Genomic DNA, 230,686 nt, shown 5'->3' with positions numbered 1-230,686 from the left:
TTATCCGTCTTTTTCTTTTTCTTATTCACTAAAAACATCGTAGTTTGTGTACAGATTCTCTAATTTTTCCTGCCTGGTTTGAATGCGTTTTTTGTCCTTCTCATAAATCCCTGCAATGATCAGATCCAATAAGGTAATAACAGACGCAATGGAATTCGGGCCGGCTTCTGCATTTTCTTCCGTGGTTAATGCAATATCAGAAATGCTTCCGACGGGAGAAAGGAGACGGTCAGTGACCGATATGAGGCAAATCCCGTGTTTTTTCGCGATTCCTGCCATTTTCAGGGCTTCGGTTGCATATCTCGGAAAAGAGAAGATAACGACGGCCGATTTGTTGGTAAGACTGCAGAACTTTTCAAAAAAATCTCCAGAAGGAGAACTTAACCAAACATTTTCTCGTAAAGAGCCTAGCGTATAGGAAAACCAGTAAGCCGCTGCATGTGAAATACGATGACCCGCAATTAATATTTGATCCGCCTGGATCAAGACCTCTACTGCCTTCCAAATTTCCTGGACATTGGCCTCGTTTAAAAGATGCCTTAAAATGTGGACTTCGCTTTCGATGACTTTGGTAAAAAGATCATGGCGGTCATCACGTTCTTTTTCCTTCAAATGATCAGTTTGAGCCAGCTGCAGCAGCTGATCTTGAATCTGATCATGCATTTTACTGAAACTTTCAAAGCCTAATGCGTAAGAAAGACGTATAACCGTCGTTTCACTTACACCTGCTTTTTTTCCAATCTGATAAGCGGTCTTAAAGACTGCTTCATCCAGGTTTTCGATCAGATAGTTTGCGACCTTTTTCTGGCCTCCCGATAAATGCGGGAATTTTTCTTTTACTAAACGTTTAAAAGGAAGCTGATCCATCAAATACTCCTTTCCGTTTAGAATTAAATCCTTCATTTTTTATAAAAGAGAATCAAATACTTCGTTAATTCTTACACTACCATATTGAAAGAAGAATGAGAATACTTTTCGACTATTCCGATTATTCATTTGGAAAGTTGCTATACACGCTGATCCATAAAAAAACAAAACCATCCGGGAAGATGGTTTTGTCCCTGCATTTTCTTTAACTCTTCAAATCTCTCTTTTTATAAAAGACAAAGGCAGCCGATAAGCAAGCTGCACAAATAACCGCTGCCAGAGTAACCAACACCGCGTCCACCCCGCTGTCACTTAACAGGTTCTTCGCCTCAAAGTATTTAAAAGGCGTAATGTACTTGAGAGCATCAAGCTTGTCATTCAGTTCGATGACGATCGACAGGATATAGGCAGCGAGAAGGATCCCGGCAGCCAGGGACGTGGCCCTCTTAGGATGCTTGGTGATAGCCGCGATCACCATGCCGATTGCCAGGAACAAGACCTGCAGCAATAACAATCCAGCCATGAACTTCCAAATCTCACCTGTGTCTGCAGTGGACTCATAGTGCTTCACCATGGCAGTGGAAAAAGCATAGGTTACGAGATTAAAGATAACGAGCAGCACGAGTGATGCTGCAAGCTTCGATGTTATGATTCTTATGCGGGAGACTGGTTTGGCCATTAGAAACTCTGATGTTTTGTCACGCTCTTCTTTTGCAACCATATTGGCTCCGAGCATGACAGCATGGATAGTTGCCATTAAGACGAGATACGAAAACAGCATTCCGTAAAACCCCATGACCGTTGACAAATCCAGTGAGCTCAACCCAAATATCGCCTGAAGTGATTTAGGCATCGCACCGAAGATCTCGTTCGCCGACTGCCCGGAACTTTTCATCGTTCCATACTTGCTCATTCCTGAAACCACCATAAACAGAATGCCGACGCACCACCAAATCATGGACTTACGGCTATATTTCAGCTCTCTCCAAAAGATATTCATTGTTTGTCACCTCTTCCTTATCCTGCTATGCCGCATGGATGTCTTTTTTCGTAAACAGCATGTAACTGGCAGCCACCGCCACCACTACAACGGACGCACCAATACTGATATATACCGGTTCATAAGAGGAATGCTTCATAATATACGGCAGATCGAAAAATTTAAACGGTGTAATATAACGTATGGCTTTATCCCCTATAACAGAGCCGAACGTGCTGATGATAAAGAAAGCAAATACCGTACCGAGCGAAATCGGCAATACTTGCCGAATCCTTGAAAAAGCTGAAGCTACGAGAAAACCAAGCGATGCAAACACGAGTTGAACAAAGAAATTTGCCGCAGACATGAAAAAGAAAGCTTTTTCATTAAAATCAGATGTCGCTGCTGCAGATGCCATACCGTATGAAACAGCGATAAAAATGACATTCGTGAAGCTCTTGTCACTGGTTTCGTGAGAATAAACTCGGCTGTCTTCCCGCTGACTTCCTTGGAAAGAATGCCAGTGCCAAGGTTCATCGCCTGAATGGCACCGCACAGCATCACATATAAAAAGAAATACGAGTAAAATCCCAGAAGTGATGTGATCGTGCTGATCTGAACGCCTAATGCCTTAAGCACACCTTCCGGATAATTTTGAAGGACCTTAATAAACTGATCACCATCCTTTTCAACCGATGGGTAGATCGAAAAAAACAGCACCGTGACTGCCGCCAGCGCAAATGCCCAGATCAGCATGGACTTACGGTTCACCTTAAGCTCATGCAAGAAGATATTCACTTGGAACCCTCCTCCTTCTCATAATAATGAAGAAAGATTTCCTCAAGGTCTGGTTCATCCACCCAAAGGTTGGACAGTTCCATTTCGGCAAGCTTTTTCATGATGATGTTAATGTTGCCGCTGTACAGGAAGCTGATTTTATGACCATCACTCTCAATGTTGGTGACGCCATCCACTGCAAACCATCCAGCATCCACCGGCTGTTTTGTTTCAATTTTAATCTTCTTATGGTTGTTTTCCTGAAGGGTGCTGATCTTCTCGACGGTAATGAGCTCGCCTTCTTTAATGATCGCGACCCGGTCACACATCTTCTGCACTTCACTCAGAATGTGGGAAGAAAACAGGATGGTCGCTCCCTTTTTGTTCTCTTCTTTTAATAGATCAAAGAACTTTTGCTGCATCAACGGATCCAATCCCCCAGTCGGCTCATCCAGAATGATCAGCTTCGGCTCGTGCAGCATCCCCTGAACGATACCCACCTTTTTCCGGTTTCCGTAGGACAAATCCTCGATGCGCTTATTAAGGTTCAGATCCATGATTTCCGCTAGCTCATGAATCCTTTTTCTGCAGTCTTTTTTATAAAAGCTCGCCGAATAGTTCAGGAGGTCCTTCACTTTCATTTTGTCGTAGTAGAACACCTCTGAAGGCAGATACCCGATTTGTTTTTTGATTTCCGGCCCGTGTTTAATGACGTCTTTACCGAAAATCGTTGCGCTTCCGCTTGTTGGAAAGATGATCGACAACAGTGTTCGGAGTGTTGTGGATTTACCGGCGCCATTCGGACCGATGAAACCAAAGATCTCCCCTTCTTCCACATGAAAGCTGATGTCCTCGATTCCTCTGGCATTGCCATATCTTTTCGTTAAGTTCTTAATTTCAATCACATTCATGGCCGAAGCCTCCTTATCTGTAATAAGCCTTTTTGAATAAATCAATGTACTCACTGGCTTCCGCAAACACCTCGTCATAATCAACCGCCTCATCCTGCACTTTCGCTTTGGCCAGTATTTCTTCACTGAGGCCATCAAAAGCCCAAAGCATACTTTTTATGACTTTTGTAAGATCCAGATCGTCCCGAAACTTCGAGGTACCAATCCCATCAAAAAGCCACGTGCAGCTGCTAGCCTTAAAATCCTTAATCTTGCTTTGAAAATCGCCTCTGATTTGATCCGATTCCTCCAGCAGCGCTTTCTCAAAAAATCGGAAGATATCTGGATACGTATGAAGAAGCTCAATCTTAATCAGCGTCATGTCCTGGAGCCTTTTGAAGAAGTCTGTTTCCTCCATGACCACCTTTTTGTAAAAGTTTTCCACGACCACGTCCATACAGTGATCAAACAAAAAAAGATACAACGTCTTTTTATTCTTAAAGTAATGAAACAGCAATCCTTTAGATATGCCAGCCTCCTTCACGATTTCGTTGGTCGAAGCATGGTCATACCCCTTCTGCACATACACTTTGATGGCAGCATTCAAGATTTTGATTTGTTTTTCATCTTCCAGATTGTAAAATTTCGAAAACACAGGCAGCACTTCTTTCATCATTTATCGCCAATCGGTTGACCATATCGGTCAATGTCAGTATATGCTCGTTGACCACTCTGGTCAACAAGATTTTTTCGTCAAAATTCAGCCAGGCTGCTGCAAAGATATTCCCGGTGAAAATGCATAAGTTTTTGTTTGCTTTATGATGATAACGATTTCCATGGCTTGAGCTCTAAAAGGAGGTGTTCGAAAACTGCATATTGATGTTAGACATACATCGACATGTTTTGACACACAAAAACACCCATCCTTTACTAATAAGGATGGGTGCTCCAAGATCATCTCCCGCGCTTCCACTTCGGAAGCCTCGGCTCTTTAACACGGATAAACCGAATGATGATAAACAGGATGTAGATCGCCAGTGCTACATAGAAGAACACCGGCACTTTCTCAAATCTTGCCTTAGCCAGGAGATAGAACATATAGAACAAAAACAGAGTGACGATGACACCGTTTTTGGGCAGTTTGATGTTTTTGAAGCTTGGAATTTTAATGGTGCTGACCATCAGAATCGCCAGCCCGTAGAAAGCAATGATGAAAACCCACAGCGGGATCATTTTTACAAACAGAACCAAGAACGTAACGATCGCTCCTGCCAGTGTGATCGGGATTCCGGTGAAGTGCTTTAGCGATTCTTCTTGGGAGGTTACATTGAAACGGGCCAGACGGTAGGCTCCGAACACTGGAAAGATTCCGGACATCGCTACCCCGTATATATAATGAAAGTCGGCAAAGTACGTATGAGCGGCTAAAAAGGCTGGTGCTACCCCGAATGAAACGATATCTGCCAGGGAATCGAGTTCCTTTCCCATCTCATTGGTCACTCCAAGAATTCTTGCTGCCCTGCCGTCAACCGCATCGAGCATGATGGCGATAAAGATCAGGATGGTGGCGTTCTTGCTGTCGCCGTCTATAATATAGCCGATCGAAAAAAAACCGCAATATAAATTTCCAAGTGTCAGCAGATTGGGTATATGCTTTTTCATTGAGCACGTCCTTTGTATGTAGACTATACCCTTTAATACTAAAGCATTTCAGGAAATTTACAATCGAATTCCCAATGAAAAAGGGTGCCTCCCCCTTCTGATTTACATTTTTATTTTATTCAATAACTTGATAAATATTTCTATTTCTTCTACTGTAAATTCACTGAACGTTTCCTGATAGAAATCATGCAGGACTTGATCCATTTCATCCCCGAGCTGTTCCCCTTTTGGCGTGATCGATAAATAAACGATTCTCCGGTCCTGCTCACTGTGTTTTCGTGTGACGAGACCGCGGTTGATCAATTTATCGCTTGTTACAGAAATATGGCTGTTCGTCACCTGCAGCCGATCCGCAATTTCCGATACCATCTGATCACCGTGGCAGCGAAGTACCTTTAGAGCCGCATATTCGTTAAGCGGAATAAAATCCTTTAGCAAAGCATGAAAACATGCCCTGGCCTTTCTATTTTGATTTCTATAGGTTGTCACGAGATCCTGAACGAGCGCTTCTCGGTTTTTCATAGCTATTCTCCTTGCTGGCATTGCAGGAAATGATGAAGCAAAGCCTGGCTTGCGTCAAACTTTGGCTTTAATCCCAGCTTCTATTTTTTTTAACAATCGAATATATTCATCTTGCTCTTCCTTGGTTAGAGTGGAAAGCATTTCTGCCCAAAAGCCATTCCGTTTTTCAATGATGGCAGAAATGAGCGATTCTCCGGCTTCCGATAATACGACCCAGACCACTCTCCGATCCTTTTCATCACGTGTACGCTGGATCAGCTGGTCTTCTTCCAGCTGGTTCAAAAGTGTCGTTGTCGCTCCTGAAGTCATTCCCATCGTCTTGGAAATATCCACTACCATGCTTCTTTGTTTCTGAAACAGCATCTTAAGCACCGCGTACTTGGTTGGTGTCAAACTATATGGGAATTCCTTGATTTGATTTTGAATAAACGCTCTTTGCAATTGAAAGAACGTGTCCTTGATGCGATCAAGCTGCTCGATTTGAGCTTGTAATTTTTGTTCCATAGCAATCCCCTTTGGGTTATTTGGCTCAACATGATAGTATCATTAACCCTTAAAAAATTAAAATTCATTTTTATTGTGCACTTCAGCCTTTTTGTGGTAAAGTGTTTACTTATATAATACCTTTATCATAAAGTATCTTTGGATAAAAGTAAAACTTCACAGAGGTATCAATCATTAACAGTTAGCTGTGATCTACAGTTAATAATATTAATAATTAAGGAGGGCAACTAAATGTCTAGAGGTCGTTTACTCATGACCAACATCGTAGCATTTCTCGTAGTCATAGTTTTAATCGCAGGAGGAGCGTATTACTATTTCCAGAATAGCAATTATGTTTCGACTGACAATGCAAAGGTAACAGGTGATCTGCGCAACATCACTGCTCCAACCGATGGAAAACTTTCTGATTGGAACCTGGAAGAAGGTAAAAAGGTCACAAAGGATGATAAAATCGGAAAAATTTCCGGTGCTGAAAAATCAATGGATATTAAAACTCCTGCCGATGGAACCATCATTAAAAAACAAGCGAGCGATGACCAAATGGTTCAAGCGGGCCAAACCCTTGCAAGTGAAGTCAACATGGACGATCTATACGTGATCGCGAACATTAAAGAAGACGAATTAAAAGATATTGAAGAGGGTGACCAAGTTGACGTTACTGTCGATGGTGACGATGAAACTACCCTTGATGGGAACGTTGAAAAAATTGGTTTTGCCACAAATTCTTTATTCTCATTAATGCCTAAATCAAACGATGACGGCAACTACACAAAAGTAACTCAAACTGTACCTGTTAAAATTTCAATCACAAACTCATCTGATAAAGTATTGCCAGGTATGAACGCAGAAGTAAAAATTTCTAAAAACTAATGATTGATAAGAATGATACTTCCTAAGAAAGGAGGAAGAATAACATGTCAAGCGAATTTCAACAGCCGCAAGACTCACACAATATAAAAAGATTTATTCCTTTATTAGCCATACTCATGGTCGGTTTATTCCTTGCAATCCTGAACCAGACGCTGCTGAACGTGGCCATTCCCCACTTAATCACGGAATTCGGAGTGTCAGCGAATACAGCACAATGGCTATTGACAGGCTATATGCTGGTCAATGGTGCACTTATTCCGCTCTCACCGTTTCTGATTGAGCGGTTCGCGGTTCGCCGCCTCTTTTTGTTCGCCATGTTCTGCTTTACGCTCGGCTCTTTGATCTGCGGGATCTCAACAGGGTTCCCGATCATGCTGGTTGGACGTTTAATCCAGGCCGTTGGCGGCGGAGTGCTGGCACCTCTTGTAATGACCATCATTATCTTTATTTTCCCTCCGGAAATCCGTGGTAAAGGGATGGGGATTTTTGGTCTTGCCATGATGTTTGCTCCAGCAGTCGGCCCCACACTCTCAGGTTTTGTCGTACAGAACTATGACTGGCATCTTCTCTTTACTGGAATGGTGCCGCTCGGTTTTGTCGTCTTAATTCTCGCGTTTTTCAGCCTGAAGGACATACAGCCGCCAAAAAAGGTTACGGTTGATGGCCCTTCCGTCTTTACATCTCTTGCCGGTATGTCGCTGCTCCTTTATGGATTCAGTGAAGCAGGAAATGATGGCTGGGATGATGCGGTCGTACTTTCAACCATGATTGCAGGGGCTGTCCTGCTCATGATTTTCACGATCAGGCAGCTTCGTATTGAGAAGCCGCTGCTCGACATGCGGATCTTTAACTATGGAATCTTCTCATTAGCCAGTGTTATAAATGTCGTTTTGACGATCAGTTTATTCTCCGGGATGTTCTTGCTTCCGATCTATCTGCAGACCATCCGCGGCTATTCTCCGCTTGATTCCGGACTGCTATTGCTGCCGGGGGCATTGATCATGCTGGTCATGTCTCCGGTCTCAGGAACACTGTTTGATAAATTGGGGCCTCGTCCTCTCGCGATTTTTGGTATGGCGATCACAACGGTAACGACTTATTTCTTTACACGATTAACGATGGATACACCTTACACGTTCATCGTCATCCTATATATGTTCCGTATGTTCGGAATGTCATTCTTAATGATGCCGATCATGACAGCGGGTCTTAACCAGCTGCCTAAGCACCTGAGCAGCCATGGTACATCGATGTCCAATACGCTGCGCCAGGTCTCGGGCTCCATTGGTATCAGCCTGATCACTACGATTTTTACAAACCGGACAACGTTTCATATGAATGAAATGGAGGGATCCATGAATACAGCTGATCCTTTCTTCATGGCATCCTTCCATGAATTTGTTCAAAAAGTAGCGGTCACACTGCATCTTCCTGTTTCACAGGCTCAGCATCAGGCGGTAACGATTCTATTTGGAAAAGCGAGCCAGCAGTCCAGCATTAATGGCATTAACGATGCTTTCATTATCGCAACCGTTATTTCGGCCATTGGTTTGGTACTAAGCCTCTTTCTCCGTGACGTTCGAAAAGACAAGGTCAGAGAAGCGGCCGCGCCAGTGCCTCAGAAAGATGAAATTCTTCTGCTGCCTGCGCCTAAGAACGTGTCCTAACAACGTACTGTATTAAAATCTGGAGGAATGTTTCATGAATATATGTATTGTCTATGATAGTGAAGGCGGCCACACAAAGGCATTAGCCGAATCCATCGCAGCCGGAGCACAGCAAGTGAGCGGCGCCAATGTGTACCTGCAGCATGTAGATGAAGCTGATGTTTATTCCCTTCCTAAGATGGATGCGATCATTTGGGGATGCCCCGGCCATTTCGGAACCATCAGCTCTGGCCTAAAAAGCTGGATCGACAAGCTTGGCTATTTATGGGCGGAAGGAAAACTCATCAACAAAGTGGGGGCTGTATTCTGTACAACAGCCACCACCCACGGAGGATTGGAAGCGACTCTTCTTAACCTCATTACTCCAATGCTTCACCAAGGTATGATTATTGCTGGCCTTCCTGGCAACATCCCGGAAAATGCCCTGTATGGATCTTACTACGGCGTCGGAATAACTTGTCCGATTGAAGGGAATGACCTCATTACCGAGGACGACCAGGCGCTTGGACGCGCATTGGGAGAGCGTGTAGCTCAGGTTGCACAGCAATTTACAGAACGGTAGGTGATGGAAAAATGATCGGCATATTACTTATAGTAGTCGCCGTGATTTTAATTGCAGTCTTAATTGTTATTAATACGAGGGCTTTTGCCGCCAGGAACAAGGCAAATACGGAGAATGAAGACGTTCAGTCTCCAGCTGTGGAAGAACCCGTGCACAAACCTGCACGAGATGAAACCGCCGCTGCCCAGGAAAATCACGAGAATATAGCTGCATCATCGCCAGCAGTCCAAGAGAACGTGCCTGAGAAAGACTCGAATGAGATGGGTGACATCGAGTACCGTCATGCATTGCAGAGATTAAAAACGTCTAAGCCTGCGGCTCCTCAGGATGAACCGGAAAAGCTTTCGATGAAAGATAGCGATTACCGCAACGCTTTAAAAGCAATGAATAAAAAACGCGATAATAAATAGAGAAAAGCCATAGAATGTCGACTTCTATGGCTTTTCTCTAACCATTTTCAAAGAGGTGCTTTTTATGAAAGTTCAAGAGTTCATGATCTCCAATGTGATTAAAGCCAACCCGGATGATACCCTCCGAAACGTCCTTCGTTTGCTTGTTCAAGAAAAGATCGGTGGAGTGCCAGTGGTCGATGAGCACGGAAAGCTGCTTGGTATGGTGTCCGACGGTGATATATTACGTTCCATCAAACCCCGTGAACGGCAAATCTATGATTTCTTTTCCTTCGTCTTTTCTCCGCAGGATGAAATGGAAAAAGTACTGCATCTTCTCGCTAAACATCACTTTAAAAAGCTTCCGGTGGTCGAAAAGGAAAAACGGGTTGTCGGTGTCATCAGCCGCGGAGACGTTATCCGAAGAATTCAGCAAGCCCTCCTTCAGCAATTGTAATGGAACTTTCGTGTAAAAAGCAGCCGTCACCGGCTGCTTTTTTATTGTGCAGGTATGTTTGTATACTTTTCACGGAGCAGGAACTTTTGAATTTTGCCGCTTGCGTTTCTCGGCATTTCATCGACAAAAACAAATCTTCTTGGCCGCTTGTAATCTGCCAGCTTCTGGCTGTTTTTACAGAAGGCATCAAGGTTTTCCTCGGAAAGTTCCCCTGTTTTCCTCACGACGATGGCCGTCACCCGCTCTCCCCACTTTTCATCAGGCTCTCCAAGCACAGCTACATCAAGTACTCCGTCATGCTCGTATAAAAGATCTTCCACTTCACGCGGGTAGATATTTTCTCCCCCGCTGATGATCATATCGTCCATCCGGTCAGAAACAAAAAGGTATCCTTCTTCATCCATATAACCAATATCTCCGCTATGATACCATCCTTTATGTACTGCTTGCTCGGTAGCGTCATTCCGGTTGTAGTACCCTTTCATCATGCTTGGCCCCCGGACGATGATTTCTCCGGCCTCTCCCGGCGGAAGGATGTCTTCGGGGTCAGACGGACCTTTAGTACCGGGCCGAACGACACGGATTTCATGATTAAAGCAAGCTTTTCCGGCAGAGCCGGCTTTTGCTTCCTGTTCGTCTTCAAACAAAAAGGCGATAGCGGGTCCCATCTCCGTCATACCATACGCTTGTACAAGCTGAATGCCCAGCTTCTCCCCAAGCGCCCGAACGAGAACGGGGGCCATCGATGCTCCGCCATAAAGACCGAACCTCATGGAAGAGGTCTCGTATTGAGAGAGTTCTTCCTGCAGCATCATGTTCCACATGGTAGGCGCGGCAAACATCACCGAAATTTTTTCGTCCTGAATCGTTTGAAGGACTTTTTTTGCATCAAAATGGTGCATGATTACTGTCGTACATCCATTATGGACCCGCGGCAAAAATGCACAGTGCAGTTCAGCACAATGGAACATGGGAGCAGCCGCCAATCCTCTGTCTGACGGCCTCAGCTGCAGAGCCTGCATGCAGGTTAAACTCTGCTCGACCATGTCCCTGTGGCGGTGCATCACTCCTTTTGGCTGTCCAGTCGTTCCGCTCGTATACATGATCGCATACAAGTCGTTCTCGTCCATTTCAACATGTGGCGGTGAGCCTTGAGCTTCTTGAACCCTGTCGTGAAAACGAACTGCCCGCTCCGGTGCTTCATCGCTGACCGACCAGAAGGAAACAAGTGGAAACTCATCAAACAAAACCTTCACCTGCTGCTCCAGATCTTTTTCATAAATAAAAAGAACAGGTTTGGAATCATTGAGAATATACGAGACTTCACCTGATTTTAACCGGAAATTAATCGGATTGATGACGGCGCCTATTTTTGCACAAGCAAAGTAAACCGTCGCAAATTCACTCGTGTTGTACATGAAGACAGAAACCACATCCCCCTTCTTTACCCCCGCAGCTAAGAACGCCTGTGCAGTCCGGTTGACATACTGATTCCATTCTCCATACGTCCATCTTCGGTTACGGGACACATCAACCAGCGCTTCCTTATTCGGATACTTGCTTACCGTCTGCTCAAATAACCTTCCAATCGTCGGATACATCCATTCTTCCTCCCACTTTTTTTAGAGTGAAAACAAGCAATGCCATGCTGAAGTTGTTAGAGCCTATAATCTGTTAGGTACTAATTCCCCAGAATCCCTTTGAATCCCTTGTTAATCGTCTGCGTAAATAGAACTATTTTTCCGATTTGTTAACTAAATGTAATAAAACATTTCGTACCAGTGGCCGATACACATCTATGAATCAAACAATGTGAAGCATTTTGATTTTAGAATGATGTGCAGAGGAGATCGAGATGAAAAAGCTAGCAATTCCGGGGTTTTGTTTTGCCGTACTAACCACAGCCGCTTTATACCAGAGTACACATACCAAACCCGTGTCCGCTCAGGAGTTAAAAACGAAGTATGTGAATGTCAGTGCAAGCTCAAGCCTGAACTTGCGAAAAAGCGCAACGACAAAGTCAGCCATTATCGCCAAGCTCGTAAAAGGCAACAAGGTAATCGTCTATTCAGAAAGCAAAGGATGGGCAAGGCTTAAGTACAACGGGAAATATGGCTATGTCAGTTCCAAGTATCTGATTACCAAACCTTCAGCTAAAACAACGATAAGCGCCGCGAAACCACAAACGGCCATTAAATATGTAAAAGTAAGCCAGGGCACATTAAATATGCGCAAAAGCGCCTCTTCAAGTGCAGCGGTCATCGCCAAATTAGCAAAAGGAACAAAGGTGACCTTCTATTCTGAATCCGGGGGATGGTCAAAAATCACAGCCGGTGGAAAAACAGGCTATGTCAGCTCAGCTTATTTGTCCACTTCCAACCCTCCAGCTGCCCCAAATACAGCTAAACCGAAAACCGTTACGAAATATGTTATGGTGAAGTCAGGAGACACTCTCAATCTGAGAAAAAGTGCTTCTGCCACATCAGCGATCGTAACAAAACTAAAGAATGGTTTAGCGGTTACGGTCTATTCCGAGTCGAAAGGGTGGGCTAAAATCAAAGCCAATGGCAAGGACGGGTATGCCGGCTCCGTGTATCTATCTGCCAAGAAGCCGGTGGTTAGTGCATCCAAGCCAGCTCCCAAACCGGCAACCAAATATGTAAAAGTATCATCATCCGATAAGCTAAATCTGAGAAAAAGCCCTTCGGCCAATGCAGCCATCATTACTAAACTTGTGAACGGCCTGCAAGTAACGGTCTATTCCGAATCCAATGGCTGGGCTAAGATTAAGGCCAACAATAAAAACGGGTATGTGGATTCAAGCTATCTCTCTGCCGCGAAGCCAGTGCCCAGCAAGCCAGCTGAACCTGCAAAGACAGTGACTAAGTTTGTTAAGGTCGGAATAAACTCGAGCCTTAACATGCGTTCTGGCCCTGCAACGACGTATTCCATAATGGCCGTACTTAAACACAACACGCCTGTCACCGTTCATTCGGAGGCCAAGGGCTGGGCCAAAGTATCTGCCGGCGGAAAAACCGGGTATGTCAGTACTTCCTACTTGGCGGTTCAGGCAGAAACCAATCCAGGGATCACCAATACAGCTTATGGAATGACACTGGATGAGATGGCCGCCATTCAGATGAAAGTGAACCCGCAAACCGATAAAAAGTACACTACGTTTATCCGTAAAGATGCGCTTGATCTTTCGAGCAGCACCACCGGGGTGGTGGATGGGACCGGCTGGCGTGTCAGGGGCGGCGCAGGAGATCAATACTGGGTTGTCGGCAATGTCAGCAACGGGGAAAAGCTTCAGATAGTGAATACGGTTAAAGGCGCTGACGGCTATACCTGGTATCAGGTGATCTACAATAAAACATGGGTCAATGCCAGCCCTGAGGACGTAAGATACCTGCTGAACGTTAACAATTTTAAAAACGATCCGGTTAAGTCCTATCAATTTTTAAAACTTTCTCAGAGTGCGAGCTTAGATAACAGTGAAGTCAATGAAAGGATTCTGGCAGGCAAGGGCATTTTGGAAGGAAACGCCGATGCTTTTATTGAAGCTGGAAAAGCGTACGGAATAAATGAAATTTACCTCATCTCCCATGCTTTGCTTGAAACCGGGAACGGAAAATCCAAACTCGCAACCGGTGTCGTCTATAATGGCAAAACCGTTTACAATATGTATGGAATTGGAGCGGTTGACCGCGACCCGATCAACATGGGAGCCAAACGCGCCTACGACGAAGGCTGGTTTACCCCTAGAGCCGCCATTATCGGCGGAGCAAAGTTTATTTCCAAAGATTATATCCAGGCTGGACAGGATACTCTTTATAAAATGAGATGGAATCCGCTGGCTGCGTCTTTAACCGGCACGGCGACTCATCAATATGCAACAGATATCGGCTGGGCTTCCAAACAGACGACCCAAATGTACAACCTGTACAAACTGCTCTCATCTTATAAACTCATTCTGGAGATCCCCGCCTACAAAACCATCGGTAAATAAAAAAAGCAGACATAATGTCTGCTTTTTTTATTTACTTCCAATTGATCTTCTTCACCGTTTTAAAGCCATTATGTTTTTGAAGTTCTGTGTCCACATAGAAATACGGCTTTACTACAGAGGGTCTTACGTAGATTTCCTTTCCGGTACCATGGTTATACATTTTCATTTGATAATCAACGCCAGCTCCATAATAATAAGCCTGCCAAACGATCTCGGAACAATACAAATATTTTCGATTAGTAGGATCAGTTGAAACCTTATATGTACTATTTTTATATTTCGCGCCTTTCTTCCAATAATTATCATACGCATTTTGAGCTGCTTTGTTTGCAACAGACGCTTTATTGTGGCGAACGACCTTCGTCGTGTCATAATGATCTAGCCACTTGCTGATGCTCCACACATAAGGCTTTTTATTGTAGCTCATGCTCGTAAAGAGAACATTTTTTCCATCGGGCAGCACAATTCCCGCATGACCGACCAATTTGTAGGAGTTATAGGATTTGGTGATCAATATATCTCCTGCTTTGTAATCAAACCCCTTCACTTTAGCTGCTTCTGCCGGCTTCGGCACGTATGTCAGGCACAATGCAAACAAGCTGACTGAAACTAGCATAGCTTTTAATACTTTCAATCTAATTCCCTCCTTTATGGATTAAACAAGTATTATTATTCCATAAATATCCAATAATTGAATGTGAGTTTTTTTACTTTTTTTACCTTTTCTATCTAGGAATAAATTCTTATTTACTGGGAGAAGATTTCGTTTATCCTCGGTAGTGGATGTGATGAAAAAAAGCAAACCCTATGGGTTTGCTTTTAATACGGCTTTAACTCTCTTACAGCCTCGGCAATATTCTTGGCTGCCAGGTTGTAAACTTCCTTCAAATATTCAGTTTTACCTACCTGGCCAAACTGTTCCCTGACGCCGATCCTTCTCAAAGGTGTAGGACAATGCTCACTTAATACTTCAGCCACTGCACTTCCCAGCCCTCCAATGACATTGTGGTTTTCCGCGGTTACGACTGCCCCCGTTTTTCTTGCCAACTTAATAATTAACTCTTCATCGATCGGCTTTATGGAATACATATCTGCCACCGTTGCCCGTACTCCATGATTGCGGAGGATATCTGCGGCCTTTAAAGCCTCGGCTACCATGATCCCACTGGCGATGATCGTTACATCTCCTCCTTCACGGAGAATCTTTCCTTTTCCTTCTTCAAAAGTCTCGCCGGAATTGTAAATTTTCACGGCTGCTTTCCTCATCGTCCGTATATAATGCACACCGTATTCACTGGAAATTTTACGGAGTAAATAGGACAACATGGTTGAGTCGCTTGCTTCGTATACAACGGCATTCGGGATCAGACGAACGAGTCCCATATCTTCAAATGCCATATGTGTTCCACCATTGTGTTCCGCCGTTACCCCTGAATCAGAGCCCAAAATTTTCAGGTTTAACCGTGCATATCCCCCTGAGACAAACAACTGATCAAAGGCACGTCGGGTTGCAAACTGGGCAAATGTATGGAGAAAAGGAATTTTTCCGGTCAGTGCGAGCCCGGCAGCTACTCCCATCATGTTGGCTTCCATGATGCCGCAGTTGATCAGCTGCCCCGGTATCTGCCCCTGAATTTTATTGGTAGAGATCGAGCTCATGAGGTCAGCTTCCAGTGCAATGATGTTTGGATTTTGTTTTGCCAGCTCAAGCAGAGTGCTGGCATATGCCTGCCTCATTTCAACTTCTTCCACTTCATAAAATGCAGCTGCTGATTCAATCATCCTGTTATCCTCCTTTCCATACTGCGCTCAAGTTCTGCTATCGCTTCGAGTATGGCCGCTTCATCTTTAGCATTAGGACGGATGTGGTGATTGTCTGCTTTTGTTTCAAGGTATGGAACGCCCTGGCCTTTTATCGTGTCTAATATAATGGCAACCGGTTTTTCAATTTGCGACTTTCCAAGCTTAATCGCATCGTAAATTTCAGGAATGGAGCTTCCGTCTACTTTTAAGGTATAGAATCCAAAGGCATTAAACTTTTCAGCAAAATCGATGGGATCGATGATATCCTTTGTTAATCCGTCGAGCTGCTTTTTATTATCATCTACCAAAACAGAAAGATGGTTTAATTTGTGATGCGCCGCAAACTGAAACGCCTCCCAGCACTGCCCCTCGTTTAATTCACCGTCACCCACAATGCAATAGGTGCTATTCGACTTGCCTGACAGTTTATGAGAAAGAGCCACCCCTACCGCTACAGAAATACCCTGGCCAAGTGAACCTGTTGTCATATCGACTCCCGGTGTCAGGTTTCGATCAGGGTGCGAGGGCAGCGATGTCCCATTCTGATTTAGAGTGTACAGCACCTCTTCCGCGAAAAATCCCTTCATTGCTAAGGCCGCATAATATGCCGGGCCTCCGTGGCCTTTTGACAGGATAAAGTAATCCCGTTCCTCCCACTTGGGGTTGGCACGGTCAATCTTCATGACGCCTCCATATAGCACAGCCAGCGTTTCAACAATCGATAAGCTGCCCCCATAATGACCAAAGCCCAGATGGTGGAGTTCCTTTAACGTTTTTAAACGGATCTTATCTCTTAAGAGTTCCATTTCAGTAATCGTTTGACTCATCGAAAACCTCCCATATTAGCACTTCGCTTTAAGCCGAAATCTCTTCCTTTTCTTGCTGCGGTTTTTTTCGTAACCCGAAGAGAACGGCAATCACTAACATGGCTGCCACAAAGACCGTAACACCTGTCGCCCCGAACGAATCAGCCACATTTCCTAAAATAATTCCAGCGCCCCCAAAGTCGCTGTCTGAGAAGGTGGTATTCGCAAATCCAAGATCCCCAAGTACCGGAAGCAGGAAAACAGGAAGAAATGTAATAAGCAAACCGTTAGCAAACGATCCAATGGTCGCACCGCGTATACCTCCGGTAGCATTACCGAATACACCTGCCGTAGCCCCTGTAAAGAAATGAGGGACAACTCCTGGCAATATGATTACGGCACCAGCCCAGCCCAAGATTGCCATGCCTACGATTCCGCCCAAAAAGCTGCAGAAAAAACCTATTAAGACCGCGTTTGGTGCATAAGGAAATACAATTGGACAATCAAGTGCAGGTTTGGAATTTGGCACGAGTTTAGTAGATATTCCTTTAAAAGCAGGTACAATTTCAGCCAATACGAGTCGAACACCGGAAAGGATCACAAACACCCCGGCAGCAAATGTGACCGCCTGAATGACAGCGAAGACAAGGTAATGTGTTCCATTGCTTAATTCCTTCTCAACATAGGAAGGGCCCGCAAACAAGGCAATAACCAAGTAAAGAACCGTCATCGTAAGTGCAATAGTGACTGAACTGTCACGAAGAAAAGCAAGGCCTTTAGGGAAATTGATTTTCTCTGTAGAGCGAGATCCCTTTCCAACTGCTTTTCCTACCAATCCTGACAGGATATAGCCAAGAGAAGAGAAGTGTCCGAATCCTACATTATCGTTTCCTACTATTTTTCGCATAAAAGGCTGGGTCATCGCCGGGAACACTGCCATCGTTAAACCAAGGGCAATGGAACCCACAACAATGAGCCCTATCCCTTTTAACCCTGAAACCACCAATATAATGGCAATCATACAAGCCATGTATAATGTGTGATGTCCTGTGAGAAAGATATATTTTAATTTGGTAAATCTGGCAACGAGAATGTTGGCAATCATTCCAAAAAACATGATTAACGCCGTAGCCGATCCGTACTTTGTCAATGCCATTGCTACAATGGCTTCATTATTGGGCACGACACCATTTACATGAAACGCTTCCTGAAACATTTTTCCGAATGGATCGAGTGCCCCAACGAGGATATTTGCGCCTGCAGCAATAACAAGAAATCCTAAAAAGGACTTTGTTGTTCCTTTGACAACCTCACTCGCTGGTTTTTTCTGAAGAAGCAGACCAATCAAAGAAATCAAAGCAACAAGAACAGCAGGCTGACTTAGAATATCCATCATCAATTTAAGAAATCTTTCACCCATGACCAGTTCCCCCTTCAGGCTCTTTAGAGCATTCCTTTTTTGGTAAACTCTTCTCTTAGTTTCTCTCGAATTCCATCCATATCAATAATGCTGTCAATGACAACGACCTCTCCCAAGTGGGTGGCACTTTCCGCAATATCCCTGGCAGCGATAAATAGATCTGCCATGTCAGGGGTCGCAGAGCTTAAATCAGAATGGCTTACCTCCACACCTGACACCCCCAGCTCGTTAATAATTTCCTGAACATTCATTTCAAGAATAAAACTGCTTCCTAAACCTGAACCGCATATAGCTAAAATTTTCATTTCCAGTCCCTCCTTTTTTTACTGCACCGCTTTGGAATATTCATGAATGAGCTCCATGATTTCATCTATGTTTTTCATAGCTTTTAATCTTTTTACATTGTCTTTATTGCTTAAAAGTTTTGTAAGCTGTGACAGAGCCTGCAAGTGGGTCGTATTATCGATCGCAGCTATACAGAACAATAAGGACACAGGATGCTTCTCATCGTTCAAAAAATAGACTGGCCGCTCAAGTTTAAGAAAACTCATACCTACCTGATTCACTCCCATTTCCGGGCGTGCATGCGGAATAGCAATTTCTTGGCCCAAAATGACATAAGGGCCCATGGTGTGTACATTTTCAATCATGGCATCAATGTAGGAAGACTCTATTACCCCTTTAATAAGAAGCGGCTGGGCTGCCTCCTTTATCGCTTCCTCCCAGTCTGGGAGCTGTTCCGCAAATTGGATGGTATCATTTGTAATTAAGTCACTTAGCACTGGACTGTTCCTCCTGTTTACGTTGGTCCTTTTTTGAAACATAAATTGATTTAAAGCCTCGGTCAAACCTGCTTTATCATGGATCTCCCCAAAACCTTCAACAATAGTAAGGATGTCTTTTGTTGAAACCGGCTCATATTGGATCCCAAATAAAAATTGATAAACATCATTGATAAGCGTACTTTTTTCAACGGGCGTCATGATCGGTTTGACAAGGAAATAGCGTTTTTTTGTCGGAAGCTGTACAGTCGAGAAAATAAGATCAAAATTGGAGCTCTGATCCTTTTTAAATTCCTGCAATGACATCGTACGGTCAATCGTGATCTCTGAAAACAGGGACTCGAGCTGGTGCTTTACCATCAGTGAGGAACTTATTCCACTCGGACAAACCACCCATGCTCTCTTTTTTCTAGCTGCAATGTGCTTCGGTTTTTCGAGCAAAGCTCCAAAATGGATGGTAATAAACCCTGCTTCTTCCTCGGGTATAGAGATATTGAGAAGGATTTCAACGGGCTCAAGCAGTTCCTTTACAATCGTATATAGTTCCCTGTGTTCTTCTCTGATCTGAATAAGCAAAGGATTGTGGATGGGTATTCGGTACTTCATCCGATAGTAAGCGGGTTTCAGATGCTGATAGAGTGTTTCAACGACTGTATTCTTTTCTTCAAATGAGATGCAGGCCTTGGATTCAAAGTCTGTGACCAGCCTTTCACATATTTGCAGCAGCAGATCATAATCATCCTGTACAGCAGATGCATTTCCCAATGAAAGTCCTAATAGCTGAATGACAAGGTAGGCCAATTCTGATTCGACGGTATCCAGCTCTAATAGGTGAACGATTTGTTTGGCTGTTTCTATTAACCTGTCTTGTTTAAGAATCTCAATCTCATCAGGATGAAGACGGACCACCTTTTTTTCCAGAAGCCGGATATAATAGAATTGTAGAAAATGAGCGAACTGGTGCAGGCGTTCTTCCACAAATTGAAGATTGAAATCCCGTTCAAGCGACTGTAGAAGAGTGGTTATTTCATCCACTCTAAGCTCATAACCTGCTTTTGTTATGAGATATTCAATTATTTTTTTACCCGACGGCTTCTGAAAAAGTCTGGTTAAATGATTCATTAACAGGACCCTTTTATCAAGCTCGGTTCCCTTTAAGTGGTATCCCCGTTCCCTTGTGTAATGAATTTTCACAAGGAACGGGCTGATCCTGTCATTCGCCTTTTTCACATCCGCAATTACTGTGTTTTTACTGACCTTCAGGAGAGAGATAAAGTGAGCAGACGAGATATACTCTTTTCTGATAAACAGGAATAAAAAGATGGAATAAAGCCTTTCTTCTTCCGTAAAAATAAAAGACTCTCCCGTTAACTGCTTGCCCGCATAATCAATGACTCGTTCCGGAACCTCAATCCATGTTCTTCGTTTATAAGAGATAGGAGGAAGACTCCGATCCTTCAGCCATTCATTAATTTTTTCAAGATCGTACGTAATCTGCCGCTTGGTCAAATGGGTCTGATCCATAAGCTGCGACATGGTTGGTCTGTTAAGTGCAGAAAGCTGATTCAACAATAAGGCCGGCCGTTCTTCCAGTTGCACGTCATCATCCCTCCTGTATCCATCATATTTTAAAGCGCTTACATTTTGGATACTTATTGACTACAAAAAGTGTTATCTTCAACTTACAAAATTGTGACGAAGTACGGTTATGTCTTATTACCGATCTTTAATTTAGAATTGTACAAGCATTTTAAAGGGCTGTAAAACTGAAGGAATAAAATAAACCTGAATCCTTTAATGGGATTCAGGTTTATTAATTGGTGATAATACTTCTATAGTTTCTCAAATAGTAAGTTAAGGAAAAGGAGAATCATAATAAAAGCCAGAGCACCGTTTCGCTTCATCTTTATAGATCCAATAATCAAGGAGATGTCATGACGATCACGCCCAAACTGTTTCCGAAAACCACCACCCTGATCCCACTCCTTTTCCCATATATACGAACAGAAAAATAAAAAGATTCGTTACTCTATTTCTAATACTAATTCAGCTGATTTTGCCCTCGATACACACGCTATGACCGTTTCTTGTCGTTCCTTCTCCTCTTCTGTCAGAAAAGAATCGCAATGGTCAACCTCCCCCTTTTTAACTTTGATCTCACACGTACCGCAGCGTCCTGCACGGCAAGAATACGGAGCATCGATTCCATGGTCAAGAAGAGCTTCGAGCAAGGTCTGATCTTCAGCTACCTGCACGGTGGATCCATTTTTCAGTCTTACTTGAAAAGCGTTCCGAACGCTTGGTTTTGGCGAGGTAAACCGTTCAACATGAATATTGGAAGATGGATAGCCTAATTTTGCTGCTGCATCAGTGAATTCAGTAATAAAAGAACCCGGTCCGCAAAAGTACACATGGGTTCCGATCGGATGTTGAGCAAGAGAAACTTTATTCATCCTCTCTCCCTCGTCTTCTTGGGAAAAATAGAAGCAGCACTGTTCGGGATAAGTTGTTTTCAGGGAAGAATAAAACGCACAGGATTCCTTTGTCTTGGCAGCATAATGCAGTTCAAAGGAAGCATCCCTTTCTCTTAATTCCTCCATCATCCTTATAAAAGGCGTGATTCCGATTCCCGCCGCATAGAACACATGCCGCTTCGCTTTAAAGCTCAAAGGAAAATGATTTTTCGGGTAACTGATGTGCAGTGTATCCCCTTCTTTTACTTTATGGTGCATATAAGCGGAACCACCTTTTGAATCTTGGTTTAGTGCGACAGCAATCTCATAATGTCCTTTTTTATTTGTATATCCGGTTAAAGAGTAGTGGCGATGAACCTGCCCTTTCTCTGTTTTCATAAAAACAGCGATATGTGAACCTCCGCTATAGGGTGGCAGCGGCTGGCCGTCAAGCGAAGCAAGCTCAAAACGTTTCACACGTGCCGTTTCGTTATGTATAGTATTTACCGTGACAGGCACCCTCTCCGCCAAAAACATTTCCGTTCAACTCCTATTAAAGTTTGGCCACATAGCCTAAGTACGCCTTCCGCAATGATGAATAGTGGTCACTTACCGAAAGCAGTAAGCCGCATTGGGAGCATGTGATTTCTGACGCATCCGATCTAGCCAGCTCAGTCAGTCCATGGCAGCGGCAGCAGAACACCTTGATCATTTGTTCCCCGCGGCCGAGGAATTGCACCTCTTCTTCTGAGAAACCTATGTCTTCGGTGATGTTTTTAAGTCGCTCAATCTCTGGCCACGCTGCTGAAACATACAGATAACACCCCATTTTCTGATGGTCCAGCCAGTTTCGTACCTTTTCCTCATCTTTAATCTCCATCACTTCAAAGGATAAATGTTGTTCCATAATGTTTTGGATGATGGGCTGCACCAAATTTATACCAGATGGATCACCGCAAATGAGGTATTTTCGCTTTCCCGGTACAAACGTCATGTCAGTTTCCCTTTCAGGTAGGATAGAAGCGGTTTTTGATAGAGAGCGATCCCTTTGTATTCCGCAATATGTTCGGGAAGCTCTTTTAAAATATGATAAAACTGCTGCAGCCAGTCTCGATTGGCCGCCAAGTCCTTGATCGCCAACAGATGAGTATGAATCGTGAACAGAATGCCGTTGCTTTGCGGCAGACGAAACAGCTTTTGAACTTCCACCCGAAGATGAACGAGGTCTCCAGCATTTACTTCTGTTACGTTCTTTCGTTCTTTTCCCCATTCATGAAACGTCTCCAATGATGTATCGAGCTTGTTTCCCGCCATTAACGACCAATTCAGCCGCTCCCATGGACTCCCTGCTTCCATCCTCATTAAAAAACGCAGGATGCGCTCATCCAGCTCCTCCTCTTTAAATCCCGGAATTGGATGGTGAATTTCTTTAAATCTCATCCCAAGGTTGAATGCGAGTGACCAGTTGGCCGGAAAACAGAGCTGTCCTGCATCCAAATGAAGATCCCCATCCCTCTCCAGCATAAAAATGAGATCTTCCTGCACATGCCTGCCAATAAAGTCTAAAGGCTGATACGGAATCGTCGTTTCATCACCATAGGTAAAAGTAAATGCCTCCCCTAGCAGTTTGTTTTCGAACGTCCAGTGATCGCCGTTTTTCTGGAGCGCAAACTGACTGGGAAAAAAAGCTGCCAGATGTTCAGTGACCAAATCTACAGCCTCCCACTGTCCCTTTAACGTATGCGGCATCGTTTGAAAACAGCGTTCGGGATAATTGTTGAGCAAATTACGCTTAAGTTGAATCTCTTCTGTATAACGTGGAGTAATTTCTATACTGGATGGCCGGGTCATGGGGACGGAGTTATTGGAATAACGGTATTGCTCGCCCTTAAACGGATAAGGAAAAGAATCCATTTCACGTGTCAGCATACGGACCTCCTTTTTTTACTGAATATTCTTTCTCTTTATTTTATAGAAAAGTAGTGAGGAACTGAAGAGGACGCTTGAAATAAAAAATTGGCGTTCTCTTTGGTTTGAGAAAACACGTATGACGTTTCCGGGCAACTCCCCAACACCAGGAAAAAGACCGTACCACCTCGTGTGGTACAGCCCTTAAATCCGTTATTGTCCTTTAATCTCAAGCAGCTTCTGCCTCAATCCGGTTTCCATCTGAGCCAGCTCGTTTTCAGCCAGACGCCGTTTGTGGCGGCCTTCCTCCTGGATGCGAAGTGTTTCCTCTAATGTTGTCAGAAGGTTTTCCTGCGTTTTCTTGAGCGTTTCAATATCGATCAATCCTCGCTCATTTTCTTTGGCGGTTTCGATCGTGTTCGCTTTTAGCATCTCAGCATTTTTCAGTAGCAGTTCATTCGTCGTTTTCGAAACCTGTTTCTGCGCCTCTACCGCGCTCCGTTGGCGAAGAAGGGTCAGTGCGATCGCCACTTGGTTTTTCCAAAGCGGAATGGCCGTCATGATGGAGGACTGGATCTTTTCCACCAGCGCCTGATTCGTGTTTTGAATCAAACGGATCTGCGGTGCGCTTTGAATCGTGATCTCCCGGCTTAGCTTTAGATCATGAAGGCGCTTGTCCAGTCGGTCGGCAAACTGCACCATATCGTTAACTTCCTGATATTTCATCTGGTCGTTTGTTGCCTCTGCTTCTTTACGGAGCGCAGGGATAATTTTCCCGTTCAGTTCCTCCAGCTTCAGTTCCCCTGCAGCGATATAGACATTCAGCGCCTGAAAATATTCTTTGTTGTGCTCATATAATTTTTCAAGCATAACGATATCGGCGAGCAGCACATTCTTGCTGCTGTCGAGTTTAACACTGATCCGGTCGATCTGAGCGCCTGTCTTTTGATACTTGGAAAGCACCTCTTGAACAGAGCCGGAAATCTTGCCGAACATCCGGCCGATTAAAGACGGTTTGTTCGACTGCAGCTCATCTGGGTTCACATGGCTGAGCTTTTTCATTAAGTCATGGATGATTTCGCCGACCTGCCCGACATCCTGCTTTTTGACCTGATCCAGCATTGTGTTGGAAAAGGAAAGTAATTTGGACTGTGCCGGCGTACCGTATGTAATCATCGCCTGGTGATTCTTCGGATCGATCTGCTCAGCCAGCTGGTAGGCTTTTGCTTTATTTTCTTCAGGCAGAACGTCGATCAGCCTTTTTTGCTTCTCCTGTTCTCCAGCCTTTATCTCCTGCACGTTTTCATTGCCACCGAACGGATCGGAGAGCAAATCAGTCATAATGTCCAATTTATCGTCATGATTATAGAGAGGGGACGTATTATCGCTCATTATAATCTCCTGCTTTCGTTTCTAATTTTGAATCTTTCAAGGTTTTTATTGAATGCTTGGCCACATCCAGCTCGAATTTCAGCTGATTCACATCATCAGAGATCAAGTGGTAAAGGTCCTCTTCAATGTATTCGGTAAGTTCCTTCAACGTCCTTCTTGTTTCAGAAAGAGAATCCTGAAGCTCCCAGCTTTTCTTTGGCTGTCCTGATAAGAACGCGTATTTTTCAGTCAGCTCAACAGCTGAATCCAAATGAGAAAAGTAAAAACGCTCCGCTTGGAAAAAACGTCTTGGCTCCCTTTTGGTCATGCTGTATATTTTTCTTGTGATCTTTGTCAGTTCAATCCTCTGTTTCAAGGTCGGGATGTCCCGGATGGAAAACAGTGTCTTCTGCAGCCTGTATATCTTTGGCTTTGCTTCATTTAAATTTTTCTTGATATATTTAAATTCACTGCGGGTCAGCTTATATTTTCGCAGTATGCGGTAATTCCATAGCATCGCTGTCATCAAATAGCCGATCACCGCTCCCCCGGCCGCAAAGGCACTCGAGAGCAAGAAAGACTGATCAAACGCAAAAAAGGACAGCAGCCAGACGATGACCATCGTATTGATTGCACTGATCACCTTGACAAATACGGACAAAAACCAGTTCATAAGAATCGACTCCTGACATCATGTCTTTTCTATTACTACGAATAGAACAAACTCGGGTTTCATTTTTAGAAAAAATTTACTTTTTCTATATCTCTACCATACATGATTATGTTGAACATCTCTATAGCCCCGTAAACGTAAAAAAACTAAGACTTAAGGCTTAGTTCGCGGTGCCAGGCACCTGAGCTGATTGAATGGGCTAAGCATAACCGAATCACCAGGAGAATCAGCCTAGTGACCAGAGAAGACAATCACCGGGCCATCTCTTTATACAAGAAACTCGGTTTTGAAGCGGAAGGGTTGGTTCGAAACGACACGTACATAAACGGAGTCTATTACTCGACGTTGGTCATGGGATTATTGTTTTAAATACTTTTTATCAGAATATCCAAAATTTATCTCATATGGAAGCAGGCTGATCCATTATAGGGTCAGTCTTTCTTATTCCGTCTCTATTAGACTAGATACCCTGCTGGAAATTGCCGAAACAGCAGATTGGCTTTTCTTGTAAGGTTCATAGGAAAATAGAAGCGTTTATTCAAGATTTCCCCCTATTTTGTCATTTCTTAGCGAAAAAACTAAAGGGTTTATCAAAAATTTTAAGGGGGAATACATGATGTTGAAAAAACTAATGGGATTGTTGATGATGGCAGTCCTCTGTACTGGCTTGTTTTTTCCTGGACACAGCAGCGCCGCTCTAGGCAGTCAAATGCTTTCTACAGGCTCAAGCAACAGTGACGTGAAACAATTGCAGGAATACTTGATGACAAAGGGCGTGTTTCCATATCATACAGCTACTGGCTACTATGGTCCTATAACGAAAGGCGCAGTTGAACGCTTTCAAGAACAGTCTCGTTTGAAGGTTGATGGTATCGCAGGATCAGCGACCATCAGTAAAATTAAAGTATTGCGCAGCGGTGATATGGGAAAACCCGTTATTGAATTACAGCGTTTATTGAAAGCATGGAATACATACGATTCAACGGTTGATGGCATTTACGGTGACAGCACCGTTTCGGCTGTGGCTTCATTTCAAAAAAACCAGGGCATCACAGCTGACGGCATCGCAGGACCTAAGACGTTCTCAAAGCTTCGCCAAAAGAGCCCTTCCTACTCCACACGAAGCTTCACGGTAAACAGCTCTGCCTATACTGCAGATTGTGACGGCTGTTCCGGCAAAACAAGAATGGGCATTGATCTGCAAAAATACAATGACGGCAAAGTAATTGCAGTGGATCCAGAGGTGATTCCGCTTGGTTCAAAAGTAGTGGTTGAAGGCTACGGCACAGCGATTGCTGCAGACACTGGCGGCGGAATCAACGGCAAGATGATCGATGTGTTCATTCCAGACCACGGTGATGCGATCAACTGGGGCCGTAAAGACGTAAAAGTAACAGTTTACGAGAAATAATCGTTTAAATGATAATCCTGGGATATCCGTTTGGATACCCAGGATTATTTTTATGCCTATTTGGCTGTTATGAGATTGGCGCGTATTTCTTAAAATTCTCCCTGAAGTGCACGCAACTCTGCCTGTATCACATAAAAAGGAGGCCAAAAGTGTCCTTGGGCCTCCTTTCACATCCTTTTTTAGCTATTTGTTGTAGATGTATTTGTCCTTTAACCGGTTAAACTCACCTTGCAGCTCCATTTCATCCATCCAGAGGTTGACCCAGTTTTCAAAGACTGAATCGCCTCTAGGGATCAAGTATCCTTTTTGGCTTTTCGTAAAGGTGTTATCAGTAAGGGCAGCGTAAAGCCTTTGATCCCTGCTCGCATAGTACATCGCCTCGGTACTGTCCGTAATCATGACGTCTACTTTTCCCTCTGCGACCATGTGCGGAATCTCTAAATTGTTTTCAACGACTACCACTTTCGCCTGCTTTATGTTGGCGTCCACGAACTTTTGGTTCGTTCCTCCAGGATTTACTCCTATGGTAACGTCCGGCTGATCGATCGCTTTAAGACTTGTATACTTCTCCTTATCCGCCTCACGAATTAACGGTGACTTCCCTTCATTCATATAAGGCCGGGTCAACTGTGCCGTCTTTTGGCGCTCCGTATTGCGGCTGATTCCCCCTGCTGCGATATCAAACTTATCATCGAGCAAATCATTCATGAGTGTCGGCCATGACGTTTTTACAAACTTGACCTTAACTCCAAGGTCCTTCGCCATTAACTCTGCGGCTTCTATATCGTACCCCTCAAACTTCTTCGTGTCTTTGTTGTAAAAGGTAAACGGCTTATAGTCCCCTGTCGTGCCTACCCGGATGACGCCTTTTTTCATGATGCGGTCAAGCCTCGAAGAAACAGTATAATGATGTCGTCCTTTATGAAGCTCAGAACCCGTGGCTTGAGCCAGTTCTTCTGCAGACACATAAGGCTTGCCATTAACCTCCATCGAACTCAGCTGGCTGCCGTTCCATTCCACTTCACCCGCATCTTTTGTGGCCGAGCTAAAACGCATTCCGGCCAAAAAAACACAGGCAAGAAAACTCAAAACGACCAGCCACTTTATGACCAATGACTTTTTCATATGACTTCCTCCATTCTATGAGATACATTCATTATTCATAGAGCAAAGGGACAAGTACATCTTTTTTCAGAAAATTCAACAAAAGGGTGCATTGGTCTGAAGAGTAAAGTCCTATATTAAAAAAGCACAGCCTCTGCTGTGCTTTCAGCTTGTAGACAAAGTCTCATGTCTACAAGCTTTTTTTATTGTATCCTTAGAGAAGATACTGTTTGAGGGGGAAAGAACATGTTATCCAAACATTCTTCAGAAGGACGTCATCAAGTTACAATGGTTGCTCTTGATGATCTCGTTCCACAGGATCATTTAGTCCGCAAAGTCGATCAAGTGATGGATTTTAATTTTGTTTATGATGCGGTTAAAGATACATATTCGCTTGATAATGGCCGTCCAAGCGTAGATCCTGTGGTCTTGGTTAAGATTGCACTTTTACAATATCTCTTTGGGATTCGTTCCATGCGCCAGACCATAAAGGAGATCGAAACCAATGTCGCTTACCGATGGTTTTTAGGTTATGACTTCAGTGAAAAGATTCCGCATTTCTCCACCTTCGGTAAAAACTATGAACGCCGTTTTCAGGATAGTGGTCTCTTTGAACACATCTTTTATCGTATTCTTCGTGAAGCCATGAATTATGGATTGGTAGACCCCTCCGTTATGTTTATTGATTCTACTCATGTCAAAGCGAATGCGAATAAGAAGAAGTTTGATAAAAAGACCGTACGTGTAGAAACCAGAAGTTATCAATCTCAACTTGAGAAAGAGATTCATATCGACCGAGAGAAAAACGGAAAAAAGCCCTTCCCCCCTCAAACGAAGAATGAAACAAAGGAATCCAAGATTAGCACCACGGATCCAGAAAGCGGCTACTATGTAAAAGATGAACGAGAGAAGCTATTTGCTTACTCTTTTCACACCGCCTGTGACGCTAGAGGATTTATTTTAGGAAACCTGGTGACAGGTGCCAATGTCCATGACAGCCGAATGCTTGAGCCTTTAGTCAACCAGTTGATGGAACAAGTAGGTAAACCGAATGCCATTGCCGTAGATGCAGGATACAAAACGCCACCGATCGCTAAATATTTAATGGACCAGGAAATCCGTGCAGTAATGCCGTATACCCGGCCAAGAACGAAAGATGGGTACTTACGAAAACATGAATATGTCTATGACGAGCACCATGATTGTTATCTTTGTCCCCAAGGGGAAATCCTTACCTATCGAACAACAACCCGTGAGGGTTATCGTCAATATGCTTCAAACCCTCAGATCTGTCAAACGTGCCCACTCCTTCAACAGTGTACTCAAAGCCAGGAACACAGGAAAATGATTCATCGGCACCTTTGGGAAGAATACATAGAAGAAGCGGATCACCTTAGACATACGGAGATCCATAAAAAAATATATGCCCAGCGAAAAGAAACCATTGAACGTGTTTTCGCAGATGGGAAAGAAAAGCATGGTATGCGATGGACAAGATTCAGAGGACTGAAAAAAAAGTGTCTGTGCAGGCGATGCTAACTTTCGCTGCCATGAACTTAAAGAAATTAGCCAACTGGACATGGCGAGGGCCATGTCCAGTTTAAGAAATAAATAATTTGCCTGAAAAACAGACAAACCCCTCCACCAATATATAATTGGAGAGGGGTTTGTCGACGTTCTGAAAGCACAGCCTCTGCTGTGCTTTTTCCTGTCATATTCGCTATATAAAGGTCCGGCAGCCAAAATACCCATTTAAAAAAATTTTAAATTCTCTCCGATAGCCGGTTTTCGCGCTTGATCGACCGGTGTAAAGCCGTCTTTTGAGAGCATCACTTCGACTTCGTCACCGATCTGTTCTCGCATCATGTTCAAAACGACTTTATGGGCTGTTGGATTGTACCATTTTTCCATACCGGTCTGTTTATAAATTTCGTAGATGCCAAGGCGTTCGGTGCGCTTGCCGCCGCTTCCGTCCCCAAGCCAAAAATCATCGATCGTTACCCGGTTGGCAATCGGGCGCAGCCTTTGCGGAAATTCCCTCGAACAAGGCAAAAGCGGTGATATACTGGCCTGGGTAGTAATGCCCGCTTCCCTGATCTCCTTTAATGCTTTCATACGCGCCGGAATAGGCGGAGCAGTTGGGGCGAACGCTTTTCTGATATCTTCCTTGTCAGTCTCGATTGTCATCGATACCCTCACTTTATCGCCAAACTTTTTTAATAAGTCGATATCACGCTTCACTAACGGTGAGCGCGTTTGAACATGGAGAAAATCCGGCGGCACGTCCAGCATAACCTCGAGCAAGCTTCGCGTCAGCTTCGTTTCGTGCTCAAGCGGCTGATAAGGGTCAGTGGAAGACGCCATAAAGATCGTTACAGGGCCCTTTTTTCTAGCCTTTAAAAGGTCCTGCCTCAACAGTTCAGCTGCGTTGGTCTTAATATCGACCCAAGTACCCCACTCTTCTTCACGATATAGAGAAATCGGCAGCTGCCTAACATAACAGTAGGAACAAGCGAAGGTACAGCCGGCATACGGATTCAGCGAATGCGAAAAATCATCCAGCTGTCCCACACCTGGAGTCAATATGCTCTTTGAGACGATATCCTTCAGCTGTGCCTTCATGTTGTTTCCCTCCCTCTTCTTTCCTATATTCCGAGCCGCCCTCTCAGCTCTTCGACCTCAATAGCCGTTAATTTACGCCATTCGCCTCTAAGCAGTTCACCAAGCTCGATGTTCATAACCCGGATTCGCTCGAGCTTCGTAACCGTATAGCCAAAAGCCCGGCACATTCTGCGTATCTGGCGGTTCAATCCCTGTGTGAGAATGATTCTGAACTCATCCTCGCTTATTCTTTCTATAAAACAAGGCTTCGTGACGGCTTCTGGAATTTGAACGCCGCGTGCCATATGAGCGACAAACTCATCGCTAAAAGCCTTGTTAAGTGTTACTAAGTATTCCTTTTCATGGCCATGATCAGAATGAGAGATGGCATTGGCCAATTCTCCGTCATTCGTGAGCAGGATCAGTCCCTCGGTAGCTTTATCCAAACGGCCAACCGGAAAAATACGATCAGGATAACTCACCCATTCTATGATGTTTCCTTTAATATGCGGAGCGGCCGTACATGTGATGCCAGCCGGCTTATTTAATGCAATGTATACCGAGTTTACCTTATTTTCGATCGGTTTCCCATCAATAAGTACTTGATCGTCCGGATCCACCAGCTGGCCAATTTCGCATCTCACGCCATTGACGGTAATCCTTCCCGCTTTAAGAAGCCTGTCCGTTTCCCTTCTTGAAATGGCGCCGGTTTGACTGATGTATTTGTTGATTCGCATCATTTTCCTCTTTCATTTTTTATGAAGGCCATACGGAGTCCAGCAGGCTTCATCCTCCCTGCTGTAATAAGTTCCTCCGCTTTTTCCTTGCCTTTGACCATATGCTTCTCGGCCCTCTCGGGGTAAATCGCTGCAGCCATGTTTGATCATCATACTTTTCCTGCTGGCTGTCAATCCACCCGTAGCACAATCCGCTTTCAAGTGCTTCAGCATAGCTTGGATTCCAATGCTTGCTGATTTTCAAACCACACGGCCGGCAGCTCTTCTTTTGCCATCCAACCGCCTCCATTCTCTTATTCGTTGATGGATGATTACACCGACGAAAAAAGAAATCCTCCCGTTCCTTCGAGAGAATTTCTTTGCAATTATGAAGCCGCCTGTACTTCTAAGCGTTCTTCTTTTTTCTGTGAAGACTGCACCAGCTGAATGGTACAAATAATAAAGTACACGAATGATACGAGCAGCACATATGTCCATGTCAGAGAAACAGCCTGCGTTTTCCAAACTCCTGCTAATGAAAGCAGAGCAGGGAACGTAAGCGTCACCCATGACTGTACGAATGCCACCTTCCCGATATACACATCAATCCTTTTATTTAATGCGCCAGACAGGAAGAACAGGAACCATAAATAAGCCCATGCCGCCCATGTCAAGCTGCCGACTGTATCATGAAACTTCAGAAAGGACACGACTGCATACAGTACTGCAATGATCGAAACCCACAGTGAATAGTAGCCGAGCCCGCTGCCGTGAAGGCCATTTACGTTCGTTACTCCAACAAATAAATACGTCAGCCCGAACAAAAAAATAGAAGCCAGGTTAAAAATCGTCCAGTGCTGCTGATCCGAGATTACGATCAGGTAAAACGGAATGACCACCTGAAGCACTCCGACAAACAAGTTAAAATATCCGACACTCCTGCCATCTGCTTTGCCGAAAAGCATGATGCTGTTTAAGAATAGGGCCGCTCCTGAAAGAAATAAACCGACGTCACCCATAACGTTTGCTGTGAGAATAAAACCTCACAGGCAAATTCACCTCACTTTTATTCGTAAAAAAGAAAAAGCAAATCCCCTCCGCTGCGGCAGAAAGGGATATGCCCTCTTTATGTTCGTTTTGAATTACAGGATGAAGCTTACGATGATTGCTGAAAGTACGCTGACAAGTGTCGCACCGTAAAGAAGCTTCAATCCGAATCGTGCAACCACGTTTCCTTGTTTCTCGCTCAATCCCTTCACCGCTCCGGCAATGATACCGATGGATGAGAAGTTTGCAAAGGACACAAGGAAAACTGAGATGATCCCCAGCGTACGCGGGCTCATTGCTTCCTTCACCTTGCCAAGCTGAATCATGGCTACGAATTCATTTGTTACTAGCTTTGTGGCCATAATTCCGCCAGCAGATACCGCTTCAGCCCAAGGAACACCCATGATGAATGCTACCGGTGCAAAGATATAGCCGAGCACATGCTGGAAGGTTACGCCGAATATCAAGTCGAACACACTGTCGATCGCAGCCATCAATGCTACGAATCCAATGAGCATCGCACCAACAATGATCGCAACTTTAAATCCGTCCATAATATATTCGCCGAGCATCTCGAAGAATGACTGTTTCTCTTCTTCTTGAACTTCAAGAATATCTTCGTTGTCATCCACTTTATAAGGGTTGATGATGGATGCGATAATGAAACCGCCGAACAGGTTAAGAACGAGTGCAGTTACCACATATTTTGGTTCGATCATCGTCATGTAAGCACCGACGATGGACATGGAAACCGTTGACATCGCAGAAGCACACAATGTATACAAGCGGTGCTCCGGTATGCGTCCCAGCTGTTTTTTAACCGTGATAAATACTTCTGATTGTCCTACCATAGCAGAAGCAATCGCATTATAAGACTCCAGTTTGCCCATGCCGTTTACTTTGCTGAGCAGGAATCCAATTCCTTTCATGATGAGCGGAAGAACTTTAATATATTGGAAAATACCGATCAATACAGAGATAAAGACGATCGGAAGCAGAACATTCAAGAAGAACGGCATTTGTCCGTCATTCGCAATTCCGCCAAACACAAAGTTAACACCTGCAGCCGCATATTCAAGCAGCTTTTCGAATACACCTGCAAACCCTTTAATGACCACCAATCCAAACTTGGTGTTTAAAAGAATATAAGCCAATACAAGCTGTAAGACGATCATAAAGGCGATCGGCTTATAATTTACTTGTTTACGGTTATTGCTTGCAAGAAGTGCTAATCCAAGCACAACAACAAGTCCTAAAATCGCAATGATATATGTCATAATAATTTCTCCTAGTTGTTATTTCACATCGTTGTGTGAGAACTTAATTAGACTAAATCCTTTGAAGAAAAGAATCCAGGCAGCAGTTCACTGATGGTTGTTTCTTTGATGTCGCCTTTTAAGTTGGCCAAAATAATTTTGGTATCTGTGCTGCAAAATTCCGCAATCACTTGACGGCATGCGCCGCACGGAAAGATCGGACCTGCTGTGTCACCGACGACCGCGATTGCTTTGATGGTGTGCTCGCCCTCTGAAACCGCTTTAAAAATAGCGGTTCTTTCGGCACAGTTCGTCATGCCAAAAGAAGCGTTTTCAATATTACAGCCGAGAAACAATGAATCGTTCTCGGTCAGCAATGCTGCACCAACTTGGAATTTGGAATAAGGAACATATGCCTTTTGACGGGCTTCGATTGCTTTTTCAACCAATCTTTTTGTTTCCATGTTTCAGATCTCCATTCAAGTCGTTTTTTTGTAAGCTTTGTTGGTCTTACTAGTGGTTGATTTCCGTTCTAGGATGCTCGCTTTCCGCGGGGCGTGCGGTAAGCCCCAGGCGCAAGCGCCTACATGGTCTTACCTGTCACGCTACCCCCGCAGGAGTCTCGCACCTTGCACTTCAATCAACTTGCAATGAAGCACTTTAAATATTAGTAAGAGCTATTAGACGTCTGACCTTTTGCGATAGCAACACCCGAGCTAGCGCCGATACGAGTGGCACCTGCTTTTACAACGTTCTCTGCATCTTCAAGGCTGCGTACACCGCCGGACGCTTTAACACCTACGTCAGGTCCGACTGTTTTTCTCATTAGTGCTACATCTTCAGGAGTGGCTCCGCCTGTTGAAAATCCTGTGGAAGTTTTAACATAATCCGCACCCGCTTTGACAGACAGCTCACACGCGATCACTTTTTCTTCGTCAGTAAGCAAAGAGGTTTCGATGATTACTTTTGTAAGTGCTTTTCCTTTTGCTGCTTCAACAACCGCCTTGATGTCGTTTTCTACAACATCAAATTGCTTGCTTTTTAGTGCCCCGATGTTGATGACCATGTCTACTTCGTCTGCTCCGTTGTCGATTGCAACCTTCGTTTCGAAAGCTTTCACTTCTGAAGTCGATGCTCCAAGAGGAAATCCGATGACCGTACAAACTTTAACCTCTGGTGTATCCTTCAAGATGTCAGCAGCTGCCTTCACCCAAGTTGGATTCACGCATACAGAAGCAAACTTGTGCTCTTTTGCTTCCTCAGCAAGTACTTGAATTTGTTCCAGGGTTGCATCCGCTTTTAATAATGTATGGTCGATCATTTGAACCAATTTAATATTTGACATACAGGTCGTTCCTTTCTAGTGAAAAAGTAATAAAACGCTTTCAGTCATACGTTTGTTTTCCGCTTGCATGAACACTATACCAAGCTACTGAACAATTGTAAATAATTAAATGAACAAATGTAAAAGTATTTTTTCCATCAAAAAAGCCCCTGGATGGGGACTTTTAACTTTCTACTCTTCTTTATCCAACAAAAACCGTGCCGTAAACTGGTCGGTCACAAGCACATTCGCGTATCCGCCTTTTAGCGCCCCATAAATGCCATCGATCTTTAGCTGCCCTCCTGCTGCCAGGATGGAATGCTCCTTTTTCTTCAGATCATTTAGATCGATTCCAAGCGTTCTTTCATTAAGGCTCGCATTTAGAATTTGCCCTTCTTCATCAATAAAACGGGAACAGATATCGCCTGCAGCTTTTGCATGGATATGCTTCAGGTCTTCCTCGGAAAAATATCCGAGCTGGAATAACAGGGATTCCGATTTTACAGGACCTATCGTAAAAAGTGCGATATTCGCGTTTTTTCCCATGTCCAGTATACGTTTAATATGGCGGTCGGCTTCCATCGCCTGCTTAACGACAATGTGATCAACTATCGCCGGAAGCGGAAGGTGAATCGGTACCGTATTGAATGCTTTCCCGAATAAATCCAGGATTTCCGAATGGTACGTGTTGGTTTCGGAATGGCTGATGCCGCCTTTCAGCTGGACAACCTTAACGTCCTTTACAAGCTTTTGCTTCAGCTGGCACGCCACATTATATAAAGTGGTTCCCCATGTAACCCCGATCATATCTCCATCCTTAACAATTTCATATAGGTACTCCGCAGCTTTCTCGCCGAGGCCCTTTTTTATGCAATTGCTTTCATATTGTGGAATGGACGCAACGAGCGCTTTTTTTAAATGGAATTTTTCTTCAAGCTGACTCGCCAGCTGCTCGATGCCATTCGTGGGGTCCATAATCTTGATTTGAACGATCCCTTCGCTTTTGGCCTGCTGCAGCAGCCTTGAAACGGTCGGCCTCGATATGCCTAATTCAGCCGCTATTTGGTTTTGATTGTAATCCAGCAAATAATAAAGCTTTGCCGCTTCAATGACCTTCTTTAATCTATCTTGTTCCAAAGGGTCCACCGCCGTTTCATCATATTCCTCCCTTTTATATTACCAAAATTTCACCGCGCATGAACATATGCAAAATAAAAATCCTGTTTTTTTCTAAATATTGGTTGACTTCTGCCGATATACCGCATATCTTAAAAATGAATGAATCGTTCATTCATAAAATTTGAAAGGAGTTTTTATATGACTGTTTACCTTTCCTCCAAAACGATCAGTGTTTCGATCAAGTGCCCGGCACATGAGGTTTATGAGTTTACCTACAACATGGAGAACTTTCCCCAATGGGTCTCTTTCTGCCAGTCCATCCAAAAGTGTGAGGACAGTGATGCCTCGATGATGGAAACCCCTTACTGCACCTCTGAGGTAAGAGTGGCTGAAAAAAATACTCTCGGCGTTCTTGATCATCATTCCATCCCTGCGCCTGGTGTTGAAATTTGTGATGCGATGCGGGTAATCCCAAACGGTGATGGCTGTGAAGTACTCTTAACCGGTTTTCAGATGCCGGGCATGCCGGATGAGAAGTTCTCCCAAGTTGTCGCTGCCGGTCAACAGGATTTAAACAACCTAAAAACTATTTTAGAAGGGCGGAACTGAGTAATGGCGTTAAGATGGGATTCTGCAATGGTTATCGGCGGAGGTATCGCTGGTTTACTGGCCGCACGTGTACTGTCTGATTTTTACGGTAAAGTGATTATCGTTGAAAAAGATGCTCTTTCACAGAAACCCGAGCTCCGGCCAGGCACTCCGCAAGCCTTTCATCCACACCGGATCACAGGCCGCGGTAAAGCTGTGATCGACCGCTTTTTTCCGGATTATGAAAAGGATTTAGTCCCTCATGGAGCGCCTTCCTCCCTAAATAAAACCATTTATCAGCAGAATCAATACGGCACAATGGTCGGCCAATATCCGCGGAATGACATTAAGTTCAGCAGGCCTGTCCTTGAGTTTGTGATCCGTCAGCGAGTAAGGAAAATTCCTAATGTACAGTTTCTGCAGAAGCATGATGTTGTTCACTTGTTATCCTCGTCAGACCGTCAAACCATAACTGGCATTCTTGGAAGAGACCGCGTATCGAATGAGGAAAGGGAGATCAGCGCTGATCTAGTGGTGGATACGAGCGGGCGCTCCTCCAAGCTTCCACAATGGCTGAAGGAGCTTGGATACGGGGTTCCTGCTCCTGATCGGATGACAGCGGCCATCGGATACAGCACCCGGAGATATAAGATTCCATCGCATTCACTTCATCTCGCAGAAAAGTGGGATGCGATTGTGATCGCCGGCCATCCGTCTGCAGGAACATACCATGGCGTGTTTTCATTTATCGAAAACAATGTGGCAGAAACATTGCTTTATCGTCCTGACGGAATCCATCCCCCAGCCGAACCTGAGGCTTACGCAAAAGAAATCGCACGGCTTCCGAGTCCCCTCATCTCTGAGATCGTCAGTGAACTTGAACCGCTGGCCAACCCCAGGAGCTACCGTGTTCCGGCACTGTTCCGCCAGCATTTCGAACAGATGGCACGTTGGCCTGAGGGACTAATCGTTATAGGTGATGCCTTCTGTAACTTTGATCCTATTTTCGGCCAGGGCATGACCGTCTCCGCAATGGAAGCTGAAGTCCTCCATTCAATGCTCCGTGAACAGCGAACAGATCCCAAACCTCATTTCGAACAGAACGTTCTTCAAAAAATCCAGGATGTAATTACCCCTGCCTGGTGGCTCAATTGCATCGCGGATCTGCAATGGAAAGGGGTAGAGTATGAAGGTTCGCAGCCGCTAAAAGGAATGGAGTGCGGAAAAAAATTCATGGATCTCTATCTCAAACGCGCTACAGAAGAGCAGGATTGGAAGCTTTATGGGACCTATTGGGCCGTCAATACCTTGTCCGTTTCTCCGCAATGCATCCTTAATCCCCAAACCGTGACAGATGTTTTATCAGCGTGCCCAAAAGGACGCTTATGGCTGGATGAACTTCTCGCAGAACACAAAAAGCCACTGGAGGAACTCCTGGATGACATCCTTCCGACCTTCCATGGAGAAGTTTTTCAGCCGATCAGCTGCATTCATTAGAGCTTAGAGATTGAAATTGGTATACTTTTGGTAAGAAGAGAACGTGGGAGTGAAACTATTTTGCCACCATTAAACGAAGAACAGCTCCGTCAGATTCGTGATGAGCGAAGAGAACAGATACTGGCGGCCGCCCTAAAGGTGTTCGCGCGGCGGGGAATCATCGGGACAAAAATGAGCATGATCAGCGGGGAGGCCGGTATCAGCCAGGGCCTCATGTACCGTTACTTCAAGTCAAAGGATGAACTCTTCACAACGCTTGTCGAGCAGGCCATCCAAGAATCGGTGTCAGGCACCGAGCAGGTACATCATATGAAAGGCTCCCCTCTTGAGAAATTAACGAGGCTAACCGAAGAGATTCTCGACGAAGAAGGCCAGCTTTATTTTATGCTCATGCATCAGGCAAGAACCTCTGAAGAAGTGCCCGAGGAGGCTGAGCAGCTCCTTCAGGGCGCGACGATGGAGATGTATGTTGAGCTGCTGAAACCGCTGTTTGAAGAAGGCCAGAAAATCGGAGAATTGGCAGAAGGCGACATCGGCGAGTTGATCTCCTGTTATTTCACTGTCATTTCAGGATTGATGACGTTAAACATCCCTGGATCAGCTGGCTATGAGATGCCAAGGGTCGAGCTGCTGATGAGGATGTTTACAAAATCTTAAAGCCGGTTAGGGCAATGGGAGTTGAGTGTGATAAAAGTTGGATTGATGCGCCATTTTAAAGTAACGAGAGGGTATCCAAAAGGGTTTTTTTCATCTGATGAATTGATGGAGTGGGTAAAAGAATATGATGCGTCTGAAATAGAGGAAAATGAAGCGGATTTAGGCGGTGTAGATTGGAAAACCTGCTATTCCAGCGATCTTTCAAGGGCGGAGAAGACCGCCCGCCGTGCATTTGATGGAGAGATCATCTTTTTGGAGAGCCTTAGGGAAATTAAGCTTTCACCGTTTTTTCGATCCAGAGTGAAACTGCCGCTGATGATCCACCTCCTTTTTATACGTTTGGCATGGCTGCTGAAGCACCCCTCTCAAAGTCCCGGCAGACAAGAAGTCGTTCAGCAGATCCGTGACACGCTCGATAAAATCCTTCAGGAGCCGGAGAAAGATATATTGATTGTCGGCCATGGCGGCGTGATGATGTTTATGCGTAAAGAGTTATTGAAACGGGGGTTCACCGGACCGAAGCTTGGCAGGCATATTGAGAATGGAAAAGTATATGTTTTCGAGAAATAAACACGAGGAGCTTCTGGTTTCTGTATGGTTACATGCAGTGAGCAGGAGTTTTTTTAATTCCGGCATCACCAGGCCATGAGGAGTTTTTTCCATTAAAAAGCCAATGAAAGCCTTATCATTTTCAATTTATACTAAATATTTTAACTATTTGTTCAATTCCTCTTGTTTGCACGTTCTATTGCTGTTATGATAATGAACATTCAATTTAAAAGATCACCTAGAAGGAGCGCAGCATCATGAAGAAAATATTACTGATCTTAATCATTTCCCTTCCTTTCCTCGCACAGCTGGCAGTTTTGCCGTTTGTAAATCGGATCGAACCTGTCATTTTAGGACTTCCGTTTCTCCATTTCTGGCTGTTCCTATGGATCGTTTTAACCCCTTTATGTACATTTGGAATCTATCATCTTCAGAAATCAAAGGGAGGCTTGCATTAAAATGCAGGGAAATCTTACAGCACTGTCCATTACCATCTTTGTTATTCTCACTGTCGTTTTAATCGGTTTCCTGGCCGGAAGGGATAAATCTGTCCGAAGTTCGGTTGAAGAATGGTCCGTCGGCGGAAGGCGCTTTGGCGGATTGCTCGTCTGGTTCCTCGTGGGAGCTGATCTGTACACCGCCTACACGTTTCTCGGGCTGACAAGCACAGCTTATTCTGCCGGAAGCCTTGCCTTCTTTGCGATTCCATATTCCGTACTCGCTTTCTTTATTTCTTACTTTTTTCTTCCTAAGCTTTGGAAAGTGGCAAATCATCATAAATTGACCACGCTGGCTGATTATGCGCGGGAACGGTTTGACAGCAAGCTTCTTTCTGCGCTCATCGCCATTGTCGGTGTGCTTATGCTCATTCCTTACATCTGTCTGCAGCTCAGCGGAATTCAGGATACGCTTCAAGTAGCCGGAACCGGTTTTATAAATGTTAAGGTCGTTGTCATTACGTCGTTCCTGCTCGTTGCTCTTTATACCTTTTTCAGTGGAATCAAAGGTCCAACCTACACAGCGATCATTAAAGATGTTTTGGTGTGGGCCATCATGCTGTTTATGGTGGTATCTCTTCCGATCATCCACTTTGGCGGCTGGAACCCGATGGTCGATCAGATCGTAAAAGAAGCGCCGCAGCTGTTAACTATTCCAAATTCCGGGCCGAAGGGAATCCCTTGGTTCATTACCGCTTCACTCGTTTCTTCGCTGGCACTCTTCATGTGGGCCCATGCAGCAACCGGAATATTCACGGCGAAAAGCGGTGATGCCCTCCGCAAGAATGCGATGTTTTTGCCGCTATACAATATCGTTTTAATTCTCGTGGTTTTCCTTGGGTTCATTGCTTTTCTCGTCCTGCCAAAAGGGACCGATCCGCGCTTTGCTTTATTGAGCCTGATCCAAACCTCTTACGGCGGTGTTGCTCAAGGACTGGCCTATTCAACGATCGCACTGGCATCACTCATCCCTTGCTCGATCATGGCGATTGGTGCATCGAACCTGTTTGCCAATAACATATACCGTGACTTGATCAATCCGCAGGTGAAAGCTTCCAGATTAACGATGATCACGCGCGGAATGGTATTCGTTGTGATTGGACTGGCTCTGCTGTTCGGCCTCGTCTTCCCTTCTGCTCTTGTTTCCTTGCAGCTTTTAGGTGTTTCAGGCATGGTGCAGATTTTTCCGGCGATCGTCATCAGTCTATTTTGGAAAAATCAAACAAGAGAAGCGACCATTATCGGATTGCTCGCAGGACTGGCTGTTACATTTACCGTTTACGCAACCGGCACCTCGTTTGGTATCTATGAAGGATTCTGGGGAATTGCAGCTAACTTCCTGACTGTACTTGTGCTGAATCCGTTCTTTGTGAAGAGAGCTCAAGCTTCCAGCACCCCGGTGAAGGACTACCTGTTTAACCAGCCGGCCGAAGAAGCGCACCCCGAGCGAAGGGGCGCATAAGTAAAAAAGAACAAAGCAAGGTGCCAGGCACCGCGTTTACACACTTGTGTAATTGCGGTGCCTGGCACCCTTTTTTATTGTCCTTCATTCCCCTGCAGATTAAATTTTTTCATCCGATATTGGAGACTTTGCCTGCTAATGCCTAAATGTTTTGCAGTGGCGGATATGTTATATTTATTCGTTTTTAATACTTTTTGAATATAGTACTTTTCAATCATGTCCATTTGTTCCTTTAGCTGCACTGTCGGTTGGGCTGTATTCAGCATGAATTGTTCAATTGCAGAGTCAGATGTAATCACTTCTTTAAACTTCGATTTATTTCGGTATTGAAACGGCAGATGAGAATAATTGATGGAATCCTCATTAATGATTAAATTCATCGCACCCTCAATAACATGCTCCAGTTCTCTTACATTTCCAGGCCACTCATATGCAAGAAAGGATTCCATAACTTGTTCGTCGACCTCTCTTACATTCATTTGAAATAACTCATTATACTTATCAACAAAGTTTTTCGCCAGCTGCGGGATATCTGCTTTCCGGTCGCGGAGCGGAGGAATGAAGAGCGTGACTACTCCTAAGCGATAAAATAAATCTTTTCTTAAATGCTGATTGGCAATCGCATCTATTGGGTCCTCGTTGATGGTAGCAATAATTCTTACGTTTATCGGAGTGTCCTTTGTATCCCCGATGCGTCGAATGGTTTTCTCTTGCAAAACCCTTAACAGTTTTGCCTGTAAATTCGGATTAAGAGAATTAATTTCATCTAAAAGCAACGTTCCTCCTTCTGCTTGCTCAAACAATCCCGGATGCTCAGTCGCACCGGTAAATGCACCCTTTTTTGTTCCAAACAGCAGGCTTTCAATCAAGTTATCAGGAAGAGCCGCGCAATTTTGCGAAATAAATGGTGCGGCGGAACGAATACTTCCGTTATGGATGCTCTGCGCAAACAGCTCTTTACCTGTACCGGTTTCACCTACAATAAGTACGGAGGAAGACGTTCTTGTTGCTCGCTTTGCGTTTTCGATGACCTCTAATAAAGGTGGGCTGCTCCCTATAATGCTTTCAAAAGTATATCTGGCATTTCCCCTGCGGCTAATATTCTGGCGAATGAGCCGTTCAAGCTTTGTAACATCTTTTGCAATCTCTACCGCACCGGTAATTTCACCATCTTTAATCACAGGAAATGTATTGTTAATGGTTGTGATTTCTTTGCCTTTGTTATTAAAATACGTTTGCTTCACATTCCTTGTTTCTTTTCCTTCTTGTAATGCCAGTACGAGTGTACTGTCCCCCTCTTTCGTAAAACGAAACACATCCAATAAATTCTTATCAAGCACATCATGAATATCCATGGATTCAATTTGCATCATTTTTTGGTTGTAGATGATCGTATTTCCTTTTTCGTCAACCACATGCAAACCAACGTCTATTTCATCGATGATTCTTTTTAAAATCAGATTAAGGTTCTTAAAATTATGAATCTGATCCGTCATGGACAATCCCCCAATGCTGTTCTATATGAAGTGTATATGAATCACCCTCTTATATGCAAAGATTTTTTGCATGCAGGCTGCAAAATAATCATAACAGTGCAAAATTTTTCTGCGATCATTATCTTAATAAGGCCCATTTGCTGCAAAGCCAGCTTTGGCACGAAACTTGCAATATGAATAAATGAAAATAAAATTGGAGGGATTTCAATGACAGTCGCATACAAACACGAACCATTTACAGATTTTACAGACTTAGAAAATAAGAAGGCGTTTGAAGAAGCATTGATGCTTCTTCAAACTGCTCTGGATAAAGAATATCCCCTGATCATTGGCGGGGACCGCATCACTACAGAGGAAAAGATCGTATCCATCAATCCCTCGAACAAAAACGAAGTGATTGGTACGGTTTCCAAAGCTAATCAGGATTTAGCAGAGAAAGCGATGCAAGCCGCTGTTTCTACATTTGAAACATGGAAAAAGTGGGAGCCGGAAGCACGAGCTAACATTTTGTTCCGTGCCGCAGCAATCATTCGCCGCCGCAGGCATGAATTCTCCGCTTACCTCGTAAAAGAAGCCGGGAAACCATGGAAAGAAGCAGATGCGGACACTGCAGAAGCGATCGATTTTCTTGAGTTTTATGCTCGTCAAATGGTCAAGTTAAAAGACGGCGTGCCTGTGAACAGCCGTGCAGGTGAAATCAACAAGTTCAACTATATTCCACTTGGAGTGGGTGTGATTATTTCTCCATTCAACTTTCCGTTAGCGATCATGGCTGGTACGACGGTTGCTGCGATTGTCGCCGGCAACACTGTTCTGCTTAAGCCGTCCAATACAACGCCTGTTGTGGCTGCGAAATTCGTAGAAGTGATGGAAGAAGCAGGCCTTCCTGCCGGCGTATTAAACTACATTCCGGGAAGCGGAGCAGAAGTCGGCGACTATTTGGTGGACCATCCGAAAACTCGCTTTGTTTCTTTCACAGGTTCTCGCGAAGTGGGCTCCATATTTATGAGCGCGCGGCGAAAGTTCACCCTGGCCAAATCTGGCTGAAGCGTGTAATCGCGGAAATGGGCGGAAAAGATACGATGGTGATCGATAAAGACGTGGATACGGATTTAGCTGCTTCTTCCATCGTTTACTCTGCATTTGGCTTCTCCGGACAAAAATGTTCGGCTGGATCCCGTGCCGTTGTCCATCAGGATGTGTATGATGAAGTGCTTGAAAAAGCAGTGGTGCTTACAAAACAATTAACCGTCGGAAATCCCGTAAGCGCAGATACGTACATGGGACCGGTCATCGATCAAAAAGCGTTCGAAAAAATCATGAGCTATATCGAAATCGGAAAAACGGAAGGCCGATTGGCAACAGGCGGAGAAGGAAATGACTCCAAGGGCTACTTCATCCAGCCGACCATCATTGCCGATGTCGACGAAAAAGCGCGCTTAATGCAAGAAGAAATCTTCGGTCCTGTGGTCGCATTCTGTAAAGCAACTGATTTCGATCACATGATGGAAATAGCAAATAACACAGACTATGGCTTAACAGGTGCGCTAGTCACCAACAACCGTGAGCACATAGAGCGTGCCAAGCAGGAGTTCCACGTTGGAAACCTCTATTTCAACCGTGGATGCACAGGTGCGATCGTTGGTTATCAGCCATTTGGCGGATTCAACATGTCAGGAACAGACTCCAAAGCAGGCGGACCTGACTACTTGATCCTTCACATGCAGGCAAAAACAACTTCAGAGACTCTATAAATCTTATAAATGAGAGGAGATTTAAAAATGAATCAAACGAAAACAAAAACAGAAGAGATCATTGATAAAACATCACAGTTTGGAGCGAACAACTATCATCCGCTTCCTATTGTTATTTCAGAGGCCGAAGGTGTGTGGGTAAAAGATCCTGACGGAAGCAATTACATGGATATGTTAAGTGCTTATTCAGCCGTGAACCAGGGACATCGCCATCCCAAAATCATTCAAGCCCTTAAAGACCAGGCTGACAAGATCACTTTAACTTCCCGTGCTTTTCATAATGATCAACTTGCTCCTTTTTATGAAAAAGTAGCAAAATTAACGAACAAAGATATGATTCTGCCAATGAACACGGGTGCCGAAGCTGTAGAAACAGCCATTAAAGCTGCCCGCCGCTGGGCTTATGATGTAAAAGGAGTAGGCGGCAACCAGGCAGAAATCATTGCCTGTGAAGGAAACTTTCATGGCCGGACCATGTCCGCCGTTTCCCTTTCTTCAGAGCAGGAGTATAAACGCGGTTTTGGACCTATGCTTCCCGGCATCAAGCTGATCCCTTATGGCGATATTGAAGCGTTAAAAGAAGCAATCACACCAAATACGGCAGCCTTTTTAATCGAACCTATTCAGGGAGAAGCGGGTATTCTAATTCCTCCTGCAGGTTTCTTGAAACAGGTGGCTAAAGTGTGTGAGGAATATAACGTTCTATTTATTGCGGATGAAATCCAGGCTGGCCTTGGACGCTCCGGTAAAACATTTGCCTGTGATTGGGATGAAGTTGAACCTGACATGTACATCCTTGGGAAAGCACTGGGCGGAGGAGTATTTCCCATTTCCTGCGTCGCCGCCAATAAAACTATTTTAGAAGTCTTTAATCCGGGTTCACACGGTTCAACATTCGGAGGAAATCCTCTCGCTTGTGCCGTTTCCATTGCAGCACTGGAGGTGCTGGAAGAAGAGAAGCTTGCAGAACGTTCATTGGAACTCGGAAACTACTTTATGGATAAATTAAAGGAAATCAACAATCCCCTCATTAAGGAAGTGCGAGGAAGAGGATTGTTTATCGGTGTAGAACTTCATAAGCCTGCCCGCCCTTATTGTGAGAAATTAAAGGCTGAGGGATTATTATGCAAGGAAACGCATGAAACGGTTATCCGGTTTGCCCCTCCTCTTGTCATTACACAAGATGAACTGGATTGGGCCCTAACAAAAATTAAAAACATTTTATCTTAGCGTATAGATTTTACGGAACGAACTGACCAAGGTGTTAAATATGAAAAATGGGGTGTAATCGTGGCAGCCACAACTGTTCTTAATAAGCAGAAAAAAGAGACAAAACAGGAAAAAGAGGGATTGAACCTTTTTCAATCAACGCAGACCATCATTAAAAAGGCATTGGACAAATTAGGCTACTCTGAAGTGATGTATGAACTTCTCAAAGAGCCAATAAGAATGCTTACTGTACGCATTCCGGTTCAGATGGATGACGGGAAGGTGAAAGTGTTTACAGGCTACCGTTCCCAGCATAATGACGCCGTGGGACCAACCAAAGGCGGCGTCCGCTTTCATCCAGAGGTAAATGAAGAAGAAGTCAAGGCATTATCCATGTGGATGAGCTTAAAATGCGGCATTGTCGACCTTCCTTATGGTGGCGGGAAAGGCGGTATTATTTGTGATCCCAGAGAGATGTCCTTTAATGAATTAGAACGGCTAAGCCGAGGATATGTTCGTGCAATAAGCCAGCTGGTTGGTCCTACAAAGGATATTCCAGCACCTGATGTGTTTACAAATTCACAGATCATGGCATGGATGATGGATGAATACAGCCGCATCAGAGAATTCGATTCTCCTGGTTTTATCACAGGCAAACCGCTTGTACTTGGAGGATCTCATGGCCGCGAAACGGCTACAGCTCGTGGTGTTACCATTTGTATTGGTCAAGCGGCCAAGAAAAAAGGCATCAACATAAAAGGTGCGAAGGTTGTCGTTCAAGGCTTCGGGAATGCCGGAAGCTTCCTGGCTAAATTTATGCATGATGCCGGGGCCAATGTAGTTGGTATTTCCGATGCTTATGGTGCCCTCTATGACCCTGATGGCCTTGATATCAATTATTTATTGGAACAGCGCGACAGCTTCGGCACCGTTACGAAACAATTTGCGGAAACGATTACCAACCAAGAACTGCTTGAATTGGATTGCGATATTCTTGTCCCCGCTGCCATCTCAAACCAGATTACAGTTGAAAATGCGCATCGAATCAAAGCTTCTATTATTGTTGAAGCGGCCAATGGCCCTACCACTCTTGAAGCAACGAGAATACTTACAGACAGAGGCATTCTGCTTGTTCCTGACGTACTCGCCAGCGCTGGAGGGGTAACGGTTTCCTATTTCGAATGGGTACAAAACAATCAAGGCTATTATTGGACAGAGGAAGAAGTGGCTTCAAGACTTAATACAGTTATGGTGGATTCGTTCGAAAACATCTATGAAACGTCACAAACCCGCGAAGTCGATATGAGATTGGCTGCTTATATGGTGGGTATTCGCAAGATGGCAGAGGCCTCACACTTCCGTGGATGGGTATAAATTCAAATGAACAGCAGTAAAAATCGAGGAGGGAAATGCAGTGGTTGAAGTCATTGAACAAGTTTACAGCCCATTTTTTGGAAAAATCGAAAAGATTCTTATTAAACCTGAACAACTCGTTTATGAATGGGAAAAACTTTTTATCATTCAAACAACGGACGGAACGATCGAAGAAGTATCCGTTGGAATTAGCGGATATGTCACCTCTTTAGACGCAAAGCCGGGACAGACTGTAACGCCTCAAACGATTCTTGCTGAAATAGAAGATGACTTTCTGATTACCGGTTGCGATTAATGTCACTGCTTTGAACCGAAAAGGGCCATTTTATATCCCTTTTCGGTTCTTTCATTTACGGATTAAAAATTTTGCAGAAAGACGCAAAATTTTTAACACTAGTGCCTATTTTTTTGGCACTTTGACACTGGAATGCCCCTGTTTTTCCGTCATATTCACGAAAATTCTATTTGGCATGAAACTTGCAATTTGAATTAACAGAAAATAATAAATAGTTTATTTCTTTATTTGTAAGCTCATTCAATAAAAAAGGAGAGATGTTATGAATACATCAAATCATCAGCAGCAAGAACTCAAGCGCACGATGAAATCCCGTCATTTGTTTATGATTTCACTGGGCGGAGTGATAGGCACGGGTTTTTTTCTTAGTACAGGCTATACGATCAATCAAGCTGGACCAACAGGTGCAGTTCTGTCCTATTTGGTTGGCGGTTTTATTATGTATTTAACGATGCTATGTTTAGGAGAACTGTCCGTGGCCATGCCTGTTTCAGGTTCTTTCCAAACCTACACCACCCGATTTATCGGCCCAGCAACTGGATTTGCGGTTGGCTGGCTTTATTGGCTGGGATGGGCAGTAACAGTAGCTCTTGAGTTTTTATCGGCAGGACAGTTAATGCTGAGGTGGTTTCCTCACTCTCCAGTTTGGATGTGGTGTGCCATCTTTGCCGTATTATTATTTGTTTTGAATGCCTTATCAGCTAAAGCATTCGCGGAGGCTGAATTTTGGTTTTCCAGCATTAAGGTGTTAGCCATTATCTTGTTCATTGTTCTTGGCGGAGCTGCCATGTTTGGTATTATTGATATGAAAAACGGACATTCTGCACCCATGTTTTCCCACTTTTTCGATGATGGGCTGTTTCCAAACGGTTTGGCCATTTTAATGGTAACCATGATTTCGGTAAACTTTTCTTTTCAAGGTACCGAGTTAATCGGAATTGCGGCAGGTGAAAGTGAAAATCCCGAAAAAACCATTCCTCGGTCCATTCGGCAAACAGTATGGAGAACGCTCGTTTTTTTCGTACTTGCAGTCACAGTCTTGGCTGGGCTTATTCCATGGCAAAAAGCAGGAGTTATTGAAAGTCCATTTGTCGTAGTATTTGATAACATTGGAATTCCCTATGCGGCAGATATTATGAATTTCGTTATTTTGACAGCACTATTATCAGTTGGAAACTCGGGGCTCTATGCGGCAACACGTATGTTGTTTTCACTTTCTCAGGAGGGTATGGCCAGTCCCGTCCTAAGTAAATTAAATAAAAGAGGCATACCTATGAATGCATTGCTGCTTACACTGGCGATTGCCTGCCTTTCCCTTTTATCCAGTGTTGTAGCAGCGAAAACGGTCTATGTCTGGCTGCTGTCCCTTGCCGGTTTAGGAGCCATTGTCGGCTGGATTGCCATTTCGGCTTCACAGTTATTTTTCCGGAGAAAGTTTATTCGTGAAGGTGGCCGGGTAGAAGATTTGAAATTCAAAACGCCTCTTTACCCTTTCCTGCCGCTTCTTGCTCTAACACTTAACAGTATTGTGGTGATCAGCCTCGCATTTGACGCTGAACAGCGCATGGCTCTATATTGCGGACTGCCATTTTTAATCGGCTGTTATCTCCTTTATTTTCTAAGAGTAAAGAAAACCCAAAATAACAAAAAAGTTCAGCAAAGCCTGCAATTAAAAGAAGAAAAACAAATGATCATCTAGCATACCGGGTGCCAGGCACCGCGTTTACACACTTGTGTAATTGCGGTGCCAGGCACCTATTTTGCTATAGATCTTTGGCGTGAAACGTATCCCCGCCTTCAATGCGACCGTTATTGAAACCTTTCTTGAACCAACGCATCCTTTGCTCGGAACTACCGTGAGTGAAGCTATCCGGCACAGCATACCCTTGTGCCTTCTTTTGAAGCGTATCGTCACCTACAGCACTTGCCGCAGTGACCGCCTCCTCAAGATCCCCTTTTTCAAGCAGATCCATTCCCTGGGCATGATGCGCCCAGACTCCGGCAAAATAATCGGCCTGCAGCTCTACCTGAACCGACTGAGCATTCGCTTGTTTCTTGCTCAGGTGCTGGCGCGAGTTCTGATCCATCGTTCCCAGCAGATTCTGCACATGGTGCCCTACTTCATGGGCAATCACATATGCCATCGCGAAATCACCGGGTGCCTTAAACTCATTTTGCAGCTCCTGATAGAAACTTAAATCAATGTACAGCTTCTGGTCACCCGGACAATAGAATGGCCCCACTGATGACCCCGCCGTTCCGCATGCAGACTGGACACTGTCGTTATATAGGACAAGCTTCGGCTTTTTGTATTCCTTCCCCTCTTTCTTAAACTCCTTTGTCCAGACATCCTCAGTGTCAGCAAGGACAACAGACACAAAGGAAGCAAGCTCCTTTTCCTCACCCGTTTGCTCGTAAGGGGCAGATTGATTTGAACTGTCGTCCGTCATACTGTTCAGGAGATCTCCAGGATTGCCGCCAAACAGCATGACGATCAGAACGACCACAATGCCCCCTATTCCTCCTCCAACGAGTGTTCTGCCTCCCATACCTCTCCGGTCCTCAACATTCGTGCTCTGTCTTCTTACCTTCCATTTCATACTATTCCTCCCAGCAACAAATCAAGTTACTAGTGATATACCCTACATTGAGTAATTTAATAGGTGCCAGGCACCACGATTACACACTTGTGTAATTGCGGTGCCTGGCACCTCTCTATGCTATGCTTTCAGCTTTTCTTGCCTTTCAAATTCATCTGCTTCTTCTCTTAGACGTCGGGCTTCCCTTTTCAGTGCATCCTTCAGCTGTTCTCCTGTACTGGCCGCTCCAAAATGCGTGACGGCTGCTTCGTTCATGATCTGCTGGTAAGCCTCTTTGCTTCTGCTCTCCCAGGTCTGTGCCTTTGTCAGCACACGGTTTCGATCCCATCTCAGCTGGTCCAGTGTTTGCATCAATTGATCCACCTTGCCATAATACCAGTCGAGCATATCCGCCTGATACCTGTTTTTTTGCTTATCAAACAACGTTACCTCATCCTCTGCTGTTTATCTTTCCTTATTGTAAAAAACATATTACGATGAAGGTATTGGACCAAATTCCTAAAAATTACTATTTTGTAAGAACAATTACCCAAATGGCGGCTGTTTTGAATCTATCTTTTTCTATATTCCTTGACGCTGGCATTTCCATATAAGCAGGAAAGGTGAACCTTGATGGAGTAACTAAAAAATATCACTCGAACATAGGAGGAATTACATTGAGTAACCGTTGTACGATCCGAAAAGCAACAGAGGCAGATGCCGAACAGATCCTCATCCATACAAAGAAAGTTATTGAGTCGTACCCTGACTTTCTTGCTACCAGTCCAGAAGAATTCAAGACCACTCTTGAAGAAGAGAAAGAGTGGATCGCCTCTCATGAACAGCACGGATTGCTCCTTGTGGCGGAAGTTCAGGAAAAGGTGATTGGCCTTTTGAACTTTCAATTATCCACGAGAAAGAAGTTTTCCCATCAAGGAATGTTTGGCATGAGCATCCAAGAGCCTTACACCGAACAAGGCATCGGCAGCTCATTACTGCAGCATCTTCTGGAGTGGGCCAAAAAGGACGAACGTGTCGAAAAGATTTCTCTGGAGGTGTTTTCCAATAACAAAAGAGCTCTCCATCTGTACGAAAAATTTGGCTTTAAGGAAGAAGGCAGACGGAAAAAGAACGCTAAATTACGTCCCGGCCACTATGTAGACGACATCTACATGAGCCAATTTGTGTAACAGAATATTCCTGAATCATGATTAACTGCGATCTTTAGGGGGTAATGATGAACAAAACCAATTAAAGGAGGCAGTTAACATGAAACTGGAAGTTCTGTGCGATGTGGAAAACTGTAAGTACTGGGCAAAGGGTGACAAGTGTGTCGCAGACTCTATCTATGTCATGGGTCTTCATGGAAAAAATGCTGCTGACATGGAAGAAACCGCCTGTAAAACCTTTGAACATCGAGAATAGACGGGCAATAAAGATGCCGCTCGCCGTACAGCGCAGCGCATCTTTTTTGTGTTCGTTTTTACAGTTCCCTCATTTTTTTATCCAGTTTTTCAAAGGCGCCCTTCAGCTTCTCTTTTGGCACTTCGGCGTATCGATCACCAATGCTTACCTCAAAACAGCTCGTTTGGCCGTTAACCTCTCTTATATGTCCGCTCAGTCCAATACCTGACTCTTCATATAACTCGGCCAGCAGCGACTCCATCGTTCCTTTCGGCGCTTTAAAATGAACATGAAACATGTTGGAGACAGGCTCGGCAGGCCTTAAGTAAACCCGATGACATTCTTTATAAAAATCAGCAAGCTCCTTTGCCTCTTTATAATACTGTTCCATTTTCTCCTGACGCTGGTTGAAATAATAGTTGGCACTCAGGATGTAGGGATAAAGGCTGATAAGATCTCCGCCATGACGCCTTTTCCATATCTTCGACTGTTCTGTGAACTTATGGCCACCGGCCAGAACCGCTCCCGCAATTCCACCGATCCCCTTGTACATAGAAATATAGACACTTTCAAAGAGTGCGCACACTTCTTCCGCCGATTTTTGGTAAAAAGGAAGAATCTCAAAAAGCCTTGCCCCATCCATGTGCAGCCGTATCCCTTTTTCACGGCAGAAAGCAGAAATTTCTTGAAGCGTTTTATAGTCCGGCAGCTGTCCGCCGATTTCCCGCTGCGGCAGTTCCAGCAATAAACAAGCAATATCTTCTTTCATGTTCACGACATCTTCCAGTGTGATGACACGATTCTCATCGGCCAGCAGAACCGGCTCAATGTGATGCAGCTCCTTCAGACCATCTTCCTCATGAATTTCCAAATGGCTGAGCGGATGATACGCGACCCTCTTGATGCCTTTTTCATCACACCAGATTCTGAGGGCAATCTGCTGGGCCATCGTACCGCTAGGAAAAAACACCGCTGATTCTTTTCCGAGCACCTTAGCCATCTTTTCCTGAAACTCTTCAATGACCTTCCCGCTGCCGTACATATCACTTTCCAGGACAGAGTCGTAGCCTTCCAGGGCTTCTTTTAATACCTGCACGCTTCTTGGACTGTGGCCGCTGACGTGATAGTCCGCCTGTTCGAATGCTTTTGTAAATGTATCGCTCAACTTGTCTTTCCCTCTCTCTTTATGAAACTTCCTTGTTACTATTCTGTTTTGGAAGGCCTGACCCTTTAATTTTGGGGAAGAAGGTTTTTGTTCTGCCGATGGCGAACTTTTAAAAAGTTTGAGTTTCAAAATAACGAGGAGAAAGGAGGGCCGATGAATACATCGCGGCTTTTACAACCTGTTGATTTGAGTTGCCAGAAAAGGGAGGTATTCTTTGATGAAAACGCAAATTGAACAAAACGGTATCGTAACCCTGCCCGAAGATGTAGCTAATAGTTTAAGTGACAGTGAATTGTGGAACGATGATCTGCGGCCTACAACAGAAAAGGAGCATTCCTGGACCGGTCTGAACTTTGCTACCCTATGGATCGGGATGTGTTTGTGTATTCCTGCCTACACCATGGCCAGCGGAATGATTTCCCTTGGCATGAACTGGTGGCAAGCCATCGGAACCATCTTTCTCGGAAATGTGATCGTTCTGATCCCGATTCTGTTAAACTCTCATGCCGGTACAAAATTCGGCATACCGTATCCCGTTTTTGCCCGGCTTTGGTTCGGATCAAAAGGGGCACACATCCCTTCGCTCGCCCGTGCGGTTGTCGCTGCCGGCTGGTTCGGAATCAATACCTGGATCGGTACGACTGCCATTGATGCCCTGTTATCTGCATCCTTCCCGGCGTGGAAAAACCTGACCGGCCATACCGCCATCATTTTTGCTTTATTCTGGGCGCTAAACGTCGGGGTAGCTTACAAAGGGCCAGAAGCCATCCGAATCTTAAGCTTAATAGCCGCTCCAGTAGTCGGAGTCTCCTCGATTATCCTGATGATCTGGGCGTTCACTCATGCTGGCGGCTGGGGGCCGATTTTATCCACACCATCCAAATTCTCAACAAACGGCGAGTTCTTAAAAGTATTCTTTCCCGCACTGACAGGGGTCATTGCTTTCTGGGCCACACTCGCTCTCAATATTCCAGACTTCTGCCGCTACGCCAAGAACCAGAAATCGCAAATGATTGCACAAAGCTTCTCACTTCCTCTCACCATGAGCATTTTCTCTTTCATAGGTATCGCCGTTACCTCTGCTACCGTTGTTATTTTTGGTTCAGCAATTTGGGATCCTGTTCAGCTGCTTGCGAAATTCCCGCCATTTATTATCTTCCTAGGAACCATTATTATCGCCATGGCATCCCTTACCATCAATGTCGGAGCGAATATCGTAGCTCCTGCCCGTGCGGTAGAAAACCTTTATCCAAAACGGATCACATTCGGACTCGGAGCACTCATCACCGGATTATTCGCCATCCTCATGCAGCCGTGGTACATCATGTCCAATTTCGGCAATTACATTTTCGGCTGGCTCGGAACATATGGTGCGCTGCTCGGCCCGATCGACGGCATCGCGATCGCCGACTACTGGCTCGTGCGCCGCAGACAAATGGCTCTGAAGGAGCTGTATGAACTGAACGGCCGGTACAACTACTCGTCCGGCTACAATAAAAACGGTGTCTATGCCCTGATTATCGGAGTGGCCATACCTGTTCTCGGCCTCATCGTACCCGGCCTCCGCTTTTTATGGGATAACGCCTGGACCTTTGGCTTATTCATCTCCATGTTCGCCTACACCTACTTGATGAAAGGCGACCAAAGTGTCCTGCGTCCGGGTGAATACGAGAGTATCACCGAGGTAAAAGCCGAAAAAACAATGGAACCTATTGCAAAATAAAAAAAGGGGCGTGCCTTTGCCGGCAAGCCCTGTTTATATGTTCAGCTTATAGATTAAAAACTTCTCGTAAGGATTTTTTTCATACAGATTGTTCAAACGAACTTCCTCTTTCAATTCAAAAGCGGTCTGATCATCCAAAAAGTAAGTGTACTCCTCCGTTGCATAGTATAGGATCAGCTCCACTTCTCGAGGCGAGTCCTCCACTGACAAAAGGATATTAGAAATCACTTTCATAAAAATCGGCATCGAAAACGGATTAAAGAAATAGAAACGATTGTCTTCGGGATGTACGGGATATTCCTGAGCCAGCCCCAGGTGAAAATAGATATCATCCCTTCTTTTGTGATGCTTTTCCACGTACTGTTTCATATTCTTCAGCGCTTCCTGATAAAATTCTTCATTCATCTCCACTCCGATGACGCTTGCTTGCTGAAAATGATTCATGTAAAAGCTGACCCTCCCCTTGCCGCATCCAAAGTCAACAAGCCGGTCGGTGCTCTTCAATTCATAATGTGCGGCCAATTCCTCCAAAGCTGCATACGGTGTCGGTTCATAACGGTGGTAATGGGAAGCCGGATAAAACCATTTTTGATCCCCAACCGTTTCTATGCTAAGCAATGCGTCAAATTCCTGTTCTCTCATTTAGAGTGCTCCAGTCTATTTATCTTCCTTTCATTTTAATACACAAAAAAGAAAGCACCTAACAAAAGATGCTTTCTTGATTTTTATCACTGGCTGATTATAGGTTCTCCAAAAGCTGATCCAAACGTTCCATTTGAGAAGAGAATCCTTCGACGACTCCCATTTCCTTGACTTGCTGAAGAGCCTCCTCCGTCGCAAATTCGGAACGGTTGATGACTCTCGTTGCACCTTCATATTCCATAAATTCAATGGTTATCAGCATTTCCGGCATGCCTTCCATCTCATTTCCTTCCGCATCGGCAAAGTAATCTTTGTACACGATCTTCTGAGGCTCGATAATCTCCTGGTAGACCGCTTTCCCGCAAGATTCCTGGCCGTAAAAATCACCCTGGTTCTTATCCATACATTTCATGCAGTATAGCCATACGCCGTTCGGCCGAAAGTCAAACTGGCGAATTTCCGTTTCCCAGCCTTTTGGCCCCCACCATTTTGACAGGTGTTCCGGCTGAGAGAAAGCCTTGAACACAAGATCTCTCGGGGCGTTAAACACTCTCTCAATCACAAGAACCTTACCTTCGACAGCTGTTTTTAACGAATTTGTTCCGTAGTTTACTGACATTTTCATTCCTCCTAAGTTTGGTAACCGTCTTTTCCTTGCATTTCAAGCAAAAACTCATCCAAACGATCAAACCTTTCCTCCCAAACCTGTTGGAAGGAACCTAGCCATTCATCCAGTTCTCTGAATGGCAGCTGACACAGCTTGTAGATTCGGCGGTTTGCCATTGCGTGAACCTCAACAAGGCCAGCTTTATGTAAAACTCGGAGGTGTTTAGAGGTTTGTGGCTGGAGAAGACCAAGCCGTTCAGCTACCTCCCCTACAGTGAGAGGGCCCTCACGCAAAAGCTCAATAATCTGTAAGCGCTTAGGCTCGGCAAGTGCAGATAATGTAGCAATGATGTTCGCGCTCATTGATCGTTTCTCCTTTCATTTCAAACATACCTCGAAACGAATATTCCTGTCAATGAATATTAAAAAAATTATACCGTTCACCGTTCGAATAGATTCCTATTTAGCGTATACTATTAAATAATGACACTCTTTGTCATATATTATGAGTACTGGGAGGTTCTCTATGCGCGCAGATCGGCTCATTGCCATCCTCTTGTTATTGCAGAACAAAGGAAAGCTGACAACCAAGGAATTGGCGGAGCAATTAGAAGTTACACCGCGCACCGTTCATCGGGATATGGAATCCTTAAGCGCCTCGGGAATTCCCGTAGTGGCTGACCGCGGAAAATCAGGCGGATGGCGGCTGCTTGAAAAATACAAGACCAATTTGACCGGCTTGAAGGCCAATGAACTGAAATCATTGTTTATCTCCCCTTCCGTCCAGCTGCTTTCTGACTTGGGAATTACTCAAGACTGGAACGATGCTCGCGAAAAGCTCCTGGCTTCCATCCCCGCCTCCTTTCATCAAGAGGCCCTCGATGTGTGGGATCGAATCCATGTAGACACAAGCTCATGGAGGCAGTCTCCTGAAAAAACTACCGCCTTCAGAACATTGCAGGAAGCCATTTGGGAAGAGAGGAAATTGCAAATCCTCTATGAACGGGCAGACGGCGAAGCGAAAGAACGTGTCGTAAATCCTTTAGGGTTAGTAGCGAAAGGCAGTACATGGTATTTAATCGCCTCTGTGAATGAAGACATTCGAAATTATAGAATATCGAGGATTACATCAGCTGTTAAAACAGAGGATGCTTTTACACGACCCGCGGATTTTAATTTGGCGCAGTATTGGGAAAGCTCGACAAAAAGTTTTATGAAAGCTCTGCCTACCTACGAAACAGAAGTTGAGCTGTCTCCGTCCATTGTTCCCCGTATCAAATTCACAGGACGCTTTATGCAGAATATAAAATTGGACGCACCTTTAAATGATCGATGGGTTCCTGCCACTATCTGCTTTGATACAGAACAGGAAGCTGCAGAGTTCATCCTGGGTTTCAGCAACCAGGTCAGGGTCATCCGTCCAGAAAACTTAAAGCAAAAGGTGTATGTGATGGCTAAAGCTGTAGTTAAGATGGTGGATTATGATTAATTTATACAACTAGATGTTCGAAGGAATATTCCCCCCCCTGTTGAAAGGTATAGATGAACATATACAGAAACGGAGTGAGTGGAATGGAGCAGCAGAAAGCGGTTCAGGACGTGTATACAGACGATTATTCATGGTGTTATGGATGTGGAAGGCTGAATAAGGATGGCCACCATTTCAAGACGAAATGGAATGGGGATCAAACGGAAACGGTCTATATGCCTCAGCCTGAACATACGGCTGTACCAGGATTTGTTTACGGCGGAGTAATCGCCTCTCTTATGGATTGCCATGGCACAGGATCTGCATCCCTTGCCTTGCATCGAAATAACGGGCATGAACCAGGTGACGGCGCAGAACCTCCAAGATTTGTGACCGCCTCGCTGAAGGTGGACTTTATGAAGCCCACCCCGCATGGCAAGGTATTGAGAGCTTCCGGAACGTTGGAAGAGGTTCATCCGAAGAAGTGGAAAGTACATACGGAAGTATTTGCAGGCGATACCCTTTGTGTCAAAGGAGAAGTCATAGCGGTCGTCATGCCGGACTCTTTCCTGCAAAACGCAAAAAACACCAATCCCTAAAAGGTTGGTGTTTCCTTGTTTTATCTAATTTTAACGTAAGCCACAATGCCTTCCTCTTCATCAAGGGCCAATTCGAGGCCTGCTGAAAAAGAATTAATATTCATCTCGTTATCCAAATAGAAGCGGATCGCTTCAATCAGGTTCGCTTCAATTAAAACTTGTTTTCTTCCGCCAACATGCACTTCCGCGGAAAATCCATAGTCATCATCATACAGCAGTTCAACTTGTACATCTTCAGCCTCTACTTCTTTTTTATGAGCATGGAACAGGCAAAGCGCATTAACGATGTCTTGCTCGTAAAGCTTTATTTGTTCCATCGGTCATCCTGTCTCCTGCGGCTGTTTCTTAAGTTCGCAAAGATTCTTGTAATGAGGGAAATGATCACTAGAACAGCGATGATGTTAATCATCAGACCAAGGAATGAACCGAATGCTCCCATGTTTCCTAATAGTCCGCCGAAAAGCATACCAGCGATTCCCCCGTAAATAAGGCCTTTCATGAAGCCGCCTTTTTTCGCTTTTGCAGAATAACTGTTATTTTTGCTGAAGAAACTTTTTTGCTTGTTTTGCTGCTGGCCCTTGTTTTGGAAAAATGAGGAGCCTCCGCTTTTACCACCGGAGTTAAATGATTTTACCCCCGAACGATAGCCTTTCGCGCTCACAGTTTGTGTCTGGTCATGGAATACAATATCCTTTACCGGCATCAGCACAAACGTCATAACCAAGGTAGCCGCAATCATCTTCTTTAACATTCTCTATTCCTTCTTCCATTTGGTAGTCTAAATCTCAACTCTTACATATACGAAAAGGATAACAAAAAGTTTCAAATAACACCAAAAATTTAATGACATTTCCCATACGGCGTAATAATATGACAAAATTAGGAAATTGATAATCAGGGGGATGCAAGATGCTCGACGATCCAACAGGTGATTTCATGTTTCAGTTTGTTCCTATTCTCATTGGGATAATCGCTATCAACGTTATTTCAACCATTGTTATTGGCATTATGAAAGGTGCTGCCCAATGGAATCATAACAATAATTCACCTGTATTCCAGCTCGAGGACGGTGAAAGAATAGAGCTCAGAGTAAAAGGCCAGGAATATGGTATGCCCGCAGAAGGAGATACAGGTGAACTCAGCTTTCAGGGGACTCGCTATCTTGGATTTAACCGGAGTGCAAATGCAGAGATCAATGAGTACTAGAGGTTTAAACACACCTTTTAAAGAAAGACTCCTCCAAGTGGATGGGTCTTTCTTTTTTACTTTATTGCTTTATTCATCACAGGAGATGAAAGATTGATCAATGAAGATGGTTTTCCAAATTCCATGGAGCGGTCGATAAAGACCTCCAATGTTTTTACTGAATCCGTTACGACCTTGATTAAATAATCATATTGTCCTGCGAGCCGATTACATTCAATGACGTCAGGATGATCTTTACAAAAAGACACAAAGGGTTTACACCTTGTTGTGTTATAGAGGATATACGCAGTTATAGCCTTATTGATAGCCTCTGGATTAACAATCGCCCTATAGCCTAAAATGATATTTTTATCCTCTAACTTTTTAACTCGCTCATTTACAGCCGGATTTGAGAGCCCTACCTTTTTTCCTAACTCTGTAATGGATATTCGCCCGTTCTCCTGAAGACAGACTAATATTTTCTCATCAATTTTATCCATCGCTGAACCTCCTTAAAAATGAAAGATATTATCTATAAATTTCATAATATTTAAAGAAAATCTCCCGTTTAAGCTTAATAAACCCATGTATAGAATTCAACATATTTCTTATAATGAATTATCTTTAACCAAGCAAAAAGGGGAGGAACATAATATGGCATTAGAAATGAAGAATGAATGCGAGAAATGCTCTAAAGCGCTTAATGGGTATTCAACAGCTTACATTTGTACGCATGAATGTACGTTTTGCGAAGCCTGTTCAGAAGAAATGGATATGATCTGTCAAAATTGCAAGGGTGAATTAGTGAGAAGACCTAAGAAGAGCATCAGAAAAAGCTGTGCGTTAACCGGGGTGAAATCCAATGAATAAACATCATGCCTTAGTTATAGTGGATGTACAAAAAGCTTTTGAACATCCAAAATGGGGAAAACGAAATAACTTGGAGGCAGAAGAGAACATTAGAAAAATCCTGAATCTGTGGAGAAACAAGTCATGGCCAGTCATACATATCCAGCATATGTCTGATCATCCTTCTTCCGTTTTCCATCCAAAGAATGCAGGTTTCGCAATAAAAGAGATTGTACAGCCTGTTGATAACGATCCTGTCATCACTAAAAAGATGAATAGTGCATTTATAGGGACTGATCTGGAAGATTATCTTAGATCAAAAGAAATTACTTCAGTTGTGATTACCGGGTTGACAACACCCCATTGTATATCAACTACTACCCGGATGAGCAGCAACCTGGGGTTTCAGACCATCCTTATTTCTGACGCTACGGCCGCTTTTGAACTGAAGGATCATATGGGTATTTCTTATGATCCGGAAACCGTCCATCAAGTTTCATTAGCCACCCTGCACGATGAATTCGCTGCAATATTCACTTCCGGCCAGCTTATTGATAAAATAAACAATCAAAGTATAATGCTTTCAACCCAATAAATGGTTATTGTATAATAGAGGTCACCACGAACATTGGTTACTGGCCATTGTAAATTACAGCAGGGGAGCCTTTTACATGATTGAGATAGATGACGCAGGAAATGGATGCCCTATATTAGGAGAAGTGTTTGCAGCGAGAAGAATGGAAACCGGGGATCACGCGGCCGTCTATGTCCCGCTTCCCTCCGAAACATCAGTAAAAATACCGAAAGAAGACTATATTATGTCTCTTCTAACCCAATTAAATGTTCCAAAGAACGAAACCGTGCTGCTCTGCAGGGGAAATACGCTGAATGGATTTGAGAATCAGCTGCAGCAAAAAGGGTTTGAGGTAAAGCGCGGCAAGGTGTCCGAGCAAACCGATAAAATTGCGGAAACCCTCTTTATGGATCAGCTTTATTCCATTGGGTTTCCGAAAGACCTCTCACTGTCCAACCGTGAATACCGTGAGTTCTATGAAATGGTAAAGATCTGGTACATTTCTCTTTATGCCGGCAGCAAGAATCTATTTAAATCGGGACGCAAAAGACCTCTAAAAACACGAGAGTACATGCATAACCCTGTTTACCATTTTCCAAATGTGCTTCGTAAGTTGTTTTACTTATAGTAAAACAGCCTCCTTAAAAGAGACCCTGCTTAAACTTTATTAAGCTTGGTCTCTTTCTATTATCCCTTAATCCACTCCTAATCTTTGCTTTTTTTCCACAATATGAAGCCTAAAATGACACAGATCATTAGAAATAACGCTAATAGAATGAGCCCCATTGGCGTTAGATAGACCAGCCAATTCTCCTCCGCCGGCTTGCCCCTTAATAATATTTTGAACAGAACGATGAACAAGATGAAAGAAAAAACACCAAAATAAACCAGCTTCCTTGCCATGGAATTCCTCCTGTTGTGCTTTTTTGCCTATCCCTGAATCTCTTTTATGCTTTTTCCACGTAAAAACGCGTGTCCCATTGTTATGCTTTGAACGGTCCGAAAACCATACTTTTCATAAACTTTTTCAACTGACTCATTAATCGGAAAAATCCAAAGCTTTTTGATCTCTCTTGTTTTGGCTTCTTTTTGGATAAACTGAATTAGTTGTCCTATTAGCCCCTTTCCACGATACCCTTCAACCGTAGCTGCACTCTCAATCCGAGCTTGATCGCCCTCTGTAAACATACAGGCTGTGGAACAGGCTGTTCCTCCGTACCGAAGGAGATAATGAATGAATGCCGGATGATTGAATTGCTCTCGAAAGACTTTTTCAATGGTTTCTATTCCGCCAAATTCTTTAATGCTTCCTTCGATATACAACGCTTCTTCATAATTTTCTTCCGTTACTTTTTCAATGGTCACCTTCGGGTCGTTGATGAGATCCGTGATTTGATAATTCCAGAATTGAACTGGAATACTCACTTCTTCATAAAGGAACTTTCGCCTTTTTAATTCAGCCAGCAAATTTCCCTGTGCTTCTAATTGATAAATATAGAATCGCGGTATGATGTTTCTTGATTCAAAAAAAGTGATCGCTTCCTCTATCACTAAACCTGGATCTTCAGTATTTTTACTGATATGTATGTGATTTGCATCATAATAGTCAGGCTGGTTCTCATTGCAAAATATGGAGCCCCAGGCTGTTTCTGTGCGCTTCGTAAAGGTTTCAAGATAGGCAAAATCAAGAGTGAATAGATCTTGCAGATCTATTTTCATCATCATCAATTCCTTTTCATTTTTTCTCATGGGCTCCCCCTGCTTTATCATCTATCTGCTTCTATCATACCGCCTTCCATTATTCAGGCAACATCAATCCATAAAAAAGCAGGAACCCGAGGGGCTCCTGCTTCACTTGCTTCTTATTCAAAATCGCATTCCTTGAGCGGAACGACTTTCGTTTTGTGTTTGAATTTGTAGCCTAACCAAACGGCCAGGAAGATCGGAATGCCAATGTAGGAAACGAGAACTCCTTGCCAGTCGATGCTTCCGCCTGTAAATGCGGAATAGTTCTGTCCGAGAATAACGACAATACAGAGAGCGAAAGCGAAGAGCGGACCAATCGGGAACCATTTTGCCAGATAAGGCAGTTCTTTTAAGTCCCTTCCTTGGGCCACATAGGCTCTTCTGAACCGGTAATGGCTGATCGCGATTCCAAGCCAGGCGATAAACCCTGACATACCGGAAGCATTCAACAGCCAAGTGTAGACGACACCGTCACCGAACAATGAAGCCAGAAAGGCTACCGCGCCGACTGCCGCTGTCACGATCAAGGCTGGAACCGGCACACCGCGGGAATCAAGCTTCGCAAGAAATTTAGGTGCCATTCCTTTTCGTGCCATATCCCAAAGCATACGGGTGGATGCATACATTCCGGAGTTGCCGGCTGATAGTACTGCTGTTAAAATAATCGCGTTCATAACAGAAGCCGCAAATGCAATTCCTGCTTTATCAAATACAAGTGTGAATGGACTTACAGTTATATCACTGCTTGCCAATCGGCTGTCTGTATAAGGAATGATCAAGGAGATGACCAGGATTGCCAGAACATAGAACATAAGGATGCGCCAGAACACGCTTTTGATCGCTTTTGGAATGTTCTTTTTTGGATCTTCCGTTTCTCCTGCTGCCACCCCCAACAGCTCCGTTCCCTGGAACGAGAATCCGGCAGCCATAAATACGCCGAGCGTCGTAAAGAATCCGCCGTGGAACGGTGCATCCCCGAGCGTAAAGTTTTTAAACCCGATCGTGTCTCCGCCCATAATGCCGAAGATCATCAGCGTTCCCAAGATCAAGAAGATGATAACAGCAACTACTTTTATTAAAGAGAACCAATACTCTGCTTCTCCAAACCCTTTAACGGATAAATAATTCAATAAGAACATAATGCCTAAAAACAGGGCGCTCCATATAAAAGAAGGTGTATCAGGAAACCAAAATTTCATGATTAACGTTACAGCCGCAAGCTCTGCCGCAATCGTGATGGCCCAGTTGTACCAGTAGTTCCAGCCGAGCGCAAATCCAAGAGAAGGATCCACGAATTTCGAAGCATACGTGCTGAATGAGCCAGCGACCGGCATGTATGACGCCATTTCCGCAAGGCTTGTCATTAAGAAGAACACCATGATGCCAATGGCTACATATGAGAGCAGTACCCCTCCAGGGCCTGCGGTATGAATCGAGCCTCCACTAGCAAGAAATAATCCGGTTCCGATGGTTCCCCCAAGAGAGATCATCGTTAAATGGCGGGACTTCAATCCCCTCTTCAATTCATTCGCCGCGTTTGGAGACGGCGGTCGTGCTGGTGAATTCTTTGCTGTCTTTTGCATAAAAAATACTCCTTTTCGTTTTAGGAAGGAGCGGGAAATAAAAAAGCCGCCAAGCATTGGGCGACGATTATTATTAATCCGCATCATGCCTTCCGTAAGATAGCGCATCCCACCCGCCGGTTGTTCGCGGGTGTGACAGTGCTGTTCCTGTTCGGATACAGCCCCAATTCATACTTCCAGAGTTTAAGCACAAATTTCGGCAGCTTTTCCTTTCACACGGAGTCTATGATGTTCTCTGCATCTCGTACGTCCTACTAATAAAAGCCGCGACCTCTACCTCATCGGATTGATGAGGATTTTAAATATCAAGTTAGTTAACGCTAAGAGTTATTATAAAACAGCCCCTTGTTTCCATCAACTGTTTTTTCTTTCCATCCTATTGCGACGAAATTACCGTTGCGGACACTGGGGTGGTTTCATCTTGAAAAGGAGGCTTCCTTAAACCAATCGTTGAAAATAAAACCCGAAATTCCCATCATTTCGAGTATAATGAACTTTATTCAGGTTATGCTGATTCTGGATAATACAAAAAAATTGAGGTTACTACATGAAGGATCAAAGGTTTAATGATTATCGGTTAAGCGATGAAATAAAACGTGCACTGACTGTGTTAAAATACGAAACACCGACCGAAGTTCAGACGGAAGTGATACCTTTAGCCCTTGGGAAGCAAGATCTTGTCGTGAAATCCCAAACAGGCAGCGGAAAAACGGCCGCCTTTGGTATACCGGTATGTGAAATGCTGGAATGGGAAGAAAAGCGGCCACAGGCTTTAATCCTAACCCCTACACGTGAACTCGCTGTTCAAGTGCGGGAAGACCTTACGAATATCGGAAGGTTTAAACGGATTAAAGCGGTAGCTCTATATGGCAAGGAGCCTTTTGCGAAACAAAAAGAGGAATTGAAACAAAAAACGCATGTGGTGGTCGGTACACCGGGACGCGTTATAGATCACATCGAGCGAGAAACCCTCAGCTTGGATCAAGTCAAGTATCTGATCATTGATGAAGCCGATGAAATGCTGAACATGGGCTTTATTGATGAAGTGAAAAGGATAATTAAACAGCTTCCTTCCAACAGAGTGACGATGGTGTTTTCTGCCACATTGCCTGACGCGGTTGAAAACCTCTGCCATCAATACATGAAGGATCCCATAAAAATTGAGATCGCTTCTGACGGAGTTACGACAGATACCATAGAGCATTCCATAATTAAAACGCAGGAAGACGCAAAGCTTTCTCTTCTGAAAGACGTGACAGTCGTTGAAAACCCAGACAGCTGCATTATTTTCTGCAATACAAAAGAGCACGTCGATACCGTATTTGCAGAGCTGCATTCCGCTCAGTATTCTTGTGAAAAACTTCATGGAGGATTGGAGCAAGAAGATCGATTTGCAGTGATGGACGGCTTCAAGATAGGAAATTTCCGTTACCTGGTCGCCACCGATGTGGCAGCAAGAGGAATCGATATTGATAATGTCACCCTCGTTATCAACTATGATGTTCCTATGGAAAAAGAGAGCTATGTCCACCGGACAGGAAGAACCGGCCGTGCAGGCAAAAAAGGGCGAGCCATTACATTTGTATTGCCTTTTGAAGAAAAATACCTTAGAGCCATCGAAAGATACATCCGGTTTGAGATCGATGAAGCGGTAGCACCAACAACACAGGAAGTCGTGAAAATGAAGCAAGCTTTTGAAGAAAAGCTCAGCGGACGCCGTGTGGTACGAAATAATAAAACAGCCCGCATCAATCAGGATATTACGAAGCTCCATTTCAGCGGCGGAAAAAACAAGAAGATCCGGGCAGTCGACTTTGTTGGAACGATTGCTAAAATCCCTGGAGTTTCAGCAGATGATATCGGAATCATCACCATCCAGGAAAACTGGTCTTATGTGGATATTCTCAATGGAAAGGGGTCACTTGTTATGCAAGCCATGGAAAATACCACAGTGAAAGGCAAGAAACTAAAAGTAAGCAAGGCGAAAAAATAAATCGAATCCTGATACAGAAAAAAGCAAGGCTACAGTTTTTCAGCCTTGCATTTTTTTCTATTAATGCAGAGGACGATCGTTTCATTTCATTTATTTTTTATTCCAATACCACCGAAACCGCACTGTATACCAACAACAGGGCCATCACTACATTAAATGCTCTTCGGTATTTGGATAGAAAGGCTTGAAACATGGAACCAAACAGACTCCAGCTGAACGTAGAAAGAAAACCGATAAAAGCAAGAAACATTGAAAACAGCAACAAACTGATATTGGAATGATAAAAGGGAATTACAAACGTGGAAATCACCGTCAAGCCGTATAAAAGGCCTTTCGGATTAATAAATTGAAGCAGCATCCCAGCCGTAAAGCTGTTATTTCTGTCTTCTGTTTCGCTGCTTTTTGTTTTCCTTGTGCTTGTTAAAACTTTGTAAGCAAGATACAGCATATAAACCGCACCGAGGATCGTCATCGCAAACTCAATCTTTGGAATGACATTCTTTAGCCAAAGATTAAAGCAGCTGCTCAGCATGATGATGATGAAGAACCCTGCCCCTACCCCGAAACAGAACCTGAGCGTCCGCTTTAAACCGTATTGGTTGGCAAACAGCATCGCCATAATATTATTGGGACCTGGCGTGAAGCTTGTAACGAACACATACAACAAAAATGACAAGATGGACATTGTGTTTCCCCTCCGTGGTGTATGTTATAATGTCTATTATGATCACTATAACGATTTTCACTATATTGTACAGAACGGTCGTTATATTGTAAATAGGTCTGGAGGTTATTTATGGAGGAAATCCACCTGATTATAGCAAAAAATTTAAAAGCCTTTCGGGAAAGCAAAAAATTAAGCTTGGAAAAGGTTGCGGAACTCACCGGAGTAAGCAAAACCATGATCGGACAAATCGAAAGAGGAGAATCCAGCCCTACCATTACAACCATCTGGAAAATCGCCAATGGACTGAAAATCTCGTTTACTTCACTGATCAACGAACCACAGCCGGATACGAAAGTCGTGTTGCGAGGCGAAGTCCAGGCCTTAACGGAAGACCACGGAAAATACAGGGTATATCCTTACTTCCCCTTTCAGGATGATCGCCGGTTTGAAATGTATTCTGTCGAGATCGACAAGGGCGGTTTTTTGAGCTCCGACGCTCATGGTGAAGACACTGAGGAATTTATAACGGTCTTTGACGGAGAATTAACCGTACGGGTGAACAACACAGAATATACTGTGAAAAGCGGGGATTCCATCCGGTTTAGAGCAGACAGGCCTCATGTCTATCATAACTCGGGAGAAACACTGACCCGTTTGAGCATGACCATCTATTATCCGAACTAAAAAAGCAGGCTCCCGTTGGAACCTGCTTCTCCTATATTCTCTCTTCGATTGATACACTCTGTTAATGAGGCTTCTTTCCTGTTCCCACTCCATTCATTACAAAGCGGATGATATTTTCAATTTCTTTATCCACACTGTCAGTACCATTTTCAGGAAGCAAGACGAAGTTTGATACGAAATACCCGCCGATAAAGGTAAATACCATTTTTTGAATCGTTCTTGTTGGAAAATCAGCCAGCTCACCGCGCTCCTTAAATACATTGATTATTTTGGCGATCCGAGGGGAGACGTTTTCCAAAAAGAAAGGAAGCATTTCATTCCGAAGTTCTGTATTATAGAGCATCTCTTTCACAACGATCTGAAAGATCTCTTTGTTTTCATTAAAGAAATCAATTCGATTTTTTAGAAAAGCCCTTAAAAAGTCTTCAAAACTAAGAATATCTTTTGTCATCACCTCATTAAACACACCCTCGGCAATGGCAGGAAATAAATCCTTTAGAAAAGGAACGATAACCGAGAGCAATAAGTTATCCTTTGTTCCATATTTACGAAATATGGTTCCCTCGGCTACACCGGCAGCTTTGGCAATCTCACTTGTCGAGGTGTTTGTATACCCTTTTTCTGCAAAGATTCTAATCGCCGATTCCAAGATCTTCTGCTGTTTGTCGGTTGGCTTTTTGTTTTCTGATGCATGGGCAACCATCGCCTCCAAGAGACTGCCTTTAAACAATTTCATCCCTACTTTCGAACGTTCACCTTTATAATTTACGGTACTTTTTCAATGCAAATACATTCAGAATTGTAAAGAACGAAGCAAATATCAATAGTGCAATAAGATCGCAGCTAATATCGCTTAATTCCATTCCTTTATACATTATACCTTTTAGAGCGTCTGCCGCATAATAAAGAGGCATCACTTTAGCCACAGCTTGAAGCCAATCCGCCAATCCATCAAGGGGGATGATTCCTGAAAAGAAGATCTGCGGAACAACCGCGATTGGGATAAATTGAACCATTTGAAATTCAGAGGCGGCAAAAGATGACAAAAGGATTCCCAGGGATAAAGCCACCAGCGCCAATAATAAGTTAATGATAATAACATTCCAAATGGACCCTGCCAGAACCATATCCAAAATATTGATCGCATACAGTACAACGATTATGGTTTGTATGACGGCAAACGTTCCAAAACCAACGAGATAGGCCGTGACAATTTCCCATCTGCGAATGGGTGTAGACATTAATCGTTCCAATGTACCGGAAGTCCGTTCCTTTAATAGGCCAATACCCGAAATGAGGAAAACGAAAAAGAAAACAAAAAAACCAACGAGCGTAGGACTCAGAACATCAAAAAAGTCGGTATTTCTATTTCCGTAAATGTACCCTGTCTTGATGTCCTCCATAGGACGGGCTGCTTTGTCGTTGTTCATCAATGCGGATTGAAATTGTGATACGGTTTGATGAAGCTTCATCTGCAGGGCTTTGGCAGCAGTCGGATCATCATTTTGCAAGGTTAATTTCCATTGAGAATCTTTATACTGCAAAACCGCATCAAGATCATCATCTTTTATCGTCTTTTCCGTGTTCGTTATTCTCTTATAGTGAACGGTATGAATATCGGCTTTTTCCAGTGCCTTAACCAGCTGATGATCCGCACCTGTGACTCCCAGATTCGGCTGGACTTTGTCTGAGTTAAATAAAAGATACATCAGGGATAAGATCAGCAAGGGTGCAATAAACAATAAGGCTAACGTTCGTTTATCACGGAACATCTCCTGAAAGATCCGTTTAATTAGAGCGGCTGTTCTCATGACTTTTCCTCCCCGCATTTAAAAAGACTTCATCAAAGTTGTCAGCTTGATACAGCTCTTTTAACTCGTCTGGTGTGCCGTTAGCCAATATGCGGCCATCCCTGATCATCGCAATCAAATCACACCGTTCCGCTTCGTCCATCACATGCGTCGTTACGATGATCGTTTTTCCTTCCTCATTTTTCAGCCTCAATAATTCATTCCAGATATTTAACCGCAATTCCGGATCAATCCCCACGGTCGGCTCATCCAATATCAGAAGTCTAGGGTTCTGGATTAAGGCAATGGCCAGAGATAATCTGCGTTTCATACCACCGGAATAGGCAGAAACACGTTTATTTAAATCAGCTGTCAGCTGTACGAGATCAGCAGCATAAGCGATCCGTTCTGCCGCCTCTGACTTAGGCATCTTGTAAAGGGACGCGAAAAATTTCAAGTTCTCCTTGCCCGTTAAGCTCAGATACAAAGCATCAGACTGCGCCATATAGCCAATGTGCTGCAGCAATCCGAGATTTGGAACCTTTTCCTTAAATACATGAACCGTACCGTTATCAGGATCATCCATTCCGACCATCAATTTTACTAAAGTGGTCTTTCCAGAACCCGATGGGCCAATAAATCCATAAATTTTTCCTTCTTCAATATTTAAGCTGATCTCTTTTAAAACAGCCTTTTTCCCGAAGCTTTTACTGACGCTCTCAATTTCCACACTATAGTCCATAACCAGCCTCCTCCTGAAAAAGTGAGTACTCACTCATTTTTATAGTAGCATGTTTATGCGGTCTGTCAATAAAAAGTGAGTGCTTACTCACTTTTCTTATTTAAAAACGTCTCGTCCCTTACTATGTATTAATAAACGGAATGACCATATGAGGAGAGAAAGATCTATGCCTATTCGAACAGAGGAAATGTAAGATGTTCATTTCCAGAGGATGTCATTAAACAAGCGTTTAATAATGCGCCGTACAGTGATCAAAAAGAGCATGACCTCGTAAGCCGGTTAAGATCTTCGGCTGCGTTCAGGCCACATCTTATTCACCAGAATACGGATAAAAAATAAAAATGAATCCGTTGAAGCATTGGCATTGACTCCTGTATCAGTCCTGCCCTCCCATCAAAAAGAAGTTAGCGGAGTGGCCGAACACTCTCCTGCTTTCTTTGATTAAAATAGGTTCCTGAAACAGTGGCTACGGCTAAACATTGTGTTTCAGGCATTTATACCGTTCAATTAGAAAAAAGCCATTTTTTAAAGGCAAAAGTTCACGTTGAGCAAACACTGTGAGCGTATATTCATGCGGTCTGTCTGGCGGCCACGATTTACTCACCGATTTAATGCAGTTACTCACGGTAATGTGGATGTTACTCACTGTTTTATCACCTTTACTCACGGAAATTCAGACTTTACTCTCCGTTTTGACACTATTACTCACAAAACGCATCATTTTCATAAATTCTAAGACGTAAAAATAACATACCCCAAGCCAGATCCTTGAATGGACCACTCATTATCCTTCCCTTCCAGAAACACCGTATCTATTGTCTTAAACATTATATTCATCTTGTTACCCCCCATTTTCTTAAAGCTTTTCCCATTCACTTAAATACATGACATCTTGCTCCACTTTAATGTTCTTTTCCGGAAGCAAACAGAGAAATTCCAAAGAATTGCCGTCTGGATCATAGAAGTAGAGATTGGCAGTTGGCGTCCATGTCTGAACCATCGGCTCAGTAGGTTCAAGCCCAAAAGCTGCCCTTGGGCTTATCCCTCTCTCCAAAAGCCAATCCCTCGCATGGATCATGTCGTCATAGGATACCTTGAAGGCAAAGTGGCTTCTATGAAATTCTTCTTCCGGCACCTCCCATACACCCAGCATCTGTTCTCGCTTATTTTTTTTATCAAACCAGTAAAACGCGGCACGCCGCTCTTCAATGATATGAGCGAGATCTAAACCCAATTTCGCATAGAACTCCATAGCTGCTTCTAAATTTCTTGTTTTGACGTGGGTTTCATAAAGCGTTCCTGGAAACATAGTCTGTACCTCCTGGTCTCTTCTATTGCTTTACTTAATCGCGATCGAAAAAAGAAGATTTGTTCACTTCAATATCAGATATTTCGAGTTTTTCCTTTATATCAGCCAAATCTCTCGAAATCTTTTGGGTATTGTACCAAGCGGCAAGTGATGATATGACCACCAATCCTATGGCAATACTGACCCCTGTTGTGAAAATCATATTTTCCTCCTCATTTCCCCCGAACACACTCGCCAATCTTCTATCACGCGAAAGGTTTCTTCTTGCTGCTTGATTGTGTCATCCAGCTCTGCCTGCCAGGCTGACCATACGAGAAAACAGTCCTTTTCTTTTTGAGAAGAGGCCAATGTCATTCCCAGCATTCCTTTCGCTCTTTCCAAGCTTGCATTCCAGACAGGGTCTTCTGCTTGCTGGACCACAGCACGAATAAATTGAGCATTCCTTAAAACTCCCAAAATATCATTCTCCAATCCAAGAATCCTTTTCTCTTCCTGGAACATATCCACTTCGATGGATGAGTATGTATTTCCCTGCCGTGACTGAACAAAGATTTGGTCATGGATCTCACCCATAAAAAAATCATAATCTCCTTGGCTTTCCCAAAATGCATAGATGAAGCCGTCAGAGGGTGTCTTTTACTCCAGCCGCCCACCTGTCCGATAAACCCGTTCACCCGGCTGAGTGATTTCCATTGTTTTTGGGAGTCATAGAAAGAATCCATCTGTCCCTCTATCACCTTGCATGAAATACGTTTAATCAGCATCGGCTCACACCTGATTGACTGGGGAGGCATGTTTTGTATACCACTTCGGTTGAAGAACTTCAAAATCTTGATGATCTTCCAGCACTCCGTTCAATCGTTCCAGCATTTCATCCACTTGATCCGGCGTCTCCCTTACCGACCATACGATGGCAGACATCACATTCATGGCCATATAAAGGGCATATATCATCCAAAAGTCCTCTGGAAGCTTATTCTTAAAATAGCCATTGATCTGTCCGATGCAAAAAGGCACACTCACCTCTTTACTGAATAACCCGACCTTACAGAAATCATGATAAGGATCTCCCCAGTCAAACCGGTTAAAATCAATGACACCCGCATATCGTTTATCTCTCACAACAAGGTTGCTGGGATGAAAATCGTCATGCTGAAACCGATTCGGACGGCTTTTTAAGTGGTGTTTATTCCTCTCGATAAACGCCTTGATTTTCCCATCGTTATTTATTTTGACCTCACCCGTCTCATAGGCCTCTAAATATCGATAAAACTTGCTCATCACTCTTTCATGCCAAGGCTCAAGCTCATCAGGTGCAGGATACTGGTGCATGCCCCACAAGTCTTTCCCTGCACTTTTGCCGATCTGGTATTGCTCCTCTTCCGAAAGATGAGGCAATACCTCACTCGCATCCTCTCCATCAATGTATGAGAGCACATAAAAACAAAGGCCCATCTGATCGAGTCTCCCGATCTCGACCGCCTCCGGTGATTGAACGGGATATTGCATGAGATGATTTAAAAGCTGGAACTCTGATTTCTTCCTCTCATACTTTTCCATCGCCGCCAGCCGTAATAATACAACCCTGCCATCGTTTAACGTTACAGCGTATTTTTCATCTCCCGAAAATCCCTTTGGAATGTGCTCTACTTTTTCAGCACCAGAAAGCGAACGGATTTTGGTTCTTACCCAATCCAATTTCATACTCTAACTACCTCCACCGTTAATTTCTACTTATCATGTATTCGTCAGAAGGGATAAGATTCTCCTTTTAAAAATAAAATTACTAGCTGCTAAGAAAGTATTGATATAATTTTAACTGGATAAAAGGAGGAGTGATGCATATGAAAAATTTGGCGGTATTCTGCGGTTCCAGCAACGGCGTTTCGGATATTTATGTAAAAGAAGCTGCCCGGTTGGGCAAGGAGCTCGCTGACCGGAAAATTGGGCTGGTTTATGGCGGAGCAAGTGTTGGTGTGATGGGCGCGGTAGCGGATTCCGTTCTGCAGCATGGCGGACATGTGACGGGAATCATGCCGGACTTTTTGGAAAAACGAGAAATTTCCCATAAGAATTTATCTAAACTGATCGTAGTTGATTCGATGCACGAAAGAAAAGCGAAAATGGCCGAACTGTCAGATGGATTTATCGCTTTGCCGGGCGGACCCGGTACCATGGAGGAGTTCTTTGAGATCTTCACATGGGCGCAGTTGGGCCTTCACCAAAAACCCTGTGGTCTTTTAAATATTAACCACTATTTTGATCCTCTGATCTCGTTGTTTAACCACATGGCGGCCGAAGGATTTCTGCAGGAAAAGTACCGGGAGATGGCACTCGCCGCTTCCGCACCTGAAGACCTTCTTATTCAATTCAGCACCTATGAGCCTCCAAGCGTAAAAACATATATCTCTGAAAATCAAACGTAATAAAAAAACAGTGCATCATCCGAAAAAATTCGGTATGATGCACTGTTTTTAAAAGGTTACTTCCATGAACAGGCTTTCTGTTTAGATAGCGATAGAATGTTGCCAGGCTCACCCCGGTTTTTTGTACGATTTCATGTATAGAACAGGCGCTGTCTACATCAAAATGCATTTTCAGTGCCAGTTCCAGCGTGAGGGGATCCACTTTAGGTCTGCCGCCTGTTTTTGCTTGCGCCCGGCTGACGCTGCTAGACCGATGAACCACGACCGTATCGCCTTATAGGAAAAAAGTAGAAAAACACTTGGTTTACCTGCCTTCAATCATCTGGTTTTGATCGGGTTGTTTCTTTTCTTAAAAGGTGCTTAAAAGAGGCTGTCCAATATATTCACCCTTTTTTATCCCTCTTGGAACGGCAAATAGTGCACTTCCGATATGCTGCGTATACTCGTTCAGCTTGTCTGCTTTCGACATCATTTTAAGCATCGGTACAAATTGTTCGTCCGGATTTTTTTGATAGCTGATAAACATTAAGCCCGCATCGACATATCCCGTTTTGGAATCCACACCATCCGTGTAGGAATAGGCCCGGCGGTACATCTGCTGTCCTGAACGTTTGGCGATCGCTGTATGGGAATCAGGAGGCATTTGCATCGGATTCACTTTATCATGCTCGTTGATCTTGCCGTACGGAGCACCGCTCTCCTTCTTTCTGCCGAACGTGTCCTCCTGATCTTTTAGAGATGAACGGTCCCAGACTTCCAGAAACATTTTAATTTTGCGGAAGGCCATATACGAACCGCCGTTCATCCACGCTGGCTCACCTTCTCCTGCCCAGATTATCTGGTCATGGGCTTTCGTATCCTTTGGCCCGGAATTCGCGGTTCCATCCTTGAAACCGAAGAGATTGCGCGGAGTTTTTCCATGCTTGGCACTAATGAATCCTGACTGCATCCATCTGATCTCAGCTTTACCCACTGCTGTTTTAATAAAATTCCGGATGGCGTGGAAAGCGACCTGCTGATCTTCTGCACAAACCTGCACACACATATCCCCGCCAATGAATGGGTCCTGGAGGTTATCCCGCGGCATGGCCGGAATGTCCTTTAGATGCTTGGGTGCTTTACTCTTTACGCCAAACCGGTCGATTCCCTTTGTATTGAAAAAAGAAGGTCCAAAGCCAAAGGTCATCGTTAAGCGGGATGGAGGAAGGTCGAGAGCCTCACCGGTGTCTTTTGGAGGAAGCCAATCATTGTTGAATTTCTGTTCTGTCTTACCCTGGCTCATGTGCTCGCTAAGAACCGTCCATTGCTTCAACAGCCGGATCACATCGCTTTTCGAGTCCGTTGTAAAATCGAAGGCAGCAAGGTAAGCATAGGTTTGCTGAGGTGTCACAATGCCAGCCTGATGCTTGCCATAAAACGGGACGCTTTCCTTTTCAGCAGATGACCCTGATTTTTTCGTGGTCTCCCCAAAGACATTTGTCATGGTTGTGACTGCGCCGATGCCGCTCGCACTGATCGCTACCCCAGCCCCAGCCAGAAGAGACATTTTCAGCATGTCCCTTCTTGAATAAGTTTTAAGTTCTTCCTGCTCCTTTACCGTTTGGTCTTCTTTTTCCTTCACGTTGATTCTCCTAATCTATTGAAAAATTTCAGCCGTTTGGGCCATGGATTCAGATAGTGTATTCAACTGCTGGCTCAGCTCACGCACCTGAGGCTTGGTCAGTTTCTTGTAATCCAAATAAGCTCCGCTTTTCTTATGCTCTTCAAGCAAGGCTGTAATTTTATTAAATTCAGTATCCAAATCTTGTGCCAAATCTTTATTTTTTTCATTAAGAACCGGGAGAACCGCATGGTATACCGCCTGAGAACCTTCTACATTGGACGCGAGGTCAACGAGGTCAATGTGCGAATAACGTTCTTCTTCTCCCGTTACCTTGGAGATTGCCGCTTCATTCAGCAATTCCATGGAACCTGCAACAATCTGAGTCGGGTTCAATTTTACACCCTGAACCTTTTTCTGCAGCTCCGCCACATCTTGATCAAGCTGGTCGGCGTATTTTTTCATATCCTTTAAGCTGCCGTCTTTCCATAAGGCTTTTTCAATTCTATGGAAACCTGTCCATTCACCTTCAACATCGTTCTCGCGAGCGTCAATCTTTGGATCAAGATCACCGAAACTCTCGGCGATCGGTTCGATGCGTTCATAGTATACACGAGCTTCGGCATAAGCCTCTTTCGCTTTTTGTGTATCGTTCGCTCTTACGGCATCATTAAAAGTTTTTGTTGATTTGACCAGTGCCTCTGTCTGTTCGTCCACATACGTTTTATATTTCTTCACTGCTGTATCCAATACTTCTGTCGTTTTCTGTGTAGTTTCTTTTGCTTTTTCAAGGTTTGTTAAGGAACGGTCCAAGTCCACGCTTAACTGCTGGACCTTGCTGCTGTTATAGTTATCTTTTGTTACTTCTGCATACAAAGGGAGCAAGTATTTTTCAGTGTCCGTATACAGCAGCGGGTACTTTTCGCGGATGTTGTTCTCATACGATAACCATTGCTTATTCAAGCGTTTGCCGTATTCTTTTACTTGTTCTTCATTCTTTTCTTGAAGAGAGTCTTGCAGTTGATGGAGTGATCCCTGCATTTCTTTTACTTGTGATTTCAGTTCATTTTTCTTGGATGATGATGCTTTTTTATGTTCACCGGATGATGCCGCCTCATTGCTGCAACCCGAAATAACGGGTACTGTGATTAAAGAAAGAGTCAGTGCAGTATGAATAATGGATTTTGATAATTTCATGATTAGCTGGCCTCCTGATGCCGATTATGGTTATTTTTTTTCTTCTTTAACTGCTGTGCAAAAATGACAATGATTGCCATGCTGATGATAATAAGCTGCGGCATCGTACTGTACAAGGACGGATACACGCCAAATGAATGGATGGCAGGAATGTATTCAGCTGTTGTGGACGGCATGAAGCCTGAGAGCTGCAAGCTGTGTATGCCGGATCCCATGAATTTTATGCACAGATAAAACACGATCAGACTTGAAATCATAAAGAAAGGCTTCAGCGGCAGACGAACGCTTAGCTTCAGCATGCATACACCGATGGCGGCCAGGATTCCAAACCCGAGAAGGATACCTGTAATCAAAGAGGTGTAGGACATCTGATTCGCCATCCCGATCAAGAAGATGACGGTTTCAATTCCTTCACGGAGAACGGCCAAGAACGCCAATATTCCGAGTGAGAGAAGTTTTCCACCGCTTACCGCTTTTTCTGTTTTCGTCTTCATAAAAGAGTTCCAGCGGTTCACATTGGTATTTCTGTGCAGCCAGTAACTGACGTACAGCAGCATGAGGCTCGCGATGACCCCAGACCAGCCATTAATGAGAAAATTATTCTGGCCGAAAGCAGATGAACTCAGCACATAGCTGACGAGGAAGCCTACCCCCAAGCTGGCAGCGATTCCTGTGATCGTTCCGCCCCAGACATAAAGACCGCCTTTACTTTCTTCTCTTCGTTTTGTAAAAGTTAACAGGGCGCCGATCACAAGCAATGCTTCAAGGCCTTCACGCAGCGGAATCAATGCTGCATCCCACATGCCGTATGAAGAATTTGCGAGCGGTGTCAGGTCCTTCTCCATATCATCAAGCATTTGAATGGATTTCTTGTTTTCATTCGGGTTATTGACAGAAGAGGCAAGCAGAACCAGCCTCCGCTCGGAGTTGTTATATACTTTTTGGGATTGCCCTACCACGTTTCCTTCTACGCTGAGCCAAAGAGATTTCAACTCCTCAACCTGTGCTTTTGATTGGGCTTGATCCCCTTCATCAAGAGATTGTTTCGCTTCTTTAATTTTTAGTAAATACGCAGAGATACTTACGTGTTTCGAAGATGTTTTGGCAGATGAATTGGCCATCTGTCCTTCTTTATATTGATTAAGCAGCACTTTTAGCATTTGAAGAGATTCTTCCGATTTCTTCTGATCTTCATTTAACATTGCTACAGAAACAGCTGCCATTTTCGTTTTTATCTTGCTGTAGCCACTCAGATTTTCTTTACGGACCTCCCCTTCAGCCCGGGTCCATTTCTGTTTAAACGTGTTAAACGACGTTTCAGCCTGGTTGAAATCCTTTTGTTTCACCGCATCAATCGATGCATCTATGTAAGGGATGCTCTGAGACACCTTGACCTGGGAGCTGCTTTCCTTCGCTGCTGCCTGAGATGGTATACCTATTAATAAAAAAAAGGCAAAAATAAAAATAGAGAGATTTCTTCTATTCATTTGAATTCCCCCAACATAATTGATAATAATTATCATTACTAATGATGATGGCAATTGGCTGCTTTGTCAATAAGTTTTGATATAAAAATGAGACAGAAAATTCTTCCTTTCAAAAGATGAAAGGCATGAAAAAAAGACGCGAATAAAATCGCGTCTTTTTTTTAGAAATCAAAGTTATCAGGGTCTGGTCCTACTCTGAGATTTTGATTTAATTGATCGATCTGAGTCATTTCCGAATCCGATAGCTCAAAATTAAAGACCTGGGAGTTCTCGATGATTCGATGCTCCTTCGTTGATTTAGGAATGGTAACGACCCCATTTTGCAGATCCCATCTTAGGATAATCTGAGCCACAGACTTGTTGTGCCGGTCTGCTATTTCTTTTAAAACCGGATGATCCAGCAATTGCCCCTGCATCAAAGGTGACCAGGCTTCGAGCTGGATATCCTGCGTTTTACAAAATTCCTGAAGCGCTTTTTGGTTCAACCGCGGATGGTATTCAACCTGGTTGACCATCGGTTTGATCTCCGCATCCTTCATCAATTCCTCAAGATGATGAATTTGAAAATTGCTTACTCCGATTGCTTTTACCCGGCCTTCCTGATATAGCGTTTCAAGCGCTCTCCAGGCATCTTTATACTTGCCTTCAACCGGCCAGTGGATAAGATACAGGTCCAGATATTCCAAGCCAAGCTTTCTCAGGCTCTCTTCATAGGCGGCCAGCGTGGATTCATAACCCAAGTCCGTATTCCAGACTTTTGAAGTAATAAATAGATCTTCCCGTTTTAAATCTGTTTGGGCAAGCCCTTCTTTGATCCCTGTTCCGACACCCTCCTCATTTTCATAGATGGCTGCGGTGTCAATGCTCCTATAACCGTGCTTAATGGCTGACTTTACAGCATTCACCAATTCCGGACCATCTTCAACTTTAAATACCCCAAGCCCGAACCAGGGCATTTTTACTCCATTATGCAAAGTGGTTGTATCTTGTAAATGATTTGCCACTATTCTTCCTCCTCTTGTTAAGCTAAATCAAACAAGTTTATTATCGAACATTAATTTTCAAATGAGAAGTACGCACTTTCAAGTGACGTAGGAACTAATAAGTTCTATGATTACTTTTTGGTTCCTGTAAAGCTTGATATGAAATGCAATTCACGTCAGCCGCTTCATGTCCTCCTTACGTCCCGTTCATCTGGTTATGGCATAAACGCAAGTGTCAGTCAGCCTTGAACCATCTGCTGATAAATCATCGTTTTTGTGGATTCCCTCCAGGATAAACCCCAATTTTTCCGGAATCGATCGGCTTCTTATGTTTGCCGATTCACACCTGATTTGAATTCTTTTAAACTGCAGCTGTTCCAAACCAAAATCCGTTAATTTTTTTACAGCTTCAGTCATATATCCGCGTCCGACGAATTTTGTGTTCATCCAGTATCCTAATTCACATTTTGGTATCTCCCAGTCAATCCCCTGCAGACTGGTGGTGCCTATAAAATCAAAAGTGTTCTTGTCAAAAATGAGGAAGCGGAAGTTTTCTCTTTTCAGAAAGCTGATATGTGCCCCTCTCAAATTAATTTCCGTTTCTTCTACAGCCGGAATCGTCTGAGCAAATGGCAGCCAGGCTTTTAATTCTTGATGAGATGCTTTTATCGCTTGATTGACGACCTCTCCATCCCCAGACAGCAAGGGTGCTCTAAGGATCAGTCTTTCCGTTTCTAATTGAGTCGGAACTTCCATTAATAAAGGATTCATAGCCATCCCCCTTTGTCTTGTCATTTTTTTTATATTCGTTGTGGGTGTTAAAAAACTCCCATCCCAAAATAGTTCTTGAGGACGAGAGTTGCAGCTTAGCGGTACGACAGATTATTCCCTTTATTTCACATGTCCGGATCTCATTTTCATCCAACGGTCATATATAAAGGAGTTAAAAGTTTGCGTTTCAACATGGACAGTTCCTCAACACCCTGCCAATATTTGTGCGAGATGATGATTCATATGATCAATGTAATCCTTTACGAGCCACTCTAACGTTTGAACGGTTTGGGCATCTACTCTACAATCAAGCTTCCACTTTTCTTCAGAAACATTCACAAGAAGCGCGGTGATCTGTTTATTGACTGAAATCCATAGATGAATAATATCTTCGACGCTAAAAGAATGCTGATAATCATGGATCTCCACAAAAAAATCCTGATTATAGCCTTTTAATGTAACCACGTCAGTTGAAGCGATGATATCAACAAAACGCTGGTGATTCACATTCCCTGAATCACAAAGATGTCCAAGAATTTCTTTTTTAGACCACTTGGACGGAAGTGGTTTATCCTCGAAATCCGTAACAGTTTCCATTTTCCTCGGTACTGCAGAGAGGATCTTTTCCAGCTCTGACACTAACTGATTCATTTAACATCCCCCATTGCTTCTCTAAACCATGCGTCTAGATCGATTTACTTCCCTTTTCTGCATGAAGCACCGATAGTCCTTCACTATCACTATACGAAATATCATCAATCCCAATTTCTTAACCCTCATTTTTCAGCAGCATTGAATTGACCTGGATATCCTTTTGATGTTTTAAGTAGGTCCTTTCAATCAATTGGTTTACAGCCTGTTTGTATTCGGCTCCGCCTACTTTTGAAGGCTCTCCAATTTCTTTTTTCAAATATTGCTGACTTAAGTTGCTGCGTTCAATCTGTTCTTTTATTTCTGACCAATACTGTTCTTCTGTTAAATTGGAATCTTTCAGCCTGCGGTCATGATACTTCTTATTTTCTCCAGTCTGCAAGGCTTCGAGTTCTCGCTTCACTTCCTCCCGATTAATATTCATGCCTGCCTTTAAGGCTTCCCTGGAGAATATAAAATAAGCTATATGATTTACGATATCGGTCATCTCTTCCAAATCCATGTCGGGTGTAAGCTTAAGCCAAAAGGTTTTTTCATCCTTCTTTACTAAAGCATAAACGTTAGGGTCAAGCAGCAGTGCATTTTTTTTAACCGCTTTCGTAACATCCATTTCTGGAGCATCGGTCTGCTCCGGGTGGCCATCAGTGGCCGTTCGTACATTCTCTGTTTTTTCATTTGTGGAAAAGGATACAAACCCAATAAAACACACCAGCACCAATCCTAGAACAACATACTTGTTCTTCATCAATGTCCCCCGTCCGATAATTTAAGCCTCTTTATTTTTTATCGTCTGGCTATTTTTCCTTAGTCTGATAACATCTCACAGAGCAACGATGATCAATATTAACAGTAATACCGGTTTTCCTCATCCTTAATTAAACCTCTCCTTTTATTTTACCAGACATATCCATTTCCGGCATTCTTTCTTCTGAAATGAAGGAAAAGACAATGGTAAACTAAAGAAAGAAAATCTAATAAGAGATAGAAGATGATTTTTCAATGCACCACCAAAAAAGGATACGTGATTACGGGGTAAAAATAGGGCGGCTGGAACCCGGTCACTATAACGCCATTACCGATATAGCGGGTGTAACAGTCGGCCATGTAACCCTTAGTGATGAGGACATGCAAACAGGAGTAACAGCCATCCTGCCCCACCCTGGCAATACGTTTAAAGAAAAATTGATTGCTTCAAGCCATGTGATCAATGGCTTTGGAAAAACGATGGGTGCCATTCAAATGCAAGAGTTGGGTGTGCTGGAGACGCCCATCATTTTAACGAACACCTTAAGTATCGGAACAGCAGCAGATGCTTTAATCCAATATATGCTGGAAGATAATCCTGAAATCGGCCGTTCGACGGGAACGGTTAATCCTATTATCGGAGAGTGCAACGACATGCTGCTCAATGATGTGAGGGCACAATTTGTTAAGAAGGAACATGTTCACGAAGCGATACATAACGCTTCACCTGAATTTGAGGAAGGCAGTGTCGGAGCAGGAACGGGCATGCTTTGTTATTCCTTGAAAGGCGGAATCGGTTCAGCATCCAGAAGATTTCAATTGGATCATGGAGAATACACCATCGGCGTGCTCGTGTTGTCGAACTTTGGGATTTTAAGTGATCTTATGATAAACGGCAGGATGATTGGGCAGGAGCTGAAAGCACTGCTCCAATCATTGGAGGAAAAAGATAAAGGCTCGATCATGGTGATCGTTGCCACTGACCTGCCAGTTTCTGAACGCCAGCTCAACCGTATCATTAAACGATCGGTTGCCGGATTATCACGGACAGGTTCCATCATCACGCATGGCAGCGGAGAGATCGTCATCGGATTTTCAACAGCGACTAAAATCCCCCATGACAAACCTTCAACCTGCTTAACCATTCCTGCCATTCATGAGGAGGATATGGATACAGCTTTTCGTGCCGTTGGAGAAGCAGTGGAAGAAGCTGTGTTAAATTCTTTAGTAACAGCCACCCATATCGTGGGGAGAGGCGGAAATGAAAGGCCGGCGTTTAAAGATCTGCTAAAGGAATTTAACATCGCTCTCTCATAACAAATTTAATGATTGCTTCTATTATCCTATCCATGTATATTCAGATTTGCCATATATAAAAGTATAAAGAGTGATTCCATTGAAGACTCGCAAATTAAGGATAGCCTATAGTATCGCAATCATTATCACCATTTTTTCAGGCCTCGCCTCCAGAAAATGGAGCCATCTGCTTCCGCTATTAGCGGCACAGAATGCCGGGGATGTGCTGTGGGCCATGATGGTCTATTTCGGATTTCGATTTTTGCTCATACAAAAGGGCCTGCCGACAGCCATATGTCTCAGTCTGTTGTTCAGCTTCGGCATTGAATTCAGCCAGCTTTTTCAGGCTGACTGGATCAATCACATTCGAAATACATTGTTCGGAGCATTAATCCTGGGCAAAGGTTTTCTTATTGCAGATCTGTTTCGATATGCCGCAGGGATCCTGATTGCCGCGGTCTTAGATATAATGACACTATCAAAATAAAGTGAAAAGGGCGGCTGATTCGCCGCCCTTTTCTGTTCTTTTTATTATTAAATTTCTTGCAGCTATACTTTTTTATACCCTCATAGATTGTAAGCCTACTCTCCATATCATATGGTCATAGCCTTTGTCCCAATAATCCTGAAGCCGGTAATCCGGTTCACCGAATTTCTTTGTCCAGATTTTTTGCGCACTTTGGTATCCGCTGTCTAAACAAAATTCGTTTATGCCTCTATTCTGAAGTGTGGCATACATCCTGCTCAATAAGAGATTGCCTATGCCTTGTCCTTGGCAATCAGGATGAACAAACACAGTACCGATCTCCATCAGCTCTTTTAGAGCACCTTTTGTACAAGAACGGATAAGTTCACTTGCGGGACCGAATTCGATGGATCCAACCATTTGATCCCTTACAAGTGCAATTAGGAAATAGCGATCCTTTCCTTCACTATTTAAATCATTTTCCAAATAATCTTTCTTCCTCTCTATTTCCTCGTTTAAATCTTCCAGCTTCTCTCCGATTCCCTCTTTAGAAAAGGTATCAGTAATGACGATTCGGAAAAATTCATGCAGCAGTGAAACATCTTCAATCGACGGCCTTCTTATCTCCACATTAAACATGAGATTCTCCCTTTCTGCTTCAGAATGGCTAAAGTAATTACTCTACAGTCCGGGCAAAAAACCTTTGTTCAGGTTAAACGTTCGTTTATATTGCATTTATTGCCTAACGTATCATTCTTAAAGCTCTTTTATTCGTTTCGTAAGCTCCTTAAACCTAAGATCAAGTTCATTATATTCTTTATTCTGGGGAGTCATAAAACTAAGCTTCCCTAAAACTTCTTGCCTCTCTGTTTCAAGCTGCAGACGAATTTCTTCCTTATCATCTTTTGCGGATGCTGGTTCGCCTAACTGCTTGTGGATACTTGAGTTCGCTATGACAAGCTTGGTATTGGCCGTTTTTTCCAGGAAGTAGCGGTCATGCGATACGACCAATAAAGTACCATTATATTGAGCTAACGTGTCTTCAAGCTGTTCACGTGAAGCTAAATCAAGATGGTTCGTTGGCTCATCTAAGATCAGTACATCTTTATCTTCTAAAATATACTTCATCAGCTTGCACTTGACACGTTCACCCATGCTCATATGTTCAATGGGTTCTGACCATTGAGAAGCCATAAATCCCAGATGCTTCATTAAGTTTTGAACCTGCCCCCTCTCTTCGAAGGTTTCTTTATAAAAGAGCTCCGCGGGCGTTTGCTCAAGCGGTAAATCAAACACTTCCTGCGTTAAATAGCCGATCTTGGCAGAAGGTGAGACCCATACCTCTCCTTCAGCCGTTTCCTGTCCGAGAATGACTTTTAAAAAAGTCGTCTTCCCGCTGCCATTCGGACCAGAAATGGCAACTTTTTCTCCATGCTGTATCGTAAAACTGGCGTCTTTAAACAACGTTCTTCCATTAAACGATTTAGTTAAATTTTTAACTTCCAAGAAGCGTTTTCCCACTTTGTTATTTGCTTTCATGTAGAAACTCACTTTGTATTCTGGTTCAAGCGGTTCAACGTTCATTTTCTCAATCTCTTTCTCGAGGCGCTTTTGTTTGGATTTTACTTGGGCATCCATGCGTTTGGCTTTCACTCGAAAATATTCTTTAAACCCTTCTTTTTTCGTCGATTGTGCATGGGCTTTTTTCGACCAGGAGGAGAGCTCATTCATTTGGCCTTCAATGCGTTCAACCATTTTTTTCTGTTTCTCAAATTCCCGCTGCTGTGTGAGTCTTTTCTGTTCACGCAATTTCATATAACTGGAATAGTTGCCCTTATGGCTTATAAGGGTTTTATTTTCAAGCGACCATATCTTGGTTGCCACTTGATCTAAAAAATAACGATCATGGGATACAAGAATAATGGTGCCTCTGTGTCTTTTAATCAGTTTTGTGAGAATCTTCATGCTTTGCTCATCAAGATGGTTTGTTGGTTCATCCAGCAATAAAATGTCTGTCTCTTGTGAGAGCCCTTTTGAAAGCCGGGCCTTTAATTTTTCCCCCCCGCTCAATTTGGAGAAATCAAGAGTTGGAACTTGCCATTTCTCTAATAAGGCCACTTCATCAGAAGTCACCTCTTCAAAAGAATAAGACTCGGTTTCTTGTTCAACCATCGTCTTTTTAAGATCGTTTTGCAGATGTATCATCTGTCCTTTTGAAGGCGGTACATCCTGGTTCAGCAACTTTAACAGGGTGGATTTCCCAGCACCATTCTTGCCAATGATCCCGATCACATCTCCCTGCTGTACGTTTGTATTTACATTTTCGAAAATAGTGTTTTCTTTTATTTCCACACTTACATTTTGTAATAAGATTAATTCCTGCATCAATTATCTACCCCTCTTCGTGGGAGGATAAAAAAAAATCCTCCCAATGAATTTGGAAGGATTAGTCGCATTTTACCGTACTGAAATAACCCATCTTTCATTGCAGAAAGATGGCAGGAATATGGTGAGAAAATGGGCAGACTAATCCTTAATTAGTATCATTCGAAATATCATTTCAAATTTCTAAAAAAGAGATTAGTTATCCATCGTCCACCCATCATTCCTTTCAGCTTATAATCACTTTTCATTGTAACACCTCTTTGCAGAGATGTCTAACGCCCCTAATAGCAATCTCCGTTAGCGGTGGGCAGACATTGACGGCCAAGCCTGTGAATCATTTGCGCCATTTCTGCCGCATCCTGAATTTGTGAATCCTTTGATCGTCACGACCAAGAAATGATCACATGCACTGAATGTTATTTTCGTATGATACATCCCCGGGGTGTATCCATTTTTAAATTTTTATCCTGCATAAAATTCATGTCATCCTGTTTTACAGTGTTACCTCTTAACCCGCTGCAATAAGGTGGATTGTCACCAAACAGCATTAAAAAAAACTGGATTCCTCCCTCTTTTTTTAAAAAATAGGTGTTTATATATGTCCACTCCCATCTTGGATACATATCTTATACAGGAGTTTATTTTGAGAATTTATGAAAAGGAGAGGTTATTTATTTATCCATACGGTTCTTATCAACCATATGTTCAGCAGCAGCAATACAGTTATCAACCATACGTGCAGCAGCAGCCATCCGACCCTTATTCACAACAGACGTATAATTATTATCAGCAGGAGCATGATCCAGATCGACAGCCTCCGATAAGGCAGCTGGAAAGGCGGGTTAATCAGCTGGAAAACCGGGTCAACCAGCTTAATCGGGAAGTTAACCAGCTAGAAAACACTGTCGATGTCCATTCACGCCGGTTAAACCGATTAAACCAACGGCTGCGTGTCGTGGAACAAAGATTGCGAATTCCTTTTCAGCCTTTTGAAGGCGGGTTTTAATTGCTTGGGCCCAGTGGCACACTGGGTCCGTATTAAATTTTCCGTTTCTGTAACTAAAATCGGGGGCCGCGGCAACATAAAATTTATTCAGTTTTTAGCAGTAGCATCGGATATCGGAATCGGTGAAACCGCATCCTCTTATATTAAATAATTACCAGCCCCTTTATGGCTTTCATTATTGGTGCACTTCGCTATGTACTCCATTATTCGAAGACTGGGGATTTTATAGTCTTAGGGAAGGTTGGCTTTAATTTGATTGCATATCTTGTGTTCTACATACACGTTGGTTTCCTCTGGGAATGAAACAATGAATGATATAAATCCCCAAGTACTTTCATGAATCAGTTTCCTTTTCCTTTTGGTTTTTTAATGACCGTAAGTTTTATAATGCTGTAACAGCCGTTCTACCATTAAATCCATATACCAGTTATTCCGCGCCAACCCCCTCCGAGATGAGGGATAAACCAGTATGCAGCCAATACTATCTTCACATTTCATCTCTCCTTTTCAGCATCGTTTCTGCCTGCTATACATACCATATTCACAGAATTTATTTTATATATAGGTGATAGTCTTGCATCACTAGATAGATTCATAGTAAAACGCACTGACACGTTGTCTCCGAGAGCTCATATAGTAATAGCAGATTTTACATTTCAAATTGCGACAACAAGTCTTTCGCCAGGGGATTTGACGATTACGATGATAGGAAAAAATGCCAGCCGGCAAGTGAATTTTCTGATCAGTTAAGGGTGATAGAATGATTGCGTAATCGCACTCCCATAACGAAAAATGCAAATTAAAAAATCGCTATATCTAGGGATAAACAGCTTCAAAATTCAGTCAAGCACTCCACAAATAGGTCTTTTTAAACGTAACCTTCTTTCTTATTAAGACGACTAATCATGTAGTTAGTATATTGAAGAAGGAATTACAATCGCTGCAAATTCCTTATTCTGTTTAACTGCCGCTCTATACAAAGCTTTACTGCCACAGAATGAAGGGAGAGGAAAAAATGAAAAGAATTGCAGCATTTTTAATTGTATTTGCCATTGCCTTTGTTACGGCCTTTTCGTTTTCGAATAAGACTGCTTCTGCGAGTGTCCCTCGATTTGCATTCAAGACAGAAGATGGTAAATGGGATGGCTCCATTTACAATCCCAATTCACACAGCAATCTTAAGATCGATCTTGTGCATCCGCTGTATGTAAATGGGACCAAAAAACTTACCGACACATCTAAATTAAAGGTCCGCTTATGCAATGCACAAACAAAGGCATGTACTGCATTTAAGACCCTGAAAAGTGGAAATGCGAAATTTACCAACATGAGAGTAGGACGTTTTAACGTTGATGTCAGGGATAGTATCTCCAAGGCTCAGGTTTCCGGAAAACTAGATATTATCTTCTATTAAAAATTGCAAACAATACAAGAAGCCCGAGGATTCCTCGAGCTTCTTTTGTTGATGTGAACGGCTAAAGATGGATTGAAGAAGAAATTGCATAAGCAATTTCAACATAACTCTTATTCTACTAACATGCCCGTTAACTCAATTTAAAGCTGCCTGAAATGGCAGCTGGGTCATTAAGTATCAAACCGATTCCTGAAAGATTCACCTTTAAACTATATTGAGGAATCATACATTGTATGATGTTCATTATTTTCCAAGGGTTCCCTCCTACTAGACCATTATTCTATGCGAAAACCGTGTTCCTCACTGTTATTTAAACACCGAATTTGCTTCGACCCCGCTATTCTTCAGACAGTATCTTCATCTAAAACTTATAGGTATTTTCATCATTTTAATGAATCGTTGGACATTCGTACAAACCGTCTTTTGAAATGCACAATAGAATGTCATGACATTGATTTCAAAGATTAATTAAATTTGTTGGGGGAATGGAGATGAATGATTCAAAGCTTTGGCAGTCGCAACATTTTATAAATCACCAAACCAGTAATGATAAGAAGAATCAGAAACTGAAACAAAAATCGAATCCAAAGGATAATAAAAAACATTTTCGAGGCGATCTGTGGGATAGAATCAGTCTTAGAGAAATGTTGGCTGTTAAAAACAAAAAATTATATCAAGGGCAAAGCAAGTATCAAAATATCCAAGTTTTAGAAGCTAGTGACATCCGTATGTTTTTGGATGAACAATTACAATTTAGTTCTTTGGATGAGCGAATTTATCACGAAGCATTTGTCCACGTACCTATGGCACTTACAAAATCTCATGATAACATCCTAATATTAGGGGGCGGTGACGGACTTGCATTAAGAGAAGTATTAAAATATTCAGATGTTAAGCATGTGGATCTAGTTGACATTGACTCTGAAATCTTAAAAATAGCTAGTCAAGTTCCTGAAATTGTGGCTCTTAATGAACGATCATTGTTCGATAAACGTGTGAACGTCTATGCAAAAGATGCCCGCAAATTTTTAAAAAAGAACAAGAAGACGTATGACCTTATGATTATTGATTTTCCAGACCCTGCAGATGATTTTCTTGCAAGCCTGTATTCATTGGAGATGTTTCAAATGGTACGAAACCATTTGTCAAAAAACGGGATGATTGTCTGCCAATCCAATTCTCCTTTTGACACACCTGTTGTATATTGGAGCATTGGGTTAACCCTTGAAAAAACAGGTTTTTATACAGAAAGCTATCATACGGTTATCCCATCTTTCGGTGATTGGGGTTTTCATTTAGCATCTAATAAACCTTTCCCCTCTAAATTAAAAACAGTACCTGTTCCTTGTCGGACACTTCCTAAAAATTTAGCCAGCTTATTTCATTTCCAAAGTAATACTTTATCCCATCAACGATCCGCTATTGTAAATGCCTTAGATAATCTGCAATTGCATGAAATTTATAAAAGGGAAATTGTATAACCGTACTTATGGTCACAAAAAGCTACCATGTTTAATTGGTAGCTTTTGTTTGGAGATTCGTATTTAGAACGAAACGACGTTCAACTGTACCACGCATTATTTATAATTTCAACCAACACTGTGTTGTCATCTGTTTGGACTTTGCCTGTATCCTTAGAGATGACAAAATAATAGGGCATGTCGAACATATCTCTTAACTTTTTAGTTGACAGGTATTTTGCCTCAACTGACATGCGTAAGTCTTTTGGTTGAACTGTCGATACTGTAGCAAGACAAAATAGCCAATTCTCTGCGGCTACCGGCTCGAAATAGTGGTATGGAAGTACATAGAAACCTGCTTTTGTGAGCGTTGCGTGTATACTCCATAAGTACTCTGCTGTCGAGTCTGCATTGGAACAAGCTACACCGATTGCGCCTCCTGGGTTTAGACGTTCTTTAAGAAGGCTGTAAAACTCCCTGCTGAACAGACGGGATAACTTAGGATTTTTCTCGTTAGGCTCCGGAAGGTCAACAATAATGACATCCCATTTTTCTGAGTTTTTCTTTACAAACCTTCTGCCGTCTTCAATTACGGTCTCGACTTTTGGATGATTCAATGACCCTTTATTAAATTGAACCAGTGGCTTCAATTTTTTACCGAAATCGATCATTATTTTGTCAACATCAAGAGTATTGATTTTCTCCACATCAGAATAACGAAGGGCTTCACGAGTCGTTATTCCGCCGCCGCCGCCAATGATCAGAACACTCTTCCTCCTTCGTGCGGCAGCCATGGGGACGTGTATCATTGCTTCTGCGAACAGATCCTCATCAGCTGTTGTGCCAAACATCTGGTGGCCATTGCTATAAATCAATAGATCCCCTTCATGATCGACGAGGGCAATCTTCTGTGTAGGAGTTTCAAATTTTCGTAGAATTTTATAACTTCCTGCAGGTTCCTCTTCAGCACTAATGTAACCCCTTATAGAATTGGCCCCCGAATCCCCATAGAGATTCATAACTACCTCCCCTTTTTGCAAAAAACTGAATTCCATGCAAAGTGCCTGTTGGCATTGATTCATCCCAGGACCTTCAGTGGAATCAACTTTTGTTTTAAGTTCTTAATCATCATGCATGTTTCATGATTTTCTTCGCCTCTTTTTTTATCATATCTGCCTTATCCGTTTTCTCCCACGGCAATATAACATCCGTTCTGCCAAAGTGTCCATAGGAAGCCGTTTGAAAATAAATGGGTTGCCTTAGATTGAGCATTTTAATAATGCCAGTTGGGCGAAGGTCAAAGTTTTTTCGTATTAGTTCAACGATTTTTGTCTCTTCTATCTTTCCAGTACCAAAAGTTTCAACCGTTATTGAAACAGGGCTAGCTACCCCAATAGAGTAAGCCAGTTGAACTTCACATTTTTCTGCAAGGCCTGCTGCAACAATATTTTTAGCCACATAACGTGCAGAATAGGCTCCTGAACGATCCACCTTAGTTGGATCTTTTCCCGAAAAAGCACCTCCTCCATGACGTGAAAATCCACCATACGTATCAACAATAATTTTACGTCCTGTTAATCCTGCATCCCCCTGTGGTCCACCAGTGACAAAACGGCCAGTCGGGTTAATAAAATATCTTGTGTTATCATCAATTAATTCTGGCGGTACTACGTGTTTAATTACATGTTTATGCAAATCATTTTTTATTTGTTCTAATTTTACTTCTGGATGATGTTGTGCAGAAATAACAATGGTATCGATGCGGACTGGTTTAGCATGTTCGTATTCCACGGTAACCTGCACTTTTCCGTCCGGGCGCAAATAACCAATCATTCCATTTTTTCTCACTTCTGTTAAACGTCTAGCCAGTTTATTTGATAAAGAAATCGGCAAAGGCATTAGTTCTTCAGTTTCATTGCATGCAAAACCAAACATTATGCCTTGGTCACCGGCACCAATGGCTTCTGTTTCATGCTCGTTCATTGAACCTTCACGGGCTTCCAGAGCCTGGTTCACTCCCATAGCTATATCTGGAGATTGCTGATTGAGCGCTATTAAAATTTTACAGGTATCAGCATCAAATCCAAGTTCGGTATTTGTATAACCGATATTTCGAATGGTCTCTCGTACGATTTGCAATAAATCGACCTGGCAGTCGGTTGTGATCTCCCCGAATAAAACGACTAAGTCAGAACTAACAGACGTTTCACAAGCAACCCGGGCATAAGGATCCTTTTCAAAAATCGCATCTAATACCGCATCCGATATTTGATCACAGATTTTGTCAGGATGACCCTCCGTAACAGATTCTGATGTAAAAAAGTGTCGTTGTTTTTGATACATTCCTTTCTAATCCCCCAAAATAAAAAATTTTTTATACTTACCTTCCACCGCCTTCATAAAAGAGAGACGTTTTAAATCTAGTTAATCCCCACGAGTGTTTGAAGGGCATCCTCCCCTTACTTATCTATTTAAATTCCATTTTATGCAAGTTTAATAGAATTGGTTGGACAACTCTCTTAGTTATCTTCAAAATCCGCAAATAGCTATACAAAAAGTGCTGACTTAAAGTAGAAGTCAGCACTTTTAGCTTAAAGACAATTCTTGTGGCCGGCAGTCAAACACAGTCGATCAAACTGATTTCTTTCTTTAGTCATCGTCATCTATTATCAACATTAAAATACCGGGCTTCTGGATGTGAAAACACGATTGCAGATACAGATGCTTCCGGATCCATCATAAATTCCTCAGTCAATTGCACGCCAATATCTTCTGGGTTTAACAATTTAAAGAGCTTTGTTTGATTTTCCAGCTCTGGGCAAGCCGGATAGCCAAATGAATATCTTTGGCCCTGATACCGGGCGGCAAAACGGTCTTGCATGGCCATATCAATGGGATCAGGGAATCCCCAGCGATCCCGCATTTGTTGGTGAATGAACTCAGCGAGCCCTTCAGCCGTTTCCAGTGCCAGAGCTTGCAATGTATGGCTTTCAAGAAATCTTCCTTGTTCTTTATACTTTAATGCGAGTTGACGGATACCAAGCCCTGCAGTAACTGTAAAAAATCCCAAATAATCCATCGTGTTGCTTTCAACGGGCTTTAAATAGTCAGCTAGGCAAAGATAGGGAGAATTGGCCTGACGCGGGAAATGAAATCGTTCAATAATGGATTGATGGTTGTTAGGGTCGTAGATAAGAATCGTATCATTTTTGGACTGTGCCGGAAAAAATTGATAGACAGCGGAGGGTGTAATGAATTTATTTTGCTTTGCCTCTTTCAGCAGCTGATCCACAAAGGCTTTAAGCTTTAAGGTCTGTTTATCCTTTTCTTGAATGAGTCTAGGAATTTTACCTTTTATCCCAAGATGATGTCCTAGAAGCATTTGAAGATTTATATAGGGTTCAATGTGACCTAAAGGAACTTTCTTCAAAATATGGCGTTTCGTGTCTTTGGGAATGAAAGCCGGTGAAGGAGAAATGGAAGATCGTTTGTTCTCGACTGATGGTTTGGGGTGTTTTTCAACATTTACATCGGACGGAGGAGGGTCATTCTTTTTCGATTTATCAATCAGCATCGTTTCTTTTTCTTCAGGTGTTTGCAGTTTGTTGGCAAGATCTAATCCTTGCATGGCGTCTTTTGCATATAATACGATTCCATCGTATTCTTTAGCGATCTTCGTTTCGGTAAATTTACGGGTTAATGCCGCACCCCCTACTAAAATGGGTGTCGTTATTCCGGACTGTCTTAAATCTTGGGCAGTTACGACCATTTGCTGAGCAGACTTTACTAAAAGGCCGGAGAGTCCAATCATATCAGGTTTTTCCTTTTTCACCGCTTCAATCAGCTCAGCGGGCGGAACCTTAATTCCAAGGTCAATGACGTGGTAACCGTTATTGCTGAATATGATATCCACGAGATTTTTTCCGATATCATGAACATCGCCTTTTACGGTCGCAAGCAAAACCTTCCCTTTTGTAGAGGCGGCATCATTCTTATCCATAAAGGGTTCCAAAAACGTAACAGAAGCTTTCATTACCTCTGCGCTCTGAAGAACTTCCGCAACAATTAATTGATTGTCGTTAAAAAGGCGGCCAACTTCCTGCATTCCATCCATTAGGGGTCCGTTTATAATTTCAAGAGGGGAGTATTTTTTTAACGCCATTTCCAAATCGGGAATCAATCCTTCTTTTGTCCCCTCAACAACATAATAGGCGAGACGTTCCTCAAGTGACAGGATCGGGCCGGCCGCTTTTGCTTTTTTCTTTTTTCCCCGATAGAATTCAGTGAAAGTATCCAACGCTTCTTTTGTTGTTTCAAACAGAAGTTTCTCCGCCATATCCACCTCATCTTTTGAAATAGAGGCATACCGTTCCAATTTTTCCGTATTCACGATTGCATAATCCAATCCCGCCTGAGTACAGTGATAAAGATAGACGGCATTTAAGATCTCTCTGCCGACAGAAGGAAGGCCGAACGAGACGTTGCTAATACCAAGAATCGTTGGACATTCAGGAAAATGCTTTTTAATTAAACGAATGCCTTCAACCGTTGCATTGGCCGAACCAATATATTGTTCATCACCCGTTCCGACTGGAAAGACGAGCGGATCAAAAATAAGATCTTTTGGTGAAACTTTATATTTATGAACCAAAAGGTTGTAGGAACGCTTGGCAATTTCCAATTTGCGCTCTGCTGTCACTCCCATGCCCTTTTCATCAATGGTTCCGACAACGACAGCCGCACCATATTGATGCACAAGGGGAACAACCTTTTCAAACCGTTCTTCGCCGTCTTCAAGATTGATCGAATTAATGATCACTTTTCCCTGTGAATAAGTTAATGCTTTTTCAATCACTTGTTCATCGGTTGAATCAATAACAAGGGGCACTTTTACTTTTTTTACAACTTCCTTCATGAAGCTTTCCATATCTTGAAGCTCGTCGCGGTCAGGATCCGCAAGACAAATGTCAATGACATGGGCTCCGCCCTTCACCTGAGCTCTGGCAATTTCTGAAGCCTCTTCAAATTTGCCCTCTGCAATCAATCGTTTAAATTTTCGGGATCCAATGACGTTCGTTCGCTCACCGACCATGATCGGCCGCAATGATGGATCATCATAAATAAACGGTTCAATTCCTGATACCATATGGGGATGGTCTTGTTGAATCATTCGAGGCTTATATTGCTTCATCACCTTGAAGATCTCTTTAGTGTGTTCAGGTGTTGTCCCGCAACATCCGCCTGCAATATTCAACCAGCCCTTTTCCGCAAAACCGGCCAGCTTTTTTGCCAGAGATTCCGGTGTTTCATGATAATGGCCTTCATCATCGGGTAACCCCGCGTTCGGGTAGCAGATTATTGCAGACGTAGAGAGCTGGGAGAGCGACCTTATATGATCTTGCATAAATTCAGGACCCGTCGCACAATTCAATCCTACCGCAACAGGATTCATATGTTGAAGGGAGATATAGAACGCTTCAATGGACTGGCCGGCAAGTGTTGTTCCCATGGTCTCGATGGTTCCTGATACCATAATCGGAACTTCCTTGCCAGTTGCTTTAAACGCCCGTTTAATGCCTAGAAAACCGGCTTTCACATTCAGCATATCCTGAGATGTTTCAAGCAATAATATGTCAACATTTCCATCCAACAATCCTCTTGCTTGTTCTTCATAAGCAATCGTAAGAGCTTCAAAGGTTGCTCCGCCCGTTACACTTAAGGTTTTAGTTGTCGGTCCCATCGAGCCTGCGACAAATCGCGGCCATTCATTGGTTGAAATTTGATCTGCCGCTTCTCTTGCAATAAGTGCGCCTGTTCGATTGATTTCATAAGCTTTTTCACCAAGGCCATACTCATCCAAAACAAGATTCGTGGCGCCGAATGTGTTGGTTTCAATAATATCTGCTCCGGCGTGCAAATAGTCCAGGTGAATCGACTTAATAACAGAAGGTGCTGTTAAGTTTAGATGCTCGTTACAGCCCTCGTATTCTTCTCCCCCGAAATCTTTTGCGGTTATCTGGGCTTGTTGAAGCATGGTACCCATCGCACCGTCCATAATTAATATTTTGTTTTTTAATCGGTTTAAAAATGGGTCATACATATCTTGGTTATCCTCCATTCGATTGGTGACTAGCATTTTCTTTTACATAATTTGATAATTCTACTGTTAATTCATAACGTAAAAAAGGAGTGATCAGGTAAATACCATTAAAAAGCTCCATTGCCGTATCCAGCAAAGATTTTGCAATGGTTAAACCCTCCAGGGACGCCCTAACTGGATCATCTTTGAATTTCCCCATGCTCTCCCTAATCGTTTCGGGAATCTTGATCCCGGGCACTTCATGATGAAGAAAATCCGCATTTCTGCTGCTGGTGAGCGGCATAATGCCAATATATAATGGAACGTTTAATGGTTTGACCGCCTGATGGATTTCCATTAGTTTTTTCTCGCAGAACACGGGTTGACTAATGAAATAATCTGCACCCGATTGAATTTTCCTTTCCATCCTTTTTATGGAATGATCCAGTGAACGGACGTTAGGGTTAAAGGCGGCGCCGACAGAAAACGCCGTTTTTTGGCCAAGATCCTTTCCGGATAACGAGATGCCTTCATTAAACTGTTTGATCATCTGGATCAATTCAAATGATGACACATCAAATACGGAAGCAGCACCAGGGAAATCCCCTACTTTGGTAGGATCTCCTGTAATGGCTAAAATGTCATGTATACCTAATGTATGAAGCCCCATAAGATGTGACTGGAGGCCGATGATATTTCGGTCACGGCATGCAATGTGAACCAAGGGCCTTGCCCCAACTTGTGATTTAACCATGGAACCTAAAGCCATATTACAGACCCGTGGGGATGCCAGTGAATTATCCGCTAAAGTAATCGCATCTACACCGGCTTCCTTAAGTGCTTTTGCACCTGCAAAGAATTTATCCGCATCTAATTTTTTTGGAGGGTCTAATTCAACGATAATGGAACTTCTTTTCTTCACGAGTTCTTGTAATGGCGTGGGACGAGGTGGTTGTGACACCTGCACTGTTACTTTTTGTGCTTTTGGTTTGACCGTTTTCACTTTGATCGGAGCAGTATCCTGAAGCACGCTGGAAAATGCGCGTATATGTTCCGGTGTAGTGCCGCAACACCCGCCGAGTAACCGAACACCCTGCTTTTGAAAAGATTGTGCATACTCTTTAAAATAATCCGCATCACTTTCGTATTTAAGTTCTCCGTCGCAGAATGAAGGAAGGCTGGCATTCGGGTAGGCTGACAAATAAGCCCTTTCAGGGAGGGGAATATCTTCTAATGTTTGAATCATATGGATTGGACCTAATCGACAATTCAATCCGACGACATCAGCCCCATGTTCCACTAATTTTTGGATGGCTTCTTTTATCGGGATACGATCCTGCATCATACCTGGTTCTTGGAGCGTAACTTGTGCGATGATGGGTAATGATGTCTCCTTTCTGGCAATGGATAATACGGTTAATAATTCATTGAGGTCATAATAGGTTTCAAGTAATAAACCATCTATGTCCTCAAGTAATAGACAATATAATTGCTCTCGAAAAGTACGTTTAATATCATCTATCGTAATGCTGCTGTCCGGCCGTATCCCTCGCAGCCCGCCTATCGTCCCCACTACAAATGCTTTGTCTCCGGCAGCTTTTTTTGCTATTTTTACAGCTGCACTATTAATAGACTTTACTTGATCCTCTAAACCATACCTTGATAACTTCACATAATTCGCTGCGTAAGTATTCGTTTGAATCACATTCGCTCCTGCTTCAATGTAAGCCCTATGAATATTTAAAATCTGTTCCGGCCGAGAAAGATTCAATTCCTCAAAACAACAGCTTTTTCCATAGGAGTACAGCAAGGTGCCTATCGCACCATCCCCTATTAATATTTTTTTTTCTAAATCCTCCAACAACCCCATGGTTAGCCCTCCTAGCCTTGTCCCAATGACAAAAAGTAATCAAAATCTATAACACTATTAAGTGATTTAATTATCTTATGAAGAATAATAGTTTTTGATTGGGCTAAAAACCGGTAATAAGGGTTTTTTCGAGAGTAAACACAATAAAGTAGATTAAGAGAAGAAAAAATAAACGCCGGATTCGATTAACAGTGCTTGCGGCTTCTTGCATCCCCTATATTTTGATAAAATTTTTGAAGATGATGCGTTTGGTGGTAAACCATGTCGAACCGTGAGTAAATGAACGAAACCCGTGAGTAATGCGCCCGGACAACGAAGATCAGCCTCGAAATGGCCACCATTAACCATCTAATTACTAGAATTCCGCGCAAAAAAAGGCTGCCGCAGCAACCAGTTCACACCAAAATGTTGTTTTGGATAATCATCATCAAATACAACACCAATTCGATCAGGTTTATCTCCTCTCCAACGTTTTTACACTCCTATCCATGATTATTATTTTTAGCGTTTTGCAATGCTGCCTCGTACAGCATTGCCTTCCTCAGTAATGTGTTGATTGTGATGATTCATGTTAGACTCATTTCGTTCTTTTTTCCATTTCTTTCAATGATTGCAGTGATGAAGAAGAGCAATGCTAATGGAGAAATAACAAGCAACCAAATCATACGGCTGTCTCCTTCCATCCGAACGCATCATACAAAGTTTTCCATTATATTTAATCTGAAGCCGACTTAAGAATTCCTCCACTAACCTCTCCCCTTTAGTTGACTTAGTATTGAACAAATGAATCTTGATTTTTTGTTAAGGTTCTATTGATTTCGTTTTTTCATCATGGTTATGAGCTAGAATGGTAGTGAAATTGAAGTGGGGAGGAAAAATATGAAACGATTGAGATTAATGGTGTCGGTGGCCATAACAGCTATAACGATGTCCATTGCAGCCATACCAGTTTTTGCAGAAACTGAGCCAAATGATTCTAAGATTGTGCCCCTTGCCAAAGCGCATGCGCATAACGACTATGAACATGAAAGGCCGCTTTATGACGCACTCGGCCATGGCTTTACTAGTGTAGAAGCAGATGTATGGCTAAAGGATGGAAAATTACTTGTGGCTCATGATGAGGTCGATGTCAAACCAGAACGGACGTTAAAATCTTTATATTTAGAACCACTCAAACGAAAAGTTACTCAAAACCAAGGATCAGTATACAAAGGTTCGGATCAGGATTTCTTGCTATGGATTGATATTAAATCTGAAGACGTGGCCACTTATAAAAAAATTCATCAACAGCTTGCTGACTATCAAAAAATGCTCACGAAATTTTCAAAAGCTGGCGTAAACGAAAGTGCGGTAACCGTAATTATTTCAGGAAATCGTCCAAGAGATTTGATGGAGAACCAAGCCGTTCGTTATGCAGCTTATGATGGCAGAATGAGTGATCTAGGAACACCTGCTTCCAATGAATTCATGCCCGTAATCAGCGATAACTGGACGAAACATTTTACATGGCAAGGTGAAGGTGAAATGCCTTCAGAAGAACGAGACAAGCTGAATCGTATCGTAAAAACTGCACACAACAACGGACAGATGGTCAGATTTTGGGCGACACCTGATCTCGACCTTCCAAATCGTAAAGCTGTATGGGATGAGCTCATGAAGGCGGATGTAGACTTAATTAATACAGATGATCTTCCCGAACTACAAAAGTATATACTGGAAAACGATCCAAACCCTACCCAGCAGCATATCGAGTGGTAAAAACACTTGCTTGAATTCGCGAAACATTGACCAGCCAAAGGATGCCCAGAGCATCCTTTTTTAGTATATCGATAAAATGCTCGTTATTTGGATAAAACGCTGATGGAAATAGAAGATGGGCGACTCACATATGCTTTAATATCAATTTCATTGTAAAGAGGGGATCTTTATGCAGGATTTCGGTCAAATCGATGTTAAACCCTACTTAACTACAAAATCATTAGTGCCGGAAAATCAAGAAACTCCTATACAATTTTCAAATGATGATATTGTCCACCCTAAGCTTTTCTATAGAAGGAATCACTTTACTTATCCAAACTTTACTTCTTCTTTCTATTTCCTTACAGTCGAGGGGCTTGTTCATACTTCAAAGGCATTTTCTCTCCAGGATATTTACTCTTTGCCTTCAAAGAACGTAAAAGCTGTTTTGGAATGCTCCGGTAATAAACGGGGATTATTTCAGCCTAAAGTTTTTGGGGAGCAGTGGGGTAAAGGAGCAATCAGTCAAGGAATTTGGAAAGGGGTTCCTTTAAGAATATTATTACAGCATACGGGACTCCTTAATACGGCTAAGGAAATTGTTTTTGAGGGTCATGACTTTGGAGAAAGGCCTGATTCTAACCGGATTGTTCATTTTTCAAGAAGTCTGCCTATAGAGATAGCTCTTGATCCAGATACAATCATTGCCTATCAATATAATAGTCGCCCCATACCCTTTAAGCATGGTTTCCCTTTGAGGTTAATTGTTCCAGGTTGGTATGGCATGGCGTCCGTTAAATGGATCAAAAAGATCACTGTGATCGACAGGGCTTTTAGCGGACCTTTTCAAGCCAAGGATTATATCTATTATCCCAATAACGAAAATGAAAAAGGGAAATTTCCTGTTACAAACATTAATGTAAACTCCACTATCCAGTTTCCCCGAGAAATGCAATTGCTGCATAAAGGCATATATGAAATAAAGGGAATCGCCTGGACAGGTAAAGGAAGTATAGAAAAGGTAGAAATAAGCTTTGATGAGGGACACACTTGGGAACCTTGCCAATTAGATGCGGTCCCCCAAAAATATGCATGGGTTTCTTGGAATTATAAATGGAACGCAGCAAACGATGGTGAATACGCCATACGATCAAAAGCCACTGACACTTACGGCAATGTTCAACCATTTGATCCATTTTGGAACAAAAAAGGATATGGGTACAATGCACATGACCGTATAAAAGTGAAAATCGAGTAAGGACAACTGGATCCCCCCCCTTGTCATACCCAACTTGGATCCCTATCTTTCATTATTTAAGTTTATATCAACGCTAGTTCTGATAAATTTACATTTATTTAACAAGAAAAAACGGATACATCGTTGTCCTTTGGTTTATGCTGAATGATATGGGGATAACTGCTATAGGCAGGTGTTGTTATCCATTGTTGTTTTAACAGGCGGCTACGTTCAGCGGACAATACAAAAAGACTGCCTATTGGTTAGGCAGCCTGATCCATTATGTTTTGATTAAGAAAGTAAAACTTATGCATTATTGATCAATTAGCGAGTTCCAAAGCCTCCAGAAAGTTGCGATTGTGCTTGAGCAACAAGGCGTTTTGTGATCTCACCACCTACTGAACCGTTCGCACGAGAAGCTGTGTCAGCTCCTAGTTGAACACCAAACTCAGTAGCAATTTCATATTTCATTTGATCTAGTGCTTGTTGTGCACCTGGTACCAAAACCTGATTACGATTCCCACCACTACGATTTGCCATTATGTATTCACCTCCTTTTTCCATAACATCTCACTTTAAATTGTTTTTTATGCAATAATTTTTAAAATGTATAATTTATTATTCCGTTTCTCCAATTAATCTGCCCGATGATCATAAGAAAAGCCGCCTCGGAGGGCAGCTCATTCCGTTCAGGCTTACGGCTTTGATCTTGGCAGATTGGTAACTTCATGTGCAACCCGTATTCCGGATTGAATCGCCCCTTCTATCCAGGCTGGGGCTGTTGAAGTATGTTCGCCAGCAAAATGGACCCTTCCTTCAGGCGTGGGGATAACTGGAAATAAGTCGGTCTCCTGCCCAGGCTTAAACATAGAAAAAGCCCCCCCTGAAAACTGATATTGTGACCAGCTATGAGAAGCGCCTGTTAGAAATCTTGAATATATTTGATTGCCATGGATTAAAGATAAATTGTCTAATGCATTTCGGATTCGGTCACCTTCGGGCAAGTTATCCCATGACAATGTATCATCTTCCCATGTATAGCTGGCTAAAATGATGCCTGATCCGGTTGAACCGATTAAATGGCTGGGATAATAAGCAAACCTGATCGGTAAGTCCGTCATCAATTTCCCGCCTCTTATCCCTTCCTTTTCCCAGAATCGCTCTTTAAATTGCAGACCGATTTTCGTTGATGAAACGTAATGAAGCTCCCGAATCGCTTTCCTTTTGTGATGTGAAAAAGCAGGCTGAGTCTCCACAAAGGATAACACTGAAAACGGAATGGTGATAATGGCTACATCCCCTGTAACCGTTAAAGGCTTTTGACTTTGTGTATGTCTGGAATGAATGGTTACTTCACTATTGTGCTGTTCAATTTTTGTCATTTGATATCCTAAAAAGAGGTTTTCTTTTAATTGAGGTAAAAAAGCCTTAGGAAGCAGGTCATTCCCACCGACTACTTCGTAAAATGTGACACCGGCGCTAAAGAGAGGCAATAGTTCTCTGAGGATAGCCGGAAACGAAAGTTCAGGAAATCCCTCAAGACCAAGGAGTACTTTAATGCTTTCAATTGCGCCTGGAGATAAGCTCATCCCTACAGGATTATATTGCAAAAAGAAAGACATGGGATACTTGTCAAAGTCTCTTACGACTTGTTTCCAATTCTTAATGGGGTCTTTAAGGATAAAGTCAGCAACCGGTTTAATCGCTGTCATTAATAATTTTTCAGCTGTCTTCCCTATCTCATGCGGAGCAACAGGGTAATTTAGCATGTCTGGATTTCTCTCATATGCCGCCTTGTTGGTTTTTATACCATTTGCATAGATCAGGTCATTGGGAGTCGTATTTAAGAACGAGTTAACACGCAATTGAAATTTTTTTATATATTCAAGGACCAAATAGTGATCATGGGGAATCCGCATAGCTCCAACATCAAGATACATATTATCAACGAAGGGGCTTCGCATCGTGTATACACGGCCCCCAACCCTCGCGGTAGCTTCCAGTAACGTTACGTCATGACCAGCACCCTTTAATAAGGAAGCTGCAACCAATCCTGACATCCCTGCCCCAACAACCACTATTTTTTTTTGGACCTGCGATAGACCAAGTCCATTTCTAATATAGGAAAGCATCTGTTCTGTCGTTAACTGTCTGTTCAAATGTCATGCCCCCTCTCGACCGCCTCACAAAGTTATAACGCCTCTTGATTGCCGTGTCATAACTAACTTCTAAAGTTTATTCTCAAGGAGAAATAACTATGTTTGTAAGTTGAGGTGCTAAAAACAACTAAAAAAACCGTATGCACTATTTGGCATACGGTTTGGTTTGAGAATTAATTAAGGTGTGAGATGGCCTTCTTGATGTAGTCAGACAGCTGTTGACCTATTCCAAATCTCTCTCCGATTTGCGGGTTCTCTCTGTAATACCTTTCAGCGGCCTTGGAAATCTCGGGATCTCCAAAACTCAGCTTATCGAGGAATTCATTCCATTGTTTGGCCAAATGTGTGACATCCACGTTTTCCGGCGGTGTCCCCTTCTCATATTCCACACGGATTTTTGCAGTGATTTCAGCCCATTCACTCACATACTCCTTTCGTTTCTCCAGTCCAAGCTGTTTGAACATCTTTTCCTGCTGTTCTTTTGTAAAGTATTTATCTTTATTCAAGTTAATCACCTCTATTAAATTTATAAATTGTTCATGCGTTACTTCTTGCTGACTAATAAGCAATTCATATACTTTCTCCAAACGGCTGCATAACAGTTCTTGCAGCCGAATACTCTTTTTCACATCATTCAACTGTACTTTGATCAGTTCAACCGGATTAAAATTTCGATTGTCCATGATCTCCTTAATCTCCTCCAACGCAAATCCTAACTGCTTAAGTGACATGATTTGCTGCAGCCTTGCGATATCTGATTCTGTATAAAGCCTGTGACCCGAATCTGAATATTTTGAAGGAGAAAATAGTCCAATCTTATCGTAATGATGTAGCATGCGTACCGTAAGTCCGGTTTGTTTAGCTAATTCTCCAACCTTCCAGTTTTTATTGTTCAGGCTCAACCCCTCATTTCGTACGAATTGTTTTTGCCGGCAACCTTACTATACAACCTGACACTGTGTGAGCTTCAAGCCCTTTCAATCATTTTTTTAAAAATGAGGTAAACAAAAAAAAGAGCTGCATACGCAACTCCATATTCATTCCAGAAGGTGGACCTCATCACCGTTGTGCAGTTCCCCCGTTTTTATGACCGCAGCATAAACGCCAAAATGATTGTTTCTTTCTTGAACAACCGTTTTAAGTAAAGTGGAATCTCTCTCTGCATTTTCTGGGTGAATGGTAATAATCATACACCGGTCTCCATACAAACCATATTTCATTATTTTTGTTTCCTTGACACTTTCTCCATAGAAAGATTTCACAGGATGTCGGACGATTTCTTTGATATGGCCAATTAACATTTAATCCACCTCACCCTTTTCCCTGTTGTATCGCCCCTGTCCAAAGATGGCTTCAGGAATTGCAAGTTTATTAATATCCATGCAAATTTCTCTATATTTAATAAATTCCCTTTAATAAAACTCATAATGGACCCCGCTTCTTAATGAAAGAAAGTGGGGTCCATTTCATTTTAGCTAAGGAATTAAATCTCCCTGCATACGGTAACTAAATTTCCCATTTTAAAATTAGGATATCTCCTATCACTATGCTATACTTAGTTAAACCATTTAAACGAGCATCACTTTACTTGTACCATTTACCCGCTCTTGCGTTGAGCGGGTTTTTTCATTGCACTTTTTTTAGAAAACAAAAAAACAGATCCTTGTAAGAAGGACCTGTTTAATAGAGAAGAGCTAATTATGCTTTTTGAACATTGGCAGCTTGAGCTCCACGAGCACCTTGCTCAACATCAAAAGTAACTTTTTGACCTTCATCTAATGATTTGAAACCATCAGTTTGGATAGCAGAGAAATGAACGAATACGTCGTCTCCACCTTCACGCTCGATAAATCCAAAACCTTTTTCTGCATTAAACCATTTAACTGTACCTTGCTCCATATATGTTGCCTCCTAGTGTGTTAAACACACAATGTGTTACTATCCTTGCCCAAAGTGATCATCAAGATCATCAGATGAAAAGTAAAATAGTTATTCTAGTTTTACACCGAACAAAAATAATTCTTTTTTAGAATAACAGAAAATAGAAATTAAAGCAAATAAAATGAAAGAAATAGGTACTGCCTTTTTCGAGGCAGCTGGTCATTTCGTTTCTATTACACTAATTGAATTAAATGTTTTTGGGCTTCATACTCGACAAGTGGCTGATCCTGTTTTATACGTGCCAGATAATCCGGATTGGCAATCAGCGGCCGGCCAATGGCGGCCACATCAATTGTACCTTTTTTCAATGCAACTTCTGCTGTATTTGCATCAAGTCCGCCTACACCAACGATAACTCCATCCCAGTGGCTGCGTACCAATTCATGCAACGTTAATCCTCTGGCGATGGGTTTGGTAAATTCCATGGTAGAAGGGTGAATCATTTGAACGCCTGTTTCTTTAAAAGCATCGATAAATGTTTGAATGGCAGCTTCAGGGTCTTCCCACATGTATGTGGGCTGATCAATCTTAAGAGCCGAGAAACGAATAAGGGTACGGTCTGTTCCGACAGCATCAATGACTGCTTTTAGAACTTCTTTCATAAACGTAAGACGCTGTTTCAAATCACCGCCGTACCGATCCGTCCTTTTATTTGAAACGTCCGAGTTAAACTGGTCGATTAAGTAACCGTGTGCACCATGGATTTCGACGCCGTCAAAGCCAGCTTCCATCGCATTTTTTGCAGCTTGTGCGTATTGATTCACGACTTCTGCAATTTCTTCCTCGCTCATTTCTTCAGGAACATCGAAAGGTTTACCGAACCGTGACACTTTTCCTTCAGCAGCAATAGCAGATGGCGCCTGTGGAGGAAGCCCTCCTGCTATTTCATGGTGGCTTGCCCGGCCGACATGCCATATTTGTGCAATGATCGTTCCGCCTTCAGCGTGTACCGCGTCGGTGACTTTTTTCCAGCCATCGATCTGTTCTTGAGTGTATAGCCCAGGTACGCCAGGATTCCCCTTTGCTCGAGGTGAGATCACAACACCTTCTGTAATGATGAGTCCGATTCCATCCTGAGCCCGCTTTCGGTAATATTCTACGGTTTGATCATTAACCACACCGGTTTTGTCATCGGCAAACGCCCGTGTCATAGGCGCCATTGCTGTTCTTGTTCTTAAGTTCCATGCACCAATGGTTACAGGTTCAACAAGCTTAGAAATTTGACTCAATTGGATTCCTCCCTTAACCTCTTATTGTTTGAGAAAACTTACTTTAAGTAATCGTTAAGAGTAAGATTATACGAGAAGAGCCTAATAATCAAATGATTGGATCCGGTTAAGAAAGTCATCTTCTGACAGCACTTGAATGCCGTTTCTTTGCAGAAGTGCTGCTGTCACACCATTTCCCGCTATTTTTGCTCCTTTAAATTCACCGTTATAGATGAACCTGCTTCCACAGGAAGGACTGAACTCCTTGAGGACGACCGTATCAGCTTTCAGCTCTCTGGCTTTTTCAAGCGCAGCATTTGCTCCTTTTATGTACAGTTCTGTAACGTCTCTTCCTGATTTCTCATGCACCCTCGCTTTACCATCAAGAACGTGTTCTCCATGCCCGCCAACTATTTCTGCTGGTTCTCTCGGTGTTGGAAGACCGCCAAGCAACTCGGGACATATAGTTACGGCCTTATTCTCTTCTATTAGTTTCCTGATTTTTGTATTAAGACAATGGGTGCCATTGTACCTTACCTCTGAACCAGCTAAGCAAGCACTGATCAGTATCACATCATCACCTCCACCCATAATTCCACATCATGCTGTCTTCTTTTTCACTTTCAATGGCTTCTTATCCAGGACATTAACAACAAGAACACCCGATATTGCAACCAATCCGCCGATAAGCGAAAGGGTGCTCGGCCACTCGTTCAGCCAGATCCACGCTGTCAATATCGCGACAGCCGGTTCCAAGTAGATCATGCTGGCCACAGAGCTGGCATTACCTGATGAAAGAGCGATCGCCCACGTGACATAAGCAATGGCTGCCGGAAAGACTCCTGCATAAATCGCACAAAGATGAGCCTCCATGGTGGCGTGCTGTATCGAATCAAAGAGTCCCGGAGAGAACCAGAAAAATGGAATCGTACCTGCCCACGTCACAAACGCCGTTAATTCAATGGGGGTATACCGCTGAAAGAACGGTTTTTGATAAACAAAAAAGACAGACGTGGCTACAGCAGCCATCAAAACTAAAAGGGCTCCTCTGGAAATGGTCAGGGACGGGCCTGCAGTCCCCAGTGTAATCAATACCACTCCCGCCAAACCGATGCCAAGGCCGATCCATCCGAACCTCCCCAACCGCTCTTTGAGCACAAAAACTGCGATCAGCGCTGTAAAGACAGGCGCTGCTCCAATCAGCATGCCGGCTGTTCCTGCGGAAATGGTCTGCTCACCAAATGTTACTCCGATATGATAAATGCTGATGCCGACCCATCCAAGCAGAAGAAGCCTAAAAAGGTCTTCTTTTTTCGGCAGCCGAAATTTCACCCCCGGCCACAAGGCGTAAAGGATAAAAACACTGGATGCGATGAAGTAACGGGTGAGAACTAAGTGGCCCGCCGAATAGCCGCCATGCAGACCCGCTCGGATCGCCGCAAATGTTGATCCCCAAATGATAATCGTAATGAATGCCATAATGAAAGCCTTAGCGTTCAACTTTTCCACCTTCAGTTCTATAAAATCCTGTTTAGAAAGCTCTATTTTTTCAGAAATCGAATACTGTGACCAAATAGCTCCTCGATCCAGCTTAATCTGGAGAATACATGGTTAACATCCTCCATTAAATGAATCCCGCGATCGTTGTTTAAATAAGCATCGTAATACTTTTGTCCGTATTCATGCGGAACCGTCTGGTCATCTGTTCCATGGATGATCATGACCGGATTCGTATATGCTGTGATATCGTGATAGAGATCGCGGCCCTTTAAGTCTTCATAAAATCCGCGGCCCAGCTCGAGTCCGTCTAGATCAACATTCCCATTCGGAAGCTTGGGGTGCTTTTCAAAGTAAGAAGCGGCCAGCTTATTCATGTTGCCGACTGGCGCCCATAAGCACACTTTATGTATGTTATCCGGAATTTCTTTCGCTACTTGGACAGCAACTGCACCGCCCATACTGTGCCCCACTAACATCATTCTTTCTGGATCTGCCCAGTCCATTCCTTTTACGAAATTCACGATCTCCTTGCCCTCATGTACCTCGCCGCTAAATGTCATCTCTGAAAAAGAACCGCCACTTTCTCCTGAACCGGAAAAGTCAAACCTCACACAGCCAATTCCCTGTTTTGCCAGCTCACGGGAAAAGCGCACCCATAAGAAGTGGCCATCTATTTTCGATCCAGTAAATCCGTGAAACAGAATAGCCACGGGCACTTTTACAGGACCGTCTGATACTGGCTTATGAGCCATCCCGCGCAGTGTTAATCCCTTGACTTCAAGTGTTATCGCATATTCCATACGGATCAGCCCATCTCTTCTAAAGGCACGTTTTCAAAATGTTCAACGGTTGGAAAGGGGTCATAGAAATCGTGCAGCTGATGCTTCCATTCTTGATACTCACTCGATTGCCTGAACCCAACGGTATGATCCTCTAATGTTTCCCACTTCACCAGCAATAAATATTTGCCATTAACTTCTATGCAGCGCTGCAGTTCGTGTGAAATGTAGCCTTTCATAGACGAAATGATCGTTGAGGCCTGACGAAACGCTTCTTCATATTCCTCCTCCATGCCTTGCTTCACCTGCAGCATAACCGCTTCCAATATCATGTCACCACTCCTTTTTTTAACAGTATAACATGAAGAAAAAGAGCTGCCGAAGCAACTCTTATCCTTGCACTATACGGATTTGATCATCGCAAAGAAATCGGTTCTTCCGTTATTGAACGCCATTTGCTTAACAAATCCGCATTTTTCATAAAGTTCAACAATCGAAAACTGTATATTCATCCCCTGTAATTTAAGATCTTTCCTTTGCTGGTTCGACATGATGAAGGGGTTTACCTTTTCGATTGAGAGTTTACATTTTAAGCTTCCAATTTCATCATCGCTCCAAAATATTGTGAGGCGGTTGTAAACGCCATGAACGCACAAAGCTCACTGATCTCTTCATCAGAGAATGATTCTCTCAAGACATGGAAAATGGAATCCGGCAGATCTCCTTTCGTCTTCAGGAACACCTCGGTAAAACCGATGGCAATCGATGTTTTCTCATCAAATAGATGCGGTTCAGGCTTTCCTTTTGCTTTGCAGTACTCACAGCCATTTTCCTGGGCTAATGCCCTTCTCACCTGCTCTTTCAGCTCGGAGGAAAGCCTCACATCCTTCCCCAAAACCTCCCCTAAACGGCTCCATGAGTCCATGATCTCCGGGCTATGCCCTAACAGTTTTTGAAACGGAGTAGCCCCGAAATTCGATTCTTGTATCCTTGCCATTATTCTAACCTCCTTGTACATTTAGGATAGCAAAGCTCCTGGTTGCTTCCCATTAAACGGGGAATGTACTTTACCCGATTACTTTAAGAAGAAAATGAGTTTAGGAGGATTTCTTTAAGAAATGAAAATTGACGATATGGATAGAAGAATCATAGATGAACTGAGCAAGAACAGCCGCTTATCGATGAGTGAGCTTGGCAGAAGGGTTAACCTCTCTTCACCCTCTGTCACAGAGCGCGTAAGAAGAATGGAATCGTTCGGCATTATTAAAAAGTATACGGTGGAAGTAGATTATGAAAAGCTGGGGCAGCCGATCCAATGCATTGTGGAAGCCACCATTAAAAACGGGGACTACAGGTCCTTCAAACACTTTATCGAGAGGCTGCCGAACGTGGAGTTCTGCTACCGTATTGCCGGCAATGCGTGTTTTATGCTGAAACTGCAGTTCCCGACATTCGCGAAAGCAGAAGAATTTATTGAACACGTAAACCCCTATGCTCAAACCGTCACCCATTTTATCTTTTCACAGGTTGAAACGTCTGGACGGGCTTTCTATGAAACGAACGTTTAAAAAACAGGATAAAAGTTTAATAGGCCATTGTACGGTTTTCCATATTTTGTTTAAATTTGCAGGACCCAAATTATATAATAGTCACGTTGAAAACAAATGTTGTCTAAGAAGATTAACCGAAGGAGAGTGTATAATGGCCACGATGGGAATCGATTTGGGGAGAACACGAATCTCAGCTAATAAAAGGTCAGAGCTCCCTGGTCTTTGTTTCATTTTCTGCATTTTCTGTATAACAAGCCCTTTCTTTGGAAATACCGTTCCCAAAGTATGATAAGATTAAATGGATCAGTTGAGGTAAAGGAGAGTAGTGTAAATGGACGCTCAAATCTTGTGGGATGAAATTTTGAAAGAGATTAAGGAAAAAATAAGCGGTCCCAACTTCGAGACATGGTTCAGTACGGTCATTGCCCGTAACATTGAGGGTAATACCCTCATACTGCTTGTCGATGATCCAATCCAGCAGGAATGGCTGGAAGCCAGATATACCTCAACCGTTTTAGAAGCCGCTTCCAAAGTAAAAGCAAGCATAAAGCATGTAGCCTTTATTTATAGAGAAGCATCTCCCTACATTAATTAATGAAAAACGCCTCCGAATAGGAGGCGTTTACTCTTTAATCAGTATAGTTATCCGGATCATTCAGCCAGCCGTGCAGCCTGCTAAAGTACTTTCCAGTATGAACGCCGTCCACCAGGGCATGATGGGCTTGAACCGATACCGGCATCTTGATACTGCCATTCTCTTCAAAAAATTCCCCATGCGATTCTTGGAATGCTGTCTGGGGGACTTCTTTCCTTCTTCTATTTAAACAAATGTTTAATTAATTAGTTCCTTTTTCAAGAATGCCCTTTATTTTCTTTAAATCTGCTATCTTTGCTTCCTCCGATTTTTAAGGAAACTATTTATTTTCAACGTAATTTTTCAGAAGGGTTCCGAGAAGATACTCCCATCCTTTCGCGTGCTCTTGTTCCCATTGCTCTTCCAGCAGTCCAGATGCGGAATGGGAAAGTTGAAGCAAGGTTCCTCCATCTTTCTCGACAAGACGGTAAGTATAGGCACTGTTTACAGCGCCGCGCATGCCAAGATGTCCGTACAGACGAATTTCTTCCGGAGCATTTACATAATAAACATTGCCCCAGACTGCCCCCTCATTATCCCCCCATTTTTCCATAAAGAGCCCTCCCGGCACTGGATCAAATGTAAAATGGGAAGATACCCCCTTTGGCGCAATGCGGAACTCCCACCAATCCCCTGCTTTTTCTGTCAATGCGTGAAAAACCTCTGCCCTAGTTGCATTGATGAAGATCTCTTGTTCAATATGAAAATCCTTAGTGTTTGCCATCGTTTCATTTCCTCCTTTTGGTTCTGCAAGCGACTGCAGGTTTAACAATGAGCTGGCCGTTGTCTCCATATATTTACCTACCCAGCGGTTATGCACTTCTTGCAGCGGCACTGCATTGAGAAAGTTTCTTTTATATTTGCCTTCACGCCGAACCAGCACCAGATTCCCTTCCTCCAGAATCCTTAAATGCTTCATGATGGCGTAGCGCGTCACATCGGGAAAATATTCGATAAGTTCACCCGTAGTTTTCGGCGATTGCTTCAGAAGATCCAGTATGTGCCTTCGGATCGGGTGTCCCAAGGCTTTAAATACAGTAGAAAGCTTCTCATCCATTCCAACAATCCTTTCAGTCGAATTAAACATGTGAATAAAGGGTCACCTTTATTAAGTGACCTAATAGTAACATGTTATGCAGTGACATTCAACTTACTTGTTCAAAAAAGAAAAAAATGCCATAAGTGTTCCTGGTATTGTGATATTATTTATTTTAATTCTTGATATTGAGGTGAGTTCAGTTGAGCAGAGTCGAGCAGTTTAAAAAGTTAGATCTGGAGAGAATTGTTTTTATCGGAAGAACCTTTGAGGAGTATTTGGATATGTTTTCTCTTTCTGTAGAAGCACTGAAGGGAAAGAAAATATTTGACTGCACAGCGGGAGCATGTTCTTTTACGGCGGTCGGCAACAAAACAGGTTTAGGCGTTACAGCTTGTGATATTGCGTCTTATTTTCTGATGAGGACTTAACAAACAAAGGCCATTTGGATATCGGCCATGCTTTGGAGCATATGGAGACAGTCAAGAGCAACTACGTATGAAGTTATTTCAAAAATTTGGAATATCTTAGAAAACATCGTTTTAATGCCTTAGATGACTGTTCCAAAAATATGAAAGACTCCAGAGAGCGATATGTTCCCGCTGCGTTGCATGGAAACTCTAAAAGAGCGCATCAAACGCATCCTAATTATAAATTAAACCTGCCTGAATGAAAGTTCAGGTTTTTTCTATTCTCCTGTTAACCTAAACACAAAGGAACCCGATCATATATGAACGGGTTTTATAAGTAAGTTTCAATAGGAGTACATTAATATATGCAAAGATAAGTAAAAAGTTACTGAGAAATAGGCTCAATAGGGGCTTTCTGGCAGCCTGGCCTCCCCACATGTACTAGAATCACATCCGAAACACTTTTATAACTTTCAAAAAGCAAACTTTTTCAATAAACTGCTGGTACACAACCTGATAAAAAAGAGGATTCTTAATGCCCCATCAAGCCAGGTTGAACCACGATGCCTAAGTATGTGGCTTTTTCATTTCACACTGAATGATTTCTATTGCTTTGTTTACAATCTCTCTATTATTTCTTTTTAAGCCTTCCAATAATAGCAAAACGTTATCAGCTGTCAGGAAAAAAGAGAGCTTTTCCAGCCTCTGTTGAACGTTTTCTTCCTTTCTCACTTCCATCACTTTTTTTGTAAATGCCTCTCCGCACTCCTCCAGCAAATACAAATATTCATAATCGGGATCACCCATTTTCATGTCGCCAAAATCGATGATTCCAGTTAGTTCTTGCCTCTTTTGATCAAATAATAAATGGTCCAACGATAAATCAGCATGAAGGAGCTTAGGTGTATAGCTGAAGTGGTTCTTACTCTCGAGGTATGTTTCAAATCGAAAAGATAGATATGTTTTCATTTCTTGGTCGATTCGAGTAAAAGCTTTTTTCTTCACTTCACGGAATGTCTCTAAGTAATGTTGATAGAAGCTCTTTATCCGTATATTATATTCCCTCGCCTGGTCAACACAAAATGAACTGATCTGATCCATAAATTCAGCGATTTGCTCGGCAATTTTGTTCTTTGTTTCTGATGGTAATGAGTGAAATAGTTGTTCATCCATGGGCTCTCCAGGCAATAGTTTGTAGCCGACAAAAGGAAAACCATTAGCTTGTTTGCCACAATAAATAAATTCCGGGATGTTTAGGGAAATATGTTTTTTCAGGTTGGGTAACGCCTTTATTTCTTTTGCTGTATCAATGGCTCCTTCTTTTTCCTTTGGAAATCGAAACACAAGCTCATGATTAATTAGAAATGCACGACTCCTCCAGCCTTCACCAAGTGGCGCGATATGATTAATCTTCAGGTGTTCAAAATTTCTCATAATCGTTTTTTTTACCCAGTCAAACTCAGCATTCTCTATGCGGCTGCTCATCCTGATCCGTCTCCTTTTTAATACAATGGGTTCTTTTAAAGCGCATATAAAGACGCCCTTAAAAATACGAAAACCAGGCGCTGATCCTTGTGACAGGAAAGCGCCCTTTACAGAAGAGGGTGCATATCTCAAGGTACTCACCCTATATCAAATCGGTTATCTTTACGGCAGCCAGTCATGAAAGTTATTGGCTAATTGTTGCAGCTCCTCTATAAAAAGACTAGCGTGATATCCATCACATACGGCATGATGGCTTGAAGTGCTGCAGGCGTTATCCTCGTCCCAATAACCTAAATTTCCCTCATCATCAAAGGAAGTTCTAAATTCTACATGAGCGTTCACTATTCTGCTGACCATGTAGATAAAGGCGGGATATCGCTTGATTTCCTTGTTTCGAAGCTGCTCTAATAACGTTGTAATGTCTATAATTGCTGTTAAGCTAAAGGTGCATTTTTGACCTAAATAATGCTCGAAATACTGAGTTCTATTCCAGTTTTCTCTATTAATTAAACCATATAATCAGCCTCCTAAAATTGTGCTTACGTTATTTAGGAGGCTAATTAATCTGCTTTCACCAAATCCCTCACCTCTATTTAATCACCATTATTGCGTTATGAAATGCTGCTTCTCGATCTGTTCTCCAATTGATGTTTCGCTCTACCCAAATTTTTCTATTATATTTCTTCGGAAAGAGAAATAAGAATTCCTCCTTGGAGTCATCTGCTCGATCGTTCAATAACAAAAAAGACTGCCACTTTTGGCAGCCTGATCTCAATATTAAAGTGGTGGATTTTCCACCCCTAAATGAATCCAATCTTCTTTTGGTGGTCCATAAACCCCAAAAGGTTTTATTCCTGCTTGACGCATAAGAACTGTAACTTGTCCGCGATGATGAACAATATGCTTGATTAGTCCGATCAGAATTGAAGCATTTGTTTCCTGTCTTCCGAATGCTTCTTGTATTTGGTTTAAGGATTCGTCTGTCCATTGTTGTTCAATGACTTTTGCTGCGTCAGCACTTACTCTTTGAAAGGTTTCAGCAATTTCTTTTGCTGACGTTGGGACGCTTTCTGAATTTTCTACCCCATTTATCTTAAACCCGAAATGAACTAGATAATCTGGAATACTTGTTGTGAGATGCCACGCAATCCTTCCCAGGGTACGACCTTCCGGATAAACGTGTTGTTTTAATGAATCGTCTGTCAAACCGTCCAAAATCTTTTGCGTTAATATCGCTTCCTTATTCCATTCTTTAATGAAATCTGAAATCGTTACATACATATATACTTCCTCCATCTCATTTCGATACGTATTTTAATCTCAAACACATTATAAAACATATGTTCGTATATTTCAAAATGCCTTTTTTAGGCAGGCACCGGTTCATGAACCCACATGTTTATAAAAGTTCTATTCCTCATACACATCCTTCAAGACATTGATGTTGATTTTTTTCATTTGCAGCAATGCCTGCATAACTCTTTCGGACTTTTCGGGGTTGGGGTCGGTTAACATATCATTTAGAGCGATAGGAACAATTTGCCAGGATACACCGTATCTATCTTTCAGCCAACCACAAACTTGTGCTTTCTCATCTCCACCCTCTGAGAGTTTTTGCCAAAAGTAGTCCAATTCTTCTTGCGTTTCACAATTCACGATAAAGGATATTGCTTCTGTAAATTTGAATTGCGGACCGCCGTTCAACGCTACGAATTCCTGCCCTTCCAATTGGAACCTTATGGTCATTACGTCCCCTTCTGTTAGCCCGTCAATTTTATGCCTTTCTTTTCCATAGCGGGTGATTGTTCCGATTTTAGAATTTCTAAAAATAGAAGTGTAGTACCTCGCTGCCTCTTCGGCTTCTGTGTTGAACCACAAGTTGGTTGTTATTTTTTGAATTTTATCATTCAAATTGTTCACTCCTTATGGCTATTAGTATTATTAAAAGCTTGCTTCCTATGGTGTTGTGATTCACCACCTTTCCACAACTATCCTGCCCTTTTGTTCATTAAAAAGAGCCGCCTTATATGGCAGCACGATCTTTAGATCCCACAGTGACAAATAATAATTCCCTTCATCCTTTACATAATGCATATGGCCTTGGCAACCATCTCTCACTTTTGACAATAAAAAAAGCTTGTGAATATAAAGTGGTCACAAGCTAGAATAGTAAAGTACTGCGATATTCCTACTGTTTCTTTTCATTAAAATAATGGACACCATAGACGGAACCTTCTGATACCATTTTAGAATCCTCGTGGTCATATGGATTCGGATGGCCGCCTTTTTCCACAGGTAAAACTTTGGTTTTGTAGCATGGATCCGGCATCACTTTTCTAGTAAAATTCCTTACCCAGCATTTGGCGCGTATACGATTGTGTTTAGAGGATAACCATACTGCAGTTGCTGATGTGCCTAATCCAACTATTACCCATGGCTTAAAGCTTGTAGTTGTTTGGCTCATTGTTACCCCTCCTTTGCTAGTAAAATACCCGGAATTCTTAAGGAATAACATCTCATTTTTATTACAAAAGCGGTGCGAGAGCTGTCTATCTTTAGAACTGTGAAAAAATTTTTACGCATAAGTACCTGCCAGCCTTATTTTCCTCCGACAGATATATTTTACACGCATGGAATCTAGTACTCTGCCTTATTAGCAGATCCATTGCGCGATTAGTCAGCGGATGATCTAAGATGATAGGCCCATTACTTTTTATGAAAAATAAACCAAAAGCAATGGGTCGTGGTTCCTCCAATCTTTTATAATAAAATTATTCCTAAAAATTACAAAAGAAGGAAGAGAGGTTTTGTGATGGTATGCAGGAAAAAGGCGGTTTCATTATGGTTAGCTGCTTTAATCGGCGGAAATCTTCTGCTTTCTCCCCAAGATGCTTTTGCTGAAAAATCCCCTCATCATGCACAAACACTTTATCCCAAACAAGAATTGCGGGCGGCCTGGATTGCCAGCGTAACCAACATTGACTGGCCGTCCAAACCCGGGCTTTCCATTGCACAGCAAAAAGAAGAGTTTACTAGATTCCTTGATGAACAAAAGGCCATGAACATGAATGCGGTTGTGATGCAGATTAAACCGACGGCTGACGCCTTCTACCCTTCCCAATATGGTCTTTGGTCCAAGTATTTAACGGGTGTCCAGGGAAAAGACCCTGGCTATGATCCCCTTTCTTTCATGGTAGAAGAAGCACATAAACGCAACTTGGAATTTCATGCCTGGTTTAATCCGTACCGTATTACGATGCCGCTGGGCAAAACAGCCGGACTGTCGGACCTGAATAAACTTCCCGCCGACCATCCGGCCAGACAGCATCCGGACTGGGTTGTTCCTTATGGCCAGCAGCTGTATTTTAATCCCGGCATCCCTGAAGCACAGCAATTTATCATCGATGGTATTTTGGAGGTGGTTCAACATTATGATATTGATGCGGTTCATATGGATGACTATTTCTATCCCTACAAAATCGCAGGAGTTCCTTTTCCAGATCAATCCACATATGAAGCATACGGAAAAACACGATTCTCCGATATTGACGATTGGCGCCGCGACAATGTGAACCAGCTTGTAAAGCACCTGAACGAAACGATAAAATCAGAAAAATCCTATGTCAAGTTTGGTATAAGCCCCTTTGGTGTGTGGCGCAATAAGGCGGTAGATCCAACTGGTTCAGACACCGCAGCCGGGCAAACGAACTATGATGATTTGTATGCAGACACCAGGACTTGGATCAACAATGGATATATTGATTACATTGCACCGCAAATTTATTGGAACATTGGCCTGCCCGTTGCAGATTATGCGAAGCTGCTGGATTGGTGGGCAAAGGAAGTCAGGGGCAAAAACGTTCAGCTCTATATAGGACAAGCAGATTATAAAATCAATACGATAACGAATGGAGTATCCAACTGGCTGAACCCGGAAGAAATGCCCAATCAGTTAAAATTAAATCGTACGTATGGGGACTTTAAAGGAAGCATGCACTTTAGTGCCAAAGATCTACGCAAAAATCCGCTTGGAATCGCCGACCGTTTACAGAACGATATCTACAAATATCCTTCTTTAATACCTCCCATGCCCTGGATTGATGATCAAACACCGAAAGCGCCAAAAATCCGCAGAATTCAGGTTAATAATAATGAGGTTTCCTTTGCGATCGAAAAGCATAATAAGCACAGCGATGCCACTGCTTACGCCGTCTACCGTTTTAATGGGAAAAAATCAGGAAACATAGAAGATCCGGCCCACTTGCTTACAACGGTATACAGCCCAAAGAAACGATACTTGTTCTCCGACAAAACAATAGAGAGCGGAAAGGCTTACACGTATTTGGTTACAGCACTGGACCGGACCCACAATGAGAGCAAACCTTCAAAGAGGATAAGAGTGGACACAGAGAAGTAATGCGAATGTCTGAACAAAAAAGCGAGCCGGTTTTCATTCCGCTCGCTTTTTTTATTCTTTTATATTCCCGGGGGTACATTAGATAGCATTTTAGCTAATGCTGACTAATTCCTTCTTTGCCAGGCTAAGCGATACATTTGATTCAACCGATGTTACCTGTTATATCATTACTCGCCTTTTCAAAGCATAGATTAACTGTCCTCTCCTTTGAACGAGTACGATGCATTGTGTTCGCAGGTATGGCGAATATTTCACCTGGTTTCAAAGAAATGGTTTCATTGTTTTCAAGGTCAATGAAAAGTTCTCCTTCCAGTACATAGAATAGTTCATCACATTCTTCGTGCTTATGCCAGTGGTATTCCCCATTAATCACAACTATTCGGAGTGCATGGTCATTGACTTCGCTTACGATAAAATTTGTATATTCGTTTTGATTTTTTATTAATGTGTTTAAGTTTAACAACTCTAATTGTCCTTTTTTGAGCATACCTTTCTCCTTTAAGACTTTAAACAACCTACCCGTTAGCTTAATAAGCTGCCTATAGATTGATGCACGACTTATCCACCCTTCTGCAAGTTGGATTATTTAGTGTTCAAAGTTGTTCCCTTACCTCCGCTATACACCTCTCACTAACACTGCCGCTAACGGAAGTTCCTATATTTCATTTCATTTTTGCAGCGCCTTAACAGCTAAATATTCTTCATCTATTTTTACGTATATATCATATTGTTGTGTACTCTCCTTAAATCGGTCAATGTTATGATCAAAGCCTCTGTTTGGAGTCCCGGTTTTAAACTTTATTCCTTCTGTTTTTAATTTCTCAACGATCTTAAAGTAATCTTCACTGCCATATGTAGAGTAAACGAGTTTCCAATTCCAGTTAGAAACAATTCGAAGGATTAAAATAATAATCAACAACAATATAAGAATAGCTATTCCTAAATACATCCCATTCCTCCCTCAATCGAATCGTTGATTATATACTTTTATATTCCTGTAACGGTTATGTAATTCCTTCTGTAACAGCCCTGCCCTTTAAATCACGTTTGGCAGCAAGATGAAGAAAGAGGAAGACGAGACGAATAAAGAAAAAGCGAGCGGTTTTCCTTCCGCTCGCTTCTTTATTTATTCTAAGTTACAGTTATATCCCATTTGACAGCTTTCTTACCTTCTTGCCACGCTGTTTTCCCATGAAAATCAATAATAATCCTGGAAGCCCCATAAGAAGCACCTTATTTTATACGGACGCTGTGCTAAAATATTCGTTCAATGTTTGCTGAAGCGTACCATTGGTGGATGCATACTCATCAAAGGAAACATCCAAGTGAATCATTTTCCTGACAAGTTCTGCGCGCAAACCGGTAATGACCGCCTCACATCCCATCAGTGAAATGCCGCTCAATACTCTTTGAAAATGGTGGATCACTTCAATACCCATATCTGTAATGCCTGATAGATCCATAATTAACGTTCGGATTTTTAAATTTGAAATATCCGTTAATATTTTTTCTTCAATGGTATCCATACGGTACACATCAATCATACCGATTAAAGGAAGGACGGCTATATGAGGACTGATCGGTATGATAGGAACAGATAAATGCTCAACCATTTTTCGCTGAGCGCTGATCAATTCATCTTTATAAGATGAATAACTAATAAAGAAGGTATTAAGAAATTTATCGATGCCGTCATTGATCTGCTTCTCCATCTCATAAATCATTGATCTGTAGTCTGAAATGCTTAATCCATGGGTATTCAGTTGATCATATTCAAACAGATAGTACCATACCGTCCTTCTAATCGCATGTACCCACTCCAGCTTAAGAGTAAGAGTTAAAGCATGCTCTGCCCAAGCTATCCCTTCTTGCTCAGCAAAGGAAATAAGTTCGGAATCTTTCCCCTCAACAACAAACGCTACCATCTTCTCAGCGTTTTTCAAAAGATCAATATTCCCTGACTGTAAAATATCATTTATTTTAGCTGCGACTTCTACAGCCTCGGATAACAGCCTGTTTTGAAACTCTTCTCTGTGGCTGACGATAAACTCCGTAATCTCCTTTTGCTGAATTTTTCCCATTGGTTCTTCTCCTCCAGTATTTAAAAAATGGTCTCTTTTATTTTAAATGATTTCCTTTATTATTGCGCACCCCTTTGTCTCAATAATTAGATGATAATCCTAAAAATCCTTTTTACTTCTCTTATTACCCTATCCAAGTTTAAACAAAACTTTAATTTATGCAAGCAAGATACATTGCTTTTTTAACCTTGAAGTACAGAACGGACATTTTCTTATTTCACTAAGACGAAAAAATTTCCATTATATTACTCTCTGTTGTATCTTTTATTGCCAAGCATACCACTAGGGGGTAAAAACGGCCGTCCTATTCATCATAGAGGCGTCAGCCCTGTAAAAGGTTTATATTTTATCGGATTACCCTGGCAGAATCAACGGGGTTCAGCATTAGTATGCGGTGTAGGAAGAGATGCAGAGTACCTGGCAAATCAGGTGATGTTTGATTTGAAATCGGACACTTGAAAAGGTTTTTCAACCAACCTGCTCTTTCGTTCAAAAAGAAAAGCCGATTCTCCTTAAGACTAAAGGACAATCGGCTTTTATACTTCCTATATATTTTCAGGACTAGTTCCTTTTCTCTAATCCCAGGCATACACCGTTGAATTTCCACCCGAGTATTTTGCTAAATAAAATTCCGCTTGATCTCCATCTACATATTTACCGATATTTCTGAAGATATGACAGCCTTTGGAATCGAAATCGTTACTGCCTGCTGTTTTATAGTAGAGACCTCTAACACCATTTGAATACACTACATCATCGCGATTATAAGGATCTTCGTCATATAACTCATAAAATCCTGGTTGACTATTAGAACTAAGACAAATTTTAAAATCGCCTCCACCTGATAGGAAGATTTTGCTTTGGTTAGTAAATGCATCACTCCCTTGATAATCCCAGCCACTGGCATATGTAGTTACTGGAAGTACCAATGAAAGTGCGAACGCAGACAAAATTACACTTATTTTCTTCATTATTTCGTCAATCTCCTTTCGATAATAAGATAAAAGGAGCCAAGTTGTACCGCTTGGCTCTGCGGGAACCCACTGGCTGTTGTTGAAAAAATGGTATTAATGGGTCATATAACCAATACTTTATCAATATATAGTATATGGATATAATTGTAAATGAATAATTGGTCTTAATTTCCCGTCAATTCATAGCCTGGGACTCTTTAGATCTGCCCGTTTCACTACCCCAAATGGCACTGGTTCTTCGCTAATCGATCCGTTAAATCAACACCCCCCTCTTTTTTGGTATAATTTTTAACTCAGAATGTTTTTGAGCCTTTAGCAATGTTTAACTTATTGCCATGTGTTCAAGGGAATACAAAAAGCCCGGGGAATCTCCCCGAGCTTTGTTGATGGAAACTAAATTTAGTTAGACCGTAAATAATCATCAATTATGAGACATAAGTCTTTTACTTCGTTGACAATCCGATTCCGTTGTCTGACAAAATAAGTTATTGTGAACAAAAATTCTTCGGGTGATACGCTGGATGAGAAGATATTCTTGGCCTTTGATAGACCGGGAAAAGGCTGAAACGGAAATGTATTATCAAATTCATATTTACTGGAGCAGGAAAACATTAATCGGTTCAAAGTCCCGCCGACTGTTTTAAGCAAACGATTATAATCCTCGACCTTTACCCTCTCTTTTTTTGAGAGTGCCGTTACCTTTTCGCTCAATCTATCAAGCATTTTATAAACAGGTGTGAAATCAAATTGTTCGTCTGAACATCTGTCAATATCCCCAATAATCCTGCTGCTGTTTTTAACAAAATCGATCAGGTTAAGCGGCAAAACATCCAAATTGCATAATTCAAGAACAAGTGAAGTATGAATCTTTGAATCTCTGGCTAATAGCTCCAAGTCGACTTTGTCATATGAATCTTCCTCCGTATGCCACCACCAGTTACCTCCAGGAGTTTGATAGAGTTTATCCACTTCGTTCGGTTCATATTTCAGCTGATAATGAAGCGGAATATTCGTTCCCCAGAAGGATTGATCAGCACCACGAGGTAAAAATGCGAAATGATTTGGCTTCTTCCCTGTAAAATATAAGATTATATCATCTAGTAAACTTCTATCCTCGATAGAACTGGACCTCGGGAGAACATTGATACCGCCCTTCGTTCCGGGAAAATCCACATTGATATGAGCGATACAATTTTCATTGATCTCATGCCAGAATTGATCACAATACCAGGCAGACCCAGCATACCTTCCATTGGAATGGCCTGGCCACCATGCAAATTTTATCCCACGAGTCAATTTTTCGCTCATAGATGAGAAGATTCGCGCCAACTCAAGCAGTAATGCATTTCCCCCGGCATTATCGGTCGCTCCTTTATGCCAGGAGTCGTAGTGTCCTGATATTAAAATGTATTGATCCGTCTTGCCTGGAATCGCAGCCATCGGTAAACTCACTCGCTTGATTCCTGTCTGTATTTCCGTTTTCAGGATGACTTTGATGTCTTCTTTTTGAATCTGTTTGATTAAATGTATACCATCGTCATACGTGATCCCAACGACAGGAATCTTCGTTAGCTGGTCTGCGTTTTCGATTGTCGGTGTTCCCCATACTGTCCCAACGGTTTCTTCATGGATGACTTTTTCAGGAGATGGCCAAATATGAATTAACCCTACCGCACCAGCACTTTCAATTTTTTTGACGTAATCCTCATAATAATTCCAGCTAACCACAATTTTCCCTTTTAGGTTTGTGTATTGATCACCAGGATGCTTGCCGCTATCTGGCTTCTCACTGTATATGTCATAGAACACATCACCTTTGATTCCTTCGGGACAATGTAAGCTGTATGATCTGGCTTTGGCCCGGATATTAAAATTTTCAGAAGAGATGGCCGTGACCTGCCCTTGAATGGGATCACTGAAATAACCGTCAAATTGGTGGCATTCATATTGAATTTCATACTGTTTCAGCTGTTCTGCAATGTAATCGGCTGCTTGTTCGGCTTCTTTCTCACCTGATAAACGGTCCCACTGGGTCAGTGTTTGGACATGACGGTCTAGCTGTTTTTCATCGATTAAGTTAAAAAGTGTATGTTTTTCCATACGATCACCTTAATATTGAATCGCATCTGCAATCAGAACAAAAACAGCTCCGATTACTGTCCATATGAAAAGCAGCGGCCAGAAAAACTTTACCCATTCCTGATATTTGATCCTGGAGACAGCTAGACTTCCCATTAACATGGCTGAAGTCGGCAGTATACAGTTGGATAAACCATCTCCCAGCTGAAAAATTAAAACTGTGGTTTGTCTTGTCACATTAATCAAATCAGCAAGAGGAACTAAGATCGGCATCGTTGTGGCGGCTTGTCCCGTTCCAGAAGTAATGAAAACATTCATGATGTTTTGAACGATATAAATGCCCATAACCTGAATTTGGGTCGGCAAGTGCTCTATCGTTGTAAACAAACCATTCACAACAGAATCGATCACGGCACCTTGCTCTAATACAACCACAACACCTTTAGCGATCCCAACAATGAACGCTCCAAACGTAATCTCTTTTGCCCCTATCACAAACTCACTGGCAATTTTACTTGGTCCATATCTAGAAAGAAAACCTACAATGATTCCGAGGGATAAGAAAAATGCAGCCAGCTCCTCCATCCACCAGCCCTTTTGAGAGACACCCCAAATTAAAACTCCAAACCCTAGTACAATGGCAAGTATCGTGAAATAATGTGTCAGCTTTAATTGTGGTAAAGAGGTCATAAAATCAAGCTTTCCTTTACCCTCCGTTTGTTCCAGCTCATAAGCAAGGCCCAGAGAAGGATCTCTTTTCACTTTTTTCGCATAACGCATGATGTACAGACTCGTCACAGCCAGCAATACAACTAAAAGAATGGCGCGCAGCCACATTCCTGAGAACAATGGAATCTCAGCGATTGATTGGGCAATCCCAACGTTAAATGGATTTAAGAGCCCAGCTGTAAATCCGCTGGCAGCACCAAGCATCACCATCGCAGTACCTGTTACAGCATCATATCCCAGTGAACGGGCAATCGCTATTCCTATCGGAACAAACGCCATAACCTCTGCCGACATTCCCATCGTAAACCCGCCGATGGAGAACAACGTTAAGAAGATAGGAATCACAACGAGCCCGCGGTTCATAAAGGTTTTCCCAACCCTTGCCGTTACTGCCTCAATCGTTCCAGTCGAATTAATGATTTGGAACACTCCACCAATGATAAAAATGAAAAAGACCACATCACTCGCACTCGTTAATCCATGAACGATAGCTAATGGAACTTCTATGATGCTTACTGGATTTTGATCAACCGAATGAAACGTATTTTCAACGGCAACCTTGTTGCCTGTCTCTTTATCCTCCACTCGATCAAATTCACCCGCAGGCAAAATATAGGTTAATAGTGCAGAAGCTAGAATAATAAAAATGATGATGACCAACGTATGAGGCATTTTAAAAAAGCTTTTGAATTTCGAAGGAGGATCCGTACTAAACTCAACCGTTGATTTTGTACTCATTAGAAATACCACCTTTCTAGAGTTAGGGCTGCATGCCAAAATCGTTTCTTTTAAACAAATGTTTAAACCGATCTTTTATTCTTTTTCCATCCTTCGAACTCATTCCGTATCGCTTGGAAAATTTCTGAATTGCTGCAAACATCATAAGCGGTCATCGCTAATGCTTTTGCGGCCTTATTTAGGCCGATCATCCCCTCTTCCGAAGCTGATGCTTCCACGAATTCTGGAGTATGTGTCGTTGCATCGGTAATTTTTATGTAAGGGTGAATGGTTGCGGTCACTTGCCCGACATTTCCAATATCCGACGAACCGATGCCACCTTTTTTCGGAGGCTCAATCACCACTTCTCCTAATGATTCCAAATTGTCCTTGAATAAGTGAGCCAATGTTTTATTATTGTTTCGTTCAGCGTAAACAAGTCCTTCCTTAATATCAATCCTCGCACCAACGGCCTCCGCCGCATGACGTGCGGCGGAGTATACCTTTTCGCGTACGATCTTCAGTTCATCCACTGTCTCAGCCCTAAGTAAGAACTCAGCTTCACAATAGGCTGGCACCACATTTGTAGCTTCCCCGCCTTTTGTAATAATCCCATGGATTCTGACATCATCCTTGAAAAACTGCCGCAAGGAATTAATCGCAACAAACGTATGGATTACCGCATCAAGAGCACTAATCCCTTTTTCGGGTGCAGAGGAAGCATGCGAAGCCTTTCCATAAAATTTAAAGGAGGCATCCACACAGGCTAGTCCACCCCGCAACACCATCGACTGTTTCTGTGGGTGGCACATCATGGCGATATCAATATCATCGAAAACTCCATTTTCAACCATCAGGATTTTACCGCCTCCTTCTTCTTCAGCGGGTGTGCCCAGAACCACGATTTTCCCAGGCAGATCGGGATAAGTATCCTTTAGAGCGAGTGCTGCACCAACAGCAGACGTTCCAATAATGTTATGGCCGCACCCGTGTCCGAGACCTGCCAGTGCATCATATTCCGCTAAAATCGCAACAGTGGGTCCGCCTGATTTCCCTTCCCATGTCGCCCTAAACGAGGTTTCAAGATTTGAAATTCCTTTTTCAACATGAAAACCCGCCTTTTCTAAAGGCTCCGTCAACCATTTCATGGCTTGATATTCATTAAAGCTGAGCTCAGGATGGGCATGAATTTTTAATGATATCCCTCTTAGTTCAGCATCACGGGCATCAACGGCCGCCAGGATGGCCTCTTTTTCTCTCAAGTCAATGGTATTCATACTATATGCCCTCCAAAACATTCAGAAAAATCAAATTAGTTTATTCCATTATTCATTTGTTGAAATGATAAGTAAACTTAATGTTTTTTAGGCACCTATAAAATTATTTTATATGCAAACAAAAAAACGCCGAATCGGCGTTTTTCTTAAATCTTCAGCAATCATGTACTCCTTGCATGTTCAAGTTTATAAATTTCTTTAATATAATTCACAAATGTAGAAATGGCCGCTAATTGCATGGATGATTGCCTGTATAACATCCACGTTCTTCTTGTTAATTCCTGGCCGTCCTTGAAAATCAATGGATGACAATATAAATCATCACTGTCTTTCAGAAATACCTTTGGAATAATTGCATACCCCAGCCCTTTTTTCACCATTTCTTTACTGGTCTCATAACTATCCAATTGCATCGTAATGAGAGGCGGTTCATCAAATTGTTCGTTCCACCAGCATTGAATGCTTTGATCTAAAGGACGGATGGGCAAATTTTTATACTTCATTAAAACAGTGGGTTCTTTTCGATTAATCAAGGGCAGCTGAGGAAGTTTATGAAGATCAAGTTTGTTCTTCGATATGAGGCAAATGTTTTCCTCGCTCAGCAAATACTTTTGATCCGGCCAGTTGTATTCACCTTTAACGATGGAAACATCAATTTCCCCTTCCATCAGCAGATCCACGATTTCCGTGCTGAACCCTGTATCCACATTCACATGAAGATTTGGGTACTGATTCACTAAATATTCCAGAATCGAAGGCAAATTATAGAGCCCAAAGTTACTGCTTACACCTATTTTCAAACTTCCCTGAACTTCATTTCCCATGTTGAGTAAGTACTCTCTTGTACTCCGTAAATCCATAAGGATCCTTTTCGCATAGCCGACCAAATATTCACCAGCAGGAGTCATCTTCATGTTCTTCCCATTTTTGCTGAATATCACAATTTGAAATTCCTTCTCGATTTGGCGCAGCCGATAAGTGAGAGCAGGCTGTGTCATATAAAAGCGTTCTGCTGCTTTCGTTAAATTCGCGTTCTCATACAAGTACTGTAATATTAAACAATCCTTCTCATCCATCTGATGGATTCACCCGCTCTCTTATATATTGGTTTACGAAATGTTCATCCTAAATTTTATTAAAAAAACAGATCTCCAGCTCTTGACTCTAACCTAAGGGGAGCCCTTAAGCTAAATACAAGAAAGGAGTGAATCCAATGCTCTATACGGTAAAAGAGATTGCAGATCTATCGAACGTTACAGTCAAGACATTACATCACTATCACAAGATCGGACTTTTACTGCCATGCGAGACGAACGAGGCAGGTTACCGCTTGTATGGAATGAAAGAACTGGAGCGTTTGCAGCAAATATTATTTTACAGGGAGCTTGATTTTCCGCTGGAGAAAATCAAGCAGCTGCTTGAAGGTGAACCGGAGCGATTATCGATATTGTCCAGCCGGAAAGAACTGCTCCTTGCCCGCAAGCTGAGACTTGATCGTTTGATCAGACACTGGACGAATCGATTGGTTGTTCTGAGAGAGGAGAAGCTATGGACAAAACAGACATGTTTAAAGGATTTAATACAGAAAATGAATGGAAGGAAGCATTCGTTGAGCAAAATCAATATTTGAAAGAGACGTACGATTACGATTTACTCGACAATACTACGATTGATGTTGAAACGATGAATGAAACCGCTATTGAAGCACAACGATTTATGAATGGCATGTCAAGTGCCCTTCGATCAGGATTGAAAATCGATGACAAGATCGTAAGAGGCCTGATTCGCGATCATATCGATGTCTTAAATAAACAAGGCCAACAGATTACTCATAAAGATTATGCCACACAGGCAAGGTTTTTCCCAGATGATGATTTTCATCGGAATATGCTGGAGGCACAACAGACTGGCCTTGCGTACTTTCATTCGACCGCTGCAGAATCATTCGCAGCTGCAACAGATTAAGCATTTCAAAACGGAACCAATAGAAAAACTGGGAAAGGAAAAAGCAGCCTAACTCTTGTTAGACTGCTTTTTCCTTTCTACAACAAACTTACTTCTTCATCCACTCCGGTTTCCCGAACCCTTTAAATTCTTTATCAATGGTTTGTTCAAAGGCTTTGGATTCCACAACCTTTTTGATGTCTTTCGCGAATTTCGAGTCAACATCCTTTGTGTTTACAACTACTCGGTTGCGGTATTGATCCGGCATGTTCTCAAGGAACAGTGCATCCTGCAAGTTCATTTTTGCAGCGAGGGCAAAGTTACCAGGAACGGCTGATACATCTGCACTCCCGACAGCTCTTGGCAATTGCGCAGCTTCAAGCGGTTTGAACTGCAATTTCTTCGGATTGTCCTGAACGTCTTTTTCTGAAGCAGTTAATGGATTAACACCTTTTTTAATGGTGATGAGTCCGGCATCCTGGAACATGATCAGCGTTCTGGCAAGGTTAACAGGATCGTTGGCAATGGCCACCGTGCTGCCGTTTTTGATGTCTTCCATCTTTTTGAATTTATCGGAATAAACGCCCATTGGCGCAGTTGGTACAATAATCAGCTCAGAAAGCTTTAAATTCTTTTCTTTTGCGAAATTCTCCATATAGATCTTGTGCTGGAACAGGTTCGCATCAATGGATCCTTTGGCTAATGACAGGTTCGGCTGAATGTAATCACTGAACTCGACCACCTTAACGTTATAACCCTTCTTCTCCAGTTCAGGTTTGATCGCTTTCGATACCATATCACTGTAAGGTCCGGCTGTTGCTCCAATGCTGATGTCCTTCTTGTCTCCCGCGCCTGATGATCCGCTGGAGGTTGATCCGCACGCTGAAAGCACAGCAATAGCGAATAGTAGAATGAGTGCTGAAGTAAACTTTTTCATTGGTTTCTCTCCCCTATTGTTTTATCTCTTGTCTACGAGTTTGGAGATCCTATCTCCGGCCAATTGAATGATTTGTACGAGTAGAATCAGAACGACTACGGTAGTGATCATGACAGTATTATCGTAGCGATAGTAACCAAACCGGATGGCCAGGTCCCCGATTCCTCCCCCTCCGACAATCCCTGCCATGGCCGAATAACCGACCAAAGAGATTGTCGTGATCGTCAATCCTTGAATGAGGCCAGGTTTGGCTTCTGGCAGAAGCACATCCTTAATGATCATCCATGAGGTTGCCCCGACTGCAACCGACGATTCGATCACTCCCTTATCGATTTCCCGAAGCGAGGTTTCAACCATCCTTGCAAAAAAGGGAATCGCGGCAACAGAGAGGGATACAGAAGCCGCAGTCGGCCCAATCGTTGTCCCCGTCAGCAAATCCGTTAACGGCAACAGCGCCACCAAAAGAATAATGTACGGAATGGAACGTATCAGGTTGACGATCCATCCGGTAATACTTTTCACAGCCGAGTTTTCAAGGAATAATCCTTTATCCGTGACAAAAAGCAATACACCAAGCGGGAGCCCGATGATGATGGCCACGGCTAAAGAGATGCCTACCATATAAAGCGTTTGGAAGAACGCCTTGTTTAAATCCGGAAGAAGCTGCACCAGTGAATCAAGCGACATCATGCACCACCTCCAGACTCCTTGTTTTCTCCGTAATATATTCGATCGCTCTCTCTACTTCAGAATCTTCACCGGTAAGCTCCATAATGAAAATACCGAGCGGGATCTCCTGTATGTACTCAATCTTTCCATGCAGGATGTTCCCTTTGACCTTGTATTTCTGGAAGAGCTCAGACACTACCGATTCTTCTGCAATCTCGCCCTTGAACTGAATCCTGATGATCTTCCCTTTACGGTTTTGGATGAGCTGCTGAGGCAGTTCAAACTGCAGGATACTGTTGATGAAATCTTTGGTCAATGGTTCCTGAGGATTGGAGAAGATGTCATAGACTCCGCCTTCCTCAATCACTTCACCGTTTTGCATAACGGCAACCTTGTGGCAGATCTCCTTCACCACTTCCATTTCATGCGTGATCAAAACGATGGTCAATCCCAGCTTTCGGTTAATGTCCTTTAGCAGGTTGAGGATGGATTTCGTTGTACTCGGATCGAGTGCTGACGTTGCCTCATCACATAATAGGACCTTCGGGTTATTGGCGAGCGCCCTGGCAATTCCGACCCTTTGCTTCTGCCCGCCGCTCAATTGAGCCGGATATTGTTCCTTCTTATCCGCAAGACCGACGAGATCCAATAGCTCCAATACTCTCTTCTCCGCCTCATCCTTCGATTTGCCTGCTGCTTTTAAGGCAAATGCAATATTTTCATAGACGGTTTTTGAACTGACGAGATGAAAGTGCTGAAAGATCATCCCAATCTTTAACCGCGCTTTTCTTAAGTCTTCTCCTTTTAGTGAAGGCAGATTGACCCCATCAATTTCTACCTCGCCGGATGTCGGCTTCTCCAAAAGGTTCAAACACCGTAACAGGGAGCTTTTGCCGGCGCCGCTGTATCCGATGATGCCATAGATCTCCCCCGCCTTGACGGATAAGGAAACATTGTTGACCCCTACGATCTCTTTTTTCTTTGATCGATACACCTTCACCAGATTTCTCACTTCAATCAAGTTACAACCCCCTCTTTCTTTCCAACCAAAAATGCCTCTTTCATCATGAAAGAGGCATTGGATTATACATTCAATCACCTTATCTTTCAGAATGACTTCATTCTGCAGGAAGTGGCACCTTTCCAAAATGGAGGTTGCCGGACGTCATAGGGCCTAATCCCTCAGTCTCTCTTGATAAGAACGGATATGTAATTATTATTAGAACATTTTTAATAATAAAGCGATTATCCTCCATTGTCAATGGCATTCATAGTAGAAAGGTTGGAATTAGGCCAGGATGGATGCAGAAATCCATTTTAAAAAGCTTTTTATTTTAATCATACTGATAACCGCTAAAATAATGGAAGCTGCGAAAAGAAGCATTAACATCCATTCGTACAAGTAGAACAGTGATTCCTTGTAGACAGCGAATAGATAACCAACAATGGAAAGAGGTATGATGGCAAATAATAAAAGGCGGCGTTTGTTCTTGCCTATTTCAATTCTTCCAATTGACTTCCTCTCCAGCATCCAACATATTTTACCATCAAAAATCTTCAGATAAAAAGCCATGATTCCCGCAAAAAATAACAGGCAAAGATGTACAATGAAAAACACATTTGAGGTACAAACTGAATATGAAAGGAGGCAGATCATGGAGTTTTTTCTCGTTATTTTATTGCTCCTGTCCCTGATCGGGCTATCCAGCTTAATCAATCACCTTTTGCCATACATACCGGTGCCGCTCGTCCAGATTGCATTGGGCGTAACGCTCGCTTCCCTTCCCTTGGGGTTACAAATTCCTCTGGAGCCGGAATTATTTTTTATTCTCTTTATCGCGCCATTGCTCTTCCACGACGGAAGGCATGTTTCGAGGCAGGATTTATGGAAGCACCGTAAACCCATCCTGTTGCTCGCCCTCGGTCTCGTGTTTCTCACGGTCTTGGTGATCGGAAGCTTGATCCATTGGCTCATACCAACGATTCCATGGCCAGCAGCCTTTGCCCTTGCAGCGATTCTATCCCCTACCGATGTGGTGGCTGTAAGCTCGATCTCGGCCAGGGTAAAGATTCCGAAGCCGATCATGCACGTTCTTGAAGGCGAAGGATTAATGAACGATGCCTCCGGGTTGGTCGCTTTTAAATTTGCCGTTGCCGCAACGGTGACCGGCGCTTTTTCATTGGCACAGGCCAGCGGAAGTTTTGTCGTGATTTCAATTGGAGGGTTCCTCGGCGGTGCGTTATTGGCTATCGTGATCATCCAGTTGAGGACGTTTATTCGGAGGCTCGGTATGGAGGATGTGACGATCCATATGCTCATCCAGCTCCTTACGCCCTTTTTTATCTTTTACATCATCGAACATTTCCATCTCTCGGGGATCCTATCGGTCGTTGCCGCCGGGATTATCCATGCCATCCATCAGGAACGCAGCCGGATTCCCGCTGGAAAATTGCAAATTGTTTCCGAAAGCACCTGGACCGTTCTCATCTACATATTAAACGGACTGGTATTTGTGCTGCTCGGCTTGCAGATTCCAAGCGTGATCAATGAAATCCTTGAGGATCCCCTCTTCAATAACTGGCAGGTTACGGGGTACATTCTCATCATTTCCGTGGCGTTGATTCTTCTTCGCTTTTTGTGGATTTCGGCCACGTGGAGGGGATGGATGGAAAAAAAGAAGCCTCACATGCAGTCTCTGAGAGCGATATCCATCCTTACGATTTCCGGAGTACGAGGGGCGGTTACCCTTGCTGGTGCATTTACGATTCCCTTTGTCATTGCGGGAGGAGCTCCCTTTCCGGAGCGTTCATTGATCCTCTTTATCGCAGCCGGTGTGATCTTGTTTACATTGATCGCAGCCAGTGTTTTTCTGCCGGTTCTTTCACGAACGGAAAAAGGCGACCGTAATACGCTGAAAGAGGAAATGGAAAGGAAAGCAGCGCTCCGGACCATCGACGCAGCCATCCATTCGATCGAGGAATCCATAACCGATGTGAACCGGAGCGCGGCCATTTCCGTCATCAACAATTACAATACGGTACGCAATGAGGTAAGTGAAAAGAGTTCGGAGCAAATGAAACGGGAAGAAAACGAGGCACGGCTTACGGCACTCGAAGCGGAAGTCCGCTACTATGTACATGTAAAAAGAGCCGGGGAGGTTGACCGGGAGACAGCGCATCTCATCGAGGAACATATCCAGAGAAGGCGGCTCTCCCGAACCAACCGGATGCAATACAGGAGATTGTTCCTTTGGACGCTTTTTAAACGCGGCTTGTTTGCCTTGCTAAAGCTTTTTATACCCAAACATAAAGAACGTAAAAAAACGCGTCGCGCAAGGACAAAAAAGCTGGTGAAGCTAAAAGTGAGCATGGCGAAAGCAGCCATTCACTATTTAAGGAACCATATCACTCCTGAAAATAAAAATAGTTATTTAGCGGTCATCGGGGAATACAATCGCCTCATCCGGCAGTTCAAGCTGGCGAAAAAAGGAGAGGAATCCAATCACTACTCCCTGATGAAAAGAGATCTCCAGATCAAAGCCTTCCAGGCAGAGAGGGACGAAATTCAGCATCTTTACGAAGAGGGCGAAATCACCATCGACATCATCAGGGAATTGCGTAAACAGGTGAATATCAGGGAGGCGTATTGGATCGAGGAAACGAGCGTTCAGCCGCATTAAAACAAACAGCATCGGCCTGCTTGGGCCGATGCTTCTCTTGTTATTTCTTTTTGACGGGAATCCAGATTTCACTTCTAAAGGTTTTGGACGAGGTGTCTTTATCCGCATTCCAGAGAATTTCCGGTCCTTCCACCTGTTCATACGACGATGAGGGGAACCACTCGGAATAGATACGGCCCCAAATGTTCTGCAACGTATCAGGAAAAGGTCCGACTGATTCAAAAACTGCCCATGCAGACGGTTTTACATCAAGCCTCTCGAAGTGCTCCGGACACCCAGCTGTCGTGGCAGCCCCAATATAATGATCAAGCTCACTGTTCTCGGCTAGCCTCTCCGAAAAATTAGTGGATGCACTGATCAGCCCTTTTGGCTCGACATCCGATAAACCTTTTAACTCATCGATCATATCCGGGTTTAGACTCTGCCACATCGCAGCGATCTCAGGGTTCACCCCGCTAAAGACCAATGGCACTCTTTTTTTGATCCCGACGATATGAAACGCATCCTTCTCGACGATCCGATAATTCATCTCATTTCCTCCCTTAATGGATAACTGAAAGGACATACGCGGAAATGCTTTTAGAGAATGACCATTCTTCTTTGCTTCTGTCGGGGTAACGCCGTGCAGCTGCTGGAATGCCTTTGTAAAACCGTCGGCAGAACCGTATCCATATTTGACGGCTGCGTCAATGACCTTACAGTTACCGTTCATTAGTTCAAAAGCAGCCAGTGTCAATCTGCGGCGGCGAACATATTCCGATAACGGGATCCCTGCCAGAAACGAGAACATCCGTTTAAAATGATACTCCGAGCAGCAAGCCCTTCTTGCGGCCTCGCGATAATCGAGCTCATCATCCAGGTTTTCCTCTATATACAGTAATGCGTCATTCATGCTTTTAAGCGAATCCACTATCATTTCCCTCCTTTCATCCTCATCCTATCAAGAGACGAATCAACCCATCCGACAATCCGTGCACCGGTTTGACCGATTATTATTTTGTTCCCCTTAGCTGCTGATGATTACCTTCTCCGCACCCACCGCTATGTTCCTTTCTTTTAAAAATAATGCCAATATTCCTGATAAGGTTAACGAAGAAACGAGGAAGACAATTCCAAAGAGAAAACTGCCGGTTCCTGAAATGAGATATCCCACCATAAAAGGACCAATAAATCCTCCCAAATTCCCTATAGCGTTAATGGTGCCTATTCCAACGGATAACACCTCGTCTGCTAAATAGGCTGAAACCGCTGTCCAAAAAACTCCATAGCAATACATAAACCCTAGGCACAGACATAAAAACAAAATCGACAGGATAGGGTTGCTGCGGCCGAATAAAACAGAGATCAGTAAACACCCTGCTCCTGCCAATATCGGCACCGCTAACGTCCATTTATAATTCCCTGTTCGGTCTGCGCGTTTCGAGTTAATAATTGAGCCGATCATCGCAGCGATCCAAGGAAGAGCGGAGAGCAAACTGGTCACCATTAAACTTCCGGAGGATATGGAGTCTATTAATTTTGGAAGCCAGAGTCCAAAGCCATAAAAACCGACTTGAAGAAAGCAGAACACAAGCAGCAAAAGAATAACATTTCGATTGGTTAGAGCGTCTTTTATGCGCGGTGCAGCTTTTTTAATGACTTTTCTTTCCGCCGCCAACGTTGTTTCTAAGTATTCCCTCTCCTGTTTAGAGATCCACTTGGCCTGATTCGGTTCATCGTCAATCGTGAACCACCATACCAGTGCCCATAATAGAGGCGGAATCCCTTCTATTATAAACATCCACCGCCAATCCATATGAGTAAGGATGAAACCGGATAATGGAGCCACAATGATCGAAGCAAACGGAATGCATAAATACCAGTAGGCATTGGCCCTTGCCCTTTCATTTAATGGGAACCATTTTGTTAACAGGATCATAGTAGCAGGCGACACTCCGCCCTCGGCTACCCCCAGCAAAAATCGGACAATAAGAAGCTGCGTAAAATTTTGGACAAAGCCTGTTGCTATTGAAAAAACACTCCAGAAAAGCAAAGAAATCAAAATGAATTTCTTGGCACTCCATTTCTGTGCCAGCAGAGCGCCCGGTACTTGAAGAAACAAATAACCAAAAAAGAAAACTCCGGCTGCAAGGCCTGCATCCTTATCATCGATCCCCAAATCCTCTTGCATCCCAAACAAACCAAAACTAATATTGGTCCTGTCCATAAAAGCAATGGTATACATTAAAAAAGCAACTGGAATAATCCGTTTCCAACGATTAGAAGGTATTTCCAAAGCAGGCATGTCACTTCCTCCTTTAATAGGGTGTTTATAACCTCACTTAACGGCGTGAATAGTTCTCCATTTGTTTAAGCTTTTCAACCCTTCTTCTGCAATCTTCATCTGTACTGAACTCAGCGTTCAGGAAACTGGCGACTAAATCACCAGCAAGCCAAGGGCCAACAATTTGCGCTCCTATACACATGACATTGACATCATCGTGTTCCACACATTGATGGGCAGAATGTACATCATGACATACAGCTGCACGGATACCGGGAATTTTATTAGCTGCAATACAAGCGCCCACTCCTGTGCCACAAACTAAAACAGCCTTTTCCGCTTCTCCAGAAAGAATTTTATCGCACACTTCCCGAGTGATATCCGGAAAATCTATTGGTGTTTCATCAAAACAGCCACAATCAATAACCTCATAATCCATGTTTTTGATAACGTTTACAATTTTACTCTTCAAAGGATAACCCGCATGATCTCCGCCTACTACAATTATCATATTTCTTTTCCACCTTTTCTGGTTAATCGTTTAACTGAACATGACAAAAAAATCCTTACACATGAGAAAAATAAGTTAATCGTTTAACTGCTATGCAGAAATCACCTCCTTTGCCTTATTTATTTATCAACATCCACAAGATTCTCTAACGATCAGTGACGGATCCAGGTAGATTTCTCTTGGTTTAAATTGATCCTTTCTTTTAATTCTTTCGCAGATTAAATTAGCGGCTTGAACCCCCTGGTCATACGCCGGCTGTTTAACGGCTGTTAACGAAGGATTGGAAACTGCAGCCCAGTCAGGGTCATCATAACCAATGATGGCCAGATCTTCTGGTACACGAATACCTAACTCTTTTATGGCATGGTAAGCCCCTAGTGTCATAAAGTTATTGCTTATTAATAATGCATCTGGCTTAAAGTCTTGCTTGATCAGCTCTTTTGTTAACCTATTACCGCTCTCTGCCTTGAAATCTCCCTCTTTTATCAGTCTTTCATCAATAGGGAGAAGATGCTTGTCCAGCGCCTGCTTATATCCAATTAAACGGTCACGTCCCGTACTTATACTTTGAGGACCTGTAATCATTCCTATCCTTTTATAGCCATGCTGTATTAAATGTTCAGTGGCTGTATATGCTCCTTTAATATTATTGGTTGCAACAATATCAGATAGTAGAGGATCCGGATACCGGTTCAAAAAAACAACGGGAACGTCCAAATTTCCAAGCTCTTCTAAATAACCATCAGCGTTTCCAGAAGAAGAGACGATTAATCCATCCACTCTCTTCCCTAGTAAAACCTTCAAGTATTTTTTTTCCTTTTCAACATCCGAATCGGTATTACAGAGCAGGACGTTATAGCCAAACTCGGTCAAGTTATCCTCAATGCCTCTCACCACATGAGAAAAAAAGGGATTGGAGATATCGGAAATTATTAATCCGATCAGGTTCGACTCCTGAACCCGCAAACTCTTTGCAACGGTATTGGGGACATAGTTCAGAGCGTTCATCGCCGAGTATACATTTTTCTTTACGGAATCGCTTACATATTTGGTTTCATTAATAACATTGGAAACAGTGGCAGTTGATACGTTTGCTAATTGTGCCACCTCTTTTAGCGTTGCGTTTCTTTTCACGTTACTCCACCTTTTGAGTTAATCGATTAACCAAACTCTCTAAATTATTTGAATTCTATCAAATAAATGGGAATACTGTCAATGTTTTTTTACTAGAGTAAAATGCAATGGAGTTGGGCGCCTATTTGAAAAAAAAATAAGCACACTTTTCAGCTTTGCTTTCACAATCTACCATATTTTTACATAGTATATTGAGAGATTAAGAGACTATCTCTTCCTCTCAAATGGTTTGCAAGGGGGTGAATGAAATGTCATCTTCTCGTAAAAAATATTATTCACATGATGAGAGTGCTCATGAGTCTTCAAGTTCTTCACATTGTCAGTGTAAAAAGGAATCTTCAAGTTCTTCTCACCGTCAGAGTAAAAAAGAATCTTCAAGCTCTTCACATCATCAGAGTAAAAAGGAATCTTCAAGCTCTTCACATCATCAGAGTAAAAAAGAATCTTCAAGCTCTTCACATCATCAGAGTAAAAAGGAATCTTCAAGCTCTTCGAGTTCTTCAAGTTCTTCGCATAAAAAAGAGAAAAAACGAAAAAAGGATCATACGTGGCTAAAGAAACTTGGTCCTGCCCCAAGGCTATAACATAAATACAACCACTAATTTTTCAAGCTGTCTCTGAGCCGGGCATAGCAAGCCCATGTCCAGCTTTAACTGAAAAGAACAGAACAAACCCCTTTTCAAAGAATATTGAAAAGGGGTTTGAGTTTGTCTTTGGCCAGGAACGACAAAAGCCTGTTTTCCCATTAAGCGTCATTCTGTTTTGCAAAGAGTTGATTGACCATCTGACTCAAAGCCTCGTTTACTGGTGTAGCAGGACGGCCAAGCAATTTTTCAAAACCGTTGCTCTCGACCTCCAATTCACCGTCCCGAATGCCTTTTTGGATGTCGACAAGCATAGGAATAATAAAATCCGGTACGCCGGCACCCTTCATCATGTCAGCATACGAAGCATCATCGACTTGCTGAACAGATACTTCTTCACCTAATACTTCCCCAACAGCAGATGCCAATTCTTCTTGCGTCATAAGCTTACCGGAAAGTTCGTAAACGGTATTCTCGTGTCCCTTCCCAGCCAATACAGCAGCTGCTGCCTCCGCATAATCCTGCTGCAGCGCCCAGCCTGCTCTGCCGGATTCCGCAGATGTCACCCAAGGCGCTCCTGCGATCACACCTTGTATGCTCCCCATTTCATTTTCCAGATACCAGTTATTGCGCAGGAAGGAGTATGGAATGCCGGTTTTCAAAATCGCCTCTTCCGCTGCTTGGTGAGGCGGAGCAAGGAACAGCTTACTTTCACGTGCGTTTGCTAAACTCGTATAGGCAATAAATTTAACTTGAGCACGCGCTGCCGCAGCAACCGCATCAGTGTGCTGTTTGATTCTGGTTTCATTGTCCCCATCGGCAGATATGATCAAAAGACGGTCAATACCCGCAAAAGCAGAATCCAATGATTCCGGCTGGTCAAAATCTCCGTGTCGAACCTCTACCCCACGAGCCCGCAGGCCCTCCGCTTTCTCCGGATTACGAACACTTACAGCCAGCTGATCGGCTGGTACAGTCTTCAACAATGTCTCTACAATCCTGGCGCCCAATTTCCCTGTAGCCCCTGTAACTAACATTTTCATTTGATAATCCTCCCATTTATAATTTTTGGTTAAACCTATTATTCGCTATTTGTAATCAACCCTGTTACCTGTAATCATTTTAATTACATTTAAGTTTTTTGTCAATAGATATATCCTTGCACTTGGAGTATACTAGTGCTTGTAACCAATATAATTACATTTAAAAATATTACTGTTTTAGAAAATGGCAAGGAAGGTGATGAAAAAGATGTCCATCAGCAGCCGTTTTGCTGTAGGCGTTCATATATTGACCCTCATCGAGTTTAATAAAGACGGGGTAAGCTCATCTGAGTATTTGGCGGAAAGTGTAAACACAAACCCTGCCGTCATCAGAAAAATTACAGGAATGCTGAAGAAAGCCGGGTTAGTAGAAGTACACCCTGGCATAGCGGGGGCCAGGTTAGCCAGGAAATTATCCGAAATTACACTGCTGGACGTATATAAGGCGGTCGATGTCGTACAGGAAAATGAATTGTTCAGTGTTCACGGGAATCCGAATCCTAAATGTCCTGTAGGAAGAAACATTCAAGATGCGATCATTCCGGTATTGTCCACCGCTCAAATCGCCTTGGAAAAAGTGCTGGGAAATGTAACGATTGAAGATATTGTTAAAGGTATCGTTGAAAAAGAGAATATCTCATCATAAATGGAAAAAGACATTCCTGATATCAGGGATGTCTTTTTGCGCAGGTAACATGTTAAACGGCCGTTTAAATGAATGGAGGAAATTCATATATCTACTGACTTCTAAGTAATTTATGCGAGAATATAAATATTAAGATACTACCTAAGTTAAAGGAGGATTAATGGAAAAGGCAAAAACAAAAATAACCCTCTCAGATTTTGTGGATTTCAGCATTAAAAATGGACTTTCGCGATTAACCAAAATAAAAGAGATAAAGGCCAGGGAAGAATATCATCCTGGAAAAGATTATTGGAAAAAGTTCAGAGATGGAATTGTAAATTTTCATAAAAATAAACATTCAGAGGATTATCTAAACCACATAGTGAATGAAATCACGGAGGCTAGAAAAAAGAATTACGAGAATGCAATAAATACCTACAAGAATTTTATAGGAAAAAAAGACATTCAATGGTTTAATCCTAAAAAAGATGATTGGCACTTCAGCAATTCAAGTATTAGAGTTAATCCCGAATTAGGCTTAGTCATTTCAAATGAACCCCATGTGATAAAACTTTACTTTAAGGAAGACAAGAGCAAGCCTGAAACAATATTAGATAAAAGAAAGTTAAGTACCATATTTTTTCTAATGGAAGACACTTTATCCTATGATGAGAATTATAAATATTCCATATATAACGTCAAAACAGGAAAACTGATTACTAAAAACAAGTCTCCTGCTGGTATAAAAAAAATACTTGAATCCGATATCCTATCTCTTGAGCATTTGTTGCATAATGATTAACCATTTCAATAGAGCTCAAAGCGCAGCAGCAATAATTGGAATTACTCAAACTGTCAAAATATATTGACTTATCGATTTACCTCTGCTAAATTATTTTTATACTTAAAATCGATGAAGAGAAGAGTAAGATGGGATCCCTGTCCTACAGAGAATCGGCGCTTGGTGAAAGCCGATGTTCAGGCCTTGTCCGAAAATCATCTCTGAGATGCAAAGCTGATGAATGGTAAGCTTTTGCCGGGTTGTCCGCCGTTACAATGGAACACGTATGATGGTACGTTGACTGAGAGCCGTAAGCTTACTTTTTGGAGCTGCGGAATTAGGGTGGTAACGCGAGCACAAACTCGTCCCTGCATACAGGGGCGGGTTTTTTTATGTTTCAAAAACAATAAAGGAGAGATTACTTTGAGAAGACTGGACACCTTATTTATTGGATTAATGCTATTTTCTATGTTTTTTGGGGCAGGAAACCTGATTTTCCCTCCATTCCTGGGAGCACAATCAGGAACATCGTACTGGCTCGCCATGGCAGGCTTTATCATTACCGGGGTAGGTCTTCCCTTTGCCGTGCTATACGCTGTTTCCCTTGTAAAAGGCGGCGCACAGACGATCGGAAACCGTGTGCATCCGGTATTCAGCACCGTCTTTATGGTGGTTGTCTATTTATCCATCGGACCATTCCTGGCGATTCCCAGAAATGCCAATGTTGCTTATGAGATGGGAGTTAAACCATTTCTCGGACAATCTTTGAACTCATCCTTGGTTTTATTCTTATTCACCGTGCTATTCTTTGCCCTTGTTTATGTCGTCAGCTTAAACCCGTCCAAAATGGAAAAATACATGGGCCGTTGGATTACCCCTGCTTTGCTGTTAGCGATGGTAGTGCTATGTGTGGCTGGTTTTGCTAAACTCGATGCACCGTTCCAATCACCATCAGCGGCATATCAATCCGGAGCCTTTTCCAAAGGCTTCCTTGAAGGGTATAACACCATGGATGCCCTTGCTTCACTGGCATTTGGAATCGTTATTCTTACATCTATCCAGCAAAGAGGCATCCGTGACAGAAAGCAATTGACGAACTATACATTGAAAGCCGGCCTCATTGCGGGAGTATTGCTCTCCTTGATTTATGTCAGCCTCGGGTTGATGGGGGCAAGAATGGCAGCCAGCGGGTCGTTTGAAAATGGCACCGACATTCTTTCAGCAGCTTCCACCCTTTTATTGGGACAGAGCGGTAAAACCTTGCTTGGATTGATCTTTACGTTAGCGTGCTTCACGACAGTCGTTGGTTTGACCTCAGCCTGTGGCCAATATTTTTCCAATCTGATGCCAAAAGCAAGCTACAAGTCAGTGGTGTTAGCCGTCACACTGGCAGGCTTCACCCTTTCAAACCTGGGGTTAAACCAAATCCTAAAGGTTTCCGTGCCGTTCCTTGTCACAGCTTACCCGTTAACCATCGTGCTGATCACACTCACGTTCTTTCATCGTTTCTTTAAACAGGCGAAAACAGTGTACGGATGCGCCCTCTTATTTACCGGTGTATTTGCCGTCATCGGCGGGTTAAACGCCTTTGGACTGAAGCTCGGTCCGGTTCAAACGATGAGTGATCTCCTGCCGCTATCGTCTGTCGGATTGGGCTGGGTCGTACCCGCACTCGCCGGTACCGCTGCAGGACTGGCCATTAGCCGATTCCGCAGCCATACGCCAGCGGTTGAGAAGGAATTGAAGGTTTCATAGTTCTATACAAGATAAGAAGCAGATCCACAATGGATCTGCTTCTTATTTTTTCGTATTTTCCGATTTCGTCAATCGATAAAGTCCACAGAAAGAACACTGCCTTTTTTTCTACTTTTGAGTTATTTCCATACCTCATCAGCAATCGAAACGACATGTTTTATCTTGGCCCATTGCTGTTCTTCAGTCAGCAGATTCCCTTCTTCTGTGGAGGAAAACCCGCACTGTGGGCTTAGGCAGATTTGATCAAGCGGCACATACTTCGATGCTTCCCGAATCCGTTCTTTTATCGTTTCAGGATGCTCCAAATCACCAAATTTTGATGTAATCAGCCCAAGAACAATTTGCAGGTCATCGCGGTTGACGTGCTGAATCGGTTCAAAACCGCCGGAGCGCTCATCATCAAATTCCAAAAATAACCCGTCTACTTTCAACTTGCCAAAGATAAATTCAGATGCATTGTCATATCCCCCGCTTGCTGTATAGCTGGATTTAAAGTTCCCGCGGCAGATGTGCATCGTAATCACCATATCCTCAGGCTTATGAGCGATGGATTCATTGATGGCACTCGTGAAACGTTCCAGCAGCTCTTCTGGCGAGTATCCTTTTGCGGCGATCTGTTCTTTTCCCTGATCAGAGAAAAAGACGGCCCATGCCGTATCATCCAGCTGCAAATAACGGCATCCAGCATCATAAAATGCCTGGATCGCTTTTTGGTACACTTTTATTACATCATCAAAGAAATCATCCTGATTGGAATAAGCGGTCTCTTCAATCCGGCCTCTAAAAAAAAGCATGTTTGGACTTGGAATCGTAAATTTGGCCACATGATCCCCTGCAGCACGATGCAAGAATACATAGTCTTCAATCATTGGGTGATCATGAAAGTCCAGTTTTCCCACTACTTTTACGCCGTGAGCTTTCGTTTGTACACCATTAAACTGAATTCCTGCTTCTGTCTCATAGAGCTCCACGCCAACAAGTTCTGATAGAAAATCAAAATGCCACCAAGCCCGTCTGAACTCCCCATCTGTAACGGCTGTCAAACCCACTTCTTTTTGTTTTTCAACAAGGCGAATGATCTCTTCATCTTCAATTTCACGAAGCTGCTGGCTGGTTATCTTCCCATTTTGTTTGAGGACGCGAGCTTCTTTAATCCGCTCCGGACGTAAGAAACTTCCGACATGATCTGCTTTATACGGTCCTTTAGTTAATGTTTTTGTCAATTGGTACAGCTCCTTAAAAATTTTATCCCTATTATATACACAAGATTCTGATAAAGGCTATGTAAAATAGTTAAAAAATTTAAGTACTGAACCAATTAAATGAAAACTGGAACGGGAGATCGTCTACCTTTCCGAATCATAATGGGAGTTTTTGTGCATAACCATTTCATTCACACACGTGGCAACATTCCTGTTACCTTAATTCCCTCATCATAATGTTCTCTGTTTTTTATACGTTTTAGATGGCAGATTTATCGTAAAGGATGTTCCTTTTTTTAACTCGCTCTGGATCCTAATTTGTCCGCCCATTTGCTTCACGATTTGATGGCATACGGTTAAACCAAGGCCTGTTCCTTTTTCCTTTGTTGAGTAATACGGGCTGCCCAGTTTTTTCATTTGGTCTTTGGTCATCCCTACACCGTTATCTTGAATTTGAATGGATACGAAGCCATCGGAATTTTTTGCAGCCGATATCCTGATTTCCCCTTCGCTTTTAATGGCTTCAATCGCATTTTTGATGATGTTGATTAACACTTGCTGAATTTCCAGCTTAAGTCCCTCGATTTCGAGAGATGATTCCACTTGCTGTGTAATATGAATGCTGTTTAGAATGGCGTACGAATGCATCACGTCAATCGATTGTTGAATGACGGAAGTTAAATCGATGGTTTCATATTGATCGGTTTGCGGCTTTGCGAGAGCTAAATATTGATTAATGATTTCCTGTGCCCGGTCTAATTCCTCAATCGAGATGCTTATGTACAATTGCTGTTCCTTCGTTAAATTTTCTTTTTGCATCAACTGCATAAATCCCCGGACAGATGTCATCGGATTGCGGATTTCGTGTGCAACCGAAGCGGCCAGCTGGCTGACGACATTCATTTTTTCCGTTCGGATCAGCTCTTGTTTCATTTCAATTTGCTCATTCATATTTTCAATTAAATATACGATGGCAATCAGGGTCGCCAACACAATAAGAGAAGAGCTTAATTCAAAAAAGGTCTGCCGGTGGTCTCCTTTTGACAGCAGAAAGGCCCCTCTTGTGATCGGGATCATCATATAAAACAAGCTGATCAATATGACTTTACCTTTTATTCGATAACGGTGAAACATGCTGGTTACAGGGAGTAACAATAGACAAAACACTGTATAATTGCCAAATAGGACCAACATCCTCTGGTCTGTAAAGAAACCGGTTACAAGCAGTGCCAGGAAGGCTTCAAATCCTGCCCTTTTCCCTCCGTATAAAAAGGACAGGATGATAGCGACTGCTTTAAAGTCATACTTATAGATCTCGGAATAAAGGACAGGCTGGCTCATTGTAAAAACTAATATAATCAGCATGGTCAGAAAGAATTTCGAACGAATTTTTTTCCGTTTCTCTTCTCTTTCTTTAAAAAAGACTTGATAGATAAGGATTGTAAAAAGAATGAAGACCACGTGCAAGCACATGCTTTGGATAGAATCCCACATACCGTTCCCTACTTCCTGGATTAACATACCTTATTGGATTTTTTCTACAAAATTCAGGAATCTCCTTGTCCACACAACTAAAATTGCAGGTATTTATATCGATAATTTCGGATTCGCCTTTAGGAAAACCTGGCTGACACCAAGGACAGCTATGGGTTTATCCTGCAAGATTCAGCTTAAAAACACCAGCGCCCCTATACTCCTATGGAAGGCACAAACAAGGCAGTTTGCCGCTGAACAAATGTTTAGAATACAGGGATCTTCAGGGACGGTCTTATAATGAAGCCACACACAAAAAAAGAGTAAGCGGTAAGCTCTACTCCATAGCAATTTATATTAAACATTTCTGTTTATTGACTTTGATATTGATCTTGCGTTTCAAATACCATTTGTGTTAAAAGCTGTTTAGCTGAGGTTAAACTTTGTTCTGCTTGCTGCTGCCATCTGATGACGATTTCTATAGTGGATCTAAACGGATTAGGGGCATTGTCCCTCATGATACGTAACCCTTTCATTACTTCCTGATCTTGTCTTAGTGCATTATTTACACATGAAGTCAGAGTTTGAATAATCGATGCGTGAGTTTCACCATTCCGTAAACGCAGTGCACTTCCTGCTGCTGTCACTCGATGATAAGAAGCTGGAACAAGATGATTATGCATTTCTGCATTTCCTTTTATATTTGCGGCTGCCGGGATGTGAAATAGTTGTGTACTCATTGAACAAACCATTTCTTCGGCATGTAAGCTTTGATTTAAAAGCTGCAAAACAGCGGTCCAATCCTGTCTATATAAATAATGATTCAACACCTTCACCCACTTTTGAAAATTCTTTATATCCTATGTGGCATAAAAGTTTTTGCTAAAAAAATTCGAAAGGCGGGTGTGTTCAATTCTCTAAAGGAAGTTTGATTAATTTATCATCGCCTTCTCGCGGATTGCCTCTCCCGTCACGATTATTCGTAATCGAGTATATGGAACGATCTTCAATCAGCACATCCCGCATTCTCCCTGCGTTTTTAAAAAAAGTATCTACGGTTTTGTAAGTCAAATCAACCACGAGAATACTTTCACCACGTAAATTGGCAACATACATTTTATTGTTTTTAATCGCAATACCTGATGGAGCCCACGTCTCATCCCCTGATTGAAATAAAGGAGAGACCATATTCGGAGCCTGCTGATTGCCCTCAATGACCGGCCATCCATAGTTCTTTCCGGGTTCAATCAAGTTAATTTCATCATGAGCCGTTTGGCCATGCTCAGAGCTATACAGTTTTCCGTTATGATCCCAGGCTAACCCTTGTGGATTTCGGTGCCCATAGGAATACACATAAGAATTTTGAAATGGGTTATCGTTCGGCACAGTACCATCTAACCCCATTCGCAAGATTTTCCCTGCCAGACTTTTCGTGTTTTGAGCATTTTCTGGATTCCCTGCATCACCTGCAGCAGCATACAACCTTCCATCGGGTCCAATTTTAATTCGTCCGCCATTGTGTATGGTTCCTCCCGGGATCCTCTCCAGGATGATCCTTCTTTCCGTCCATTTGTTGCCGTTAAGTTTAAGAACGATGATGCGGTTAAAAACAGTACCATCCTGTTTGTAGGTATGGTAGGCAAACGCCTCTTGAGAAGTATCAAAGTCAGGTGCAAGGATAAAACCTAATAATCCCCCCTCGCCTTCATGCAGGACATTCTTCACAGCTTCTACATTCTGAACCGTTTTCGAACCGTTCTCCCCATTAACTCGAATGATATAGCCTGGCCGTTGACTCATATAAAAGGTATGATCATGTTTGTTAATATTCCATGGGATTTCTAAATCTGTTGAGATTACCTCAGCTTGTCTTGCCGCCACTTCTTTTGCATCCTTACCGTTCTTTTCGGATGTGTTTTTATTTTCCGGTGAACATCCAAAAATAAAGACGATCGAAATTAGTGTGAAGATCAGCCGTCTCAATACGAACACCCCCATTTTGCTGTTTTACTATAAATATAGTTTAGCCATATATTTAATAGAATGAACAACGGTTTTTTTGGAACAACGACAAAAAGGAGCTCAATCCAATGAACTCCTTCAATACCAATTCCATCTGAGCAGCATCTTCTATATGTTTATTTATTGTGGCTGTTTACTTTTTTCCAGGACGGCAAAGTAATTTTCTTCATTATCTGCAAAGTTAAATACTCTGCCCGAAGGAATAGTTACAATTTCTTGATAGTTCATCATGTAATTTATCGAGATTTTCTGTGAAAAACATCAAAGAAGGAGTACCAAGATTTAACCCAGGTGACATTTTAGCAACGAATTCCTTATTTTGCAGAATGATGCTTGTTTCTGTTCCCTTTGTCGGCGCCATTTCAATCCATCTCATTCCTTGGCCGTGATCTTCATCAGAAATTACGGTAAATTGTAGTTGTTCTCTCCAAAATTCCACTGCCGCATCTTGGTCATTTACATATAACATGATTTGACCGACCTTATTAATCTAATGATCATAGATTCTATTTTGCGTTCTCATCGGGTTGATGAATTCCGAATATATTCCCTTCCGTATCAATATAGTAACCTTGCCACGCCATTCCTGGCAGGGCATATTTCGGCATGGCTACCTTGCCGCCATTCTCCAAAATTTTAGCTTCAGTAGAATCGTAATTTTCCACTCCCATGGTACAGGCAAATCCATTTAAAGGCTGGTTTGGCTCCGGCGGAGCACTTTGCCGCTGCATCAAAGCACCGTTGATTCCTGGTTCATTCGCATTGCCCGTCACTGCTCCAAAGTAAGGCATTCCTGCATATTCACTCCAATCTTCGAATGACCATCCGAATACCTCTCCATAAAACTTCTTTGCACGTTCCATGTCATCTGCATGAACTTCAAAATGAACTAATCTTCCCATGATACCCTCCTATTTTTCTAAATATGACTGCGCTTTCACCACTTACCTATTAATTAGTATAACGGACATGGAAATAAATTCAATTAGCAGAATCATATTCTATGGAATCACCCAAATATTTGCATGTAAGGTTTACTAAAGAAAATAAACAAAGAAGCAGGAACCAGCATGGACCTGCTTCTTTGTTTTATTTACGGCAAAAACAACAATGCTCTTGCTATTATCTGAATAATCTGTATTATATATTATATATTATATATCTGAGGTGCTAAGTAATGAAAAGTCGATCGTTCCATGCTAACCCATTAAAAGTGCAAGCTTACAACATTCTGAAAGAAGCGATTATCAACGGGCTTTTCAAAAAAAACGAGGTGATTACAGAAAAAAGAGCTTTAGAAGAGTTCAATATTAGCAGAACCCCTTTTAGAGAAGCCGTTCAATCCCTTGAAACAGAAGGATGGCTCGTATCCATCCCTTATAAGGGGACATTTGTCAGCCCTGTTACAAAAAAAGATATTGAGGATGTTTTTGAGCTTAGAATGCTTGTGGAACTACATATTGTAAAAAAAATCAGCTCTTCTATCAGCGACAAGAGTTTAGAAGAGTTAGAGAACATTATTTTTTTAATGGAACGAGAAATGAGTCAGGGCAATGAAGATCAATTCATTATCCTCGACCGGGAGTTTCATAAAACGTTATATGACCTTGCAGAAAACAAAAGGCTGATTAGTATTTCGGAACAAATATCCGATCTGTTCCGCAGAATTGGAGTCCAGGTTATTCACCGTGAAAACCGTTGTGAAGAAGTAATTGACGAACATAAAAAAATAGTTGAGGGGTTAAAAAACGGTGATGCGGTGGATGCCATGAGGATTCACCTTGAGAAAACAAAATCAGCACTGGAAGAAATAAACGAGGAGGATGAATGATGAGATTTTCTGTAGATAACTCTGAGGATGTAACCATCGAGATAAAGCAAAGTGTATGCATTGGGTATTCCGGCAGAAACCAGGAATCGGTTCAGCATCATATTGACGAGCTGGCAAATGAAGGAATTCCCGCTCCCCCAGAAATCCCTATGGTCTACCCTGTCAGTAATCTTCTTGTAACCCAGGAAGATCAGATTCAGCTTTTAGGTGAAAAAACTTCCGGAGAAGTCGAATTCGTTCTGGTCATTACACCACAAGGTAATTATGTGACCGTAGGATCAGATCATACGGACCGCTTACTTGAAGCGATAAGCATTCCATACGCCAAACAAGTATGTCCAAAACCAATTGGTAAAACCGTATGGCCTCTGGAAGAACTGCTTCCTCATTGGGATGAACTGAAGCTGAAATGTGAAATTTTCACGGAAAATGAATGGGTGATCTATCAGGATGGCAGCATCTCTTCTGTCCTCCCTGTTACTGACATCTTAAAGTTTGCTTCAGAAAGAGACCGTATCGACCAGGAAGGGACAATCCTATTCTGCGGAACCGTACCCATCAAAGGCGGAAAATTTAAATATGCGGACGCCTACCGGATGACGTTAACTGATCCTGTCTTGAAAAGAGAGATCGAACTGGAATATAAAGTTGTACCTGTTGAGAACTCAGATTGTCTATTACCAAAGGAGGCAGTGAAATGAAAGTAGCGGTATGCCAGTTAAATGTGCTTCAGGGGGATCGCGAAAGCAACTTGTTGAATGCCGAGCAAAAGATTGATGAAGCCGTTTCTAACGGAGCAGAGATTGTTGTCCTGCCGGAGATGTGGTTAAGCGGTTATGATTTTAAGCATTTAAGCAAACACAGTGAACCCATTGATGGAGAAACAAGCCTCTTTTTATTAAGAAAAGCAAAACAGCACCAAATTTGGCTGATTGGCGGTTCGTTCACAGCCGATCGGGGAGACGGTGTTTACAACACAAGCCTGAGCTACAACCCATCAGGAGAGCTCATTAATACATACAGCAAGATGCATTTAATTGGCCTTATGAAGGAAGACCAGTATTTAAAAGGCGGTCTTGATTCTCCGTTGTTTGATTTGGGTAACCATCGGGCCAGTACAGTGATTTGTTATGATATTCGTTTCCCTGAGCTCATGCGCCATTACGCGGCTGAAAATGCATCGGTTCTTTTCGTTCCGGCGCAATGGCCGATCCAGCGTGAAGAACACTGGAGAATACTCCTTCGCGCAAGAGCGATTGAAAACCAATTCTTTGTGATTGGAGCCAATGCAGCCGGCCGAAACGAAAATGATGTTTTCAATGGACATTCTATGATCATCAGCCCATTGGGAGAGATTATTGCGGAAGCAGGTTCAGAACCAACCATTCTCTATGCCACAATTGACCTTGACTCCGTTTCCTCCGTCCGTGAGAGGATGCCGGTGCTGAAGGATAGAAGACCGGAATTGTATAAAATTTGAGGAGGTCACTGAAAAATGGAGCAACCCATAAGCAAACAAGAAATGGAATTCAGCGGTAACACAAAACCCCGTTCACGAGTACGCTGGTGGCTCGCTTTATTATTCTTTGTTATTGGTTTGATCGCCTATATGGACCGTTCCAACATCGCGGTCATTGCGAAGCCTATGATGGACGATTTAAATATGACAAAGGTACAGTTTGGGCTGCTTGCTTCCTTTTTTTCATTAGGCTATGCTTTATCACAAATTCCAGCGGGAATGCTGGCTGAACGCTTCGGAGCCAGAAAGATTGTGTTTTTTGCGTTAGTCTGGTGGTCCATCTTTACTGGGTTGACGGCCATTGTAAAATCACACGGTCTACTAGCCGCTGTTCGTTTTCTTTTTGGTGTTGGAGAAGGACCAATGTATCCGGGAAATGCCGTGTTTAATACGTATTGGTTTCCCAAACAGGAAAAAGGACGTGCTTCCAGTGCATTATTGGCTGGTTCCTACTTCGGACCGGTTATTGCTCCGGTTCTGACCGTAGCTATCTTTCAACAATGGGGATGGGAGGCTGTTTTTTATATTTTTGGCTTTCTAGGAGTAGTCGTGGCCTTTTTATGGTACTGGCTCGGGAGAAATAAACCAGAAGATCATCCCTTTATCAGTAAAGAAGAAACTCAATACATTCTTGAAAATCGAACGGTACAAGAAGAGAAGAAAGAGATTGCTCCTTGGAGAGCCTTTTTAAAGAATGGCCGTTTTTGGGCACTCGGTTTACAATACTTTGTGGTCCTTTATATCGTTACCTTCTTTTTAGTATGGCTTCCTACTTACCTTCAAGAAGCGAGAGACTTTTCTTTGGCCAGTATGGGCTTCGCAGCTAGCCTTCCTTGGCTCTGTATCTTTGTAACCGTTATGACGGGCGGTGCCATATCAGATTATCTTGTTAAAATTGGCAAGTCGAAGCTCATCGCCCGCGGTGCTTTAGCCATAGGGGGACTGATTGTCTTTTCGATATCCATGTACCTGGCTGCCTATGCGACTACCCCTTGGATGAATGTCCTCTGGTTAACCATCTCCCTTGGTTCCCTTGGGTTTCCGGTAGTGGCTTCATGGGCTGCAGCTGTTGACCTCGGGAATGAATTCTCCGGTTCCGTTTCAGGCTGGATGAACCTCTGGGGCAACATTGGCGCATTTTTATCCCCTCTGCTCTGTGGATGGCTTGCCCAGACGGTCGGCTGGGAAAATACACTCATCATTTCGATCATGCCGATCCTTGCTGCTGTTGTTTTGTGGTTTGCTGTTAAGCCGGATCGTCCGTTAACGGAACCGAAATAATTTCCAATATTTCTAAAAGAAAAACCCTGTCACACAGCCTTTTGTTTGCTGCTGACAGGGTTTTTCTGCTTATTAAACGATCGTTTGAAAGAACGCATCTACTTCCTCCACACTTGGATAGGAAGTTTGAGTACCGCGCTTTGTATGAATCTGTTAATGTCATTTCCCGCAGCACTTCTTATACTTTTTCCCGCTTCCGCACGGGCAAGGCTCATTTCGGCCTGTTTTTTCACTTGTCCGAAATGGTATGACATTGGAACCTGGCACGGTTGCCATATTAGACCCTTGCTTTCCTCCAGGCTGCCGCCATTGTTAATAAGATTGATCCAAAGCAACGATCTATTAAAACAGCCAAAATAAAAAGACGAGTGATTACACCCGCCTTCTCATTTATTATACCAGTCAACTAGTCCGAAGATTTAAACTCTCTCTTTTAAAAACTCTTCTACTTCTTCCAAACCAGGATATGAAGTCTGAGTCCCGCGCTTCATCACACTTAATGCCGCAAACGCCGTCGCTTTTTTCATCGCCTCCAGCACATCACCGCTCTGAACAAAATAATGAGAGAAGCAGCCGATGAACGCATCGCCGGCACCCGTTGTGTTTATTGCATCCACTTTATGTGAAGCGACCGTTTGAACATCATCCTTTGTCACCCACATCACTCCCCGGCTTCCCATCGTTACGATCACGTTTTTCACGCCCCGTTCGATCAAGGTCATGGCAGCCACTCGAACCTGGTCGTCGGTGTCCACCGGCATATCTGTTAAGATTTCCAGTTCGCTTTCGTTCGGAATGAAAAAGTCGCTTTTGCAAACATACTCAAAATCCAGTTCCTTTGAGGCCGGTGCCGGATTTAAAATCACCGGAATGCCATGCTCGTTTCCGAACTCAATGGCACGGTATACGGTAGGAAGCGGAACCTCCAGCTGCAGGACGATAAGTGAGCACTGCTTCAGCTTTTCTGCCGCTCCATCCACATCCTTTGGTGCAAGATGCTGGTTCGCTCCCTTAATGATCAGGATGCGGTTCTTGGACTCAGGATCCACAAAAATCGGCGCAACCCCGCTTAAGGTGCCAGGCACCTTGACGGTAAATTCCGTATCAATGCGGTACTTCTCCAGGTTGTTGATCGTGTTGTCGGCAAACAAATCATCTCCGACTTTCGTAACCATCATGACGTTGGAGCCAAGTTTCGCTGCCGCTACTGCCTGGTTCGCTCCTTTTCCGCCGCATCCGATTTCAAAGTCCGGCGCTTCAAGTGTTTCTCCTTCTTTTGGAATCTTATCAATGTATGAAATGAGATCAACCATGTTGGATCCGATCACTGCAATATCCATGTTTCTTCCTCCTTATTTCTTCCCGGTCACGACCGTAAAGGAACGCTCTTCCCCGGCACCTAACGTGATCAATGTTCCTGCTTTTTCTGCGGCCAAAAATCCTTCCGGCCGGCATGTCGCAGGCAGGACGAATGCGCCTACCTGCTGGTCGCTGTTATGCAAAAGCCAGCGTGTCGCATGGTTCAATTCCGCAGTTGAGAACTTCGTGAAAAATGACGTGCCATCCGGTGACGTCATCTCAAATTCTGCTTCCTCATCGTAGGCATCCAGCTTATCCGCAAAAAAGACAATCTCCGGGTCATACATCTCCGGCTTGTTCAGCACGTTCAGCGTTTCTTCCCCGCTCAACAGCTTTTTATTGTACGCCAGCCATTGTTCGGTCGGCTTCACGTGGGCTGGAATCGATTCCCGAAGCACTAAGCAATCGTCCGGCATGTTCTGCTTCATCTCTGCACCATCCACATACGCATAATTCGTGTGGCACATGTATTGAAGCGGCATGCCGGACCATGACAGGTTCTTCACCTTCATATTCATCTCAATGAATGAGTTTTCCTTCATCATTTTAACACTCGGAGACGATAAATAGTGATGTCCGAAACCTTTCACATACTCCGTTTCCCCGCAAACACTGATTCCTTCTTCACTGATTTCCAGCCATGCCCGGTCCATCTCGGCACACGCCATTTCACCGTGCAGTTCATGGTCATCGTCAGGTCCAGGACAACATTGGCGATCAAGCCGGAGTGAAACGCAAAGCAACCGTATGTATCCACGATCGCATTGACCTTTTTCGGCTGTGAGAACATGTTCTTCATCTTCAGATCTGTACCGTCAAACTCAAGATCCCAGATGATCTGTCCCATATACGGCAGCACAACCATTCGCCCCCGTGAGTTGGTAAGCTCAATCGCCTCCACCCCTGACGGATAGCGGAATAGGCTTGCTGTAAATTCATGATCTCGATAGATTACTTTTTTGCTTTCTTTAAAAAATTCGCGCTGAAGTTCAATGGTTCCTCTCATTTCTAGCATCCCTTTCCTGCTAAATTAACCCGTCCAGGCAGCCAGCAATGGCTGCCCCGCAGGTTTTCTATTTTTACTGAGCCACTTCGATCGTTTCATCAGTCTTCTTCACTCCAGATTTTTGCTTCTTCATTTCACCAAAGAAGTAAATGCCGACATATACGAAGCACGCCATCGATACGAGGAACGCCGTCTGCATGGAGCCAAACGCGTCAGATGCGTGGCCTTGAATAGCTGGAATGACCGCGCCGCCGACGATCGACATTACGAGAATCGCTCCTGCTGTTTCCGTGTACTTCTTATCTACCACTTCAAGCGTCTCAGCATAAATGGTTGCCCAGCAAGGTCCAAACAGCATGCTTACTACGATGGCCGCGTAAACTGCCGTCATGTTCGGCACGAGAATGACATATGCCAGCATCGCCGATCCTAGAATGGAATAACCGAACAAGACCTTTGAAGATGAGAAGCGTGCCATCAGGAAGTTCGCGATGAACTTGCCGACAAAGAAGCCCGCAAAACTATAGACCATGAAGTTGGAAGCCGTTCTCTCATTGAAATCCGGGTTCAGATCAAGTGCCAGACGGATCGTGAACGACCAAACGGCTACCTGCATTCCTACATATAAAAACTGTGCTGCAATCCCTTTTTTGAAGCGTTTGTTGCCTGCCAAATATTTGAGCGTCAACCCGATTCCTGGTGCCTTTTTTGCGCTCTTTGCACGATTCGCAACCGGCTTGCAGATCGGGAACTTCGTCAAAGCAAACAAGACAAACATGGCAATCAGTACGAAAATAATATATTTATATGGTTCAAGCGTATGCTGCAGCATCTTCAACCCAAACGCATGCGCTTCAGCCGGAGACATTTTCGCCATCTGTGATTCAAGGCTTGCCCCCTCCTGGAACACCAGGTACTTTCCGAGTAAAATCCCTGCGATAGAACCAAGCGGATAAAACGTTTGAGAAATGTTCAAGCGTAGAATGCGAAATTTTCGCGGCCCGATCATCGAGCTGTACGTATTCGCCGCCGTTTCCAAAAAGCTTAGCCCAATCGCAATCGCGAAGATCGCAACCAAGAACATCGTGTACGTCCCCATGTGTGACTCCGGATAAAACAACGAGCAGCCGACGATATAAAACAGAAGGCCTGTCATAATCGCAAACTTGTAACTCATTTTCTTGATGACCATCGACGCCGGAATCGCTACGAGGAAGTATCCTCCGGAAAACGCAGCCGGGAGGAATCACGAATAATGAGTTCCGGTGACAGATTGTACTCCCGCTTCGGCATCTCACCCTTAAAATGAATCCGTTCATGCAGGAGCTGAAATGCAATCTCCCCCACCGCATTCATCGGACGTGAAACAACACTGAGCTTCGGGTTCAGGAACGTGGCAATATCCACATCGTCAAAGCCGAAAAACGAGATTTCCTCGCCAAGCTTCCAGTCCAGATCACCGATGGCTTTCACACACCCGGTCGTCATCAAGTTGTTGGACGAGAAGATGGCAGTTGGACGGTCGTTCTGGGAGTAAAACTCGTGAGCTGCCTGATAGCCGCTTCGCTCTCCAAAGTCCCCTTGAAAAATATAACGCTCGTCCAGCTTCAGGTTATAATCCTCGAGTTGTAGCCGATGAAACGCTCACGCCCCGGCGTCGTGTTCTACGGACCGCAAATGATTGCGAACAGCTCCAGGCCTTTACCAATTAAAGAAAAAAGCAATATTGAAACTCTTGGAAGAGGGTAAAGCAAAAAAGTTTTCATTAAATTTATTATCTAATCCGTGTTATACACGACCACAACTATATACATTAGTTAGTGTTGATAACTTCTATTTCCATATACCCGTACAAAAGGAAGATAAGGGAAAATTTAAAGTTATACCTATTGATACAGACTACCGTAACCCCAAAATCCATATGTCTCTAAAACAAGCAAAAAAAATATTAGAGACTTACGGTTTGCCCTCAAGTAAATCCATTCACTCAAAAAACACACCTAAAATAAAATCTTATAAAGGTTTCTCACCCTATCTAAATGGTTAGTCATAAAAATACTACTAATTCTAGATTTCCCCATTAAAATGTTAACTAAAATCTCATTATTAATATTACATCAATATGTTAACATGAATTTATTACTATATATAACTAAGGAATTAAAGGAGAAAACTTCATGTTAACTAAGTTAAAGACATCAAGAACTAAACACGGTATTATTCGAATTATTTCTATAATAAAAGATGGCAAATTAAAAAATTATATGGAAAATGAAGCTACTACAAATGTTATTGATCCGTCTCAATTAAAAGGTATATTGGGTATTAAAAAATTGGATGATCCTCTCCCTTCTTTTTGGTTTGAAATACAGAAATACCCCAATATGGTAGGCTACTTTTGTGCTCTTGCAGTAATTTTTAGTCATCACAGAAATATTGAAGTATTTAAAAATTCTTCTAGTAACATGAAAGGAGTTATGCATAAGCAAGATTTTGATGAAAAATCATTTACTAATTTACGAGGTATATTGACCAGTTCTGGTGCATCAAGAATTGAGGATGCTCGTGCCGATGAGGTACCTTACAATTTTTCAAAAGTTTTTTCCCATGGAGAGATAGGGGTATTAGTTAAAAACCTAATATTGAATAGATTAAATACAATTGGCTGGAGTGAAAACGCTGAAGATTCAGAATTTAAAAGAAGCTTTTTAGAACAGTGTATTTGGTATGGTTTCCACAAAGTATTTGGATTAACAGAATCACAGTTGGAAAGTTGGTTTTCAGGGAATTCTCTAGTTCCTGAAAATTATTCAAAAGAAAACATAAATTATAATAAATATATTCCAATCGACACACATATACTTGCTTCATTATCTTCAAAGCAATTAATCATTATAACAGGTCCAAGCGGAACTGGTAAAACATATGGAATCAGACGATTAGCTGCCTCTCTTAACCCATATTATAATATAGATAGGAATTATAATTTGGCATTCATTCCCATTGAAGCCGGGTGGAAAGATGGGAGGCATTTAATTGGATATAAAAATCCTTTTTCTGAGTCAGGCGAACAATATGAAACTACCCCCTTGATAAATCTTTTATTAAAAGCAAGTTCCGCACAAAATTCTGATTTACCCTTTTTTATTATATTTGATGAAATGAATTTATCTCATGTTGAAATGTACTTTGCAAGGTTTTTATCTCTAATTGAAACAGCCAAACATCCAAAGTTACTTAGTGAACCTCTCTTATCAGTGGAGGACCTTTTACTTTTGAAAAAAACATTTAAATACAGCTATACTTATATTTCACTAATCAATGAAGCGATTGAAAATGGCGGGTTATATATACCGAAAAACGTATATTTTATTGGTACTGTAAATATAGATGAAACTACATATATGTTCTCTCCAAAAGTATTAGACAGAGCGTTTGTAATAGAAAAAAATACAGATAAGCCATCTACAATTTTTAATGAAGAAGAAAATTCTAAGTATCAATCTACTATACCTTTAGAAAAAGCTTATAAATTATTTTTGAGTGAATTATCTTCTGATAATATTCAAAAAGAGCTAATCGACTTTTTAGATGATGTTTATGAAATACTAAAAAACAACTTCCCGTTTGGTTATAGGGTTATTAGAGAATGCAATGATTATTATAATGTTCTAAATAATTTCAAGAGACAACTTGATGACGTGCCTGAGTGGTTAAACAAGAATAATATTAATAATATTATTTTTGATGAAATTCTTATGCAGAAAATACTTCCAAAAATACATGGTAATAGAAAGCAATTAGCCACCCTACTACCAAAATTAGTTGAATTTTGCAAGGCTAATGGTGAAGTCATATATCCACGATCTTTTCATAAGTTAAAATCGATGGAAAGAAACCTTCAAAACTCTGGATACTGTGGATTCGTGGTGTAATATGATTTCATTAAGTAAGGTTAATTATGAATTCAGTAAAAATATAATTAGTAAGAGAAGTACTTTTTCTTTATTCCCAAAAAACCTAGAGACTATTGGACCAGAGGTAATAATTAGTCGAATAACAGCTAATATGAAATTATATTTAAACATTACTTCTTCTCCGTCTGTACCTAATTTAATTGTAAGAAAAGATAGATCTGATTTATTTAGAGACCTATGTTTACGTGAACAAACCGAGTATGACTTTATATTATCCGTACCAATATCTAAATCTAGTATAAAACAGCAGCAAATATTAACAAAAAACCCCATTTATCCAATAACAAATTTAAAGCTTCAAAATTATATTACACTTAACAATTCTGATACATGGTATGAAACTGAAGGTTTTACATTTTTATCTGGACGAATAAACTACAAAAATTTTATAGGAATTTCATCTATATATCTAGATAATGTTCTTTCAGCAGATATATTTGAGTTTGAAGTTGTAAGTAATAAGCTTTCCTATGAAAGCGATTTTAAAGAACTTTTGAATGACTTAGCCAATATACATATAGAGTTAATTTTATCTCTTGATAATCCTACAGAAATCATACTTGATTCTGATTCTTTATTAAAAGATACTTCCTTTCAAGTAATTAACTTACAGCTCAGAAAATTACTTAGTGAAAATAATTTGCCATTAGCTATTCAAACTATCTTATCTAATCCCCATTCAAGGCTGAGTTATGAAAGCCAGATAGAAGAACTAAATTTCCCTGGTGTTATTGACTTAACTGAATTTGGAATAAACGCATTAAAATTAAAATGGAAAAAAAAGGATTCGTATACTGAAAAGTTTCGAGGATTTAGACCTCTAGAATATTTTAAAGAAGAAATCGAACACTCGGTAAATACTAAAGAAAATCAATATATTAAATTTTCCCTTGAAGAACTTGAAAAACTGATACAAAATTTATTATTTAATATCCCCCAAAAATATTTTAATAGTAAGATATTTCTTACAAATTCTTTGACATTAATACAGGAATATTTACAAGAACCAATATTTAAACAAATAGGAAAATTTACTAATATACATAATTCCATGGTTTTTCAAAAAAGAAGTGGGTATAAAGAATTTATTCAAGCCATGCAATCTTTTGAATTAGGTATTCAACTAAAATCAAACATTTTTGAGTTTGATAACATTAACGGTGACTTACGCCCTGTTTCTGAACTTTATGAGTATTGGTGTTTTTTTCAGATATATTACAGCTTAAAAACTATATGTACCTGTTCAACACTTTCAGCATCACGTTTTGTTGTGAAAACTGAAAAAGGATATAAGTTAAACTTAGAAAAAAACAAACAGAGTAATGTCCTCTTTAATTATAAAGATATTGAAGTAGAACTATTCTATAACCGAAACTTTAAGCAAGAAAAAAGTGAATTGTGGGAAGGCACATATGATAATAGTCTATATCATCCAGATATAAGTTTAAGAATAAAAAACCAGGTTCAAAGTCACTGGATTCATTTTGATTCTAAATTTAAATTAGATAAAAACAAATTAGAAAAAATGATTAAAGGTGAGTCAATTCAAGAAGGGAGTTATTCCAAAAATGATATACATACAGCACATGCATATAGAGATGCAATTTTAGGAACTAGGGGAGTGTACATCCTCTATCCTGATACTTTTAATGAGGCATCCCTATTTGTAAGACAACCTGATAAAAATTATTCTAATAATTTTTCATTACCCTCAATTGGTGCATTCCCACTAAAGCCAGGTGAATCATTCGTAGAACAAAAAGAAAAATTAACCATTTTTTTAAAAAATACACTTGATATACTTTCTCAAAATTATATTTATCGAGAAGAACTCGGTTTCTGTATGAGGAACTATTGATAGAATTAAAAAGAGGCCACAGATCAGTGGCCTCTTTTTTAACCTAAATTAACTTTATTAAAATTAACCCCTCAATCACTTCACGATTTCTATCTTTTTTTCTCCCCATTGTACTATGAGAATAGTCTTCAAGAAGAAAATCAATTTCGTATTTAATACCAAATACTTCTTTAGCTAAACTAATTATCTCATCTAACTCTATCATTCCTGTATCACTATAACTCAGTACCAAGTTTGACTGTTTGATGCTTACCTTTTCAAACATTAACTGAAAGGCATTTTTTACTTTAGTACGAATGCAAAAAGGAGATTGATGCCTATCAGTTCTATATCGTCCTTTATACTTAACTTCAGGATAATCATATCTAACCAAAGTTTCAAGAGCATGGTAAAACCGCGAATAATGAACAAAACAATATGGAGGATCTGCATATACAGTAGAATTCGGTGCAATAATATCTAAGCAGTCCAAGTAATCCATTGATACTACACTATGGGTGTGGTTGTGCTGACCCAATTGTTGTTGCAATTCTTCAAATTTCCGAATAAAATACGGTAATATATTCTTCTTTCTATATATCAAAATATCTTTCATTGAAGATTCTGTATTTGCATCCCGATACTGAGCATAATGTCCCGTACTTTGTGAATTATACGACATTGCAAACATTAAACACGCAATAATTAAATTAAAAATATTTGTGTTCTTATACTCCTCTGCAATTGACCTTATTACGTCAATCCAAAGGCATTGTTCAAATGACCAATATGTTCCAGAATAATTCTTTATAAATAAATGATATTTTATATCCGAAAAGTCGTATTCAAAAAGTTGTTGCTGCTCTTTTTCTATATTATTAAATTGTTCTAAAGTAAGATCAGAATGGTACACGTAATTTAATTCAGGGTAAGTTTTCTTAATCTCTTCTACTTTATTTGTAGCAATCGAAACAATTTCATTAAGAATATTAGGATAAGAACTCCAATCATAACTACCTAAATAGGTATTGGATAGAATTGCTGAATACCTTTGAATATCATTTGATAATACTGGAACTTGATCTCGTAATGCACCAGACAATACACCTGATCCAGCAAATAGATCAACTATTTGTCCCCCTGTATAACACTTATTTATGCCCTCGATTACAAAATCCATTATATTTCGCTTTGACCCCATATATTTGATAATATGTGGTACCTCATTATAATAGGATATTGTATTTCTAGATTTAGATATAGTATAGTTAAAATTTTTCATTACAATACGCCCTTTCACGAATCCGAAGTAAAAAATGGACATTCGCTTAAAATACAATTATACCATTCAAATAAATTTTATGGTAGATTAAGGCTACCTGAACATGTATTCACCACTATTTTACTCATTGAAAACTACCCTTACAATTTATAAGAATCTATAATATTTAATTTTAAATAAAAAAAGATGTTCCTTTTAGTAAGCAACATCTGAATTTTTTTATTTATTTTTATTTGCTAATTCTAAATTAAGAAGTTTTAGGAATTCATAGTATAACTCATTAGATGCTTTTAATCCTGAAGCTCCATAATTTGTTGAATTGATTTTACCATCTAAACTTTTAAGTTTTATTATGTATGAATAAAAAAACTCTTCTGAGAAATCTCCTTTATAATAGCCTATTTTATATAGTACTTTTAAAAGAGCCATTATCGCGTTGTATCCTGTAGTTTTTGTTAACAGTCCTTTTGGATTTCCCCAATCTTTATTAAACACTTTTTTCAGAGACATAAAATAATTAAATAATATTTTATAAATTACTTTATCATATTGAGAAGCATACAGCTCCCAAAATATATATTTACCCTTATCATAATTAAACAATTGTAGAACATCAACTACGTTTTCTGAATTAATTTCTTTTAATTCATTTCTAATTTTATAAAAATCTTCATCCGGATAAATGTTATCCAAAATAGGTTTAGCAAACGCACTTAAACTTATAATTCCGTCGTTAGAATAATCATCTTTTGTCCCTAATAGCTTAATTTTTCCTTTCCATGGAGACTTTGTGTCAATATTAAATGTAGCAGCTATCTGTGCTGCAATTTTCCTAGGAGTATATGATGTGTCATTTTTTTCAAGATAAAAACTTATTGATGGATCAACCTTTGTATGCTCAGAGTTGATGGTTGTGAAAATTCTGGATTGTTGTTCTCTATTTAAATTTATATATATTGAAACAATTACTTCGAATTCTTGATTATTTTTATAATTTCTAAATCCCTGTAATCGATGTTGCCCATCTATAATTGAAAATGTACTTTCGCTTTCTGTTATAATCATTTCATTTTCAGAAAGACTTACTAATTTATCCTTATTAATATTTAATATAATGGACGTTGGAAAAGTTGCATCATAGGCTGTTAAGTATCCCTCTATACTCTTTACTTTATTTTCATTTAGTTTTCTTTGAATTCCCTCATATAGTTGTTTATCTTTAAGTTTTTCATTTTCTTTTCTATCTTCTTCTTTAGCTATCTTCATTATATCTGCTTTAGCCATCTGATAAAGAAGTTTTCCGGATATTTTAGTTATGTAGAGCTGACCAATAGGCTGCTTTACTTTAATGGTATGTAACTTAATATTCAACCTAATTCCCCCTTACAATTTAAATTCTTTACCTCCAATTGTAATTTCATCTATTTCTCTACTCTCTGCACCATAAGTTCTATCTCTCATATTTGTTTCATCGTATTTAGAAATTAATGCCAATATGATTGAAAAAATAAAGGTAATATACAATCCTGTTTTAACGTATCCTTTTTTGAAGAATGATGTATTCAGCTCTATTTGAATCATCAAAATTATCGATAAACATGCCGCTATAGCAGCAAATACTATTGACCAAGCAAAAACAAATCTTCTCTTCTTTTCACTTAAATACATAAGGTAAATTATTCCAACTAAAAAGCAAACCACTGTTGTTAATATACATAAAGCAATATCAAATCTCTCAATAACTTTATTAAAAGAAATTGATTTCATTCCCATAATAATAAATATATTTACAAAGATAATTCCGAAGGAGAATAATAACCAAAAAAAAGTGTCCATTATTAAACTTGGTAAAGCTTTAATAAAATCAGATACTTTATACCAGATCGTTGTATTTTCCATAATACCCCTCCTTTCGTAACTGTTATATGCTCTTGAATATTTTACATTATATCCCTATTCACCACAATAAAAGATACAAAGCACAATTATAAATCCTTAACCAAGATTTATAATGGTTAAGGATTTAATATTGAACATTTTATTAATTATTAAAAGAGTATTGAGATTCTGATATTTTCCAAATATGAACTGCAATCTCAGCTAATTCTCTCTGTCTATTATAAATACTCTCAAAGTTCCAATCAGAATATTTTAGTAGTTCTTTAGTTATTTTAAATTCTGATGCACTGTAATATTTATCTTTCTTTTCTTGAAAACTTTTATTCGAGGCTGATTGATTAAGTTTATTTTTTAGCAAAGTTAAATTACCGATTCTATCTATATAATCATCGGGAACTTCATCATATCCATCAAGAGTTTCATCCCAAATATTACTAAGTTGTTTTGGCATAATATGTTCAATGTGTACAATTTGAGAATTGTTAGCTATTGTTTCGTTAGTACCTAAATATTCATTTAATTTTTCTAGGATATACCTCTGCACCTTTTGTTTTGATATTACTTTAATAGAAAAATCTAACATGAATTGGCTATCGGTAGGTTGTTTCTTCTGAAATAAACTGAAAATTCCGTCTATACCTTCACTTCCTTCTTCCTTTAATTTCTTTGTTAATATAGTAAAAAACTTCTCTACGTCACTAGGACTATTCCCTCCTATAGTAGTGTACTTAAAAAGAAATTTTTCACATGACTCGATCAATTTTAATAGGTCGACATCATTAAGCTTAGACTTACCAATCATAATGACTGAGTATGCTGCTTTATAATTTAAGCTATTAATATTTTCTAAGCTTCTCACGATACTATAATTACCCCAATAATCGTATGAAGGATTTAAAATATTGACATATATATCAGCACTATTTGCTAAATCCTCAACAAATGATTTGACTGTAACGTGGGCTTTTTCTAAATGCTTCTTTATTTTTTCGTACAACCTTTTATCAGTTACTCTTTCATGTTTAGCTAACCAGTAGTGACGCAAGAATGTAGTAATATTAATTTGATTTAGCGACGTAGTTAAGTTTTTCCAATCCTCTTGGATTCTACGTAAATCATCTGCATATGCTCTTGAAAATAGATGATTTTTTAGTAGGTCTGCTGTCGATAAATCCATGCCCCTATCATTTAACGTTTCAAAAATTATGTAAGCGTCAGAGTCACTTGTAACACTAATACTTATCATTAAAAATCTATAAATTACTATTTCTAATATAGTTAACAGGGCATCATAATTTTCATCATTATTCTGTTTTACAAAATCATCTATATATTCCATCATGTTGTTATAGGCATCTAATAAATTAGTATTACTTGCGGTCTTCTTTGAAGAAGGCATAATAGTATAGTCTTCTAAAGTCTTTCTTCCTTCTGCATTAATTGGTGTTTGTATAAATTGTTCAAAAAACTTCATATTTACTTCTGAAAGTGTAAGTCTATATTTATCATTCCCCCTAACATCTCTTTTAGCTATATAATTTTGATGTATATTCATAGCATTATCATTCACTTGATTTTTCAAAAGAAAATCTCTAATCGCACAAAGAAAAATTGTAATTGTAGTTAATCTTTGTTGCCCATCTATAACTTCAAAAGTATTTTCTTTTTCATTTAGTACAATTGATCCTAAAAAATACTCTTTTTGATTTTCCTCTGAAACCAACATTAAGTCTTCCCAAAACTGCCTAACTTGTTCTTTTTTCCATGAATAACCCCTTTGATAAAACGGGATTTTATAAATATATGTAAACACTTCCATAACAGTTCGTTTATGGGCATCAAATTTATTCACTCTATGTACCTCCTTGATAATCATTTTATTTCCAATATTTCAAGAAAATTATAATTCCCATAATTAATTACTGTTAAACACGTAGCCCATTGTTATTCTAATTTTCATCCTAATAGTTTGTTAAATCATATAATATTCACAGTAATCTTTCACATAATTACAATTCACGTCAGTATTTTATCCGGACACGGATTACAACAAGTTGCCATTGCTGATTTTATTAACTACAAACCTATTATATTAGATAGTTTTTTACGATCAACTTATTTTATTAATCTTTAATCACTTAAAGACCTATTAAACATATTTAATCCATTACTCTACCAGGATACCAATTTGTTGAACTATCTAAAAAAAATTTCTAATACACGATTAATTTAATTCGGCTCTGGTCTTTCTGAATTTTCTTCATTAAGCGTATAGTGAGATGAAGTAATTTGCAAAAGCTTGTGGAATTTATTTAAAAATTTTAAATTCCCTCTTGATTTAACATAAGCATTTGCTTTCTCTATGTTTTTATAACTGTTTTCAATGTCCTGCCCCTTGCTATATGCCTTTAATGAAATATGCTCTACAAAATTTCTAAGTTGTGAAAGAATATTTTGTGACAATAACCCTCTGTCAGTGGCATCAAATCTATCAATATTTCTACATATGACTTTGTTTATATTTAGTATCTCTTCATTAATCCTATTCATAAACCCTCCACATAATATCATAGCTTTTTAAGCTGTATAAAACGCTTCCATAATTATACATTACAAAACCACTCAAAGTATATAATGTTTCCTTCTTTTTATCACCAATACAAAGTCCCCTGTATTTTTTTCAATTCAAGTAAAGGTTGCTCTGGTCAACCAAAGTCACTCCAAAACAACCCAGCAAGCGTCCAGCCTATACTAGAACCAGTACATTAGAGGAATAGATAGAGTGACGAAGCTAGAAGTGGATGTCTCGTCGAATTATTCGAAAAAGATTATACTCACATCAGTGTTTATGAGACATCCGAGAAGTGCAAATAGGACGGCACACCGGTAATTTATTACCTATAGGCCCTCCTAATATTTAATAGAAGCTGGTTTTTTCTTATCTAAGCCACTTTCAATATTCCTTATATTCCCATAATTCGTCGCAATGACTTCATTTAATAATGGAATCTCCTCAACATTAAAATCGTGTGTGGCAAAGAGGATGATATTGTCTTCTTTTATTTCCTTTAGTGTTTCGACCATGACATGAAGTTATCGTCATTCAATGCTTAGAATAGTTCGTCTAATAGGAGAACGTCTTAAGCCTCCATAAAGGCTGGAACAACAGGCGCTGCTTGATTCCTAAGGACTAATAGGAGTATTTCTTGACTTATGTATCTGTCAAAAGAAATAATTACTTAATATTTATCAAAATATTCAATATGAGGTCCGAAATTAATATTAGATGGTTTTTTTATAAGGATTTTTTCATTTTTAATTACATCGTTGGTATAAAGAGTTGAAACATTTAAACTTTCCAACATTTCAATAATTTCTTTATTAGGATGTGGATCGCTTTGCCTGCCGAATTTTTTATTTCCGTGACTAATAATCGCATATGTCGGATTTATTAATTTTAATGTCTTCTTATTTAAATTATGTTTACTTCCATGGTGTGGAATCTTAAGCACCGTCGCCGTTAAGGAATGTTTTATTGTTAAATAAGTTAGGATCTTTTTACTTATATCACCCGTAAACAGGACATCTAATTTATTTTTTATAAATTTAAAAACAATACTACAATCATTACTTGATTTTTTAAGCACATTAAATATAGCTATAAAAGAAGAATCACTTGGTTTCTCCACAAATTTAACAATAGACTCTCTTAATTTTAGAAGGAGACCATAAGAAAAACGAGTTCTCAACGAACTAAAATTTGAAATCTCTAGGTTATTGAAGAATAAATGTTCTATACCATCTCTAAACCGATGTCTTTCTAAAATGTTTATTAATTCTTGTGCGTATGGTTCTGAAAACCATTGTCGAATTTCTGCAAAATTACTCTTTTCAAGCTTATTAATATATTCGGTTATCTCCTTTTCGGTCAATCCAAGTATAGTTTCTGGATCTAATAAAGGATGAAAAAAATCAAAATGATTACAACTTCGCCTGCCCTCATAAATACCTATCATCTTAATAGAAGTTGATTTTGATAGTTTATGTAATAAATGAAAAGCAGAAACTGTATTCTTTGCACTTAAGAATGCCCCGTTAATATAAGAAACGTTTTGGATACCTCTAAGGTTTAGTATTTTATCTGTAATTAAAGAAATTTCTTCAAAAAACAATGGCATCCAAATCTCTTTCAGCCCATTTTTATGACCTAATGAATTAATAAAAAATAAAAGCCCTCCAATATGATCTTGATGTGCGTGTGATAATATTAATATTTTATTGTGAAGAGGTGCACCAGCCTGCGATACATCATATTGACCATTACCCAAATCTATATAAATGTCGTGCTCATTATAGAGACATCCTTTTTCTATAGAAAGTATTGAAGAATCTCCCTGCCCCACATTCAAAACCTTTAGTGTACTCATAACACTTTACTCCTTTTAAAAAATGGTAATTAGTTCACAAAAATTTAGCTTAGATCTATGATGACCCTTGTCGTTGAGTAGATAATTAGAAGTCAAAGAAAAAAACCCTGTGATAATGCACTAATTAAGATTAGCACTATGCAAGAAGGAATCTTAGACATTGTTGATTATATTAGTCACCTGTAAGTTTTTTAAAATCATAAATTGGCAAATGGAATCTATATAATATTAATAGAGTTTTTTTTATAAACTTTTCGTGCACAATTAGAACCAACTTAATACAATGACTATTCCTCTCTCTTATTTTAAATTATACATTATATTACATATTTTTCAATTTAATTGAAAAATTCTCAGATGTCCTCTTCCCACTCTGCCCAATCTTCGAAACAACTGCCCAAAGCAAGTGTCAATCGGATTTTACACACCCTGAGTATAGGCCGTATTCCTGATCTGCTCTCTTCTTTTCGCCAGTCCTATCCCAAGGTTAATTTCCGGCTTGGGCAAGGGCCTTCCCATTAGCTGATTTCCCAGCTGATGGCGGGGGAATTTGACCTCTGCCTTATAGCGCCGATGGAGAGCAAATCCCCCATTGTCTGGACTCAACTATGGAATGTGGAGCTTTATGTCATCGTTCCGAAAGACCATAAGTACGCTGATCGAAAGGACATCACCCTGGAAGAAATCTCGGACGAATCTTTTATCCATTTAAAAGAAGGGTTTTCTCTTCGCATCACCGTCGAGCAATTATTTCAGGAGGCGGGGCTTACCCCTAAGATTACGTTTGAAGGAGAAGAGCCGATACGGTGGCAGCACTCGTTGCAGCTGGCCTCGGCATTTCCATTCTCCCAAACTTAAAAGGAACAGATCAAAGCAAAATCACCCAAATCCCTATACAAAATCCGCAATGCCAAAGGACAATCGGAATTGCCTGGGTTGAGGGACGATATGTACCGCCTTCTGTGCAGAAGTTTAAGCAGTTTGTTCTGTAGAACTCATATGCATAAAAAAAAAGCAACAGATCATAAAGTGTCTGTTGCTTACTTCTTCTAGGGATTAGCCGTGCCATTAACTCCACTTACCTTAATACTCCCCTTTGATAACAAAGAACGAGCCATTCCACCGCCTCCTTAAAGCATTCTGCTTTTCGGACGCAACGCCCACGAGGCAATATTTAGTGCGGCATATGAAAGCGGAAGGATAATATTAAAGCCGTAATCACCATAATCGTTAGCAAACGCATGAGATAAAGCTGCACCAGTCATTAAAAAGAAGATACCAGCGTGAACCCATTCTTTAAGCCGTGGAAAACCTGGTACGACGAGAGCGATGGATCCAAGTACTTTCCATATCCCAAGAATGGTCAAGATGTATAATGGGTAACCAATCTTCGTCACTAGCTCGACGTTGCCCCCAAATTGCATCAGTTGACCGATACCACTTAACATAATAGCTGCTGTGAGTAGTAATGTAACTGACCAATAGGAAATCATTTTTCCTTGGGGCCTTGATTCTACTTTCGCGGTTGTTTCCGTACCAATAATCTTACTCATTTATTTCCCTCCTCATAATGGCATATGATTACCAAAACGGAAATAAAGTGCCCATATCATCAGAATGCTCGTGGTTAAATAAGATAGCAGACTATCATGGACGTTTGTAAACACTTCTTTGAAAATGATAGCTTCATCTACTATACGGTTTTGTTTCCTTTAATATTCTCCTTTAATGACAAAGAACGAGCCCCGAATGGTTCCAGCGAGTTTGGACTTCTGTCTGGCAAACTTAAACTTTCCTTCCAGCTCCTTTGGGATCTCCATCCCTTCAGAAAGCTTAAAACCAACGGCCCGCTTCTTGGGGTTATCCACTGTATACATGACGTTGACCGCAAGACCATCCTCATAAAAGACGTAGGCAAATTGGATGTTTTCCACTTGAAACCTCGACGTTTCCAAAGGTTTGGCCGCAAACTCAATATCACGTTCTTCTTTTAGAATCCGGTTCACATAATCAAGTGTCTCCTGGCTTTCGCTGGCTGGTACAACTGTAAATTCGTGCTTGTATTTGTTCATGAAGTAACGGGCTTCATTCGCACGTAAACCAGCAAGCGCTTCTGCTGCAGGTGAAGCCTCCAGACCTGTTTCAGACACATTTTTAAAATCAACGGTATAGCTCATTGCCTTTCCTCCCTACGATTATTTTCGGATAACAGGAATCCACATTTCACCATAGATCAAGCCGTTACGCTGCCCCATCTCAACCGATGCATTGGGTCCGCCAACATAGGCCACATTCTTTGCTTCTGGCAGGACTTGCCCAAAGGCAACTGCCGCAAGCTTATTATTCAGATCATCAGCCGATTCCCCTTCCCCTTTGACCACTACGTATTCCCCTTTAGGAAATTGGATCACTCTTGCTTCTTCTGGTGCCTGTTCCTCTGTCATAACGCCGGCATAATGCATCATCTTGTTGTTCACCGCTTCATTCACCGCAAAAATGTAGTCATTTGACGCCATGGATTTTAACGAATCCAGCCTTCCATCCTGGCCGACTGCCTGCCAAAAGTCTGCCTTTTCCTTGTGAATCCCCGCATAGTCTGTGTAATCGCTCTTTAGCTCCGTTCCAAGACCGATCACGGTAAAGCCTTCTTTTTCTTCCAGGGTATAATTCGCCATGTTCAATACCTCTCTTCTCCATTTTTTTAATGATTGTATTCATCGCTTGATAGGTATATCATAGCCTTAAATCATGTCAAAAAATGATACTGTTTAGGAGCTCCGATGAAAAAAGTTGAGCGGATCAATGTCATTATGCGCTATATCAACAATCGTGCCCAATTTACCATTTCTGAAATCATGCGGGAGTTTAACATCTCCCGTTCGACCGCCATTCGGGATATCAGGGAAATTGAAGCCATGGGGATGCCGCTTGTCGCTGAGGTTGGAAGCGATGGAGGTTATTTTGTCATGCACAACTCTGTCCTGCCCGATGTCCGCTTTACGAATCATGAAGTTAAAGCGCTTTTTATTGCCTTTATGGCCACCAGAAACCAGCAGCTCCCCTATCTGAAGAGCCGTCAGTCTTTAGCTGAAAAATTACTGGGTCTGATATCCGAAAACCAGCAGGATGACCTCGTTCTTTTAAATCAGATTTTGCTGTTTGAAGGAACGAACCCGCATAACCCTGATTTACTGGACCTCTCTGACCTTCCCCATCCCATGCTGGAAACACTCATCCAAACCCTTCTAGTGGACCGCTATTTATGCATTACCATTAAAGAAAAGACATCATATCCAATTTACCTCTTGCACCTTTACCGTGAAAAAAGCACCTGGCTGATTGAAGGCTTTGACTTAAAGGAAGAAAAGAAGAAAATCATTCCTGTCGATCATCTCACTGAGGTTAAACCCTACCCAGCGAAGAAAAGAGTCAGCAGGAAAAAGATCCTGGAAAAGCTGAGTAAACAGGAGGAAGCCATGAATCTTGTTGTTGAACTCGGTCCAAAAGCCATTGCCCAGTTCAAAAAGTACCATCCTTTAAAAGTATCCATTTCCTATACCAATCCTTATCAGACCACAGCTTTATTAAAAACGTTTATCGATGTTCATAAGCAAGAAGAACTTAATGAAGTCACCAATTGGCTGCTGTTTCTGGGGGAAGATATCAAGGTTAGGGAAATGCCGGAAGAGGTTTTGGAAGGTATTGAAGATAGGTTAGGTATATACGGGCCATGAGCAGTGCTTTGTTTATGGGGCCCATGCCTTTTTCGCTAATAAAGAGGAAAACGATTCAGCCATCGAAAAGTCCCTTTAGAGACATACCGGATTAAACTTCGGAACATGGGAGGTAGACATGAAGATCCATAGAATTGATCATGTGGGTATCATTGTAGAGGACCTTGCTGCTGCAAAAGCATTTTTTCTTGAACTTGGGCTTAATGCTGCTGGGGGAAGCAGACATAAATAATCCTGGGTTTGGCCACTATTTCACTTTGGAATCGCCTGTTTATACCTACGCGGCGCCTTTCTAAATAAGGAATAATTTTTTTGAAGCATGAATGGCTATTACTATCCGCTCCCTTCTCTCAAAAAAACTAACGGAACCTGTGTCACCTGATTCCGTTAGCAATACTTCATTTAAGACACCATTTTTCTCGGAACACTTCTACAGTTCCCCCATACCATCAAGATTCTTTGAAACAAAGTTATCGAGCAAGGCACGCACTTCATCTGTTGATTTTGTGCTCATCAATTGATTTCTTAATTCACCTGCTCCCCGGAAGCCTTTGACATAGATCTTAAAAAAGCGATGAATAGCTGTGAAAGGTCGCAGCTCCAATTCGGAGTATTGATCAAGGAGATCCAGATGAAGTCTTAAGAGATCCAGCAATTCTTTACTGCTATGCTCTTTTGGCTTCTTTTCAAAGGCGAATGGGTTATGGAAAATACCACGCCCAATCATAACCCCGTCCACACCATATTGTTCTGCGAGCTTCAAGCCCGTTTGACGGTCGGGAATATCTCCATTGATCGTCAACAGTGTATCCGGTGCAACCTCGTCACGAAGTTTCTTGATCTCCGGGATCAGCTCCCAATGCGCATCGACTTTGCTCATTTCATCTCTTGTGCGCAGATGAATGGATAGATTGACAATGTCTTGTTTTAAGATGTGTTTCAGCCAATCCTTCCATTCGTCTATCTCAGAAAAACCAAGTCTAGTCTTTACACTTACAGGTAATCCTCCTGCTTTTGCGGCTTGTATTAGCTCTGCCGCAACTTCCGGACGACGGATCAGGCCGCTCCCCTTCCCATTCTTTGTTACATTCGGTACAGGACAGCCCATATTGATATCAATACCCCGAAAGCCCATATCCGCCATACCGATGCTCATTTGCCGGAAATTTTCAGGATTATCTCCCCATATGTGGGCTACCATTGGCTGTTCATCCTCAGTAAACGTCAAACGCCCTTTCACACTCCGAATCCCTTCTGGATGACAATAACTTTCACTGTTTGTGAACTCTGTAAAAAAAACATCAGGTCTGCCAGCTTCACTCACTACATGACGAAAAACAACATCCGTCACTTCTTCCATTGGTGCTAATATAAAAAATGGTCGTGGTAGATCACGCCAAAAATTGTCTTTCATGTTCAAATCCAAATCCTCTCATGATGGGAAACTTCATGAACCCTTATCCCAAAATTAAAAAGCAAGATGTCCCTGCTTCCTTTACATTTATACCATGCTTAAACCCTTATTATCAAACGGATTCGTTCTACCTCTATTAGCCAGTATTCCACTGTTATAGTTAAAATAAAGATTTACCAGGAAAAAACCCCAAAATCGCAAACATATGTTTTAGCGAGATCAGGGCCAGACTGGTAAATATTCTATTTTATTTAGATAGTTTCAATTCCAAATTCGCCATACATTCCTCGTGCACCATTAGTAAGATCATGGCGTGAACAATTTCCACTGCCCTTCAGATACCACTTCGACCTCTCCATCAATCACTTTAATGGCGGTTTGATCATCCATTGCATACGCCGGCCCCTGCATCCCGGCTGCCCATTTCTCTGCGTTAGCCATCGTGTTGTACGGCAGCATCTCGTGCTTCAGATGCGGGAACATGGCAAAATCGACCAGGTTCAACGTTTCATCACCGCCGTTGGGTGGAGTCCAGTTAACGAAGAATTCCCCGATGTTCGGTGCCATCACCATGCTACCAGCACTTAACCCTACATAGACTGAATCCAGCGACGGCAAGAGTTCTGCCAGCCCGGACTGCTTCATCCAGTAATTCAAATACAATGGATCACCGCCATCCACTAACAGAACGTCAATCTCCTTCACCATAGGAACCCAATGCTCTTTACCGAGGCTCGGCAGCGCCGAGAGTTCCAGCACCCCCATAGACTTCCAGCCCACCTCACACATCGGTGCCCCGGATTGTCCATTCAAGAACTTCCATGCGTTCCATGCACCTCCGGGTATGGCGTACACCGCAGTAGGTATACAGAGAGCGTTGGACTCTTCAATCGGCTTGTCCAGCATGTCAACCAGCGCATCACGAATGCTTTTGTTACTAATGCCCCCAGATGTAAGAAGTAATTTCATAACACATCTCCCTCGTCTTTATGTGTCTATAATTCTTCTGACTTATATTATGGGTATGCAGATTCCTGTTCTATCTTAATGTTTATATGAGGGTGTAATTAGAGTCAAGAGAAAATCGATTCAACTCGCAATTTGGAAAACCATTACAAGAACACGAAAAAGACAACTTCCACATAAGGTTAGTTGCCTTCTCTTAATAAAAGTTGCGCTACACACTCCACATGTCTGGACTGTATGTGGCAACACATGAGATGTTGGTGAGTTTTTACACTTTTTAAATGCTTTATCAAACTTATTCGTTTCATTTTGAGAAGGAAGGCTATCTATTACAACAATTTATCGAATTTTGGAAAAATATGAATTATATTGACTATATTTTGAATTTAATGTTATTATATGGTAGTTATTTGGCCTAATAACTACCAACTCAAAAGGGGAATACCTATGAAATCAAAGTTTAAAAGAATTGTAGGAATCTTAGTCTTTACCTCTGTTATGATAATGCCAATTAGTGCATTAGCTGCCTCTAAAAGTTTTACATTTGATATGACACATCAATTAGCAATAGGTACATACACTTCTACAAAAGGTACTGTTACTGGTACAGTTAATATGAGTAGCTGGGGTGGAGAAGATTACTTTACAATTCACATTTATAAAAAGGGACTTATCTCATCTACACTTGTTGATAAATTGCAATACGAGAAATCCAGTTCTGGATCACCTTATACCGATTCAAGCAGTGCCGTTACAACTGGAGAATCATATGGTTATGAAATTTGGAAAAACCAAAATGGTCTAAGGATTAAAGGTTCTGGATCTTTAAGTTACTAAAATAAGTTTGGGGTTATCGTATGTTAAATGGTGTTTTTCCTAGTATTGTTATAATCATTTGTTTTGCGCTGATTTTTGGTAGTAAGTTTTTAAAGCGGTCAATTACTGGCTTACAGTTTTTTTATTGGATGATAGTTGGTCTCTATGTTGCCGGATTAGTATCTGTTACTTTATTTCCCTTTCCATACCAAAAGTTTTTAATAGATACTATGATTGAAGATAAATTAGGACTGCCAAATAACTATATTCCTTTTAACGGAATAAAAGAAGCCATCCAAACCGGTTACTATCCTGTGATAATAAAACAAATAGGTGGTAACATCTTATTATTTATTCCACTTGGATTTGCATTGCCTATACTATATTCAAATATAAAGAAGAAAAAGGTTATTCTCATCAGCTTCCTGGTAAGTTTAACGATTGAAACAACCCAGCTTATTGCTGGTAAATTAATAGGGTATAATTATCGAGCATTTGACGTTGATGACCTCATGATGAACACTCTTGGCGCATTTATAGGCTTAATAATTTTTAAATTGTTATTTACGTTTCTAAAGAAAAATAATTTACTTATCAATCAAAAATCAGCATAAATCAATCCTAAAAAAGGACAGACCTCTATTTCTGAGTTTTGTCCTTTTCTCGATCCATGCATTAACTCTGTGGCACTCTTCCACCATTAAAAATATTTTGAACAACCGTTGTGTCTGGACTGTATGTGGCAACACATGGGATGTTGGTGATCATAAAAAACAAACGGATCCAGTGTCACCTGCTTCTGTTGACGATATTTAATTTAAAATTCTGGAGCAATGCCGCACTTCATCTGTTGACTTTGCCGTCATTAATTAATTTCTTAATTCACTTATCTTTACTGCTTTAAACGGTATTCAGCTGTTGTTTTCTTTAATTGATCGGAACAGTTGACTGATCTTATTTCACTAACAAATGTAGAAACTAATAGTAGTAAACCACCAAGCATCTGAACAATTGCCATCTTTTCTTGCAGGATTACTACAGAAATTAATATAGCTACAAATGGATCCACATAACTCAGCATAGCTATACTCTGTCCTTTTAAACCCTCCATACCAGAGAAAAATAACCAAAACCCAATCCCGGTATTAATAATCCCTAAAATTAAGATAAAAGGAATGGAAAAGCTTGATACTTCAAAGATACGAAAGCTGGAAGTCATGAAAATATAGGGCATTAAAAGCAAAGTGGTTACTCCCAGCTGAATGATGGTCAACTCTAACTTGCTCATATCTTTAATAAATTTATTTAGAAGCAATAACGCAGCATAAAATCCTGCTGCGATTAATCCAAACAAAAGTCCAAGAAAATCATCTGTGCTGGATGCTTTCAGGCCAACTCCTACAATCATTAACATTCCTATGATTGCTGCACCAATACACACAATTTTCTTGATAGATAATGGTTCCCCAAGTACAAATGGTGAAAGAATCATCACAAAAACAGGCGCAAAGTAATAACCTAGCGTTGCATTAGCAATTGTTGTATGGTCATAAGATTGGTAAAGAAAAATCCAATTACCTCCCAATGCTATGCTTGAAAGGATCAAAATTAAAGCATTTGATCTAACTGAATTCCATGATATTTTTTTCTTAGTTGCTAAGAATATTAACAATAAAAATAAGCAGCCTATGGAACTGCTTAGTAAAGCTCTCTCGCTCGAAGTTAGATCAATGTTTCGTGCAACTAAACCAATTGTACTGAAAATAACCATTGATAATATAAACTGAATTTTAGATTTCATCATTTACTCCTACGGATCCACGAAACAGCTTATCTTCGCAGATGCTTAATTAGTTTATATTTTGCATTTCGATTACTTTCGGAATGTGCTTTGCATAGGTTAGGAAGTTATTGACGATGAGCTCAGTTTTAACCTTCATATACATCCATACCACTCTTCTAAAAGAACATCCTTATCGAAAACCACTTAAGGTTTTTCTTGTCCATTAAAACACCGAATACAGTAGCTGCTCCAATTTTCACGCCAATAATTTGTTCCATGAGTTCCGCAGGGGCAAAAGAAACACGTGATATGCCGAGTATTGCTGAAATTCTTTGCTTTGAACGGTTTATCTGCGGTGGTTATATATAAATAAAATTCAGTTTTTTTACTATTACAGAGAAACAGCGTTTTTACCATTTTCATATCCAATTTGTGATTAATCTCAATGCAGTCCTCCATTGAAATGGCTTCATCTGGATTCACACGCTTAAATGGAATCTGTAACTCTGCCAATGATTCATAGATCTTTTCTTGAAGATAAGACTTGTAGCTATCCGGTGCTTTTCCCATAATATCACTCACAAAAAACATCGTTATACACCTTTTCCTTTCCTAACTTGAATAATGAATAGCAATAATGTATCATACCCACATCCATTACAAAAACGAATGTTTATCATGATATCCATGATAAAACCAGATGGAATGAGGAAAGAGCTATGAATATCCAAAAATATATGGCATTTGTCAAAGCAGTAGAATTGGGCAGTTTTACAAAAGCTGCCGAAATATTGGACTATTCACAGTCCGGGATTAGCCGTATGATTAATGATTTAGAAAAGGAATGGGGGATTTTTCTTTTTGAAAGAGGACGTACGGGTATCAATTTAACCTCGGAAGGTTTAAAATTATTGCCTCAATTAAAGAGAATTTGCAATGAATACGAAATCTTAATGGAAGCAAATTGGAGACTTGCATAATTTGGAATCCGGTATCATTCGCATTGGGACATTTTCCAGCGTAGCATCTCATTGGCTTCCTAACATTATTAATATTTTCAAGAAGGATTACCCAATGATTGATTTTGAATTTCTGCTTGGTGATTACACGGAAATTGAAAGCTGGATCCTTAATGGGCGTGTTGACTTTGGATTTGTGCGGCTGCCGACAACAGCAGAACTTGAAACTGTATTTTTGGAACAAGACCGTTTGCTGGTAGTGATCCCACACGATCATCCTCTTTCTAATTGCGAAAAGTTTCCCATCAACGGCTTACTGACCAGTCCATTTATGCTATTGGAAAAGGGAGCGAAAACGGAGATTTCCGAAATTTTTGAGAGACACCAAATCGCACCGCATGTTAACTTTACAACATGGGATGACTATGCCATTATGTCTATGGTGGAAAATGGGCTAGGAATCAGTATATTACCAGAATTGATATTACAGCGTATTCCACACAAAATTATTGCTAAAGAGCTTGAACTTCCTGCCTTTAGAAATATTGGTGTTGCTATGAGGGAACAAAAATCCCTTTCCCTTGCGTCCAAGAAATTTTTAGAATATTTATCATATAGGAACAGAGAGTAAATGAGTATGATGATTCAAAAAACCAATGCGCAAATGAAAATTTGTTCTCAATCTTGGAGATAAGCTAAAAGAAGTCCCAAACTCAAGGAACTCCCCAAAGTTCCTCATCTCATTCATTAGTTGATAAAGGTACCTGTGGACAAGACGGCAGCATTTGTATTCAATACAGCTTCGTTAATCCATTTCAAGAAACATAAAAAAGGCAACACCCATAAGGGTTAGTTGCCTTCTTTTACTATAAGTTGCGCCACACACTCCACATGTGTCGTCTGCGGAAACATATCCACCGGCTGCACTTCTACTGTCTTAAATCCACCATCTTCAAGTATCCTCAAATCCCTCGCCAGCGTTGACGGATTACAGCTCACATACACCACACGCTTGGGCTTCATTTCAATAATCGTTTGAAGCAGAGCTTCGTCACACCCTTTTCTTGGCGGATCGACGACAATGACATCCGGTGTGATGCCTTGCTCCTTCCATCGAGGAATCACCACTTCCGATTCCCCTACAGCAAACTCCGCATTGTCCATTCCGTTCAGTTCCGCATTACGTCTTGCATCTTCAATGGCTTCCGGTACAATCTCTACTCCATATACCTTCTTCGCCTTTTGCGCCAGGAAAAGGGAGATCGTTCCGATGCCGCAATAGGCGTCGATGACGGTTTCGTCCCCTGTTAACTCCGCATACTTGAGGGCCTGGTCGTACAGCACCTTCGTTTGCTGCGGGTTGATCTGGTAGAAGGAGCGGGCGGAGATGGCGAATTTGATGTCGCCGATATAATCGTAAATATATTCCGAGCCCCAGATGACTTTCGTTTCGTCACCGAAGATCACGTTTGTTCGTCGTGTGTTCACGTTTTGCACGACCGATTTGACCTGTGGAATGGTCTGGACGATGTCATCCACAATCTTTTTGCGGTTCGGCAGATCTTTGCCGTTCGTCACCAGGACGATCATCAGCTCGTTCGTTGTTTTGCCGAAGCGGGCGATGACGTGGCGGATGATGCCTTTATGGCGCTTCTCTTCATACGGAGAGATGCCGTACTTGTTCAGGATGTCCTTGACCGCCTGGATCGCTTCGTCGGCGGTGTCGCCGGTGATGATGCACGTGTCCATCTCCACGATCTCATGGCTTCCCCTTCTGAAAAAGCCGGTGATGAGCTGGCCTTCGCGTTCGCCGACCGGCACCTGGGCTTTGTTCCGGTAGCGCCATGGCTCGTCCCCCATGCCGAGTGTCGGCAGGACAGGTACGTTGTCGAGCTTGCCGATCCGCTGAAGTACATCCTCAACCTGCTTGCGTTTGAATTCCAGCTGTCCTTCATAAGACAGATGCTGAAGCTGGCAGCCGCCGCAGCCTCTTTTATAGACCGGGCATGGCGGGTCGACCCGCTGCCCGCTAGCTTCGGTTAGTTCCATCAAACGGCCGAAGCCGTAGCCTTTTTTTACGCCGACGACCTTCACCTGGGCTTTCTCGCCCGGCAGGCCGTTCGGGACAAACAGCGGGAATCCATCGACCTTTGCCACTCCGGCTCCGTCATGGGTCAGATCCGTGAATTCCACCTCTATGATTTCATTTTTTGAAACCGGCACATTTGCCTTCGTCATTGTACATCGATCCTTTATGTTCAGTTCTTTCCTGATTGTAGCATAACTCTTCTCTTGTTAAACGATCGTTTCATTAAACACCCGTTTAACTCCTATCCTGAGTATACCCTTTGAATTCAAGCGGTAACGGGCGAAAGGATAGATAAGCTCTCTTATGTTAACATACTGCTCACCGGGGCCCCCATCGATGTGTCACAGTATTTGCTTACTTTTGCATACTGGGAGCTCCCCCATGCGATGCCCACTCCTTTTCTGGCCAAAAAAAAGATGGGGCTCTCTTATTGAGCCTCATCCTCTGTTGGTTTTACGCGCTCTTTTGGCACAAGCATCTGGAAGTGGTGGCGAAGGTTCACGAATTCGCCCGGCAGGAGTCCGCCGAATTCACCGTCCAGGTTGAGCTGCATTTTATCGGTCGGCCGTACTTTCACGCGGTTCGCTTTCGTGTAGATGACATGGTCGTCATTGATATGCTCGCCTCGAAGAGCCAATGTCGCGATGCGGACAAATTCAGCCAGGTTCGTTTTCTTCAATATAATCAGGTCAAACATGCCGTCGTTGAACTCGGACGTCGGCGCCAGTTTTTCAAAACCGCCGATGGAGTTCGTGTTCGCCACGAGGAACAGCATGATCTCGCCTTGAAAGAGCTTGCCGTCATACTCGATCTCCGCGTACGTCGGACGGATAGACGGAAGCATCTCGATGCCTTTCAGGAAATAGGCGAGCTGACCGATCATAGTCTTGAGCTTGCTTGGGACTTCATACGTCAGCTCGGTAATACGGCCGCCGCCGGCAATGTTGATGAAGTACTTTTCGTTGACTTTTCCGATATCGACGGGTATTTCTGCACCCTGGCACAGGACGTCACACGCACCTTCAATTGTTCTTGGCACGCCAAGGGCACGGGCAAAATCGTTCGTTGTTCCGGCCGGAATAATGCCGAGCTTTGGACGTTCTTCAAGATCGGCAAGGCCGTTGACAACCTCATAGATCGTTCCGTCACCGCCTGCAGCGATAACAAGGTCAAACCCGCGTTGGCCAGCGAGCTTGGCCGCTTTTGTGGCTGACCCTTCCTCCGGTGTTGTTGCATGGGCAGACGTTTCATAGCCTGCAATTTCTAAACGCTCAAGAATATAAGGAAGCTGCTTCTTGATCGCTTCTCTGCCTGAAGTTGGATTGTATATTAATCGTGCACGTTTCATAGTTTTCACCTGATTTACTTTTCTAATGGTTTGTTATTAAACATTGTACGCTGTAACCAGAAAAAACAGCCCATGTTTGGACTGTTTTAATACCCATTTTTATTATAGTGATTTCGCCTAAAAAAAGCAAAACTGTGAAAAATTTTTCATGAAATTAATTTAAGTCCAATTGCCGCGCTCAGCACCATCGCCATGAACAAAATGCGTTTCCAGTCGCGCGATTCACCGTATACGAGCATTCCGACAAGCACACCGCCCACCGTTCCGATTCCCGTCCATACCGCATAGGCGGTTCCCATGGACAGGCTTTCCATGGCAAGGGATAAAAGCGAAAAGCTGCAGGCGAACCCGAGCGCCAGAAACAAGAACGAAGCAATGCCTTTCTTCTGGTTCACTTTATTCAGGCCGATGACCCCTAACACCTCAAACGCACCGGCGAGCACAACATAAAGCCAGCCCATTATGCTTCACTTCCTTTCCCCGCCGGTTCCCCCGTAACGGCTTTTAATCCGATGACCCCGGCAAGCAGCAGCGCGATCAGGGAAATCTTCGCCCAGCTGAACGGTTCGTCGAAGAACAGCATTTCCGCAAGCACGGTTCCCGCGGTTCCAATTCCGGTAAAGACGGCATACACCGTACCGACCGGCAGTTTATCCAAACATGGCAGCAACAGGAAGAAGCTGATGATGATCACAAGTCCGGTCCCTGTCCACGCCAGGGCAGAATCCGCATGCTTCAGTCCGCTGACCCACAGCACTTCCAAAATGCCTCCCATGATCACTAATGTCCAATATCGATTCATTTTACGTTCACCTCTTAGCTGAATAAGGCCCGTTCATACATATACCATGATGCTTCGAGCCGCTCTTCCGTTCTTCTCTCTCCGCCATACAGCAGCTCAACGAACACACCGTCCAGCAGCGCGATGTACGCTTTGGCCGCATGCTCGATGTTCAACGAATTAAGCTGTGGCTCTTGTTCCTTTGCTTCTTTAAATTCCTGAAGCAGAAGAGTCTCCATTTTATCCAATAGATTGTATACATCCTTCATCACTTGATCGTGCAGATGCTCCGGCGGAAAGTACGACGTCCGCAGCCAGAACTTCGCCCGCTCATCCTCATCGTAGTTTTCCTTTTGCGATCGTAAAAATCCATACAGCTTCTCTTTGAATGAGGAGCTGCGGTTTTTGAAATAAGCCGTTGCCTGCTCCCATTCCCGTGCGATCGCCTCCTCCGTCACCGCCAAAAACAATTCATCCTTGTTTTTAAAATGGGCGTAGATCGACGGCGTTTTAATTCCAACATCAGATGCAATCCCTGATAGAGAAGCCCCGCTGTAGCCGTGGTTCGCAAAATGGGCAAGTGCCGCTGCTTTAATTTTATCTGCTGTCATTTTTCATCACCTAACTAATGTTCGTTAGGCAAATCATCGCACACTCTTCCTCACTTGTCAAAGGAAGAAGGGTTTTAAGAGGGAAAACTCGAAGTAGAAGGGTGGAAATCGTTGAAGGAGAGAATACAATGACTATCGTTAATCTTACGTTTCGTCTGTCCAACCGTTTTGACTTCCCGCAGCTGGTCGAATTGGAGAACCTCGTATGGAACACGGATACCGCTCCGGCGGAGATCTACTGGCATTCCGCTGAGGAATATGCCAAGCACTGTCCGGAAGGCAGCCAGCTTTTGGCCGTTTTCGGCGACCGAGTCTGCGGCTATTTTTCCTACCGCATCCCTACCCCGCTCGACAGCAACAAGCATGTGGCCGAGCTGGCATTGGCGGTGCATCCTGATTTTCAGGGCCAGGGCGTCGCGAACGAATTAATGAAGGCCGGTGAGGATTGGATGAAGCGCCTCGGCAAAAAGAAGCTGTCTCTAAGGGTGATGGCCACGAACCCGAAGGCCGTCCGTTTTTATGAAAAGTACGGCTTTATCAAACAGGGGCTGCTCGTGAACGAATTTTATATCGATGGCAGCTATGTGGACGACATCATGATGTATAAAATGCTCGATGACTAGGGCAGAACTGGATCCACAGAAGCATACGAGGACCGGACTCCCGCTTTCAAGAAAGCTGGTTTGGCTCTTTCCCGCTGTGTTTATCGTGCATGATGCTGAAGAGATCTTTACAGTAAAGGCGTCCTCGATGCCCACCGGGAAGAGCCTCCGTTCAACCGGCTGCCGATCGGCCAGCCGACGACAGGTACATTTGCTATAAGGTACTGCTGATCCTCCTGGTGATCGTGCTTGTCTTCCTTTATATCTCAAGGAATCCGTGAGAGAACAGCCGCTTTTTCTGCTGCTTGCTTCCACACTCTTTATGAACGGTGTCACACACGCGCTGCAGGCCTTGTACTTTAGAGGCTATACGCCGGGAGTGGTCACTTGCGAGGTGCCTGGCACCACATTTGAACATTTTTCGGATATTGGCGGCTTTCCCTTGTTTTAACAAATGGGAACCGATACTATAAATAGGTGAATGATTTCATATGCAATTATATGGTTGACCGATGTTAAAGGAGGAAAATGAATGTTTGACATGTTCTACGAAATGCATAGAGGCTCTTGGGCGATCTTGATCGTATTGTTCCTGATCACCTACTTTACGAAGAGCCAAAAGATTTCTCTCATGCTTCAGCGCCTGTTCTACCTCATCATGATCGTCTCTGGTGCAGGCATGCTCGTGACACTGAACTTCCCGCTTCAGTATGTCTTAAAAGGTGTGCTTGCGATCGTATTGATCGGTGTGATGGAAATGCTCGTTGCCCGCAAACGAAAAGGCAGCCCGATGCCGATGATGTGGATTGTCTTGATCATCCTTCTCGCCATCATTTTAATGATGGGATACGGCGTCATTTCATTCTAATCAGGAATAAGCCGTTCTCTTTTATTGTATAAAAACAGCTAAAAGCAGTGGATTTCGCAGGTGAAATCACACTGCTTTCAGCTGTTTTTTGCAGGAAAAAAAACGCTTGATAGCAGTTGAAGAAGGAATCGAAATAATTTGATCAGTTCCAGTTCTTCTCTATAAATTGAACGGCAGGCTGTAAATTGGTATTGTTCGCAATTTCAATGACAGCGGGAACCACGGCAGGGTCCGTTTTGGAGAGGTTAGGGATCCGTGGATCTAACCGAAAAAAACGATTTCCCAGAAGATTGGAACTGACCATGGATTCATAGTAACCATTTCCGCCGGCGACAATCTGAAGAAATGGCAGTAAGGGTTCATTGGGCGATCGATCCAAAATGACTCCCCAATTTGGAGGAAGGTCCTTCAGATTTTCGGGGCGTATGTTATCTGCACTCACCATCCCCCATCCGTGCGTATCTCTTTTTAACTGCGTCGGGGTTTCACCTGTTCCAATGGATAATACCGCAATTTGATCCAATGGCACTTTGGCTTTACCCACTGCAAACGAGATACTGGCTGTACTCGGGTTCGTTGCTACTACATACCCATCCACGTAGTTTTGATAGGCTCGTTGCGTCGCGGGAGCACCGCTGCTCCGCAGTATCACATCACTCGCTTTCTCATTTAAATAAGGGGAGCCAGGAAAGTTGTGGAACAACACAGGAGTCCAACGATTCAGCTCCGGTGAATATAATTGAAATGAAGGGACAACTATTCGTTTTTTTAAGTTTTTGAGACGAAGATCTGATGGAAAAAATCCCCGTACCGCTTTAATAAACCCAGAATAGGGCAATTGCTGGTTAAAAACAGGTCCACCTGGGCGGGAAACACTGAATGCCGGCAGGATTTTTTCCATAAAATACCGGAATGTCTCCTTCGGCGATCTTCCGCTTGCCAACGCAAGGGCAGTGAATGAACCGATTGAATTTCCGGCGAAAACGTGGGTGTTTCTAATTAATTTTGGGTTTTGCTGAACCAGTCTGTTCAAAAGCTGTAAGCTTAAAGCTCCTAGGGTACCGCCTCCATCAAAGGTCATGATCCGATATTTTGTCAAAGGTGAATTCTCCTTTCTCATCTGATCACAAGTATCCATTCAGTATATGTTTATACGATTGAATTGCACCCGCTTTTTATTTTGAGTTCTTTAAAGACAAAACAGCCTGGCTTCCGATGTGGAGCCAGGCTTTTTATTGCTTCTGATATTCCAAAATGTCGACAAAGTTAAAATACTCGGATAACGAGTCCGCCGTTTTTCTAAACAGATGTTATACGTTCGTTTAAATTGCCTTGATCATTAAATACGTCAATGGATTGGGTCGAGTTCTTAAACCTTGGCGGGTGGCACGTATATCGCTTCATTATGTATCCGTTTTATGGAGGTCTTCTTTTAAGATGGAGTACATGTATAAATCATCGAACTTTCCGCACGTATATTCGTAATGCCGCAGCAGCCCTTCTCGTATAAATCCCTGCTTTTCTACCAGTCTTTGTGACGCGAGATTCTCCGGTTCGATTAAAGCCTCAATTCGCTCTAACTGAAAATGTTGAAATCCATATTCAACAACTGCTTCCAGTGTTTCGCCCGCTATCCCTTTCCCCCAGTAATCTTTGCTTAGCTCGAACCCAATCTCCGTCCGAAAATGTTTAGGATGCCGGTTAAGAAAGCCGCAGCTTCCAATCACCCGGCCAGAATCCTTGAGCGTGATTCCCCACCGTATTCCAGTGCCTTCTTCATATATGGATTGGTACCATTTGATCTCAGCTCCTGTGCCTTCTATTGTTTGATAAGGTTCCAGCCCCATGTGCTTCACAACCTCTTGATCCGATAAGTAGATGAACAGATCCTTAGCATCTTCTGTTGTTACTTCTCGTAAAATTAATCGCTCTGTCTCTATGACAGGAAATTCGTTTCCCACTTCGATTTCTCCTCTTGGGTTTTCATATTTTCAAAGCCGGAATCCGCCAAAACGATTACGATTATGGCCTGTTTTGCGGCGGCACCAAACACCAGGATGATAAACGGGGATAAATCGTTAGAATACCGATCCTTTTATAGCCGGCCAAGCATCCTATCCAAGCCAATGATCATCGGTCCAATGATACTTGCCATTCCCGTCCCCTCCTCAACAAGTTATACGCCAAATTATACCACTAATCAGAAATAAAAAAGTAACAGCCACTCGTCAGCAGCGGCTGGTTTTTAAGGATGGGAACTGCGGCAAAGCTTTTCAGGCTGTTTAACAATTGATTTTATGTTTTCAAACACATTCTTTTTGACCAAGTTAGAAGTCCGTTTATTTAGCGTCACTTTTTCATCTTTCATCAGCTGTTTTGTAAAAATCGTTAACGGCCCTTTATTCAGGTTCGCATGCTCCATCATATCGGTGCTCGATGTGTAATACAGGTTGGTGTGCCGGTAACGGCTGCTCTCTTTATCATAAACATCCTTAACCGTCATTACATGAAGTTGGTTCTGCTGATCCATACATGATACCGTGTTGACCTTGTACCATTCGCTATTTTTAGTCTTGCTGTATACAAAAGCCTCCTTCGTAAAATCAAAGTAAAAGATAAAAGGAAGAAAGATGATCAAAAGAAAGATGGCCATTTTGAACGCTTTCGTCAAAGCGATCCTCCTCACAATTCCGCATTTATATCATTGTAAGTTTCAGATTAAGCAAATATGCAGGTTTGTTTTATACGAAAAAAAGGCTGCCAAAGCAGCCCCAAAACGTCTCATAATTGCCTCTTGTATTTTCCCGAAGTAATGATAATTCCTGGAGAAAGTTCTCCACCTTCAATATGATCTTTTATATGCGATACATCAATCTCTCTCTCGATTATTATCGTTTTATTTTCCTTTCCTCGTAACATGGCGTTATACGGGGCATTTGCGTTCACAAGTGTGACCGGCTTCATATCATCTTTATCCCCATACTTTTCCCTAAGCGCTACAGTGAACCGAACATCCTTATGACTGTAGTTTTTCATTGGGAGTTTACATACTGCATGCAATGTTGTTTTATTTGCCATTTCAAAAGTGCAATCGCCTTTATCACTATTATAGGAAATGGCGTAGATGCCTGTTGCAAAATGCTTTTGGAACGAATCCGCTAAAATATGAGGAAGAAAGATCGCCATCACAATAGCCAGCACTACCAACCGTGCATGATATTGGTTCAAGGATGTCACAAGAAAATACAGGCCCACCATCAATAAACCCAGTGAAATCATTCCGATAACATTTATACCGTTTACGGTTTCAACGGACCGGCCTAATATATTTGTATTACCATAGGGACTTGCATTAGGAAAAGGAAAATTCAATGCCATAGATACAACCATGAAAGCAAAGGAGATGTATAGTAATCTTTTATTCTTTATCACTTCAATACGCTCCATCTGAATAATATTCAACAGGTAAATTATAACAATAAAGGGCCGCCCGTATCATTATATATATTGAATCAGATAAGATGCCTGTTTACTTCATGTACCTTTACATTTTATTCACTTCGCGATTTACAGTAAAGCACAGAGTGCCGCCAATACAGCTTTTACCGCTTGCCAAATCGGCAATCACATAAATTAAAGAAGCCAGGTATCCTGGCTTCTTTAATTAGACGTTCTATTATACAAAGCTGACTCCGAGAAATGGTGATCTGTCATACAATATTTATGTACTTTTTTTAAAAGAGTGCATAATTCAGACGTTAGGCGTTCGGAAGGGTATGCGCATACCGACAGTGTATTTTCCAGTAAGACAAAATCATCTGCGGTTGTTTCAAAATCCTTCAGCAGCTCGGCATCCGGTTCAGAGGAATACCATTCAACATGTGCCCAAGTCCGAATAGGCAAATTGAAATCTTTTAAAGAGGATAAATCACGTTCAAAGTGTTTTACAACGGTAGTTGTATTAAAATCTCCGTTTGAAAGGTAATAATCAAAATTATTGACCATTCGCACGTACGATCGTTGTTCTTCCGTTAATAACAAGTTAAGCTTCTCTTGTAATTTGGGAAGTATTTTCATGTTCTCAATTACTAGAATGAGCTGATGTTTTTCTAAGCCAGAGAGTATATATGAAACTAAATTTTCCAGATACAGTTCTTCGTCATTAAAATGATAAAAAATATGTCCCACGGAAATCTTTTCTAGAAATTCTTCTGAATCGTTCATAAATCACCTCTGCGTTTAAACTTATCCAACATTATAACACAGGGCTTTTTGAAATGTTTTTCAGAGGTTCTATAATAAAGGTGAGTAGAATAAGAGAAGGGTGTGTTATGAATGAAAAGGAGTAAGATGAATGCTGAGCATTATGTATGGGGTGATCAATGCGACGGTTGGCATCTGGTCAAAACTATCGATTTAAGTATTATTCACGAACGTATGCCGCCAAATACATATGAGACAAGACACTATCATCATCGTTCCCGTCAATTTTTCTTTGTGTTATCAGGTACAGCTACTCTTGAAGTTGATGGCGAACTTATAGAGTTACATCCACAGGAAGGATATGAAGTCCCACCGCTCGTTCCGCATCAAATGTTTAATAAAACCAATCTCGATATTGAATTTATCGTCACTTCCCAGCCGAATAGCAGGGGCGATCGAATGTTAACAGAATAAAAAACGGCATCCTTTTTCAGAATGCCGTTCTTTTCCAGCAAACTATTTCGCTGGTGCCGGGTATCCTTTAGGCAGCTTAAAGCCATGCTGCTGCATTACTTCGCGAAGACGGTCCGGATAATCGGTGATCATTCCGTCAACACCATCTGCGATTAGTTTGTCCATGGTTGGCTTGTCATTCACTGACCAAGGAATGACCTTCAATCCCGCTTTATGCGCTTCTTCAACCATTTGTTTTGTTACGTAAGGCTCGTAGCTGTCATCGGTAATTTTGCCATCCTGCGGAAAGCCATGGGTGGGGGAAATAGCATCTGCACCAAATGAACGGGCAGCTGCAACCAGGTCCCCTTTAAAATCATCGATGTCGATCCCACCCAGCCAAGGAGATGCACCCGGCTGGCCTGGCTGAAGAAACTGCGGCCCATTCGTAAGTGCGACTATAGGCAATCTCGGCTCGACCTCACGCATGCGCATGAGTGAACCCCAGTCAAAGGATTGGATCGACACACGGTTAAGCATGCCTGCCTCACGCACTTGGCGGGCTACGGTTTGAACGAATTCCTCCCGGGGAGCCGTTTCCTGCGGAGCACCAGCCTCCACCTTGGTTTCAATGTTCATCCAAACATTATTTGCTTTATAGCGTTTAACGAGGCCGAAGATTTCCGTCAGCAATGGCATTTTCGCGCCCGGACTCGTTACCTGCCCTGGATACTGCGGCTTGGCGGTTGAACCGCAATCTAGCGTACGAATCTGTTCTAGCGTCAGGTTCTTTATATATTTGCCGACATAAGGGTACTCCGGATCTCCCTGATACACAGGCTTGGTATCCTTACAATTCCCGCTTGAGATCTTACGGTCATGCGTGACTACAGCTTGGTGGTCCTGCGTAATCTGAACATCCAGCTCAAGTGTATTGACGCCCATCTCAAGGGCATGGGAAAACGATGCGATCGTCGATTCGACCGTAAGCCCCATTCCTCCGCGGTGTGCCTGAAGGTCAAACCCTTTTGGCCCAAAATGGCTGGAATCTTGTTCTGCCGCAGAAACCGAGGTTCCACTGCCGAAACCAAGTGAACTGGCCACAATTCCCGCAATCGCTGCCAGTATTGCCTTCTTTTTCTTTCTTTTCATTTTGCTCATCTCCTTAAACTTTGAAGTATTTTACGCTTAAAGTATAAAGAGACTTTATAAACCTTTATTGAAGTGAACGTTAAGATACTTTATGTATTACAAAACTTTCGTCATAAACACACTGTTTGGATCCTCTTTATAATCGCCAAACGGCTGGCCGATTTGAAACCCGAAACTCTCGTAAAGCCTGCGGGCCGGTTCAAAGGCTTCCATGGAGCCTGTTTCCAGACTGATCCGGCGATAGCCTCGCCGCTTCGCCTCCTCCATGATGTGCTGAAGCATTCGCCTCGCCACACCCTTTCTCAGGTGGACAGATGAAGTGCGCATCGATTTGATCTCTCCGTGCTGGCTGTCCAGTTCCTTCAAGGCTCCGCAGCCCATTAACTGTCCATCTTTCCAAACGCTCCAGAAGGTGATGTCGGGTTCTTTCAATCCGTCCAGATTTAGGGCATGAATGCTTTCAGGCGGCGAATGCTGTTCCATTCCCTGAAGGTGCTCCCCAATTAATCTCGTAATTTCGACTCCTGTTAAATTATCTACTTTAATCACCATGTAAAAACACTCCTTGTTTATTGTTCATTTCAGGCTTACACTTGATGGTCTTATCTACAGTAAATCAATTCTTGCTGTTCATTATAGAATAGAGGTTCAACGGATGGAATGGCAGAACCTTCTGTTGTTCCAGCCTTTTTGTAGGAGTACATCGATTTTGGTGAGGCATTCGTTTATACTCCTCAGTGCAGGCTTTAATCGCAAGCATCTATCTTTCACACCTTTCAACCTTTAGTGATTCCCTATCATTTAAAAGAATCCTTCTTCTGCCGATAGGTGCTCAAAAAGAAAAGCCGCCTGACATGGCAGCTCTCTAAATGCATTCATCTTTTATTGACTTGATTGTGGACTGTGGCTGGTTAGATGGGCATCAAACATGTCGATGATTTCAAGGAATCGATCAGCCTCACGAAACACATGGTCGGCTAAAAGTGGATGAATAATACTCTTTATTTTGCATTGCTCAATTAAATCACGTGCCGTTTTCTTGAAGTCCCGAAGTGAGGATACCGACACACGATTTTGATCCAGGAATTGATCCAGAAGCGGTACGGTCTGAGATTGTGGCTTCATTGATTCGAGATCCCTTGCCTGATACATCAATTGATCAAAATCATTGCTGAAATTTCGTGCGATATCAACTAGCTTCCTTTCAGACGGATCCAGCAGATGGCCGATAAATTTAGCATGGTCCGCCATGATCCTTAAAAAGAAGACATTTTCTTTAATAATGGCTTCTGGAAGAGGCTTCAATTTGCCTTCATTCAATTCGCCTAATCGTTTTCTAAAGTAATTCGCTTCCCTGCTTGTATGGTCAACCAACAGGGGAAAATTATTTGCCCCTGGCAATTTACAGGTAAGAATTAATCCCAATACTTTTCGTTTAAATCCGAAAATATTGGCGGCAGCTTGCTGCACTTCTGTATTAAACCTTCTGATTTGCTCAGGATCTGATTGCTCTGTAAAGGAACGTGAGGTTTGTTCGATGTTTTCGAACAAGCGGTAAAATTGATTAGCCTCATTGATTAATAGAGTGTCCTCTGCTCTAAATCCCAATCGAAGAAATAAAGAATGTTCCTTCATGATTCTGGACCAAAAACGAATTTCATTTAATGACCGCTCAGCAAATTTCCCAGATGTCACACCCGTATCAGCATGCAGTAAGGCCTCTTCTCCGTTCATTCACAATCCTCCCGGCAACTACTCGTTTATCCTATTGTTATTAATCCAAACAGATAAAAATACCAAATAAAAAAGACAGGTTGCGATAAGCAGCCTGTCTTCAGTGACTTGAACCTAATTATTAATATACTTTTCAAACACATGGCCGTAGTCTTTCACGTGATACTCTTTTCGGCTTTCCATGAGCCATGTAAAGGCTGCATCGTTCAGCTGGTTGAAGTGATCGACGAGCTGGCCTTCCTTGCTCTGGATGCGGCTGAGTGTCGTCGATGCAAGGTTGATGCTCTGCTGGGCATACTGCAGGGCGAACTCGTTCTCGTGAGCGATTTCCGCGATTTTGCAAAGCGATTTGTAAAGGTCCTTCAATTCCTCAATGTGTTTTTTGTGGACGTCGATAGAAAACGGTACAGAGCCGATCACAAATTTGATCTCGACATCGAGGTCGACGGTTCCTGCCGTCTCCAAAGAAACGTTGGAAATCGTGTTCTCGCTGTAGCTGTATCGGTGAAGCATGCGTTTTTTGCTGACCGCGCTCGTTCCGTCCAAGTGGATCAGCGCACGGTTCGTAAAGCAGTACTCGTCGGTTTTGGATTTAATCAGAAAATAGATTTTCTCGTTGTCTTCATGGAACACATAATCGTCCGCGTCCACCTTGTCATAGTCTGCAGGCTTGATGACGCTCCCTACATCACTTAATCCGAGTGCATCTGAAGCTAAGCGTTTTAACATATATTCCTACTCTCCTTGTGTTTTCGTCTATTCTTTATACGATACCATTTCGCAAAAGGTTTCTCTTTTAATGAACGCCGTTTTCCACATTCCAGCTGCCCTGCTTTTTTCGGGCATACAAAATCTGCCCCGTATGATAGGCAGTATGGATCGTAAGGTTCGCGATGACGCTTCCCCACTCCTCGTCTCTGTCGTCATAAGCTCCTTGATCAAAGCGTTCTTCTTCACTTTCTTCGATTGCCGTCCTCCACTGGGCCATGACCTCTTTTAGACGGTTAACCGTCTGCTTCCAATCCCAGTTTTCGTTTACATCTTGAAATGTTCGATCGTTTCCTTCTTTAGCTGTTGACGGGCTTGCTCCCGTAAAACGGTCGAGGTAGCGCTGATTCCAATAGATGAGGTGGTTGACGATCTCACGGATCGAATTGCATTCCGCGGTCTCTTTCCAGGCCGCCTGTTCATCCGTCAGCCCTACGAGCGAGTTTTCCAAAGATACAAACCAGTGGTTGTTTTGAAAAGCGTCGAGCTGATTCAGCAAAAGTTCTTTTGCGTTCATTGTGTTGCCTCCTTTGATCGTTTTTGCTGCGGTACTGATGTAAATGTTTGAAAACGCACATTGTCTTTATGTGAAAACTGATCGGCAAAATCGCCGTTTGTGTAATCATGGATGATGTTTGTCCAAAAGGCTTGCGCCGGCTTGTTCTGTGGGATCTGGGCGATGTCCCAGTCCCCTGGAAACTGTTGAAAGACGGCAAATGCAGCCTCTTTCCCTATGCCTTGTTTCCGGTATTTCTTCAGGACGAAGAATTCCGACATATGGTAGATGCCGTGTTGTTTCCGGATCAGAGCAAATCCGGCACGGATACCGGCTCTCTTCCTCCCAATACTCATCAAGATAGGTGTACCTTATCTTCCTTCACTGTTGAGATCTGAACCGTCAAACTCACTGAAATCATATCGGTACAGCTCCAGCATCTGCCGGAGAACAGGCTTCTTCTCCAGCGGTATCCCTTCGAGTGTAATGTTCATGGAACATCCCCTCTTTTCTAACTTCAGTTGTTTCGGTGCCTTTACTTCGGTTTCATTGCTTCGGTGCCAGGCACCGTAGTAATAGCGGTGCCTGGCACCCTGATGACACCCAAATCATACCCCTATCTACATTCTCCTTTTCTCGAAGGAATCCTTTTTAGAAGCGCAGAAAAAGGGTTGGTGCCAGGCACCGGCTTTTGACATCTGTGTAATGCCGGTGCCTGGCACCAAACAAGCAGCCGCAGTCCGAGCTCGCTGAAATGAAGAAGGACAGCAGCAATCCCCCTGTTGTCATTGAGCATATTACGATTGAATCTCTACGAATCGATAAGGCTGGAAACCATAAAAAAAGGACTGAATCGATGATCTATTCAGTCCTTTAATCTATTTATGAGATCGATTTAGTTTTCTGGATTGTTTGTTTCATATACCAGCAAGGAGCCGTTGTCATCATCAGGAACAGCATAAAGGCGAAGCTGTTGACCGGCATTTTCCATGAATACTGGATTCCGAGTAATCACATGCCCCTGCGGAGATAATTCAGTGATTGGCGCTTCGTGCAGCGTCGTTAGAGTTTTCATATCCACCAATGCCATTCCGCCCAATTCATAAGGCTTCGCATTACCATTTGCAGGATTATTCAGCTCAGAAATTCCACTCACGATCATTTTTCCGTTCCCTGCATAATGACCGTCTTGGTAATCAATAAAATGACTGGAATTTTCTTTCCTATCCAGCTCTTCCCCTTTTTCATTCCACTTATAGAACTTACGAGATCCCCAGCTGTTTCCTGTGATTTTTCCATCTTGGCCTTCTCGTACGATTCCTCCGATATGATCATTAACACGAAAGGCTTCTTTGGCTGCCATTGTTTTTGGATCCACCTTGTAAATGATGGAACGGCTGTGCGGACGATACTCGGCAACCGATACCCAGATACTTTTCCCATCAAAATCAACACCGCCGGGATGGTACATGTTCCCTTCACCGAGTTTGATGTCTTTCACCAGCTTTCCTTCTTTCGTAAACACAAAAAGGTGCCCGATCCCTTTTCCTGGAGTCCGGTCATAGCCGTCCACGATCTTGCCGTATTTCACAGGCTTTTCAATAATTTGTACGGCAGACATATAAAAAAGGTCCCCAACCTTAACGATGCCCTGCGAATGATAGTTATTAAACTGCAGATCAATCTGCTCTTTTTGCTGCCATTTCGTATCCCTGGTCACTTTTTCAAACGGTGCTGAAACATTTTGCTTCTCTTGGCCGGAGACAGCAAAAGCCTCACTATCATTCTTATTGAAAGGCTGAAAAGCCGTCAAACCTGCACATATCACGAATAAGGATGCCGCTGTCGTTAATTTTTTGTTCATCGTATTCCTCCTAATTGGGTTGCAAACTTGGTTTTCCCGAATCCACCATAACGCAAAAAAGAGTGAAATTGGAGGGCTTTTCCCAAAATTTAACCCAATCTTCATCGAGGTTTTACAAAGAAAACATACTTAACGGCAGACGTTTATTTCTCCACGGTTCACACTTTTAGCCACTGGTCATGTTTTTCCCTCAGGCGCTGTCTTCCCTAGGCGGGACGCGGGGTTGCGATTCCAAAGTCTGTTCACAAAGAAAGAATCATTGAAAACTTCAATATCTTTGACTTCCAATTAAGCCAAGAGGAGATGGACAGGATTGCTGCGTTAGATATGAAACAGCTGCCCCGATTTTTATTTTGGGGCAGCTGTTTCGTTTCCTTATTAAAGAATGCGGGATAAATTTCTGTTGGAGCAAAACGAGGAAATTGCTCGTGCAGTGGCCTAATTCAGTGAAGGCTGCTTTTCCCCTGCTCTAATGTAGCTTTTGTTGTAGTTGAAAAACTCTTTCTTCGCCGCCTGCCTATTTACTTTTCCCTATTGAACCTGCTCTTAAGTGACTGATACGAAACAAGAAGGACCGCCGCCGCTCCCGCTAAAACCAGAACACTCATCCACGGGTTGGTATCCGCTTGTTCCATCACATTGGCTGCTTTGTTCGTGTTGTATTTATGCTCTCGTATCGCTTTTCTATACTTGCCTTCCGGTTCTTGCACGGCAATCGCCTTATCTGTGCTGATACCATGAATGGAGAAATATTTAGTTCCTTTTTTATATTCATTGGAGAAGTTTCCGGAATAGGTTCCTTCCTGATCGGAGTAATGTGTGACATGGCCGATTTCCTTATCTGCCTGATCAACGTACTCGTCGCTGATCGAATACGTATAATGATCCCAGACAACAAAAGGGTATGCCCACTTGGCAAAAGCTGCACTGGATAAGAGCATTTGAAACACGAAGAGCCCAGCAAGCATCACCGAAACGTTTTTTAACACCTTCATGAGCGGATCTCCTTTATTTCATCGAGTTTGCGATTTTTACGAGCTCCTTTTTGAGCTGTTTTTCGCTGTATTCATTGGCAAACATGTGCCGGAGATCGTATTCTTCCTCATCCTCCAGCCAAAACAGCTCAGCATAATTCCCAAAGTATGCAAAGTAAGCTTCCGTCCCGTCCTCCAGCTCCAGCGTATCTTCGTATTTCTTCTGTTTGATTAAGTCGCTCACCAAATTCTTATGGTTGAAAATTTTAAGGGCGATAAACCCCTTCTCGCTTTTCTCATCTTTCCGTAAGTATTCTGTCTCGAGCTGGAGCTTCTTTTTCTCGCCCCAATCCATAATAACGACTTTCGGCTTCTCGTATCTATACGGAATCGCCTCAGGCAGTTGTGCTTTAAATGGAAGGGCGTCCTTCGCTTTGTCAATGGAAACCGGCTTGTATGACCTCGGATAATGGCCCTTCTTATGCGTGTCGAGCTTCATCTCTCCGTCCGCCAGCATCGATCCCTGACAAGACGCAAGTACGGTCAAAAGCAATCCAGCTGCAACAACCCCGGCTTTTCTCATGAACTCCACCCCCGATTCTGTTTACTCAAATCATACCATTATTTCACAATCCGCCGGACAAGCAATCGGACGCAAGTTTCGACGTTTTTTGTTGTTAGGCTCAATTATTCAGTGGTTTGGCTCAATAAATCTCCGTTCCGCTCAATTATCCTCATTTGCGCTCAATTCCGTCTCTCAGCACACAAAAAAACTGCCGGACACAACGTCCGGCAGCCTTTTAATTAACGTTTCTTCAATTCTTCTGCGATGAGTTTATTAACTAGCGGCGGATTGGCTTTCCCTTTGGTCTCTTTCATGACCTGGCCGACGAGGAAGCCGATCGCCTTGTCTTTTCCGTTCTTGAAGTCTTCGATGGACTGCGGGTTGCGGTCGAGGACAGCCACTACGAATTCGCGGATGGCGCCTTCGTCAGAGATCTGAACGAGGCCTTTTTCTTTAACGATCGTTTCCGGGTCTCCGCCGTTCTCTATCATCTCTTTGAAAACTTTTTTCGCGATCTTGGATGAGATCGTTCCGTCTTCAATCAGCTTGATCATCTTAGCGAGGTTTACCGGTGTTAAAGGTGTTTCGTCGATTTCTTTGGATCCGTTGTTCAAGAAGGCACTTACCTCACCCATCAGCCAGTTGGAAAGCATTTTCGGGTCGGCTTTCTCCTTCACACCCTCCTCAAAGAAATCGGCCATCTTGATCGAAGCGGTCAGAACGCCCGCATCGTAGGACGGTAAACCGAACTCGGATACATATCGCGCTTTTCGTGCGTCCGGAAGCTCAGGAATTTCTGAGCGAACCTTCTCGATCCACTCTTCCGATACGCTCAAACGGACCAAGTCCGGATCCGGGAAGTAACGGTAGTCATCCGATCCTTCTTTTACACGCATGAGAATCGTTTTATTCGATTTTTCATCAAAACGGCGAGTTTCCTGAAGGATTTCTCCTCCATTCAGAATCTCTTCCTCCTGCCGTTTTTCTTCATGCTCAAGGCCTTTTTGCACAAATGCGAAGGAGTTTAGATTCTTCAGCTCCGTTTTTGTACCGAATTCCTTCTGCCCGACAGGACGGATGGAAATATTGGCATCACAGCGCAAGGATCCTTCTTCCATCTTACAGTCGGAAACGCCTGTGTATTGAATGATGGCTTTCAGTTTTTCCAAGTACGCATACGCTTCTTCCGGCGTGCGGATATCCGGCTCAGACACGATCTCCATCAGCGGCGTTCCCTGCCGGTTTAAATCAACCAGTGATCCGTCAGCTGCATGCGTGGATTTCCCTGCATCCTCTTCCAAGTGCAGGCGGGTGATTCCGATCTTTTTCTTTTCGCCGTTCACTTCGATCTCAATCCAGCCGTGCTCGCCGATCGGTTTATCCAGCTGGGAAATCTGATATGCTTTCGGGTTGTCCGGATAGAAGTAATTTTTACGGTCAAAATACTGTTCCCGGTTAATTTCACAGTTCAACGCCATTGCCGCACGCATGGAAAAGTCGACTGCCTCCTTGTTCAGGACTGGCAGTACGCCTGGATGTCCAAGACAGATCGGGCATGTATGGCTGTTGGACGGCGCTCCAAAGTCGGTGGAGCAGCCGCAGAATATTTTAGAGTTGGTTTTCAGTTCAACATGGACTTCTAATCCAATGACTGTTTCAAATTTGCTCATCCCTGCACCTCCTACAATTGCGGTTTCGCTTTATGGTGTTCCGTCGCCTGTTCAAAGACTGAAGCTACGCGGTAAATCGTGGATTCGTCAAAGTGTTTTCCGATGATCTGCAATCCGACCGGCAGACCGTTCGAGAATCCGCATGGAACAGAAATGGCTGGGACACCCGCAAGGTTTACAGGAATGGTTAAAATATCGTTGGCATACATTGTTAACGGATCGTTTGTTTTCTCCCCAATTTTAAAAGCAGTCGTTGGAGTCGTCGGTCCGATGATGACATCATAATGGTTAAACACTTGTTCAAAATCATTCTTGATCAGCGTGCGGACTTTTTGGGCTTTTTTGTAATAAGCGTCATAGTATCCGGAGCTGAGCGCGAACGTTCCGAGCATGATCCGTCGCTTCACTTCGTCTCCAAAGCCTTCGCTTCTGGAATTTTTATAAAGGTCCAGCAGGTTCTCGCTGTTGTCTGAGCGCACACCGTACCGGACACCGTCAAAACGGGACAGGTTGGCCGATGCTTCAGATGAAGACAGGAGATAATAGGTCGCAAGCGCGTATTTGGAATGCGGAAGTGAGACTTCCTCCCACGTTGCGCCTTGGCCTTCCAATGCTTTAAGCGCATCAAGCACTTTTTCTTTTACAGCAGGATCAACGCCTTCTGCCAGGTATTCTTTAGGAACGGCAATGCGAAGGCCTTTAATGTCTCCTGTAAAAGCAGTCTGGTAATCGGGAACTTCGACGTTTGCTGACGTGGAGTCCATGTGGTCATGTCCGGCAATCGCCTGTAAAAGGTATGCGTTGTCTTCCACCGTACGGGTGATCGGTCCGATCTGGTCAAGGGACGATGCGAACGCGATCAGGCCAAAACGGGAAACTAGTCCGTAGGTCGGCTTCAATCCTACCACTCCGCAATACGCAGCCGGCTGACGAATGGATCCGCCGGTATCGGAACCAAGGGAAAATAGAACTTCGCCCGCAGCAACAGAGGCTGCTGATCCGCCGCTCGATCCTCCTGGCACATAATCCGTGTTCCACGGGTTCTTCGTTACATGGTAGCCTGAGTTTTCGTTGGAAGATCCCATCGCAAACTCGTCCATGTTCAATTTCCCAATGGTGATGGCGCCTGCTTCATATAGCTTTCTCGCCACCGTTGCATCATAGATCGGGTCAAAATTGGAAAGGATCTTGCTTCCGCTTGTGGTGCGGAGTCCTTTAGTGGAAATGTTGTCTTTCAGGGCGATCGGAAGTCCGGCCAGGATTCGTTCTCCCGGCGATCCGGCGAGAACATCATCGAGCTCCCTCGCCTGCTGGCGGGCATGCTCTTCGTTCAGTGTAAGGAACGATTTGACTTTATCCTCCACCTGGCCGATTCGGGCATACGAAGCATCAACGAGATCCATCACGCTCACTTCTTTTTTATGTAACAGGTCGTGCAGTTCTGAGACTTTCTTCTCTAATAATGACATTTGCTGCCTCCTACTCTAAAACGCCTTCGGTACTTTAAACTGTCCATCCCTCTGTTCAGGGGCATTCTTCAACGCATCTTCACGGGAAACGGATTCTCTCACCGTATCTTCACGCAGCACGTTCTTCAGCTCAAGCACGTGGGTTGTTGGTTCAATGTTTTCTGTATCCAGTTCATTTAGTTCTTCGGCAAATCCGATGATCGCATCCAGCTGTTCCGTAAACATGTCCACTTCTTCTTCACTGACAGAAAGACGGGCCAGATGGGCAACGTGTTTTACCTGGTCTTTTGAAATTCGAGACAAACTTGCCACCTCCAAAACAGTACGTTCACAATATATAGATGATATCAAATATCACTGCTACTAAGCAACACAACGGGGAAAAACCGGTGCCAGGCACCATTAGAAGGTTCATTTATAAAAAAATATGTTGTATCGGGCTTAGGGGGCATAACCAGAAGGTTCTCCATTTTAACCAAAATGAAAAGATCTCTTCCTGAATTCTATTATTAGAAACAATCTAAAAATTCTGTCAATAGAGGGCAGATAGTCATATGAGTAAGGTTATTCGGGCAGAGGTTAATGGAGAAAAGGCACAAATGGAAGATTTTCAAATCATTAGCTTATTTAATTATGTTCGGAAACTCCCTTAGCGCATGTCTTATCAATTGACGTATGCAGCTTATTCAGCGGGGCCTAGAAAAGAATAATGTTAGGGTTGAAGTATGCGAAATATATCCCAAAGATCTTTCAACCTTTACGTCTGCCTTTGTTACGAATGCCTCAATAGGATGGGGGACAGTTTCGGGGATTAATAATTTTAATTTTTCTATCGATCCAAAGTTCAATAAAATCCTGACAGAAGGCTACCAAATTAACCCTCACGACGTTCAATCAGGTTGCCTAAATGATCTCTTGGTGCCAGGCACCGCGATTACACACTTGTGTAATTGGGTGCCTGGCACCTTTGTGTTTAATCTTTCCGAAAGCTCGTATCTTTTGTCGGATGCATGAATGGAACGCCCTTTGGCTTGACTTTCTTCTCGATTAGATCACGGTTTTCTGCCGTGTTCCACCCGATATCATTTGTTGGGTGCACCCATTGGTCCCCTGACATGATTTCCGGGTCCGTATCTTCGCTCCAGTTGTTGAGCGGCGAATTTTCGGAATTGTATTTGCTGTCCCCGATGACGACTCCGTAATCATTCACAAAGGGAGGCTGCATCTTCATTCCTGTTCCTTCGAATGAAGGTGAACCTGCCTGATGAGGCATCGTTTCTTCGATATAAGGCTCCTCGAGATTATTATCCTCTTTATTGTTCTTATGATCAGCCACGTTTTTTCTCCTTCACAAGTAAGTTGTAGTCATACTTTTTCCTTAAGTCGCTATTCTATGTAGTAGGCACTAAAATCGGGTGCAAAAAAATTTTTTCACTAAACACTTTACAAAAGTAAGCATATATTGTATTATACTTACATAAAGTAAGTTATTAAATCTCAACAGGGAGTTGTTCTTATATGTTAAGTTTAGGATTATTAATTATCCGTCTCGTAATCGGGTTATCGTTTGCGGCACACGGTACACAAAAGCTGTTTGGCTGGTTTGGGGGCCACGGTTTGAAAGGAACAGCCGGATGGCTCGAGTCCATCGGCGTTAAGCCTGGCTACACAATGGCACTGCTTGCAGGACTCGCTGAGTTTGGCGGAGGTCTGCTATTCGCAGCTGGTCTTGTGACTTGGCTTGGAGCAGCAGCTATTATCTTTACGATGCTTATTGCCATTGTAAAAGTGCACGGAGCTAACGGCTTCTGGTCCACATCAGGCGGTTATGAATACAACTTGATCCTGATCGCTGTAGCGTTAGGAGTGGCCTTCACTGGTGCAGGCGATTATTCTTTAGACGCATTATGGTTAAAATAGATAAAGAAAAAACTGGCGGGAACTTGGTTCTCGCCAGTTTTTTTTATGTTTATCTTTATTTGTTGTTCTCCAACAGCTCTATGGTGTGATAAAGAAGCTCTGTTCCTCCCAGGTTTCCATGCCCTGGAACAACTGTATCCACTTGAGGATAGCGGTCGATCACGCTTTGCACGGACACCGGCCAAGCATCAACATCAGCATCCTCTAAATTCCCGAGGTCCTTTGCTTCCTGTGACTTGATCAGGCAGCCTCCAACCAACAGCTTGTACTGTGGAAAATAAACGGTAATATTATCTTCGGTATGCCCTTTGCCCGGATAATAGGTTTCCACCTTAACGTTCCCGAACTTTAAGTGGGTCAATACAGGATTCAGAAGCCGGTCTGGTGACTCATAACCGTTTTCTGCTCCAAGCTTTGCGGTTTGAGGAGTCGTATATACATGGACACCCCGCTCCTTCAGTGTTTTAATCCCTCCGATTCGGTCTGCATGGGAATGGGTAATGATGGCGTTTTTCACCGGTTTTTTCAAATGCTTCGAAATCAAATCCATCAGTTCTGTTGTAATAGAATCATTCCATGAAGAATCGACGAGCAGCAGGCCTTTGGAAGTCTCCAACAACAGCCCGTTCGAAGGAACCGGCATCCCGTTAAACTCTCCGATCGACGTATGTACCCAAACATGCGGCTTAATTTCGGTGAGTGTAACCGTTCCTGCCTCGTTCGAATACGTTTTTTGAACATGAGCGGCTTGGCTGTGTGGCTTCTGGGCCTGCGCATTAACGATTAACGGTGCGGTTACCACACCTAAACCAATGATTCCGCTGAGAGCAGCATTTAAAACGATTCTTTTTTTCATGACCATAATCCCTTCCTTTACTTAAATTTTCCTGCTATGTTATTGATGATATTCCTTCTCTTTGACCCCATCAATGGAGCGGGAATAACAAATCTCTAACAAGAGTAAGAATATTGAAATAATTGAAGGTGAGCCAATGGACGTCTTAGAGAAGTTTCACTTGTTGATTGAACGCGGACAGCCCTATGATAATGAATTTGTTCCTTTAAAAAGAAAAATTTTCATCGGAAGAATCGGCTCTGAGCCCGCTCCTGGAATTGCTTTTCATATTCCGCTCGTCTCTAGAAGGCATTGTGTGATTGACTGTGATAAGCCCTCACCCATGCTGATTGATCTGGGAAGCAAGCATGGCACCTGGCTAAATGGCATCCGCCTTCTTCCCCAAAAGGAATATGCTCTGCACAATGGTGACCAGATTACTCTGGTCAATGGCATGATCTCCATGAAGTATATGACGATGAACTCCCAGGAAACAATGGATTGGGACCCGGTAAAACCTATCGCCCTTCCAGCCGAGGATTTCATTGAGATCCATGAGCTTTTGCAAAAAGTTCGAGTGCGTGAAAAAGACATTCACTTTTCACATAAGGAGTTTCAGTGCTTTAAACTGCTGTATTCTTCCCTCGGGCAATTCGTTTCAAAAGAAGAAGTCAAACGGCACGCCTGGAGCGAAAGAGACTTGCTTTTCGACGGCAGGGTACCCGATGTTGGCTCTGATGAGCTAAACTCCCTGATCTACCGTGTACGGAAAAAGCTCTCCCCTTATCTACACATCGAATCTGTTCTCCGTAAAGGATTTGTGATGGCTGTGTCGCAAGGCAGCCCGGCAGAAAAGTAAAAACCCCTTACGGCCGAAGCCGTAAGGGGTTTTTGTTGTATTAAAGCAACTCTGATGTTGTTTTTGCTTGCATGTGAAGAAGCAGGTAGTCAGGGCCGCCAGCTTTAGAGTCTGTACCTGACATGTTGAAACCGCCAAATGGCTGGTATCCAACGATCGCTCCCGTACATCCGCGGTTGAAATACAGGTTGCCCACGTGGAATTCTTCTTTTGCACGCTCGATGTGCTCACGGTTGTTGGAGATAAGAGCTCCAGTCAAACCGTATTCTGTGTTGTTTGCAATTTCCATCATGTGGTCGAAGTCACGCGCTTTAGAGAATGCAACAACTGGTCCGAAGATCTCTTCTTGCATGAGGCGTGCTTTTTCTTGGACATCCGCTACGATTGTCGGTTGGATGAAGAAACCTTTAGAGTCGTCGCCTTCTCCTCCAGCAACGATTTTCCCTTCTGTTCGTCCAACTTCAATGTAGCTCATGATTTTGTTGTAAGCCGCTTGGTCGATTACTGGACCCATGTAGTTTCCTAGGTCTTCAGGGTTTCCAACACGAAGCGATTTTGTTAACTCAACTGCTTTTTCCAGTACTTCATCATACACGTCTTGGTGAACGACTGCACGGGAACCTGCAGAACATTTCTGTCCGGAGAATCCGAATGCAGAGTAAACGATCGCAGCAGCCGCCATGTCTGTATCTACGTTGTTGTCGATCACCATTGTGTCTTTTCCGCCCATTTCAGCGATAACACGCTTCAGCCAGATTTGGCCAGGGTTTACTTTTGCAGCACGCTCATAGATGCGGCAGCCGACTTCACGTGAACCAGTAAAGGATACGAAACGTGTTTTCGGGTGGTCTACCAAGTAGTCGCCCACTTCTGCTCCGCTGCCCGGGATGAAGTTTAATACGCCGGCAGGAAGACCTGCTTGCTCCATGACTTCAGCAAACTTCGCTGCAACAACCGGAGTGTTGTTAGCCGGTTTAAGAAGCACTGTGTTACCAGAAACGATGGCAGCTACTGTAGTTCCCGCCATGATCGCAAGCGGGAAGTTGAATGGTGCGATGACGATGCCGACCCCAAGCGGGATGTAGTTGAATTGGTTGATTTCACCTTCACGGCTCTTTACAGGTACACCGTTTTTCATCAATTCCATTTGGCGAGCATAGAACTCGAGGAAGTCGATCGCTTCGGCTGTGTCAGCATCTGCTTCTTTCCATGGCTTACCTGCTTCTTTAACTAGGTAAGCAGAGAATTCATGCTTACGGCGGCGGAGAATGGCAGAAGCTCGGTAAAGGATGCTGGCGCGAGCTTCAGGCGCCCATTTTTTCCATGTTTCAAAGGTAGAAACCGCAACTTGCATTGCTTTTTCTGCTAAATCTTTATTTGCTTTAGAAACCGTTCCAATAATTTCTTCTTTATTGGCCGGATTGATAGAAACGATTTTTTCATCCGTTATAATCTTTTCGCCGCCAATGACAAGAGGATACTCTTTACCTAGCTGCGAATTAACAAGGTCTAAAGCTTCCTCAAAAGCTTTCTTGTTTTCTGTAACTGAAAAATCCGTAAATGGTTCGTGCTTATATTCTCGAATCATCTGGTCCCCTCCTATGCCCTTAAGCGTTTTCATTTGTTCAACAAGTCTATTCTACCCTAAACTCGTGCCACAGTTCAAACAATGACAAATAGTCAGAATAGTAAGAAATGGGCATGAAATCCTTTTATTTCAAGGGATTTTATAACTATGCACATAAAAAAGACAGACCCCTGTAATTTCTTGGGTCTGCCTTCCGAAACTATCTATAAATATGCACAAATGGTTCGCTGTTTGCGTCATCTCTTACGATGAGCGCTTCCGGTTTATTGACGGCTGATTGGATGTTAATCGTGACCGGAACGGTTGGCAGCTCCTTCATGACCGACGAGGTGACATACTGGGTGAATGAGATCACTTCTGCTTTCCCTTGGAATTGCATCGGAATATCGATGTCAAGACGGTTCATGTTTCCATCACGGTAGTGAGCTTTGCCGATCACGCCCACATAGTTCGGGAAGTAGTCCTGGATCTTGCTTTTGAAGTTATTAAACTTCTCAGCGTCATCCCTTTTTGCAGCAGTTCCGTCTTTTGAAGGGAACAAGTAGTAGCGGTCGTCAATCTTGTCCCAGCTTCCGAGCTGCGAGCTGCCCGCTCCGGCGGATGCCGTCGCGAAAAAGTGACCAGGTGTTACCGACTCTTTTTCTGCTTCCTGATACAGAGCAATGGTAATCGGTACATTTTTCAGTGCCTGGTTTTGGCGAAGGCGGTGGATCACCTGCTGACCCATTTTTCTTGCCTCTCGGGAAACGTCACTTGCATTCAATTTCTTCGAGCCGTTATAGATCAAACCAGCCTTGTCCATCGCCTTGTAATAGTACGTGGAGTTAAACGATAAGCCGACAACGACACCTCCGAGTTTTACTTTATCATTGCCGCTCTGTACAAGGTAGTTCTGCTCCAGCACATACGATAAGTATTTCGGATGCTTGTCTTCCGCTGCCATCACCTGCTTGTAAGGCGCATCCTGCTTGACACCCAATGCAGGATTCAGCCCTTTTTGAGTCATGTCTGTTTTATTGTTTTTAGCTGTTTTCTCGTCCGCACGCTTCAGCCAGTTATTGACGGTCGTGGAAGACAAATACTGGCCTTCCTGATAGTAATACTTGTCGGTGCTGAAATTATCCTGTGCAATCCGCATGAGGCCAAGTTCGAATTCATTGATGTCCAGGCGGTTATCTACACCGTACTTAATCAAGCCGCGGGCACCTCCGGGCTCAAACGGCACGATGCTTCGGTAGTATTTTTCCCCGGTATTGATCTCCCCGGTAATGATGGCTTTTTCTTCCGTTTTCCCTTTTTTCTTAACAACTTCCTCTTCCTTCTGCAGCTTATCTTTCCCCATACAGCCGCTCAGGATCAAAAGGGAGCTTATCAGGATCAGGCTGATCCGCTTTATCATGGTAACACTCCTCCATAAAACTTGATGGAACAGAGCTATTCTTTATTTTTCAAGCTCCTCGATAAATCGCTGTTCCGACCACACCTCCACGCCAAGGGATTGTGCTTTGTCCAGCTTCGATCCCGCATCTTCCCCTGCGATCAGCAGATCAGTATTCTTGCTTACGCTTCCGGTGACTTTACCGCCCAGCGCTTCCAGTTTTTCTTTCGCTTCGTTTCGGTTCAGAACCGATAATTTTCCGGTCAGAACAATGGTTTTCCCTGCAAAATAGGAATCAACATCTTCTGCACGAACGACACGCGGACCTTTATATTCCATGTTCACACCGGATTCTTTAAGGGCAGTGATAAGTTCTGCCACTTCCGGCTTATCGAAATAAAGCTCAACCGAATCGGCCATTTTTTCGCCGACTTCATCAATGGCCATCAGCTCTTCTTTCGTTGCCGAACTTAACCGGTCCATCGTTTCAAACACCTGGGCGATCGTTTTCGCCGCCTTTGCCCCGACATGGCGGATTCCAAGACCGAACAACAGACGCTCCAAAGAATTCTCTTTCGATTTTTCTATAGCGTCCAGCAGGTTGTCAACCGACTTTTCACCCATTCTCTCCAGTTTCAGCAGTTCTGCCTTCTCAAGCTTATAAAGATCTGCGACATCCTGAATAAGATTTTCCCTGAACAGCTGAGCGATGACCTTTTCTCCCAGGCCATCGATGTTCATGGCGTTTCTGGAAACAAAGTGGATGAGCCCTTCACGGATCTGCGCCGGGCATTGCGGATTCAAACAGCGCAATGCGACTTCTCCGTCCAGGCGGTCCAGAGCACTTTCACACTCCGGACAGTGAGTCGGCATATGGAAGTCTTTTTCCTCGCCAGTCCGCCGGTCCACGATTACATTTACTACTTCAGGGATGATGTCTCCCGCTTTTTTCACAACCACATAATCGCCGATCTTAATGTCCTTCTCCCTGATCAAATCCTCATTATGTAATGAAGCACGTTTGACCGTCGTTCCGGCAACGACGACCGGGGACAGGAGGGCGGTCGGGGTTACCACACCCGTTCTCCCAACATTAAGTTCAATGCCTTCAAGCCGTGTGACTACTTCTTCCGCCGGGAACTTGTAGGCGATGGCCCAACGCGGGCTCTTCGCGGTAAAACCGAGTTCCTCCTGCTGATAGAGAGAGTCAACTTTTATGACAATACCGTCTATCTCATAATCCAGATCCGGCCGGCGTTCTCCCCAGCCTCTGACAAACTCGACGACTTCATCGATATTTTTGCAATGCTTCCATTCAGGGTTCGTTTTAAACCCAAGGTCCTTCAGGAAGTTCAGGCTTTCGCTATGCGATTCAACCTTATGCCCGGAAAGCTGGCCGATCCCATAGACAAAAATGGAAAGGTTCCGCTTGCCCGCAATGTTCGGATCGAGCTGTCGCAGGGATCCTGCTGCCGCATTCCGGGGATTTGCAAAGAGCTCCTGTCCTTCTTCCTGACGGGCTTCATTCAGCTTTTGGAAGGAGCGCTTCGGCATGTATGCCTCCCCGCGCACTTCAAGGGAAACGTCTTTATCCTTGATGCGCAGAGGAATCGCCCGGATCGTCTTTAAGTTGTTCGTAATGTCTTCACCGGTTGTTCCGTCCCCTCGGGTCGCTCCAAGAACAAAGCGGCCTTCTTCATAGGTGAGCGATACGGCAAGACCGTCAATTTTTAATTCAGCCACGTATGAAACATTGTCACCGACTCCGTTTCGTACACGGCGGTCAAAATCCCGCAGATCCTCCTCATTGAACGCATTTCCAAGGCTGAGCATCGGTACCTTGTGCTGTACTTTTCTGAAATAGTCGAGGACTTGCCCTCCGACCCGAACTGTAGGGGAATGTTCATCCCGCAGCTCCGGATGGTTGTTTTCAAGCTCGATCAGCTCCTGAAGCAGTTTGTCATACTCTGAATCGGGAACCGTCGGCTGATCGAGGACATAATACTCATAGCTGTATTTTTCAAGGAGCTCACGCAATTCATTTACTCTCTTACTCGCATGCTCTTCGTTCAAACTTTCCAACTCCTTTTAAAAAATGAGAACCACGCAGCTTTTTTAAGGAAGGTTTAAACGGACGTTTAAACCCTTTCAATCGGAGCAAACTTCGCAAGCAGGCGTTTCAGTCCCACAGGCTGAGGGAACGCAATGTCCAATTCGAGAGAGTCGCCTTCGCCCTTCATGCTCACGACCACGCCGGTTTCCCATTTGCGGTGTTTCACTTTGTCTCCGACTTTCCAATCCTGCTTTTCGCCTCCATTGTTTGTGTAGACAGGAGCCGTTCTCTTGGCTGGCTGCTTCATGAAGGAAGGTGCAGCATTGGATCGGGAACTTCTTGCCCAGCTCGGTGTTTCTTTTTCCTTCTGGATGGATTCCAGCAGCTCTTCCGGAATTTCGCCGATAAAACGGGATACAGGATTCATGTTCGTGCGACCGAACAGCGTTCTCATCCGTGCGTTGGTCAAATACAGCTCCTCTTCCGCCCGGGTAATCCCCACGTAAGCCAGACGGCGTTCTTCCTCCATCTCGCTCTCTTCAAAGAGCGCCCGGCTGTGAGGGAATACACCTTCCTCCAGGCCGATCAGGAAGACAACAGGGAACTCCAGGCCTTTTGCTGAATGAAGGGTCATCAGAACAACTGATTCTTTTGGTTTATCGCCATCGCTGTCCTCGTCGAGGCGGTCGATGTCCGCCACAAGAGCGAGGTCGGTCAAGAAGGCTACGAGGCTCTTATCTTCCTGTTTCTTTTCAAAGTCCTGGGTAACAGACAGGAACTCATCGATGTTCTCCAGTCGGCTCTGGGCTTCAAGCGACTTGTCCGCCTTCAGCATGTCGCGGTATCCGGTCTTATCAATGACTTCTTCCACAAGCTCGGTCACGGAAAGGAACTCCTGCATGCGGGTCCAGTTCGTGATCAGCTCGGAAAACTCGCGCAGTAAGCCTGTGATCCGCGCGGTTAAACCGATCTGCTCCACTTCCTGAAGCGCCTGGTACATGGAAAGATCGTTATCCGCACCATATTGGAGAATCTTATCGACGGTCGAAGCTCCGATCCCGCGCTTCGGCACATTGATGATCCGCATCATGCTGATGTCATCATCCGGGTTTGCGATCAGGCGAAGATACGCCAGGATGTCCTTGATTTCTTTTCTGTCATAGAACTTGATTCCGCCGACGATATTGTAAGGGATGTTCGACTTCATCAAAACTTCCTCGATCACACGGGACTGGGCATTCGTACGGTAAAGGATTGCGATATCCGAGCATTTGCGGCTTCCGCCGGTCGTCATCTCGCGGATCTTCCCGGCTACATAATGGCTTTCATCGTGCTCATTATCCCCTTGGTAATAAAGGATATTCTGTCCTTCCGCTTTATCGGTCCACAGATTTTTCGCCTTGCGGTTGAAGTTGTTTTCTATCACTTTATTCGCTGCGTTCAGGATGGTTTTCGTAGAACGGTAGTTTTGTTCGAGCAGAATCACCTTCGCGTCATTATAATCCTTTTCAAAAGAAAGGATGTTCGCGATGTCCGCTCCGCGCCAGCCGTAGATGGACTGATCCGAGTCACCGACAACACAAAGGTTTCGGAAACGGTCGGCAAGCATCTGTACGAGCATGTACTGCGCACGGTTCGTATCCTGATACTCATCCACGTGGATGTATTGGAACTTGCGCTGATAGAATTGCAGCACCTCAGGAACACGCTTGAAGAGATGGATCGTTGTCATTATTAAATCATCAAAATCGAGCGCAGAGTTCTTTTTCAAACGTTTTTCATATTCTTGGTATACCTCGTAAACAACACTGTCATACGGCCCGTTCATGGTTTTCGCAAAATCAGCGCTCGTTTTCAGTTCGTTTTTCAATGACGATATAGAGCCAAGGATACTCCGCGGCTCAAATTTTTTCGAATCAAGGTTCTTGTCTTTTAATATATTTTTAATGACCGAGAGCTGATCGGTAGAATCAAGGATCGAGAAGTTTCGGCTGATGCCGATCCGGTCGATGTCACGGCGTAAAATTCTTACACACATGGAGTGGAACGTTGAGATCCAGATGTCTTCAGCAACCGGCCCGGTAATGGCCGCTACCCTTTCCTTCATCTCGCGAGCGGCCTTGTTCGTAAACGTAATCGCAAGAATGTTCCATGGAGCAACTTCCTTCTCCATCATTAAATAAGCGATGCGGTGGGTCAGCACCCTCGTCTTTCCGCTTCCCGCTCCCGCCATGATTAACAGCGGTCCCTCTGTATGTTTAACGGCTGCTTTTTGTTCAGGATTGAGCCCTGTCAGCAGCTTTTCAATCAATTGGTGCATACTCATTTATCCGTCACCTACCCAAACATTTGTTCTTATTTCCATTGTAAATGATTTGCCGGCCTACTTCAATTAACCTTTTACAGCCTTTACCGTCTCCAGTGCACTTTTTAAATCATCGTAAATGATATTTCCGATGACGACCGTGTCTGCGAAAACCGCCATCTCTCTCGCCTGTTCCGCGCTTGTTATACCGCCGCCATAATAAAACTTCGTACGGTCGAGCACTTTCCTAACTTCCTTTACGACTTCAAGGTCACCGTACATTCCGCTGTATTCAAGATAAAACACCGGGAGCCTGAACATTTTTTCCGCCATGCGCGCATATGCTACAACATCTTCTAATGTAAGACTGGCATTTGCACTGGAGTATTGAGCCGCTTTGCAATCCGGGTTCACGATGCAATAGCCTTCTGTCACGATCTCCTCCCAGTTCATGAGATCGCCGTATTCCTTTACTGCCTCATGCTGAAGGCCAACGATAAAGCTAGCATCCCTGCTGTTCAGAACGGTCGGAATATAATAAAAATCAAAGCCCGGAGTCAGCGATTCCATGTTGGAAACCTCCAGAACACAAGGAACCGCAAACTTGCGGATCCGTGACATCAAATCAAGGGTATTATCAAGTGTTACTCCGTCACTCCCGCCGACAATGACCGCATCTGTGCCTGAATCACAGACGGCCTCCAAATCGGCATCCGATATTTCCTTATTGGGATCCAGTTTAAAAACATGCTTCCAAACCAGATAATCAAAATTCATAAGATGCGTGATCCTCCTAGTAGCTAATGCTGAAGTGTCCTACAACGAAATGATGTCTTTTCGTCCCAAAAGGCCGACAAGCGCAGGAACTCTTGAACTCGCCTAAGACGAAACCAAACGAAGCCAATATATGAAACCGGGATTGTCCGGCCGGTTATTCTCTTTATACCTTTTGCCATTATAACAAAAATTATTGGGCTGCTCATCTTTGACACTGTGAAACAACGCTTACATGATGATTAATTTTTGGTAACTCCAGAAAAAGCGATGAACAGGAGAATGCGTATGTTTTTTTTACAGGTTGATGAGGAAATATCCTTGAAGCTGATCGAAAAAAGAGATGCCCAGCTCCTCTTCCAGCTGACTGAATATTCGAGGGACCACTTAAGGAACTGGCTCGGCTGGGTCGATTATTCGCGCACCTTAAAAGATACGAAAAATTTCATCAAGCTTGCGCTGCAAAAGTACGCTGACCACACGGACCTCGTCACCCTCATCTGGTACCGGGGCATCCCCGCCGGCTCTCTCGCTTTATACGACATCAAGTGGAATAACTTTTCGGGAAACATTGGGTATTGGCTGGGCAAAGATTTCGAAGGCAAGGGCGTCATGACTCGTTCGTGCAATGCGATGGTGGAATATGCGTTTGGAACACTGGGACTGAACCGTCTGGAACTGAAGGCGGCTCTGGACAATAAAAGAAGCCGCTCTGTTGCAGAACGGCTTGGATTTCGTCAAGAAGGAGAACTCCGCCAAGCGGAATGGCTCTATGACCATTTTGTGGATGTCGCCGTCTATGGCATGGTGGCGGGCGACTGGCCTGAAAAATAGATCAGATCTTCGGTTCCGTTTGGATCGGACTTTCCGAACCCTCTCCCCCTTTGTTCTTTTCATGATAGTTATAGATTTTTAAAGAGATGAATACAAATCCAGCGGTGATGAGGCCTCCGAAAATCCAGCCTGAGATCTTCATCGCGAACAAAATAAAATCATACTTTTTCGCGCCGTATTCCATCAGGAGATAGGATTTCAACCCGGCCTGGAAAAGGCTGCGGAACGCAAAAAGACCGGTCAGCCCTACAAAATACTTATAAAACTCAGGCTTTCTGTACAGTGACTGCGTCTTGTCGCGCGGCTCCCCCTGAATATAAGCGATGTCCACCGCAAAGTGCATGCCCAGCGGCTGTTTGATCAGGATGGTCGTGAAAATGAGCAAAGCCATAAAAATTCCGAAGAACACCTGGTTCCAAAGCATTCGTTCGGCTCCCCCTGACAGAAGGTCAATGGCCGTGCCGGCGAACAGGGAAAACAAAATAAACATCCCTGTCACGTTGAATTGTTTTTCCTTTACAAACCGGAAGATGGTATAGATAAAACCCGGAACCGAAGACAGCAGGATGGCGTAATAATCGCCCAAAACGTCCCTTCCCTGGTTCCAGATCAGATAAGGTAAAATTAAATAAAACAGCAAATCAAAAACAACGATACTTTTCTTCAAAGTTCTTCACTTCCCGTTTTGAAATGTTTCATAACTGTGCTTGATCGGGGAAATCTCCGATAACTCTTGTCCATAGTGTTCGGCCGTCTCTCATTCTTTTGACCTTACGCCCTATTTGGAAGAGGTGATTTTATGATCAGAAAAGCTGGCTTGGAGGACGCATCCGCCTTGTCTTCTCTGCCGCTGCTGCTCGGCTATACCGATGATACTACTGAAAGCATAACACGGTTGGAAAAAATTATCATCCAGGAAAATGCTGCTTTTTTTGTAAAAGAAGTGAACGGCGCAATTGCCGGCTCGGCTCCTGTACGGAGAAACATTGCTGCAGAGGGAATACTGTGAAATCGGCGGTTTAATCGTCGATGAAACCCGGCGCCGATCAGGCATTTATTGGTAAGCAGTTAATGAAAAATGTGAAACATGGGCGCTTGAAAACGGATAGGATCAAATCCGGCTGCGTTCCGGTTCCGGCCGGATAGGATCACACCAATTTTATGCAGATATCGGGGTATGGACGTGTGAAAAATCAAGTAGTGTTCACTCGTAAGCTTTTTATAAGAGCCTCCGCTCGTTGTTTACTTGCGGTTCGACATGCTTTACTTGCAGAACACATCATTTTTATAAAATCCCCTTCCCGTCCGATCCGATTTCCGCACCCCGAAAACAAAAAACCTGCACCGCCCATAAGGCGTTGCAGGTTTTACTTTGCTTCTTCTTCTTTTCCGTGTACGCGGTCGAGTGCCATCTGATAGGCATCATTTCCAAAGTTCAGGCAGCGTTTTACACGGGAAATCGTGGCTGTGCTGGCGCCGGTCTCGGATTCGATTTTGTGATAGGTCTTTCCTTCCCGGAGCATGCGGGCCACCTCGAGGCGCTGTGCCAGTGACTGAATCTCGTTCATCGTGCACAGATCATCAAAGAATTGATAGCATTCTTCCAGATTCTTCAGTGAAAGGACGGCTTCAAACAGCTGATCCAGCGCCTTCCCTCTTAATTTATCAATTTGCATGTACTTTGCACTCCTTCTGCTCTATTCAATAGAAACACTCTTACTGATTCCTGGCTGCGTCGGGATGATATTGATCCAGGTTTTACCCGGAACGAAACCTGTGCCGGACGGGATTATTCTGCCGTCCTTGTTTTCCCAGCTGACTTCCCTGGCTTTTCCGCACTGAAGCAGAATCGCTTTGCCGGCGGATGTAAGGTCGATTTCTCTGCGTCCGTAACTATCAATGATTCTATGGGCCGCTTCCACAATGAACACGTTATCGACTTCGATTGGTGTTTCTGTTTCGCGGTCTGTGGTCGGCTTTCCGTTGCTGGAACGGGCATACCGTTTCGTTGACGAATCGTAGGTGTAGCTGACATTTTCACCGTGATTGTATGTTATCAGAACTTTATCGGCTTTGTCACCGGTAAGCGCTTTGGCCTCCGCTTGATTCAAGAAAGGAAGAGGCCTTATTTTATCTTTATTGTCATAGCCTTTCTTCTTTAAACCTTTCATGATGTCTTTGTACGCAATGTACGAATTATGAGGCGCCTGCCGGAATGATGCCCGCTGAAACAGCGTACCGTCATAATACAGGCCGTTCAGTGAATCGACATCGCTGTTCCCGGATAGGATTTTCTTTGCCTCCGGACTCCAGCCATGATGAATATAAAACGAATGAAACCCTTGGCTCAGCTCGATAAAATAATTTCTCGCACTTCGGACAGGTCCTACGACTTTTGGCTTCTCACTCTGAAAAACGGCGAGAAAACGTGTAATATCGCCTTCTGCCAGCACCTCATAAACAAGGTCGGCTTTATGAAGCCCTGACTGAGGACGGGCCTTCTGATGGTTATTGACCATCACCGCAAACACGCGGGCATCGGTCGGTTTGTTCGTTTTGATGCCTGTGAGCGGATACGTGTTTTTCAGCTCTGTCTTTTCTTTCTTTTCAGGAGCCTTCTCATGTTCCGCAGGTTTTTTGTTACTTGCCTTTTCATCCTTCTGGCAGCCTGCACCTCCCAGGATCAATAAAGCCGTACAAATAGCAAGCATCCATTTTTTCATCAGGCACCCCTGCCCCCCTGGCCCCCCGGCCGAATATTCCCAGACGCTTTACTTCTTTAGTTTAACGCATAATCGAAGGAAAGAGTATGACTTTCTTCTTTACATCGTAAATTCCAAGCTGTGTGATGCGGATATACGGCAAATGTGTTGACGAAAAGAACAGCAGGCTGTAGATCGGATCCTCAAAAGGATAGCCTCTTTTGCGCAGCTCTTTCGTTAAAGCCTTTTCTTCCTGTATGAGATCTTCAACTGATGAAGGAGACATGCCCCCGCCGAGCGTCAGCTGGAGCTCGCTGATCACTTCTCCGTCCTCGACAAGCACGATGCCGCCTTTCATTTCTTTCACGCGGTTAAAGGCCGCAAGCATATCCCTTTTGCTTTTTCCGATCAAAAGAAGATCGCCTGTACTCGAATAGGAGCTGGCAAATCCGGAAACTCCCCTTGCAAAACCTTTTAAAAGCGTGTTTACCCGCCATTTGCCTTTTTTGTCAACAAGCATGAAGAAGCACTCGTCATGATCGTCATCCAGCATCTCGTTCATTGGATTAAGCTGAATGTGATACGGCTTCGTTATGACGGAGTTTACCATCTCCATGCCTGCGAGGGAACTGAACTGAAAGTCCTTCAGTGACAGATCCCAGTTCAATTCAAGCGGCCCCATTCCATAATCGCTCCAAGGGAACGGTGCCCCCGCTTCCATGACCTCACCGTCACGCTTGATCCATTGCCCCTTTGCGAGAACGGATTCAGGATTCGGCTGCTGTACGCTTTCCAGGATATTAAGATGGGCTGCTCTACCCGGTGCAACCATTCCGAGTATATGCTCTTTACCGTAATATCTTGCTATGTTATAGGAAGCCATTTTATAAGCATCAATAGGATCAATTCCTTCTTGCAGGGCGATAGAAATCATTTTGTCCGTAACGCCTTCTTCATAAAACGCCGGGGTTGATCCGTCGGTTGTAAAGATGACACGGTCAAAATGGGCAGCACCGATCTCTTTCATTTCTTTTAAAATCTGTGCGAGATCGGGACGGATGGATGAATAGCGGAGAGAGGTCGTCAGCCCGAGGTTCAGCCTCATCATCGCTTCCTCTCCCGTCATCGCCTCATGATCGCAATCCACACCCAGCAGGGCCATTTGCGTCAATGTTTTCTCAGAAGCGCCCGGCAGATGTCCTTCGATGCGCTTCCCGGCCTTGCGGGTTTCCCTCATGAGATGAAGAATATGATCATCTCCCTGAAGGACTTTCGGCCAGCCTGTCAGCTCTCCGCCCTGTATCACGTATGGAGATGCAAGCATTTTTTTTATATTGCTCAATGAGAACAAAGAGTCTTCATTCAATAGCTCAGACTGGGAATCATAACGGCACCACCAATAGTACGTAAAGGGCAGCCGGTTCAGGTCCTCCATAATAGTAAGCGCTTTCGTAACTGGCAATGATAAAAAAAGCATAAGGTTATCGCACATGAAAGTCGTTGTGCCCCTTGCCGATGCATAATGGCCCAGAGTCTGGGGATTATATAGTTGAAATGGATGGGCATGCGGCTCAATGTAACCCGGGACGACATATTTACCGTCAATGTTTACAATCTCTGTCCCGTTCGTTTGGCTGGGCATTTTGTCCCCTACATAAACGATGCGGTTTTCGTAAATCCATATGTTAGCTTTTGTCCAGCAGTGCCGGGCAGCATTTAAGTATGTTGCATTCTGCAATACGATCGATGGAGCCAATTCGCCCATGATTACTGCTTGATGGCGTCGAAGTTCCGCCTTCGACCAAAACAAGAACTGGTTAGACATAGGTTTCACCTTTTTCTCTGTATAAGTACATTTTCTCAAGGATACCATACAATTTCGGTTCGTGGGTGTCTTTAAGCAAAACACAAAAAATCATCACAAAAAGGAGCATTCCCCGTTATGAAACAAAACATTGGCATCTTAAACTCCATGATTCGGATCGTGTGCGGATTGACTATGCTTGCGATGTTAACCGCCAAGTACACACGCAGACCGTACAGAGGATCTTACATCTTTATGATGATTCTCGCGTCCATGAAAGTGGCTGAAGGCATCCTGCGCTACTGCCCGGTCACAGACATGGTAAAACAGGGAACTGAACTGAAAGACATGGATTTGGACGATATTTCCAAGGAGGGCTCAGCCATTAATCCGAGTTAGTCAGAAAGGCTGAAGCTGGCCAGCATATCTGCGAATAATCAACAAAAAAACTCCCCTGCAGCGGGGAGTTTTTTATAAGGAGGCTTATGGCAATTGAAAGAATATTTAATGGATACGATTTTTATCTATGCAACGCTGATCGGCGGCATCATTGCGATCTTGTTCGCTTTCATTAAAAAGCGGCGCGTGAAATAGCCTTTGAACCGATGTCCGTACGGTAAAATGATTCTTCACAATGTATTTTAGACATTTCCCTATACACCGCTTCCTGTGCTTTGGACAGGTCTCCCGCTTTAACCGCAGCGAGAAGAATTCGCCCGCCATCTGTAACAAGCCCTTCTTCTGTTTGCTTTGTTCCAGCATGGAAAAGCAATGTATCATCCTTCAGCGTGTCGAGCCCTGTGATGCTGATCCCCTTTTTATAGGCTTCCGGATAGCCTCCGGAAGCAAGAACCACACCAAGCACCTCATCATCTGACCAGGACAGCTCCAGTGCCTTTTTATCTAAAATAGCCAGCAGGATTTCTGCAAAGTCACCTTGAAGCCTTGGAAGGACAACCTGTGTTTCCGGATCACCGAAACGGGCATTGAACTCGATGACCTTTGGCCCTTGAGCCGTCAGCATTAGCCCCGCATACAGAATCCCCGTAAACGGTCTGCCTTCTTTTATCATCGCCTGTGCCGCTGGTTTCAGGATCGTTTCCAATGCCTCATTCACGACAGACTGCGGAATCTGCGGAACAGGCGAATAGGCACCCATGCCCCCTGTATTCGGTCCTTTGTCTCCAGTAAAAGCCCGCTTATGATCCTGTGCGATCACCATCGGGTAGACCTTTTCTTCATTAACAAAAGCCATGAATGAAAATTCTTCGCCCTCCAGGAACTGTTCCATGACAACGGACGCACCCGCCTCTCCAAAACGGGCATTGTTCAGCATGTCATCAAGACCGTTTTCCGCTTCTTCCTCTGTCATGGCGACGATGACACCTTTTCCCGCTGCCAGTCCATCCGCCTTCAGGACGATCGGTGCGCCCTGTCCATGAAGGTAATCTCTCGCTTCTGCATACGAGGTAAACGTTCGGGAAGCAGCTGTCGGTATGCCATGCTTGTCCATCAGATCTTTTGCAAAGGATTTGCTGCCCTCAATTAAAGCAGCTTCCTTTGACGGCCCAAAAATGGTGAGGCCTTCTCTTTTAAAATCATTCACAATGCCGTTTAAGAGGGGAACCTCAGCTCCAACAAAAGTAAGAGCGATTTGATTTTCTTTTGCGAACGCGATCAAACCCTCGTGATCGTTTTCCTCGATGCTGACACACTCAGCGATTTCACCCATGCCAGGATTTCCGGGCGCGGCAAACACTTTCGTTACACTCGGGCTGTTCGCAAACCGCCACACGATGGCATGTTCACGGCCGCCTTTTCCTATCACCAGAACATTCATGCGGAATCCTCCTTAATGTTTAAAATGGCGTACGCCGGTAAAGACCATCGCGATGCCGTACTCGTCTGCTTTCTTGATGGAATCTTCGTCTTTTACCGATCCGCCAGGCTGGATGATCGCCGTCACACCAGCTTTCGCTGCGGCTTCCACCGTATCGTCCATTGGGAAAAACGCATCAGAACCCAAAGCGCTTCCTTCGGCTTTTTCTCCCGCTTGTTCAATCGCAATCTTCGCCGCACCGACACGGTTCATCTGCCCGGCTCCGACTCCAATCGTCATCTGGTCTTTCGCTAAAACAATCGCATTGGATTTCACATGCTTAACGACTTTCCATGCAAGCTTCAAATCCTCCCATTCTTTTTCCGTTGGCTCGCGTTTCGTAGGAACAGAGATATTCGCCTGATCCCATCCATACGCATCTTCGTCCTGAATAAGAAGGCCTCCGCGAACGGTTGTCAGGCGCTTCTCCTGCTTTTTATCTTCACCGAGCTCCAAAGTGAGCAATCGGATATTTTTCTTTCTTGTTAAAATCTCTTTTGCTTCCGGACTAAATGATGGCGCAATAATAATCTCCAGAAAGATTTCGCTCATCTTTTGTGCAGCCACTTCATTAATTTCCTTGTTCGATGCGATAATTCCGCCAAATATGGAGATCGGATCCGCAGCGAACGCTTTTGCGAATGCATCTTCCACACTGTTTCCTGTGCCTACGCCGCAAGGGTTCATATGTTTTACCGCTACGATTGCCGGGTCTTTGAACTCGCGCACGATCTGCAGTGCCGCGTCGGCATCATTAATATTGTTGTAGGATAGTTCTTTCCCGTGAAGCTGTTCAGCTTGCGCGATCGATGTTTTTGTACCAAGCGGCGCTTTATAGAAAGCCGCTTTTTGATGCGGGTTTTCCCCGTAGCGAAGATCCTGTTTCTTCTCATACGTAACCGTGTAAGTTTCAGGGTTCTCCTCTTCCACCATGTTTGTTAAGTATTCCGCGATCAGCGCATCATATGCCGCTGTGTGGCGGAATGTTTTTGCTGCCAGTTTACGGCGGGTTTCCTCAGTAACTTCATTGTTTTTTTCTACTTCTTCAAGGACGCTGCCGTAGTCGGAAGGATCAACGACAACCGTGACGTACGCATGGTTTTTCGCTGCCGAACGAAGCATGCTCGGCCCGCCGATATCGATGTTTTCAATCGCATCCGCAAACGCAACATCCTCTTTTGAAATGGTTTCTTTGAACGGATAAAGGTTGACGACCACAAGATCGATCGGGGAAATACCGTTTTCCTCCATCTGGCGCACATGGCTTTCGTTTTCTCTCACCGCCAAGAGTCCCCCGTGAATCATCGGGTGCAGTGTTTTCACCCGGCCGTCCATGATCTCAGGGAAACCTGTCACTTCTGAAATGCCCGTCACGTTAACTCCGGCTTCCTGCAAAGCCTTGCTCGTTCCGCCGGTTGAGATGATCTCTACCCCTTTATCAGCCAGTGCTTTAACAAAAGGAACCAGTCCTTCTTTATTGGATACCGATACTAATGCTCGTTTGATGGTCAAGATTGAACTCCTCCCACTTTTTCTTGGTTGAATAGCTCTTCTAAAACACGAGGAAACAATTCATGCTCTACCTGTTGAATTCGCTGCTGCAGGCTCTCTCTCGTATCTTCTTTTCGGATCATTACTGCTTTTTGGGCGATCACCGGGCCTGTGTCCATTCCGCTATCCACGTAATGTACGGTAACACCCGACACTCCCGCCTGGGCCTCCAATGCTTGTCCGATCGCGTCCTTTCCAGGAAAATCAGGAAGCAGGGACGGGTGGATGTTCACGATACGGCCTTCAAAATCAGCCAGCAATGTACCGCCTATAAGTCGCATATAACCGGCCAGTACGATAAATTCAATACCTTTTGCTCTCAGCCGTTTTAAAATCTCCGTTTCGAACTCTGCTTTTGTTTCGTACTGCTTCGGAAAAAACGTGAAGTATTCCACTCCTGCTTCTTCCGCCCGCTCGATGACACGCGCTCCCGGCTTGTCACAAACAAGCAGTGAAACTTCGGCATTTAGTTTTTTCTCTTTTATTGCGTCGACGATCGCTTGAAAGTTCGAGCCGCTCCCAGATGCAAATACTGCGATCTTTTTCATTTCAATTCACCGCCGCCAAACACAACACCCTCACCTTTTTTCACGCGGCCGATCACAAATGCCTTCTCGCCATCCTGTTCAAGCGACCGAATGACATCGAACGCTTCGTCATAATCCACTGCAAGCACCATGCCGATTCCCATGTTGAACGTCGTGAACATCTCTTTTCTTCCGATGCTTCCGGTCTCTTCGATCGCATCAAAAATCTCTGGAATTGGCCATGAACCGTAATCGACTTCTGCCGCAAGTCCTTCAGGCAGCATACGAGGAATGTTTTCAACGAAACCTCCGCCTGTAATATGAGCCGCTCCGTGCACATGAAATTTTTTGTAAACGTTAAGAAGCGGCTTCACATAGATGCGAGTAGGTACGAGCAGTTCTTCTCCAAGCGTCCGGCCTTCACTGCCAAAGCTTCCGTTCAAATCCAGCTGGCCTGTTTCAAGCAGCACTTTACGGACCAATGAATAACCGTTGCTGTGAATGCCATTGGAAGACAGGCCGATCAATACGTCCCCTTCCTTCACAAGGCCGGGATGAATCAATTTTGACTTTTCAGCAGCACCAACCGAGAATCCCGCGAGATCATAATCTCCGTTGCTGTACATGCCTGGCATTTCTGCCGTTTCTCCGCCGATCAGGGCACAGCCCGCCTGCTCACAGCCGTCCGCGATTCCTTTTACGATATCTTCCACTTTAGCAGGATCAAGCTTGCCGCATGCAATGTAATCCAGGAAGTACAGCGGCTCGGCGCCTTGAGCCACGATGTCGTTCACACACATCGCTACAGCGTCCACTCCGATGCTATCATGTTTGTCCAGCATGATCGCTACCATAAGCTTCGTTCCCACTCCGTCCGTTCCAGAAATCAAAACGGGCTCCTTGTACGGCAGATTGGACAGGTCAAACATCGCTCCGAATCCGCCGAGGCCAGCCATGACTTCCGGACGGCGTGTGCGCAATGCGTGTTTTTTTATTCTGTCTACCGCTTCATAGCCCGCTTCAATATCCACTCCGGCCTGTCTGTATGCCTCTGCCATTGTATTTCCTCCCTTTTTTAAACCATTACACCATTTCTTTTTCGTACGGCAGCACCGTATCCGGGTAGATCTCTGTCGGATACTTTCCGGTAAAGCAAGCGAGACAGTGCCCGTTGTTTGGATCGCTGTCCGGACGGCCCACTCCTCGCATCAAGCCTTCCGGTGATAAGAACGCCAATGAATCTGCACCGATAATGTCCCTGATCTCCTCCACAGAATGGTTGGATGCAATCAGTTCTGCACGTTCTGACGTATCGATGCCGTAATAGCATGGATGAGCAATCGGCGGTGCCGTTATTCTTACATGTACTTCAGTCGCACCTGCCGCACGCAGCATTTTAACGATACGGCGGCTCGTTGTTCCACGTACGATCGAGTCATCCACCATGACGACACGTTTTCCTTCTACGATCCCACGAACTGGAGAGAGCTTCATTTTCACCCCAAGCTCCCGCAATTCCTGTGAAGGCTGGATGAACGTACGGCCGACATAACGGTTTTTGATCAAGCCGATCTCATACGGGATGCCGGACTCTTCCGCATATCCGATCGCTGCTGAAATACTGGAATCAGGAACACCTGTCACGACATCTGCTTCTACCGGGTACTCCTTGTAAAGCTCTTTACCAAGGTTCTTTCGTGCGCTGTGAATGTTGATCCCATCAATGTTGCTGTCGGGTCTTGAAAAATAAATATATTCCATGGAACAGATCGAGCGGTTCATCGGTGAAGAAAACGTGTCCGCTACCATCCCATCGTTATCAATAATTAATAGTTCGCCAGGTTTCACATCACGTAAATACTCGGCTCCAACGACGTCAAATGCACACGTTTCAGAAGCGACAACATAGGCATCTCCAAGCATTCCGATGGAAAGTGGACGAAGGCCGTGCGGGTCGAGCGCCACCAACAGTTTGTCTTCGGTCATGATGACAAAAGCGTAAGCTCCCTTTAGCATCGTTAACGCATTTTTCACTTGATCCTTTAATCCGATATAGCCGCTTCGTTTAATTAAATGAGCGAGTACCTCCGTGTCAGAAGTCGTTTGAAAAATACTTCCCTGAGCTTCAAGCTGATGCTTAAGTGCATTGGCATTGACGAGATTTCCGTTATGCGCAAGTGCAAGACTCGATGTCTGCGAACGGAAAAGCAGGGGCTGAACATTCGCATATTCATTCCCGCCTGCCGTGGAGTAACGGACATGGCCAATGGCCGCATGTCCTGTTAATCCTTCCAATTCTCCGCGGCTGAATACCTCGTTAACGAGGCCGTGCCCTTTGTGCATTTTCAGTTTGGAACCGTCTGTAACAACAATGCCTGCACCTTCCTGCCCTCTGTGCTGAAGGCTGTGAAGGCCATAATACGTAAGCTGGGCCGCATCCTGGTGGCCCCAGATCCCAAATACTCCGCATTCTTCGTTTAAGCCTTTGATGTCAGCAAGCATGGTATTGCTCCTTTCCAAGCGGAATGAAGTTCTTCATGAGTCGCTGCCAGCACTTCCCCTTCTGTTTCATGGTCGATACGAAGAACAGCTGTGTCCGTAACAAAACCGATCTGCTTCGCATCTTCATTCATGGCCTCAAACGCTTTTGCGTTTTCAGGTTTGACCGAAACAAGGAAACGTGACTGCGTTTCACTGTATAGCGCGGAGACGGTATCGCCTTTTACTTCAACAGAAGCACCGGCAGCACCGTTCATCATGCTCTCAGCAAGAGCTACAGACAGACCGCCTTCTGCGACGTCGTGTGCGGATTCAACAAGTCCCGTTTGAATCGCTTCAAGCAATTGTTTTTGGCGTTTCGTTTCCGTTTCAAGAGAAAGCTCAGGGGCTTTTCCAGAGATCTTTCCGAGCTGCATTTTCTGCAGTTCACTTCCCCCGAATTCCGGACGGGTATCACCAATCACATAGATCAGATCGCCGGGTGCTTTAAAATATTGAGTCGTAATATGGTCAAGGTGATGAACGAGTCCGACCATGCCGATGACCGGCGTCGGATAAACTGCTACACCGTTCGTTTCGTTGTATAGGGAAACATTGCCGCCGATGACCGGTGTGTTAAGCGTACGGCACGCGTCGCTCATTCCGTCAACGGACTTTTCAAGCTGCCAGAAGATCTCAGGCTTTTCAGGATTTCCGTAGTTCAGGCAGTCTGTGATGGCAAGCGGCTCTGCTCCAGAGCAGACAAGGTTTCTCGCTGCTTCAGCGACTGCAATCTTTCCGCCGGTCTCCGGATCAAGGTAGAGATACCTCGAATTACAGTCCGTTGTCATCGCAAGCGCTTTGTCCGTTTCACGGATCCGGATGACCGCTGCATCTGATCCCGGAGGAACGACCGTGTTCGTGCGGACCATGTAATCATACTGGTCGAACACCCATGATTTGCTCGCAATCGTCGGCTGGGATAAAAGCTGCAGCAGCGTTTCCTTTTTGTTTTCCACGTTTGGAACGAATGCCTCTTCGTTCTGGAACTGTGAAAAATAAGCAGGCTCTTTTGATGGCTTGTTGTAAACCGGCGCTTCTTCTGCGAGGGCATCAACCGGAACCTCTGCCACAACTTCTCCGTGGTGCAGAAGGCGAAGCTGCTTCTCTTCAATTACTTTTCCGACGACGACCGCTTCAAGGCCCCATTTTTCGAAAATCTCAACCGCTTCCTGCTCTCTGCCTTTTTCCATCACGATCAGCATGCGCTCCTGTGATTCAGAAAGCATCATTTCGTACGCTGTCATGTGAAGCTCTCGCTGAGGGACAAGATCCAGGTTCATCTCGATCCCCATGCCTGCTTTGCTCGCCATCTCCGCAGAAGAACTCGTAAGTCCGGCGGCTCCCATATCCTGAATCCCGACAAGGGCATCACAGTTCTGAATGAGTTCAAGACAAGCTTCCAGCAAAAGTTTTTCCATGAACGGATCTCCGACTTGAACCGCTGGGCGCTTCTCTTCAGATGCTTCCGTCAGTTCTTCTGAAGCAAACGTTGCGCCGTGGATGCCGTCGCGTCCGGTTCTTGCTCCGACATACATGACAGAGTTGCCTGCGCCTTTTGCCTGTCCTTTTTGAATATCTTTATGGTCGATCAATCCGACACACATGGCGTTAACGAGCGGATTGCCGTCATAGGAAGCGTCAAACTGGACTTCTCCCCCGACTGTCGGAATCCCGATGCAGTTGCCGTAGCCTGCGATTCCCGCTACGACTTCCTCAAACAAATATTTCACGCGGGAAGACGTTAACTCCCCGAAACGAAGCGAGTTTAAAAGTGCGACAGGACGCGCACCCATGGAAAAGATGTCACGGATAATTCCGCCAACCCCGGTTGCCGCTCCTTGATATGGCTCAATAGCAGATGGGTGGTTATGGCTTTCGATTTTAAACACGACCGCCTGGCCGTCACCGATGTCCACTACTCCTGCTCCTTCTCCCGGTCCTTGAAGTACGCGTTCTCCTTCAACGGGAAACTTGCGGAGTACGGGCTTGGAGTTTTTATAGGAACAGTGCTCACTCCACATGACCGAGAACAATCCGGTCTCTGTCCAGTTCGGAAGTCGGCCGATGATGGATTGCACGAGTTCAAACTCATCGTCGTTCAAGCCCATTTCACGGTATAGTTTTTTCTCCTGAATTTGTTCTGCAGTCGGCTCATGAAGATAAGACATGGTTTTCCCTCCAGCTTTTTACGATTGATTGAAACAATTTCAGACCATCGGCACTGCCCAGAAGATCGCTGACCGCGCGCTCCGGATGCGGCATCATGCCTAATACATTTCCTTTTTCATTCAAGATCCCGGCAATGTCCGAGATCGATCCGTTCGGATTATTTTTATAGCGGAAGATGATGCGTTTCTCTTCTTCCAGCTGTTTTAGCGTGTCTTCATCACAATAGTAATTCCCTTCACCATGGGCGATTGGAATTGTAATTTCTTCCCCTTGCTCATAAGCAGAACTGAACATCGTTTCAGCATTCACGACCTGCAGTGTTTCCGGCTTACAGATGAATTTCAGTGATTTGTTCCGGCGCATCGCTCCTGGCAGAAGCCCGGTTTCAAGGAGAATTTGAAATCCATTGCAGACGCCAAGAACGGGCTTTCCGGCTTCAGCTGCCTTTTTCACTTCATCCATTACATTGGAAAACTGTGCGATCGCCCCTGTGCGCAAATAGTCTCCGTAAGAGAATCCGCCCGGCAGCAGGATGCCGTCAAAGCGGTCCAGATTGCTTTCATCGTGCCAGACGTACTCTGCTTCTGCTCCAAGCTCGTCTTTTACTGCATGAAGCATGTCAACGTCACAGTTGGAACCTGGAAAAACGATAACCGCAAACTTCACTGTGCGACGACCTCCTCCACCTCATAACGGTAGTCTTCAATGACAGGGTTGGAAAGCAATTTTTCACACATTTCCCGTACGGACTTGTCCAGGTTCTCAACGTTTTTGTCGATCGTAAGCTCCAAATACTTCCCGATGCGCACATCTTGAACTTCACTGTACTCCATGCGGTGAAGCGAGCCTTTTACCGCTGTTCCTTGAGGATCCAATACGCTTTCTTTCAATGTGACGAATACTTTTACTTTATACATGCAGGTTTCCCCCTAAGCGTTCTAAGATTTTTTCATAAGCTTCTGTTAAGCTGCCAAGATCCCGGCGAAATACGTCTTTATCGAGCTTTTCATCCGTCTCACTGTCCCAAAGCCGGCATGTGTCCGGTGAGATCTCATCTGCAACAATAAGCTTCCCTTGAGTGTTTGTTCCGAATTCAAGCTTAAAGTCTATTAATCTAACCTTTTTCTCTGTAAAAAATGTCGTAAGAATGGAATTGACCTGAAGCGCAAGCTCCTTCATCTCCTCGAGCTGTTCTGGAACAGCCAGTTCGAGCGCTTCGATATGATCCTGGTTAAAAAGAGGATCGCCAAGGTCGTCATTTTTGTAGTAAAATTCGACGATCGGCTTATGGAGAACATGTCCTTCCGGCAGCCCTGTGCGTTTTGCGAGTGTACCCGCTACCACGTTGCGTACCACGACTTCCAAAGGAATGATCGTAACGTGCTGGACAATCTGTTCTGTTGGAGATTGCTTGGAAATAAAGTGGGTTGGAATATTGTTTTCCTCCAGCATGGAGAACATCAAGCTTGTGATCTCATTGTTCAGACGGCCTTTCCCATCGATGGTCGCTTTCTTCTCGCCATTGAACGCTGTCGCTGAATCCTTGTACTCCACCCAAACGATGTTCTGATCTTCTGTGCTGTAAATTTTCTTCGCCTTTCCTTCATAAAGCAAGGTTTGCTTTTCCATTCAAAGTCCCCCTGTCATAAGCTTCCGAATTGTACTGCAAAAATCACGAATATTGGCACTAATGCGGATAATGCTGAGGTGCCAAGGACGGAAAGCCTTGCTTTTCCGTCCTGTATCCTCATGGTCGTTACTTATAAGCCTAGTCGTTCGAAGATGGTGTCGACGTGTTGAAGATGGTAAGAGTAGTCGAAGCAGTCTTCGATGTCTTCCGGTGTCAGTTTTTCAGTGATGCGCGGCTCTTCTTGTACGAGCTGCTTGAACTGAACGCCTTCCTCCCACGCCTGCATCGCTTTTGGCTGGACGATATCGTACGCAGCTTCCCGGCTCATTCCTTTATCGATGAGCTTGAGAAGTACACGCTGAGAGTAGATCAATCCGTAAGTTCTTGTCATATTGCGTTTCATATTTTCCGGGAACACCGTTAAGTTCTTCACAATATTGCCGAAACGGTTAAGCATGTAGTTCAGGGCAATCGTCGCATCCGGCAGGATAATGCGTTCTGCAGATGAGTGCGAGATGTCGCGTTCATGCCAGAGAGCCACGTTCTCGTATGCTGTCATCATGTAGCCGCGGATGACACGTGCCATTCCCGTCATGTTCTCGGAGCCGATCGGATTGCGCTTGTGAGGCATCGCAGATGATCCTTTTTGCCCTTTCGCAAAGAACTCTTCTACTTCACGTGTTTCACTCTTTTGCAGTCCGCGGATTTCAACGGCAAACTTCTCGATGCTCGTCGCAACAAGGGCCAGCGCTGACAAGTAGTGGGCATGCCGGTCACGCTGCAGCGTTTGTGTGGAGATAGGTGAAGCTTCAAGACCCAGATTCTCACAAACAAACTTTTCAACGAAAGGATCGATGTTAGCATAAGTACCGACCGCTCCGCTGATTTTACCGACCCGGACGGTATCTGCAGCTTGCTTAAAGCGCTCCAGGTTGCGCTTCATTTCTTCGTGCCATAGGGCAAGCTTGAGGCCAAATGTGGTAGGCTCAGCGTGCACACCATGAGTGCGTCCCATCATGACGGTGTATTTATGTTCCTTCGCTTTATTTCCGATGATTTCGATGAATTTTTCGATATCTTTGATCAAGATCTCATTGGCCTGCAGAAGCAGATAAGATAACGCAGTATCTACAACGTCTGTAGAAGTCAGCCCGTAGTGCACCCATTTGCGTTCTTCTCCAAGTGTTTCAGAAACCGCACGGGTGAAGGCAACCACATCATGGCGTGTTTCCTGCTCGATCTCCAGAATGCGGCTGATGTCAAAAGAGGCGTTCTCGCGAAGCTTCTTCACGTCCTCTTTTGGAATCTCACCAAGCTCTGCCCATGCTTCACATGCTAAGATTTCCACTTCAAGCCATGCTTTAAACCGGTTCTCATCTGTCCAAATGGCTCCCATTTCCGGGCGCGTATAGCGTTCAATCATCTCTTTACCTCCAGCTTTTCAATCTTCAGTACAGCAGCTTTAATGAATTCTGCTTTGTCGAGGGCCTCGCTTATTGTGTTTCCGAGCACAGTAATGTGACCCATTTTTCGTTTTATTTTTGCTTCGTCTTTACCATACAGGTGAAGCTTGGCGTCTTTCAGTGTTTCTAAATTGGCCAGCAGCGGCTTCATATGTTCACCGAGCACATTGATCATCACGGCCGGGCTGACCAGCGCCGTCTTACCGAGCGGCAGTCCGCAAACCGCGCGTACGTGCTGCTGAAACTGCGACGTTTCACACGCTTCGATCGTGTAGTGCCCTGAATTGTGAGGACGCGGTGCCAGCTCGTTCACATAGATCTCACCGTCTGTTCCCAAAAACATCTCCACTGCGAGCGTTCCATACAAATTCAGGCCGAGAGCGATCTGTTTGGCCATCTCGTAAGCCCTTGCGGCTGTTTCCTCCGAGATTCTGGCCGGTACGATCGACTGGTGAAGAATGTTCTCCAAGTGAATGTTTTCAGCCACCGGGAAGGTGGTCATCTCGCCATTTGTTCCCCTCGTAACAATGACCGAGAGCTCCTTCTCAAAGGACACCCAGCTTTCCAGCACACACTCTCTGTTTCCGGCAGCCAGTTCCTCCGCCTTTGCTAAATCAGCTTCACTGCGGATGACCGCCTGCCCCTTCCCATCATAGCCTCCACGGCACGTTTTCAAAACAGCCGGAAGTCCCAGCTCGTCTATTGCATTGTGCAGATCTTCCTTGCCTTGCACGGGAAGGTAAGCCGCTACTTTTACTCCGGCCTTCTGGATCGCCTTTTTTTCCCTCAGGCGGTGCTGCGTAAGATAGAGCAGCTGGCTCCCTTGAGGCATATATGCGTTCTCCTCGAGCCACTGAGCCTTTTCACTGTCTACGTTTTCAAACTCATACGTAATGACGTCACTCTTCCGGGCGAGCTGTTCAATGCCTTTTAAGTCATCGTAAGCGGAGACGATCTGCTCATCGCTCAATTGGCCGCACGGCGATTTTTCACCGGGATCCAGAACAATGATGCCATAGCCCATCTCGCGGGCACTGACGGCCATCATCCGGCCAAGCTGTCCTCCGCCCAGAATACCAATCGTCTGTCCTGGCAAAATCGTCTTAGTCAAGGGAATCACTGCTTTCTAATACGGTTTCCTGGATGCTTTCGCGCCTCGCTGTTAAACGAGCGTTTAAAGCTTCGTCTGTTACCGCTAAAATTTGAGCAGCCAAGAGCCCTGCGTTTGTCGCTCCCGCTTTACCAATGGCGACGGTTGCGACAGGTACGCCCCCTGGCATCTGAACGATGGAAAGAAGTGAATCGAGTCCGTTCAGCGCTTTGGACTGTACCGGAACACCGATAACAGGAAGCAAGGTTTTCGCAGCCACCATACCCGGCAGGTGGGCCGCACCGCCAGCGCCGGCAATGATCACGCCTATGCCTCTGCTGCGGGCTTCTTCTGCATATTGAAACATTAAATCAGGTGTTCGGTGTGCGGAAACTACCCGCTTCTCGTAAGGCACATCCAATTCGTCCATCACCTCGCAAGCATGTTTCATCGTTTCCCAATCTGATGTACTTCCCATAATAACGCCAACTTGTTTTTGCATCGTTTCCTCCCCGCATCGTAACTAAACGCTATGTGAAATGATTTTTTTGCAATAAAAAAGTCCAGTGTACTCACTTTCTCTGTTGTATGAGAGAAAGCTACTACGCTGGACATACTTCACCTGCGGATATGCCGAAAACAGCAGTGGTGCTTCCCCTCATAGTCTGATGAATAACGGTCATCAGGTAGAGACTTACGGGCCATAATCCCGTGATTATATGAGGTACTATGCTTTTGTCACCCTTATTGTAACGAAGGGTATGTTAAAGTGTCAACCAAAAATCGAACAATAATATATTCTGACAATTTAATGTTCGGTTTTTACTGTAATTTCCCTTCGAAAACGATGCGTTGTGCGTGATATTCCTGCACGGTTTTTCCATTTTTCTTTACTTCTTTAAAAACGGGCTCCTCCATACGGCGTACAGGCGAATAGCCTTCTTCCGCCATTCGGTCTAAACAATCAGAGATCGTCTCACCGGGCTGAACCTCAAATTTTTTCTTGTTTGGTTTTTTATCCATTAATGCCTCCGAATGCTTTTCACCCAAAATCCGCCGTGGAAGGCTTTCGGCTCATGAGAGATGATGAAAGCCTTTGGATCGAGCGACCTAACTGCTTCATATAAATTGGATTCCGATTTGCGCGATGTCAGGATCTCCATCATCAGCCGCTGGCCTTCCCGGCCGGATGCCATCCAGTCCGTTACGCCAAACCCCTTCGAGCGGATCGCGTTCGGCAGCCCTGCTTCCGTTTCAGTCGTAATCACATTAACTGTAATATACCCAAGTGCAAGCTTTTCTTCAATCTTCATACCCGCCAGAACCCCGAGACCATAACCGAGTGCATACGCAATCAAGTTTTGGATCTTATCCAGGTTATCCAATACGAGCCCAAGGCCAATCACATAAATAATAACTTCAAAAACGCTGATTAACGCAGCGAGGTACCGCTGATTCTTTAACGTTAAGATCATTCTTATCGTAAAGAAAGAAACATACACCACGTTGATGAGTAGAATGGTTCCTATCATCGCCAAACCGTTTTCCAACATCGTCTATACACTCCCTTAGCCTGTCCAAAATGATGTCATAAAAGTAAGATATCACTTTTTAGACTGGATGGAAAATGAAGATTTATCCAGTAATTTCTATGGAGACTTCTGTTTTGGATAGGCACGTTTTTCATGGCTCCTCATAGGCTATAAGAGCATTTCCGGGAAAGGAATTGATGTCATGTATCCATATCAAGCACCATTTGAAGAAACTCATTACTATTATGATCCGTATAATCCCTTTGATCCCTATGCTGAGAGGCAGCAGCAGGCTCAAGGCCAGCAGCAGCAACAGCAGCAAACCTATCAGCAGCTTTTAAATATACTGATGTCGAGCATTATAGGCGAAGCAACCGCTATTGACTTCTACACCCGTCTTGCGAAAGACGCTCCGAACGAGTACAGCAAAAATGTACTGCTCAGCGCCGCCAAGGATGAAAAGGCGCATCTACATTTGTTTACCCGACTTTATACTTCTTTAACAGGCAAGGAGCCGAAATATAAAATCCGCCCCGTGAAGATCACGAACTTCCGGCAGAGCTTATTTGAGGCCTATGAAGACGAACTGTCCGATTATGAGAAATACCGCAATGCCTATCTTCTGACGCAGGATCCCTCGATCCGGGACACCTTCTTCCGCCCTTTTTCGGATGAGATCAAACATGCTACACGCTTCAGCTTTTTATTGAACGCACGGTAAAGGGCTGCTTTGGGATTTTTAAGTCTTGAGGAGTCTCCGTAAAAAAATAAGTCAGGAGCACTTTGTTTAGTTAGGATGAGAAAATGAAAAAAGCTTAAGGGTACGTATGTTCCTTAAGCTTTTATCCTTGATCATGTTCATCCTGAGGGTGTTGTTGATTCTGATATTGCTGCTGGTGTTGATGCTGCTCTGGCTGATGCTGCTCGTGCTGCTGGGCAGCCTCCTGCTCTAAATCATCAATAATTGTCTCCATATCCTCGAGATGTGCCTCACCCGTCAATCCGATATTTAGCGTTCCTTTTAACTCTTTGACATGCAGCTCCTGAATTTTATAATTGATATTTTCTATATTGATGGGCTTTATATTGTTCAAAGCCTCTCTGAGAGTATGATTTTCATGCTGCAGTTCAATAATTTGCTGCTGAAGCTGCTGTAATATATGGTACAGGTCTTGGTCCATCTCATTGAACCTCCTTCATCGATCCTCGGTTTCACCTGCTGGGCAGTGGATGCATATACTGGGTCTGCAAGGGAGTGAGTGAACATGAATCCTTCATGGGGCAAGGGGAACGAGTGGAAAAAATATGCCGATCAAGTTCTCGGCAAAGACTTCTTTAACGATTTTAAGGAGTTTGGCTTAACCAACCAAGGGCCTCTAGTTAATGTATATGAGAATTCAGAGGAAATTTACTGCTTAATTAATCTCCCTGGAGTAAAAAATATTGATGACGTCAATTTATATGTGCATTATCGTACGTTGAAGGTGACAGGCACCATTGATTTTTCCATAAAAAAATTCACCTGTGTGACGGAAGAAATCGCCTCAGGCCCTATCGAACGGGAGATCCCGCTTCCGCATCCCGTCGAGGACCGGCCGTTGGATGCCGGCTATTACCGGGGCTTGCTGTATGTCCGCCTCCAGCGGCTCAAGCAAGAAAAAGAACAGCAAAAAGTAAAAATCTATGATTACTTTGAATAAGACCCAGAGGCTGCTGATGTCGCCCTCCGGGTCCATTTTTTGGGTTCTAATGCTGCGGATTGTTGGCCAGCAGGGTAATCAATATATAGTAAAGCAGCGAGGCGTTTGCCAATTGCATTTCCTCAGCCTTTTCTTCTTTTGTCTTGTTGATCTTATTTTCAATGATTTGAACGCCTTCAGCTGATGTTTTGGTTTTTTTGGTGGTTTTGTTTGTTTCGGTGATGTTGTCAGATTGTTTTTGGGGCGTTTTATTGTCCTCGTTTGAGGCGTTTTTGTCTTTACCATATCTTTTAATGATCAAGGTTTTTCCAATATTCAATGAACCTTTCATCGTGATGGATTCTACATTGACGTTCCTTATCGAAATTTTCATGAGATATCCCTCTTATCTGTTGAATCCAGGAAAAATAATCCTCATTACACTATAATATGAAGTTAGTTACGGATTTATCTCTGTTGAGGGGATGCTTCTGGGTCGTTCGAGGTTGTTGATGCATATATCGTGAGGTGGGAAGAAGTCCGAATAATTGGTTTGGTTCAATTCATCGTTGATTTAGTTCAATTAATTTCTGTTTGGATCAATTATTTAAAGATAGGCTCAATCAACCGTGAAATTGGCTCAATTATTCTGTGTTAGGCTTAATTATCTGTTTCAGATCCTTATTCTTAGAAAAACAAAAAAAGAGTGAAACGAATTTTCATTCGTTCCACCCCTTTTGCCTGGCAGCGTCCTACTCTTACAGGGGGAAGCCCCCAACTACCATCGGCGCTG

238 protein-coding genes, 11 pseudogenes, 3 riboswitches and 1 other annotated feature are annotated in these 230,686 nt (G+C 43.0%); of the genes and pseudogenes, 75 read left to right on the top strand and 174 right to left on the bottom strand.

All coding sequences use genetic code 11. The features are described from left to right. Window positions 1–21: 21 nt before the first annotated feature. The 9 genes from QYF49_RS19135 to QYF49_RS19095 form a co-directional block, all read right to left on the bottom strand. The gene (locus QYF49_RS19135) at window positions 22–867 is read right to left on the bottom strand and encodes a MurR/RpiR family transcriptional regulator (RefSeq protein WP_290401200.1); all 846 of its coding nucleotides are present in this window, start codon (window positions 865–867) and stop codon (window positions 22–24) included. Window positions 868–1,072: 205 nt separating this feature from the next. Continuing rightward, complete coding sequence (locus QYF49_RS19130) at window positions 1,073–1,867, bottom strand: ABC transporter permease subunit (protein ID WP_290401199.1); 795 nt, start codon at window positions 1,865–1,867, stop codon at window positions 1,073–1,075. A 25-nt stretch (window positions 1,868–1,892) separates the two neighbouring features. Further along, window positions 1,893–2,126: a hypothetical protein gene (locus QYF49_RS19125; protein ID WP_290401198.1), complete on the bottom strand. Its 234-nt coding sequence runs from the start codon at window positions 2,124–2,126 to the stop codon at window positions 1,893–1,895. Window positions 2,127–2,155: 29 nt separating this feature from the next. Next, a complete protein-coding gene (locus QYF49_RS19120; RefSeq protein WP_290401197.1) occupies window positions 2,156–2,644 on the bottom strand; it encodes an ABC transporter permease subunit in 489 nt (162 codons plus the stop codon). Beyond that, the gene (locus tag QYF49_RS19115) at window positions 2,641–3,534 is read right to left on the bottom strand and encodes an ABC transporter ATP-binding protein (protein ID WP_290401196.1); all 894 of its coding nucleotides are present in this window, start codon (window positions 3,532–3,534) and stop codon (window positions 2,641–2,643) included. The genes QYF49_RS19120 and QYF49_RS19115 overlap by 4 nt, the downstream gene beginning before the upstream one ends. Before the next feature lie 13 nt (window positions 3,535–3,547). Beyond that, entirely contained in the window at window positions 3,548–4,168 is a 621-nt protein-coding gene (locus QYF49_RS19110) for a TetR/AcrR family transcriptional regulator (RefSeq protein WP_290401195.1), read from the bottom strand. Window positions 4,169–4,467: 299 nt separating this feature from the next. Continuing rightward, entirely contained in the window at window positions 4,468–5,175 is a 708-nt protein-coding gene (pssA, locus tag QYF49_RS19105) for a CDP-diacylglycerol--serine O-phosphatidyltransferase (RefSeq protein ID WP_290401194.1), read from the bottom strand. A gap of 102 nt (window positions 5,176–5,277) precedes the next feature. Then, a complete protein-coding gene (locus QYF49_RS19100) occupies window positions 5,278–5,697 on the bottom strand; it encodes a MarR family winged helix-turn-helix transcriptional regulator (protein WP_290401193.1) in 420 nt (139 codons plus the stop codon). Window positions 5,698–5,751: 54 nt separating this feature from the next. After that, window positions 5,752–6,201, bottom strand: a complete 450-nt coding sequence (locus tag QYF49_RS19095) for a MarR family winged helix-turn-helix transcriptional regulator (RefSeq protein ID WP_290401192.1) — start codon at window positions 6,199–6,201, stop codon at window positions 5,752–5,754. Window positions 6,202–6,432: 231 nt separating this feature from the next. On the opposite strand from QYF49_RS19095, the gene QYF49_RS19090 reads away from it, so the two are divergent. From QYF49_RS19090 to QYF49_RS19070, 5 genes are all read left to right on the top strand, one after another. After that, window positions 6,433–7,071 (top strand): biotin/lipoyl-containing protein, encoded by a 639-nt coding sequence (locus QYF49_RS19090; protein WP_290401191.1) that lies wholly within the window; start codon window positions 6,433–6,435, stop codon window positions 7,069–7,071. Between the two features lie 44 nt (window positions 7,072–7,115). Then, window positions 7,116–8,738 (top strand): DHA2 family efflux MFS transporter permease subunit, encoded by a 1,623-nt coding sequence (locus tag QYF49_RS19085; RefSeq protein ID WP_290401190.1) that lies wholly within the window; start codon window positions 7,116–7,118, stop codon window positions 8,736–8,738. 34 nt (window positions 8,739–8,772) lie between these two features. Then, the gene (locus tag QYF49_RS19080) at window positions 8,773–9,300 is read left to right on the top strand and encodes an NAD(P)H-dependent oxidoreductase (protein ID WP_290401189.1); all 528 of its coding nucleotides are present in this window, start codon (window positions 8,773–8,775) and stop codon (window positions 9,298–9,300) included. A gap of 11 nt (window positions 9,301–9,311) precedes the next feature. Continuing rightward, window positions 9,312–9,710: a hypothetical protein gene (locus QYF49_RS19075; RefSeq protein ID WP_290401188.1), complete on the top strand. Its 399-nt coding sequence runs from the start codon at window positions 9,312–9,314 to the stop codon at window positions 9,708–9,710. 64 nt (window positions 9,711–9,774) lie between these two features. Continuing rightward, window positions 9,775–10,146: a CBS domain-containing protein gene (locus QYF49_RS19070; RefSeq protein WP_290401187.1), complete on the top strand. Its 372-nt coding sequence runs from the start codon at window positions 9,775–9,777 to the stop codon at window positions 10,144–10,146. A 41-nt stretch (window positions 10,147–10,187) separates the two neighbouring features. Here the strand turns inward: QYF49_RS19070 and QYF49_RS19065 are convergent, their stop codons facing one another. Next, window positions 10,188–11,747, bottom strand: coding sequence for a fatty acid--CoA ligase (locus QYF49_RS19065; protein WP_290401186.1), 1,560 nt, complete (start codon window positions 11,745–11,747; stop codon window positions 10,188–10,190). A 254-nt stretch (window positions 11,748–12,001) separates the two neighbouring features. On the opposite strand from QYF49_RS19065, the gene QYF49_RS19060 reads away from it, so the two are divergent. Then, on the top strand, window positions 12,002–14,155 hold the full coding sequence (locus tag QYF49_RS19060) for an SH3 domain-containing protein (RefSeq protein WP_290401185.1): 2,154 nt from the start codon (window positions 12,002–12,004) through the stop codon (window positions 14,153–14,155). Between the two features lie 31 nt (window positions 14,156–14,186). On the opposite strand, the gene QYF49_RS19055 is transcribed toward QYF49_RS19060, so the two are convergent. The 11 genes from QYF49_RS19055 to QYF49_RS19005 form a co-directional block, all read right to left on the bottom strand. Next, window positions 14,187–14,789: a restriction endonuclease subunit S domain-containing protein gene (locus tag QYF49_RS19055; RefSeq protein WP_290401184.1), complete on the bottom strand. Its 603-nt coding sequence runs from the start codon at window positions 14,787–14,789 to the stop codon at window positions 14,187–14,189. 185 nt (window positions 14,790–14,974) lie between these two features. Further along, window positions 14,975–15,937, bottom strand: a complete 963-nt coding sequence (locus QYF49_RS19050; RefSeq protein WP_290401183.1) for a transketolase family protein — start codon at window positions 15,935–15,937, stop codon at window positions 14,975–14,977. Then, a complete protein-coding gene (locus QYF49_RS19045) occupies window positions 15,934–16,785 on the bottom strand; it encodes a transketolase (RefSeq protein ID WP_290401182.1) in 852 nt (283 codons plus the stop codon). Before QYF49_RS19045 ends, QYF49_RS19050 begins: the two co-directional genes overlap by 4 nt. Window positions 16,786–16,813: 28 nt before the next feature. Next, complete coding sequence (ulaA, locus tag QYF49_RS19040) at window positions 16,814–18,184, bottom strand: PTS ascorbate transporter subunit IIC (RefSeq protein ID WP_290401181.1); 1,371 nt, start codon at window positions 18,182–18,184, stop codon at window positions 16,814–16,816. Window positions 18,185–18,207: 23 nt separating this feature from the next. Further along, window positions 18,208–18,489 carry a PTS sugar transporter subunit IIB gene (locus QYF49_RS19035; protein WP_290401180.1) on the bottom strand — a complete coding sequence of 94 codons (282 nt, stop codon included), beginning with the start codon at window positions 18,487–18,489 and terminating at the stop codon, window positions 18,208–18,210. A gap of 18 nt (window positions 18,490–18,507) precedes the next feature. Beyond that, a complete protein-coding gene (locus QYF49_RS19030) occupies window positions 18,508–20,565 on the bottom strand; it encodes a BglG family transcription antiterminator (RefSeq protein WP_290401179.1) in 2,058 nt (685 codons plus the stop codon). Between the two features lie 425 nt (window positions 20,566–20,990). Next, window positions 20,991–21,956: a PDR/VanB family oxidoreductase gene (locus tag QYF49_RS19025; RefSeq protein WP_290401178.1), complete on the bottom strand. Its 966-nt coding sequence runs from the start codon at window positions 21,954–21,956 to the stop codon at window positions 20,991–20,993. 16 nt (window positions 21,957–21,972) lie between these two features. Next, the gene (locus QYF49_RS19020; RefSeq protein ID WP_290401177.1) at window positions 21,973–22,413 is read right to left on the bottom strand and encodes a dimethylamine monooxygenase subunit DmmA family protein; all 441 of its coding nucleotides are present in this window, start codon (window positions 22,411–22,413) and stop codon (window positions 21,973–21,975) included. Beyond that, complete coding sequence (locus QYF49_RS19015) at window positions 22,410–23,348, bottom strand: heme-dependent oxidative N-demethylase family protein (RefSeq protein ID WP_290401176.1); 939 nt, start codon at window positions 23,346–23,348, stop codon at window positions 22,410–22,412. The genes QYF49_RS19020 and QYF49_RS19015 overlap by 4 nt, the downstream gene beginning before the upstream one ends. A gap of 192 nt (window positions 23,349–23,540) precedes the next feature. After that, window positions 23,541–24,719: a toxic anion resistance protein gene (locus QYF49_RS19010; protein WP_290401175.1), complete on the bottom strand. Its 1,179-nt coding sequence runs from the start codon at window positions 24,717–24,719 to the stop codon at window positions 23,541–23,543. Continuing rightward, window positions 24,709–25,371 (bottom strand): 5-bromo-4-chloroindolyl phosphate hydrolysis family protein, encoded by a 663-nt coding sequence (locus tag QYF49_RS19005; protein WP_290401174.1) that lies wholly within the window; start codon window positions 25,369–25,371, stop codon window positions 24,709–24,711. The genes QYF49_RS19010 and QYF49_RS19005 overlap by 11 nt, the downstream gene beginning before the upstream one ends. Window positions 25,372–25,557: 186 nt before the next feature. Between QYF49_RS19005 and QYF49_RS19000 the strand changes: the two genes are divergently transcribed. Together QYF49_RS19000 and QYF49_RS18995 are read left to right on the top strand one after the other, a co-directional pair. Beyond that, window positions 25,558–25,740, top strand: coding sequence for a GNAT family N-acetyltransferase (locus QYF49_RS19000; protein WP_354005855.1), 183 nt, complete (start codon window positions 25,558–25,560; stop codon window positions 25,738–25,740). 244 nt (window positions 25,741–25,984) lie between these two features. Next, the gene (locus QYF49_RS18995) at window positions 25,985–26,782 is read left to right on the top strand and encodes a peptidoglycan-binding protein (RefSeq protein WP_290401173.1); all 798 of its coding nucleotides are present in this window, start codon (window positions 25,985–25,987) and stop codon (window positions 26,780–26,782) included. A gap of 183 nt (window positions 26,783–26,965) precedes the next feature. Here the strand turns inward: QYF49_RS18995 and QYF49_RS18990 are convergent, their stop codons facing one another. Then, window positions 26,966–27,907 (bottom strand): transporter substrate-binding domain-containing protein, encoded by a 942-nt coding sequence (locus QYF49_RS18990; protein WP_290401172.1) that lies wholly within the window; start codon window positions 27,905–27,907, stop codon window positions 26,966–26,968. Between the two features lie 225 nt (window positions 27,908–28,132). Here QYF49_RS18990 and QYF49_RS18985 point away from each other — a divergent pair. Continuing rightward, window positions 28,133–29,490, top strand: a pseudogene (locus tag QYF49_RS18985) (IS1182 family transposase). Window positions 29,491–29,638: 148 nt separating this feature from the next. Here the strand turns inward: QYF49_RS18985 and QYF49_RS18980 are convergent. The 8 genes from QYF49_RS18980 to deoR form a co-directional block, all read right to left on the bottom strand. After that, complete coding sequence (locus tag QYF49_RS18980; protein ID WP_290401171.1) at window positions 29,639–30,508, bottom strand: SPL family radical SAM protein; 870 nt, start codon at window positions 30,506–30,508, stop codon at window positions 29,639–29,641. Between the two features lie 23 nt (window positions 30,509–30,531). Beyond that, window positions 30,532–31,224, bottom strand: a complete 693-nt coding sequence (locus tag QYF49_RS18975; RefSeq protein ID WP_290401369.1) for a pseudouridine synthase — start codon at window positions 31,222–31,224, stop codon at window positions 30,532–30,534. Between the two features lie 49 nt (window positions 31,225–31,273). Then, a complete protein-coding gene (locus tag QYF49_RS18970) occupies window positions 31,274–31,513 on the bottom strand; it encodes a YdeI/OmpD-associated family protein (protein ID WP_290401170.1) in 240 nt (79 codons plus the stop codon). A gap of 76 nt (window positions 31,514–31,589) precedes the next feature. Then, complete coding sequence (locus tag QYF49_RS18965; RefSeq protein ID WP_290401169.1) at window positions 31,590–32,222, bottom strand: AmiS/UreI family transporter; 633 nt, start codon at window positions 32,220–32,222, stop codon at window positions 31,590–31,592. Between the two features lie 123 nt (window positions 32,223–32,345). Continuing rightward, window positions 32,346–33,527: a NupC/NupG family nucleoside CNT transporter gene (locus QYF49_RS18960; RefSeq protein ID WP_290401168.1), complete on the bottom strand. Its 1,182-nt coding sequence runs from the start codon at window positions 33,525–33,527 to the stop codon at window positions 32,346–32,348. A gap of 47 nt (window positions 33,528–33,574) precedes the next feature. Beyond that, complete coding sequence (locus QYF49_RS18955; protein WP_290401167.1) at window positions 33,575–33,970, bottom strand: cytidine deaminase; 396 nt, start codon at window positions 33,968–33,970, stop codon at window positions 33,575–33,577. A 203-nt stretch (window positions 33,971–34,173) separates the two neighbouring features. Further along, a complete protein-coding gene (gene deoC / locus QYF49_RS18950) occupies window positions 34,174–34,851 on the bottom strand; it encodes a deoxyribose-phosphate aldolase (protein ID WP_290401166.1) in 678 nt (225 codons plus the stop codon). 171 nt (window positions 34,852–35,022) lie between these two features. Then, window positions 35,023–35,967 (bottom strand): DNA-binding transcriptional repressor DeoR, encoded by a 945-nt coding sequence (deoR, locus tag QYF49_RS18945; protein WP_290401165.1) that lies wholly within the window; start codon window positions 35,965–35,967, stop codon window positions 35,023–35,025. 180 nt (window positions 35,968–36,147) lie between these two features. Between deoR and QYF49_RS18940 the strand changes: the two genes are divergently transcribed. From QYF49_RS18940 to QYF49_RS18915, 6 genes are all read left to right on the top strand, one after another. Continuing rightward, window positions 36,148–36,558, top strand: coding sequence for an SRPBCC family protein (locus tag QYF49_RS18940; RefSeq protein WP_290401164.1), 411 nt, complete (start codon window positions 36,148–36,150; stop codon window positions 36,556–36,558). 3 nt (window positions 36,559–36,561) lie between these two features. Beyond that, entirely contained in the window at window positions 36,562–38,034 is a 1,473-nt protein-coding gene (locus QYF49_RS18935; RefSeq protein WP_290401163.1) for an FAD-dependent oxidoreductase, read from the top strand. A gap of 60 nt (window positions 38,035–38,094) precedes the next feature. Beyond that, window positions 38,095–38,691, top strand: coding sequence for a TetR/AcrR family transcriptional regulator (locus QYF49_RS18930; protein WP_290401162.1), 597 nt, complete (start codon window positions 38,095–38,097; stop codon window positions 38,689–38,691). 27 nt (window positions 38,692–38,718) lie between these two features. After that, window positions 38,719–39,261 carry a histidine phosphatase family protein gene (locus QYF49_RS18925; RefSeq protein ID WP_290401161.1) on the top strand — a complete coding sequence of 181 codons (543 nt, stop codon included), beginning with the start codon at window positions 38,719–38,721 and terminating at the stop codon, window positions 39,259–39,261. Window positions 39,262–39,497: 236 nt separating this feature from the next. Further along, window positions 39,498–39,698: a DUF3311 domain-containing protein gene (locus QYF49_RS18920; protein ID WP_425589605.1), complete on the top strand. Its 201-nt coding sequence runs from the start codon at window positions 39,498–39,500 to the stop codon at window positions 39,696–39,698. Window position 39,699: 1 nt separating this feature from the next. Next, window positions 39,700–41,199, top strand: coding sequence for a sodium:solute symporter family protein (locus QYF49_RS18915; protein WP_290401160.1), 1,500 nt, complete (start codon window positions 39,700–39,702; stop codon window positions 41,197–41,199). Between the two features lie 74 nt (window positions 41,200–41,273). Here QYF49_RS18915 and QYF49_RS18910 read toward each other — a convergent pair whose 3' ends face one another. Beyond that, complete coding sequence (locus QYF49_RS18910; protein ID WP_290401159.1) at window positions 41,274–42,695, bottom strand: sigma-54 interaction domain-containing protein; 1,422 nt, start codon at window positions 42,693–42,695, stop codon at window positions 41,274–41,276. Window positions 42,696–42,902: 207 nt separating this feature from the next. Here QYF49_RS18910 and pruA (QYF49_RS18905) point away from each other — a divergent pair. From pruA (QYF49_RS18905) to QYF49_RS18885, 5 genes and pseudogenes are all read left to right on the top strand, one after another. Continuing rightward, window positions 42,903–44,449, top strand: a pseudogene (pruA, locus tag QYF49_RS18905) (L-glutamate gamma-semialdehyde dehydrogenase). 27 nt (window positions 44,450–44,476) lie between these two features. Next, window positions 44,477–45,679 (top strand): ornithine--oxo-acid transaminase, encoded by a 1,203-nt coding sequence (locus tag QYF49_RS18900; RefSeq protein WP_290401158.1) that lies wholly within the window; start codon window positions 44,477–44,479, stop codon window positions 45,677–45,679. A gap of 120 nt (window positions 45,680–45,799) precedes the next feature. Continuing rightward, window positions 45,800–47,032: a Glu/Leu/Phe/Val family dehydrogenase gene (locus tag QYF49_RS18895; protein ID WP_425589610.1), complete on the top strand. Its 1,233-nt coding sequence runs from the start codon at window positions 45,800–45,802 to the stop codon at window positions 47,030–47,032. A 40-nt stretch (window positions 47,033–47,072) separates the two neighbouring features. Beyond that, window positions 47,073–47,327 carry a biotin/lipoyl attachment domain-containing protein gene (locus QYF49_RS18890; RefSeq protein WP_290401156.1) on the top strand — a complete coding sequence of 85 codons (255 nt, stop codon included), beginning with the start codon at window positions 47,073–47,075 and terminating at the stop codon, window positions 47,325–47,327. Between the two features lie 262 nt (window positions 47,328–47,589). Continuing rightward, window positions 47,590–49,026 (top strand): amino acid permease, encoded by a 1,437-nt coding sequence (locus QYF49_RS18885; protein ID WP_290401155.1) that lies wholly within the window; start codon window positions 47,590–47,592, stop codon window positions 49,024–49,026. A 64-nt stretch (window positions 49,027–49,090) separates the two neighbouring features. Here the strand turns inward: QYF49_RS18885 and ypfJ are convergent, their stop codons facing one another. Further along, complete coding sequence (gene ypfJ / locus QYF49_RS18880; RefSeq protein ID WP_290401154.1) at window positions 49,091–49,927, bottom strand: KPN_02809 family neutral zinc metallopeptidase; 837 nt, start codon at window positions 49,925–49,927, stop codon at window positions 49,091–49,093. Window positions 49,928–50,047: 120 nt separating this feature from the next. Beyond that, entirely contained in the window at window positions 50,048–50,350 is a 303-nt protein-coding gene (locus tag QYF49_RS18875) for a hypothetical protein (RefSeq protein ID WP_290401153.1), read from the bottom strand. A gap of 233 nt (window positions 50,351–50,583) precedes the next feature. On the opposite strand from QYF49_RS18875, the gene QYF49_RS18870 reads away from it, so the two are divergent. Together QYF49_RS18870 and QYF49_RS18865 are read left to right on the top strand one after the other, a co-directional pair. Beyond that, entirely contained in the window at window positions 50,584–51,096 is a 513-nt protein-coding gene (locus QYF49_RS18870; RefSeq protein WP_290401152.1) for a GNAT family N-acetyltransferase, read from the top strand. 79 nt (window positions 51,097–51,175) lie between these two features. Beyond that, window positions 51,176–51,331, top strand: a complete 156-nt coding sequence (locus QYF49_RS18865; RefSeq protein ID WP_290401151.1) for a DUF1540 domain-containing protein — start codon at window positions 51,176–51,178, stop codon at window positions 51,329–51,331. Window positions 51,332–51,389: 58 nt separating this feature from the next. On the opposite strand, the gene QYF49_RS18860 is transcribed toward QYF49_RS18865, so the two are convergent. Next, window positions 51,390–52,475, bottom strand: a complete 1,086-nt coding sequence (locus tag QYF49_RS18860; protein WP_290401150.1) for a threonine aldolase family protein — start codon at window positions 52,473–52,475, stop codon at window positions 51,390–51,392. A gap of 217 nt (window positions 52,476–52,692) precedes the next feature. Here QYF49_RS18860 and QYF49_RS18855 point away from each other — a divergent pair, with 217 nt between their 5' ends. Beyond that, window positions 52,693–54,198: an NCS1 family nucleobase:cation symporter-1 gene (locus tag QYF49_RS18855; protein ID WP_290401149.1), complete on the top strand. Its 1,506-nt coding sequence runs from the start codon at window positions 52,693–52,695 to the stop codon at window positions 54,196–54,198. 33 nt (window positions 54,199–54,231) lie between these two features. Here the strand turns inward: QYF49_RS18855 and QYF49_RS18850 are convergent, their stop codons facing one another. From QYF49_RS18850 to QYF49_RS18840, 3 genes are all read right to left on the bottom strand, one after another. Beyond that, on the bottom strand, window positions 54,232–54,840 hold the full coding sequence (locus tag QYF49_RS18850; protein ID WP_290401148.1) for a class I SAM-dependent methyltransferase: 609 nt from the start codon (window positions 54,838–54,840) through the stop codon (window positions 54,232–54,234). A gap of 97 nt (window positions 54,841–54,937) precedes the next feature. Next, window positions 54,938–55,459, bottom strand: a complete 522-nt coding sequence (locus tag QYF49_RS18845) for an SRPBCC family protein (RefSeq protein ID WP_290401147.1) — start codon at window positions 55,457–55,459, stop codon at window positions 54,938–54,940. A gap of 11 nt (window positions 55,460–55,470) precedes the next feature. Continuing rightward, window positions 55,471–55,809 carry an ArsR/SmtB family transcription factor gene (locus tag QYF49_RS18840; protein ID WP_290401146.1) on the bottom strand — a complete coding sequence of 113 codons (339 nt, stop codon included), beginning with the start codon at window positions 55,807–55,809 and terminating at the stop codon, window positions 55,471–55,473. A gap of 163 nt (window positions 55,810–55,972) precedes the next feature. On the opposite strand from QYF49_RS18840, the gene QYF49_RS18835 reads away from it, so the two are divergent. Both QYF49_RS18835 and QYF49_RS18830 read left to right on the top strand, forming a co-directional pair. After that, window positions 55,973–56,935 (top strand): helix-turn-helix transcriptional regulator, encoded by a 963-nt coding sequence (locus QYF49_RS18835; RefSeq protein WP_290401145.1) that lies wholly within the window; start codon window positions 55,973–55,975, stop codon window positions 56,933–56,935. Window positions 56,936–57,018: 83 nt separating this feature from the next. Beyond that, window positions 57,019–57,513, top strand: coding sequence for a PaaI family thioesterase (locus QYF49_RS18830; protein WP_290401144.1), 495 nt, complete (start codon window positions 57,019–57,021; stop codon window positions 57,511–57,513). Window positions 57,514–57,533: 20 nt separating this feature from the next. Here QYF49_RS18830 and QYF49_RS18825 read toward each other — a convergent pair whose 3' ends face one another. Then, on the bottom strand, window positions 57,534–57,830 hold the full coding sequence (locus tag QYF49_RS18825; RefSeq protein ID WP_290401143.1) for a YxcD family protein: 297 nt from the start codon (window positions 57,828–57,830) through the stop codon (window positions 57,534–57,536). Further along, window positions 57,818–58,264 carry a hypothetical protein gene (locus QYF49_RS18820; RefSeq protein ID WP_290401142.1) on the bottom strand — a complete coding sequence of 149 codons (447 nt, stop codon included), beginning with the start codon at window positions 58,262–58,264 and terminating at the stop codon, window positions 57,818–57,820. The genes QYF49_RS18825 and QYF49_RS18820 overlap by 13 nt, the downstream gene beginning before the upstream one ends. Before the next feature lie 158 nt (window positions 58,265–58,422). Here QYF49_RS18820 and QYF49_RS18815 point away from each other — a divergent pair, with 158 nt between their 5' ends. Then, a complete protein-coding gene (locus QYF49_RS18815) occupies window positions 58,423–58,719 on the top strand; it encodes a DUF2500 domain-containing protein (protein ID WP_290401141.1) in 297 nt (98 codons plus the stop codon). A 56-nt stretch (window positions 58,720–58,775) separates the two neighbouring features. Here QYF49_RS18815 and QYF49_RS18810 read toward each other — a convergent pair whose 3' ends face one another. Next, window positions 58,776–59,198, bottom strand: a complete 423-nt coding sequence (locus QYF49_RS18810) for an Lrp/AsnC family transcriptional regulator (protein WP_290401140.1) — start codon at window positions 59,196–59,198, stop codon at window positions 58,776–58,778. Window positions 59,199–59,352: 154 nt separating this feature from the next. Between QYF49_RS18810 and QYF49_RS18805 the strand changes: the two genes are divergently transcribed. The 3 genes from QYF49_RS18805 (at window position 59,353) to QYF49_RS18795 (ending at window position 60,749) form a co-directional block, all read left to right on the top strand. After that, window positions 59,353–59,568 carry a DUF1272 domain-containing protein gene (locus tag QYF49_RS18805; RefSeq protein WP_290401139.1) on the top strand — a complete coding sequence of 72 codons (216 nt, stop codon included), beginning with the start codon at window positions 59,353–59,355 and terminating at the stop codon, window positions 59,566–59,568. Beyond that, window positions 59,561–60,142 carry a cysteine hydrolase family protein gene (locus QYF49_RS18800; protein WP_290401138.1) on the top strand — a complete coding sequence of 194 codons (582 nt, stop codon included), beginning with the start codon at window positions 59,561–59,563 and terminating at the stop codon, window positions 60,140–60,142. The genes QYF49_RS18805 and QYF49_RS18800 overlap by 8 nt, the downstream gene beginning before the upstream one ends. A gap of 76 nt (window positions 60,143–60,218) precedes the next feature. Beyond that, entirely contained in the window at window positions 60,219–60,749 is a 531-nt protein-coding gene (locus QYF49_RS18795) for a hypothetical protein (protein ID WP_290401137.1), read from the top strand. A gap of 77 nt (window positions 60,750–60,826) precedes the next feature. Here the strand turns inward: QYF49_RS18795 and QYF49_RS18790 are convergent, their stop codons facing one another. The 3 genes from QYF49_RS18790 to QYF49_RS18780 form a co-directional block, all read right to left on the bottom strand. After that, window positions 60,827–61,024, bottom strand: a complete 198-nt coding sequence (locus QYF49_RS18790) for a hypothetical protein (RefSeq protein ID WP_290401136.1) — start codon at window positions 61,022–61,024, stop codon at window positions 60,827–60,829. Between the two features lie 27 nt (window positions 61,025–61,051). After that, complete coding sequence (locus QYF49_RS18785; RefSeq protein WP_290401135.1) at window positions 61,052–61,870, bottom strand: GNAT family N-acetyltransferase; 819 nt, start codon at window positions 61,868–61,870, stop codon at window positions 61,052–61,054. A gap of 113 nt (window positions 61,871–61,983) precedes the next feature. Continuing rightward, complete coding sequence (locus QYF49_RS18780) at window positions 61,984–63,450, bottom strand: amino acid permease (protein ID WP_290401134.1); 1,467 nt, start codon at window positions 63,448–63,450, stop codon at window positions 61,984–61,986. A gap of 92 nt (window positions 63,451–63,542) precedes the next feature. Continuing rightward, window positions 63,543–63,734: riboswitch (Lysine riboswitch) on the bottom strand. 263 nt (window positions 63,735–63,997) lie between these two features. Here QYF49_RS18780 and QYF49_RS18775 point away from each other — a divergent pair. After that, window positions 63,998–65,443 (top strand): DEAD/DEAH box helicase, encoded by a 1,446-nt coding sequence (locus QYF49_RS18775; protein WP_290401133.1) that lies wholly within the window; start codon window positions 63,998–64,000, stop codon window positions 65,441–65,443. Window positions 65,444–65,540: 97 nt separating this feature from the next. Here QYF49_RS18775 and QYF49_RS18770 read toward each other — a convergent pair whose 3' ends face one another. Then, a complete protein-coding gene (locus QYF49_RS18770; RefSeq protein WP_290401132.1) occupies window positions 65,541–66,128 on the bottom strand; it encodes a LysE family transporter in 588 nt (195 codons plus the stop codon). Window positions 66,129–66,239: 111 nt separating this feature from the next. Here QYF49_RS18770 and QYF49_RS18765 point away from each other — a divergent pair, with 111 nt between their 5' ends. After that, window positions 66,240–66,794 (top strand): helix-turn-helix domain-containing protein, encoded by a 555-nt coding sequence (locus QYF49_RS18765; protein WP_290401131.1) that lies wholly within the window; start codon window positions 66,240–66,242, stop codon window positions 66,792–66,794. A 61-nt stretch (window positions 66,795–66,855) separates the two neighbouring features. Here QYF49_RS18765 and QYF49_RS18760 read toward each other — a convergent pair whose 3' ends face one another. The 7 genes and pseudogenes from QYF49_RS18760 to QYF49_RS18730 form a co-directional block, all read right to left on the bottom strand. After that, entirely contained in the window at window positions 66,856–67,530 is a 675-nt protein-coding gene (locus tag QYF49_RS18760) for a TetR/AcrR family transcriptional regulator (protein ID WP_354005854.1), read from the bottom strand. A gap of 22 nt (window positions 67,531–67,552) precedes the next feature. Next, window positions 67,553–68,605 (bottom strand): ABC transporter permease, encoded by a 1,053-nt coding sequence (locus QYF49_RS18755; protein ID WP_290401130.1) that lies wholly within the window; start codon window positions 68,603–68,605, stop codon window positions 67,553–67,555. Further along, the gene (locus QYF49_RS18750) at window positions 68,583–69,326 is read right to left on the bottom strand and encodes an ABC transporter ATP-binding protein (protein ID WP_290401129.1); all 744 of its coding nucleotides are present in this window, start codon (window positions 69,324–69,326) and stop codon (window positions 68,583–68,585) included. Before QYF49_RS18750 ends, QYF49_RS18755 begins: the two co-directional genes overlap by 23 nt. Window positions 69,327–70,182: 856 nt before the next feature. After that, entirely contained in the window at window positions 70,183–70,635 is a 453-nt protein-coding gene (locus QYF49_RS18745) for a VOC family protein (protein WP_290401128.1), read from the bottom strand. Between the two features lie 34 nt (window positions 70,636–70,669). After that, window positions 70,670–70,837, bottom strand: a complete 168-nt coding sequence (locus tag QYF49_RS18740; RefSeq protein ID WP_290401127.1) for a hypothetical protein — start codon at window positions 70,835–70,837, stop codon at window positions 70,670–70,672. Beyond that, window positions 70,834–71,357 (bottom strand): annotated as a pseudogene (locus QYF49_RS18735) (DUF4937 domain-containing protein). The gene QYF49_RS18740 and the pseudogene QYF49_RS18735 overlap by 4 nt, the downstream one beginning before the upstream one ends. 46 nt (window positions 71,358–71,403) lie before the next feature. After that, window positions 71,404–72,339, bottom strand: coding sequence for an aminoglycoside phosphotransferase family protein (locus QYF49_RS18730; protein ID WP_290401126.1), 936 nt, complete (start codon window positions 72,337–72,339; stop codon window positions 71,404–71,406). Between the two features lie 140 nt (window positions 72,340–72,479). Between QYF49_RS18730 and QYF49_RS18725 the strand changes: the two genes are divergently transcribed. After that, window positions 72,480–73,061, top strand: coding sequence for an LOG family protein (locus QYF49_RS18725; protein ID WP_290401125.1), 582 nt, complete (start codon window positions 72,480–72,482; stop codon window positions 73,059–73,061). 349 nt (window positions 73,062–73,410) lie between these two features. Here the strand turns inward: QYF49_RS18725 and efeB are convergent, their stop codons facing one another. The 7 genes from efeB to QYF49_RS18690 form a co-directional block, all read right to left on the bottom strand. After that, a complete protein-coding gene (gene efeB / locus QYF49_RS18720) occupies window positions 73,411–74,688 on the bottom strand; it encodes an iron uptake transporter deferrochelatase/peroxidase subunit (RefSeq protein WP_290401366.1) in 1,278 nt (425 codons plus the stop codon). 9 nt (window positions 74,689–74,697) lie between these two features. Further along, window positions 74,698–75,858 (bottom strand): iron uptake system protein EfeO, encoded by a 1,161-nt coding sequence (efeO, locus tag QYF49_RS18715; protein WP_290401124.1) that lies wholly within the window; start codon window positions 75,856–75,858, stop codon window positions 74,698–74,700. A gap of 2 nt (window positions 75,859–75,860) precedes the next feature. After that, complete coding sequence (locus QYF49_RS18710; RefSeq protein ID WP_290401123.1) at window positions 75,861–77,345, bottom strand: FTR1 family iron permease; 1,485 nt, start codon at window positions 77,343–77,345, stop codon at window positions 75,861–75,863. Between the two features lie 161 nt (window positions 77,346–77,506). Beyond that, window positions 77,507–78,349, bottom strand: a complete 843-nt coding sequence (locus QYF49_RS18705) for an aldo/keto reductase (RefSeq protein WP_290401122.1) — start codon at window positions 78,347–78,349, stop codon at window positions 77,507–77,509. Between the two features lie 186 nt (window positions 78,350–78,535). Next, window positions 78,536–79,099, bottom strand: a complete 564-nt coding sequence (locus QYF49_RS18700) for a GNAT family N-acetyltransferase (protein ID WP_290401121.1) — start codon at window positions 79,097–79,099, stop codon at window positions 78,536–78,538. A 204-nt stretch (window positions 79,100–79,303) separates the two neighbouring features. Next, entirely contained in the window at window positions 79,304–79,750 is a 447-nt protein-coding gene (locus QYF49_RS18695) for a DinB family protein (RefSeq protein WP_290401120.1), read from the bottom strand. A gap of 118 nt (window positions 79,751–79,868) precedes the next feature. Then, window positions 79,869–80,495: a hypothetical protein gene (locus QYF49_RS18690; protein WP_290401119.1), complete on the bottom strand. Its 627-nt coding sequence runs from the start codon at window positions 80,493–80,495 to the stop codon at window positions 79,869–79,871. A gap of 254 nt (window positions 80,496–80,749) precedes the next feature. On the opposite strand from QYF49_RS18690, the gene QYF49_RS18685 reads away from it, so the two are divergent. Both QYF49_RS18685 and QYF49_RS18680 read left to right on the top strand, forming a co-directional pair. Then, window positions 80,750–81,811 carry a DmpA family aminopeptidase gene (locus tag QYF49_RS18685; protein WP_290401118.1) on the top strand — a complete coding sequence of 354 codons (1,062 nt, stop codon included), beginning with the start codon at window positions 80,750–80,752 and terminating at the stop codon, window positions 81,809–81,811. 70 nt (window positions 81,812–81,881) lie between these two features. Beyond that, window positions 81,882–82,277 (top strand): ribosomal maturation YjgA family protein, encoded by a 396-nt coding sequence (locus QYF49_RS18680; RefSeq protein ID WP_290401117.1) that lies wholly within the window; start codon window positions 81,882–81,884, stop codon window positions 82,275–82,277. 72 nt (window positions 82,278–82,349) lie between these two features. On the opposite strand, the gene QYF49_RS18675 is transcribed toward QYF49_RS18680, so the two are convergent. Both QYF49_RS18675 and abc-f read right to left on the bottom strand, forming a co-directional pair. After that, window positions 82,350–82,895, bottom strand: a complete 546-nt coding sequence (locus QYF49_RS18675; protein ID WP_290401116.1) for a GNAT family N-acetyltransferase — start codon at window positions 82,893–82,895, stop codon at window positions 82,350–82,352. A gap of 117 nt (window positions 82,896–83,012) precedes the next feature. Continuing rightward, the gene (gene abc-f / locus QYF49_RS18670) at window positions 83,013–84,641 is read right to left on the bottom strand and encodes a ribosomal protection-like ABC-F family protein (protein WP_290401115.1); all 1,629 of its coding nucleotides are present in this window, start codon (window positions 84,639–84,641) and stop codon (window positions 83,013–83,015) included. Window positions 84,642–85,284: 643 nt separating this feature from the next. On the opposite strand from abc-f, the gene QYF49_RS18665 reads away from it, so the two are divergent. The 3 genes from QYF49_RS18665 (at window position 85,285) to QYF49_RS18655 (ending at window position 88,542) form a co-directional block, all read left to right on the top strand. Next, on the top strand, window positions 85,285–85,647 hold the full coding sequence (locus tag QYF49_RS18665; RefSeq protein ID WP_425589604.1) for a hypothetical protein: 363 nt from the start codon (window positions 85,285–85,287) through the stop codon (window positions 85,645–85,647). Window positions 85,648–86,662: 1,015 nt separating this feature from the next. Beyond that, window positions 86,663–87,061 carry a hypothetical protein gene (locus QYF49_RS18660; RefSeq protein WP_290401114.1) on the top strand — a complete coding sequence of 133 codons (399 nt, stop codon included), beginning with the start codon at window positions 86,663–86,665 and terminating at the stop codon, window positions 87,059–87,061. 491 nt (window positions 87,062–87,552) lie between these two features. Continuing rightward, a complete protein-coding gene (locus tag QYF49_RS18655; RefSeq protein ID WP_290401113.1) occupies window positions 87,553–88,542 on the top strand; it encodes a spermine/spermidine synthase domain-containing protein in 990 nt (329 codons plus the stop codon). A gap of 80 nt (window positions 88,543–88,622) precedes the next feature. Here QYF49_RS18655 and QYF49_RS18650 read toward each other — a convergent pair whose 3' ends face one another. From QYF49_RS18650 to QYF49_RS18635, 4 genes are all read right to left on the bottom strand, one after another. Next, window positions 88,623–89,540, bottom strand: coding sequence for a spermidine synthase (locus QYF49_RS18650; protein WP_290401112.1), 918 nt, complete (start codon window positions 89,538–89,540; stop codon window positions 88,623–88,625). A 109-nt stretch (window positions 89,541–89,649) separates the two neighbouring features. After that, complete coding sequence (gene metK / locus QYF49_RS18645) at window positions 89,650–90,864, bottom strand: methionine adenosyltransferase (protein WP_290401111.1); 1,215 nt, start codon at window positions 90,862–90,864, stop codon at window positions 89,650–89,652. Window positions 90,865–91,180: 316 nt separating this feature from the next. Further along, window positions 91,181–94,621 carry a methionine synthase gene (gene metH / locus QYF49_RS18640; RefSeq protein WP_290401110.1) on the bottom strand — a complete coding sequence of 1,147 codons (3,441 nt, stop codon included), beginning with the start codon at window positions 94,619–94,621 and terminating at the stop codon, window positions 91,181–91,183. A 7-nt stretch (window positions 94,622–94,628) separates the two neighbouring features. Beyond that, window positions 94,629–96,470, bottom strand: coding sequence for a bifunctional homocysteine S-methyltransferase/methylenetetrahydrofolate reductase (locus QYF49_RS18635; RefSeq protein WP_290401109.1), 1,842 nt, complete (start codon window positions 96,468–96,470; stop codon window positions 94,629–94,631). Between the two features lie 879 nt (window positions 96,471–97,349). Here QYF49_RS18635 and QYF49_RS18630 point away from each other — a divergent pair. Continuing rightward, window positions 97,350–98,228 carry a phosphatidylinositol-specific phospholipase C/glycerophosphodiester phosphodiesterase family protein gene (locus QYF49_RS18630; protein WP_290401108.1) on the top strand — a complete coding sequence of 293 codons (879 nt, stop codon included), beginning with the start codon at window positions 97,350–97,352 and terminating at the stop codon, window positions 98,226–98,228. A 169-nt stretch (window positions 98,229–98,397) separates the two neighbouring features. Then, entirely contained in the window at window positions 98,398–99,465 is a 1,068-nt protein-coding gene (locus QYF49_RS18625; RefSeq protein ID WP_290401107.1) for a sulfite oxidase, read from the top strand. A 303-nt stretch (window positions 99,466–99,768) separates the two neighbouring features. On the opposite strand, the gene QYF49_RS18620 is transcribed toward QYF49_RS18625, so the two are convergent. The 11 genes and pseudogenes from QYF49_RS18620 to QYF49_RS18570 all read right to left on the bottom strand — a co-directional run bounded on the left by QYF49_RS18620 (window position 99,769) and on the right by QYF49_RS18570 (window position 108,028). Continuing rightward, a complete protein-coding gene (locus QYF49_RS18620; RefSeq protein WP_290401106.1) occupies window positions 99,769–99,984 on the bottom strand; it encodes an alpha/beta-type small acid-soluble spore protein in 216 nt (71 codons plus the stop codon). 155 nt (window positions 99,985–100,139) lie between these two features. Further along, the gene (locus QYF49_RS18615; RefSeq protein ID WP_290401364.1) at window positions 100,140–101,576 is read right to left on the bottom strand and encodes a flavin monoamine oxidase family protein; all 1,437 of its coding nucleotides are present in this window, start codon (window positions 101,574–101,576) and stop codon (window positions 100,140–100,142) included. A gap of 200 nt (window positions 101,577–101,776) precedes the next feature. After that, entirely contained in the window at window positions 101,777–102,505 is a 729-nt protein-coding gene (locus QYF49_RS18610) for a MerR family transcriptional regulator (protein ID WP_290401105.1), read from the bottom strand. 135 nt (window positions 102,506–102,640) lie between these two features. Further along, on the bottom strand, window positions 102,641–102,904 hold the full coding sequence (locus tag QYF49_RS18605; protein ID WP_290401104.1) for an MOSC domain-containing protein: 264 nt from the start codon (window positions 102,902–102,904) through the stop codon (window positions 102,641–102,643). 397 nt (window positions 102,905–103,301) lie between these two features. Beyond that, window positions 103,302–103,502, bottom strand: coding sequence for a cold shock protein CspC (cspC, locus tag QYF49_RS18600; RefSeq protein WP_290401103.1), 201 nt, complete (start codon window positions 103,500–103,502; stop codon window positions 103,302–103,304). 215 nt (window positions 103,503–103,717) lie between these two features. Then, window positions 103,718–104,758 (bottom strand): annotated as a pseudogene (locus QYF49_RS18595) (alkene reductase); the annotation flags it as partial. Window positions 104,759–104,854: 96 nt separating this feature from the next. Then, window positions 104,855–105,325 carry a 2-thiouracil desulfurase family protein gene (locus QYF49_RS18590; RefSeq protein ID WP_290401102.1) on the bottom strand — a complete coding sequence of 157 codons (471 nt, stop codon included), beginning with the start codon at window positions 105,323–105,325 and terminating at the stop codon, window positions 104,855–104,857. A gap of 27 nt (window positions 105,326–105,352) precedes the next feature. Next, window positions 105,353–106,261: a DMT family transporter gene (locus tag QYF49_RS18585; RefSeq protein ID WP_354005853.1), complete on the bottom strand. Its 909-nt coding sequence runs from the start codon at window positions 106,259–106,261 to the stop codon at window positions 105,353–105,355. A 32-nt stretch (window positions 106,262–106,293) separates the two neighbouring features. Next, window positions 106,294–107,052, bottom strand: a complete 759-nt coding sequence (locus QYF49_RS18580; RefSeq protein WP_290401100.1) for an alpha/beta hydrolase family protein — start codon at window positions 107,050–107,052, stop codon at window positions 106,294–106,296. A gap of 5 nt (window positions 107,053–107,057) precedes the next feature. Continuing rightward, the gene (locus tag QYF49_RS18575) at window positions 107,058–107,363 is read right to left on the bottom strand and encodes an antibiotic biosynthesis monooxygenase family protein (protein WP_290401099.1); all 306 of its coding nucleotides are present in this window, start codon (window positions 107,361–107,363) and stop codon (window positions 107,058–107,060) included. A 257-nt stretch (window positions 107,364–107,620) separates the two neighbouring features. Then, complete coding sequence (locus tag QYF49_RS18570; RefSeq protein ID WP_290401098.1) at window positions 107,621–108,028, bottom strand: carboxymuconolactone decarboxylase family protein; 408 nt, start codon at window positions 108,026–108,028, stop codon at window positions 107,621–107,623. A 121-nt stretch (window positions 108,029–108,149) separates the two neighbouring features. Here QYF49_RS18570 and QYF49_RS18565 point away from each other — a divergent pair, with 121 nt between their 5' ends. Next, on the top strand, window positions 108,150–108,599 hold the full coding sequence (locus tag QYF49_RS18565; RefSeq protein ID WP_290401097.1) for an Lrp/AsnC family transcriptional regulator: 450 nt from the start codon (window positions 108,150–108,152) through the stop codon (window positions 108,597–108,599). A 313-nt stretch (window positions 108,600–108,912) separates the two neighbouring features. Then, entirely contained in the window at window positions 108,913–109,176 is a 264-nt protein-coding gene (locus QYF49_RS18560; RefSeq protein ID WP_290401096.1) for a DnaA N-terminal domain-containing protein, read from the top strand. A gap of 34 nt (window positions 109,177–109,210) precedes the next feature. On the opposite strand, the gene QYF49_RS18555 is transcribed toward QYF49_RS18560, so the two are convergent. Both QYF49_RS18555 and QYF49_RS18550 read right to left on the bottom strand, forming a co-directional pair. Then, entirely contained in the window at window positions 109,211–109,321 is a 111-nt protein-coding gene (locus tag QYF49_RS18555; RefSeq protein ID WP_290401095.1) for a hypothetical protein, read from the bottom strand. Window positions 109,322–109,495: 174 nt separating this feature from the next. After that, on the bottom strand, window positions 109,496–110,302 hold the full coding sequence (locus QYF49_RS18550) for a helix-turn-helix domain-containing protein (RefSeq protein ID WP_290401094.1): 807 nt from the start codon (window positions 110,300–110,302) through the stop codon (window positions 109,496–109,498). Between the two features lie 152 nt (window positions 110,303–110,454). Here QYF49_RS18550 and QYF49_RS18545 point away from each other — a divergent pair, with 152 nt between their 5' ends. Next, the gene (locus QYF49_RS18545; RefSeq protein WP_290401093.1) at window positions 110,455–110,682 is read left to right on the top strand and encodes a hypothetical protein; all 228 of its coding nucleotides are present in this window, start codon (window positions 110,455–110,457) and stop codon (window positions 110,680–110,682) included. A 546-nt stretch (window positions 110,683–111,228) separates the two neighbouring features. Here QYF49_RS18545 and QYF49_RS18540 read toward each other — a convergent pair. From QYF49_RS18540 to QYF49_RS18520, 5 genes are all read right to left on the bottom strand, one after another. Then, window positions 111,229–112,146, bottom strand: a complete 918-nt coding sequence (locus tag QYF49_RS18540; protein WP_290401092.1) for a phosphotransferase family protein — start codon at window positions 112,144–112,146, stop codon at window positions 111,229–111,231. Window positions 112,147–112,308: 162 nt separating this feature from the next. Further along, window positions 112,309–112,653, bottom strand: coding sequence for a CatA-like O-acetyltransferase (locus tag QYF49_RS18535; RefSeq protein WP_290401363.1), 345 nt, complete (start codon window positions 112,651–112,653; stop codon window positions 112,309–112,311). Between the two features lie 270 nt (window positions 112,654–112,923). Beyond that, the gene (locus QYF49_RS18530) at window positions 112,924–113,427 is read right to left on the bottom strand and encodes a DinB family protein (RefSeq protein ID WP_290401091.1); all 504 of its coding nucleotides are present in this window, start codon (window positions 113,425–113,427) and stop codon (window positions 112,924–112,926) included. Between the two features lie 129 nt (window positions 113,428–113,556). Then, window positions 113,557–114,057: a VOC family protein gene (locus tag QYF49_RS18525; protein WP_290401090.1), complete on the bottom strand. Its 501-nt coding sequence runs from the start codon at window positions 114,055–114,057 to the stop codon at window positions 113,557–113,559. A 277-nt stretch (window positions 114,058–114,334) separates the two neighbouring features. Further along, entirely contained in the window at window positions 114,335–114,610 is a 276-nt protein-coding gene (locus tag QYF49_RS18520; protein ID WP_290401089.1) for a hypothetical protein, read from the bottom strand. Window positions 114,611–114,958: 348 nt separating this feature from the next. Between QYF49_RS18520 and QYF49_RS18515 the strand changes: the two genes are divergently transcribed. Next, complete coding sequence (locus QYF49_RS18515) at window positions 114,959–116,563, top strand: glycoside hydrolase family 10-like protein (protein ID WP_290401362.1); 1,605 nt, start codon at window positions 114,959–114,961, stop codon at window positions 116,561–116,563. Between the two features lie 142 nt (window positions 116,564–116,705). On the opposite strand, the gene QYF49_RS18510 is transcribed toward QYF49_RS18515, so the two are convergent. From QYF49_RS18510 to QYF49_RS18500, 3 genes are all read right to left on the bottom strand, one after another. Then, window positions 116,706–117,050, bottom strand: a complete 345-nt coding sequence (locus QYF49_RS18510) for a cupin domain-containing protein (protein ID WP_290401088.1) — start codon at window positions 117,048–117,050, stop codon at window positions 116,706–116,708. A 180-nt stretch (window positions 117,051–117,230) separates the two neighbouring features. Beyond that, window positions 117,231–117,512: a hypothetical protein gene (locus tag QYF49_RS18505; RefSeq protein ID WP_290401087.1), complete on the bottom strand. Its 282-nt coding sequence runs from the start codon at window positions 117,510–117,512 to the stop codon at window positions 117,231–117,233. Window positions 117,513–117,801: 289 nt separating this feature from the next. After that, on the bottom strand, window positions 117,802–118,644 hold the full coding sequence (locus tag QYF49_RS18500; RefSeq protein ID WP_290401086.1) for an STAS domain-containing protein: 843 nt from the start codon (window positions 118,642–118,644) through the stop codon (window positions 117,802–117,804). A 291-nt stretch (window positions 118,645–118,935) separates the two neighbouring features. On the opposite strand from QYF49_RS18500, the pseudogene QYF49_RS18495 reads away from it, so the two are divergent. Further along, window positions 118,936–119,103, top strand: a pseudogene (locus QYF49_RS18495) (hypothetical protein); the annotation flags it as partial. Between the two features lie 116 nt (window positions 119,104–119,219). Here QYF49_RS18495 and QYF49_RS18490 read toward each other — a convergent pair. From QYF49_RS18490 to QYF49_RS18470, 5 genes are all read right to left on the bottom strand, one after another. After that, window positions 119,220–119,615, bottom strand: a complete 396-nt coding sequence (locus QYF49_RS18490) for a hypothetical protein (protein WP_290401085.1) — start codon at window positions 119,613–119,615, stop codon at window positions 119,220–119,222. Between the two features lie 402 nt (window positions 119,616–120,017). Then, window positions 120,018–121,718 carry a M28 family peptidase gene (locus tag QYF49_RS18485; RefSeq protein WP_290401084.1) on the bottom strand — a complete coding sequence of 567 codons (1,701 nt, stop codon included), beginning with the start codon at window positions 121,716–121,718 and terminating at the stop codon, window positions 120,018–120,020. Between the two features lie 9 nt (window positions 121,719–121,727). Next, on the bottom strand, window positions 121,728–123,164 hold the full coding sequence (locus tag QYF49_RS18480) for a YfcC family protein (protein ID WP_290401083.1): 1,437 nt from the start codon (window positions 123,162–123,164) through the stop codon (window positions 121,728–121,730). 62 nt (window positions 123,165–123,226) lie between these two features. After that, window positions 123,227–124,420: a M20 family metallopeptidase gene (locus QYF49_RS18475; RefSeq protein ID WP_290401082.1), complete on the bottom strand. Its 1,194-nt coding sequence runs from the start codon at window positions 124,418–124,420 to the stop codon at window positions 123,227–123,229. 161 nt (window positions 124,421–124,581) lie between these two features. Then, the gene (locus QYF49_RS18470) at window positions 124,582–125,496 is read right to left on the bottom strand and encodes a LysR family transcriptional regulator (protein WP_290401081.1); all 915 of its coding nucleotides are present in this window, start codon (window positions 125,494–125,496) and stop codon (window positions 124,582–124,584) included. A 137-nt stretch (window positions 125,497–125,633) separates the two neighbouring features. Here QYF49_RS18470 and QYF49_RS18465 point away from each other — a divergent pair. After that, window positions 125,634–126,385, top strand: a pseudogene (locus tag QYF49_RS18465) (MerR family transcriptional regulator). Between the two features lie 88 nt (window positions 126,386–126,473). On the opposite strand, the gene QYF49_RS18460 reads toward QYF49_RS18465, so the two are convergent. The 4 genes from QYF49_RS18460 to QYF49_RS18445 all read right to left on the bottom strand — a co-directional run bounded on the left by QYF49_RS18460 (window position 126,474) and on the right by QYF49_RS18445 (window position 129,543). After that, window positions 126,474–127,301 carry a MetQ/NlpA family ABC transporter substrate-binding protein gene (locus QYF49_RS18460; protein WP_290401080.1) on the bottom strand — a complete coding sequence of 276 codons (828 nt, stop codon included), beginning with the start codon at window positions 127,299–127,301 and terminating at the stop codon, window positions 126,474–126,476. Between the two features lie 21 nt (window positions 127,302–127,322). Beyond that, entirely contained in the window at window positions 127,323–127,988 is a 666-nt protein-coding gene (locus QYF49_RS18455) for a methionine ABC transporter permease (RefSeq protein ID WP_290401361.1), read from the bottom strand. Beyond that, window positions 127,978–128,991 carry a methionine ABC transporter ATP-binding protein gene (locus QYF49_RS18450; RefSeq protein ID WP_290401079.1) on the bottom strand — a complete coding sequence of 338 codons (1,014 nt, stop codon included), beginning with the start codon at window positions 128,989–128,991 and terminating at the stop codon, window positions 127,978–127,980. The genes QYF49_RS18455 and QYF49_RS18450 overlap by 11 nt, the downstream gene beginning before the upstream one ends. A gap of 76 nt (window positions 128,992–129,067) precedes the next feature. After that, window positions 129,068–129,172, bottom strand: a riboswitch (SAM riboswitch). A gap of 86 nt (window positions 129,173–129,258) precedes the next feature. Next, the gene (locus QYF49_RS18445; protein ID WP_290401078.1) at window positions 129,259–129,543 is read right to left on the bottom strand and encodes a hypothetical protein; all 285 of its coding nucleotides are present in this window, start codon (window positions 129,541–129,543) and stop codon (window positions 129,259–129,261) included. Between the two features lie 82 nt (window positions 129,544–129,625). On the opposite strand from QYF49_RS18445, the gene QYF49_RS18440 reads away from it, so the two are divergent. Continuing rightward, window positions 129,626–131,650 carry a Na+/H+ antiporter gene (locus tag QYF49_RS18440; protein ID WP_290401077.1) on the top strand — a complete coding sequence of 675 codons (2,025 nt, stop codon included), beginning with the start codon at window positions 129,626–129,628 and terminating at the stop codon, window positions 131,648–131,650. 40 nt (window positions 131,651–131,690) lie between these two features. Here QYF49_RS18440 and QYF49_RS18435 read toward each other — a convergent pair whose 3' ends face one another. From QYF49_RS18435 to QYF49_RS18420, 4 genes are all read right to left on the bottom strand, one after another. Continuing rightward, entirely contained in the window at window positions 131,691–132,560 is an 870-nt protein-coding gene (locus QYF49_RS18435; protein WP_290401076.1) for an AraC family transcriptional regulator, read from the bottom strand. A gap of 96 nt (window positions 132,561–132,656) precedes the next feature. Next, entirely contained in the window at window positions 132,657–133,934 is a 1,278-nt protein-coding gene (locus tag QYF49_RS18430) for an MFS transporter (RefSeq protein WP_290401075.1), read from the bottom strand. Between the two features lie 37 nt (window positions 133,935–133,971). Further along, the gene (locus QYF49_RS18425; protein ID WP_290401074.1) at window positions 133,972–134,424 is read right to left on the bottom strand and encodes an RpiB/LacA/LacB family sugar-phosphate isomerase; all 453 of its coding nucleotides are present in this window, start codon (window positions 134,422–134,424) and stop codon (window positions 133,972–133,974) included. A 126-nt stretch (window positions 134,425–134,550) separates the two neighbouring features. Further along, window positions 134,551–135,558: a LacI family DNA-binding transcriptional regulator gene (locus QYF49_RS18420; protein ID WP_290401073.1), complete on the bottom strand. Its 1,008-nt coding sequence runs from the start codon at window positions 135,556–135,558 to the stop codon at window positions 134,551–134,553. Between the two features lie 248 nt (window positions 135,559–135,806). Between QYF49_RS18420 and QYF49_RS18415 the strand changes: the two genes are divergently transcribed. Beyond that, window positions 135,807–136,142: a hypothetical protein gene (locus QYF49_RS18415; protein ID WP_290401072.1), complete on the top strand. Its 336-nt coding sequence runs from the start codon at window positions 135,807–135,809 to the stop codon at window positions 136,140–136,142. 161 nt (window positions 136,143–136,303) lie between these two features. Here the strand turns inward: QYF49_RS18415 and QYF49_RS18410 are convergent, their stop codons facing one another. Continuing rightward, window positions 136,304–137,185, bottom strand: a complete 882-nt coding sequence (locus QYF49_RS18410) for an SDR family oxidoreductase (RefSeq protein WP_290401071.1) — start codon at window positions 137,183–137,185, stop codon at window positions 136,304–136,306. Window positions 137,186–137,393: 208 nt separating this feature from the next. Here QYF49_RS18410 and QYF49_RS18405 point away from each other — a divergent pair, with 208 nt between their 5' ends. From QYF49_RS18405 to brnQ, 3 genes are all read left to right on the top strand, one after another. Continuing rightward, complete coding sequence (locus QYF49_RS18405; protein WP_290401070.1) at window positions 137,394–137,831, top strand: Rrf2 family transcriptional regulator; 438 nt, start codon at window positions 137,394–137,396, stop codon at window positions 137,829–137,831. Between the two features lie 160 nt (window positions 137,832–137,991). After that, window positions 137,992–138,612, top strand: coding sequence for a hypothetical protein (locus QYF49_RS18400; protein WP_290401069.1), 621 nt, complete (start codon window positions 137,992–137,994; stop codon window positions 138,610–138,612). A 102-nt stretch (window positions 138,613–138,714) separates the two neighbouring features. Continuing rightward, window positions 138,715–138,964, top strand: a binding site (T-box leader). 50 nt (window positions 138,965–139,014) lie between these two features. Then, complete coding sequence (gene brnQ, locus QYF49_RS18395; RefSeq protein ID WP_290401068.1) at window positions 139,015–140,346, top strand: branched-chain amino acid transport system II carrier protein; 1,332 nt, start codon at window positions 139,015–139,017, stop codon at window positions 140,344–140,346. Window positions 140,347–140,465: 119 nt separating this feature from the next. Here the strand turns inward: brnQ and QYF49_RS18390 are convergent, their stop codons facing one another. From QYF49_RS18390 to QYF49_RS18365, 6 genes and pseudogenes are all read right to left on the bottom strand, one after another. Beyond that, entirely contained in the window at window positions 140,466–141,569 is a 1,104-nt protein-coding gene (locus tag QYF49_RS18390) for a 5-methyltetrahydropteroyltriglutamate--homocysteine S-methyltransferase (protein WP_290401067.1), read from the bottom strand. Between the two features lie 210 nt (window positions 141,570–141,779). Beyond that, window positions 141,780–143,042, bottom strand: coding sequence for an ATP-binding protein (locus QYF49_RS18385; RefSeq protein WP_290401066.1), 1,263 nt, complete (start codon window positions 143,040–143,042; stop codon window positions 141,780–141,782). Between the two features lie 350 nt (window positions 143,043–143,392). After that, window positions 143,393–143,848 (bottom strand): hypothetical protein, encoded by a 456-nt coding sequence (locus QYF49_RS18380; RefSeq protein WP_290401065.1) that lies wholly within the window; start codon window positions 143,846–143,848, stop codon window positions 143,393–143,395. A gap of 82 nt (window positions 143,849–143,930) precedes the next feature. After that, window positions 143,931–145,013: a PQQ-dependent sugar dehydrogenase gene (locus QYF49_RS18375; RefSeq protein WP_290401064.1), complete on the bottom strand. Its 1,083-nt coding sequence runs from the start codon at window positions 145,011–145,013 to the stop codon at window positions 143,931–143,933. A 150-nt stretch (window positions 145,014–145,163) separates the two neighbouring features. Next, window positions 145,164–145,512: pseudogene (locus QYF49_RS18370) on the bottom strand (VOC family protein). Between the two features lie 37 nt (window positions 145,513–145,549). After that, the gene (locus QYF49_RS18365) at window positions 145,550–145,945 is read right to left on the bottom strand and encodes a VOC family protein (RefSeq protein WP_290401063.1); all 396 of its coding nucleotides are present in this window, start codon (window positions 145,943–145,945) and stop codon (window positions 145,550–145,552) included. A gap of 275 nt (window positions 145,946–146,220) precedes the next feature. Between QYF49_RS18365 and QYF49_RS18360 the strand changes: the two genes are divergently transcribed. The 4 genes from QYF49_RS18360 to QYF49_RS18345 are packed head-to-tail and all read left to right on the top strand — an operon-like array spanning window position 146,221 to window position 149,674. After that, entirely contained in the window at window positions 146,221–146,874 is a 654-nt protein-coding gene (locus QYF49_RS18360; RefSeq protein ID WP_290401062.1) for a GntR family transcriptional regulator, read from the top strand. Then, window positions 146,871–147,575: a DUF2848 domain-containing protein gene (locus tag QYF49_RS18355; RefSeq protein ID WP_290401061.1), complete on the top strand. Its 705-nt coding sequence runs from the start codon at window positions 146,871–146,873 to the stop codon at window positions 147,573–147,575. The genes QYF49_RS18360 and QYF49_RS18355 overlap by 4 nt, the downstream gene beginning before the upstream one ends. Further along, complete coding sequence (locus QYF49_RS18350) at window positions 147,572–148,354, top strand: carbon-nitrogen family hydrolase (protein WP_290401060.1); 783 nt, start codon at window positions 147,572–147,574, stop codon at window positions 148,352–148,354. Before QYF49_RS18355 ends, QYF49_RS18350 begins: the two co-directional genes overlap by 4 nt. A 15-nt stretch (window positions 148,355–148,369) precedes the next feature. Continuing rightward, entirely contained in the window at window positions 148,370–149,674 is a 1,305-nt protein-coding gene (locus QYF49_RS18345) for an MFS transporter (RefSeq protein ID WP_290401059.1), read from the top strand. Window positions 149,675–149,833: 159 nt separating this feature from the next. On the opposite strand, the pseudogene QYF49_RS18340 reads toward QYF49_RS18345, so the two are convergent. The 6 genes and pseudogenes from QYF49_RS18340 to QYF49_RS18315 all read right to left on the bottom strand — a co-directional run. Further along, window positions 149,834–149,923 (bottom strand): annotated as a pseudogene (locus QYF49_RS18340) (SEC-C metal-binding domain-containing protein); the annotation flags it as partial. A gap of 170 nt (window positions 149,924–150,093) precedes the next feature. Beyond that, window positions 150,094–151,014 carry a ribokinase gene (rbsK, locus tag QYF49_RS18335; RefSeq protein WP_290401058.1) on the bottom strand — a complete coding sequence of 307 codons (921 nt, stop codon included), beginning with the start codon at window positions 151,012–151,014 and terminating at the stop codon, window positions 150,094–150,096. A 12-nt stretch (window positions 151,015–151,026) separates the two neighbouring features. Then, window positions 151,027–151,686, bottom strand: a complete 660-nt coding sequence (locus QYF49_RS18330; RefSeq protein WP_290401057.1) for an aldose epimerase family protein — start codon at window positions 151,684–151,686, stop codon at window positions 151,027–151,029. Beyond that, entirely contained in the window at window positions 151,620–152,048 is a 429-nt protein-coding gene (locus QYF49_RS18325) for a hypothetical protein (protein ID WP_290401056.1), read from the bottom strand. Before QYF49_RS18325 ends, QYF49_RS18330 begins: the two co-directional genes overlap by 67 nt. A 64-nt stretch (window positions 152,049–152,112) precedes the next feature. Further along, the gene (locus QYF49_RS18320; protein WP_290401055.1) at window positions 152,113–153,231 is read right to left on the bottom strand and encodes a sugar MFS transporter; all 1,119 of its coding nucleotides are present in this window, start codon (window positions 153,229–153,231) and stop codon (window positions 152,113–152,115) included. 14 nt (window positions 153,232–153,245) lie between these two features. After that, window positions 153,246–153,629, bottom strand: coding sequence for a substrate-binding domain-containing protein (locus QYF49_RS18315; protein ID WP_290401360.1), 384 nt, complete (start codon window positions 153,627–153,629; stop codon window positions 153,246–153,248). 91 nt (window positions 153,630–153,720) lie between these two features. Between QYF49_RS18315 and QYF49_RS25845 the strand changes: the two genes are divergently transcribed. From QYF49_RS25845 to QYF49_RS18305, 3 genes are all read left to right on the top strand, one after another. Further along, window positions 153,721–154,086: a YkyB family protein gene (locus QYF49_RS25845; RefSeq protein WP_354005852.1), complete on the top strand. Its 366-nt coding sequence runs from the start codon at window positions 153,721–153,723 to the stop codon at window positions 154,084–154,086. Between the two features lie 130 nt (window positions 154,087–154,216). Continuing rightward, window positions 154,217–155,974, top strand: a complete 1,758-nt coding sequence (locus QYF49_RS18310; RefSeq protein ID WP_290401054.1) for an McrB family protein — start codon at window positions 154,217–154,219, stop codon at window positions 155,972–155,974. A 1-nt stretch (window position 155,975) separates the two neighbouring features. Further along, window positions 155,976–157,874, top strand: a complete 1,899-nt coding sequence (locus tag QYF49_RS18305; protein WP_290401053.1) for a DUF2357 domain-containing protein — start codon at window positions 155,976–155,978, stop codon at window positions 157,872–157,874. A gap of 43 nt (window positions 157,875–157,917) precedes the next feature. Here the strand turns inward: QYF49_RS18305 and QYF49_RS18300 are convergent, their stop codons facing one another. From QYF49_RS18300 to QYF49_RS18275, 6 genes are all read right to left on the bottom strand, one after another. Then, entirely contained in the window at window positions 157,918–159,135 is a 1,218-nt protein-coding gene (locus QYF49_RS18300; protein WP_290401052.1) for a DNA adenine methylase, read from the bottom strand. A gap of 219 nt (window positions 159,136–159,354) precedes the next feature. Further along, on the bottom strand, window positions 159,355–160,506 hold the full coding sequence (locus QYF49_RS18295) for a DGQHR domain-containing protein (protein WP_290401051.1): 1,152 nt from the start codon (window positions 160,504–160,506) through the stop codon (window positions 159,355–159,357). Window positions 160,507–160,518: 12 nt separating this feature from the next. Next, window positions 160,519–161,034: a hypothetical protein gene (locus tag QYF49_RS18290; protein WP_290401050.1), complete on the bottom strand. Its 516-nt coding sequence runs from the start codon at window positions 161,032–161,034 to the stop codon at window positions 160,519–160,521. A gap of 142 nt (window positions 161,035–161,176) precedes the next feature. Beyond that, the gene (locus tag QYF49_RS18285) at window positions 161,177–162,886 is read right to left on the bottom strand and encodes a DUF262 domain-containing protein (protein WP_290401049.1); all 1,710 of its coding nucleotides are present in this window, start codon (window positions 162,884–162,886) and stop codon (window positions 161,177–161,179) included. Between the two features lie 377 nt (window positions 162,887–163,263). After that, window positions 163,264–163,584 carry a hypothetical protein gene (locus QYF49_RS18280; protein ID WP_290401048.1) on the bottom strand — a complete coding sequence of 107 codons (321 nt, stop codon included), beginning with the start codon at window positions 163,582–163,584 and terminating at the stop codon, window positions 163,264–163,266. Window positions 163,585–164,273: 689 nt separating this feature from the next. Further along, window positions 164,274–165,461 carry a ComEC/Rec2 family competence protein gene (locus tag QYF49_RS18275; RefSeq protein WP_290401047.1) on the bottom strand — a complete coding sequence of 396 codons (1,188 nt, stop codon included), beginning with the start codon at window positions 165,459–165,461 and terminating at the stop codon, window positions 164,274–164,276. A gap of 420 nt (window positions 165,462–165,881) precedes the next feature. Between QYF49_RS18275 and QYF49_RS25840 the strand changes: the two are divergent. After that, window positions 165,882–166,453 (top strand): annotated as a pseudogene (locus QYF49_RS25840) (LysR substrate-binding domain-containing protein); the annotation flags it as partial. Between the two features lie 138 nt (window positions 166,454–166,591). On the opposite strand, the gene QYF49_RS18260 reads toward QYF49_RS25840, so the two are convergent. The 3 genes from QYF49_RS18260 to QYF49_RS18250 form a co-directional block, all read right to left on the bottom strand. Next, entirely contained in the window at window positions 166,592–167,014 is a 423-nt protein-coding gene (locus QYF49_RS18260) for a DoxX family protein (protein ID WP_290401044.1), read from the bottom strand. 159 nt (window positions 167,015–167,173) lie between these two features. Continuing rightward, on the bottom strand, window positions 167,174–167,638 hold the full coding sequence (locus QYF49_RS18255) for a phage tail protein (protein WP_290401043.1): 465 nt from the start codon (window positions 167,636–167,638) through the stop codon (window positions 167,174–167,176). An 18-nt stretch (window positions 167,639–167,656) separates the two neighbouring features. Continuing rightward, window positions 167,657–168,136 carry a GyrI-like domain-containing protein gene (locus QYF49_RS18250; protein ID WP_290401042.1) on the bottom strand — a complete coding sequence of 160 codons (480 nt, stop codon included), beginning with the start codon at window positions 168,134–168,136 and terminating at the stop codon, window positions 167,657–167,659. Between the two features lie 105 nt (window positions 168,137–168,241). Between QYF49_RS18250 and QYF49_RS18245 the strand changes: the two genes are divergently transcribed. Further along, complete coding sequence (locus tag QYF49_RS18245; RefSeq protein WP_290401041.1) at window positions 168,242–169,195, top strand: helix-turn-helix transcriptional regulator; 954 nt, start codon at window positions 168,242–168,244, stop codon at window positions 169,193–169,195. A 430-nt stretch (window positions 169,196–169,625) separates the two neighbouring features. Here QYF49_RS18245 and QYF49_RS18235 read toward each other — a convergent pair whose 3' ends face one another. Both QYF49_RS18235 and QYF49_RS18230 read right to left on the bottom strand, forming a co-directional pair. Then, window positions 169,626–170,609 (bottom strand): tRNA dihydrouridine synthase, encoded by a 984-nt coding sequence (locus QYF49_RS18235; protein WP_290401040.1) that lies wholly within the window; start codon window positions 170,607–170,609, stop codon window positions 169,626–169,628. A gap of 306 nt (window positions 170,610–170,915) precedes the next feature. Continuing rightward, window positions 170,916–171,578, bottom strand: a complete 663-nt coding sequence (locus tag QYF49_RS18230; RefSeq protein ID WP_290401039.1) for a Type 1 glutamine amidotransferase-like domain-containing protein — start codon at window positions 171,576–171,578, stop codon at window positions 170,916–170,918. Window positions 171,579–172,022: 444 nt separating this feature from the next. Between QYF49_RS18230 and QYF49_RS18225 the strand changes: the two genes are divergently transcribed. Further along, complete coding sequence (locus QYF49_RS18225) at window positions 172,023–172,412, top strand: hypothetical protein (RefSeq protein WP_290401038.1); 390 nt, start codon at window positions 172,023–172,025, stop codon at window positions 172,410–172,412. 20 nt (window positions 172,413–172,432) lie between these two features. Then, window positions 172,433–173,005, top strand: a complete 573-nt coding sequence (locus QYF49_RS18220) for a VanZ family protein (protein WP_290401037.1) — start codon at window positions 172,433–172,435, stop codon at window positions 173,003–173,005. 278 nt (window positions 173,006–173,283) lie between these two features. Here QYF49_RS18220 and QYF49_RS18215 read toward each other — a convergent pair whose 3' ends face one another. Further along, window positions 173,284–174,192, bottom strand: a complete 909-nt coding sequence (locus tag QYF49_RS18215; protein WP_290401359.1) for a DMT family transporter — start codon at window positions 174,190–174,192, stop codon at window positions 173,284–173,286. Between the two features lie 186 nt (window positions 174,193–174,378). Beyond that, window positions 174,379–174,765, bottom strand: coding sequence for a YbaK/EbsC family protein (locus QYF49_RS18210; RefSeq protein ID WP_290401036.1), 387 nt, complete (start codon window positions 174,763–174,765; stop codon window positions 174,379–174,381). Between the two features lie 128 nt (window positions 174,766–174,893). Here QYF49_RS18210 and QYF49_RS18205 point away from each other — a divergent pair. After that, window positions 174,894–175,764 (top strand): annotated as a pseudogene (locus QYF49_RS18205) (LysR family transcriptional regulator). Window positions 175,765–175,982: 218 nt separating this feature from the next. On the opposite strand, the gene rlmD reads toward QYF49_RS18205, so the two are convergent. From rlmD to QYF49_RS18180, 5 genes are all read right to left on the bottom strand, one after another. Next, window positions 175,983–177,371 carry a 23S rRNA (uracil(1939)-C(5))-methyltransferase RlmD gene (rlmD, locus tag QYF49_RS18200; protein ID WP_290401035.1) on the bottom strand — a complete coding sequence of 463 codons (1,389 nt, stop codon included), beginning with the start codon at window positions 177,369–177,371 and terminating at the stop codon, window positions 175,983–175,985. A 278-nt stretch (window positions 177,372–177,649) separates the two neighbouring features. Next, window positions 177,650–178,570, bottom strand: a complete 921-nt coding sequence (locus QYF49_RS18195; protein ID WP_290401034.1) for a diacylglycerol kinase — start codon at window positions 178,568–178,570, stop codon at window positions 177,650–177,652. Window positions 178,571–178,716: 146 nt separating this feature from the next. Continuing rightward, complete coding sequence (locus QYF49_RS18190) at window positions 178,717–179,031, bottom strand: DMT family transporter (protein ID WP_290401033.1); 315 nt, start codon at window positions 179,029–179,031, stop codon at window positions 178,717–178,719. Then, the gene (locus tag QYF49_RS18185) at window positions 179,031–179,372 is read right to left on the bottom strand and encodes a DMT family transporter (RefSeq protein WP_290401032.1); all 342 of its coding nucleotides are present in this window, start codon (window positions 179,370–179,372) and stop codon (window positions 179,031–179,033) included. Before QYF49_RS18185 ends, QYF49_RS18190 begins: the two co-directional genes overlap by 1 nt. A 14-nt stretch (window positions 179,373–179,386) precedes the next feature. Next, a complete protein-coding gene (locus tag QYF49_RS18180; protein ID WP_290401031.1) occupies window positions 179,387–179,962 on the bottom strand; it encodes a TetR/AcrR family transcriptional regulator in 576 nt (191 codons plus the stop codon). Window positions 179,963–180,090: 128 nt separating this feature from the next. On the opposite strand from QYF49_RS18180, the gene QYF49_RS18175 reads away from it, so the two are divergent. From QYF49_RS18175 to QYF49_RS18165, 3 genes are all read left to right on the top strand, one after another. Then, on the top strand, window positions 180,091–180,585 hold the full coding sequence (locus tag QYF49_RS18175; RefSeq protein ID WP_290401030.1) for a GNAT family N-acetyltransferase: 495 nt from the start codon (window positions 180,091–180,093) through the stop codon (window positions 180,583–180,585). A 256-nt stretch (window positions 180,586–180,841) separates the two neighbouring features. After that, on the top strand, window positions 180,842–181,015 hold the full coding sequence (locus tag QYF49_RS18170; RefSeq protein WP_290401029.1) for an HXXEE domain-containing protein: 174 nt from the start codon (window positions 180,842–180,844) through the stop codon (window positions 181,013–181,015). 81 nt (window positions 181,016–181,096) lie between these two features. Then, on the top strand, window positions 181,097–181,432 hold the full coding sequence (locus QYF49_RS18165) for a DUF1516 family protein (protein ID WP_290401028.1): 336 nt from the start codon (window positions 181,097–181,099) through the stop codon (window positions 181,430–181,432). A 142-nt stretch (window positions 181,433–181,574) separates the two neighbouring features. Here the strand turns inward: QYF49_RS18165 and QYF49_RS18160 are convergent, their stop codons facing one another. The 5 genes from QYF49_RS18160 to QYF49_RS18140 all read right to left on the bottom strand — a co-directional run bounded on the left by QYF49_RS18160 (window position 181,575) and on the right by QYF49_RS18140 (window position 185,656). Further along, window positions 181,575–182,531 carry a patatin-like phospholipase family protein gene (locus tag QYF49_RS18160; protein ID WP_290401027.1) on the bottom strand — a complete coding sequence of 319 codons (957 nt, stop codon included), beginning with the start codon at window positions 182,529–182,531 and terminating at the stop codon, window positions 181,575–181,577. A 304-nt stretch (window positions 182,532–182,835) separates the two neighbouring features. Further along, window positions 182,836–183,393, bottom strand: a complete 558-nt coding sequence (locus tag QYF49_RS18155) for a GNAT family N-acetyltransferase (RefSeq protein ID WP_290401026.1) — start codon at window positions 183,391–183,393, stop codon at window positions 182,836–182,838. A gap of 284 nt (window positions 183,394–183,677) precedes the next feature. Continuing rightward, entirely contained in the window at window positions 183,678–184,103 is a 426-nt protein-coding gene (locus tag QYF49_RS18150; RefSeq protein ID WP_290401025.1) for a hypothetical protein, read from the bottom strand. Between the two features lie 110 nt (window positions 184,104–184,213). Continuing rightward, window positions 184,214–184,864 (bottom strand): hypothetical protein, encoded by a 651-nt coding sequence (locus QYF49_RS18145; RefSeq protein ID WP_290401024.1) that lies wholly within the window; start codon window positions 184,862–184,864, stop codon window positions 184,214–184,216. 228 nt (window positions 184,865–185,092) lie between these two features. After that, window positions 185,093–185,656 carry an MEDS domain-containing protein gene (locus QYF49_RS18140; RefSeq protein ID WP_290401023.1) on the bottom strand — a complete coding sequence of 188 codons (564 nt, stop codon included), beginning with the start codon at window positions 185,654–185,656 and terminating at the stop codon, window positions 185,093–185,095. Between the two features lie 111 nt (window positions 185,657–185,767). Here QYF49_RS18140 and QYF49_RS18135 point away from each other — a divergent pair, with 111 nt between their 5' ends. Continuing rightward, window positions 185,768–186,109, top strand: coding sequence for a cupin domain-containing protein (locus tag QYF49_RS18135; protein ID WP_290401022.1), 342 nt, complete (start codon window positions 185,768–185,770; stop codon window positions 186,107–186,109). 42 nt (window positions 186,110–186,151) lie between these two features. Here the strand turns inward: QYF49_RS18135 and QYF49_RS18130 are convergent, their stop codons facing one another. From QYF49_RS18130 to QYF49_RS18095, 8 genes are all read right to left on the bottom strand, one after another. Further along, the gene (locus QYF49_RS18130; RefSeq protein ID WP_290401021.1) at window positions 186,152–187,240 is read right to left on the bottom strand and encodes a glycerophosphodiester phosphodiesterase; all 1,089 of its coding nucleotides are present in this window, start codon (window positions 187,238–187,240) and stop codon (window positions 186,152–186,154) included. Between the two features lie 96 nt (window positions 187,241–187,336). Then, window positions 187,337–187,792 (bottom strand): GNAT family N-acetyltransferase, encoded by a 456-nt coding sequence (locus QYF49_RS18125; RefSeq protein ID WP_290401020.1) that lies wholly within the window; start codon window positions 187,790–187,792, stop codon window positions 187,337–187,339. A 330-nt stretch (window positions 187,793–188,122) separates the two neighbouring features. After that, the gene (locus QYF49_RS18120) at window positions 188,123–188,974 is read right to left on the bottom strand and encodes a DUF2935 domain-containing protein (protein ID WP_290401019.1); all 852 of its coding nucleotides are present in this window, start codon (window positions 188,972–188,974) and stop codon (window positions 188,123–188,125) included. A gap of 114 nt (window positions 188,975–189,088) precedes the next feature. Then, window positions 189,089–189,703: a PH domain-containing protein gene (locus QYF49_RS18115; RefSeq protein WP_290401018.1), complete on the bottom strand. Its 615-nt coding sequence runs from the start codon at window positions 189,701–189,703 to the stop codon at window positions 189,089–189,091. A gap of 67 nt (window positions 189,704–189,770) precedes the next feature. Beyond that, window positions 189,771–190,259: a DinB family protein gene (locus QYF49_RS18110; protein ID WP_290401017.1), complete on the bottom strand. Its 489-nt coding sequence runs from the start codon at window positions 190,257–190,259 to the stop codon at window positions 189,771–189,773. Then, complete coding sequence (locus tag QYF49_RS18105; protein ID WP_290401016.1) at window positions 190,256–190,594, bottom strand: GNAT family N-acetyltransferase; 339 nt, start codon at window positions 190,592–190,594, stop codon at window positions 190,256–190,258. Before QYF49_RS18105 ends, QYF49_RS18110 begins: the two co-directional genes overlap by 4 nt. A gap of 15 nt (window positions 190,595–190,609) precedes the next feature. Then, window positions 190,610–190,732, bottom strand: a complete 123-nt coding sequence (locus tag QYF49_RS18100) for a hypothetical protein (protein ID WP_290401015.1) — start codon at window positions 190,730–190,732, stop codon at window positions 190,610–190,612. Window positions 190,733–191,133: 401 nt separating this feature from the next. Then, window positions 191,134–192,102 carry a DUF6454 family protein gene (locus tag QYF49_RS18095; RefSeq protein ID WP_290401014.1) on the bottom strand — a complete coding sequence of 323 codons (969 nt, stop codon included), beginning with the start codon at window positions 192,100–192,102 and terminating at the stop codon, window positions 191,134–191,136. Between the two features lie 222 nt (window positions 192,103–192,324). On the opposite strand from QYF49_RS18095, the pseudogene QYF49_RS18090 reads away from it, so the two are divergent. After that, window positions 192,325–192,438 (top strand): annotated as a pseudogene (locus tag QYF49_RS18090) (aldo/keto reductase); the annotation flags it as partial. 185 nt (window positions 192,439–192,623) lie between these two features. Here QYF49_RS18090 and QYF49_RS18085 read toward each other — a convergent pair. From QYF49_RS18085 to QYF49_RS18060, 6 genes are all read right to left on the bottom strand, one after another. Then, window positions 192,624–193,097 carry a hypothetical protein gene (locus QYF49_RS18085; RefSeq protein WP_290401013.1) on the bottom strand — a complete coding sequence of 158 codons (474 nt, stop codon included), beginning with the start codon at window positions 193,095–193,097 and terminating at the stop codon, window positions 192,624–192,626. A gap of 13 nt (window positions 193,098–193,110) precedes the next feature. Continuing rightward, complete coding sequence (locus tag QYF49_RS18080; RefSeq protein ID WP_290401012.1) at window positions 193,111–193,659, bottom strand: hypothetical protein; 549 nt, start codon at window positions 193,657–193,659, stop codon at window positions 193,111–193,113. Between the two features lie 221 nt (window positions 193,660–193,880). Next, window positions 193,881–195,311 (bottom strand): Asp-tRNA(Asn)/Glu-tRNA(Gln) amidotransferase subunit GatB, encoded by a 1,431-nt coding sequence (gene gatB / locus QYF49_RS18075; protein WP_290401011.1) that lies wholly within the window; start codon window positions 195,309–195,311, stop codon window positions 193,881–193,883. Between the two features lie 11 nt (window positions 195,312–195,322). Then, window positions 195,323–196,780, bottom strand: a complete 1,458-nt coding sequence (gatA, locus tag QYF49_RS18070; protein WP_290401010.1) for an Asp-tRNA(Asn)/Glu-tRNA(Gln) amidotransferase subunit GatA — start codon at window positions 196,778–196,780, stop codon at window positions 195,323–195,325. Between the two features lie 15 nt (window positions 196,781–196,795). Continuing rightward, window positions 196,796–197,083 carry an Asp-tRNA(Asn)/Glu-tRNA(Gln) amidotransferase subunit GatC gene (gene gatC / locus QYF49_RS18065; RefSeq protein ID WP_290401009.1) on the bottom strand — a complete coding sequence of 96 codons (288 nt, stop codon included), beginning with the start codon at window positions 197,081–197,083 and terminating at the stop codon, window positions 196,796–196,798. Between the two features lie 670 nt (window positions 197,084–197,753). Beyond that, on the bottom strand, window positions 197,754–198,116 hold the full coding sequence (locus QYF49_RS18060) for a DUF3905 domain-containing protein (protein WP_290401008.1): 363 nt from the start codon (window positions 198,114–198,116) through the stop codon (window positions 197,754–197,756). 182 nt (window positions 198,117–198,298) lie between these two features. Here QYF49_RS18060 and QYF49_RS18055 point away from each other — a divergent pair, with 182 nt between their 5' ends. After that, on the top strand, window positions 198,299–198,700 hold the full coding sequence (locus QYF49_RS18055; protein WP_290401007.1) for a DoxX family protein: 402 nt from the start codon (window positions 198,299–198,301) through the stop codon (window positions 198,698–198,700). A gap of 55 nt (window positions 198,701–198,755) precedes the next feature. Here the strand turns inward: QYF49_RS18055 and bla are convergent, their stop codons facing one another. Beyond that, window positions 198,756–199,556, bottom strand: a complete 801-nt coding sequence (bla, locus tag QYF49_RS18050) for a subclass B1 metallo-beta-lactamase (protein WP_290401006.1) — start codon at window positions 199,554–199,556, stop codon at window positions 198,756–198,758. A 136-nt stretch (window positions 199,557–199,692) separates the two neighbouring features. Here bla and QYF49_RS18045 point away from each other — a divergent pair, with 136 nt between their 5' ends. Further along, window positions 199,693–200,394: an FHA domain-containing protein gene (locus QYF49_RS18045; protein WP_290401005.1), complete on the top strand. Its 702-nt coding sequence runs from the start codon at window positions 199,693–199,695 to the stop codon at window positions 200,392–200,394. Window positions 200,395–200,434: 40 nt separating this feature from the next. Here the strand turns inward: QYF49_RS18045 and pruA (QYF49_RS18040) are convergent, their stop codons facing one another. The 5 genes from pruA (QYF49_RS18040) to pcrB form a co-directional block, all read right to left on the bottom strand. Continuing rightward, entirely contained in the window at window positions 200,435–201,982 is a 1,548-nt protein-coding gene (gene pruA, locus QYF49_RS18040; RefSeq protein ID WP_290401004.1) for an L-glutamate gamma-semialdehyde dehydrogenase, read from the bottom strand. A gap of 199 nt (window positions 201,983–202,181) precedes the next feature. Next, on the bottom strand, window positions 202,182–203,381 hold the full coding sequence (locus QYF49_RS18035; protein ID WP_290401003.1) for a CamS family sex pheromone protein: 1,200 nt from the start codon (window positions 203,379–203,381) through the stop codon (window positions 202,182–202,184). Window positions 203,382–203,423: 42 nt separating this feature from the next. Further along, window positions 203,424–205,433 carry an NAD-dependent DNA ligase LigA gene (gene ligA, locus QYF49_RS18030; protein WP_290401002.1) on the bottom strand — a complete coding sequence of 670 codons (2,010 nt, stop codon included), beginning with the start codon at window positions 205,431–205,433 and terminating at the stop codon, window positions 203,424–203,426. 65 nt (window positions 205,434–205,498) lie between these two features. Then, entirely contained in the window at window positions 205,499–207,733 is a 2,235-nt protein-coding gene (pcrA, locus tag QYF49_RS18025) for a DNA helicase PcrA (protein WP_290401358.1), read from the bottom strand. 72 nt (window positions 207,734–207,805) lie between these two features. Then, window positions 207,806–208,495 carry a heptaprenylglyceryl phosphate synthase gene (pcrB, locus tag QYF49_RS18020; protein WP_290401001.1) on the bottom strand — a complete coding sequence of 230 codons (690 nt, stop codon included), beginning with the start codon at window positions 208,493–208,495 and terminating at the stop codon, window positions 207,806–207,808. A 285-nt stretch (window positions 208,496–208,780) separates the two neighbouring features. On the opposite strand from pcrB, the gene QYF49_RS18015 reads away from it, so the two are divergent. Continuing rightward, entirely contained in the window at window positions 208,781–209,326 is a 546-nt protein-coding gene (locus QYF49_RS18015; protein ID WP_290401000.1) for a GNAT family N-acetyltransferase, read from the top strand. 1 nt (window position 209,327) lies between these two features. Here QYF49_RS18015 and QYF49_RS18010 read toward each other — a convergent pair whose 3' ends face one another. Next, window positions 209,328–209,993, bottom strand: coding sequence for a VC0807 family protein (locus QYF49_RS18010; protein WP_290400999.1), 666 nt, complete (start codon window positions 209,991–209,993; stop codon window positions 209,328–209,330). Between the two features lie 132 nt (window positions 209,994–210,125). Between QYF49_RS18010 and QYF49_RS18005 the strand changes: the two genes are divergently transcribed. Beyond that, on the top strand, window positions 210,126–210,335 hold the full coding sequence (locus tag QYF49_RS18005; protein WP_290400998.1) for a hypothetical protein: 210 nt from the start codon (window positions 210,126–210,128) through the stop codon (window positions 210,333–210,335). 358 nt (window positions 210,336–210,693) lie between these two features. Here the strand turns inward: QYF49_RS18005 and QYF49_RS18000 are convergent, their stop codons facing one another. Genes QYF49_RS18000 through QYF49_RS17990 form a run of 3 tightly spaced genes read right to left on the bottom strand, consistent with a single transcriptional unit; the run spans window position 210,694 to window position 213,853 of the window. Beyond that, a complete protein-coding gene (locus QYF49_RS18000; RefSeq protein WP_290400997.1) occupies window positions 210,694–211,002 on the bottom strand; it encodes a YerC/YecD family TrpR-related protein in 309 nt (102 codons plus the stop codon). Between the two features lie 21 nt (window positions 211,003–211,023). Further along, complete coding sequence (locus QYF49_RS17995; RefSeq protein ID WP_425589609.1) at window positions 211,024–212,052, bottom strand: DUF3048 domain-containing protein; 1,029 nt, start codon at window positions 212,050–212,052, stop codon at window positions 211,024–211,026. Between the two features lie 58 nt (window positions 212,053–212,110). Continuing rightward, entirely contained in the window at window positions 212,111–213,853 is a 1,743-nt protein-coding gene (locus QYF49_RS17990; RefSeq protein WP_290400995.1) for an adenine deaminase C-terminal domain-containing protein, read from the bottom strand. A gap of 117 nt (window positions 213,854–213,970) precedes the next feature. On the opposite strand from QYF49_RS17990, the gene QYF49_RS17985 reads away from it, so the two are divergent. Both QYF49_RS17985 and QYF49_RS25835 read left to right on the top strand, forming a co-directional pair. Beyond that, complete coding sequence (locus tag QYF49_RS17985) at window positions 213,971–214,231, top strand: YgaP family membrane protein (protein ID WP_290400994.1); 261 nt, start codon at window positions 213,971–213,973, stop codon at window positions 214,229–214,231. 93 nt (window positions 214,232–214,324) lie between these two features. Continuing rightward, window positions 214,325–214,426 carry an EYxxD motif small membrane protein gene (locus QYF49_RS25835; protein ID WP_354005851.1) on the top strand — a complete coding sequence of 34 codons (102 nt, stop codon included), beginning with the start codon at window positions 214,325–214,327 and terminating at the stop codon, window positions 214,424–214,426. On the opposite strand, the gene purD is transcribed toward QYF49_RS25835, so the two are convergent. The 14 genes from purD to QYF49_RS17915 form a co-directional block, all read right to left on the bottom strand. After that, a complete protein-coding gene (gene purD, locus QYF49_RS17980) occupies window positions 214,404–215,672 on the bottom strand; it encodes a phosphoribosylamine--glycine ligase (protein WP_290400993.1) in 1,269 nt (422 codons plus the stop codon). The genes QYF49_RS25835 and purD overlap by 23 nt on opposite strands. 12 nt (window positions 215,673–215,684) lie before the next feature. Next, window positions 215,685–217,223 (bottom strand): bifunctional phosphoribosylaminoimidazolecarboxamide formyltransferase/IMP cyclohydrolase, encoded by a 1,539-nt coding sequence (gene purH / locus QYF49_RS17975; protein ID WP_290400992.1) that lies wholly within the window; start codon window positions 217,221–217,223, stop codon window positions 215,685–215,687. Beyond that, on the bottom strand, window positions 217,220–217,810 hold the full coding sequence (purN, locus tag QYF49_RS17970; RefSeq protein WP_290400991.1) for a phosphoribosylglycinamide formyltransferase: 591 nt from the start codon (window positions 217,808–217,810) through the stop codon (window positions 217,220–217,222). The genes purH and purN overlap by 4 nt, the downstream gene beginning before the upstream one ends. Further along, window positions 217,807–218,847, bottom strand: a complete 1,041-nt coding sequence (gene purM / locus QYF49_RS17965) for a phosphoribosylformylglycinamidine cyclo-ligase (protein WP_290400990.1) — start codon at window positions 218,845–218,847, stop codon at window positions 217,807–217,809. Before purM ends, purN begins: the two co-directional genes overlap by 4 nt. A 25-nt stretch (window positions 218,848–218,872) precedes the next feature. Next, window positions 218,873–220,291, bottom strand: a complete 1,419-nt coding sequence (gene purF / locus QYF49_RS17960; protein WP_290400989.1) for an amidophosphoribosyltransferase — start codon at window positions 220,289–220,291, stop codon at window positions 218,873–218,875. Then, window positions 220,267–222,498, bottom strand: a complete 2,232-nt coding sequence (gene purL, locus QYF49_RS17955; RefSeq protein WP_290400988.1) for a phosphoribosylformylglycinamidine synthase subunit PurL — start codon at window positions 222,496–222,498, stop codon at window positions 220,267–220,269. Before purL ends, purF begins: the two co-directional genes overlap by 25 nt. Further along, entirely contained in the window at window positions 222,482–223,165 is a 684-nt protein-coding gene (gene purQ / locus QYF49_RS17950) for a phosphoribosylformylglycinamidine synthase subunit PurQ (protein WP_290400987.1), read from the bottom strand. Before purQ ends, purL begins: the two co-directional genes overlap by 17 nt. After that, window positions 223,162–223,416, bottom strand: a complete 255-nt coding sequence (gene purS / locus QYF49_RS17945) for a phosphoribosylformylglycinamidine synthase subunit PurS (RefSeq protein WP_290400986.1) — start codon at window positions 223,414–223,416, stop codon at window positions 223,162–223,164. The genes purQ and purS overlap by 4 nt, the downstream gene beginning before the upstream one ends. Further along, the gene (purC, locus tag QYF49_RS17940; RefSeq protein WP_290400985.1) at window positions 223,409–224,128 is read right to left on the bottom strand and encodes a phosphoribosylaminoimidazolesuccinocarboxamide synthase; all 720 of its coding nucleotides are present in this window, start codon (window positions 224,126–224,128) and stop codon (window positions 223,409–223,411) included. The genes purS and purC overlap by 8 nt, the downstream gene beginning before the upstream one ends. A 131-nt stretch (window positions 224,129–224,259) precedes the next feature. Continuing rightward, window positions 224,260–225,552 carry an adenylosuccinate lyase gene (purB, locus tag QYF49_RS17935; protein ID WP_290400984.1) on the bottom strand — a complete coding sequence of 431 codons (1,293 nt, stop codon included), beginning with the start codon at window positions 225,550–225,552 and terminating at the stop codon, window positions 224,260–224,262. Then, window positions 225,549–226,703 carry a 5-(carboxyamino)imidazole ribonucleotide synthase gene (purK, locus tag QYF49_RS17930; RefSeq protein WP_290400983.1) on the bottom strand — a complete coding sequence of 385 codons (1,155 nt, stop codon included), beginning with the start codon at window positions 226,701–226,703 and terminating at the stop codon, window positions 225,549–225,551. The genes purB and purK overlap by 4 nt, the downstream gene beginning before the upstream one ends. After that, on the bottom strand, window positions 226,696–227,184 hold the full coding sequence (gene purE / locus QYF49_RS17925; protein WP_290400982.1) for a 5-(carboxyamino)imidazole ribonucleotide mutase: 489 nt from the start codon (window positions 227,182–227,184) through the stop codon (window positions 226,696–226,698). Before purE ends, purK begins: the two co-directional genes overlap by 8 nt. 139 nt (window positions 227,185–227,323) lie before the next feature. After that, window positions 227,324–227,425, bottom strand: a riboswitch (purine riboswitch). 79 nt (window positions 227,426–227,504) lie between these two features. Then, on the bottom strand, window positions 227,505–227,705 hold the full coding sequence (locus QYF49_RS17920) for an NETI motif-containing protein (RefSeq protein WP_290400981.1): 201 nt from the start codon (window positions 227,703–227,705) through the stop codon (window positions 227,505–227,507). Continuing rightward, entirely contained in the window at window positions 227,705–228,235 is a 531-nt protein-coding gene (locus tag QYF49_RS17915) for a DUF2179 domain-containing protein (RefSeq protein ID WP_290400980.1), read from the bottom strand. Before QYF49_RS17915 ends, QYF49_RS17920 begins: the two co-directional genes overlap by 1 nt. A 181-nt stretch (window positions 228,236–228,416) precedes the next feature. On the opposite strand from QYF49_RS17915, the gene QYF49_RS17910 reads away from it, so the two are divergent. Further along, window positions 228,417–228,935, top strand: a complete 519-nt coding sequence (locus QYF49_RS17910) for a ferritin family protein (RefSeq protein ID WP_290400979.1) — start codon at window positions 228,417–228,419, stop codon at window positions 228,933–228,935. Between the two features lie 121 nt (window positions 228,936–229,056). On the opposite strand, the gene gerPC is transcribed toward QYF49_RS17910, so the two are convergent. After that, window positions 229,057–229,395: a spore germination protein GerPC gene (gene gerPC / locus QYF49_RS17905; RefSeq protein WP_290400978.1), complete on the bottom strand. Its 339-nt coding sequence runs from the start codon at window positions 229,393–229,395 to the stop codon at window positions 229,057–229,059. A gap of 84 nt (window positions 229,396–229,479) precedes the next feature. On the opposite strand from gerPC, the gene QYF49_RS17900 reads away from it, so the two are divergent. Continuing rightward, a complete protein-coding gene (locus tag QYF49_RS17900) occupies window positions 229,480–229,914 on the top strand; it encodes an Hsp20/alpha crystallin family protein (protein ID WP_290400977.1) in 435 nt (144 codons plus the stop codon). 46 nt (window positions 229,915–229,960) lie between these two features. Here the strand turns inward: QYF49_RS17900 and QYF49_RS17895 are convergent, their stop codons facing one another. Further along, window positions 229,961–230,287: a hypothetical protein gene (locus QYF49_RS17895; RefSeq protein ID WP_290400976.1), complete on the bottom strand. Its 327-nt coding sequence runs from the start codon at window positions 230,285–230,287 to the stop codon at window positions 229,961–229,963. Between the last annotated feature and the right edge of the window lie 399 nt (window positions 230,288–230,686).

This window comes from Fictibacillus terranigra (assembly GCF_030412265.1).
GTDB lineage: Bacteria > Bacillota > Bacilli > Bacillales > Fictibacillaceae > Fictibacillus_C > Fictibacillus_C terrinigri.
This window is presented reverse-complemented; position numbering and strand designations above follow the sequence as displayed.

Coding starts and splice junctions, on each gene's coding strand:
- QYF49_RS18915 (WP_290401160.1), top strand. CDS start 39,700: ATGCAGGGAAATCTTACAGCACTGTCCATTACCATCTTTGTTATTCTC.
- QYF49_RS18995 (WP_290401173.1), top strand. CDS start 25,985: ATGATGTTGAAAAAACTAATGGGATTGTTGATGATGGCAGTCCTCTGT.
- QYF49_RS18360 (WP_290401062.1), top strand. CDS start 146,221: ATGAAAAGTCGATCGTTCCATGCTAACCCATTAAAAGTGCAAGCTTAC.
- QYF49_RS18305 (WP_290401053.1), top strand. CDS start 155,976: ATGATTTCATTAAGTAAGGTTAATTATGAATTCAGTAAAAATATAATT.
- QYF49_RS18540 (WP_290401092.1), bottom strand. CDS start 112,146: ATGAGCAGCCGCATAGAGAATGCTGAGTTTGACTGGGTAAAAAAAACG.
- QYF49_RS18845 (WP_290401147.1), bottom strand. CDS start 55,459: ATGTCAGTAAACTACGGAACAAATTCGTTAAAAACAGCTGTCGAAGGT.
- QYF49_RS18055 (WP_290401007.1), top strand. CDS start 198,299: ATGTTAAGTTTAGGATTATTAATTATCCGTCTCGTAATCGGGTTATCG.
- QYF49_RS18385 (WP_290401066.1), bottom strand. CDS start 143,042: ATGTGGGATTCTATCCAAAGCATGTGCTTGCACGTGGTCTTCATTCTT.
- QYF49_RS18400 (WP_290401069.1), top strand. CDS start 137,992: ATGGAAAAGGCAAAAACAAAAATAACCCTCTCAGATTTTGTGGATTTC.
- gatB (WP_290401011.1), bottom strand. CDS start 195,311: ATGAGCAAATTTGAAACAGTCATTGGATTAGAAGTCCATGTTGAACTG.
- QYF49_RS18960 (WP_290401168.1), bottom strand. CDS start 33,527: ATGACATATATCATTGCGATTTTAGGACTTGTTGTTGTGCTTGGATTA.
- QYF49_RS19045 (WP_290401182.1), bottom strand. CDS start 16,785: ATGAGTCAAACGATTACTGAAATGGAACTCTTAAGAGATAAGATCCGT.
- QYF49_RS18775 (WP_290401133.1), top strand. CDS start 63,998: ATGAAGGATCAAAGGTTTAATGATTATCGGTTAAGCGATGAAATAAAA.
- QYF49_RS18515 (WP_290401362.1), top strand. CDS start 114,959: ATGGTATGCAGGAAAAAGGCGGTTTCATTATGGTTAGCTGCTTTAATC.
- QYF49_RS18940 (WP_290401164.1), top strand. CDS start 36,148: ATGACTGTTTACCTTTCCTCCAAAACGATCAGTGTTTCGATCAAGTGC.
- QYF49_RS18415 (WP_290401072.1), top strand. CDS start 135,807: ATGTCATCTTCTCGTAAAAAATATTATTCACATGATGAGAGTGCTCAT.
- QYF49_RS18745 (WP_290401128.1), bottom strand. CDS start 70,635: ATGTTTCCAGGAACGCTTTATGAAACCCACGTCAAAACAAGAAATTTA.
- QYF49_RS18710 (WP_290401123.1), bottom strand. CDS start 77,345: ATGAATAGAAGAAATCTCTCTATTTTTATTTTTGCCTTTTTTTTATTA.
- QYF49_RS18035 (WP_290401003.1), bottom strand. CDS start 203,381: ATGATAAAGCGGATCAGCCTGATCCTGATAAGCTCCCTTTTGATCCTG.
- QYF49_RS18910 (WP_290401159.1), bottom strand. CDS start 42,695: ATGACGGATCAGATTCATAATTTTAAGAACCTTAATCTGATTTTAAAA.
- QYF49_RS18215 (WP_290401359.1), bottom strand. CDS start 174,192: ATGAAATCTAAAATTCAGTTTATATTATCAATGGTTATTTTCAGTACA.
- QYF49_RS19085 (WP_290401190.1), top strand. CDS start 7,116: ATGTCAAGCGAATTTCAACAGCCGCAAGACTCACACAATATAAAAAGA.
- QYF49_RS18085 (WP_290401013.1), bottom strand. CDS start 193,097: ATGAAGGTGTTAAAAAACGTTTCGGTGATGCTTGCTGGGCTCTTCGTG.
- QYF49_RS18805 (WP_290401139.1), top strand. CDS start 59,353: ATGGCATTAGAAATGAAGAATGAATGCGAGAAATGCTCTAAAGCGCTT.
- QYF49_RS18865 (WP_290401151.1), top strand. CDS start 51,176: ATGAAACTGGAAGTTCTGTGCGATGTGGAAAACTGTAAGTACTGGGCA.
- QYF49_RS18105 (WP_290401016.1), bottom strand. CDS start 190,594: ATGAGTATTGGGAGGAAGAGAGCCGGTATCCGTGCCGGATTTGCTCTG.
- QYF49_RS18570 (WP_290401098.1), bottom strand. CDS start 108,028: ATGGCAAGGATACAAGAATCGAATTTCGGGGCTACTCCGTTTCAAAAA.
- QYF49_RS18255 (WP_290401043.1), bottom strand. CDS start 167,638: ATGAGCTATACCGTTGATTTTAAAAATGTGTCTGAAACAGGTCTGGAG.
- QYF49_RS18965 (WP_290401169.1), bottom strand. CDS start 32,222: ATGGGTGACGTCGGTTTATTTCTTTCAGGAGCGGCCCTATTCTTAAAC.
- rbsK (WP_290401058.1), bottom strand. CDS start 151,014: ATGGATATTGCAGTGATCGGATCCAACATGGTTGATCTCATTTCATAC.
- QYF49_RS17900 (WP_290400977.1), top strand. CDS start 229,480: ATGAATCCTTCATGGGGCAAGGGGAACGAGTGGAAAAAATATGCCGAT.
- QYF49_RS18760 (WP_354005854.1), bottom strand. CDS start 67,530: ATGAAATTGTTTAAAGGCAGTCTCTTGGAGGCGATGGTTGCCCATGCA.
- QYF49_RS18005 (WP_290400998.1), top strand. CDS start 210,126: ATGATCAGAAAAGCTGGCTTGGAGGACGCATCCGCCTTGTCTTCTCTG.
- cspC (WP_290401103.1), bottom strand. CDS start 103,502: ATGGAGCAAGGTACAGTTAAATGGTTTAATGCAGAAAAAGGTTTTGGA.
- QYF49_RS18045 (WP_290401005.1), top strand. CDS start 199,693: ATGGACGTCTTAGAGAAGTTTCACTTGTTGATTGAACGCGGACAGCCC.
- QYF49_RS18975 (WP_290401369.1), bottom strand. CDS start 31,224: ATGCGAATCAACAAATACATCAGTCAAACCGGCGCCATTTCAAGAAGG.
- QYF49_RS18470 (WP_290401081.1), bottom strand. CDS start 125,496: ATGGATGAGAAGGATTGTTTAATATTACAGTACTTGTATGAGAACGCG.
- QYF49_RS18835 (WP_290401145.1), top strand. CDS start 55,973: ATGCGCGCAGATCGGCTCATTGCCATCCTCTTGTTATTGCAGAACAAA.
- pruA (WP_290401004.1), bottom strand. CDS start 201,982: ATGATTCGAGAATATAAGCACGAACCATTTACGGATTTTTCAGTTACA.
- QYF49_RS19065 (WP_290401186.1), bottom strand. CDS start 11,747: ATGTATCCGACGATTGGAAGGTTATTTGAGCAGACGGTAAGCAAGTAT.
- QYF49_RS18810 (WP_290401140.1), bottom strand. CDS start 59,198: ATGGATAAAATTGATGAGAAAATATTAGTCTGTCTTCAGGAGAACGGG.
- pcrA (WP_290401358.1), bottom strand. CDS start 207,733: ATGCACCAATTGATTGAAAAGCTGCTGACAGGGCTCAATCCTGAACAA.
- QYF49_RS18405 (WP_290401070.1), top strand. CDS start 137,394: ATGTCCATCAGCAGCCGTTTTGCTGTAGGCGTTCATATATTGACCCTC.
- efeO (WP_290401124.1), bottom strand. CDS start 75,858: ATGAAATTATCAAAATCCATTATTCATACTGCACTGACTCTTTCTTTA.
- QYF49_RS18460 (WP_290401080.1), bottom strand. CDS start 127,301: ATGAAAAAGTTTACTTCAGCACTCATTCTACTATTCGCTATTGCTGTG.
- QYF49_RS18165 (WP_290401028.1), top strand. CDS start 181,097: ATGTTTGACATGTTCTACGAAATGCATAGAGGCTCTTGGGCGATCTTG.
- QYF49_RS18885 (WP_290401155.1), top strand. CDS start 47,590: ATGAATACATCAAATCATCAGCAGCAAGAACTCAAGCGCACGATGAAA.
- pcrB (WP_290401001.1), bottom strand. CDS start 208,495: ATGAATTTTGATTATCTGGTTTGGAAGCATGTTTTTAAACTGGATCCC.
- QYF49_RS19075 (WP_290401188.1), top strand. CDS start 9,312: ATGATCGGCATATTACTTATAGTAGTCGCCGTGATTTTAATTGCAGTC.
- QYF49_RS18455 (WP_290401361.1), bottom strand. CDS start 127,988: ATGTCGCTTGATTCACTGGTGCAGCTTCTTCCGGATTTAAACAAGGCG.
- QYF49_RS18125 (WP_290401020.1), bottom strand. CDS start 187,792: ATGGTGATTAAAGTAGATAATTTAACAGGAGTCGAAATTACGAGATTA.
- QYF49_RS19115 (WP_290401196.1), bottom strand. CDS start 3,534: ATGAATGTGATTGAAATTAAGAACTTAACGAAAAGATATGGCAATGCC.
- QYF49_RS18330 (WP_290401057.1), bottom strand. CDS start 151,686: ATGGACCGGGCATGGCTGGAAATCAGTGAAGAAGGAATCAGTGTTTGC.
- QYF49_RS18120 (WP_290401019.1), bottom strand. CDS start 188,974: ATGAACGGAGAAGAGGCCTTACTGCATGCTGATACGGGTGTGACATCT.
- QYF49_RS18785 (WP_290401135.1), bottom strand. CDS start 61,870: ATGAGAAAAAATGAAAAGGAATTGATGATGATGAAAATAGATCTGCAA.
- QYF49_RS18780 (WP_290401134.1), bottom strand. CDS start 63,450: ATGCAAAAGACAGCAAAGAATTCACCAGCACGACCGCCGTCTCCAAAC.
- QYF49_RS18920 (WP_425589605.1), top strand. CDS start 39,498: ATGAAGAAAATATTACTGATCTTAATCATTTCCCTTCCTTTCCTCGCA.
- ypfJ (WP_290401154.1), bottom strand. CDS start 49,927: ATGAAATGGAAGGTAAGAAGACAGAGCACGAATGTTGAGGACCGGAGA.
- QYF49_RS19080 (WP_290401189.1), top strand. CDS start 8,773: ATGAATATATGTATTGTCTATGATAGTGAAGGCGGCCACACAAAGGCA.
- ulaA (WP_290401181.1), bottom strand. CDS start 18,184: ATGGGTGAAAGATTTCTTAAATTGATGATGGATATTCTAAGTCAGCCT.
- purM (WP_290400990.1), bottom strand. CDS start 218,847: ATGGCAGAGGCATACAGACAGGCCGGAGTGGATATTGAAGCGGGCTAT.
- QYF49_RS18825 (WP_290401143.1), bottom strand. CDS start 57,830: ATGGAACAAATAAAGCTTTACGAGCAAGACATCGTTAATGCGCTTTGC.
- QYF49_RS18260 (WP_290401044.1), bottom strand. CDS start 167,014: ATGAGTAAGATTATTGGTACGGAAACAACCGCGAAAGTAGAATCAAGG.
- QYF49_RS18980 (WP_290401171.1), bottom strand. CDS start 30,508: ATGAAGGCACAGCTGAAGGATATCGTCTCAAAGAGCATATTGACTCCA.
- QYF49_RS18955 (WP_290401167.1), bottom strand. CDS start 33,970: ATGGAAACAAAAAGATTGGTTGAAAAAGCAATCGAAGCCCGTCAAAAG.
- QYF49_RS18245 (WP_290401041.1), top strand. CDS start 168,242: ATGAAAAAAGTTGAGCGGATCAATGTCATTATGCGCTATATCAACAAT.
- QYF49_RS18650 (WP_290401112.1), bottom strand. CDS start 89,540: ATGAATCTCTATGGGGATTCGGGGGCCAATTCTATAAGGGGTTACATT.
- QYF49_RS18250 (WP_290401042.1), bottom strand. CDS start 168,136: ATGGCGAATTATACCCTGGAAGAAAAAGAAGGCTTTACCGTGATCGGT.
- purC (WP_290400985.1), bottom strand. CDS start 224,128: ATGGAAAAGCAAACCTTGCTTTATGAAGGAAAGGCGAAGAAAATTTAC.
- QYF49_RS18900 (WP_290401158.1), top strand. CDS start 44,477: ATGAATCAAACGAAAACAAAAACAGAAGAGATCATTGATAAAACATCA.
- QYF49_RS18625 (WP_290401107.1), top strand. CDS start 98,398: ATGCAGGATTTCGGTCAAATCGATGTTAAACCCTACTTAACTACAAAA.
- QYF49_RS18000 (WP_290400997.1), bottom strand. CDS start 211,002: ATGCAAATTGATAAATTAAGAGGGAAGGCGCTGGATCAGCTGTTTGAA.
- QYF49_RS19010 (WP_290401175.1), bottom strand. CDS start 24,719: ATGAGCGATAATACGTCCCCTCTCTATAATCATGACGATAAATTGGAC.
- QYF49_RS19020 (WP_290401177.1), bottom strand. CDS start 22,413: ATGACGTTTGTACCGGGAAAGCGAAAATACCTCATTTGCGGTGATCCA.
- QYF49_RS18820 (WP_290401142.1), bottom strand. CDS start 58,264: ATGTTAAAGAAGATGATTGCGGCTACCTTGGTTATGACGTTTGTGCTG.
- QYF49_RS18100 (WP_290401015.1), bottom strand. CDS start 190,732: ATGAACATTACACTCGAAGGGATACCGCTGGAGAAGAAGCCTGTTCTC.
- QYF49_RS18440 (WP_290401077.1), top strand. CDS start 129,626: ATGGAGTTTTTTCTCGTTATTTTATTGCTCCTGTCCCTGATCGGGCTA.
- QYF49_RS17910 (WP_290400979.1), top strand. CDS start 228,417: ATGTATCCATATCAAGCACCATTTGAAGAAACTCATTACTATTATGAT.
- QYF49_RS19130 (WP_290401199.1), bottom strand. CDS start 1,867: ATGAATATCTTTTGGAGAGAGCTGAAATATAGCCGTAAGTCCATGATT.
- QYF49_RS18290 (WP_290401050.1), bottom strand. CDS start 161,034: ATGGAAAATACAACGATCTGGTATAAAGTATCTGATTTTATTAAAGCT.
- QYF49_RS18695 (WP_290401120.1), bottom strand. CDS start 79,750: ATGAATCAGTTAGTGTCAGAGCTGGAAAAGATCCTCTCTGCAGTACCG.
- QYF49_RS18350 (WP_290401060.1), top strand. CDS start 147,572: ATGAAAGTAGCGGTATGCCAGTTAAATGTGCTTCAGGGGGATCGCGAA.
- QYF49_RS18990 (WP_290401172.1), bottom strand. CDS start 27,907: ATGAAAAAGTCATTGGTCATAAAGTGGCTGGTCGTTTTGAGTTTTCTT.
- QYF49_RS18555 (WP_290401095.1), bottom strand. CDS start 109,321: ATGCCGGTATCGGTTCAAGCCCATCATGCCCTGGTGGACGGCGTTCAT.
- QYF49_RS18740 (WP_290401127.1), bottom strand. CDS start 70,837: ATGATTTTCACAACAGGGGTCAGTATTGCCATAGGATTGGTGGTCATA.
- QYF49_RS18430 (WP_290401075.1), bottom strand. CDS start 133,934: ATGCCTGCTTTGGAAATACCTTCTAATCGTTGGAAACGGATTATTCCA.
- QYF49_RS17915 (WP_290400980.1), bottom strand. CDS start 228,235: ATGTTGGAAAACGGTTTGGCGATGATAGGAACCATTCTACTCATCAAC.
- QYF49_RS18505 (WP_290401087.1), bottom strand. CDS start 117,512: ATGTATTTAGGAATAGCTATTCTTATATTGTTGTTGATTATTATTTTA.
- QYF49_RS18675 (WP_290401116.1), bottom strand. CDS start 82,895: ATGTTTAATGTGGAGATAAGAAGGCCGTCGATTGAAGATGTTTCACTG.
- QYF49_RS18615 (WP_290401364.1), bottom strand. CDS start 101,576: ATGCTTTCCTATATTAGAAATGGACTTGGTCTATCGCAGGTCCAAAAA.
- QYF49_RS18580 (WP_290401100.1), bottom strand. CDS start 107,052: ATGGAATATGCGATAACACTTGAAGTCAAGGGATTAACACTGCGCGGG.
- QYF49_RS19100 (WP_290401193.1), bottom strand. CDS start 5,697: ATGAAAAACCGAGAAGCGCTCGTTCAGGATCTCGTGACAACCTATAGA.
- QYF49_RS18365 (WP_290401063.1), bottom strand. CDS start 145,945: ATGGGAAGATTAGTTCATTTTGAAGTTCATGCAGATGACATGGAACGT.
- QYF49_RS17990 (WP_290400995.1), bottom strand. CDS start 213,853: ATGTCTAACCAGTTCTTGTTTTGGTCGAAGGCGGAACTTCGACGCCAT.
- QYF49_RS18445 (WP_290401078.1), bottom strand. CDS start 129,543: ATGGCTTTTTATCTGAAGATTTTTGATGGTAAAATATGTTGGATGCTG.
- QYF49_RS18480 (WP_290401083.1), bottom strand. CDS start 123,164: ATGAGTACAAAATCAACGGTTGAGTTTAGTACGGATCCTCCTTCGAAA.
- purE (WP_290400982.1), bottom strand. CDS start 227,184: ATGCAAAAACAAGTTGGCGTTATTATGGGAAGTACATCAGATTGGGAA.
- QYF49_RS18690 (WP_290401119.1), bottom strand. CDS start 80,495: ATGAAGAACAAGTATGTTGTTCTAGGATTGGTGCTGGTGTGTTTTATT.
- QYF49_RS18355 (WP_290401061.1), top strand. CDS start 146,871: ATGATGAGATTTTCTGTAGATAACTCTGAGGATGTAACCATCGAGATA.
- purN (WP_290400991.1), bottom strand. CDS start 217,810: ATGAAAAAGATCGCAGTATTTGCATCTGGGAGCGGCTCGAACTTTCAA.
- QYF49_RS17920 (WP_290400981.1), bottom strand. CDS start 227,705: ATGGATAAAAAACCAAACAAGAAAAAATTTGAGGTTCAGCCCGGTGAG.
- QYF49_RS18500 (WP_290401086.1), bottom strand. CDS start 118,644: ATGGGAAAAATTCAGCAAAAGGAGATTACGGAGTTTATCGTCAGCCAC.
- QYF49_RS18790 (WP_290401136.1), bottom strand. CDS start 61,024: ATGGCAAGGAAGCTGGTTTATTTTGGTGTTTTTTCTTTCATCTTGTTC.
- rlmD (WP_290401035.1), bottom strand. CDS start 177,371: ATGACGAAGGCAAATGTGCCGGTTTCAAAAAATGAAATCATAGAGGTG.
- QYF49_RS18800 (WP_290401138.1), top strand. CDS start 59,561: ATGAATAAACATCATGCCTTAGTTATAGTGGATGTACAAAAAGCTTTT.
- QYF49_RS18605 (WP_290401104.1), bottom strand. CDS start 102,904: ATGTTAATTGGCCATATCAAAGAAATCGTCCGACATCCTGTGAAATCT.
- QYF49_RS18530 (WP_290401091.1), bottom strand. CDS start 113,427: ATGTATGTAACGATTTCAGATTTCATTAAAGAATGGAATAAGGAAGCG.
- metK (WP_290401111.1), bottom strand. CDS start 90,864: ATGTATCAAAAACAACGACACTTTTTTACATCAGAATCTGTTACGGAG.
- QYF49_RS18310 (WP_290401054.1), top strand. CDS start 154,217: ATGTTAACTAAGTTAAAGACATCAAGAACTAAACACGGTATTATTCGA.
- QYF49_RS18320 (WP_290401055.1), bottom strand. CDS start 153,231: ATGGTCATCAAGAAAATGAGTTACAAGTTTGCGATTATGACAGGCCTT.
- QYF49_RS19025 (WP_290401178.1), bottom strand. CDS start 21,956: ATGTTTTTGGCGGAGAGGGTGCCTGTCACGGTAAATACTATACATAAC.
- QYF49_RS18510 (WP_290401088.1), bottom strand. CDS start 117,050: ATGCTCAAAAAAGGACAATTAGAGTTGTTAAACTTAAACACATTAATA.
- QYF49_RS18970 (WP_290401170.1), bottom strand. CDS start 31,513: ATGGAGGCGGTTGGATGGCAAAAGAAGAGCTGCCGGCCGTGTGGTTTG.
- QYF49_RS18095 (WP_290401014.1), bottom strand. CDS start 192,102: ATGAACAAAAAATTAACGACAGCGGCATCCTTATTCGTGATATGTGCA.
- QYF49_RS17895 (WP_290400976.1), bottom strand. CDS start 230,287: ATGAAAATTTCGATAAGGAACGTCAATGTAGAATCCATCACGATGAAA.
- metH (WP_290401110.1), bottom strand. CDS start 94,621: ATGTATGACCCATTTTTAAACCGATTAAAAAACAAAATATTAATTATG.
- QYF49_RS18345 (WP_290401059.1), top strand. CDS start 148,370: ATGGAGCAACCCATAAGCAAACAAGAAATGGAATTCAGCGGTAACACA.
- QYF49_RS18485 (WP_290401084.1), bottom strand. CDS start 121,718: ATGGAAAAACATACACTTTTTAACTTAATCGATGAAAAACAGCTAGAC.
- QYF49_RS18230 (WP_290401039.1), bottom strand. CDS start 171,578: ATGAAATTACTTCTTACATCTGGGGGCATTAGTAACAAAAGCATTCGT.
- QYF49_RS18635 (WP_290401109.1), bottom strand. CDS start 96,470: ATGGGGTTGTTGGAGGATTTAGAAAAAAAAATATTAATAGGGGATGGT.
- QYF49_RS18130 (WP_290401021.1), bottom strand. CDS start 187,240: ATGAAAAGAAAGAAAAAGAAGGCAATACTGGCAGCGATTGCGGGAATT.
- QYF49_RS18475 (WP_290401082.1), bottom strand. CDS start 124,420: ATGAATACCATTGACTTGAGAGAAAAAGAGGCCATCCTGGCGGCCGTT.
- QYF49_RS18490 (WP_290401085.1), bottom strand. CDS start 119,615: ATGAAGAAAATAAGTGTAATTTTGTCTGCGTTCGCACTTTCATTGGTA.
- purS (WP_290400986.1), bottom strand. CDS start 223,416: ATGTATAAAGTAAAAGTATTCGTCACATTGAAAGAAAGCGTATTGGAT.
- QYF49_RS18700 (WP_290401121.1), bottom strand. CDS start 79,099: ATGAATCCTTTATTAATGGAAGTTCCGACTCAATTAGAAACGGAAAGA.
- QYF49_RS18175 (WP_290401030.1), top strand. CDS start 180,091: ATGACTATCGTTAATCTTACGTTTCGTCTGTCCAACCGTTTTGACTTC.
- QYF49_RS18235 (WP_290401040.1), bottom strand. CDS start 170,609: ATGAAAGACAATTTTTGGCGTGATCTACCACGACCATTTTTTATATTA.
- QYF49_RS18850 (WP_290401148.1), bottom strand. CDS start 54,840: ATGAGAGAACAGGAATTTGACGCATTGCTTAGCATAGAAACGGTTGGG.
- QYF49_RS18630 (WP_290401108.1), top strand. CDS start 97,350: ATGAAACGATTGAGATTAATGGTGTCGGTGGCCATAACAGCTATAACG.
- QYF49_RS18765 (WP_290401131.1), top strand. CDS start 66,240: ATGGAGGAAATCCACCTGATTATAGCAAAAAATTTAAAAGCCTTTCGG.
- QYF49_RS18770 (WP_290401132.1), bottom strand. CDS start 66,128: ATGTCCATCTTGTCATTTTTGTTGTATGTGTTCGTTACAAGCTTCACG.
- QYF49_RS18565 (WP_290401097.1), top strand. CDS start 108,150: ATGAAAATTGACGATATGGATAGAAGAATCATAGATGAACTGAGCAAG.
- QYF49_RS18325 (WP_290401056.1), bottom strand. CDS start 152,048: ATGCTAGAAATGAGAGGAACCATTGAACTTCAGCGCGAATTTTTTAAA.
- QYF49_RS18140 (WP_290401023.1), bottom strand. CDS start 185,656: ATGAACGATTCAGAAGAATTTCTAGAAAAGATTTCCGTGGGACATATT.
- QYF49_RS18410 (WP_290401071.1), bottom strand. CDS start 137,185: ATGAAAATGTTAGTTACAGGGGCTACAGGGAAATTGGGCGCCAGGATT.
- QYF49_RS18685 (WP_290401118.1), top strand. CDS start 80,750: ATGCACCACCAAAAAAGGATACGTGATTACGGGGTAAAAATAGGGCGG.
- QYF49_RS18195 (WP_290401034.1), bottom strand. CDS start 178,570: ATGAAACGTGCACGATTAATATACAATCCAACTTCAGGCAGAGAAGCG.
- QYF49_RS18225 (WP_290401038.1), top strand. CDS start 172,023: ATGAAATCAAAGTTTAAAAGAATTGTAGGAATCTTAGTCTTTACCTCT.
- gerPC (WP_290400978.1), bottom strand. CDS start 229,395: ATGGACCAAGACCTGTACCATATATTACAGCAGCTTCAGCAGCAAATT.
- QYF49_RS18660 (WP_290401114.1), top strand. CDS start 86,663: ATGAAAAGAATTGCAGCATTTTTAATTGTATTTGCCATTGCCTTTGTT.
- QYF49_RS18830 (WP_290401144.1), top strand. CDS start 57,019: ATGGAGCAGCAGAAAGCGGTTCAGGACGTGTATACAGACGATTATTCA.
- QYF49_RS18080 (WP_290401012.1), bottom strand. CDS start 193,659: ATGAGAAAAGCCGGGGTTGTTGCAGCTGGATTGCTTTTGACCGTACTT.
- QYF49_RS18725 (WP_290401125.1), top strand. CDS start 72,480: ATGAAAAATTTGGCGGTATTCTGCGGTTCCAGCAACGGCGTTTCGGAT.
- QYF49_RS18135 (WP_290401022.1), top strand. CDS start 185,768: ATGAAAAGGAGTAAGATGAATGCTGAGCATTATGTATGGGGTGATCAA.
- QYF49_RS19005 (WP_290401174.1), bottom strand. CDS start 25,371: ATGAACTGGTTTTTGTCCGTATTTGTCAAGGTGATCAGTGCAATCAAT.
- QYF49_RS18425 (WP_290401074.1), bottom strand. CDS start 134,424: ATGATAATTGTAGTAGGCGGAGATCATGCGGGTTATCCTTTGAAGAGT.
- QYF49_RS18755 (WP_290401130.1), bottom strand. CDS start 68,605: ATGAGAACAGCCGCTCTAATTAAACGGATCTTTCAGGAGATGTTCCGT.
- QYF49_RS18300 (WP_290401052.1), bottom strand. CDS start 159,135: ATGAAAAATTTTAACTATACTATATCTAAATCTAGAAATACAATATCC.
- QYF49_RS18220 (WP_290401037.1), top strand. CDS start 172,433: ATGTTAAATGGTGTTTTTCCTAGTATTGTTATAATCATTTGTTTTGCG.
- QYF49_RS17985 (WP_290400994.1), top strand. CDS start 213,971: ATGAAACAAAACATTGGCATCTTAAACTCCATGATTCGGATCGTGTGC.
- purF (WP_290400989.1), bottom strand. CDS start 220,291: ATGCTTGCTGACATCAAAGGCTTAAACGAAGAATGCGGAGTATTTGGG.
- QYF49_RS18750 (WP_290401129.1), bottom strand. CDS start 69,326: ATGGACTATAGTGTGGAAATTGAGAGCGTCAGTAAAAGCTTCGGGAAA.
- QYF49_RS18180 (WP_290401031.1), bottom strand. CDS start 179,962: ATGACAGCAGATAAAATTAAAGCAGCGGCACTTGCCCATTTTGCGAAC.
- deoC (WP_290401166.1), bottom strand. CDS start 34,851: ATGTCAAATATTAAATTGGTTCAAATGATCGACCATACATTATTAAAA.
- QYF49_RS18015 (WP_290401000.1), top strand. CDS start 208,781: ATGTTTTTTTTACAGGTTGATGAGGAAATATCCTTGAAGCTGATCGAA.
- QYF49_RS18520 (WP_290401089.1), bottom strand. CDS start 114,610: ATGAGCCAAACAACTACAAGCTTTAAGCCATGGGTAATAGTTGGATTA.
- QYF49_RS18280 (WP_290401048.1), bottom strand. CDS start 163,584: ATGAATAGGATTAATGAAGAGATACTAAATATAAACAAAGTCATATGT.
- QYF49_RS19060 (WP_290401185.1), top strand. CDS start 12,002: ATGAAAAAGCTAGCAATTCCGGGGTTTTGTTTTGCCGTACTAACCACA.
- QYF49_RS19090 (WP_290401191.1), top strand. CDS start 6,433: ATGTCTAGAGGTCGTTTACTCATGACCAACATCGTAGCATTTCTCGTA.
- gatA (WP_290401010.1), bottom strand. CDS start 196,780: ATGTCATTATTAGAGAAGAAAGTCTCAGAACTGCACGACCTGTTACAT.
- QYF49_RS18655 (WP_290401113.1), top strand. CDS start 87,553: ATGAATGATTCAAAGCTTTGGCAGTCGCAACATTTTATAAATCACCAA.
- purL (WP_290400988.1), bottom strand. CDS start 222,498: ATGTCTTATCTTCATGAGCCGACTGCAGAACAAATTCAGGAGAAAAAA.
- QYF49_RS18730 (WP_290401126.1), bottom strand. CDS start 72,339: ATGAAATTGGATTGGGTAAGAACCAAAATCCGTTCGCTTTCTGGTGCT.
- purB (WP_290400984.1), bottom strand. CDS start 225,552: ATGATTGAACGCTATACGCGCCCGGAAATGGGAGCCATTTGGACAGAT.
- QYF49_RS19050 (WP_290401183.1), bottom strand. CDS start 15,937: ATGATTGAATCAGCAGCTGCATTTTATGAAGTGGAAGAAGTTGAAATG.
- QYF49_RS19035 (WP_290401180.1), bottom strand. CDS start 18,489: ATGAAAATTTTAGCTATATGCGGTTCAGGTTTAGGAAGCAGTTTTATT.
- abc-f (WP_290401115.1), bottom strand. CDS start 84,641: ATGCAGGAATTAATCTTATTACAAAATGTAAGTGTGGAAATAAAAGAA.
- purD (WP_290400993.1), bottom strand. CDS start 215,672: ATGAATGTTCTGGTGATAGGAAAAGGCGGCCGTGAACATGCCATCGTG.
- QYF49_RS19095 (WP_290401192.1), bottom strand. CDS start 6,201: ATGGAACAAAAATTACAAGCTCAAATCGAGCAGCTTGATCGCATCAAG.
- QYF49_RS18190 (WP_290401033.1), bottom strand. CDS start 179,031: ATGGGCTGGCTTTATGTTGTGCTCGCCGGTGCGTTTGAGGTGTTAGGG.
- QYF49_RS19070 (WP_290401187.1), top strand. CDS start 9,775: ATGAAAGTTCAAGAGTTCATGATCTCCAATGTGATTAAAGCCAACCCG.
- pssA (WP_290401194.1), bottom strand. CDS start 5,175: ATGAAAAAGCATATACCCAATCTGCTGACACTTGGAAATTTATATTGC.
- QYF49_RS18855 (WP_290401149.1), top strand. CDS start 52,693: ATGAAAACGCAAATTGAACAAAACGGTATCGTAACCCTGCCCGAAGAT.
- QYF49_RS18110 (WP_290401017.1), bottom strand. CDS start 190,259: ATGAACGCAAAAGAACTTTTGCTGAATCAGCTCGACGCTTTTCAAAAC.
- QYF49_RS18795 (WP_290401137.1), top strand. CDS start 60,219: ATGATTGAGATAGATGACGCAGGAAATGGATGCCCTATATTAGGAGAA.
- QYF49_RS18185 (WP_290401032.1), bottom strand. CDS start 179,372: ATGAATCGATATTGGACATTAGTGATCATGGGAGGCATTTTGGAAGTG.
- QYF49_RS18550 (WP_290401094.1), bottom strand. CDS start 110,302: ATGTTTAATTCGACTGAAAGGATTGTTGGAATGGATGAGAAGCTTTCT.
- QYF49_RS19015 (WP_290401176.1), bottom strand. CDS start 23,348: ATGCTGACACGTGAAATGGATTCTTTTCCTTATCCGTTTAAGGGCGAG.
- QYF49_RS18815 (WP_290401141.1), top strand. CDS start 58,423: ATGCTCGACGATCCAACAGGTGATTTCATGTTTCAGTTTGTTCCTATT.
- QYF49_RS18275 (WP_290401047.1), bottom strand. CDS start 165,461: ATGAGTACACTAAAGGTTTTGAATGTGGGGCAGGGAGATTCTTCAATA.
- QYF49_RS18935 (WP_290401163.1), top strand. CDS start 36,562: ATGGCGTTAAGATGGGATTCTGCAATGGTTATCGGCGGAGGTATCGCT.
- QYF49_RS18210 (WP_290401036.1), bottom strand. CDS start 174,765: ATGTTTTTTGTGAGTGATATTATGGGAAAAGCACCGGATAGCTACAAG.
- QYF49_RS18840 (WP_290401146.1), bottom strand. CDS start 55,809: ATGAGCGCGAACATCATTGCTACATTATCTGCACTTGCCGAGCCTAAG.
- bla (WP_290401006.1), bottom strand. CDS start 199,556: ATGAAAAAAAGAATCGTTTTAAATGCTGCTCTCAGCGGAATCATTGGT.
- QYF49_RS18620 (WP_290401106.1), bottom strand. CDS start 99,984: ATGGCAAATCGTAGTGGTGGGAATCGTAATCAGGTTTTGGTACCAGGT.
- QYF49_RS18560 (WP_290401096.1), top strand. CDS start 108,913: ATGGACGCTCAAATCTTGTGGGATGAAATTTTGAAAGAGATTAAGGAA.
- QYF49_RS18115 (WP_290401018.1), bottom strand. CDS start 189,703: ATGTTAAAACGCTTAGCTTCAGATGCACTCGGATTAAGTGATGTAGGG.
- QYF49_RS19135 (WP_290401200.1), bottom strand. CDS start 867: ATGGATCAGCTTCCTTTTAAACGTTTAGTAAAAGAAAAATTCCCGCAT.
- QYF49_RS18575 (WP_290401099.1), bottom strand. CDS start 107,363: ATGATATTGGAAGCGGTTATGCTGCAGGTGAAGCAAGGCATGGAGGAG.